The organism is Pantoea sp. Seng (assembly GCF_009829935.1).
Classification (GTDB): Bacteria; Pseudomonadota; Gammaproteobacteria; order Enterobacterales; family Enterobacteriaceae; genus Pantoea; species Pantoea communis.
In genome coordinates, this window is record NZ_SZZV01000008.1 from 53,131 (window position 1) to 216,457 (window position 163,327).

At 54.5% G+C, this 163,327-nt stretch carries 144 protein-coding genes, 2 tRNA genes and 1 riboswitch (1 of these 147 cut by a window edge); of the genes, 81 read left to right on the forward strand and 65 right to left on the reverse strand.

Translation table 11 applies throughout. From position 1 onward, the window contains the following. Positions 1 to 14: the beginning of a bifunctional tRNA (5-methylaminomethyl-2-thiouridine)(34)-methyltransferase MnmD/FAD-dependent 5-carboxymethylaminomethyl-2-thiouridine(34) oxidoreductase MnmC gene (gene mnmC / locus FD737_RS10255; RefSeq protein ID WP_160833444.1), read on the reverse strand. 1,999 nt of this gene lie to the left of the window's left edge; the window shows 14 of its 2,013 coding nt (coding positions 1-14); its start codon is at positions 12 to 14; its stop codon lies beyond the left edge, outside the window. A gap of 155 nt (positions 15 to 169) precedes the next feature. On the opposite strand from mnmC, the gene fabB reads away from it, so the two are divergent. Both fabB and FD737_RS10265 read left to right on the forward strand, forming a co-directional pair. Continuing rightward, positions 170 to 1,390, forward strand: a complete 1,221-nt coding sequence (fabB, locus tag FD737_RS10260) for a beta-ketoacyl-ACP synthase I (RefSeq protein ID WP_034825147.1) — start codon at positions 170 to 172, stop codon at positions 1,388 to 1,390. A gap of 217 nt (positions 1,391 to 1,607) precedes the next feature. Then, complete coding sequence (locus tag FD737_RS10265; RefSeq protein WP_097116556.1) at positions 1,608 to 2,789, forward strand: MFS transporter; 1,182 nt, start codon at positions 1,608 to 1,610, stop codon at positions 2,787 to 2,789. Here FD737_RS10265 and FD737_RS10270 read toward each other — a convergent pair. Further along, entirely contained in the window at positions 2,752 to 4,188 is a 1,437-nt protein-coding gene (locus FD737_RS10270) for a PLP-dependent aminotransferase family protein (RefSeq protein WP_160833445.1), read from the reverse strand. The genes FD737_RS10265 and FD737_RS10270 overlap by 38 nt on opposite strands. Before the next feature lie 86 nt (positions 4,189 to 4,274). On the opposite strand from FD737_RS10270, the gene FD737_RS10275 reads away from it, so the two are divergent. Beyond that, on the forward strand, positions 4,275 to 4,718 hold the full coding sequence (locus tag FD737_RS10275; protein WP_097116558.1) for a rhodanese-like domain-containing protein: 444 nt from the start codon (positions 4,275 to 4,277) through the stop codon (positions 4,716 to 4,718). Position 4,719: 1 nt separating this feature from the next. Here the strand turns inward: FD737_RS10275 and flk are convergent, their stop codons facing one another. The 4 genes from flk to FD737_RS10295 form a co-directional block, all read right to left on the reverse strand. Beyond that, on the reverse strand, positions 4,720 to 5,751 hold the full coding sequence (gene flk, locus FD737_RS10280; protein ID WP_160833446.1) for a flagella biosynthesis regulator Flk: 1,032 nt from the start codon (positions 5,749 to 5,751) through the stop codon (positions 4,720 to 4,722). Positions 5,752 to 5,871: 120 nt separating this feature from the next. Beyond that, positions 5,872 to 7,380 carry a tripartite tricarboxylate transporter permease gene (locus FD737_RS10285; protein WP_034825138.1) on the reverse strand — a complete coding sequence of 503 codons (1,509 nt, stop codon included), beginning with the start codon at positions 7,378 to 7,380 and terminating at the stop codon, positions 5,872 to 5,874. A 12-nt stretch (positions 7,381 to 7,392) separates the two neighbouring features. Continuing rightward, positions 7,393 to 7,824, reverse strand: coding sequence for a tripartite tricarboxylate transporter TctB family protein (locus tag FD737_RS10290; protein ID WP_058962348.1), 432 nt, complete (start codon positions 7,822 to 7,824; stop codon positions 7,393 to 7,395). Between the two features lie 11 nt (positions 7,825 to 7,835). Next, entirely contained in the window at positions 7,836 to 8,813 is a 978-nt protein-coding gene (locus tag FD737_RS10295) for a tripartite tricarboxylate transporter substrate binding protein (RefSeq protein ID WP_097116561.1), read from the reverse strand. Positions 8,814 to 8,933: 120 nt separating this feature from the next. Between FD737_RS10295 and tctD the strand changes: the two genes are divergently transcribed. Together tctD and FD737_RS10305 are read left to right on the forward strand one after the other, a co-directional pair. Further along, positions 8,934 to 9,605 (forward strand): transcriptional regulator TctD, encoded by a 672-nt coding sequence (gene tctD, locus FD737_RS10300; protein ID WP_160833447.1) that lies wholly within the window; start codon positions 8,934 to 8,936, stop codon positions 9,603 to 9,605. Then, entirely contained in the window at positions 9,596 to 10,972 is a 1,377-nt protein-coding gene (locus FD737_RS10305) for a sensor histidine kinase (RefSeq protein WP_160833448.1), read from the forward strand. Before tctD ends, FD737_RS10305 begins: the two co-directional genes overlap by 10 nt. Here FD737_RS10305 and FD737_RS10310 read toward each other — a convergent pair. Then, the gene (locus tag FD737_RS10310; RefSeq protein ID WP_160833449.1) at positions 10,959 to 11,864 is read right to left on the reverse strand and encodes a DMT family transporter; all 906 of its coding nucleotides are present in this window, start codon (positions 11,862 to 11,864) and stop codon (positions 10,959 to 10,961) included. The genes FD737_RS10305 and FD737_RS10310 overlap by 14 nt on opposite strands. A gap of 95 nt (positions 11,865 to 11,959) precedes the next feature. On the opposite strand from FD737_RS10310, the gene FD737_RS10315 reads away from it, so the two are divergent. From FD737_RS10315 to hisP, 15 genes are all read left to right on the forward strand, one after another. Beyond that, positions 11,960 to 12,739, forward strand: a complete 780-nt coding sequence (locus FD737_RS10315; protein WP_160833450.1) for a helix-turn-helix domain-containing protein — start codon at positions 11,960 to 11,962, stop codon at positions 12,737 to 12,739. A 59-nt stretch (positions 12,740 to 12,798) separates the two neighbouring features. Further along, entirely contained in the window at positions 12,799 to 13,923 is a 1,125-nt protein-coding gene (gene pdxB / locus FD737_RS10320) for a 4-phosphoerythronate dehydrogenase PdxB (RefSeq protein WP_097116566.1), read from the forward strand. 102 nt (positions 13,924 to 14,025) lie between these two features. After that, a complete protein-coding gene (locus tag FD737_RS10325) occupies positions 14,026 to 15,036 on the forward strand; it encodes an aspartate-semialdehyde dehydrogenase (protein ID WP_058962341.1) in 1,011 nt (336 codons plus the stop codon). Next, the gene (gene truA / locus FD737_RS10330) at positions 15,036 to 15,842 is read left to right on the forward strand and encodes a tRNA pseudouridine(38-40) synthase TruA (protein WP_097116567.1); all 807 of its coding nucleotides are present in this window, start codon (positions 15,036 to 15,038) and stop codon (positions 15,840 to 15,842) included. Before FD737_RS10325 ends, truA begins: the two co-directional genes overlap by 1 nt. A gap of 36 nt (positions 15,843 to 15,878) precedes the next feature. Next, positions 15,879 to 16,541, forward strand: coding sequence for a DedA family protein (locus FD737_RS10335; protein ID WP_097116568.1), 663 nt, complete (start codon positions 15,879 to 15,881; stop codon positions 16,539 to 16,541). A 132-nt stretch (positions 16,542 to 16,673) separates the two neighbouring features. Beyond that, positions 16,674 to 17,582 (forward strand): acetyl-CoA carboxylase, carboxyltransferase subunit beta, encoded by a 909-nt coding sequence (gene accD, locus FD737_RS10340; RefSeq protein ID WP_034825118.1) that lies wholly within the window; start codon positions 16,674 to 16,676, stop codon positions 17,580 to 17,582. Between the two features lie 189 nt (positions 17,583 to 17,771). Beyond that, positions 17,772 to 19,040: a bifunctional tetrahydrofolate synthase/dihydrofolate synthase gene (gene folC / locus FD737_RS10345; RefSeq protein WP_160833451.1), complete on the forward strand. Its 1,269-nt coding sequence runs from the start codon at positions 17,772 to 17,774 to the stop codon at positions 19,038 to 19,040. After that, complete coding sequence (dedD, locus tag FD737_RS10350) at positions 19,030 to 19,785, forward strand: cell division protein DedD (RefSeq protein WP_097117239.1); 756 nt, start codon at positions 19,030 to 19,032, stop codon at positions 19,783 to 19,785. Before folC ends, dedD begins: the two co-directional genes overlap by 11 nt. 250 nt (positions 19,786 to 20,035) lie before the next feature. After that, positions 20,036 to 20,521: a colicin V production protein gene (gene cvpA, locus FD737_RS10355; RefSeq protein ID WP_034825265.1), complete on the forward strand. Its 486-nt coding sequence runs from the start codon at positions 20,036 to 20,038 to the stop codon at positions 20,519 to 20,521. A 36-nt stretch (positions 20,522 to 20,557) separates the two neighbouring features. Further along, positions 20,558 to 22,075, forward strand: a complete 1,518-nt coding sequence (gene purF / locus FD737_RS10360) for an amidophosphoribosyltransferase (protein WP_034825114.1) — start codon at positions 20,558 to 20,560, stop codon at positions 22,073 to 22,075. A gap of 115 nt (positions 22,076 to 22,190) precedes the next feature. Continuing rightward, on the forward strand, positions 22,191 to 22,760 hold the full coding sequence (locus FD737_RS10365) for a UbiX family flavin prenyltransferase (protein WP_038645698.1): 570 nt from the start codon (positions 22,191 to 22,193) through the stop codon (positions 22,758 to 22,760). A 275-nt stretch (positions 22,761 to 23,035) separates the two neighbouring features. Continuing rightward, positions 23,036 to 23,818 carry a lysine/arginine/ornithine ABC transporter substrate-binding protein ArgT gene (gene argT, locus FD737_RS10370; protein ID WP_034825110.1) on the forward strand — a complete coding sequence of 261 codons (783 nt, stop codon included), beginning with the start codon at positions 23,036 to 23,038 and terminating at the stop codon, positions 23,816 to 23,818. A gap of 192 nt (positions 23,819 to 24,010) precedes the next feature. Continuing rightward, complete coding sequence (locus FD737_RS10375) at positions 24,011 to 24,697, forward strand: histidine ABC transporter permease HisQ (protein ID WP_038645701.1); 687 nt, start codon at positions 24,011 to 24,013, stop codon at positions 24,695 to 24,697. Further along, positions 24,694 to 25,410 carry an ABC transporter permease gene (locus FD737_RS10380; RefSeq protein ID WP_034825106.1) on the forward strand — a complete coding sequence of 239 codons (717 nt, stop codon included), beginning with the start codon at positions 24,694 to 24,696 and terminating at the stop codon, positions 25,408 to 25,410. The genes FD737_RS10375 and FD737_RS10380 overlap by 4 nt, the downstream gene beginning before the upstream one ends. An 8-nt stretch (positions 25,411 to 25,418) precedes the next feature. Beyond that, on the forward strand, positions 25,419 to 26,192 hold the full coding sequence (gene hisP / locus FD737_RS10385; protein WP_160833452.1) for a histidine ABC transporter ATP-binding protein HisP: 774 nt from the start codon (positions 25,419 to 25,421) through the stop codon (positions 26,190 to 26,192). Positions 26,193 to 26,333: 141 nt separating this feature from the next. Here the strand turns inward: hisP and FD737_RS10390 are convergent, their stop codons facing one another. Continuing rightward, positions 26,334 to 27,281, reverse strand: coding sequence for a sugar-binding transcriptional regulator (locus tag FD737_RS10390; RefSeq protein WP_160833453.1), 948 nt, complete (start codon positions 27,279 to 27,281; stop codon positions 26,334 to 26,336). Between the two features lie 194 nt (positions 27,282 to 27,475). Here FD737_RS10390 and dalD point away from each other — a divergent pair, with 194 nt between their 5' ends. Genes dalD through FD737_RS10405 form a run of 3 tightly spaced genes read left to right on the forward strand, consistent with a single transcriptional unit; the run spans position 27,476 to position 31,644 of the window. Beyond that, positions 27,476 to 28,864 (forward strand): D-arabinitol 4-dehydrogenase, encoded by a 1,389-nt coding sequence (dalD, locus tag FD737_RS10395; RefSeq protein WP_160833454.1) that lies wholly within the window; start codon positions 27,476 to 27,478, stop codon positions 28,862 to 28,864. Positions 28,865 to 28,866: 2 nt separating this feature from the next. Then, positions 28,867 to 30,336, forward strand: coding sequence for a xylulokinase (gene xylB / locus FD737_RS10400; RefSeq protein ID WP_160833455.1), 1,470 nt, complete (start codon positions 28,867 to 28,869; stop codon positions 30,334 to 30,336). A gap of 27 nt (positions 30,337 to 30,363) precedes the next feature. Further along, complete coding sequence (locus FD737_RS10405; protein WP_160833456.1) at positions 30,364 to 31,644, forward strand: MFS transporter; 1,281 nt, start codon at positions 30,364 to 30,366, stop codon at positions 31,642 to 31,644. A gap of 35 nt (positions 31,645 to 31,679) precedes the next feature. Here the strand turns inward: FD737_RS10405 and FD737_RS10410 are convergent, their stop codons facing one another. Then, positions 31,680 to 32,573, reverse strand: coding sequence for a TIGR01777 family oxidoreductase (locus tag FD737_RS10410; protein ID WP_097116574.1), 894 nt, complete (start codon positions 32,571 to 32,573; stop codon positions 31,680 to 31,682). Between the two features lie 202 nt (positions 32,574 to 32,775). On the opposite strand from FD737_RS10410, the gene yfcF reads away from it, so the two are divergent. Then, on the forward strand, positions 32,776 to 33,417 hold the full coding sequence (gene yfcF / locus FD737_RS10415) for a glutathione transferase (RefSeq protein WP_038645717.1): 642 nt from the start codon (positions 32,776 to 32,778) through the stop codon (positions 33,415 to 33,417). A 111-nt stretch (positions 33,418 to 33,528) separates the two neighbouring features. Further along, the gene (gene yfcD / locus FD737_RS10420; RefSeq protein WP_034825091.1) at positions 33,529 to 34,074 is read left to right on the forward strand and encodes an NUDIX hydrolase YfcD; all 546 of its coding nucleotides are present in this window, start codon (positions 33,529 to 33,531) and stop codon (positions 34,072 to 34,074) included. A 46-nt stretch (positions 34,075 to 34,120) separates the two neighbouring features. On the opposite strand, the gene FD737_RS10425 is transcribed toward yfcD, so the two are convergent. The 3 genes from FD737_RS10425 to ackA form a co-directional block, all read right to left on the reverse strand. Beyond that, entirely contained in the window at positions 34,121 to 35,380 is a 1,260-nt protein-coding gene (locus tag FD737_RS10425; protein WP_160833457.1) for a 4-aminobutyrate--2-oxoglutarate transaminase, read from the reverse strand. A 510-nt stretch (positions 35,381 to 35,890) separates the two neighbouring features. Next, on the reverse strand, positions 35,891 to 38,035 hold the full coding sequence (gene pta, locus FD737_RS10430) for a phosphate acetyltransferase (RefSeq protein ID WP_176505707.1): 2,145 nt from the start codon (positions 38,033 to 38,035) through the stop codon (positions 35,891 to 35,893). A gap of 73 nt (positions 38,036 to 38,108) precedes the next feature. Beyond that, positions 38,109 to 39,311: an acetate kinase gene (ackA, locus tag FD737_RS10435; RefSeq protein ID WP_160833458.1), complete on the reverse strand. Its 1,203-nt coding sequence runs from the start codon at positions 39,309 to 39,311 to the stop codon at positions 38,109 to 38,111. Positions 39,312 to 39,650: 339 nt separating this feature from the next. Here ackA and yfbV point away from each other — a divergent pair, with 339 nt between their 5' ends. The 3 genes from yfbV (at position 39,651) to FD737_RS10450 (ending at position 41,422) form a co-directional block, all read left to right on the forward strand. Then, complete coding sequence (yfbV, locus tag FD737_RS10440) at positions 39,651 to 40,103, forward strand: terminus macrodomain insulation protein YfbV (protein ID WP_034825085.1); 453 nt, start codon at positions 39,651 to 39,653, stop codon at positions 40,101 to 40,103. 150 nt (positions 40,104 to 40,253) lie between these two features. Further along, complete coding sequence (locus FD737_RS10445) at positions 40,254 to 40,748, forward strand: YfbU family protein (protein ID WP_097116578.1); 495 nt, start codon at positions 40,254 to 40,256, stop codon at positions 40,746 to 40,748. A gap of 14 nt (positions 40,749 to 40,762) precedes the next feature. Next, the gene (locus tag FD737_RS10450) at positions 40,763 to 41,422 is read left to right on the forward strand and encodes a sugar phosphatase (RefSeq protein ID WP_058961295.1); all 660 of its coding nucleotides are present in this window, start codon (positions 40,763 to 40,765) and stop codon (positions 41,420 to 41,422) included. Between the two features lie 26 nt (positions 41,423 to 41,448). On the opposite strand, the gene yfbR is transcribed toward FD737_RS10450, so the two are convergent. From yfbR to FD737_RS10465, 3 genes are all read right to left on the reverse strand, one after another. Further along, positions 41,449 to 42,048: a 5'-deoxynucleotidase gene (gene yfbR, locus FD737_RS10455; RefSeq protein ID WP_034825080.1), complete on the reverse strand. Its 600-nt coding sequence runs from the start codon at positions 42,046 to 42,048 to the stop codon at positions 41,449 to 41,451. 186 nt (positions 42,049 to 42,234) lie between these two features. Beyond that, complete coding sequence (locus FD737_RS10460) at positions 42,235 to 43,452, reverse strand: pyridoxal phosphate-dependent aminotransferase (RefSeq protein WP_034825078.1); 1,218 nt, start codon at positions 43,450 to 43,452, stop codon at positions 42,235 to 42,237. Between the two features lie 27 nt (positions 43,453 to 43,479). Then, positions 43,480 to 43,713, reverse strand: coding sequence for a hypothetical protein (locus tag FD737_RS10465; RefSeq protein WP_160833459.1), 234 nt, complete (start codon positions 43,711 to 43,713; stop codon positions 43,480 to 43,482). Between the two features lie 704 nt (positions 43,714 to 44,417). On the opposite strand from FD737_RS10465, the gene lrhA reads away from it, so the two are divergent. From lrhA to FD737_RS10540, 15 genes are all read left to right on the forward strand, one after another. Further along, a complete protein-coding gene (gene lrhA, locus FD737_RS10470) occupies positions 44,418 to 45,341 on the forward strand; it encodes a transcriptional regulator LrhA (protein ID WP_034825076.1) in 924 nt (307 codons plus the stop codon). Positions 45,342 to 46,001: 660 nt separating this feature from the next. Beyond that, a complete protein-coding gene (locus tag FD737_RS10475) occupies positions 46,002 to 46,445 on the forward strand; it encodes an NADH-quinone oxidoreductase subunit A (RefSeq protein WP_034825074.1) in 444 nt (147 codons plus the stop codon). Positions 46,446 to 46,460: 15 nt separating this feature from the next. Beyond that, positions 46,461 to 47,141, forward strand: coding sequence for an NADH-quinone oxidoreductase subunit B family protein (locus tag FD737_RS10480; protein WP_007889318.1), 681 nt, complete (start codon positions 46,461 to 46,463; stop codon positions 47,139 to 47,141). 115 nt (positions 47,142 to 47,256) lie between these two features. After that, a complete protein-coding gene (nuoC, locus tag FD737_RS10485; protein WP_097116580.1) occupies positions 47,257 to 49,056 on the forward strand; it encodes an NADH-quinone oxidoreductase subunit C/D in 1,800 nt (599 codons plus the stop codon). A gap of 2 nt (positions 49,057 to 49,058) precedes the next feature. Next, complete coding sequence (gene nuoE / locus FD737_RS10490; RefSeq protein WP_058961298.1) at positions 49,059 to 49,574, forward strand: NADH-quinone oxidoreductase subunit NuoE; 516 nt, start codon at positions 49,059 to 49,061, stop codon at positions 49,572 to 49,574. Between the two features lie 2 nt (positions 49,575 to 49,576). After that, positions 49,577 to 50,917, forward strand: a complete 1,341-nt coding sequence (gene nuoF, locus FD737_RS10495; protein ID WP_176505727.1) for an NADH-quinone oxidoreductase subunit NuoF — start codon at positions 49,577 to 49,579, stop codon at positions 50,915 to 50,917. A gap of 104 nt (positions 50,918 to 51,021) precedes the next feature. Continuing rightward, entirely contained in the window at positions 51,022 to 53,745 is a 2,724-nt protein-coding gene (gene nuoG, locus FD737_RS10500; RefSeq protein ID WP_160833460.1) for an NADH-quinone oxidoreductase subunit NuoG, read from the forward strand. Further along, complete coding sequence (gene nuoH / locus FD737_RS10505; protein WP_045813644.1) at positions 53,742 to 54,719, forward strand: NADH-quinone oxidoreductase subunit NuoH; 978 nt, start codon at positions 53,742 to 53,744, stop codon at positions 54,717 to 54,719. The genes nuoG and nuoH overlap by 4 nt, the downstream gene beginning before the upstream one ends. Positions 54,720 to 54,730: 11 nt before the next feature. Further along, entirely contained in the window at positions 54,731 to 55,273 is a 543-nt protein-coding gene (gene nuoI / locus FD737_RS10510; protein WP_034825061.1) for an NADH-quinone oxidoreductase subunit NuoI, read from the forward strand. A gap of 10 nt (positions 55,274 to 55,283) precedes the next feature. Further along, a complete protein-coding gene (gene nuoJ, locus FD737_RS10515) occupies positions 55,284 to 55,835 on the forward strand; it encodes an NADH-quinone oxidoreductase subunit J (protein WP_034825059.1) in 552 nt (183 codons plus the stop codon). Next, on the forward strand, positions 55,832 to 56,134 hold the full coding sequence (nuoK, locus tag FD737_RS10520; protein ID WP_034825057.1) for an NADH-quinone oxidoreductase subunit NuoK: 303 nt from the start codon (positions 55,832 to 55,834) through the stop codon (positions 56,132 to 56,134). The genes nuoJ and nuoK overlap by 4 nt, the downstream gene beginning before the upstream one ends. Further along, a complete protein-coding gene (gene nuoL / locus FD737_RS10525) occupies positions 56,131 to 57,966 on the forward strand; it encodes an NADH-quinone oxidoreductase subunit L (RefSeq protein ID WP_058961299.1) in 1,836 nt (611 codons plus the stop codon). Before nuoK ends, nuoL begins: the two co-directional genes overlap by 4 nt. Before the next feature lie 220 nt (positions 57,967 to 58,186). Continuing rightward, positions 58,187 to 59,707: an NADH-quinone oxidoreductase subunit M gene (gene nuoM / locus FD737_RS10530; protein WP_058961300.1), complete on the forward strand. Its 1,521-nt coding sequence runs from the start codon at positions 58,187 to 58,189 to the stop codon at positions 59,705 to 59,707. A 6-nt stretch (positions 59,708 to 59,713) separates the two neighbouring features. Continuing rightward, complete coding sequence (gene nuoN / locus FD737_RS10535) at positions 59,714 to 61,177, forward strand: NADH-quinone oxidoreductase subunit NuoN (protein ID WP_160833461.1); 1,464 nt, start codon at positions 59,714 to 59,716, stop codon at positions 61,175 to 61,177. Between the two features lie 166 nt (positions 61,178 to 61,343). Next, positions 61,344 to 61,796 carry a GNAT family N-acetyltransferase gene (locus FD737_RS10540; protein WP_097116582.1) on the forward strand — a complete coding sequence of 151 codons (453 nt, stop codon included), beginning with the start codon at positions 61,344 to 61,346 and terminating at the stop codon, positions 61,794 to 61,796. A gap of 149 nt (positions 61,797 to 61,945) precedes the next feature. Here the strand turns inward: FD737_RS10540 and FD737_RS10545 are convergent, their stop codons facing one another. Further along, complete coding sequence (locus FD737_RS10545) at positions 61,946 to 63,604, reverse strand: glucan biosynthesis protein D (protein ID WP_045813641.1); 1,659 nt, start codon at positions 63,602 to 63,604, stop codon at positions 61,946 to 61,948. A gap of 291 nt (positions 63,605 to 63,895) precedes the next feature. On the opposite strand from FD737_RS10545, the gene elaB reads away from it, so the two are divergent. Then, entirely contained in the window at positions 63,896 to 64,204 is a 309-nt protein-coding gene (gene elaB, locus FD737_RS10550) for a stress response protein ElaB (RefSeq protein ID WP_034825045.1), read from the forward strand. Between the two features lie 152 nt (positions 64,205 to 64,356). Then, the gene (locus tag FD737_RS10555; RefSeq protein ID WP_160833462.1) at positions 64,357 to 65,553 is read left to right on the forward strand and encodes a nicotinamide mononucleotide deamidase-related protein YfaY; all 1,197 of its coding nucleotides are present in this window, start codon (positions 64,357 to 64,359) and stop codon (positions 65,551 to 65,553) included. A gap of 59 nt (positions 65,554 to 65,612) precedes the next feature. Here the strand turns inward: FD737_RS10555 and yfaE are convergent, their stop codons facing one another. The 4 genes from yfaE to lsrK form a co-directional block, all read right to left on the reverse strand. Continuing rightward, complete coding sequence (yfaE, locus tag FD737_RS10560; RefSeq protein WP_058961303.1) at positions 65,613 to 65,873, reverse strand: class I ribonucleotide reductase maintenance protein YfaE; 261 nt, start codon at positions 65,871 to 65,873, stop codon at positions 65,613 to 65,615. Positions 65,874 to 65,875: 2 nt separating this feature from the next. Next, complete coding sequence (nrdB, locus tag FD737_RS10565) at positions 65,876 to 67,006, reverse strand: class Ia ribonucleoside-diphosphate reductase subunit beta (RefSeq protein WP_034825039.1); 1,131 nt, start codon at positions 67,004 to 67,006, stop codon at positions 65,876 to 65,878. A gap of 65 nt (positions 67,007 to 67,071) precedes the next feature. After that, positions 67,072 to 69,357, reverse strand: a complete 2,286-nt coding sequence (gene nrdA / locus FD737_RS10570) for a class 1a ribonucleoside-diphosphate reductase subunit alpha (protein WP_097116584.1) — start codon at positions 69,355 to 69,357, stop codon at positions 67,072 to 67,074. A gap of 465 nt (positions 69,358 to 69,822) precedes the next feature. Next, positions 69,823 to 71,394: an autoinducer-2 kinase gene (lsrK, locus tag FD737_RS10575; RefSeq protein WP_160833463.1), complete on the reverse strand. Its 1,572-nt coding sequence runs from the start codon at positions 71,392 to 71,394 to the stop codon at positions 69,823 to 69,825. 208 nt (positions 71,395 to 71,602) lie between these two features. Between lsrK and lsrG the strand changes: the two genes are divergently transcribed. Continuing rightward, entirely contained in the window at positions 71,603 to 71,896 is a 294-nt protein-coding gene (lsrG, locus tag FD737_RS10580; protein ID WP_097116586.1) for a (4S)-4-hydroxy-5-phosphonooxypentane-2,3-dione isomerase, read from the forward strand. A gap of 328 nt (positions 71,897 to 72,224) precedes the next feature. Here lsrG and ubiG read toward each other — a convergent pair whose 3' ends face one another. Then, positions 72,225 to 72,950, reverse strand: a complete 726-nt coding sequence (gene ubiG / locus FD737_RS10585; protein WP_160833464.1) for a bifunctional 2-polyprenyl-6-hydroxyphenol methylase/3-demethylubiquinol 3-O-methyltransferase UbiG — start codon at positions 72,948 to 72,950, stop codon at positions 72,225 to 72,227. Between the two features lie 177 nt (positions 72,951 to 73,127). Between ubiG and gyrA the strand changes: the two genes are divergently transcribed. Next, positions 73,128 to 75,767, forward strand: coding sequence for a DNA topoisomerase (ATP-hydrolyzing) subunit A (gyrA, locus tag FD737_RS10590; RefSeq protein WP_034825018.1), 2,640 nt, complete (start codon positions 73,128 to 73,130; stop codon positions 75,765 to 75,767). Between the two features lie 165 nt (positions 75,768 to 75,932). Continuing rightward, entirely contained in the window at positions 75,933 to 78,785 is a 2,853-nt protein-coding gene (gene rcsC / locus FD737_RS10595; RefSeq protein WP_160833465.1) for a two-component system sensor histidine kinase RcsC, read from the forward strand. Positions 78,786 to 78,825: 40 nt separating this feature from the next. Here the strand turns inward: rcsC and rcsB are convergent, their stop codons facing one another. The 3 genes from rcsB to FD737_RS10610 are packed head-to-tail and all read right to left on the reverse strand — an operon-like array spanning position 78,826 to position 83,313. Further along, positions 78,826 to 79,476: a response regulator transcription factor RcsB gene (gene rcsB, locus FD737_RS10600; protein ID WP_034825012.1), complete on the reverse strand. Its 651-nt coding sequence runs from the start codon at positions 79,474 to 79,476 to the stop codon at positions 78,826 to 78,828. A gap of 1 nt (position 79,477) precedes the next feature. Then, a complete protein-coding gene (gene rcsD / locus FD737_RS10605; protein WP_160833504.1) occupies positions 79,478 to 82,135 on the reverse strand; it encodes a phosphotransferase RcsD in 2,658 nt (885 codons plus the stop codon). Between the two features lie 23 nt (positions 82,136 to 82,158). Then, positions 82,159 to 83,313, reverse strand: a complete 1,155-nt coding sequence (locus FD737_RS10610) for an MFS transporter (RefSeq protein WP_034825009.1) — start codon at positions 83,311 to 83,313, stop codon at positions 82,159 to 82,161. Positions 83,314 to 84,223: 910 nt separating this feature from the next. Here FD737_RS10610 and ompC point away from each other — a divergent pair. Further along, complete coding sequence (gene ompC / locus FD737_RS10615) at positions 84,224 to 85,324, forward strand: porin OmpC (protein ID WP_160833466.1); 1,101 nt, start codon at positions 84,224 to 84,226, stop codon at positions 85,322 to 85,324. 312 nt (positions 85,325 to 85,636) lie between these two features. Here ompC and FD737_RS23690 read toward each other — a convergent pair whose 3' ends face one another. Then, positions 85,637 to 85,789 carry a hypothetical protein gene (locus FD737_RS23690; protein ID WP_200569216.1) on the reverse strand — a complete coding sequence of 51 codons (153 nt, stop codon included), beginning with the start codon at positions 85,787 to 85,789 and terminating at the stop codon, positions 85,637 to 85,639. 400 nt (positions 85,790 to 86,189) lie between these two features. Between FD737_RS23690 and apbE the strand changes: the two genes are divergently transcribed. From apbE to FD737_RS10630, 3 genes are all read left to right on the forward strand, one after another. Continuing rightward, positions 86,190 to 87,227 (forward strand): FAD:protein FMN transferase ApbE, encoded by a 1,038-nt coding sequence (gene apbE / locus FD737_RS10620; RefSeq protein WP_160833467.1) that lies wholly within the window; start codon positions 86,190 to 86,192, stop codon positions 87,225 to 87,227. Between the two features lie 15 nt (positions 87,228 to 87,242). Continuing rightward, positions 87,243 to 87,884: a DNA oxidative demethylase AlkB gene (alkB, locus tag FD737_RS10625; RefSeq protein ID WP_097116593.1), complete on the forward strand. Its 642-nt coding sequence runs from the start codon at positions 87,243 to 87,245 to the stop codon at positions 87,882 to 87,884. An 85-nt stretch (positions 87,885 to 87,969) separates the two neighbouring features. Next, entirely contained in the window at positions 87,970 to 89,622 is a 1,653-nt protein-coding gene (locus FD737_RS10630) for a multidrug ABC transporter permease/ATP-binding protein (RefSeq protein WP_097116594.1), read from the forward strand. Positions 89,623 to 89,777: 155 nt separating this feature from the next. Here the strand turns inward: FD737_RS10630 and FD737_RS10635 are convergent, their stop codons facing one another. Together FD737_RS10635 and FD737_RS10640 are read right to left on the reverse strand one after the other, a co-directional pair. Then, positions 89,778 to 90,443 (reverse strand): 4'-phosphopantetheinyl transferase, encoded by a 666-nt coding sequence (locus FD737_RS10635; protein WP_237448780.1) that lies wholly within the window; start codon positions 90,441 to 90,443, stop codon positions 89,778 to 89,780. A gap of 140 nt (positions 90,444 to 90,583) precedes the next feature. Continuing rightward, complete coding sequence (locus tag FD737_RS10640; RefSeq protein WP_160833468.1) at positions 90,584 to 90,787, reverse strand: hypothetical protein; 204 nt, start codon at positions 90,785 to 90,787, stop codon at positions 90,584 to 90,586. Positions 90,788 to 90,997: 210 nt separating this feature from the next. Here FD737_RS10640 and FD737_RS10645 point away from each other — a divergent pair, with 210 nt between their 5' ends. Further along, positions 90,998 to 91,549, forward strand: coding sequence for a GNAT family N-acetyltransferase (locus FD737_RS10645; RefSeq protein ID WP_097116596.1), 552 nt, complete (start codon positions 90,998 to 91,000; stop codon positions 91,547 to 91,549). 53 nt (positions 91,550 to 91,602) lie between these two features. Here the strand turns inward: FD737_RS10645 and FD737_RS10650 are convergent. From FD737_RS10650 to FD737_RS10660, 3 genes are all read right to left on the reverse strand, one after another. After that, positions 91,603 to 91,679, reverse strand: a tRNA-Pro gene (locus FD737_RS10650). A 72-nt stretch (positions 91,680 to 91,751) separates the two neighbouring features. Beyond that, positions 91,752 to 93,503 carry an LPS biosynthesis-modulating metalloenzyme YejM gene (gene yejM / locus FD737_RS10655; protein ID WP_160833469.1) on the reverse strand — a complete coding sequence of 584 codons (1,752 nt, stop codon included), beginning with the start codon at positions 93,501 to 93,503 and terminating at the stop codon, positions 91,752 to 91,754. Positions 93,504 to 93,526: 23 nt separating this feature from the next. After that, the gene (locus FD737_RS10660) at positions 93,527 to 93,754 is read right to left on the reverse strand and encodes a YejL family protein (RefSeq protein WP_034824987.1); all 228 of its coding nucleotides are present in this window, start codon (positions 93,752 to 93,754) and stop codon (positions 93,527 to 93,529) included. 158 nt (positions 93,755 to 93,912) lie between these two features. Here FD737_RS10660 and yejK point away from each other — a divergent pair, with 158 nt between their 5' ends. Next, positions 93,913 to 94,917, forward strand: coding sequence for a nucleoid-associated protein YejK (gene yejK, locus FD737_RS10665; protein ID WP_034824985.1), 1,005 nt, complete (start codon positions 93,913 to 93,915; stop codon positions 94,915 to 94,917). 56 nt (positions 94,918 to 94,973) lie between these two features. On the opposite strand, the gene rplY is transcribed toward yejK, so the two are convergent. Continuing rightward, a complete protein-coding gene (gene rplY / locus FD737_RS10670; protein WP_034824983.1) occupies positions 94,974 to 95,258 on the reverse strand; it encodes a 50S ribosomal protein L25 in 285 nt (94 codons plus the stop codon). A gap of 128 nt (positions 95,259 to 95,386) precedes the next feature. Then, positions 95,387 to 97,141 (reverse strand): DEAD/DEAH box helicase, encoded by a 1,755-nt coding sequence (locus FD737_RS10675; protein WP_160833505.1) that lies wholly within the window; start codon positions 97,139 to 97,141, stop codon positions 95,387 to 95,389. A 168-nt stretch (positions 97,142 to 97,309) separates the two neighbouring features. On the opposite strand from FD737_RS10675, the gene rsuA reads away from it, so the two are divergent. The 3 genes from rsuA (at position 97,310) to FD737_RS10690 (ending at position 99,978) form a co-directional block, all read left to right on the forward strand. Further along, positions 97,310 to 98,032 carry a 16S rRNA pseudouridine(516) synthase RsuA gene (rsuA, locus tag FD737_RS10680; protein WP_058961320.1) on the forward strand — a complete coding sequence of 241 codons (723 nt, stop codon included), beginning with the start codon at positions 97,310 to 97,312 and terminating at the stop codon, positions 98,030 to 98,032. 12 nt (positions 98,033 to 98,044) lie between these two features. Continuing rightward, positions 98,045 to 99,235 carry a Bcr/CflA family multidrug efflux MFS transporter gene (locus FD737_RS10685; protein WP_160833470.1) on the forward strand — a complete coding sequence of 397 codons (1,191 nt, stop codon included), beginning with the start codon at positions 98,045 to 98,047 and terminating at the stop codon, positions 99,233 to 99,235. Between the two features lie 416 nt (positions 99,236 to 99,651). After that, on the forward strand, positions 99,652 to 99,978 hold the full coding sequence (locus FD737_RS10690) for a hypothetical protein (RefSeq protein WP_160833471.1): 327 nt from the start codon (positions 99,652 to 99,654) through the stop codon (positions 99,976 to 99,978). Here FD737_RS10690 and yejF read toward each other — a convergent pair. From yejF to yeiP, 9 genes are all read right to left on the reverse strand, one after another. Continuing rightward, positions 99,972 to 101,561, reverse strand: coding sequence for a microcin C ABC transporter ATP-binding protein YejF (yejF, locus tag FD737_RS10695; RefSeq protein ID WP_160833472.1), 1,590 nt, complete (start codon positions 101,559 to 101,561; stop codon positions 99,972 to 99,974). The two genes, FD737_RS10690 and yejF, sit on opposite strands and share 7 nt — an antisense overlap. Then, positions 101,558 to 102,583 carry an ABC transporter permease gene (locus FD737_RS10700; RefSeq protein WP_160833473.1) on the reverse strand — a complete coding sequence of 342 codons (1,026 nt, stop codon included), beginning with the start codon at positions 102,581 to 102,583 and terminating at the stop codon, positions 101,558 to 101,560. Before FD737_RS10700 ends, yejF begins: the two co-directional genes overlap by 4 nt. Beyond that, the gene (locus tag FD737_RS10705; RefSeq protein ID WP_160833474.1) at positions 102,583 to 103,674 is read right to left on the reverse strand and encodes a microcin C ABC transporter permease YejB; all 1,092 of its coding nucleotides are present in this window, start codon (positions 103,672 to 103,674) and stop codon (positions 102,583 to 102,585) included. Before FD737_RS10705 ends, FD737_RS10700 begins: the two co-directional genes overlap by 1 nt. A 10-nt stretch (positions 103,675 to 103,684) precedes the next feature. Then, positions 103,685 to 105,493, reverse strand: coding sequence for an extracellular solute-binding protein (locus FD737_RS10710; protein WP_160833475.1), 1,809 nt, complete (start codon positions 105,491 to 105,493; stop codon positions 103,685 to 103,687). A 65-nt stretch (positions 105,494 to 105,558) separates the two neighbouring features. Further along, positions 105,559 to 107,124, reverse strand: coding sequence for a cyclic di-GMP phosphodiesterase (locus tag FD737_RS10715; RefSeq protein ID WP_034824972.1), 1,566 nt, complete (start codon positions 107,122 to 107,124; stop codon positions 105,559 to 105,561). A gap of 298 nt (positions 107,125 to 107,422) precedes the next feature. Next, a complete protein-coding gene (gene mepS / locus FD737_RS10720; RefSeq protein WP_034824970.1) occupies positions 107,423 to 107,998 on the reverse strand; it encodes a bifunctional murein DD-endopeptidase/murein LD-carboxypeptidase in 576 nt (191 codons plus the stop codon). 516 nt (positions 107,999 to 108,514) lie between these two features. Next, complete coding sequence (locus tag FD737_RS10725; RefSeq protein ID WP_097116604.1) at positions 108,515 to 109,222, reverse strand: phosphatase PAP2 family protein; 708 nt, start codon at positions 109,220 to 109,222, stop codon at positions 108,515 to 108,517. Positions 109,223 to 109,267: 45 nt separating this feature from the next. Beyond that, positions 109,268 to 110,242: a GTP-binding protein gene (locus FD737_RS10730; RefSeq protein WP_160833476.1), complete on the reverse strand. Its 975-nt coding sequence runs from the start codon at positions 110,240 to 110,242 to the stop codon at positions 109,268 to 109,270. Between the two features lie 95 nt (positions 110,243 to 110,337). Further along, positions 110,338 to 110,910: an elongation factor P-like protein YeiP gene (gene yeiP / locus FD737_RS10735; protein WP_160833477.1), complete on the reverse strand. Its 573-nt coding sequence runs from the start codon at positions 110,908 to 110,910 to the stop codon at positions 110,338 to 110,340. 149 nt (positions 110,911 to 111,059) lie between these two features. On the opposite strand from yeiP, the gene FD737_RS10740 reads away from it, so the two are divergent. The 4 genes from FD737_RS10740 (at position 111,060) to fruA (ending at position 115,367) form a co-directional block, all read left to right on the forward strand. Beyond that, on the forward strand, positions 111,060 to 111,314 hold the full coding sequence (locus FD737_RS10740; protein ID WP_097116606.1) for a YkgJ family cysteine cluster protein: 255 nt from the start codon (positions 111,060 to 111,062) through the stop codon (positions 111,312 to 111,314). Between the two features lie 276 nt (positions 111,315 to 111,590). Next, positions 111,591 to 112,721 carry a fused PTS fructose transporter subunit IIA/HPr protein gene (fruB, locus tag FD737_RS10745; RefSeq protein ID WP_160833478.1) on the forward strand — a complete coding sequence of 377 codons (1,131 nt, stop codon included), beginning with the start codon at positions 111,591 to 111,593 and terminating at the stop codon, positions 112,719 to 112,721. Then, a complete protein-coding gene (gene fruK / locus FD737_RS10750) occupies positions 112,718 to 113,656 on the forward strand; it encodes a 1-phosphofructokinase (RefSeq protein WP_038645831.1) in 939 nt (312 codons plus the stop codon). Before fruB ends, fruK begins: the two co-directional genes overlap by 4 nt. 16 nt (positions 113,657 to 113,672) lie before the next feature. After that, on the forward strand, positions 113,673 to 115,367 hold the full coding sequence (fruA, locus tag FD737_RS10755; RefSeq protein WP_058962260.1) for a PTS fructose transporter subunit IIBC: 1,695 nt from the start codon (positions 113,673 to 113,675) through the stop codon (positions 115,365 to 115,367). A 50-nt stretch (positions 115,368 to 115,417) separates the two neighbouring features. Here fruA and nfo read toward each other — a convergent pair whose 3' ends face one another. Then, positions 115,418 to 116,263 (reverse strand): deoxyribonuclease IV, encoded by an 846-nt coding sequence (gene nfo, locus FD737_RS10760; protein WP_038649994.1) that lies wholly within the window; start codon positions 116,261 to 116,263, stop codon positions 115,418 to 115,420. Between the two features lie 229 nt (positions 116,264 to 116,492). Between nfo and FD737_RS10765 the strand changes: the two genes are divergently transcribed. The 6 genes from FD737_RS10765 to FD737_RS10790 all read left to right on the forward strand — a co-directional run bounded on the left by FD737_RS10765 (position 116,493) and on the right by FD737_RS10790 (position 121,829). After that, complete coding sequence (locus tag FD737_RS10765) at positions 116,493 to 116,810, forward strand: hypothetical protein (protein WP_058962262.1); 318 nt, start codon at positions 116,493 to 116,495, stop codon at positions 116,808 to 116,810. A 120-nt stretch (positions 116,811 to 116,930) separates the two neighbouring features. Next, positions 116,931 to 117,308: a YkvA family protein gene (locus FD737_RS10770; RefSeq protein ID WP_034824950.1), complete on the forward strand. Its 378-nt coding sequence runs from the start codon at positions 116,931 to 116,933 to the stop codon at positions 117,306 to 117,308. Between the two features lie 9 nt (positions 117,309 to 117,317). Beyond that, entirely contained in the window at positions 117,318 to 118,184 is an 867-nt protein-coding gene (yieE, locus tag FD737_RS10775) for a DNA-binding transcriptional regulator YeiE (protein WP_034824948.1), read from the forward strand. 137 nt (positions 118,185 to 118,321) lie between these two features. Beyond that, a complete protein-coding gene (locus tag FD737_RS10780) occupies positions 118,322 to 119,788 on the forward strand; it encodes an amino acid permease (protein ID WP_160833479.1) in 1,467 nt (488 codons plus the stop codon). A 173-nt stretch (positions 119,789 to 119,961) separates the two neighbouring features. After that, a complete protein-coding gene (locus FD737_RS10785; RefSeq protein ID WP_034824944.1) occupies positions 119,962 to 121,041 on the forward strand; it encodes an iron ABC transporter permease in 1,080 nt (359 codons plus the stop codon). After that, a complete protein-coding gene (locus FD737_RS10790; protein ID WP_160833480.1) occupies positions 121,041 to 121,829 on the forward strand; it encodes an ABC transporter ATP-binding protein in 789 nt (262 codons plus the stop codon). Before FD737_RS10785 ends, FD737_RS10790 begins: the two co-directional genes overlap by 1 nt. Before the next feature lie 142 nt (positions 121,830 to 121,971). On the opposite strand, the gene fghA is transcribed toward FD737_RS10790, so the two are convergent. Genes fghA through FD737_RS10805 form a run of 3 tightly spaced genes read right to left on the reverse strand, consistent with a single transcriptional unit; the run spans position 121,972 to position 124,909 of the window. Then, complete coding sequence (gene fghA, locus FD737_RS10795) at positions 121,972 to 122,814, reverse strand: S-formylglutathione hydrolase (protein ID WP_160833481.1); 843 nt, start codon at positions 122,812 to 122,814, stop codon at positions 121,972 to 121,974. A gap of 12 nt (positions 122,815 to 122,826) precedes the next feature. Then, a complete protein-coding gene (locus tag FD737_RS10800) occupies positions 122,827 to 123,951 on the reverse strand; it encodes an S-(hydroxymethyl)glutathione dehydrogenase/class III alcohol dehydrogenase (protein ID WP_034824931.1) in 1,125 nt (374 codons plus the stop codon). 46 nt (positions 123,952 to 123,997) lie between these two features. Then, positions 123,998 to 124,909 carry a LysR family transcriptional regulator gene (locus tag FD737_RS10805; RefSeq protein WP_038645851.1) on the reverse strand — a complete coding sequence of 304 codons (912 nt, stop codon included), beginning with the start codon at positions 124,907 to 124,909 and terminating at the stop codon, positions 123,998 to 124,000. Between the two features lie 104 nt (positions 124,910 to 125,013). Here FD737_RS10805 and FD737_RS10810 point away from each other — a divergent pair, with 104 nt between their 5' ends. From FD737_RS10810 to mglC, 7 genes are all read left to right on the forward strand, one after another. Then, a complete protein-coding gene (locus FD737_RS10810; RefSeq protein ID WP_160833482.1) occupies positions 125,014 to 126,144 on the forward strand; it encodes a YbfB/YjiJ family MFS transporter in 1,131 nt (376 codons plus the stop codon). 125 nt (positions 126,145 to 126,269) lie between these two features. Further along, positions 126,270 to 126,935 carry a GTP cyclohydrolase I FolE gene (gene folE, locus FD737_RS10815; RefSeq protein WP_034824925.1) on the forward strand — a complete coding sequence of 222 codons (666 nt, stop codon included), beginning with the start codon at positions 126,270 to 126,272 and terminating at the stop codon, positions 126,933 to 126,935. 51 nt (positions 126,936 to 126,986) lie between these two features. After that, the gene (gene yeiB, locus FD737_RS10820) at positions 126,987 to 128,147 is read left to right on the forward strand and encodes a DUF418 domain-containing protein YeiB (RefSeq protein WP_160833483.1); all 1,161 of its coding nucleotides are present in this window, start codon (positions 126,987 to 126,989) and stop codon (positions 128,145 to 128,147) included. Positions 128,148 to 128,288: 141 nt separating this feature from the next. Then, positions 128,289 to 129,329 carry an HTH-type transcriptional regulator GalS gene (galS, locus tag FD737_RS10825; protein WP_097116615.1) on the forward strand — a complete coding sequence of 347 codons (1,041 nt, stop codon included), beginning with the start codon at positions 128,289 to 128,291 and terminating at the stop codon, positions 129,327 to 129,329. Between the two features lie 304 nt (positions 129,330 to 129,633). Further along, the gene (mglB, locus tag FD737_RS10830) at positions 129,634 to 130,629 is read left to right on the forward strand and encodes a galactose/glucose ABC transporter substrate-binding protein MglB (RefSeq protein WP_034824919.1); all 996 of its coding nucleotides are present in this window, start codon (positions 129,634 to 129,636) and stop codon (positions 130,627 to 130,629) included. 70 nt (positions 130,630 to 130,699) lie between these two features. Then, positions 130,700 to 132,220 carry a galactose/methyl galactoside ABC transporter ATP-binding protein MglA gene (gene mglA / locus FD737_RS10835; protein WP_034824907.1) on the forward strand — a complete coding sequence of 507 codons (1,521 nt, stop codon included), beginning with the start codon at positions 130,700 to 130,702 and terminating at the stop codon, positions 132,218 to 132,220. 18 nt (positions 132,221 to 132,238) lie between these two features. Next, on the forward strand, positions 132,239 to 133,249 hold the full coding sequence (mglC, locus tag FD737_RS10840; RefSeq protein ID WP_034824905.1) for a galactose/methyl galactoside ABC transporter permease MglC: 1,011 nt from the start codon (positions 132,239 to 132,241) through the stop codon (positions 133,247 to 133,249). 977 nt (positions 133,250 to 134,226) lie between these two features. Here mglC and sanA read toward each other — a convergent pair. The 6 genes from sanA to metG form a co-directional block, all read right to left on the reverse strand. Then, positions 134,227 to 134,946, reverse strand: coding sequence for an outer membrane permeability protein SanA (sanA, locus tag FD737_RS10845; RefSeq protein WP_034824903.1), 720 nt, complete (start codon positions 134,944 to 134,946; stop codon positions 134,227 to 134,229). Positions 134,947 to 135,082: 136 nt separating this feature from the next. Further along, entirely contained in the window at positions 135,083 to 136,780 is a 1,698-nt protein-coding gene (locus FD737_RS10850; RefSeq protein ID WP_160833484.1) for an NAD-dependent malic enzyme, read from the reverse strand. Positions 136,781 to 136,940: 160 nt separating this feature from the next. Further along, positions 136,941 to 137,837 carry a cytidine deaminase gene (cdd, locus tag FD737_RS10855; RefSeq protein WP_160833485.1) on the reverse strand — a complete coding sequence of 299 codons (897 nt, stop codon included), beginning with the start codon at positions 137,835 to 137,837 and terminating at the stop codon, positions 136,941 to 136,943. Positions 137,838 to 137,961: 124 nt separating this feature from the next. Then, positions 137,962 to 138,654 carry a CidB/LrgB family autolysis modulator gene (locus FD737_RS10860; RefSeq protein ID WP_097116618.1) on the reverse strand — a complete coding sequence of 231 codons (693 nt, stop codon included), beginning with the start codon at positions 138,652 to 138,654 and terminating at the stop codon, positions 137,962 to 137,964. Then, a complete protein-coding gene (locus tag FD737_RS10865; RefSeq protein ID WP_097116619.1) occupies positions 138,647 to 139,021 on the reverse strand; it encodes a CidA/LrgA family protein in 375 nt (124 codons plus the stop codon). Before FD737_RS10865 ends, FD737_RS10860 begins: the two co-directional genes overlap by 8 nt. Before the next feature lie 57 nt (positions 139,022 to 139,078). Continuing rightward, positions 139,079 to 141,166 (reverse strand): methionine--tRNA ligase, encoded by a 2,088-nt coding sequence (metG, locus tag FD737_RS10870; RefSeq protein WP_283215549.1) that lies wholly within the window; start codon positions 141,164 to 141,166, stop codon positions 139,079 to 139,081. An 88-nt stretch (positions 141,167 to 141,254) separates the two neighbouring features. Here metG and apbC point away from each other — a divergent pair, with 88 nt between their 5' ends. Beyond that, on the forward strand, positions 141,255 to 142,367 hold the full coding sequence (gene apbC, locus FD737_RS10875; protein WP_097116621.1) for an iron-sulfur cluster carrier protein ApbC: 1,113 nt from the start codon (positions 141,255 to 141,257) through the stop codon (positions 142,365 to 142,367). On the opposite strand, the gene FD737_RS10880 is transcribed toward apbC, so the two are convergent. Then, a complete protein-coding gene (locus FD737_RS10880; RefSeq protein WP_160833487.1) occupies positions 142,364 to 142,816 on the reverse strand; it encodes a GNAT family N-acetyltransferase in 453 nt (150 codons plus the stop codon). The genes apbC and FD737_RS10880 overlap by 4 nt on opposite strands. A gap of 255 nt (positions 142,817 to 143,071) precedes the next feature. Here FD737_RS10880 and ahpC point away from each other — a divergent pair, with 255 nt between their 5' ends. Continuing rightward, on the forward strand, positions 143,072 to 143,635 hold the full coding sequence (gene ahpC / locus FD737_RS10885; protein ID WP_034824884.1) for an alkyl hydroperoxide reductase subunit C: 564 nt from the start codon (positions 143,072 to 143,074) through the stop codon (positions 143,633 to 143,635). 70 nt (positions 143,636 to 143,705) lie between these two features. After that, positions 143,706 to 145,274, forward strand: coding sequence for an alkyl hydroperoxide reductase subunit F (ahpF, locus tag FD737_RS10890; RefSeq protein WP_160833488.1), 1,569 nt, complete (start codon positions 143,706 to 143,708; stop codon positions 145,272 to 145,274). 66 nt (positions 145,275 to 145,340) lie between these two features. On the opposite strand, the gene FD737_RS10895 is transcribed toward ahpF, so the two are convergent. Next, positions 145,341 to 145,544 (reverse strand): hypothetical protein, encoded by a 204-nt coding sequence (locus tag FD737_RS10895; protein ID WP_160833489.1) that lies wholly within the window; start codon positions 145,542 to 145,544, stop codon positions 145,341 to 145,343. A 324-nt stretch (positions 145,545 to 145,868) separates the two neighbouring features. Beyond that, positions 145,869 to 145,964, forward strand: a riboswitch (TPP riboswitch). A 33-nt stretch (positions 145,965 to 145,997) separates the two neighbouring features. Between FD737_RS10895 and thiM the strand changes: the two genes are divergently transcribed. From thiM to fbaB, 3 genes are all read left to right on the forward strand, one after another. Beyond that, positions 145,998 to 146,783: a hydroxyethylthiazole kinase gene (gene thiM, locus FD737_RS10900; protein ID WP_160833490.1), complete on the forward strand. Its 786-nt coding sequence runs from the start codon at positions 145,998 to 146,000 to the stop codon at positions 146,781 to 146,783. Further along, positions 146,780 to 147,580, forward strand: coding sequence for a bifunctional hydroxymethylpyrimidine kinase/phosphomethylpyrimidine kinase (gene thiD, locus FD737_RS10905; protein WP_038645887.1), 801 nt, complete (start codon positions 146,780 to 146,782; stop codon positions 147,578 to 147,580). The genes thiM and thiD overlap by 4 nt, the downstream gene beginning before the upstream one ends. Before the next feature lie 207 nt (positions 147,581 to 147,787). Continuing rightward, complete coding sequence (gene fbaB / locus FD737_RS10910) at positions 147,788 to 148,840, forward strand: class I fructose-bisphosphate aldolase (protein ID WP_045832840.1); 1,053 nt, start codon at positions 147,788 to 147,790, stop codon at positions 148,838 to 148,840. A 213-nt stretch (positions 148,841 to 149,053) separates the two neighbouring features. Here fbaB and FD737_RS10915 read toward each other — a convergent pair whose 3' ends face one another. The 5 genes from FD737_RS10915 to FD737_RS10935 form a co-directional block, all read right to left on the reverse strand. Beyond that, positions 149,054 to 149,740, reverse strand: a complete 687-nt coding sequence (locus FD737_RS10915; RefSeq protein ID WP_045832814.1) for a GntR family transcriptional regulator — start codon at positions 149,738 to 149,740, stop codon at positions 149,054 to 149,056. A 98-nt stretch (positions 149,741 to 149,838) separates the two neighbouring features. Continuing rightward, the gene (locus FD737_RS10920) at positions 149,839 to 151,299 is read right to left on the reverse strand and encodes a mannitol dehydrogenase family protein (RefSeq protein ID WP_160833491.1); all 1,461 of its coding nucleotides are present in this window, start codon (positions 151,297 to 151,299) and stop codon (positions 149,839 to 149,841) included. Positions 151,300 to 151,351: 52 nt separating this feature from the next. Next, positions 151,352 to 152,635 (reverse strand): MFS transporter, encoded by a 1,284-nt coding sequence (locus FD737_RS10925; protein WP_160833492.1) that lies wholly within the window; start codon positions 152,633 to 152,635, stop codon positions 151,352 to 151,354. Positions 152,636 to 152,808: 173 nt separating this feature from the next. Then, positions 152,809 to 153,819 carry a Zn-dependent oxidoreductase gene (locus FD737_RS10930; RefSeq protein WP_160833493.1) on the reverse strand — a complete coding sequence of 337 codons (1,011 nt, stop codon included), beginning with the start codon at positions 153,817 to 153,819 and terminating at the stop codon, positions 152,809 to 152,811. A 508-nt stretch (positions 153,820 to 154,327) separates the two neighbouring features. Further along, positions 154,328 to 154,403 (reverse strand) — tRNA-Asn (locus FD737_RS10935). 308 nt (positions 154,404 to 154,711) lie between these two features. Between FD737_RS10935 and FD737_RS10940 the strand changes: the two genes are divergently transcribed. Beyond that, positions 154,712 to 155,833 carry a Gfo/Idh/MocA family protein gene (locus FD737_RS10940; RefSeq protein WP_160833494.1) on the forward strand — a complete coding sequence of 374 codons (1,122 nt, stop codon included), beginning with the start codon at positions 154,712 to 154,714 and terminating at the stop codon, positions 155,831 to 155,833. Positions 155,834 to 156,411: 578 nt separating this feature from the next. On the opposite strand, the gene yegS is transcribed toward FD737_RS10940, so the two are convergent. The 7 genes from yegS to vapB all read right to left on the reverse strand — a co-directional run bounded on the left by yegS (position 156,412) and on the right by vapB (position 163,189). Continuing rightward, on the reverse strand, positions 156,412 to 157,311 hold the full coding sequence (gene yegS / locus FD737_RS10945; RefSeq protein WP_160833495.1) for a lipid kinase YegS: 900 nt from the start codon (positions 157,309 to 157,311) through the stop codon (positions 156,412 to 156,414). A 232-nt stretch (positions 157,312 to 157,543) separates the two neighbouring features. Next, complete coding sequence (gene yegQ / locus FD737_RS10950) at positions 157,544 to 158,911, reverse strand: tRNA 5-hydroxyuridine modification protein YegQ (protein WP_160833496.1); 1,368 nt, start codon at positions 158,909 to 158,911, stop codon at positions 157,544 to 157,546. A 139-nt stretch (positions 158,912 to 159,050) separates the two neighbouring features. Beyond that, positions 159,051 to 159,758, reverse strand: coding sequence for a two-component system response regulator BaeR (gene baeR / locus FD737_RS10955; RefSeq protein ID WP_097116631.1), 708 nt, complete (start codon positions 159,756 to 159,758; stop codon positions 159,051 to 159,053). Between the two features lie 3 nt (positions 159,759 to 159,761). Further along, a complete protein-coding gene (gene baeS, locus FD737_RS10960) occupies positions 159,762 to 161,153 on the reverse strand; it encodes a two-component system sensor histidine kinase BaeS (RefSeq protein WP_160833497.1) in 1,392 nt (463 codons plus the stop codon). Next, a complete protein-coding gene (locus tag FD737_RS10965) occupies positions 161,150 to 162,556 on the reverse strand; it encodes an MFS transporter (RefSeq protein ID WP_160833498.1) in 1,407 nt (468 codons plus the stop codon). Before FD737_RS10965 ends, baeS begins: the two co-directional genes overlap by 4 nt. A 16-nt stretch (positions 162,557 to 162,572) precedes the next feature. After that, positions 162,573 to 162,971, reverse strand: coding sequence for a type II toxin-antitoxin system VapC family toxin (locus FD737_RS10970; protein ID WP_160833499.1), 399 nt, complete (start codon positions 162,969 to 162,971; stop codon positions 162,573 to 162,575). Beyond that, entirely contained in the window at positions 162,971 to 163,189 is a 219-nt protein-coding gene (gene vapB / locus FD737_RS10975; RefSeq protein ID WP_160833500.1) for a type II toxin-antitoxin system VapB family antitoxin, read from the reverse strand. Before vapB ends, FD737_RS10970 begins: the two co-directional genes overlap by 1 nt. Positions 163,190 to 163,327 lie beyond the last annotated feature (138 nt).

The window sequence follows — 163,327 nt, forward strand, 5'->3', positions numbered from 1 at the left end:
GGGGCTAATTTCACGGGAAAGGCTCGTTTTTCAGGCAGTGGCGCGATTTTAACGACTGCCGTCACATGACGCAAATTTACAAAAGGAAATGGCTGATCGGACTTGTTCGGCTTACAACTGTAAGCTAGAGTGCACGTCAATCCAAAAGAAGTGGAATGAGGACTATTGAATGAAACGTGCAGTGATTACTGGCCTGGGTATCGTTTCCAGCATTGGTAATAACCAGCAAGAAGTGCTGGCTTCTCTGCGTGAAGGCCGTTCGGGTATCACTTTCTCTGAAGAGATGAGAGATATCGGTATGCGCAGCCACGTATGGGGCAACGTCAAACTGGATACCAACGGGCTCATCGATCGCAAAATCGTGCGTTTCATGAGTGATGCTTCAATCTACGCTTACCTGTCTATGGCAGAAGCGATTCAGGATTCCGGCCTGACTGACGAGCAGTATCAGAACAACCCACGCGTGGGTCTGATTGCCGGTTCAGGCGGTGGTTCTCCGCGTTACCAGGTCTTCGGTGCCGATGCGATGCGTGGCCCGCGTGGTCTGAAAGCCGTTGGCCCTTATGTGGTGACCAAAGCCATGGGTTCAGGTGTATCAGCTTGTCTGGCTACCCCATTCAAAATCCACGGTGTGAACTACTCAATCAGCTCTGCTTGTGCCACTTCCGCACACTGCATCGGTAACGCGGTTGAGCAGATTCAGTTGGGCAAACAGGACATCGTGTTTGCTGGCGGCGGCGAAGAGCTGAGCTGGGAAATGGCCTGTGAGTTCGATGCGATGGGCGCACTGTCTACCAAATACAACGAGACGCCAGAAAAAGCTTCCCGTACCTATGATGCGAACCGTGATGGTTTCGTGATCGCTGGCGGCGGCGGCATGGTGGTGGTTGAGGAGCTGGAGCATGCTCTGGCTCGCGGCGCGCACATCTACGCAGAAATCGTTGGCTACGGCGCGACTTCTGACGGTGCTGATATGGTGGCACCATCAGGCGAAGGCGCAGTGCGTTGCATGAAGATGGCGATGCAGGGCGTTGATACCCCAATCGATTACCTCAACACCCACGGTACTTCTACGCCAGTTGGTGATGTGAAAGAGCTGGGTGCGATTCGCGAAGTGTTTGGTGACAACTCACCGTACATTTCTGCTACCAAAGCCATGACCGGTCACTCACTGGGTGCAGCGGGCGTGCAGGAAGCGATCTACACCTTGCTGATGCTGGAGCATAGCTTCATCGCACCAAGCATCAACATCGAAGAGATTGATGAAGCGGGTAAAGGCCTGAACATCGTGACGCAGCCGACTGAAAAAGCGCTGACCACCGTGATGTCCAACAGCTTCGGTTTCGGCGGCACCAACGCCACCTTGACCATGCGTAAGCTGCCAGCTTAATAGCGTGATCACCGTTTTCCAGGGGCCGGTTTATCCGGCCCCTGTTGTTTTTGACAATTCACCCGCCGCTTGCCTACACTCTTCACATCTTGCCTGAAACAAAATAATCGTTTGCGCACAGTATGAACCAAACAACCCGTTTTCGCCTGAATACAGGGTGTGAACGTATGTTGGTTTTGCCTGTCGTGCACGCTCTGAACAAGGAATTCATACCATCATGACCACGGCTGCTGATACGCAGACGCAATCTGTGCTGCCTTTGGGTTGCATATCCTTTGCGGTGTTTCTCACTTACTTAACCGCAGGCCTGGCGCTCCCGGTTATCCCGCTGTACGTGCATCAGGAATTGGGCATGAGCAACCTGATGGTGGGCGTCGCGGTGGGCATTCAATTCTTCGCCACGTTGCTGACGCGCAGCTTCGCCGGACGCCGAGCCGATCAGCACGGCGCGAAGCTCACCACCCAACACGGTATGATCGCCATCGCGCTGGTGGGTGTGGCGTATCTGGCCGCGGCGTTGTTGCCGGTTTCGCCGTGGGCAAAATTTGGTTTGCTGGCAGTGGGGCGTTTGTTACTCGGATTTGGTGAAAGCTTGCTGCTCACCGGCAATCTGACCTGGGGCATGGGGCTGGTGGGAAGCAAACGATCCGGCCTGGTGATGTCGTGGAACGGTATGGCGATTTATGGATCGCTGGCGGCGGGCGCGCCGCTGGGTTTGTTGATCAATCAACATGGCGGATTCGCGGCACTCGGTGCTGTCGCGCTGCTGTTGCCACTGCTCTCGCTGGCGATCAATAGCTGGGTCAGTAAAGTGCCGGTGGTGGGTGGCGAACGTCCTTCTCTGTTCAGCGTGGTGAAAACCATCTTCCAACCCGGCATCGCGCTGGCGTTACAGGGCACCGGCTTCGCCGTGATCGGCACTTTTACCTCGCTCTATTTTGCCGCAGAAAACTGGGGCAATGCCGGTTTTGCCCTGACCGCATTTGGCTGTGCTTTTGTATTGGTGCGCGTGTTCTTTGGCGGCCTGCCGGATCGTCACGGTGGCGTCCGCGTCGCAATGATCTCGCTGCTGGTGGAAACTGCCGGTTTGCTGGTGCTGGCGTGTGCAAGCTCTGGCTGGATGGCGCTGGTAGGCGCCGCGCTCACCGGCTGCGGCTGTTCACTGATTTTCCCGGCGCTCGGCGTCGAGGTGATCAAACGTGTCTCGCCGCAAATTCGTGGCACGGCGCTGGGCGGTTTCTCCGCTTTCCAGGATATCGCTTACGGTGCCAGCGGCCCACTGACCGGCCTGCTCGCCACGGCGTTGGGTTATGGCTCGGTCTACCTTGCCGGTGCCTGCTGCGCAGCCCTGGGCATTCTCGTCACCTGGTCGTTTGCGCGTAGCGCGACAACAGCGTAACCAGCTTATCGCAGGCGCTGACAATCTCACCTGGCGTCAGCGCGGCAAAGCCCAGCAGCCAGCCCGATTGCGGCTGACTGTTGCTGTACAACGGCGACAGACGTGGCAGCAGCAGACCGATTTCCCTGGCCTGTTGCGTGAGCTGTGCTTCCTCACCCTGATGCAATGCTACCGTCAGCTGTAGCCCGCCAGACGCCTGTAGCGGCGTCAACCACGGCTGCAGGCGCGTGTTGATCTGCTCCAGCAATCGGTCGCGGCGGCTGTGGTAAAGCTGGCGCATCAGCCGCAGGTGGCTGGCAAAATGGCCTTGTTGGAGGAACTCAGCGGTAATCGCTTGCGGCAACAGCGCGCTGTGACCATCCAGAATGCTGCGCGCGCGACCCATGGCATCTACCAGTGCTGGCGGCACGACCATCCACGCCAGCCGCAGGGAAGGGAAGAGCGTTTTGGAAAAAGTGCCAAGGCAGATAACCCGGCTGTTATCCTCCAATCCCTGTAAGGCGGGAAGCGGGCGATCGTCATAGTGAAACTCACTGTCGTAATCATCCTCAATTAACCAGCTTTGCTGCTGGTGCGCCCAGTCGAGCCACTGCAGGCGGCGGGCAAGGCTCATCGCGGTACCGGTGGGATAGTGATGTCCCGGCGTCAGATAAACCAGCCTCGCGTCTCCTTCAAGCGGCATCGCGCCTTCGCTATCCAACGGCATCGCGCGGCAGTGTGCACCCGCAGCGAGGAAAGCGTTACGCGCGCCGGGATAGCCAGGCTCCTCAAGCCACACTTCATCATTGGCATCCAGTAACATCAGCGCCAGTAACTGCAGGGCCTGCTGTGAACTGGTTAGGATAACGACTTGCCCGGCAGCACAGCGCACCCCGCGTGATAACGCCAGATAATCCGCCACCGCCTCACGAAGCGGCATAAAGCCTAGTGGATCGCCATAGCTCATTACCTGGTTACCCAGCGAGCGCTGCACGCTGTTGCTGATCCGGCGCCATTGCGTATGCGGGAAAGCGCGTAATTCAGGCGAACCGGCGGCAAACGCATGGGGGAACGGCGGCTCCTGGCAGCCACCCGTCGCCAGGATCTGCTCGCCGCGTCGGGAAAATCGGGGTGAACCCTGTGCGGGTGTGGTCGCCGCCCGTGCAGGCATTGCAATCGATACAAAAGTCCCCCGACCTGCCCGTCTCTCCAGATAGCCTTCACTCTCCAGCTGCGCATAAGCGGCTTCCACCGTCACCCGCGACAGCGACAAATCCTCGGCTAACTGACGGCTGGAGGGTAAGCGTTGTTGATGGTGCAAATGGCCGCAAGTAATGGCCTCACGTAGCGTATGGCATAAACGTTCACGTAAGCCGCCGGATGACGTGTGATTAAACAAGGCTAAAAAAGAGTGGCGCATTGTGGTCTTATCACTGTGGCGAAAGTGGTATCAGATTGCAGACCACTTTGCCGTAAACTCAGGGAAAATTACACAAGGAGAATGCGATGTCATCAGTCTTACTCTTCCCGCCCGCGGATCCTCAGGAAAGCGTGGCGTATCTGCAGCACAAACTGAGTTATTACACCGATGCCTGGGATTTGGCAGAGGATCTGGCGCAAGGCGTCAATGCGATAGTGGTGGTTGATGCGCGATCCACTGATGTCTATCTGGCGGGGCACATCACCGGGGCGATTTCGTTTCCGCATCGCACTATGAATGCCGACTCCACTGCACAGTTGGATCGCAGTAAGGTGTATATCACATACTGCGATGGCATCGGCTGCAACGGCTCAACGAAAGCGGCATGGAAACTGGCTTCGCTGGGTTTTCAGGTCAAAGAGTTGATCGGTGGACTGGATTTCTGGAAGCGCGATGGGCATCCATTAACGTGGGGAACGTCGCCGGGCGAGTGGCCACAGGCCGCATCCGGCGCGCACTGTGGCTGCTAAATTACAGGAACAGCCAGAGTAAAAAGAAGAACAGTGCCAGGCCCAGAATCAATGTCAGTGCCGGGCGCTGTGCCAGCGGACGCGGCAAAATCTCAATCCACGGCGACCAGATCGGCTGCGGACGTAAATCACTGGCGGCGTGCGGCTGCTCCAGCGTTTTCTCGACGCGGCGGCTAAACAGCAAGTTGATAAGATCTTGCGTTTGCGCGGGCGTCAGTACCATCTGCGGCGTGGCCTGGAAACGCTGCTGGCTATAATCCTCCAGCAGCCGTTGCTCGTCATGTGTCAGCGGCTGCTTCAGCGAAGTTTCCAGCATTTGTAAGGTCGGTGCGCTGTGTTGACCCAATGTCTGACGTACCTGCAAATATTGTGTCAGCAGCGGGAAGTGGCGAGAGGGAATTGGATCGCCACTCTTCAGATTGACCAGTTTCAGCGCTTCAGACAGCAGCTTGACCGGTGATTCGCCGGTCGTGGCCGCAAGGCGCGTAACTTGTTGATTCAGCGATTGCTGTTCAGCTGGCAGCAGCGTGCGATCGGACGCGCGCGTTTGCTGCGGCTGCGGGATCGCCATCTGCCCATTTTGCAGCATGGTCAGCACCTGATGTAACTGGTCTTGCGACAGCGCACTCAGCACCGTTTGGTTAAATTGCTGACGAATAAAATCACTCACCGCCTGGCGATTATTGCCCTGCGGCAGCTTTTCCAGCAGCTGCTGCAACAGCTGACGTGTGGCAAGGCTGTTCTGTACCTGGGTCAGACGCCCATTCAAATGCTGTTCGGCAGCAGGAAAATGACGCGATTGCAGCTCAGCATCATTCTTCACGCCTACTTCATGGCGTACGCCAGCCCACAATTCCGGGGCTTTCAAGGTACTGAGTGACATGATGCGCACAATCAGACGTTCCAGCGTGGTGCGCTGGGCAGGGGAGAGCGGCTGTTCGCCCGCCGGTCCGCCAGGACGAGTTGGGCCAGTCGCATTAGTGAGCGTTGAACGATCGCCCGCAGGCACACCGGGACCGCTGAGAGGTTGCATGGCGGAATCCTTGAAAAACGAGGTCAGATCCGGGTGCGCCGGAAAAAAGAGGTCATATGATAGCAAAAGCCCCCGGGAAATCCACGGGGGCAGTGAGGGGAAATCGCGTCAGTTCTGGATTTATTCAGCTTCAGCCAGTTTGAGACGCTTACGACGCCAGCGTTTCCACAGTGGCGGCACGATCAGGACAGCGATCGCCAACACCAGCAACACTTTGCAGATCAGGCTTTCCCATAGAATCGGCAGGTTGCCGTTACTGATGGAGAGCGCACGGCGCAGGTTTTGCTCCAGCATCTCTCCCAGCACGAAGCCCAGTATCAGCGGCGACATCGGGAAATCCATTTTACGCAAGATATAGCCAAAGATACCCAGTCCGACCATCAGCAACAGATCAAAAGTGGTACTGTGCACGGCGTAAACGCCCACTGCAGAGATCGCGGCGATGGCGGGTACCAGGAACCACAGCGGGATGGTCAGCATGCGGGCGAAGATGTTGATCATCGGGATGTTCATGATCAGCAGCATGACGTTGCCAATCAGCAATGCTGCAATCAGACCCCAGACGATATCCGGCTGTTCGGTAAACATCGCCGGGCCGGGTGTGATGTTGTACAGCGTCAGCGCACCGACCATCACCGCCGTGGTGCCGGAGCCCGGAATACCCAGCGTCAGCATCGGAATAAAGGAGCCACAAGCCGAGGCGTTGTTGGCCGCTTCAGGTGCCGCCACGCCGCGAATATCCCCTTTACCAAACTGGTCGCTGCCGCTGATTTTTTTCTCGCTCATATAAGCGATAGCACTGGCGATGGTGGCACCGGCGCCGGGCAGTACGCCCACAAAGAAGCCGATAAAGGAGGAACGCAAGGTAGCACCGGTTGCCTGCGCCGCTTCTTTCATGTTGAACATCATGCGGCCACTGGCGCGAACCACTTTCTGCCCGCTGCTGGTGGATTCCAGCATCAGCAGTATTTCACTGACAGAAAACAGTCCGATCACCACGACCACAAACTGGATACCGTCGGAGAGGTGCACGCTGTCGAAGGTGAAACGATAGACGCCGGTATTGGCATCGACGCCAACGGTGGCCATACCCAAACCGATCAGCGCGGCTAAAAACGATTTCAACGGATTGTGGCTCATCATGCTGCCCAGACAGGCAATCGCAAACACCATCAGCGCGAAATACTCCGCCGGACCAAAGGCCAGTGACCAGTTGGCCAATATAGGGGCAAAGAGAATAATGCCGAGAATGGCGATCGTGGATCCAATAAATGAACTCACTGCTGAGATCGACAGGGCCACGCCAGCTTTGCCCTGTTGCGCCATCGGGTAGCCATCCAGCGCGGTCATGATTGCCCCGGCATCGCCTGGCACGTTAAGCAAAATAGAGGAGATACGACCACCGTACTCGCAACCGATGTAGACCGTAGCAAGCAGGATCAGCGCGGACTCGGCAGGTAAGTGCAGAGCAAACGCCAGCGGCATCAGGATCGCGACACCGTTAATCGGCCCGAGTCCGGGCAGTAGGCCAACAATGGTGCCAATAAAGCAGCCGATGAGTGCGATCATCAGGTTTTCCGGCGTCATCGCGACGGCAAACCCTTGCATCAGAAAAGACCAGGTATCCATGTGAGACTCCCGTTAATTGAACCAGCTGCCGACGGGCAAGGTGACATCGAGCAGGCGGTCAAAGGCATAAAACAGTGCTATGCCCATCACCACACCGGACACCGCAGCCGCCCACCAGCGCGCGCCAAACAACAGCCCAATGCCAAAGGTCAGCAGCGTGGTGCATGCAGCAAAACCCAGACGCTCAAACAGCCAGCCATATACCATCAGCATGACGCACATCAGCACTAACTTTTTCAGTGTGGTGGCGGAAGGCCACTGCACCAGATCGGGTTTGCGCAGTAACATCATCACGGCGCAAATCGCCATTAATCCCAGCAGCAGCATCGGGAAAGGGCGTGGGCCGACCGGTTCATAGCTGTATTCACTCTGGATTTGCCAGGCAATAAACAGCCCGGCAATGCACAGCAGCAGCCAGATACCGGCGAAGATACGATCGCTCATCATCGACTCCGTTATTTGGCCAGGCCAAAGGATTTGGCTTTTTCGCGATAATCAGCCACCTGTTTTTTCACGTAGGCATCCAGCTCGCTGCCGAACATGTTGAACTCAAACAGTCCGCGCATATCTCGCTGTTGCTGAAACTCTTTGGTGGTCACCAATTTTTTGAACGCGTCTTCCCACCACTGATATTCCGCGTCAGTCACTTTTGGACCAAGGTAATAACCGCGAATAATCGGCCACTCGACGTTATAGCCTTGCTCTTTGGCGGTCGGCACATTCGCCAGTTCACCCGGTAAGCGTTTGTCAGACATCACTGCCAGCACGCGCAACTTGCCGGCTTGCAAATGTGGCACCATCTCGCTCATATCCCCGGAGACCACCTGAATATGGTTGCCAAGCAGAGCCGTTACCGGCTCGCCACCGCCCTCAAACGCGACATAGCGCATCTTGCGTGGGTCGATGCCCGCTTCGCGAGCCAGCAGGGCGGTTTTCATCCAGTCCTGACTTCCGATCGAAGCACCTGCGCCGACCACCACTTTGGTGGGATCGCTCTTCATGGCTTCCATCAGTTCACCGAGGTTTTTCCATGGGGCGTCATTGCGTACCGCGACGATGCCATAATCGGTGCCGACGGCAGCCAGCCACTTCACGTCACTTTCTGAATAGCGGCCAAACTTGCCCTGAGAGAGATTGAGCAACGAACCGCCGGAGAAGGCCACCAGCGTGCCTGCTTCGGCGGGGCGCTGAGCAATGATGGCGTTGTAAGCCACCGCTCCCACACCGCCGGGCATATAGGTCACGCGCATCGGTTTACTGATTTCGCCGGTTTCCTGCATGGAAACCTGAATCAACTTACAGGTCAGATCAAATCCACCGCCGGGTTTGGCGGGGGCGATACATTCTGTCCGGTCTGGCGCTTCTGCCAGCGCAGAAGAGATCGACAAAGCCACGAGGGTTGAGGCGAGGGCGAGGGGTAAGATTTTTTTCATTATTCGCTCCATTCATGCTTCCAGAGTGTGACAACTGCCGAACATTCGGCGTTGCTGAATTGTTAATGGTGTAACCTTTCATTTACCTTTCAGTGCTCGGGAAAAGTATCAGGATGTGATATGCGTCTCTTACTGGTGGAAGATACGGTTGACCTGGCTAGCTGGCTGCAAAAAGCGCTGACACAGAAAGGTTTTGCCGTGGATTGGGTTGCGGATGGCCTGGCGGCAGACCATGTGTTGCAGAGCGAAGACTATGCGGTGGTGGTGCTGGATGTATCACTGCCACGGCTGGATGGTCTGGCGGTGCTGGCGCGTTTGCGTAAGCGTGGGCAAACCACGCCGGTATTGTTGCTCACGGCTAAAAGTGCGCTGGAACAGCGCGTGCAGGGCCTCAATGCGGGCGCGGACGACTATCTCACTAAACCCTTTGAACTGGATGAGCTGGAAGCACGGCTGCGTGCGCTATTACGCCGCAGCCAGGGGCAAACTGCGCAATCGCAGACCGTGGGCCAGCTGGAGCGCGACGGCGAAGGCTATTTTCTGCTGAACCACAGACCGTTGATGCTCACGCCGCGTGAAGCCAGCGTGCTCTCAACTTTGATGCAACGCCCTGGACGTCCGGTGTCACGCCAGCATCTTTATGAACAGACCTTTACCTTAACCGATGAAGCCAGCCTGGAAAGCATTGAACTGTATGTGCATCGGGTGCGGAAAAAGCTGCAGGGCAGCGATGTTGCCATCGTGACGCTACGTGGGCTGGGATACAGTCTGGAGTGCCAGCCGTGCGCCTGAGCCATTCACTGCGCGGTGAGCTGCTACTGTGGTTGGGCGCTCCGTTGATGTTGCTGTGGGGGTTGTCGGTTTATACCCATTACCAGAGTGCGCTGCAGGCGGCGAATCAGGCTTACGATCGTTCACTTCTCGCCTCGGCACGCACGGTGGCAGAAAGGCTGGTGGTGCGACAGAACCATTTGGAGGTGGATGTGCCCTGGGTGGTACTCGACAGCTTTGAGCGCAACATGAATGACCAATTGTTCTATCAGGTGATTTCACCGCAAGGCAAAACTCTTTCAGGTTATCCCGATCTGCCCCCTTTACCGCGCAATGCGCCGCTTTCTGAAGCCTATCCCGCTTTAGTGCACTTTTACGATGGCAGCTATCGTAAGCAGCCGATTCGTATTGCGGCGTTATGGCAACCGGTAAACGAGCAGGGCGTAGAGGGGATGGCGCTGGTTCTGGTGGCGGAAACCCTGAATTCTCGTCATGGGTTTGCGGAAGGATTATTGCGCACCGCGTTGATCAGTCAAAGCTTTCTGGTGTTGATTACCCTGCTGTTAGCCAGCCTGTTATTACGCAAAGTGTTGCGGCCGCTGCGCCGATTATCGCGCATCATGCTACGACGTGCGCCAGGTGAGTTGACGCCTTTGCCGTCGCTATTGCCCTGGTCGGAATTGCAGCCGTTAATTATTGCCTTTAATCGACATCTGGAACGACTGCGCGGTTTGCTGGCACGACAGGAACGTTTTAGTGCCGACGTTTCACACCAATTACGTACACCGCTCACTATTTTAAAAACCCAGGTTGGCGTTGCGCTCAACAGTGATGATCCTGCGCAGTGGCGCGAAAGTTTGCTTGGCATGCGCCATACGCTCAACGATACGGTGCAACTTACCGATCGACTATTGCAGCTGGCGCAAATCAAAGCCCGGCACGGTGAGGACAAGCCTTTTTCTCGGGTCAGTTTGAATGAAATTGTGGAACAGGCATGTTTCAGCAGCTATGCCGGCGCGCGCCATAAACACATCGATCTGGGATTTGAAGGCGACATTCCCTGTGTCGTGCAAGGAGATGGCTTATTACTGGCCGAACTCTGTGCCAACCTGCTGGACAATGCGATTAAATACACGCCAGAAGGCGGGATCGTCACGGCGAGATTGCGGGAGAAACAGCTGGAAATTGAGGACAGCGGACCGGGCATTAGCGCGGCACAACAGCATCAGGCATTGCAGCCGTTTGGTCGCCTGGATACTGCCAGCCAGCCCGGTGCGGGCATCGGGCTGGCGCTGGTCAAAGATATCTGTGCCTGGCACGGTGCGCAGTTGCTGCTGGATCGCAGCCCGCAACTGGGCGGGCTGCGCATCATCATTAGCTTTCGCTGAGCTGAACGGTACGTTCACGTGGCTTGCGCAGCGGTGTTTTCAACCGTTGCGCCAGAATCACTCCCACCAACGTCATGCCACCGCCAATCCAGTGATAGGCGTGCAGTTGCTCATGCAGGAACAGCACGGCAATGATGGCGGTAAACGCGGGCACAAAATTCATAAAAATGGTGGTGGTACTGGCACCGAGACGTTGCACACCAAGGATCCACAAGAACGGCGCGATAATGGACGCGAAAAGCCCGGCAAACAGCACCAGCGGAATGTTATGCAAGTTCAGCGTGACGTCCGGTGCGCGCAAGAATCCAGGCAGTAACAGCAACACACCAAAGAAAATCTGCACGTACAGGCTCTGCCAGGTCGGCAGAGGGATCGCCCAGCGTTTGGTCAGCACACCGTAAAGCGCATACGAGGTGGAAGCCGCCAGCATCATCAACTCGCCGTTGCCCAGACGCTGATTCAGCAACTGAGCTGGATTCCCTTCACTCACCAACCATACCAAACCGGCAAAGGACAACAGGCCGCCGATCAAAATGCCACGCGTCGGCGCAAGGCGTAAAACGAACAGGCTGAGCAGAATGGTCAGTAACGGAATCGTGGCACCCAAGATACCCATCATCACCGCCGATACGCTGTGGGCGGCATAGTAGGCGAGACTCTGATAAAGCACCATGCCCAACAGGCCGAGGATCAATAATCGCCACAGATTGGCCTTCACGGCATGGCGATGGCGCCACACGCCGGGCAGGCTTAAGGGGGCCAGCACGATGAGCGCCAGCAGCCAGCGATAAAAGGAGATGGCGGCAGGATCGATGCTCACGGCAGAGAGTTTGCTGACAATGGTGTTGATCGACCAGATTATCACCGCAATCAACGGAAACAGTAAATTCATCGTACGACTCCTGAGTTTAATCGCGAATAGTTTACATTTGACCGGTTTTATTCAGATAGTTAAAATCGGACAATATTCGTTAGTGACCGGACAGAATGAATTTACAGATCGAGTATCAGCCGCCGATTGATGCGCCGCTACTGCGCTATTTTATGCGCTACGAGCAGGCTAACGCGAAAACTGAATATCTCCCGCATCTGCACAGTTGGGGTCAGGTGATTTTTGTCACCAGCCACGTGCTGGAGATGGAAGTGGAGGGGGAACGGTTATTAACGCCCGCTGATATGCCGATCTGGATCCCGCCAGAACAGCGCCACAGCAGCTATAACCATTGCCATGCCCAGTTCCGCACCTTCAATCTCGCGGCCGATCTCTGTGCGGAGATGCCCGACAATGCCTGTTTACTGCACGTCGATGCGATTGTGCACGCCATCATGAATGATTTTGCACAGCGTGAGTTGGAGCAGCCTCAAACGGAAGCGGACTGGCGACTGTGTGAAGTCTTGATTGATCGTCTGCGTCAGGCACCGGTGCACACCAGCTATTTGCCGTTGTCGGACGACAAATTTCTCGCGCCTATTTTGCGCGCGCTGGAAGAAAATCCCGGTGATAACACCACGCTGGCACAATGGGCGAAGCGGGTGTTCACCACCGAGCGTACGCTGGCGCGACGTTGTCAGCAGCAGTTGAAGATGTCTTTCAGCGAATGGCGCCAGCGTTTACGTTTTTTGCGTGCCATTGCGCTGCTGGAGCAGGGGGGCAGCGTGCAAGGCATTGCACACGAACTGGGCTATAGCTCGTCATCAGCCTTGATTGTGATGTTCCAGCAGCAGGCCGGCACCACGCCGGATCGCTATCGCAGCCGGTTAGGTTAATCCCCGGCTTTATGTAAGAATACGCGCCTCAAAACACATCAGCAGACAGGACCGCCGCAGTGAAAATTCTCGTCGATGAAAACATGCCTTACGCTCGTGAACTCTTCAGTCGCACGGGTGAAGTATTGGCCGTGCCGGGACGTCCGTTACCCGAAGCAGAGTTACAGGATGCCAGCGGACTGATGGTGCGCTCGGTGACTAAAGTGAATGCGGCGCTGTTGGCCGGTACGCCGGTGAAGTTCGTTGGCACCGCCACGGCTGGCACTGATCATGTGGACGATGGTTCTTTGGCGGCCGCCGGAATCGCCTTCTCGGCGGCACCCGGCTGTAACGCAATTGCGGTGGTGGAGTATGTGTTCTCCTCCTTACTGCTGCTGGCCGAACGCGATGGTTTTGAACTGCGCGATCGTACCGTAGGTATTGTCGGCGTGGGCAATGTAGGGGGGCGTTTGCAAAAACGTCTTGAAGCCTGGGGGGTGAAAACCCTGCTGTGCGATCCGCCGCGTGCGGATCGTGGCGATCAGGAAACGTTCCACACGCTGGATGAGCTGGTGGCGCAGGCCGATATTCTGACCTTCCATACGCCGCTATTTAAAGACGGCCCCTATAAAAGCTGGCACCTGGCCGATATGGCACTGCTGATGGCACTCCAACCCAACACCATTCTGATCAATGCCTGCCGTGGCCCGGTGGTGGATAACGCCGCGCTGCTTGAAGTGATGAAAATGCGCAGCGACCTCAGCGTGGTGCTGGATGTGTGGGAGCCGGAGCCGGATCTGAACCTCGATCTGCTGGACAAAGTCGATATCGCCACGGCACATATCGCGGGCTATACGCTGGAAGGCAAAGCGCGCGGCACCACACAAGTATTTGAAGCCTGGTGCGCGTTTATCGGTCAGCCGCAACAGGTGGCGCTGGAGAGTCTGCTGCCTGCACCGGAATTTGGCACCATTACGCTGCACGGCAAGCTCGATCAGCCAACGCTGAAACGACTGGTGCACCTGGTGTATGATGTGCGCCGCGACGATGCGCCACTGCGAAAAGTGGCTGCCAAACCGGGCGAATTTGATCGCCTGCGCAAGCAGTATGAAGAGCGTCGTGAATGGTCATCACTGCAGGTGAAATGTGATGATGCCGATAGCGCCGCGATGCTGGAAAAGCTCGGTTTCCGCGCCAGTTTGTAAAGTTAAATCAATCCCCTGCGTTTTCGCGCGGGAAAAGTCTTAAATGTCAGGCGGTGTCATCACCGCCTTCTGTTTTTATGTCATTGTCTGGAGTAAACCAACATGTCTGACGGCTGGAATATTGCGCTATTGGGCGCAACAGGCGCAGTAGGGAACGCTGTACTGGAATTGCTGGCAGAACGCCAGTTCCCGGTTGGTGAATTGTATCTGCTGGCGAGCGAAAACAGCGCCGGTGAAAGTGTGCGTTTTGATGGTCGCACCCTGCGCGTGCAGGATGCGGCTGAATTTGACTGGACGCAGGCGCAGCTGGCGTTTTTCGCTGCCGGACGTGAAGCTTCCGCGCGTTACGCGGATGAAGCCGCAAGCCAGGGTTGCCTGGTGATCGACAGCAGCGATCTGTTCGCGCTGGAGCCGGATGTCCCGCTGGTGGTGCCTGATGTGAACCCGCAGGTGCTGGCCGATTATCGCAATCGCAATATCGTGACGGTGGCCGATGCGCTGGTAAGCCAGCTGTTAAGCGCTATCAAACCGCTGGTGGATACGGCGGGGTTAAGCCGTTTGCAGGTGACCAATCTGATGTCGGTTTCCAGCCACGGTAAAGCGGCAGTGGATGGCCTGGCGGGCGAAAGCGCACGTTTGCTGAATGGTGTACCAGCAGATGAGCACTATTTTGGTCGTCAGTTGGCGTTCAACCTGTTGCCGCAGTTAGCGGATAGCCATGGCAGCGTGGAGAGTGAACGTCGTCTGGTGGATCAGGTGCGCAAAGTGCTGCAGGACGAAGGCTTGCCAATTGCCGTCAGCAGCGTGCAGGCGCCAGTGTTTTACGGCAACACGCAGATTGTGCATGTCGAAAATTTACGTCCGCTGTCAGCCGAAGAAGCGCGAGATGAACTGGCGCGAGCTGATGACATCAACCTCAGTGAAGACGGTGAATATCCGACGCCCGTCAGCGATGCATCAGGCAATGATGCGCTGAGCATTGGCAATGTGCGTAATGATTACGGTCTCCCTGAGCTGCTGCAATTCTGGTCCGTGGCTGACAACGTTCGTTTCGGCGGCGCACTGATGGCGGTAAAAACCGCTGAGAAATTGGTGCAGGAGTACTTCTATTAATGTTGTCTGAAGAAACGACATTTAAGCTGGCGTTAGGCATTGAGTACGACGGCAGCCGTTACTACGGCTGGCAGCGACAGAACGAAGTGCGCAGCGTGCAGGAAAAGCTGGAAAAAGCGCTGTCGAAAGTGGCGAATCACCCGGTGGTGGTGTTCTGCGCCGGACGCACGGATGCCGGTGTGCACGGTACCGGGCAAGTGGTGCATTTCGAAACCACCTCGCAGCGCGCCGACAGCGCCTGGACGCTGGGCGTCAATGCCAACCTGCCGGATGACATCGCGGTACGTTGGGTGAAAGCGGTGCCGGAGGAATTTCATGCCCGCTTTAGCGCCACCGCGCGTCGTTACCGCTATGTGATTTTCAATCAGCGGCTGCGACCGGCGATTCTTGGCAACGGCATCACCCATTTTTATCATCCGCTGGATGTCGAGAAAATGCAGCGTGCCGGTCAGTGTTTAATTGGCGAGAACGACTTTACCTCGTTCCGTGCGGTGCAGTGCCAGTCGCGCACGCCGTGGCGCAACGTGATGCACCTTAACGTCACACGTTACGGACCTTATGTGATTGTCGATATCAAAGCCAACGCGTTCGTGCACCACATGGTGCGCAATATTGTCGGCAGCCTAATGGAAATTGGCTGCGGCAACCAGCCGGAAAGCTGGATGGCTGAGTTGCTGGCGGCAAAAGATCGTACTCTGGCGGCAGCGACCGCTAAAGCCGAGGGGTTGTATTTGGTGGCGGTGGATTACCCATCTCACTTTGCGTTACCTCAGCCTGCGTTGGGACCGTTGTTCCTCGCAGATTAATTTAAATGAGTAAGGATGTTTGGGAGCCGGAACATTATGGAATTCATCCACTTTTTGATCGACTTTATTCTCCATATTGATGTGCATTTAGCCGAACTGGTGGCGCAGTACGGCGTCTGGATTTACGCCATTCTGTTCCTGATCCTGTTCTGCGAAACCGGCCTGGTGGTCACACCTTTCCTGCCAGGGGATTCGTTACTGTTTGTTGCTGGCGCGCTGGCGGCACTGCCGGGTAACGATCTCAACGTGCATTTAATGGTCACGCTGCTGGTGGTTGCTGCCATCCTCGGCGATGCGGTGAACTACACTATTGGTCGGTTGTTCGGTGAGAAGCTGTTTAGCAATCCGAACTCGAAAATTTTCCGTCGCAGCTATCTGGATAAGACCCACGCCTTCTACGATCGCCACGGTGGCAAAACCATTATACTTGCGCGCTTTGTACCAATCGTGCGAACCTTTGCCCCCTTTGTGGCGGGGATGGGACACATGTCTTATCGCCACTTTGCGCTCTTCAACGTGACGGGCGCACTGCTGTGGGTGCTGTTGTTCTCCTATGCCGGTTACCTGTTTGGTGATTTGCCGGTGGTACAGGAGAACCTAAAACTGCTGATTGTTGGCATCATTGTGGTCTCAATTTTGCCAGGCGTGATTGAAGTATGGCGCCATCGCCGTCAGGCACGTCAGCAGAAGCCACAGTAAGGCTGTCACCAGATTTTTATCCACAGCGTGAACGGGTTGTGGTTTAATGAGCGACATTTACGGCCTGCTGAAGGTGATTTCAGCAGTCACAAGAAGACTGGACCAGGTCAGCATTAAACAGAAAGGTCATCAATGAGCTGGATTGAACGCATACTGAATAAAAGCACCACCACGCCAACACGCAAAGCCAGTATCCCTGAAGGGGTCTGGACCAAATGCGATAGCTGTGGTCAGGTGCTGTACCGCGCCGAACTGGAGCGTAACCTTGAGGTCTGCCCGAAGTGCGACCACCACATGCGCATGCACGCCCGTGAGCGTTTGCACACCATGCTGGATGAAGGTTCTCTGGTTGAATTAGGCAGCGAGCTGGAACCGAAGGATCTGCTCAAGTTCCGCGATTCTAAGAAGTACAAAGATCGTCTGGTTGCCGCGCAGAAAGACACCGGTGAGAAAGATGCTCTGATCGCCATGAAAGGCACCCTGCACGGTATGCCAGTGGTGGCGGTGGCTTTTGAGTTCTCCTTTATGGGCGGCTCAATGGGCTCTGTGGTTGGCGCGCGCTTTGTGCGTGGCGTTGAGCAGGCACTGGAAGATAACTGCCCGCTGATCTGCTTCTCTGCCAGTGGCGGTGCCCGTATGCAGGAAGCGTTACAGTCGCTGATGCAGATGGCAAAAACCAGCGCAGCGCTGGCGAAAATGCAGGAACGCGGCTTGCCGTACATCTCCGTGCTGACCGACCCAACCATGGGCGGTGTGTCTGCCAGCTTCGCGATGCTGGGCGATTTGAACGTTGCTGAACCGAAAGCGCTGATTGGCTTTGCCGGTCCACGCGTTATCGAACAGACCGTGCGTGAGAAACTGCCACCGGGCTTCCAGCGCAGTGAGTTCCTGATCGAAAAAGGCGCGATCGACATGATCATCCGTCGTCCGGAAATGCGCTTTAAGCTGGCCAGCCTGCTGGCGAAAATGATGAACCTGCCAGCGCCGCTGCAGGATGGTGATCAGCCTTCTACGGCTGTGCCAGAGAGCAACGAGGCCTGACAGGCAACGAAAAGCGGTGGTTAAACGCTTTTCACCAATGAACCGTAAACACCCAGTCATTCGAGTTGCAGCAGGGCGGCAAACGAATGAAGCCCCGGCAGCTTACCCAGTAAGGGATCGGGGGTGATTGAGTGCAGCCCACGCCGCTGCGGCTTGAATGACGATGTGTAAGATGAGTAAACGGGACACATGGACACTCTGCAGCTTCCTCAAGCCACGTCGCCTTTGGCCACGTGGCTTCATTATCTTGAACACCTGCATTCACAGGCCATCGAATTGGGCCTGGATCGTATTCAACGCGTCGCCGCACGCCTTGATCTGCTAAAACCCGCTCCGTTTATCTTCACCGTTGCCGGTACCAATGGCAAAGGCACCACCTGCCGCACGCTGGAAAAGCTGTTGATGGCCGCAGGCTATCGCGTGGGCGTGTACAGCTCGCCGCATCTGGTGCGCTACACCGAACGCGTGCGCGTGCAGGGCTCCGAGCTGGATGAAGCGCTGCACAGCGCCAGTTTCGCCAGTATTGAAGCTGGACGCGGTGACATTTCACTCACCTACTTTGAATTCGGCACCCTCTCTGCACTGAATCTGTTCCGTGAGGCCAATCTTGATGTGGTGATCCTCGAAGTGGGTCTTGGCGGACGTCTTGATGCCACCAATATCGTCGATGCGGATGTTGCGGTGATCACCAGCATCGCGCTCGATCACACCGATTGGCTGGGGCCGGATCGCGAAAGCATTGGTCGCGAAAAAGCCGGCGTGTTCCGTGGTGGCAAACCTGCAGTCGTCGGTGAAGCCGATATGCCGCACACCATCGCCGAAGTCGCGGCGGAGAAGGGCGCGCAGCTGCTGCAAATCAACCGTGACTGGCAGTGGCAGAAGCAGGAAAATAGCTGGACGTTGCAGGATAGACACGGTGAACTGCGCGACCTGCCGTTGCCGCAGGTGCCGTTGCCCAATGCGGCGACCGCGATCACCGCGCTGCGCGCATCAGGACTCAATGTCAGCGAAGCGGTGATCCGCGAACACCTGCCTCTGGCGATTCTGCCCGGACGTTTCCAGACGGTGAGCGAATCACCACGCGTGATTCTCGATGTGGCACATAATCCGCATGCGGCGCATTATCTGGCTTCACGTCTGGCGGAGTTGCCGAAAAGCGGTAAAGTGCATGCAGTGGTCGGCATGTTGCATGACAAGGACATCGCGGGGACGCTGGCCGCGCTGGCACCGCAGGTGGATCGCTGGTTCTGTGCACCGCTTGACGGTCCGCGTGGCGCCACCGCCGATGAGCTGATCGCCCACCTTGAAGGTGGCAATGCGTATGATAACGTCGATGCAGCATGGCAGGCCGCGCGTCAGCAAGCCGCGCCTGAGGATGTGATTCTGGTGTGTGGTTCTTTCCACACCGTTGCACAGGTTATGGAATCGATGTCAGCGGAGAATGGCAGTGGCAAGTAAGTTTCAAAATCGCTTAGTCGGTACCGTCATTTTGGTGGCGATTGGCGTCATCGTGCTGCCGGGGCTGCTCGACGGCAAGAAAAAGCATTACAAAGAAGAGTTCGCAGCGATTCCGCTGGTGCCAAAGCCGGACGATCAGCAGGATAGCGAAATGGTGCCGCCGGTGACGCAACCGCTCCCGGCGCAGCCGCCGGAAGGGGCGAGCACGGCGCAAACCTCGGATAACGGTAAAGCCAGCAGCTCGGCCAGCAATGGCAATGCGCAACCGGTGCAGAACAGCGAGCCTACGCTGGTGACACCGCCGCCGGTGCATCAGCAGACGAAGCCGGTTGAGCAGCCGAAGCCAAAAGTGGTCGAGCAGCCCAAACCTAAGCCGGTTGAACAGCCGAAGCCAAAACCGGTCGAACAACCGAAGCCCAAAGTGGTAGAACAACCGAAACCGGTTGAGCAGCCAAAAGTGGTCGAAACACCGAAACAGAGTGAACCGGAAGCGGCTCCTGCGGGGCAGGCGTTTGTGGTTCAGCTGGGTGCGCTAAAGAATGCGGCCAAGGTCAGTGAGATTGTGGCGCAACTGCGTCTGTCAGGATATCGTGCCTTTACCGTGCCATCCACGCCGGTGCAGGGACAAATCACGCGCATTTATGTGGGGCCGGATGCCTCAAAAGCGAAGCTGCAGAGTTCGCTGAGTGAGCTACAAAGCATCTCCGGGCTCGGTGGCGTGGTGAAACCGTACGGCACGCGTTAATGCTGTGATAAGCCGCGCCGATAGCAGTAAAAGGCGCGGTATAGCACAAGCGGTTAAGCGAAATGTTGTCGTAAAGCTGTTTTATATCAGTGGGTTAAATTGCTGATTTTACTCAGGGCGAGGAAAGTTTTTTTCATCGCCCTTTTTATGGATACAGAACCGGAAAACCCTACGCAAACGTTTTCTTTTTCTGTTAGAATGCGCCCCGAACTGGATGCAGGGGTGCATAAGCACTGGGTTGGAAGCGTTCATGATCTGGATTGATTACGTCATTATTGCGGTAGTTGGTTTTTCGGCTCTGGTCAGCCTGATTCGTGGGTTTGTCCGGGAAGCCTTATCTCTCGTTACCTGGGGATGCGCGTTTTTTGTCGCCAGTCATTACTACACCTACCTTGCAGTCTGGTTTACAGGTTTTGACGACGAACTGGTTCGCAACGGCATCGCGATAGCGGTGTTATTCGTTGCCACTCTGATTGTGGGTGCCATCGTGAACTATGTGATCGGCTCGCTGGTGGAAAAAACCGGCTTGTCGGGAACCGACAGGGTGTTGGGGGTCTGTTTCGGGGCGTTGCGTGGCGTGCTGATTGTTTCCGCTATGCTCTTCTTCCTCGATACATTCACCGGCTTTTCCAAAAGCCCGGACTGGCAACAGTCGCAACTCATTCCCCAGTTCAGTTACATCATCAGGTGGTTTTTCGATTACCTGAAAAGCACGTCCAGTTTTATACCCCGGTAACGCCACCGGGAGTGCGGCCAATGAGGAAATGACAACATGTGCGGTATTGTTGGTATCACCGGTTTTATGCCAGTAAACCAGTCGATCTATGACGCGTTAACGGTGCTGCAGCACCGCGGGCAAGATGCCGCCGGCATTTGTACCATCGATGCGCTTAACTGCTTCCGTCTGCGTAAAGCGAATGGCCTGGTGAGCGATGTCTTCGAAGCACGCCACATGCAGCGTTTGCAGGGTAATATCGGGATTGGCCATGTTCGCTATCCAACCGCGGGCAGTTCCAGCGCTTCTGAAGCGCAGCCTTTCTACGTAAACTCCCCGTATGGCATCACGCTGGCGCACAACGGCAACCTGACCAACGCGCACGAACTGCGTAAGCATCTGTTCGAAGTGGGTCGCCGTCACGTTAACACCACCTCTGATTCTGAAATCCTGCTGAACATCTTTGCGCAGGAGCTCGACCGTTTCCAGCATGACCCGCTGGAAGCTGACAACATTTTTGCTGCGGTAGCGGCAGTGCACCAACAGGTGCGCGGCGCTTACGCAGTGGTTTCGATGATTATTGGCCATGGCTTAGTTGCGTTCCGCGATCCAAACGGGATTCGCCCATTAGTGCTGGGTAAACGCGTGATTGCTGATGGTCGCACCGAATATATGGTGGCGTCAGAAAGCGTGGCACTGGATACTTTAGGCTTCGAGTTCATCCGCGATGTGGCGCCTGGTGAAGCGGTGTACATCACCGAGCAGGGACAACTCTCCACGCGCCAGTGTGCTGAGAATCCCAAAACCAACCCTTGCCTGTTCGAATACGTCTACTTTGCGCGTCCAGACTCCTTCCTTGATAAGGTGTCGGTCTACAGCGCACGTGTGCGTATGGGCACCAAACTCGGTCAGAAAATTGCCCGCGAATGGGAAGACCTGGATATCGATGTGGTGATTCCTATCCCGGAAACCTCCACTGATGCCGCGCTGGAAATCGCCCGTATTCTCGACAAGCCATATCGTCAGGGCTTCGTGAAAAACCGCTATGTGGGCCGCACCTTTATCATGCCAGGCCAGCATATGCGTCGTAGCGCGATTCGCCGCAAACTGAACGCCAACCGTGCTGAGTTCCGTGATAAGAACGTGCTGCTGGTTGACGATTCCATCGTGCGTGGCACCACGTCTGAGCAGATCATTGAAATGGCGCGCGAAGCCGGTGCAAAACGTGTTTACCTGGCGTCTGCCGCGCCGGAAATTCGTTTCCCGAACGTCTACGGTATCGATATGCCGAGCGCTACCGAACTGATCGCGCATGGCCGTGAAGTGGAAGAAATTCGTCAGCTGATCAAAGCCGATGCGCTGATCTTCCAGGACCTCGATGATCTGATCGAAGCAGTACGTGAAGAGAACCCGGATATCGCACAGTTTGAGTGCTCGGTATTCAACGGCGTTTACGTCACCAAAGATGTCGACCAGCAGTACCTCGAGTATTTGCAGTCACTGCGTAATGACGATGCGAAAGCGATTCAGCGTCAGAACGAAGTGGAAGGTCTGGAGCTGCATAACGAAGGCTAACCGCCTCGTGGTGCTCATCTTTAACAGGGCGGGGGAAACTCCGCCCTGTTTGTTTTTGTATTTTTGCTCAGTGAGCGGCTATCATTGCCGCAATCTGAACGGGCAGGGCTGAATAATGAAACGACTGATCATTGGTATTTCCGGCGCCAGTGGCGCGATATACGGCGTGCGATTGTTGCAAGTGCTGCAACCTTTGGCCGATGTGGAAACCCATTTGGTGATCAGTCCGGCTGCGCGTCAGACGTTATCGCTGGAAACGGATTACAGCCTGCGTGATGTGCAAGCACTGGCTGATGTGGTGCATGACGTACGTGATATCGCTGCCAGCATCTCATCAGGTTCCTTCAAGACACTTGGCATGGTGATTTTACCCTGTTCAATGAAAACCCTTTCCGGCATCGTGCACAGCTACAGTGATAGTTTGCTGACGCGCGCCGCCGATGTGGTGCTGAAGGAGCAGCGTAAACTGGTCCTGTGCGTGCGCGAAACGCCGCTGCATCTTGGGCATTTACGCATGATGACCACGGCCGCGGAATTGGGCGCACTGATCATGCCGCCGGTGCCCGCTTTTTATCACCGCCCACAAAAAATTGAAGATCTGGTCGATCAAACTGTCAATCGCGTCATTGATCAATTCGATATTGAGCTGCCGCAAGACCTGTTTACCCGTTGGCATGGCGCATAATGGTGCAATTTTGCACTAACTGTGTGCATTTTCGCGTGCCCGATCACTCTTCGTGCATCTTGTGCACCAAAAGTTAACAATGTCGCTTTTTCTTCCTCACGTCGCTGTTATATTTCCCTCACAAACTAAGTGCTTGCGCCCCTGAAGGGCGCGGTATTTAGTGCGCCTGAGCACGCTTTCGCCGTTTTGCATAACTGGCATGAAACCTGCAAATCATTCAGCGCAAACACACATCACGACCATATAACAATAAGCACTTCACTTGAGGGTTACCTATGAAAAAGCGAGTTCTGGCTCTTTCCCTGATGCTGGCCATGTCCAGCGCTGCGAGCGTGTTCGCTGCGGTACCAAAAACGCTGCGCATCGGGACAGACCCGACCTACCCGCCGTTTGAATCCAAGAATGCACAAGGCCAGTTAGTCGGCTTTGACATCGATCTGGCGAACGAAATCTGTAAGCGTATCGAGACCAAATGTACTTATGTGGAAAGTGATTTTGATGCACTGATCCCGTCGCTGAAAGCGAAGAAGATCGACGCTATCATCTCTTCTCTCTCCATCACCGAGAAACGTCAGGAAGAGATCGCCTTCTCTGAAAAACTTTACGCCGCCAATGCGCGTTTAGTGGCGAAGAAAGGTTCCAGCCTGCAACCGACCATCGAATCGCTGAAAGGTAAAAACATTGGTTTGCTGCAGGGCACCACTCAGGAAACCTACGCCAACGAAAACTGGCGTCCTAAGGGTGTCACTGTAACGCCATACGCCAACCAGGATCTGGTGTATCAGGATCTGGATGCAGGTCGTATCGATGCGGCTTTCCAGGATGAAGTGCAGGCGAGCGAGGGCTTCCTAAAACAGCCAGTGGGCAAAAACTATGCGTTTGCCGGTCCAGCGGTTAAAGATGACAAAATCTTTGGTGTCGGTACTGGTATGGGCTTGCGCAAAGACGATGCCGATCTGAAAGCAGCCATCGACAAAGCGTTCGATGCCATGCGTAAAGATGGCACCTACGACAAGATTGCGAAGAAGTACTTTGATTTCAACGTGTACGGCGATTAATTGTCCTGTTTTCTGACCTTGATGATTGATTTGCAGCAGGGTTGGTCATAACTATTCACTCCGGGCGCTTACTTATGTAAACTCCCGGGGTTCATACGCTTGCCGCCATCTACCCTGTGATTCAAATCCTGGTCAGGACTGTCCGTTAGTTGGGCAGCGTTTGTTATTTTCCCTCACGACAGGATCGAACCCATGCTGTATGGCTATTCTGAAGTAATCCTAAAAGGCACCCTGGTGACCCTTGAGCTGGCACTCAGCTCCGTGGTGCTTGCCTTAGTGCTTGGCTTAATGGGCGCTGGCGCCAAACTCTCTCGCAGTCGCCTGCTGGTGATGATTGCTGAAGGCTACACCACCTTAATCCGCGGTGTACCTGATCTGGTTTTGATGTTGCTGATCTTCTACGGTCTGCAAATCGCTCTCAATACGGTCACTGATGCGCTGGGCATGGCGCAGTTTGATATCGATCCGATGGTGGCCGGTATCATCACACTTGGCTTCATCTATGGTGCCTATTTCACTGAAACCTTCCGGGGTGCTTTCCTCGCTGTGCCAAAAGGGCAGATTGAAGCGGCTACCGCTTTCGGTTTCACCGGTTCGCAAACTTTCCGTCGTATTTTGTTCCCGGCGATGATGCGTTTTGCGTTACCAGGTATTGGCAATAACTGGCAGGTGATTCTCAAAGCCACAGCGCTGGTGTCGCTGCTGGGGCTGGAAGACGTGGTGAAAGCCACGCAGCTGGCGGGTAAAAGTACCTGGCAGCCGTTCTACTTCGCGATCGTCGCGGGGGTGATTTATCTGGTGTTTACCACGCTGTCGAACGGCGTGCTGTGGTGGCTTGAACGCCGCTACACGGTGGGTGTGAAAAGGGCAGAGCTATGATCGATATTATTCAGGAGTATTGGAAACAGCTGCTCTGGACAGATGGTTACCGTTTTACCGGCGTCGCCATTACGTTGTGGTTGTTGATTCTTTCCGTGGTGATCGGTGGTTGTATGGCGGTGTTGCTGGCGATTGCGCGTGTATCGCCAAATCGTTATATCTCAACGCCCGTCTGGCTGTTCACCTATGTCTTCCGTGGTACGCCGCTGTATGTCCAGCTGCTGGTGTTCTATTCCGGCATGTATACGCTGGAAGTGGTGAAAGGATCGGAGCTGCTGAATGCCTTCTTCCGCAGCGGCCTGAACTGTACGCTGCTGGCCTTTACGCTGAACACCTGCGCTTACACCACCGAAATTTTTGCCGGGGCCATTCGCGCGGTTCCCCATGGCGAAATTGAAGCGGCACGCGCTTACGGTTTCTCCCCGTTTAAAATGTATCGCTGCATCATACTACCGTCGGCGCTGCGTACCGCGCTGCCAGCCTACAGTAATGAAGTGATCCTAATGCTGCACTCCACCGCGCTGGCATTTACTGCCACGGTGCCAGATCTGTTGAAAATCGCGCGTGATATTAACTCGGCGACCTACCAGCCGTTTACCGCGTTTGGCATCGCTGCGGTGCTGTATCTGATTATCTCTTACGTGCTGATTAGCCTGTTCCGCAAGGCGGAACGCCGCTTCCTGGCGCACGTGAAACCTTCTTCATCGCATTGAGTATCACTATGGCTGACAAAAAATTAAGCGTTACCGAACTGCACAAGCGTTACGGTGAACATGAAGTTTTGAAAGGCGTATCACTGCAGGCGAACGCCGGCGATGTGATCAGCATTATTGGCTCGTCCGGTTCCGGGAAAAGTACCTTCTTACGCTGCATTAACTTCCTCGAAAAGCCGAGCGAAGGCACCATTTCGGTTAACAACGAGCAAATCAATCTGGTGCGCGATACCGATGGACAGCTGAAAGTGTCCAACAAAGAGCAGCTGCGTTCACTGCGCACTCGTCTGACCATGGTGTTCCAGCACTTTAATTTGTGGAGCCATATGACGGTGCTGGATAACGTCACCGAAGCGCCAATCCAGGTGCTGGGGCTGAGCAAAGCCGAAGCGCGTGAGCGTGCGATTAAATATCTGGATAAAGTCGGCATTGATGAGCGTGCGCGTGCTAAATATCCGGTGCATCTTTCGGGCGGTCAGCAGCAGCGTGTGTCCATTGCCCGCGCCCTGGCGATGGAGCCGGAAGTGCTGTTATTTGATGAACCGACTTCTGCGCTCGATCCCGAGTTAGTCGGCGAAGTGCTGCGCATCATGCAGAAACTGGCTGAAGAGGGTAAAACCATGGTGGTGGTGACGCATGAGATGGAGTTTGCTCGTCATGTTTCCAATCACGTGATTTTCCTGCATCAGGGCAAGATTGAAGAGCAGGGCTCGCCAGATGAGCTTTTCGGCAACCCGAAAAGCCCACGTTTGCAGCAGTTCCTGTCGGGATCGCTGAAGTAAATTTTGCACGATGGTTAAGGCGATGGAAGCGGGGGTAGAGGAGTAAAGCATCCCGCGCCACGGATGGCGCGGGCTGAGGCCCAGGGATGGTTTATGCCGTCTTTACGATCTGCCCCCGCTTCCTGAGCAGGCGCTGAAAACTCACTCTCGCAGTAACCTCAGCGCCGTATCTTCATCGGTTACCAGTCCCGATACCCAGCCGCCCTGCAATGCAGCCCGAATCGCCGGATACTTCCGCTCGCTGCCGGAAAAACCAATAATCTTGCGCTGTGTCTGGCTCTCCAGCAATACGCTGGTCAGTAGCTCATCGGTTTCGCCCCACACGCGCTCACCTTGCTGATTGAAAAAGTGACCGAGCATTTCGCCCACCACGCCGCGTGCATTCAGTGCCTCAACCTGTGCATCGGTGATAAATCCTTCGGCATTTAACGGACAACCCGGCATCACTTCCCCAATCCCCACAAAAGCCACGTCCGCCTGCAATGCGCGATCGGTGACGCGCTGATACACCTGATGCTGCACCCACATCGCTTTATCCTGTGGTGTGTCGGCGTACAGCGGCGCAGGAATGAAGAAATATTTGCCCTGCATCTTTTCGGCCATTTTCAACGGCACATCGTATCGTGTACCGGAATCATCGCGTGCAATCGCCCCAATCATCGAAACGCACTGATGCTGCGGACGATCCACCCAAGGCAATGCATCGATCATTGAGCGTAGAGTCTTGCCCGAACCAATGCCAAACACCTGCGGCGTTTCCTCATTGATGAACTGTGACATCACCGCCGCGCCTTCCACCGCCAGCATTTGTTGAATGGCGTCATCATTCAGATTGGCCGATGGCACCACGCGGCACAGATCCAGACCAAATTTCTCCTGCACCTCGCGCGCCAGCTGCAAACAGTGGGTGACGGGATGATCGATTTTTACGCTCACCATGCCCATCTCGCGTGCGCTGGAGACCAGACGCTGCGCAACCTGACGTGACAATCCCAATGCCTGCGCAATCTCTTGCTGCGTGACGCCTGCAACGTAGTACATCCACGCGGCACGTGCGGCCAGCTCCTGCTTTTTCTCTTCTCTGCTCATCACGCTGTTCCGTCAAAACTGATGCGACATCTTAGCGCGTGTTTTACGAAAAGCACTAACTGAGCAAAAGCCCCAAAAAAGAGCAAATGTATTATTTGTGATAAGGCTCGCAGAACGATCCTCGCCACGCACACTATGCTACCTGTCATCGGGCAAATGCCCTGTCTTGTGGCAAATGTTTAATTGAGGCGATTATGACCAATCAATCAGTGTGGATACACATCGGCGCGGGATCTTTCCATCGGGCACATCAGGCGTGGTATCTGCATAAACTGCGCGAGCAGGGAGATGAAAGCTGGGGCATCGCGCTCGGCAATATCCGCAATGACGCGGTGCCGTTGCTCAATCAGCTCGCGGCGCAGAACGGCGAATATGTGCTGGAAACCGTGACGCCAGAAGGTGAGCGCGATTACGAAACCATCACCTCGCTGCGCAAAATCTTGCCGTGGGACAGTGAAATTAGCGCGCTGGTTGAGCAGGGGGCCAATCCGCAAACCCGTGTAATTGGCTTTACCGTGACTGAAGCGGGCTACTACCTGACACCTGAATTTAAATTGGATCTCAATCAGGCAGACGTGAAGGCCGATCTGGGTGGCGACATCCGCACTATTTATGGCGCACTCAGCCGCATCCTGACAGCGCGTGTTGCACAAGGTGGCGCGCCGGTCACACTGCTGAACTGTGACAACCTGCGCCACAACGGTGAGCGTTTCCGTGAGGGATTCCTCGCCTTCCTTGCCGCCAAAGGCGATACCGCGCTGGCAGATTGGGTGCGCACGCAGACCACTTCACCGAATACCATGGTCGATCGCATTACTCCACGCCCAACGCCGGATGTGGCGGAGCGCGTGCAAGCCGCAACCGGCAAACAGGATGGGGCAGCGGTGATGGCAGAGTCCTTTATTCAGTGGGTGATTGAAGATGACTTTATTGCCGGGCGTCCGGCGCTGGAAAAGGTCGGCGTTGAGCTGGTGGAGTCGGTGCTGCCGTGGGAAGAAGCGAAAATCCGCATCCTCAATGCGACGCATGCCGCGATTGCCTGGGCGGGCACGCTGATTGGCTTGAACTATATCGATGACAGCACACGTCATCCGGCGATTTATCAACTGGCGCACGACTACGTCACTCAGGATGTCATTCCCTCTCTGTCGCCCAGCCCGCTTGATTTAGCCGATTACCGCGACGTGGTGCTGGCCCGCTTTAGCAACCCATACATCAAAGACACCAACCAGCGCGTGGGCGCTGATGGCCTGTCCAAAATTCCCGGCATGGTGACGCCAACCCTGCAACAGTGCTACCAGCGCGGTGCGCAACCCAGTGCAACAGCGGTGATTCCGGCACTGTTCTTCCTGTTTATGCAGCGCTGGGCCAATGACGATCTGCCGTATTCCTATCAGGATGGTGCGCTACAGGCCGATGCGCTGCGTAACCAGTTCGCCAGTGCCGATCCGCTGAAGGCCTTCCTGAGTGATAGCGCGCTGTTTGCCGAATTGGCAAACGACAAGGCGTTTCATGCGCTGGTGACGCACCGTGTCGCAAGTTTGCAACAGTGGCTGAAACAGCCAGAACTGGCGGCGGTGTAATCATGTATCTCGGCATTGATATCGGTACGTCAGAGCTTAAAGCGCTGATCATCAACGCGTATGGTGAGATTGTGGCGTCACAGCATGCCACGCTCACTGTGCAGCGCCCACATCCCCACTGGGCAGAACAGGATCCCGAACGCTGGTGGCAAGCCTGCACTGAGGTGCTGGCGGCATTGCGTCAGCAATCTCCTGATGCGTGGGCTGCTATCCGTGCCATCGGCTTATCCGGCCAGATGCACGGGGCCGTGCTGCTGGATGCGGATGGCAAGGTTTTGCGTCCGTGCATCTTGTGGAACGACACGCGCAGTGCGCCACAGTGTGAGGTGCTGCGTAAATGCTATCCGCAGATGATGGCGATCAGCGGCAACATGATCATGCCCGGCTTCACCGCGCCGAAACTGCGCTGGGTGGCGGAACATGAGCCGGAGATCTTCAGCCGCATCGATAAGGTCCTGCTGCCGAAAGATTATCTGCGCTGGCGTCTTACCGGGCACTTTGTCAGCGAGCCTTCGGATGCTGCCGGTACGCTATGGCTGGATGTGGCACAGCGTGACTGGTCTGAAGAACTGCTGGCCATCACCGGACTGACGCGCGCGCAGATGCCTGAACTGGTGGAAGGCAGCGCGGTGAGTGGCCGTGTGCAATCGGCACTGGCGAGTGAGTGGGGTCTATCCACCTCGGTTACGGTGGCGGGTGGTGGCGGTGACAATGCCGCATCGGCGGTCGGCGTGGGTGCAGTGAATACGGGGGATGCTTTTATCTCATTGGGCACTTCCGGTGTGATTTTCGTTGTGAACGATCGCCTGCAAGCCGACCCTCAATCCGGCGTGCATGCCTTCTGCCATGCGCTACCGGGTCGCTGGCATCAAATGAGTGTGATGCTGAGTGCCGCCAGTTGCCTGCGCTGGTTGTGTAATCTGCTGTCGGTTAGCGAAAGCCAGTTGATGGAGGAGATGGCACAGCTCAGCGATGAACAACTGCGGAGTGCCCCGATATTCCTGCCTTACCTGTCAGGTGAGCGCACGCCGCATAACGATCCTGATGCCTCCGGTTCTTTCTTCAATCTTCGCCACGAAACACCGCGTGCTTTGCTGGGCTATGCGGTGATCGAAGGTGTGGCATTTGGGCTGGCGGATGGGCTGGCGGTGCTCGGGGATGCCCAGCACCACATTCAGCAATGCAGCCTGACCGGCGGTGGAGCACGCAGCACGCTGTGGGCACAGCTGATTGCCGACGTGTTGCAACTGCCCATCGTCACCCATCCGGCCAGCGCATCCGGTGCGCTGGGCGCCGCACGACTGGCATGGCTGGGCGATGGCGGTAATGAGCAAGAGGTCTGCCTGAAACCACTGGTGCAGGCACGATATCAACCGGATGCCACGCGCGGTGCGGTGCTGCAAAAGCGGCTGCGTCTGTTCCGCGAACTCTACATCCAACAACAACAGGTGCGCAGCTTGCTGCCTGCATAACGGCTTACCGAACAGAAGGTGATGGTGATGCAATCGAACGAATACTGGTTTGGCTTACCGAAAAAGATGTTTTGGGGCTTCCTCGCTATCGCGATTTTCATGGCGGGTGATGGCTTTGAAATGGCGTTTCTGTCGCGCCATATCACCGACATGGGCTTTACACCTGCGCAATCTGCGGTGGTGTTTACTTTCTATGGTTTAGCGGCGGCGCTGGCGGCCTGGGCGTCGGGCGTGGTGGCTGAGCTGATCACCCCGCAGCGCGCCATGATGATTGGCTTTGTGCTGTGGATCGTGATGCATGCGCTGTTTATGTCGCTGGGGCTTGGTCTGCGCAACTATCCGCTGATGGTGCTGTTCTACGGTATCCGCGGGCTGGCTTATCCGCTGTTTATCTACTCGTTCATGATGATGCTGGTGCAGGTCTTGCCACGTGAGAAACTGGCAGCAGCTACCGGCTGGTTCTGGGCAATGTATTCTGTCGGCATCGGCGTGGTCGGCAGCTATTTGCCAAGCCTGACCATTCCGATGCTGGGGGAAACCGGGACGCTGTGGCTGGCGATTATCTGGGTGGCCTGTGGTGGAATTCTGGCGTACTTCAGTCTGCGCAACGTGCCGGTGGATCGCTCACGTGTGAATTTGCCGATGCGTGACAAAATGACCGAGATGTCGCGGGCCGTGACCATCCTGTTCACGAATCAGCACGTGTTTTATGCCTGCCTGATTCGCATCATCAACACGCTGTCGCTGTTTGGTTTTGCCATCATCATGCCACTGCTGTTTGTCGATCGTCTCGGCTTCACTATCTCTGAATGGCTGCAGATCTGGGCGGTGTTCTTCTTTGTTACCATTTTCACCAACATCTTCTGGGGCATCACCGGTGAGAAGCTAGGCTGGATCCGTCAGGTGCGCTGGTTTGGTTGCCTGGGAATGGCGATTTCCAGTCTGATGTTTTATTACCTGCCGCTGTATGCCGGTCACAACTACTGGGTGGCGCTGATTCCGGCAGTGATGCTGGGGATCTTTGTGGCGGCATTTGTACCGATGACGGCGGTATTTCCAACGCTGGAACCGCATCATAAAGGTGCCGCCGTCTCGATCTACAACCTGTCGGCGGGCCTGAGCAATTTCGTGGCTCCGGCTATCGCCTCAGTGATGCTGCCGTTCTTTGATATCGTCGGGGTGGTATGGGCTTATACCGCGCTGTATGTGTTTGCGGGGGTGCTGACCTTTATCATTCGCGTGCCGCAGCCGGGACACACGCGTGAAGAGAGGGCGGTGAAATCGCGAGTAGCGGAACAACGCAGCTAAGCGAAAAACGGCGGCTCAGGGCCGCCGTCTGTTTATCAGACCACATCCTGAAGCGCTTCCTGCAAATCATACCAGCGGAAGCCAAAACCCGACTCCTCCAGCCGTTTCGGCAAAACATGCTGCCCACCCAGCACCAGCACGGCAGATTCTCCCATCATCAACTTAATCGCGCTGGCTGGGGTGCGCATAAACGCCGGTCGATGCATCACGTGGCCGAGTGTGGCGGCGAACTGCTCATTGCGTACCGCATAAGGCGCAACCATATTGAACGGTCCGCTCAGGTCGTTATTGTCGATCAGCCAGATGATCGCGTTAACCAGATCGTCAATGTGAATCCACGGCAGATACTGCTTCCCACTGCCAATCGGACCGCCGACGCCAAGTTTGAACGGTAGCTTCATTTTTGCCAGCGCGCCACCTTCCTCTGCCAGCACTACGCCAGTGCGTAATAAACAAACCCGGGTGCGATCGCTCTGTGCATTAAGTGCCAGCTGTTCCCAACGTGCACACAGGGCATGAGTGAACTCATCGTGACCGGGATCGTCTTCCGTTAATACCAGATCGCCGGTATCACCATAAAAACCGGTCGCGGATCCGGAAATTAAAAAATGCGGTGGGTTGCTGCTGGCGTGGATCAGCGAAACGATTTGCTCGGTGATCTGCCAGCGACTTTCACACAGCCGCTGTTTCTGTTGTTCGGTCCAGCGTTTATCGGCGATCGGCTCGCCCGCCAGATTAATCACGCCATCAATACCGTCGAGATCGGTTTGCTGATTGATACCGGACCAAAGCGAAACGCGAGGATCCAGTTTGTCCCGTGCCGCCGCGACATCTCGGGTGACGACGTTCACCTGATGTCCGAGCAACAGCAGACGTGGTATCAAATGGCGGCCTATCAAACCTGTGCCACCGGTAATAAGCAGGTGCATGCTGAGCCTCCTTGTAATTTATTTTCTGCTCAGACTGATCATAGAAGAGAAGCGCACGGATAGCGTGACAGCGCTTACGCTAATGAAGAAAAAGGGAAAGTTTGTGTTGGTCTTAAGGTCAAAGATCCGACCAGCACACCATTGCCTAAACAAATAAAAATCGGTAAATAGAAAGCACACCTGATGCTTATTGAGGCAGCCGATGAACTATCCATCCATCACCTTGTGGTCCGATGCATCCTTTTTCAGCCCTTACGCCATGTCTGTCTACGTTGCACTCACCGAGAAAGGCATTCCTTTCACCCTGAAGCGCGTGGACTTAGCGCAAAACGCTCAGCTTGATGATGACTACCGCGCGCTGTCGCTGACGTGTCGCGTACCTACGCTGCAGATTGATGATTTGGTGCTCAATGAATCTTCAGCGATTGCTGAATATCTCGAAGAGCGTTTTCCGGCCCCTGAATTTGAGCGTCTCTATCCACGCGATCGTGAAAAGCGTGCGCACGCGCGTGAAGTGCAGGCGTGGTTGCGCAGTGATTTAATGGCGCTGCGTGCTGAGCGTCCGACGGAAGTGCTGTTTGCCGGCGAGCGCTTTGCGCCATTAACCCCGGCAGGCGAGCAGGCGGCAAGCAAATTGATCGCGGCGGTTCAGCGTCTGCTTCCGGATGGACAACAAAACCTGTTTGGTGAATGGTCGATTGCCGACACCGATTTGGCAGTGATGATTAACCGCCTGGCACTGCATGGCGACACGTTACCGGTGAAATTGCAGCATTACGCCGAGTTTCAGTGGCAACGTGCGTCAGTGCAATTGTGGCTGGCCGAATCGGGTAAGTCGCGCTAAGCACGAAGAGCCTTGCGGAGGCGAAAAGAACGCTTTACCTTACCGCTCATTCTAATAAGGCATCGCAAACAGGCGCGTGCTGGGCACGCCGAAAACAGAAAAGGGTTACGGATGGTGGATCAAACGGCAGATAGCGGTATCGAGTGGGTTGATATCGTTAGTGAAGAGAACGAAGTCATTGCGCAGGCCAGCCGTGCGCAGATGCGTGCGCAGAATTTGCGTCATCGTGCGACCTACATCGTGGTGCATGATGGTATGGGCAAAATTCTGGTGCAGCGTCGTACTGAAATCAAAGACTTCATGCCGGGTATGCTCGATGCGACCGCCGGTGGCGTAGTGCAGAGTGGTGAAGACATGCTGGAATCTGCACGCCGTGAAGCGGAAGAAGAGTTAGGGATCGCCGCAGTGCCGTTTGCCGAGCATGGTAAATTCTACTTCGAAGATGAGCACTGCCGCGTCTGGGGTGGATTGTTTAGCTGTGTGTCACATGGCCCATTCGCCATGCAGGAAGAAGAAGTGGATGAAGTGTTCTGGATGACGCCAGAAGAGATCACTGCACGCTGCGATGAATTCACCGACGACTCGCTCAAAGCCGTATCACTGTGGCTGAGCCGCAACAGCGATGCCGCGCGTCGCAAGCAGAGCAGCGAATCCTGATTCCCGCTACGTTCGAACAAGGCGCCCAACGGCGCCTTTGTTGTTTCTAATGCTCACGTAAAATGTCTTTGAGCAGTTGCAGGGCCTTATCAAACTGTGGCTGCGGAATCGTCAGCGGATAAAGAAAACGGATCACATTACTGTGTACGCCACAGGTCAGTAAAATCAGCCCTTGTGCCAGCGCCTGTAACTGAATCGCTTTGGTGATTTCTGCTGATGGTCGGCCTGCGTCATCCTGAAACTCTGCCGCAACCATTGAGCCGTAACCGCGCACCTCAGCAAGGGATGCGCATCCTGCACTCCGCAAAGTGGCACTGAGCTGTTCGCCCAATTGATTAGCGCGTGCGCACAGCTGTTCTTCATCAATAATATCCAGCACGGCATGCGCGGCGGCTATCGCGGGCGGGCTGCCCGCATAAGTGCCACCTAAACCACCCGGCTCAGGGGCATCCATCACTTCGGCACGCCCGGATACGGCCGATAACGGAAACCCGCCCGCCAGACTTTTTGCCATGGTGATCAAATCTGGCTGCACATCGTAATACTCACTGGCGAACAGCTTGCCGGTGCGTGCAAAACCGCTCTGAATCTCATCGGCGATTAACAAAATGCCGTGACGATCGCATAAGGCACGTAAAGCAGATACAAACGCTGGTGGCGCAATATAAAAACCGCCTTCGCCCTGCACGGGTTCGAAAATGATCGCCGCCACCTGCTGTGGGCTGATATCACTGCGGAAAATCGCTTCCAGACTCTCTAATGCCTGATGCACGCTCACGTTGTGCAGCGCATTAGGATACTGGGCGTGAAATACCGAACCGGCAAACGGCCCAAAGCCGGTTTTGTAAGGCACGACTTTGCCCGTCAGTGACATCGTCATATGGGTGCGCCCGTGGAATGCGCCTGTGAACGCAATAATGCCGGGACGCCCGGTCGCCGCGCGGGCAATCTTCACCGCGTTCTCTACCGCTTCTGCACCGCTGGAAAAGAAGGTGGTTTTCACCTCGCCACTAATGGGCACGCGCTGGTTAAGCCGCTCAGCGAGATGAATATAATTCTCGTAAGGGATAACCTGAAACGCGGTATGGGTAAAGCTATCCAGCTGCTGCTGCACGGCCGCCATCACTTTCGGATGACGATGCCCGGTATTCAGCACCGCAATGCCTGCCGCAAAGTCAGTGTATTCACGCCCATTCTGATCCCAAACCGTGGCGTTTTCCGCCTTAACCGCATAGAAATCACACATCACACCCACACCGCGCGGCGTGGCCTTCAATCGACGACGGTGCACATCACTGCTGCTCATCATTCACCTCGCAAGTCACGGGAGCCTGAGATCAGTGTGATCGTCAGGATGTTTTTTTGCCAGTGAACCACTGCGTGAAAGTCGCCACGTTACATTCGCTCTGAATGCGAAGGTGTGCGCCACAAAAGCGATGATGAAGTTTGAAGGGCAGGGAAGAAGAGTATTAACAGAAACGTACGACATAGCCTTTCATGACAAACAGTCAGAATGCTGAGGTGTGCACCTCAAAAGCGATGATCAAGTTTGAAAGACAGGGCAGGCCAGTGCGAAGATCGAAGCGTCCGCGCCATGGACGGCGCGGCCGATCTGCAGGGATGCGTTAATCCTTCGCGATCGGACTGGCCTTCCCTGTCGTTTGCACCGAGCATTCAGCGACAACTGCACCCAGCCCACAGCAACACCCAGCCCACAGCAACACCCAGCCTTCACCACCCACCAATCTTAAAGCAAAAAAAAAGAGCACAAGGTTTAACCCTCATGCTCCTTACGTTCAGCAGAAAGAAAAAGGAATTAACCTTCCGCCTGCTTTGACTGAATCGCGGTCAGTGCGATGGTATAAACAATGTCATCCACCAATGCGCCACGTGACAGATCGTTCACTGGCTTGCGCATACCCTGCAGCATCGGCCCGATGGAAATCAGGTCGGCCGAACGCTGAACCGCTTTGTAAGTGGTGTTACCGGTGTTCAGATCCGGGAAGATAAACACGGTCGCACGGCCTGCAACGGCAGAGTTTGGTGCTTTCGACTTCGCGACATCTTCCATAATCGCAGCGTCATACTGCAACGGACCATCGATCACCAGATCAGGACGTTTCTCCTGCGCGATACGCGTCGCTTCGCGTACCTTCTCAACGTCGCTACCCGCACCGGAGTTACCGGTTGAGTAAGAAATCATCGCCACGCGTGGATCGATACCAAAGGCTTTGGCGGAATCCGCAGACTGAATCGCGATCTCTGCCAGCTGTTCTGGATTCGGATCCGGGTTAATCGCGCAGTCACCGTACACCAGCACCTGCTCAGGCAGCAGCATAAAGAACACGGAAGACACCAGTGAACTGTTTGGCGCGGTCTTGATCAACTGCAACGGCGGACGAATGGTATTGGCGGTGGTATGAACAGCACCTGACACCAAACCGTCCACTTCACCGCGCTCCAGCATCATGGTGCCGAGCATCACGTTATCTTCCAGCTGCTCCTGCGCGACCACTTCGGTCATGCCTTTGCTCTTACGCAACTCAACCAAACGCGGCACATAATTCTCGCGCACCACTTCTGGATCGACAATCTCAATGCCCTGGCCCAGCACCACACCCTGAGCGGCAGCGACACGCTGGATCTCATCCGGGTTACCCAACAGTACACAAGATGCAATGCCACGCTCGGCACAAATCGCAGCGGCTTTCACGGTACGTGGCTCGTCGCCTTCTGGCAGCACAATGCGTTTGCCTGCTTTACGTGCCAGCTCGGTCAGTTGATAACGGAAGGCTGGTGGAGACAGACGACGGCTACGTTCGGAAGTCGCAGTGAGTGATTCCACCCAATCGGCATCGATAAAGCTGGCCACATACTCCTGCACCTTCTCAATGCGCTGGGTATCATCTGCAGGCACTTCCAGATTAAAGCTCTGCAGGCTCAGTGAGGTCTGCCAGGTATTGGTTTTCACCATAAACACCGGCAGGCCCGTCTGGAAGGCACGTTCACACAGACGCGCAATCGGTGCTTCAATCTGATAACCACCGGTCAGCAACACGGCACCGATCTCAATACCGTTCATGGCGGCGAGACAAGCTGCAACCAGCACGTCTGGACGATCGGCCGATGTCACCAGCAGTGAACCCGGACGGAAGTGCTCCAGCATATGCGGAATGCTACGTGCGCAGAACGTCACCGATTTCACGCGGCGGGTCTGGATCTCACCTTCGTTAATGATCTCTGCATTCAGATGGCGGCACATATCGATGGCACGCGTCGCGATCAGATCGAAACTCCAGGGTACACAGCCCAGAATCGGCAATGGGCTGTTAGCAAACAGCTGCTTAGGATCGATATTGGCAATATTTGCTTTCGTCGAATCATCGAAAATTTCAGACAGGTCAGGGCGCGTACGACCCTGCTCATCCACTGGCGCATTCAGTTTATTAATGATCACGCCGGTGATGTTTTTGTTCTTACTGCCGCCAAAGCTGCTTTGCGTTAATTCAATGCGCTCTTTCAACTGCGCAGGCGAATCATTGCCCAGTGCCGTCACGAACACGATTTCCGCATTCAGGGTCTTGGCGATTTCATAGTTCAGCGAAGAGGCAAACTGATGCTTACGGGTTGGCACCAGTCCTTCAACCAACACCACTTCTGCGTCTTGCGCATTGGCGTGGTAGTTAGCGATGATCTCTTCCATCAAAACGTCTTGCTGGTTCGAACCCAGCAGTGACTCAACGCGTGACATCTGCAGCGGTTCAGCGGCAGGGATTGCGGAGTTCTTACGAATGATGGTGGTGGTCTGATCGGGCGCATCGCCGCCCGCACGTGGCTGGGCAATCGGCTTGAACACGCTCAGGCGAACGCCTTTGCGCTCCATGGCACGAATCACGCCGAGGCTGACGCTGGTCAGGCCGACGCTGGTGCCGGTAGGGATGAGCATGATTGTACGTGACACTATAAAAACCTCTCAGGTGTTGCAGACTAGCCAAAACAACTCCGTCAGCCTGAGCTGACGGAGAGAAGTGTATTTAGGCGGTCAGACGCGTGGCGTCCTGGGCGATAACCAACTCTTCGTTGGTTGGGATCACCACGGCCGGGCGGGTGCCCTCTTTGTTGATAAAGCCAGACTTACCGAAGCGGGCCGCGAGGTTACGCTCGTGATCCACTTCAAAGCCCAGAAGACCCAGTTTCGCCAGCGCCAGCTCACGCACCATCGCCGCGTTCTCACCGATACCACCGGTGAACACCACGGCATCCAGACGACCTTCCATCAGCGCGGTGTAGCTGCCGATGTATTTCGCCAGACGATGGCAGAACACGTCCATCGCACGCTTGGCATCTTCTTTGGTCGCGTAGTTGTCTTCAACATAGCGGCAGTCACTGGTGACTTCGGTCAGACCCAGCAGACCAGACTCTTTGGTCAGCAGTTTATTGATCGCATCCACGCTCATACCGAGGGTGTCATGCAGGAAGAACACGATAGCCGGGTCGATATCACCACTGCGGGTGCCCATCACCAGACCTTCCAGCGGTGTCAGACCCATAGAAGTATCGACGCACTGGCCGTTACGGATAGCAGAGACTGAACCGCCGTTGCCGAGGTGGCAAGTAATGATATTCAGTTCATTAACTGGCTTGTTCAGCATTTTGGCGGCTTCCTGCGTCACATAGTAGTGGCTGGTGCCGTGTGCGCCGTAGCGACGAACGCCGTGCTCTTTGTACAGTTTGTACGGCAGAGCATAAAGATATGACTCTTCCGGCATAGTCTGATGGAATGCCGTATCAAAAACCGCCACATTCTTATCTGACAGATGAGGGAAGTTCTTCAGTGCTTCGTCGATACCGATCAGATGCGCCGGGTTATGCAGCGGAGCAAAAGAGGAAGCATCTTTAATGCCCTGAATCACCGATTCATCGATGATCACCGATTGAGTCAGCTGCTCGCCGCCGTGAACGATACGATGGCCGATTGCAGCGATTTGTGCCGAAAGCTCTGGTTTTTGTGCCAGAATAGTTTTAACAATAAAGTTCAGCGCTTCACTGTGCGCTGCACCTGCGCCGAGAGGCGCTTCTTGTTTGCTGCCTTCCAGTTTCCATTTGATACGCGCTTCAGGTAAATGGAAACACTCCGCCAGACCTGACAGATATTCGTCACCGGTGGCTGGATTGAGGATGGCAAACTTAAGTGATGAGCTGCCGCAGTTCAGAACCAGTACTAACTTCGTTGACATGGAAGTACCTATTGATTAAAGAGTGGCTAAAAATAACGCAATCAGACTAACAGCGTAGCCCATGAATGCTGGTAGATTAATGATTAACATCATGCGGTAGTCAAAAAGAGACCGACATGCAAAAAAATTTCGGTAATTTTACGTAGATTTTTGAAATCTGCTTAGCGAAACATGGCTCTGAACCGCTCTTTTATTGAGCTGAAGCTTCCGGTAATGTTGCTAAAACGGCGTCAGAATACCCACTGTCACCCGCAAAGACAAAATCTTTTGAAGGATGTCACGTAAAGTTGTGTAGTTATCATTATATTTTAATCGTTGCAGAATTAGTTGAGGTCTATCATGGCGAATGACACAAGCAATCCCGGCTGGTTTGGTTTATTCCAGAACGGTCAGCGTTACATGAAGACCTGGCCAGCCGATAAGCGACTGGCCCCCATGTTCCCGGAAAACCGCGTGGTGACGGCAACGCGTTTTGCCATCCGCTTTATGCCCCCGCTGGCGATATTCACCCTGACGTGGCAAATCGCCATGGGCGGACAGTTGGGACCGGCGATTGCCACCGCACTGTTTGCCTGCAGTCTGCCGATGCAGGGATTGTGGTGGCTGGGTAAGCGCTCCATCACGCCATTGCCGCCGACATTGCTGCACTGGTTCCACGAAGTGCGCGCAAAACTGGAAGAAGCGGGACAAGCGATTGCCCCTGTTGATGGTAAACCGACTTATCAGGCGCTGGCCGATGTGCTGAAGCGCGCCTTCAAACAACTCGACCGTACCTTCCTCGACGATCTTTGATCGATCATCCCCTTTTACTGCCAGAGAATGTGTGCAGTAACCGGGTTTAAATCAAAGAAAAGTGATGCGGGCAAACACGCATCGCTTTCCTTGTGTAATCATTTATCCATTGTTAAATCTTAAGCGGCCGTGATGGCCCGGGAGCGAACCGTGGAAATGACCCATGCACAACGACTGATCCTCTCCAATCAATACAAAATGATGGCGATGCTTGAGCCGGAAAATGCGGAGCGCTATCGCCGCTACCAGACCATCATCGAACGGGGCTACGGCCTGCAACTGCGCGAACTCGACAAAGAGTTTGGCGAGCTAACGGAAGCCACCTGCCGCCAACTCATCGATATTATGGAAATGCACCATGCGCTGCATGTCTCCTGGTCGAACCTGAAAGAAGCCAATAATATCGAAGAGCGCCGTCTGGCGTTTCTCGGCTTTGATGCGGCCACCGAGGCGCGCTATCTCGGCTATGTGCGCTTTATGGTGAACGTCGAAGGACGCTACACCCATTTTGATTCTGGAACTCACGGCTTCAATGCTCAGACGCCGATGTGGGAAAAATACCAACGTATGCTGGCGGTGTGGCACACTTGTCCGCGTCAGTATCATCTTAGCGCGAACGAAATCGCGCAGATTCTTAATGCCTGAATAAGGAGCAACGCGTGGAGTACAGGGGTTTTCTGTTTGATTTGGACGGTACATTGGTGGATTCGTTGCCTGCGGTGATCCGCGCATGGTCATTGTGGGGCGAGCGCCAGGGTCTTGCGGCGGAAGAAGTCCTGAACTTCATACACGGTAAGCCAGCGATCAATTCACTGCGCCATTTTATGGCAGGCCAGTCTGAAGAGGCGATTCAGGCGGAGTTTATGTGGCTTGAGCGTTTAGAAGCAGAAGACACGCAGGGCGTGCAAGCGATTCCGGGGGCAAAGGCATTGCTCGCCACACTCAACGAACTGCAGATTCCCTGGGCGATAGTGACTTCAGGATCTATCCCGGTGGCTCACGCGCGTCACAAAGCGGCGGGTTTACCGATGCCGGAGGTGTTCATTACCGCAGAAAACATCAAATTGGGTAAACCGAACCCGGAGCCGTATCTGCTGGGTGCTGAACGCCTGGGACTGCCTGCAGCGGAATGCGTTGTGGTTGAAGATGCGCCCGCCGGCATTATTGCCGGGCTGGAGGCGCGCAGTGCAGTGGTTGCTGTTAATGCCCCCACGGATGCCCCGCGCCTGAATGAAGTGACCTGGCAGGTGAAAACGCTGGAACCGCTGGTGGTTTCACCTACAGAAAACGGCATGTTTACGCTTTCTGCCAACGTCTGACAGAACGGGCCATAGCGGCCCGTTTTTTATAATGGGGTATCCTGAGAAATTTCATCCAGCGACAGGCTAAAGCTTGGAATGAATATCTCTACAAAGTAATCCATTTCGGGGGAACGACGCTGTGACAATGTTTTCTCCAGACGTGCCTTAGCCAGCAAAAACTCGTTATTTCCTGCTGACAGCTCTTCCAGACATTTCACGTAGGCGCATAGCGCGTCAGCCTGCTTCACCACCGCTTGTTCACTCTCGCTATGCAAATGCTCGTCAATCAACGGACGGTAGGCATCCTGCAATTCCGGCGGCAACATCTCGATCAACTTCTGCTGGGCTATCTTTTCGATCTTTTTGTACTCATGAGCAATTTGCGCGTTGTAATACTTCACCGGCGTGGGTAAATCACCGGTCAGCACTTCGCTGGCATCGTGATACAGCGCCAGCATCGCAATACGCTCTGCATTGAGATTACCGTTAAATTTTTTGTTTTTGATAATGGCCAACGCATGCGCCACCATCGCCACCTGAAGACTGTGTTCAGAGACATTTTCGGTGCGAACGTTGCGCATCAATGGCCAGCGATTGATCAGTTTAAGACGGGAGAGGTGGGCAAAAAAATGGCTACGGGTCATAAACGGTTCCTGTTCTCACGGCGGGGAAGGAGGGCCTTCCCCGAGATGAAAACAGTATATACCCTTCGGACTTCGGCTTGCATGTGCGTTAGCTGCGTTCACTTACCCAAGTCGCTCACGCAGGTAAGCAACCTGAATTCATTCACTTGCTGCCTGCATGCATGCATTGCGGGTCAGTATGTCAGACTACTGACGATAGCCTTGCAGGAAACGACCAAATTTATTGATAGCCATTTCCAGATCATCAACACGTGGCAAGGTGACGATGCGCACGTGATCCGGCCATGGCCAGTTAAAGGCGGTACCCTGAACCAGTAGCACTTTCTCTTGTAACAGGAAATCCAGCACCATTTTTTGATCGTCAAAGATGTTGAATTTCTTGGGATCGATGCGCGGGAACATGTACAAAGCGCCTTGCGGTTTCACGCAGCTGACGCCCGGAATGTCGTTGATCAATTCCCAGGCACGTTGGCGCTGTTCATACAAACGACCACCAGGTGCAATAAACTCGCTGATACTTTGATAGCCACCTAACGCCGTTTGAATCGCATGCTGAGCAGGCACGTTGGCGCACAAACGCATCGACGCCAGCATCTCCAGCCCTTCGATATAGCCCTTAGCGTGTTTCTTCGGACCGTTTAACACCATCCAACCCTGACGGAATCCCGCAACACGGTAGGTTTTAGACAGACCATTAAAGGTCACGGTCAGCAGATCCGGCGCCAGTGCCGCAATCGAATGGTGCTGTGACTCGTCATACAAAATCTTGTCGTAGATTTCGTCAGCGAAAATGATCAGGTTGTGCTGACGCGCAATCTCCACCACTTCCATCAGCAGTTCTTTGCTGTACACCGCACCCGTTGGGTTGTTCGGGTTAATGATGACGATGCCACGCGTGCGCGGGGTGATCTTACTGCGGATATCGTCCAAATCCGGGAACCAGCCCGCAGACTCATCACACAGATAATGCACAGCTTTACCGCTCGACAGCGACACGGCTGCCGTCCATAACGGATAATCTGGCGCAGGTACCAGCATCTCATCACCACTGTTCAGCAATGCTTGCATCGCCTGCACAATCAGTTCAGAGACACCGTTACCAATGTAGATATCTTCGACGGTAACATCGCGCATATCACGCGCCTGGTAGTGCTGCATAATCGCTTTACGCGCCGAATACAGCCCTTTTGAATCACAATAGCCTTGCGAACTCGGCAGGTTGCGAATCACATCAACCAGAATTTCATCAGGGGCTTCAAAACCAAACGGGGCAGGGTTGCCGATGTTGAGTTTGAGAACTTTATTACCTTCTTCTTCCAGACGCTTAGCTTCTTTCAGTACCGGGCCACGGATGTCATAACAGACATTTTCCAGCTTGCCGGATTTATCAATTTGAAAATTCATCGTTACCGCCTTAACGGGCAGAGTCCTTTAACCTGCCACCAAAATCAAACCTGCCCAATTTACTCCTCTCACTGTCACAAAAGAAGGGCGGCTTAAGGTTTTGGCGCGTTTGCCAATGATTCCTGTCTTGGGTGGCGTAAAACGCAGTTTGCGAAGGTTAATCTGGTTAATAACTCTATTGTTTGGTTTTTTTGTAATATAAAATGCTGGTGGTTTGTGCTGGCACTGTAAAGCCGTTAATCCATGGGTAATGGAGGTCATTAAGAAATTTTTTATTTACATCCTGCAAAAAAAACCATTAGCGACCTTATGAAATAGTTAAAGAAATCTTGTTGGATGTCGAAGAACTAAACAGTGCCGTTGCAGCCATCGCTGGTGCCATTAAATGTCACGCATTCTTAATCAGTTTAAGGTGGCAGCATGAAGCGCTGCGAAGTGACCTATTCTGATAACAGCAGCAGGTTAAATAGCATTTACACTGTAACTTTAGCGCGGCTGCAGCAGTTTTAGAACCTGGGGGGTTAAAAAATGAGCGCTGTTGTGGCAGGATGTGGCGGAAAAGGGATTTGGTCAAAAAATGCGATGATTTGATCAAAAACATTTCCCTTTAAAGCGTAAAAATGATTAAGTATAATTTATTATTTGATGCACTTTATCGCTTCGCATCAGCATAACATGATGTTATCTCTTTTTGACCCGCAGGCCGTTTTCGCGGGAAACTAGACAACTACGCAGCTTCCAGCATCTGTGCGACATACGTCTTCGTACCCGAAGTTGTTCTGTCTTATTAGACGGCACTCCTCTGAATGCAGAGTGACGTATCCGTCGGCATCCGCCTGACACGATTTTTCCATGACAGCTCCACACAGGGCTGTCATTAAGCACCATTACCTCTTATCTATTTGATAAGTAGGGTAATACACCAGGGTAGTAGTTTTAAAAAATCTTATAAGTGAAGAAAAAACATGACTAATGCAAATCGTCCGATACTGAATCTCGACCTCGATCTGCTGCGTACTTTTGTTGCTGTTGCTGACTTGAATACTTTTGCGGCGGCGGCTGCAGCAGTGTGCAGAACGCAATCCGCAGTAAGTCAGCAGATGCAACGTCTGGAACAATTGGTAGGTAAAGAGCTGTTTGCCAGACATGGACGTAATAAACTGTTGACGGAGCATGGCATCCAGTTGCTAGGCTACGCCAGAAAGATCCTTCGTTTCAATGACGAAGCGTGCACCTCTTTAATGTACAGCAACATCCAGGGCGTACTGACCATCGGCGCCTCCGATGACACTTCCGATACCATTCTGCCGTTCCTGCTTAACCGCGTAACGTCGGTCTATCCGAAGCTGGCCATTGATGTGCGCGTCAAACGCAACCCGTTCATGATGGAAATGCTGAATCAGGGTGAGGTTGATCTGGTTGTCACCACGTCCAGTCCTGGTAATTTCACCCATCAGGTCCTGCGTACTTCTCCGACGCTTTGGTACTGTGCTGCGGATTACATCTTCCAGCGCGGCGAAGCCATTCCACTGGTGCTGCTGGATGAGCCAAGTCCGTACCGTGACATGGCGATCGACCACCTGAATGAAGCGGGCATCCCATGGCGCATTTCCTATGTTGCATCAACGCTGGCAGCAGTGCGTGCGGCAGTGAAAGCGGGTCTGGGTGTCACAGCACGCCCGGTTGAGATGATGAGCCCAGAGCTGCGTGTAATGGGTGCGGCTGAAGGGCTGCCGGTATTGCCCGATACTCAGTACCTGCTGTGCCGTAATCCAGACAGTGATAACGAGTTGGCGCTGGCGATCTTCAACGCGATGCAGTCCACCAACGATCCTTACAATCTGACGGCAAATCCAGATGGCACCCTGCTGCTGGATGACGAAGAGTAAGGTCAACAATAGCGGGTTATTCCCTCACGTTGGAATACCGGTTCATTGTTAAAACTTATTAAAATGAGCCTTAGACTGATAAACATCAGCTAAGGCTTTTTTTATGCATTTTAATTCACGCTTTCTAACGCGATTCACCACCAATAATTTTCCTCTCTTCCTGAAAAATGATAATTGTTCCATTTTTGCTCAAAGTGGAACTTCTTTATCATTCCGTGCCATCTTTCCCAGGGCATTTGCCAGTACCAATCGCCGATTTTTACAGCAAAAAACACCATTATGTGTTCTGGATCAAAAAATTACCCCCTATAAGGGGGGGGAAATCCCCGTAAGACCTGTCAAAATATGATTGTTAAATGCACGATCCATGCATGTGAATACCCGCTACACTGAAATTAACCTCACAAACTGAAGCGATTTAGCTGGTATGATGGGGTTCATTTGTTAATAATATGCTACTGGTGTTAATTAATGTTTGGATGCTTTTGTCAAAGTTGACAAAAGGTTATAGAAAGGAGTAAAAAACCCCATAAAATTGCTGCTTATTTGATAATGACAGCATAGTTTACAAGGTTTTTTATCCTTCCCTTGAATTCATGTGGTGTGTTTGCTGCAACAGTGCAGGATGCCAGCGCCACTTTTGATGAGTAAGCAAAGAGTATGTCGACAACCACAGAAGTGATCGCTCATCACTGGGCGTTTATTGTTTTTATTGTTATTGCATTTGGCCTGTGTGCCTTCATGTTGACCGGCGGTTGGTTGTTAGGTGGTCGTGCGCGGGCACGCCATAAAGACACCCCGTTTGAATCGGGTATCGAATCCGTCGGTGATACCCATATTCGCCTCTCCGCTAAATTCTATCTGGTTGCGATGTTCTTCGTTATTTTCGACGTCGAAGCCCTCTATTTATACGCCTGGTCGACTTCAATCCGTGAGAGCGGATGGGTCGGCTTTGTCGAAGCCGCAATTTTCATTTTGGTGCTATTGGCAGGCCTGGTTTATCTGGTGCGCATCGGTGCACTGGATTGGGCTCCTGCGCGTCGTCGCGTAGTGGTCAAATCAATTCCGGTCAGTCACAACCACACCAACCCTCATAAGCAGTAAAAGCGAGGCAATAAGATGGACTACACGCTGACACGCGTAGACCCGAACGGCGGCGGTGATAACGATCGCTATCCGCTGCAGAAACAGGAGATTGTCACCGATCCTCTGGAGCAGCACGTTCATCGCAGCGTCTATATGGGCAAGCTCGAGCATGCCCTGCATGACATGGTGAACTGGGGTCGTAAAAACTCTCTCTGGCCGTACAACTTCGGTCTTTCCTGTTGCTACGTGGAAATGACCACGTCATTCACTGCGGTGCATGACGTGGCGCGTTTTGGTGCGGAAGTCATGCGCGCCTCCCCACGTCAGGCTGACTTTATGGTGATCGCCGGTACGCCGTTTACCAAAATGGCGCCGGTTATTCAGCGTTTGTATGACCAGATGCTGGAACCGAAATGGGTGATCTCCATGGGTGCTTGTGCAAACTCGGGCGGCATGTACGACATCTATTCTGTGGTGCAAGGCGTGGATAAATTCCTGCCGGTTGACGTGTACATTCCGGGCTGCCCACCGCGTCCTGAAGCTTACATGCAAGCGCTGCTGCTGCTGCGTGAGTCGATTGGTAAAGAGCGCCGTCCACTGTCGTGGGTGGTGGGTGATCAGGGCGTTTATCGCGCCAATATGCAGCCAGAGCGTGAGAGAAAACGCGGCGAGCGTATTGCAGTCACTAACCTGAGAACGCCAGACGAAGTCTAAGCTTCCCGTACACGGATGGCACAACGGCCGCAGCAGAACATCACAATTTAATGCGCGCCGCCATCCTGACGCCTTCTTTTAGCGCCTGATTACAGGCCGGAATGGTGAGTAACGTATGACAGATTTAACCACGCAAGATCTCGCTCAGCCTGCATGGCAAACCCGCGACCATCTGGATGATCCAGTGGTCGGCGAGCTGCGTAACCGTTTTGGGCCGGATGCCTTTACCGTTCAGGCCACCCGCACCGGTATTCCGGTCGTCTGGGTGAAACGTGAACAGTTACTGGAAATTGTCGAATTCCTGCGTAAGCTGCCAAAGCCGTACGTCATGCTGTATGACTTACACGGTTTCGATGAGCGTTTGCGCACCCACCGCGCCGGTCTACCCGCCGCGGATTTTTCCGTTTTCTATCACCTGCTGTCGATTGAACGCAACCGCGACATCATGCTCAAGGTGGCGCTGTCTGAAAACGATCTGAATGTGCCCACCATCACCAAAATCTTCGCCAATGCCAACTGGTATGAGCGCGAGACCTGGGAGATGTTTGGTATCACCTTTAATGGTCACCCGCACCTGACGCGCATCATGATGCCTCAGACCTGGGAAGGCCATCCGCTGCGTAAAGATTACCCGGCGCGTGCCACTGAGTTCGACCCGTTCGAACTGACCAAACAGAAAGAAGATCTGGAGATGGAGGCGCTGACCTTCAAGCCTGAAGACTGGGGCATGAAGCGTAGCACCACCAATGAGGATTTCATGTTCCTCAACCTGGGTCCTAACCACCCGTCCGCGCACGGTGCCTTCCGTATCATTCTGCAGTTGGATGGCGAAGAGATCGTCGACTGCGTGCCGGATGTCGGCTACCACCATCGTGGTGCTGAGAAGATGGGCGAGCGCCAATCCTGGCACAGCTACATTCCGTACACCGACCGTATCGAATATCTCGGCGGCTGCGTGAACGAGATGCCTTACGTGCTGGCGGTGGAAAAATTAGCCGGCATCACCGTGCCGGATCGCGTCAACGTGATCCGCGTGATGCTGTCAGAGCTGTTCCGTATCAACAGTCACTTGCTGTACATCTCCACCTTTATCCAGGACGTGGGCGCCATGACGCCGGTGTTCTTCGCCTTCACCGACCGTCAGAAAATTTATGACGTGGTTGAAGCGATTACCGGTTTCCGTATGCACCCAGCCTGGTTCCGCATCGGCGGCGTGGCGCACGATCTGCCGAAAGGGTGGGAGCGTCTGCTGCGTGAGTTCCTCGACTGGATGCCGAAGCGTCTGAAAGAGTATGACAAAGCCGCACTGCGTAACACCGTGCTGATGGGCCGTTCGCAAGGCGTTGCGGCGTACAACATGGATGAAGCGCTGGCGTGGGGTACCACCGGTGCTGGCCTGCGTGCCACCGGCCTCGACTTTGATGTGCGTAAATGGCGTCCGTATTCAGGCTACGAAAACTTCGACTTTGAGATCCCGGTTGGCGCTGGCATCAGTGATGCTTACACCCGCGTTCAGCTCAAAATGGAAGAGATGTGGCAGTCACTGCGCATTCTGGAACAGTGCCTGAAAAACATGCCGGAAGGCCCGTTCAAAGCGGATCACCCGCTGACCACGCCGCCACCAAAAGAGCGCACGCTGCAACACATCGAAACCCTGATCACGCACTTCCTGCAAGTTTCGTGGGGCCCGGTCATGCCGGCCAATGAATCCTTCCAGATGATTGAAGCGACTAAAGGGATCAACAGCTACTACCTGACCAGCGATGGCAGCACCATGAGCTACCGCACCCGTGTGCGTACGCCAAGCTTCCCGCACCTGCAGCAGATCCCATCGGTGATCCGCGGCAGCCTGGTATCCGACTTGATCGTATACCTCGGTAGTATCGATTTTGTTATGTCAGACGTGGACCGCTAATTATGCACGATCAAAAAATTGCCATTCACACTATCGACCCTGATGAGGTCTTTGTGCTGAGCGAGACCGAGCACCACGCTATTGAGCACGAAAAACACCATTACGAGGATGCACGCGCCGCCTCAATTGAAGCGTTGAAGATCGTGCAGAAGCAGCGTGGATGGGTGCCAGATGGCGCCATCAATGCCATTGCTGAAGTGTTGGGCATTCCAGCCAGTGACGTAGAAGGTGTGGCGACGTTTTACAGCCAGATCTACCGCACGCCGGTTGGCCGTCACGTCATTCGTTATTGCGACAGCGTGGTGTGCCACATCACCGGTTTCCAGGGCATTCAGGCTGCGCTTGAGCAGAATCTGAATATCAAGCCGGGCCAGACCACAGCCGATGGCCGCTTTACCCTGCTGCCAACCTGCTGCCTGGGCAACTGTGACAAAGGCCCAACCATGATGGTGGATGAAGATACCCATGTTCATCTGACCCCGGAAGGTATAGCCAATCTGCTGGAGCAGTATCAATGACCATTAAACAGATCATTCGTACTGCGGAAACGCATCCACTCACCTGGCGTCTGCGCGACGACAAGCAGCCGGTGTGGATTGATGAATATCGCAGTAAAAACGGTTATGTCGGCGCTGATAAAGCACTGAAAGGCATGAGCCAGGACGAAATCGTTGCGGCAGTGAAAGACTCCGGTCTAAAAGGTCGCGGTGGCGCAGGCTTTAATACCGGCCTGAAGTGGAGCCTGATGCCGAAAGACGAATCCATGAACATCCGTTACCTGCTGTGTAACGCCGATGAAATGGAGCCGGGCACCTATAAAGACCGCCTGCTGATGGAGCAAATGCCGCACCAGTTGGTGGAAGGTATGCTGATCAGTGCGTTCGCCCTGAAAGCCTATCGTGGCTACATCTTCTTACGTGGCGAGTACATCGAAGCGGCCGTGCATCTGCGCCGTGCGATTGCCGAAGCCACCGAAGCGGGATACCTCGGTAAAAACATCCTCGGTACCGGTTTCGATTTTGAACTGATCGTGCACACCGGCGCGGGACGTTACATCTGTGGTGAAGAGACCGCGCTGATCAACTCACTGGAAGGTCGTCGTGCGAACCCGCGTTCTAAGCCACCGTTCCCGGCGAGTGCGGGCGTGTGGGGCAAGCCAACCTGCGTCAACAACGTGGAAACCTTGTCCAACGTCCCAGCCATCTTCCTCAACGGCGTTGACTGGTACAAGAACATCTCTACCAGCGAAGACACCGGTACCAAAATGATGGGCTTCTCAGGCCGCGTGAAAAATCCAGGCGTGTGGGAACTGCCGTTTGGCACGACCGCGCGTGAGATTCTGGAAGATTATGCCGGTGGCATGCGCGATGGCCTGAAATTTAAAGCCTGGCAGCCAGGCGGTGCGGGTACGGATTTCCTGACCGATCAACACCTTGATCTGCCAATGGAGTTTGCCAGCATCGGTAAAGCCGGCAGCCGTTTAGGCACGGCATTGGCGATGGCGGTCGATCATGAAATTGGCATGGTTTCGCTGGTGCGTAATCTGGAAGAATTCTTTGCGCGCGAGTCCTGTGGCTGGTGTACGCCATGCCGTGATGGCTTGCCATGGAGCGTGAAGATCTTGCGTGCGCTGGAGCAGAAAAAAGGCCAGCCGGGTGACATCGAAACCCTGCTGCAACTCTGTCGCCAACTCGGCCCAGGGAAAACCTTCTGTGCCCACGCACCGGGTGCCGTTGAGCCATTGCAGAGCGCGATTAAATATTTCCGTGAAGAGTTTGAAGCCGGCATTGCGCCGCAGGTGTTTGGCAATACCCGATCGATTGGTGGTATTCAGCCCAACCTGCTGAAAGCGCGCTGGTAATCAGCCGCCGTACACGGAATTCACCCTACGCCGACACGGCGCGGGGGACAGAATTAGATGTTTAACGCTCGTCTTAGGGCGAGCCTTACGGAAGCATGTTCACTATGGCTACAATCCATGTAGACGGTAAAGAATATGATGTGAACGGAGCGGACAACCTGTTGCAGGCGTGTCTCTCTCTGGGCCTTGATATTCCTTATTTTTGCTGGCATCCGGCGCTGGGAAGCGTGGGAGCCTGCCGCCAGTGTGCGGTGAAGCAATTCCAGAATGCCGAAGATACCCGCGGTCGTCTTGTTATGTCATGCATGACACCGGCGTCGGACGGCACCTTTATTTCCATCGACGATGGCGAAGCGAAAGAGTTTCGTGAAAGCGTGGTGGAATGGCTGATGACCAACCATCCGCACGACTGTCCAGTGTGCGAAGAGGGCGGTAACTGCCATCTGCAAGATATGACGGTCATGACGGGCCACAGCTTCCGTCGTTACCGCTTCACCAAACGTACGCACCAGAATCAGGATCTCGGCCCGTTCATCTCCCATGAAATGAACCGCTGTATCGCCTGCTATCGCTGCGTGCGTTACTACAAAGATTACGCAGACGGCAAAGATCTCGGCGTTTACGGTGCCCACGACAACGTTTACTTCGGTCGCCCGGAAGATGGCACGCTGGAGAGCGAGTTCTCCGGTAACCTGGTCGAGATCTGCCCGACCGGCGTATTCACCGATAAAACGCACTCCGAACGCTACAACCGTAAATGGGATATGCAGTTCGCACCGAGCATCTGCCAGCAGTGCAGCGTGGGTTGTAACACCAGCCCAGGCGAGCGTTATGGTGAACTGCGTCGTATCGAAAACCGTTACAACGGTACCGTAAACCACTACTTCCTGTGTGACCGTGGTCGTTTCGGTTATGGCTATGTGAACCGCAAAGATCGTCCACGTCATCCAGTACAGAAGCGCGGCAACGATTGGGTCAGTCTGAATGCCGAACAAGCGGTGAATGCCGCGGCTGACGTACTGCGTCAGGCGAAGCGTGTGATTGGGATTGGATCACCGCGTGCCAGCATTGAAAGCAACTTTGCGCTGCGTGAACTTGTCGGTGCGGAAAACTTCTCCACCGGTATGCCTGCCGCTGAGCAGGCACGCGTTGAGTTGATGCTGAAAGTACTGCAGGAAGGCGGTATTTACACGCCATCACTGCGCGAAATCGAAAGCTACGATGCGGTGCTGGTGCTGGGTGAAGACCTGACTCAGGTCGGTGCGCGTGTCGCACTTTCTGTGCGTCAGGCGGTGAAAGGTAAAGCACGTGAAATGGCAGCAGCCCAGAAAGTGGCTGACTGGCAGATCGCGGCGATCCTGAACATTGGTCAGCACGCCAAACATCCGCTATTTGTCACCAACGTTGATGAAACCCGTCTTGATGATATCGCCGCGTGGAGCTATCGCGCACCGGTGGAAGATCAGGCTCGTCTCGGCTTCGCTATTGCTAATGCGCTCGATGAAGCCGCTCCAGCCGTCAGTGGCTTTGACAGCAAGCTGAATGGCAAGCTGGATGTGGTGGTACAGGCGTTAGCCGGTGCCAAAAAACCACTGATTATTTCTGGTACTCACTCTGGCAGCACCGCGATGATTGAAGCGGCCGCCAACGTGGCAAAAGCACTGAAAGGTCGCGGTGCCGATGTCGGTATCACTTTCCTTGCCGGTGCAGCTAACAGCTTTGGTCTCGGCCTGATGGGGGGGCAATCGCTGGATAGCGCGCTGGAACAGCTGGATAAAGGCGAAGCGGAAGCGCTGGTGGTGTTGGAAAACGATCTTTACCGCCATGCACCGAAAGCCACCGTGGATGCGGCTTTGCACAACACCGCACACGTGATTGTGGTTGATCATCAACGCACTGCGACGCTGGAGAAAGCCGGTCTGGTGCTCTCGACGGCGAGCTTCGCAGAGAGTGATGGCACCTCGATCAACCAGGAAGGCCGCGCACAGCGTTTCTTCCAGGTTTACGATCCGTCTTATTACGACAACAGCATTGTGATGCTGGAGAGCTGGCGCTGGCTGCACTCGCTGCACAGCACTGTTGAAAGCCGTCAGATTGACTGGACGCTGCTTGATCACGTGATCGATGCCACCGTTGCAGCATTGCCACAGTTGAAAGGTATTAAAGACGCGGCGCCGGATGCAAGCTTCCGTATTCGCGGTCAGAAACTGGCGCGTTCACCGCACCGTAACAGTGGCCGTACCGCGATGCGTGCCAATATTAGCGTGCACGAACCGCGTCAGCCGCAAGACAAAGACACCATGTTTGCCTTCTCAATGGAAGGTAACAACCAACCAGGCGCACCACGTTCGCAGATTCCATTCGCCTGGGCTCCAGGCTGGAACTCCCCGCAAGCATGGAACAAGTTCCAGGCAGAAGTCGGTGGCAAACTGCGTCATGGCGATCCGGGTGTGCGTCTGTTTGAAGCGAGCGAAGGATCACTGCCGTGGTTCACCGCCGTGCCAGAAAGCTTTGTTGAAGGCAGCCAATATCGCGTTGCACCTTACTATCAGCTGTTTGGTAGTGAAGAGATGACTCAGCGTTCACCGACCTTCCAGAAGCGTATGTCGCCAGCTACGCTGGTGATTAACCCGGCTGATGCGGAGAAACTGGGCGTCAATAACGGCTCTGCGGTTGAACTGGTTTGTGCCGGTGAAACGCTGCGTCTGCCAGTACGCTTCTCCACTTCCCTGCAAGCAGGGCAGGTGGGTCTGCCGCTGGGTATGCCAGGTGTGCCGCCGTTCCTCTCAGGTGCGCAAGTTGACAAACTGCAGGAGGCTGCACAATGAGCTGGCTGACACCGGACGCTATCGACATCCTCATCCAGATCCTGAAAACCATTGTGATTCTGCTGGTGGTGGTGGGTTGTGGTGCCTTTATGAGTTTCGCCGAGCGTCGTCTGCTCGGCTTATGGCAGAACCGTTATGGACCGAACCGTGTTGGCTGGGGCGGCTCACTGCAGCTCGCCGCTGACATGATCAAAATGTTCTTCAAAGAGGACTGGGTTCCGCCGTTTACCGACCGCTTCATCTTTACTCTGGCACCGGTTATTGCCTTTGTATCGCTGCTGCTGGCGTTTGCCATCGTGCCGGTTTCACCGACCTGGATGGTGACAGATCTGAATATCGGTCTGCTGTTCTTCCTGATGATGGCCGGTCTGGCGGTTTACGCCGTGCTGTTCGCCGGTTGGTCGAGTAATAACAAATACTCACTGCTGGGTGCAATGCGTGCTTCCGCGCAGACGCTGAGCTACGAAGTGTTCCTGGGCCTGTCGCTGATGGGTGTGGTGGCGCAAGCCGGTTCATTCAACATGAACGCCATCGTCGAGAGCCAGACGCACTTGTGGAACATCATTCCGCAGTTCTTCGGCTTCGTGACCTTCTGTATCGCGGGTGTCGCGGTTTGTCACCGCCATCCGTTTGACCAGCCAGAAGCGGAACAGGAACTGGCCGATGGTTACCACATCGAATATGCCGGTATGAAGTTCGGTCTGTTCTTCGTCGGTGAATATGTGGCCATCACCACCGTTTCAGCGCTGATTGTCACGCTGTTCTTCGGTGGCTGGCACGGTCCATTCCTGCCGCCATTCATCTGGTTCGCCCTGAAAACGGCGTTCTTTATGGTGATGTTTATCCTGATTCGTGCTGCGCTGCCGCGTCCACGTTATGACCAGGTGCTGTCGTTCGGCTGGAAAGTGTGTCTGCCGTTGACGTTATTGAACCTGCTGGCGACCGCCGCAGTGATTCTGTACAGCGCGCAGTAAGGGGTTTTGAGATGACTTTAAAAGATATTGTCGTTGGCTTCGGCACGACAGTGCGCAGTATCTGGATGATAGGCATGCATGCCTTCGCCAAGCGCGAAACCCAGATGTATCCAGAAGAACCGGTTTACCTGCCGCCGCGCTACCGTGGCCGTATCGTGCTGACGCGTGATCCGGACGGCGAGGAGCGCTGTGTTGCCTGTAACCTGTGTGCGGTAGCCTGTCCAGTGGGTTGTATCTCACTGCAGAAAGCGGAAACGGTTGATGGTCGCTGGTATCCGGAGTTCTTCCGCATCAACTTCTCGCGCTGCATCTTCTGCGGTCTGTGCGAAGAAGCCTGCCCGACCACGGCGATTCAGCTGACCCCCGATTTTGAGTTGGGTGAGTTCAAGCGTCAGGATCTGGTGTACGAGAAGCAGGACCTGCTGATTTCCGGTCCGGGTAAATATCCGGAGTACAACTTCTATCGCATGGCGGGTATGGCGATCGACGGGAAAGAGAAGGGCGAAGCGGAAAACGAAGCCAAGCCAATCGACGTCAAAAGCTTGTTACCTTAAGGAGCCAGGTATGGAATTTGCGTTTTATCTTTGCGGACTGGTGGCGGTGCTAACGACATTGCGCGTTATCACTCACACCAATCCGGTACATGCGCTGCTGTACCTGATTGTTTCGCTGCTTTCGATTGCGGGCGTGTTCTTCTCAATGGGCGCTTACTTTGCCGGTGCGCTGGAGATCATCGTTTACGCCGGTGCCATTATGGTGCTTTTCGTGTTCGTGGTGATGATGCTGAACCTGGGCAAAACCCAGCAGGACCAGGAGCGCGAGTGGCTGAAGCCTTCGCTGTGGATTGGGCCTGGCATCGTCTCCCTGTTGCTGCTGGTGGTGATGATTTACGCCATTAGCACCGCGCACGATCAGGGCATTGATGGCACCGTTATCGATGCCAAAGCGGTGGGTATCAGTCTGTTTGGTCCTTACGTACTGGCGGTTGAGCTGGCGTCAATGCTGCTGCTGGCCGGTCTGGTGGTAGCCTTCCATATCGGACGTGAAGAGCGTCAGGGCGAAGTGCTGAGCAATCGCCATGCTGATGCACATGCGAATAAGGAGGATCACGCATGATCCCGTTACAACACGGCCTGATGTTGGCTGCTGTGCTGTTTGTTCTCGGCCTGACCTCGCTGGTACTGCGCCGCAATTTGCTATTTATGCTGATTGGTCTGGAGATCATGATCAACGCCGCGGCACTGGCGCTGGTGGTAGCAGGGAGCTACTGGGGACAAGCTGACGGCCAGGTGATGTACATTCTGGCGATCAGCCTCGCGGCGGCGGAAGCCAGCATCGGCCTGGCCCTGCTGCTCCAGCTCTATCGTCGTCGTCAGACGCTGAACATTGACACAGTGAGCGAGATGCGCGGATGAATCTTCTCTATTTAACCGTATTATTTCCGCTGATTGGCTTCCTGCTATTGGCGTTTTCCCGTGGTCGCTGGTCGGAGAATCTGTCGGCAGCGGTGGGAATGGGATCGGTCGGTCTGGCGGCGTTGACCACCGTTTTCGTTGGTATGGATTTCTTCAGTAACGGTCAACAACCTTTTACTCAGGCGTTGTGGACATGGATTCAGGTCGGCCACTTTGATATCAAAGTGAACCTGGTACTGGACGGCTTGTCACTGACCATGCTGTCAGTGGTCACGGGTGTCGGCTTCTTCATCCACATGTTTGCTTCCTGGTACATGCGCGGTGAAGAGGGCTATTCACGCTTCTTCGCTTACACCAACCTGTTCATCGCGAGCATGGTGGTGTTGGTGCTGGCCGACAACCTGATGCTGATGTATCTCGGTTGGGAAGGCGTGGGCCTCTGCTCTTATCTGCTGATTGGCTTCTACTACAGCAACCCAGAAAACGGCAAAGCGGCGATGAAAGCGTTCATCATCACCCGCGTCGGTGACGTGTTCCTCGCATTCGCGCTGTTCATTCTCTACAACGAACTGGGTACGCTGAACTTCCGCGAGCTGGTGGAACTGGCGCCGGCGCATTTCGCCGCTGACAACCACATGCTGCAGTGGGCAACCCTGATGTTGTTGGGCGGTGCGGTCGGTAAATCTGCACAGTTGCCACTGCAAACGTGGCTGGCTGATGCGATGGCGGGTCCTACGCCGGTATCAGCTCTGATCCACGCCGCCACCATGGTAACCGCGGGTGTTTACCTGATTGCGCGTACCCATGGCTTGTTCCTGCTGACGCCGGAAGTGCTGCATCTGGTGGGTATTGTGGGGGCGATTACGTTGGTGCTGGCAGGCTTTGCCGCGCTGGTGCAAACCGACATCAAGCGCGTGCTGGCTTACTCTACCATGAGTCAAATCGGCTACATGTTCCTCGCGCTGGGCGTGCAGGCATGGGACGCGGCCATTTTCCACTTGATGACGCACGCCTTCTTCAAAGCACTGCTGTTCCTTTCTTCTGGTTCGGTCATTCTGGCCTGCCACCACGAGCAGAACATCTTCAAAATGGGCGGCCTGCGTAAGAGCATCCCACTGGTGTACACCTGCTTCCTGGTCGGCGGCGCTGCGCTGGCGGCACTGCCGCTGATTACCGCAGGTTTCTACAGTAAAGACGAAATTCTGTTTGGTGCGCTGGCGAATGGTCACATCAATCTGATGGTGGCGGGTCTGGTCGGTGCATTCCTGACCTCGATCTACACCTTCCGCATGATCTTCATCGTGTTCCACGGCGAAGAGAAAATTCATGCGCACGCGGGCAAAGGCATCACTCACCATCTGCCACTGATTGTGCTGTTAGTGCTCTCCACCTTCGTTGGCGCCATGATCACGCCACCGCTGGCGGGCGTGCTGCCGCAGAATGAATTCGGTGAGGGCGGAAAAGTGGCGCTGGAAATCACCTCAGGCGTGGTCGCGATTGTCGGCATCCTGATTGCTGCTGCCCTATGGCTTGGCAAACGCCAGCTGGTCACCAGTGTTGCCAATAGCGCGCCGGGCCGTTTCTTCGGCACCTGGTGGTTCGCGGCATGGGGCTTCGACTGGCTGTATGACAAGGTGTTTGTAAAACCTTATTTGGGCATTGCCTGGCTGCTGAAGCGCGATCCGCTGAACTCACTGATGAACCTGCCTGCGCTATTGTCGCGCATTGGTAATAAAGGCCTGGTGGTGAGCGAGAACGGTTACGTGCGCTGGTATGTGGCTTCCATGAGTGTCGGTGCCGTGGTGGTACTGGCGCTGATGCTGGTGATTTAAAGATTGATGAGCGGGGGCGAGAGAATCAAGGATTCTCTCATCCCAGAAGCGAATGTGAAAAATTGCCTGAATGACGAAGCGTTATTGATGTAGCCCGTTTCGTTGCCGTCAGTGTGCAGCAACCCAAGCGTATTTTGTACGTGAGGGTGGCGAGCGCTGACGGTGATGAACGTGGCAAGCAAGATAGCTCGAAATCAGGTTGAAAAAAGGGAAGTATGCCGTGCTATTACCTTGGCTAATAATCATACCTTTTGTTGGGGGTCTGCTTTGCTGGTTAGCAGAGCGCCTCGGCGCAAAAGTGCCGCGTTGGATCGCCATGATCACCATGGGGCTGACGCTGGCACTCGGTCTGCAGTTGTGGCTGCAGGGAGGCTATTCACTCACCCAGGCTGCAGGAATGCCGCAGTGGCAGTCGACTTTCTCGGTGCCATGGATTCCGCGCTTCGGCATTAACTTCCATCTGGCTATCGACGGTTTGTCACTGCTGATGGTGGTGCTGACCGGTCTGCTCGGGTTGATGGCGGTGCTCTGTTCCTGGAATGAAATCGAGAAGTATCAGGGCTTTTTCCACCTCAACCTGATGTGGATCCTCGGTGGTGTGATTGGCGTGTTCCTCTCCATCGACATGTTCCTGTTCTTCTTCTTCTGGGAAATGATGCTGGTGCCGATGTACTTCCTCATCGCGCTCTGGGGTCACAAAGCCTCTGACGGTAAAACCCGTATCTCGGCAGCGACCAAATTCTTCATCTATACCCAGGCTTCGGGTCTGGTGATGTTGATTGCGATTCTGGCGCTGGTGTTCGTGCACTACAACGCCACGGGCGTCTGGACCTTCAGCTACGAAGAACTGCTGAAAACGCCAATGTCGCACACCGTTGAATATCTGCTAATGCTCGGCTTCTTTATCGCCTTCGCAGTGAAAATGCCAGTGGTGCCCCTGCACGGCTGGTTGCCGGATGCGCACAGTCAGGCGCCAACTGCGGGTTCGGTTGACCTCGCAGGAATCTTGCTGAAAACGGCGGCGTATGGTCTGCTGCGTTTCAGCCTGCCACTGTTCCCGAATGCTTCCGCAGAGTTTGCGCCGATTGCTATGTGGCTCGGTGTACTGGGTATCTTCTACGGTGCCTGGATGGCGTTCTCGCAGACGGATATCAAACGTCTGATTGCTTACACCTCCGTTTCGCACATGGGCTTCGTGCTGATTGCTATCTACACTGGCAGCCAGCTGGCGTTCCAGGGCGCGGTGATTCAGATGATTGCTCACGGCCTGTCCGCCGCAGCACTGTTCATCTTGTGTGGGCAGCTTTATGAGCGTCTGCATACCCGTGACCTGCGTCAGATGGGTGGTTTGTGGTCACGCATTAAATGGATTCCAGGCCTGTCGCTGTTCTTCGCGGTGGCCAACCTCGGTATGCCAGGCACCGGTAACTTTGTCGGTGAATTTATGATTCTGACCGGCAGTTTCCAGGTGGTGCCGGTGATTATTGTGATTGCCACCTTTGGTCTGGTGTTTGCCTCGGTGTATTCGCTGGTGATGATGCAGCGCGCTTACTACGGCGAAGCGAAATCGAAAGCTCCGCTGCCGGGCATGTCACCGCGTGAATTCATGACGATCGGCGTGCTGGTGGTGCTGCTGGTTCTGCTGGGTGTTTATCCACAGCCGATCCTTGATACCTCTCACGCTGCGATGAGCAATATTCAGCAGTGGTTTACCGCTTCAATTTCAACTACAAGGCCGTAATTCGCCATGACAATAACTCCTCAACATCTGATTGCGTTACTGCCGCTGTTGATCGTCGGATTGACGGTGGTGGTGGTGATGCTGTCCATTGCGTGGCGACGCAACCACTTTGTTAATGCCACGCTGACGGTCATTGGCCTGAACGTAGCGCTGTTTTCACTGTGGTTTGTCGGTCATGTCGGTGCCATGGATGTCACGCCGCTGCTGCGCGTTGACGGTTACTCGATGTTCTACACCGCGCTGGTGCTGCTTGCCAGTCTCGCCACCTGCACCTTTGCTTATCCATGGCTGGCTGGTTTCCCGGACAACAAAGATGAGTTCTATCTGCTGGTGCTGATTGCGGCACTGGGTGGGATCGTGCTGGCCAGTGCTAATCATCTGGCGGCGCTGTTCATCGGTATCGAACTGCTGTCACTGCCGCTGTTTGGCCTGATTGGTTATGCCTTCCGCCAGAAACGTTCGCTGGAAGCGGCACTGAAGTACATGATCCTGTCCGCTGCGGCGTCCTCGTTCCTAATCTTTGGTATCGCGCTAATTTATGCCGATTCTGGCAGCCTGAGCTTTGTGCAGCTGGGTAAAAGCCTGAATGACAGCATGATCCAACAGCCGCTGCTGCTGGTGGGCCTGGGCATGATGATTATCGGCCTTGGCTTCAAGTTGTCGCTGGTGCCGTTCCACTTGTGGACGCCAGACGTGTATCAGGGTGCGCCTGCGCCAGTGTCGACCTTCCTGGCCACCGCCAGCAAGATCGCCATCTTTGGTGTGGTGATGCGCTTGTTCCTGTACGCGCCAGTGACCGACAGCGAAGCCGTGCGCACCGTGCTCGGTGTTATCGCCTTTGTGTCGATTCTGTTCGGTAACCTGATGGCGATTTCGCAGAGCAACATCAAACGTCTGCTCGGTTACTCATCGATCGCGCATCTTGGCTATTTGCTGGTGTCGCTGATTGCGGTGAAAACCCATCAGCTGTCACTGGAAACGGCGGGTGTGTACCTGGCGGGTTACCTGTTCAGCAGCCTCGGCGCGTTCGGTGTGGTCAGCCTGATGTCCAGCCCGTACCGTGGCCCGGATGCGGATACGCTTTACTCTTATCGTGGTCTGTTCTGGCATCGTCCAATTTTGTCAGCGGTCATGACCGTCATGATGCTGTCTCTGGCCGGTATCCCGATGACGCTGGGCTTCATTGGTAAGTTCTACGTCATTGCTTCCGGTGTGAACGCGCATCTGTGGTGGTTAACCGCGGCAGTCGTTGCCGGCAGTGCGATCGGTCTTTACTACTATCTGCGTGTGACGGTGAGTCTGTACCTCAGCCCACCAGAAATGCACACGCGCGATCGTGACACGCCAGCCAACTGGGCGTTCACCGCCGGTGGTGTGGTGGTGCTGATCTCGGCGATTCTGGTGCTGGTGCTGGGTGTCTATCCTCAGCCACTGATTTCGCTGGTGCAGATGGCTCAGCCGCTGATGTAAATGCGCTTTGACCCCATGAATCAGGCCTCAGGGCCTGATTTTTTTTGCCTGTAATCTGAGAATACGATCACGGCAAGGCAATGCGGCAACCCTGTATGGCTGCTCAATCCCCGCGCGCTGTGATACTCTCAGGAGATCACTTTTTTCGCTCAGACAAGGAAGCATCATGGAAATGCAATGGCTTGATTGCCACCACAGTGAACTGAGTGCACAGCAGTTATATACCGTGCTGGCACTGCGCAATCACGTATTCATTGTGGAGCAGAACTGCCCCTATCAAGACGTAGATGGTCAGGATTTGCGAGCAGAGAATCGCCACATCATGGGCTTCCTTGACGGCAAATTATTGGCCTACGCTCGTGTGCTTACGCCCTCACTGGACAGCGCCCCGGTGATGATTGGTCGCGTGATCGTGTCCGAAGAAGCGCGTGGCCTGAAGTTGGGCTATCGACTGATGGAGAAAGCGCTGGAGAGCTGCGATACCCATTGGCCGCAACGCACTATTTATTTATCGGCGCAGGCCCATCTGGAAGGGTTTTACGGTCGTCTTGGCTTCAAAGCGGTGGGGGACGTTTACATGGAAGATAACATTCCACACATCGGTATGCAGAAAGCGTAATGGCGAGGAATACTCCTCGCCATTTATACCCGTCATACTTCAAATTTCCGGTGAGTTGGCTGCCTGGCTCACCCGAATCACTGACTTGAGTCAGCTCATCGGGCTCTCTTGTTTGCCGCCTTCCTGAAATTCGAACTTTTTAGGGGATATCAGCCCGGCGTCATCTGTCGGTCATCGGTGTATTTACGCTGATCCGGCGGCGGTGGGAAATACTGATACAGCCAGGTTTCACTTAAGGTCTCATCTTTGGTGCGCAGGAACAGGCGCATATCCACCGGCTTGGTGGAGTCGCTGTTCGGATACCAGTCAAACAAGATGCGGTAGCCGTTGAGGGGTTCAACATACAGAATCTCAACCTGCTTGATGGTACCGGCATTGACGGTGATCACCGGCTCAATACCTTTCGGCGCTGCGGCTTTCAGATCGCCACCGACGAAATCAATCGCAAAGCGACGGCACCACTGATCGGGGAAGTGTTCGCCCGGCGCCCAACCTTCTGGGAAGCCACCAATACCGGTACGTGTCGCATCCACGCGCGCCAGCCCGCTGCGCACAGGTGGCAGTTGGCTCCAGTAGAGTTTGTACTGGAAGTTAAATTCGCTGCCCGCTTTAACCGGTTCCGTTGGCTGCCAGAAGCACACTACGTTATCCAGGGTTTCACCGGTCGTCGGGATCTCCATCAGGTTGATGGCGCCTTTGCCCCACTTGCCAATTGGCTCAACCCACAGGCTTGGGCGTTTGTCATACCATCCAATGACATCCTGATAATCTTTGAAGTCGTGATTGAGCTGCAACAGACCAAAACCACGTGGGTTTTCATCTTCATAAGCATTGAACTGTAAGCGTTGCGGGTTGTTCAGCGGACGTGCAATCCATTCCCCTTTTCCGGTCCACATTGCCAGACGATCGGAGTCATGGATTTGTGGATGATAGGTATTGCACATGCGACGCTCGTTGGTGCCGCAGCTAAACATACTGGTCATCGGCGAGATGCCGAGCTGACGAATGTCGTTACGAGCAAACAGGTGGTTTTCCACCTCCATCACCACGCGTTTCTCTTCGCAGTGGATAGTGAACTTGTACGCACCGGTGACGCTGGCGCCGTCCAGCAGCGCATAAACCACAAAGGTGGTATCGTCGGCTTTCGGTGTTTCAAACCAGAAGGCGGTAAAGTCCGGGAACTCCTCGTGGCCGTTGCTAAAGGTGTTGACTGCCACACCGCGCGCTGACAAGCCGTACTGGAAAGTTTCATCAACCGCACGGAAGTAGCTCGCGCCGAGGAACGAGACGATATCGCGACGCGCCAGTTCTGGTTTTTTAAACGCGCGGAAACCGGCGAAGCCCAAATCGGTTTTGCCGACCAGCTGCTGGGTATCGACATTAGCGTTGTGATAGTTAAACAGTTCGGGGCGGAAGTGGATTTCGCGCGCTTCACGGCTATCGGCATCCACGGAGAACATGCGGATACGACGTTTAAAGCCCATCCCCACGTGGAAGAACTGCACATCTAATTCGCGATCGGGAATGTTGTTCCACAGCGAATGGTTGGCATCGTACTGAATTTCGTTGTAAGCCTGCGGTGTCAGATTGGCCAGGGTGTCAGGAAGCGGGCCGGGTGCGCCGCCCCAGGGCTGTTTCGCCAGCGCGGATGCTTTCTTTTTCAGTGAGTCGAAATCGAAGCGCACTGCGGTGCCGTCGGCGATGCCATCATCGGCCCAGGCGGACTGCGCAAACAGCGAGGAGAGCCCGGTCATACCGCTTGCGGCAGAGAGGGCCATGGACGCTTTCATAAATTTTCTACGATTCATGCCGGAAATCTAATCCTTAGCTGCTCTGGTGTGTTGTGACTGTCGTAAGACGCATTGCGTCTGGCTACAAGGGGATACGACAGTCGCGAAATTAAAAAATTCAGTCTGACAAAAATTTATCAGATTAATCAAATAAGCGAAGCAGATTTCACGCTGCAACAGCGCGGATTACGCAACTTTGCATTGAGTCGAGCAAAAACCAGCGTAATCCGAATCCCTTGCGCGCAGCAAATACCGAATTTATGACTATATTTAAACGACGATAAGTGACGAGCATGGAGGAAGTATAACGTGTCATCTTCAGATCAATTTGAAACTCGCCTTGATGACGACCTGGCGCTACTGACAGAAACTTTGGAAGAAGTACTGAAATCGTCGGGTGATCCGGCCGATCAAAAGTACATCGAATTGAAACTTAAAGCGGAACAAGCGCTGGAAGACGTGAAGAATCGCGTTAGCCAGGCTTCTGACAGCTATTATTACCGTGCCAAAAAAGCGGCCTACCGTGCCGACGATTATGTGCATGAAAAACCGTGGCAGGGGATCGGCATTGGCGCCGCCGCTGGCCTGTTTGTCGGTTTACTGTTGGCCCGCCGCTAAATTGTCGGGGCGTAACGCCAGTTACGCCCGATTCCTCTTTTTTACCGCGTTATCCCTCTCATTTGTCTCGAATCCTTGTTTCGCATCAACGGCGATTGTGTTTCGCGTGCGCGCTTTCTACAGTAAAGCGACAGGGATAAGGAGAAAGTAACGTGATACGTGTTGAAATGCTCTCTACGGGCGATGAAGTGTTGCATGGCCAGATTGTCGATACCAACGCCGCATGGCTCGCGGATGTGCTGTTCCAGCACGGTTTGCCGATGACCAGCCGCAGTACCGTGGGTGACGCGATGTCCTCACTGGTGGAGGCGCTGCAGAGTCGCAGCCAGATTGCCGATGTGCTGATTGTGAACGGCGGCCTTGGGCCAACCAGCGACGATCTTAGCGCGCTGGCGGCAGCTACCGCGTGTGGTACCGAATTAGTGATCCAGCAAGAATGGCTGGAAAAAATGGAAGCCTGGTTTGCCAGCCGTGGACGCATCATGGCGCCGAGCAACCGCAAGCAGGCGGAAATTCCGGCGAATGCCGAGCTGATTGATAATCCGGTGGGGACCGCGTGTGGCTTTGCACTTCAGCTCAATCGCTGCTGGATATTCTTCACGCCGGGCGTGCCGTCCGAATTTAAAGTGATGGTCGAGCAGGAGATCATTCCGCGTTTGAAAGCGCGTTTTGATTTACCTGAGCCGCCGCTGTGTTTGCGTCTGACTACCTTTGGTCGCGGCGAGAGTGACATTGCTGCCGAACTGGAGCCGTTACCGTTGCCGGAAGGTGTGGTAATGGGCTATCGCTCATCAATGCCAATCATTGAAATCAAACTCACCGGACCGGCCAGCCAGCGCGTGGCGATGGAACAGGTGTGGCAGCAGGTTAAGCTGCTGCTGGCGGAATGCACTATCTTCGAAGGCACTGAAGGTTTGCCTGCTTTGTTAGCGCGTGAGTTGCAACAGCGTGGTTTCCGGCTGGCGCTAAGCGAGCAATATACGGCGGGATTCCTCAACTGGCAGCTGGCATCAGCAGACGTGCCGCTCAGCGCAGCAGAGATTCTGCCTCCTCATGATGAACCGCTGGAATCCCAGGTCGAGCGCACGCGCGATCTGGCCGCACATCACGGCACGGTATTGGCGCTGTCGGTGGGCAATCTGGAAGAGGGCGAAGTGGCGATTGCGCTGCATACGCCGGAAGCCAGCTGGGGCCAGCGCGTGAAGTTCACCCATGGGCGTCACAATGTTGAAACCCGGCAGAAAGTCGTGGCGATGATGGCGATGAACATGCTGCGTCGCTGGCTGCACGGCAGTGAAGTCAGTAACGGGCATGGCTGGATTGATGTGCTGGAAGCTGTGAAACAGTAGGAATGTGGGCAGGCTTTGCCATGAATTTCACCGGGGCGCCATTGATGGCGACCCGGTGTTTAAATCTCGATCTCAATCTCCCCTTTGGCGCGGCAGCAGCAGGGCAAAATCTCACCCTTCTGAATAAACGCCAATGGGGTTTCCGCGTAAGCCACTTCGCCTTTTAGCAAGCGCATGCGGCATGAACCGCAGTAGCCTTCACGGCACTGAAACTCTACGCAAACATTGTGCGCTTCCAGTGCCGTCAACAGATTGGGATGATCTTCTGCGCACTCCAGCCGGGAGCCGGAACTGCGCAGAATAACAACAGAACGACTCATGCTTACAGCTGGAAGTCGTTGAAGTCATCTTCGCCGACTTCGGCATCAATCTGACCCACCAGGTAAGAACTGACTTCCACTTCCTGCGGTGCCACCTGCACGTTATCTGATACCAACCAGGAGTTGATCCATGGAATCGGGTTAGAACGCGTCTGGAACGGCAGATCGAGGCCAACCGCTTGCATGCGGATGTTGGTGATGTACTCAATGTACTGGCACAGAATGTCTTTATTCAGACCGATCATCGAGCCACCGCTGAACAGATAATCTGCCCACTCTTTCTCTTGCTCGGCGGCTTTCTTGAACAGGTCGAAACACTCATCACGGCACTCGGCGGCGATCTCTTTCATTTCAGGATCATCTTCACCGGTGCGCAGCAGGTTCAGCATGTGCTGAGTGCCGGTCAGGTGCAGAGCTTCATCGCGCGCAATCAGTTTGATGATTTTGGCGTTACCTTCCATCAGCTCGCGCTCGGCGAAGGCGAATGAACAGGCGAAGCTGACGTAAAAGCGAATCGCTTCCAGTGCGTTAACGCTCATCAGGCAGATATACAGCTGCTTTTTCAGCGCACGCAGATTCACGGTCACGGTTTTACCCGCCACTTCGTGCGTGCCTTCTCCCAGCAGATGCCAGTAGCTGGTCATCTCGATCAGATCGTCGTAATACTTCGAGATGTCCTGTGCACGCGCCAGAATCTGCTCGTTAGTGACGATGTCGTCAAACACCAGTGAAGGATCGTTGACGATGTTACGGATGATATGGGTGTAAGAGCGCGAGTGGATGGTCTCAGAGAACGCCCAGGTTTCGATCCAGGTTTCGAGTTCTGGAATCGAAATCAACGGCAGCAGGGCCACGTTAGGGCTGCGACCCTGAATGGAATCCAGCAGCGTCTGGTATTTCAGGTTGCTGATAAAGATGTGTTTTTCGTGATCTGGCAGCGCCTGATAATCGATACGATCGCGTGAGACATCCACTTCTTCCGGACGCCAGAAGAAGGAGAGCTGTTTTTCGATCAGCTTTTCAAAAATGTCATATTTCTGCTGGTCGAAACGGGCAACGTTCACTGACTGGCCGAAGAACATCGGTTCTAACAGCTGGTCGTTTTTGTTCTGCGAAAATGTGGTGTAAGCCATGGCTAAGTCCAAAAGTGATGAGGGCCGACCATTGCCGGCCCTGACAAGATAGGGCGTCTGACTAATTAAATCTTACAAGCGCCGCTTTCGCAGCCGTCATCCTGAATGGAAGGAGCCAGGTCGTCCTGCGCATCTTCCGCACCATCACGGGTGTTTTGGTAGTACAGGGTTTTCACCCCAAATTTATACGCGGTCAGCAGATCTTTCAGCAGCTGTTTCATCGGCACTTTGCCATTGGCAAAACGGCTTGGATCATAGTTGGTGTTCGACGAAATCGCCTGATCGATAAATTTCTGCATCACACCAACCAACTGTAAGTAACCGTCGTTAGAGGGCATTTCCCACAGCAGTTCGTACTGATCTTTCAGACGCTCATACTCTGGCACCACCTGACGCAGAATACCGTCTTTAGATGCTTTGATGCTGATGTGACCGCGCGGTGGCTCAATACCGTTGGTGGCGTTTGAAATCTGCGAAGAGGTTTCAGACGGCATCAGGGCAGAGAGCGTGGAGTTACGCAGACCGTGCGTAACGATCGACTCACGCAGACCTTCCCAATCCAGGTGCAACGGCTCGCTGCAAACGGCGTCGAGATCCTTTTTATAGGTGTCGATCGGCAGAATGCCCTGTGAGTAGGTGGTCTCTTTGAACCACGTACAGGCACCTTGCTCTTTTGCCAGCTCGTTCGAGGCTTTCAGCAGGTAGTACTGGATCGCTTCAAAGGTTTTATGCGTCAGGTTGTTGGCGCTGCCATCAGAATAACGCACGCCGTTTTTCGCCAGATAGTAAGCGTAGTTGATCACGCCAATACCCAGAGTACGACGACCCATTGCGCCGCGTTTTGCCGCTGGGATGGGGTAATCCTGGTAATCCAGCAGGGCATCCAGTGCACGTACCGCGAGGGTCGCCAGCTCTTCCAGATCGTCGAGGCTGTCAATCGCACCGAGGTTAAAGGCAGACAGCGTACACAACGCGATTTCACCGCTTTCGTCATTCACATCGTTCAGCGGTTTGGTCGGCAGCGCGATTTCCAGGCACAGGTTAGACTGGCGGACGGGCGCGATAGCCGGATCAAACGGGCTGTGGGTGTTGCAGTGATCGACGTTCTGGATGTAGATACGGCCAGTAGAAGCACGTTCCTGCATCATCAGTGAGAACAGTTCAACTGCTTTCACGCGCTGTTTGCGGATGCTGTCGTCTTTCTCGTATTTGGTGTACAGACGCTCAAACTCGTCCTGATCGGCGAAGAACGCATCGTACAGACCTGGCACGTCAGACGGGCTGAACAGGGTGATCTCTTCACCTTTCAACAGACGGGTATACATCAGCTTGTTGATCTGTACGCCGTAGTCCATGTGACGTACGCGGTTGCCTTCAACGCCACGGTTGTTTTTCAGCACCAGCAGGCTTTCCACTTCCAGATGCCACATTGGGTAGAACAGGGTGGCTGCACCGCCACGTACGCCGCCTTGTGAGCACGACTTCACTGCCGTCTGGAAATGTTTATAGAACGGGATGCAACCGGTATGGAAGGCTTCGCCGCCACGGATTGGGCTACCCAGCGCACGAATGCGACCAGCGTTGATACCGATACCCGCACGCTGCGACACGTATTTTACGATAGCGCTGGAGGTGGCATTGATGGAATCAAGGCTGTCACCGCATTCGATCAAGACGCAAGAGCTGAACTGACGCGTTGGGGTACGCACGCCAGACATGATTGGCGTCGGCAGTGAGATCTTGAAGGTGGACACGGCATCATAGAAGCGACGCACGTAATCCATACGCGTCTCACGCGGATAACCGGAGAACAGGCATGCAGCAACCAGAATATACAGGAACTGGGCACTCTCGTAGATTTCACCGCTCACACGGTTCTGCGCCAGGTATTTACCTTCCAGCTGCTTCACCGCAGCGTAAGAGAAGTTCATGTCGCGCCAGTGGTCGATGAAGCCGTCCATCTGCTCGAACTCTTCTACGCTGTAATCTTCCAGCAGGTGACGGTCGTATTTGCCCATCTCAACCATTTTCACGACCTGATCGTACAGCTTCGGCGGCTCAAACTGGCCGTACGCTTTTTTACGTAGGTGGAAGATGGCGAGGCGAGCAGCCAGGTACTGGTAATCCGGCGCATCACGGGAGATCAGGTCTGCAGCGGCCTTGATGATGGTCTCATGGATATCAGAAGTACGAATTCCATCGTAGAACTGAATGTGGGAGCGCAACTCAACCTGAGACACGGAGACGTTATTCAGCCCTTCAGCGGCCCAATCCAGTACCCGGTGAATCTTATCGAGATCAATGCGCTCCTGGCGGCCATCGCGTTTAGTAACGAGCAGACTTTGGTTCATGTCGCGTGTTTACCTGTCCATGAAAGAGTGAGTTATCCCCCATCTATTCACAAGGCCTATGCACAAGCCGCTCGTTGTGAGTAAGCCTGTGGATAAACACTATATATAGGGGGTGCGGGAAGTTTGAACAACAATATGGTGAGTATTCTAGTCAGCATTCTGATCATCACAAGAGTTGATTTTCGCGAAAAAATCCGTCCAGGGGGGTAGCGAAATTCCTGGATCCCCATTCCATAAGGCCTGCCAATGGTGTCAACTGCCAGCGACTTTTTTTTCACTTTTTGATCGAGCGCGTGTTTATTGCTCAAAGGTTCTCATCACGGAAATTTCTGAAGTCAAAAAAGCCCTGACAAGGCCGCCAGTAGCGAACTTATCTAAAATTGCTTATGAATTTTTTGTGACCAATCCAGCCTACAAAAATGCGTGGCATGCGTCTAAAAGGAAATTGATCTGGATAGCAGTGAGTTACAAACCTGGTGCTTTCCACATCGAGGTGGTTAACCCACTGTCCACCAGGGTGAGTTGGTCGGCATAGACTTTCTGCCAGTTGGCTTTTTGCTGTTGATAGAGTTGGTGGCGTTCTGCGTTGGGGTGAAATTCGCGCTCCCAGCGTACTAATGCTTGCCCGGTTTCCTGCAAACTGCGATAAACCCCAGCGGCGACGCCAGCCGCAATCGCGCAGCCCAGGGCGGTGGCTTCTTTCACCTGCGGCACTTTGACCGTCAGCCCCGTGACATCGCTCAAAATCTGGCTCCACAATTTGCCCTTCGCACCGCCTCCGGCAAACACTATCTGTGAGGTTTGGACACCGGAAAAGGCGGCCACCAGATCCAGATTGCAGGCCGAAACAATCGCGGCATTCTCTTCCAGCGCACGGAAGAGCGTCTGTTTATTGCAGCGTTCGGGGTCGATGGAAAGATTAATAAAGGAAGGCGCAGCGTGATACCACTTGTTGAAGTGCATTGCATCTGAGAACACCGGCATCACGCCCCACGAACCGGCGGGGACGCGTGCCGCCATCTCTTCCAGCAGGCTGTAGCAATCCACACCCAGCCGCTCCGCCAGCAGTTTCTCTTCGCTGCAAAAGGCATCACGGAACCAGCGCATCGTGAGGCCGGTAAAGAAACTGATCGCTTCCGCTTGCGCCATACCGGGGATCACATGCGGATTCACGCGAATGTTCATTTGAGGATCAATCTGCGGCTGCGGCAAGTTCACGACTTGTTGCCAAAAGGTGCCCCCCAACACAGCGGTTTCACCCGCATTCACTACGCCTAACCCCAGTGTCCCCAACTGCACATCACCGCCGCCCATGCCAACCACTGTGCCTTGCGCCAGCCCACACTGATGAGCGGCTTCGGCTGTCACAGTTCCCAGTTGCGTACCGGTTTCGGCCACCGGAGACAATATATCGCCGCGCAAACCCGCCATCTCCAGCAAATCAGGCCGCCAGTTTCGGGTGCGTAAATCCAGCAGGCCAGTGGTGCCCGCGTTGGAGGGATCCACTGCCAGTTCGCCACTCAGGCATTTTGCCAGCCAGTCGCTGATCATCGACAGCGTTGCCGCCTGACGATAAATATCGGGTCGATGATGCGCCAGCCATAACAGGCGTGGCATTGCCCCAAGTGCCAGGGTTTGCCCTGAGCACTGATAGATTTCACGCTCAAACTCGCCGTGATGAATCTCTTTCAGCTCACTCACCTCGCGGCTGGCACGGGCATCCACGTTGGCGCAGGCCCAAATTGCTTCGCCGGCTTTGTTATAGAGCACGATCCCTTCGCGCATGGAGCAGCAGGCCACGCAGCGAATCGCGCTGGCAGGCAACTGTGATTGTTGCAGCACCTGCTGAATACACTGACAGGCAAGTTGCCAGTTGTGGCTCAGATCAAACTCCATCGATCCCGGCACGTCGGGCAGGGCGAGGTGCCTCCATTCAGCTTGCGCCACGGCGACCTGCTCACCCTGAAGATTGAAAATCACGGCGCGAATACTACCGGTGCCGGCGTCGAGCGCCATCAAATGCGGGGCGTGTGACATCGCAAAACTCCTGTTGAAACGGAAAAGTGCTCCACGCCGACGACCCAACGGGTGTTACTGCAAAGATAGCTGTGCGCGAGGGTTTTCACCTCCAGATGAACGGCTTAGCCCACCGCTGAAAGTTTGAACTGTGATCGCTGCGAGAGTTTTATTAAACAAGCTTTACCAGGATTGCCACTTTGCCAATCGCGATAAAAAGGACAAGCCGATGGAAGTCACGCTGGTCGAGATAAACGTCAAACCCGACTGTATCGACGAGTTTTTGCGGGTTTTTAAGCTCAATCATTTAGGTGCGCTGGAGGAACCCGGCAATCTGCGTTTTGATGTGTTGCAGGACAGCCATGTGCCGACGCGCTTCTTTATTTATGAAGCTTACACCGATGAGGCCGCCGTGCTGGCGCACAAGAAAACGGCACACTACCTGGCGTGCGTTGAGGCGTTGGAAGCGTTAATGAGCGAACCAAGAAAGAAAACCGCGTTTAAGGGGATATTTCCGCAGTGATGGCGGCATGGACATCTCCGCACAATCGGGTAGCAGCATGATTGAAAGTACCTAAAGCGGGTAGATAGGAAGAAAAACGCGCTGCTGCATCATGTTAATGGCAGCGGCTGCGAGGGCAACTTAATGAAGCTCAATCCACAACGCAGCGCGACTCAAAGCCATGATCAACGTTCAGGGCCAGTAAAGCCCCGCCCGAAGAGCAAAGCGTCCGCCGCAGGGATGCGACGGCCGATCTGCATGGATGCGTGTTTCCTTTGCGATCGGGCGGGGCTTTACTGGCCGACGCACGGTTCCCACAGCAACCACGCACCGTCCCCACAGCAACCACTCAATCCTGACGATGTGTATGCACCATATAGTTCACATCCACGCCACGTCCCAACCGGAACTGATTGGTCAGCGGATTGTAGTGCAGGCCGATCATGCCTCTCTCACGCAATGGCGTCTCATCAACCCAATTCAGCAACTCCGCCGGACGGATAAACTTCTTCACGTCATGTGTGCCGCGCGGCACCATGCGCATCACATATTCGGCACCAAACACCGCCAGCAACCACGCCTTGGGATTACGGTTAATGGTCGAGAAGAACACTTCGCCGCCCGGCTTTACCAACTGCGCACATGCCAGCACCACAGAACGCGGATCCGGTACGTGCTCCAGCATCTCCATGCAAGTCACCACGTCATAGGCCCCCGCATGGCTAATCGCATGGTCTTCCACTGTCTGCTGCACATAGTTCATGCTCACACCGCTCTCCAGCGCATGCAACCGTGCTACTTCCAGCGGCTCCGCACCCATATCCAACCCGGTCACGTTGGCTCCTTCACGCGCCATGCTCTCCGCTAAAATACCGCCGCCGCAGCCGACATCCAGCACCTTCTTACCAAACAAACCATTGCTGTGTTGGGCAATCCAGCCAAGACGCAGGGGATTGATGCGGTGTAACGGCTTAAACTCACCCTCTAAATCCCACCAGCGCGATGCGACCGCTTCAAACTTGGCAATCTCAGCGTGGTCGACGTTTTGGCGGCTTTCCTGCGGTTGTTCACTCATTGAATCACGACTCCTGACAAAATATTCCCTCAGTATAAACGCTTAACTCTTGCTAGCGCATCTCTCACCTGCAAGGAAAAGCGGCATTAAACCCTGCTTTACGTTCACCGAGGGCAACCACTGTGATATACTTTCGCACCATTAAAAACCGGCATTATGTAGAGGGATAGCGGCTCCATGAGCGACCTTGCGAGAGAAATTACACCGGTCAATATCGAAGAAGAGTTAAAAAACTCTTACCTCGATTACGCCATGTCGGTCATCGTTGGCCGAGCTTTACCCGATGTGCGTGATGGCTTGAAGCCGGTGCACCGCCGTGTGCTTTTTGCCATGAGCGAACTGGGTAACGACTGGAACAAAGCTTATAAGAAATCGGCCCGTGTGGTCGGTGACGTGATCGGTAAATATCACCCACACGGTGATTCCGCGGTATACGAAAGTATCGTTCGTATGGCCCAGCCGTTCTCCCTGCGCTACATGCTGGTAGATGGTCAGGGTAACTTCGGTTCCGTTGATGGCGACTCCGCCGCAGCGATGCGTTATACCGAAGTGCGTATGGCGAAGATCTCTTCTGAACTGCTGGCGGACCTCGAAAAAGAGACCGTCGATTTTGTGCCGAACTATGATGGCACCGAGCAGATTCCTGAAGTGCTGCCGACCAAAATTCCTAACCTGCTGGTGAACGGCTCGTCCGGTATCGCCGTAGGTATGGCGACCAACATTCCACCGCATAACCTGACGGAAGTGATCAACGGCTGCCTCGCCTTTATCGAAGACGAAGACATCACTGTTGAAGGCCTGATGGAACACATCACCGGTCCTGACTTCCCGACTGCGGCGTTCATCAACGGTCGTCGTGGTATCGAAGAAGCCTATCGCACCGGTCGCGGTAAGATTTATATCCGCGCACGCGGTGAGATTGAAACCGACGCAAAAACCGGCCGCGAAACCATCATCGTCAATGAAATCCCGTATCAGGTAAACAAAGCGCGCCTGATCGAGAAAATTGCCGAGCTGGTGAAAGAGAAGCGTGTGGAAGGCATTAGCGGCCTGCGTGATGAATCCGATAAAGACGGTATGCGTATCGTTATTGAGATCAAACGCGATGCGGTCGGTGAAGTGGTGCTCAACAACCTCTATTCCCTGACGCAACTGCAAGTCTCCTTCGGCATCAACATGGTGGCACTCCATCAGGGCCAGCCGAAGATCATGACGCTGAAAGGCATCATTGAAGCCTTCGTGCGCCACCGCCGTGAAGTGGTGACGCGCCGTACCATTTTCGAACTGCGCAAAGCGCGTGACCGTGCACACATCCTTGAAGGTCTGGCCATTGCGCTGGCCAACATCGATCCGATTATCGAACTGATTCGTCGCGCACCAACGCCAGCTGAAGCGAAAGCGGGCCTGTTGGCACAGCCATGGGATCTGGGCAACGTAGCCACCATGCTGGAGCGTGCGGGCGATGACGCAGCACGTCCAGAATGGCTGGAAGCGCAGTTCGGTATTCGTGACGGTCAGTACTACCTAACTGAACAGCAAGCTCAGGCAATTCTGGATCTGCGTCTGCAGAAACTGACCGGCCTTGAGCACGAAAAGCTGCTCGACGAATACAAAGAGCTGCTGGACCAGATCGCAGAACTGATCCACATCCTGCAGAGCGCCGAGCGTCTGATGGAAGTCATCCGCGAAGAGCTGGTGGCAATGCGTGACCAGTTTGGTGATGAACGTCGTACTGAAATTACCGCCAACAGCGCCGACATCAACATTGAAGATCTGATTAATCAGGAAGACGTGGTGGTCACGCTGTCGCATCAGGGTTATGTCAAATATCAGCCGCTGACTGACTATGAAGCGCAGCGTCGTGGTGGCAAAGGCAAATCCGCAGCACGTATTAAAGAAGAAGACTTTATTGATCGTCTGCTGGTAGCCAACACCCATGATACCATTCTGTGCTTCTCCAGCCGTGGCCGTCTCTACTGGATGAAAGTTTACCAGCTGCCAGAAGCGAGCCGTGGCGCACGTGGTCGCCCAATTGTTAACCTGCTGCCGCTGGAAGCCAACGAACGTATCACCGCCATTCTGCCGGTGCGTGAATACACCGAAGGCTTCAATATCTTTATGGCGACCGCTGACGGTACCGTGAAGAAAACTGCCCTGCAGGAATTCAGCCGTCCACGTAGCGCCGGTATTATCGCCATCAACCTGCGTGAAGATGATGAATTGATCGGTGTTGCACTGACCAACGGTAGCGATGAGGCCATGCTGTTCTCTGCTGCGGGTAAAGTGGTGCGCTTCTCTGAGACTGCGGTTCGCGCCATGGGCCGTTCGGCCTCTGGTGTTCGTGGTATCAAGCTGGCTGAAAGCGATAAAGTGGTTTCACTGATCGTGCCACGTGAAGAGGGTGCCATCCTCACTGTGACGCAAAATGGTTACGGTAAACGTACAGCGAATAGCGAATACCCAACCAAATCGCGTGCAACTCAGGGTGTGATCTCGATTAAAGTCACCGAACGTAACGGACCGGTCATCGGTGCGGTGCAGGTGGTGGATGGCGATCAGATCATGATGATTACCGATGCCGGTACGCTGGTGCGTACACGCGTATCGGAAGTCAGTGTGGTCGGCCGTAACACCCAGGGCGTGATTCTGATTCGTACCGCGGAAGACGAAAACGTGGTGGGTCTGCAACGTGTCGCTGAGCCGGTGGAAGAAGAAGAACTCGACGCCATCGACGGCAGCGTCGCGGAAGGCGAAGACGATATCGCGCCGGAAGTGGACAACGACGACGACGCACCTGAAGCGGATGAAGAAGAGTAATCCGCAGCGGTGAACAACAGCGGCAGGTTAGGGCAACCGACCTGCCGTTTTTTATCTGAGTTTTACTCCCAAAGTCGCGCACCAACTGGCTTTTTCGGGCCGATAAAGCTAGTGTATGAGGGTTTTTCAACTTCCTGACAACCCCTTACCTCCAGTGAGTCTCTTTTGAAATATCTCGTCTCCTTTCGCACTACGCTTCGCATCTCGCGCTATCTGTTCCGTGCGCTGGCGCTGCTGCTTTGGACGTTGGGTGCGTTGCTGACCACCTTCTTCATCATCAACGTACTGCACGAAAAAGAGAACGCGGTTCGCCAGGAATTTGACACCAATTATGGCCAGGCGGAATGGTATGTACGCCACTCGGCCGACGTCATGCGTGAACTGAAATACATCACCGAAAACCGCTTAAGTAACAGTAGCAACGGTTTGGACGTGCTGAATGGCCTGCCTGCCGGTAAAAGTACCTTGCCACAGTTCACGCCGCTGTTTTCTGATGGTGATTGCACTTCAATGAGTAACACCTGGCGTAACTCGCTCGATTCGCTGGGTTACTTCATCAACTACTGGAAAAGTAACTTCACCTCCGCTTACGAACTCAACCGGGTGTTCTTTATTGGGGGTGAAAATCAGTGTCTGGCCGATTTCGCCATTGGTAACAACAATTCAGTCGATCGTGAACGCAGCCTAAAAGCCCTGCGCGAGCGGGTGCTGCACTATCGCAGCGGCAATGAAGAAGAGCGGCGTAATCCGATGTACTGGATTACGCCGAGCAGCCAGCCTGGTGTCGGTAATTTCTACATGGTGATGCCGGTGTATGTGGCCAACAAGCTACAGGCGTTGCTGGGCGTGGAACAAAATATCCGTCTTGATGAGTTTATTCAGCCGGGCGGCTTGCCGCTGGTTGCCACCATTACTGATGAGAACTACCGTGCGTTGCTGAGTTCGCGTCGCGGTGGCCCCGGCTACTCTTTTGACGATCTGCCGGATGACAGCATCTGGTTTGGTTATCTTGATAGCTATCGCCAGTTAGTCCTGAAGAAACCGCTGCCGCCGTCCAATCTTAACGTGGTGTGGTCACTCTCTACTGACGTGCTGGTGGATCAGCTCAAGCTGATGCTGATTAACGCGCTGTTGCTGAATATCTTCAGCGCATTGATCCTGTTCACGCTGGCATGGATATTCGAACGCCGTATGTTCCTGCCAGCGGAAGATAACGCACATCGGCTGGAAGAGCACGAGCAGTTCAACCGCAAAATTGTCGCTTCGGCGCCGGTCGGCATCTGTATTTTGCGCACCAGCGACGGCACCAATATTCTGAGTAACGAACTGGCTCACAACTATCTGACGCTGCTAACGCAGGAAGATCGTCAGCGCCTCAATGAGATCATCGGGGGCCAGCAGGTCAACTTTGTCGATGTGCTCACCGGTACCAATACCAACCTGCAAATCAGCTTTGTGCATTCACGCTATCGCAATGAAAACGTCGCAATTTGCGTGCTGGTGGACGTTTCAGCGCGTGTGCGCATGGAGCAGTCGTTGCAGGAGATGGCGCATGCGGCAGAGCAGGCCAGCCAGTCCAAATCCATGTTCCTTGCCACCGTCAGTCACGAACTGCGCACCCCGCTGTACGGCATCATCGGTAACCTCGACCTGCTGCAAACCAAGTCGTTGCCAAAAGGTGTGGAATCGCTGGTGACGGCGATGAACAACTCATCGAGCCTGCTGTTGAAAATCATCAGTGATATTCTCGACTTCTCGAAAATTGAGTCGGAGCAGCTGAAGATTGAGCCGCGCCCGTTCTCGCCGCGTGAGGTGGTCAATCACATCGCCAGCAACTATCTGTCGCTGGTGGTGCGTAAACGTCTAACGTTATATGTGATGATCGAAAATGATGTGCCGCTGACGATGGATGGCGATCCAATGCGTCTGCAGCAGGTCATTTCTAACCTGCTGAATAACGCGATCAAGTTCACCCATACCGGCTGCATTATTCTGCATGCTTATGTCAAAGATGGGTATTTAGCCTTCCGCGTGCGCGATACCGGCGTCGGTATTCCAGCGAAAGAAGTGACGCGTCTGTTCGATCCCTTCTTCCAGGTGGGCTCTGGCGTGCAGCGCAACTTCCAGGGCACCGGGCTGGGTCTGGCAATCTGTGAAAAGCTGATCAACATGATGGACGGTGATATTGAGGTCGACTCTGAGCCGGGCATGGGTAGCCAGTTTATCATCCGTATCCCCATTTACGCTGGACAACAGCCTGCGCCGCCGCTTCTGGATGGTTTGCAGGAAAAAGCCATCTGGCTGGATATGAGAAATGATTATCTCGCGGTCTTCCTGCTGCGTCTGTTGCAGCAACAGGGTATTGCGATCGCGCATTATCAGGGTAATGCCGGTAGCGACGATGTGATTATTAGCGACCATCAGGATACGGTGTCACAGGCCGTGCGCGCGCAGATTCACATCTGCGGTCAGCACATCGACATGCCGCAGGAAACCGCGCCGGGTCAGTGGGTGCAGAGCAGTGCGATGCTGCACGATCTGCCTTCATTACTTGGCCGCATCTATCGCCTCAATATTGATAGCGAAACCAGCACGCCGTTGCAGTTGGCCGCACCGCAAGAGGCCAACCGTTACGATGACATTATGGTACTGATTGTTGATGATCACCCGATTAACCGTATGTTGCTCTCCGAGCAACTCGGCACACTGGGCTATCAAACCAAAACTGCACAGGATGGGGTCGATGCGCTGAATGTGCTAAGCCGTAATCACATTGATATTGTGCTGAGTGACGTCAATATGCCGAATATGGATGGTTATCGCCTGACGCAGCGCCTGCGTCAGTTGGGCCATGCCTTCCCGGTGATTGGGGTGACGGCCAATGCGTTGGCAGAAGAGAAGCAGCGCTGTATGGATGCCGGGATGGATAATTGCCTATCCAAGCCTGTTACGCTTGATGTGTTGAAATCGACGTTGGCAATCTATGCCGAGCGGGTAAGAAAAAGCAGGAAAGGGTAGTACAGAAGAACAGGCGCACCGAAGTGCGCCTTTTTAAATCTTAATCTCTTTCAACCTGAGTCGCGCTCACGGAAGAGAGGTAATTCAGCAGGGCGATATCATTTTCCACCCCGAGCTTCATCATCGCCGATTTCTTCTGGCTACTGATGGTTTTGATACTGCGGTTCAGTTTTTTAGCGATTTCCGTTACCAGGAAACCTTCGGCAAACAGGCGCAGAACTTCACTCTCTTTCGGCGACAGACGTTTGTCTCCGTAACCGCCAGCACTGATTTTCTCCAGCAGTTTCGCCACGCTTTCAGGCGTATATTTTTTGCCTTTCTGCAGGGCTGCCAGCGCTTTTGGCAGATCGGTCGGTGCACCTTGCTTCAGTACAATCCCTTCGATATCCAGATCCAATACGGCGCTCAGGATCGCTGGGTTATTGTTCATGGTCAAAACGATAATTGAGAGATCCGGATAGTGACGTTTGATGTACTTAATCAGTGTGATGCCATCACCGTATTTCTCGCCTGGCATAGAGAGATCGGTAATCAGAACGTTAGCATCCAGTTTGGACAAGCTGTTAATCAGTGCTGTTGAGTCTTCAAACTCACCTACAACGTTGACCCATTCGATCTGTTCCAGAGACTTACGGATACCGAACAGAACAATCGGATGGTCATCGGCAATAATTACATTCAGGTTATTCATCTTATGGGTTACCTTGCTGCAGCAGTTGGTTGACGTATGCGTCAATTTCACTGGTGGTATTTATAATGGTTAAATCTTCACATAGTTTTATGTGATTTTCTAACTCTTCACAAAGCTGTTTACCTGGAACCAGATTTAGCATGGCGAACACGCCTTTCAGGCGATGTGCAGTCTGAGCAAGCGAGGGATAATCCTTCTCCGCTGCCTCAGTATACAGTCTCTTCACATCAGGCGGTACTGTCTCGGTAAACAGCTGGAAATAGCCTCCGCTCAACAGCGGCGTGGCAGCCTCATCTTCACTACTTTCCTCCATCAAATCGTGAGCCATTTGCTTTTCAATCAGTGCCAGCAGTGCGTCAAGCAGCGCATTGCTGAGATTGAAATTGACCCGGTATTGCTGATCGTTCAATGCGTGGTGACCCATTTCGTCACCGGCTAATAGCAGAGCCCAGCCATTGAGGCGGGCGGGATCGTCAGTGATCAGCACATCATGATCCTGACCGGATAAACGTTCGTCAGAGGTCAGGCAATTCGCTCCCCAGTTTTCTAACTGGCGGCAAACAATTTTGTGCACATCCTCGACGGCGATATCGACCAGTGCGGTTACACCTTCCAGCAGCTTCTCTTCCTGCTCGCCTTGTAGTTCCAGCGCGAGGGGCAGTTGAATATTATAGCGTGTGCCGATATCGGGTTTGGCGATGATCTCCAGCTGGCCACCCATTTGCTTGCACAGCTGCTTGCAGAGGAAAAATGCCATGCCAGAGGCCTGACCGTAACGATCCTGGGTGGTTTCGCCCAGATACGGGAAATCAACATTGGCCAGCTCATCGACACTCAGGCCTGAGCCGGTATCCACCAGTTGCAGCAGCACTGAGTTAGGTTTGTTCTCGCTGGCCTTAATCTCCAGCGTAATTTTGCCCCACTGCGTGGTGGTGAGCGCATAGTGCATCAGGGTGGTCAGGACTTTGCGCAGTGCACGGCGATCGCCAAAGCGCATCTCGTCGTTGGCCAGATGGTTGTTGACCACCAGCGCCAACCCTTTACGGCGCATCAGCGGTAGGCTCTCCAGCGCGATGTCATCCAGCAACTCCTGCAAATTGAACACGCTAGCATCCGGCGACCAGTCGTGTGCTTCCAGGCGGTTCAGCAATACAATGTCATCGACCAAACGAGACAGGCCCTGACTTTCATCAAGCAAATCCAGCACGCTTTCGTCTTCATCACGCTGGCTGAGTTGCACCAGTTGCGCCACCATACTCTCCAGCGGACGGTTGAGGGCGTGACCGAGATTTTGCATCAGCTGCTGACGCATCTGATGATTACGATCCAACACCTGCTGTGCCTTCTGCAGTTTTTTATTCACCAGCAATTCACGGTCCTGATCGCGCATCATAAACAGCTGAGTATGCGGTGACAGCACGCTACGGGCGTGGCGGATCTCGTACACCTCGTTGTTGATGGTGGCCTGCAGCACGCCCTGATGCTGATCGGACATATTGATGATTTTCTGCAGGTTCAGATGGGGTAACAGATGCTCAGCAATCTTGTTGCTCAACAGCGTGCGATTGGTAGCGAAGTCATACACCAGCAAACCCACCGGCAGGCTCGCAACAATCTCTTCATTCAGCATGCGCAGCGAATCTAACTCGGCGCTTTGGTTCTCGTTCGGGCGCAATGACTGCTGACGCAATAAAGTAATGCCGGCAATCGAGAGCAGTAACAGCACCAGATTGATCAACAGCGGCCACATCAGATTATGCAGGGTATCCAAAGCGAGGCTGGTGAGCGGCACGCGATATACTAACTGTAACGAAGTGCTGGGCAGTGACGCCGCAATGACGAGATTAGGATTCGCCAGTGAAACAGATGTCGTTTCGCTAGTGGCATCGTCGCTGCTGGTGCTGGAAGATTGCGTGGCATCCTGAATCAACTGGAAATTTTCCAGCGGCATGCTGTGCGGGATCAAATCGTTGATCGGCAGATCAAAAGCGACCACCGTGGCGAGGTGACCAGGCTGGTTGAAGGTGGTGCGCAGGGTAAAGTAGTGATCGTTCTGCCAGGCGAAATGGCGCAGCGGTGAGAAGCTTTCACGTTCGTCCAGCGCATTGGCCTGTTGCAGCATCTCGGCACGGCGGCTGTCGACCAGCGTATTGATGGCGCTATCTTTATAACGCGTTGCCATATCTTTTAATGGCAGCGTCGAGATCATGATCAGGCTGTTGTCCTGGCCATTGAGGAAATACATCGACCAGGTGGGATTCTCTGCGCCCCACAGCGTATCGAGGTAGTTGGACATGCGCATCGTCATATCCAGCGTGCTGCTGTCGTGGGAGCCAAAGATCAGCGCCTCCGTTTTACGGCGCGTCTTTTCCAGGTAGTAAACATCCGGGCGCAGGCGGGTTTCCAGAAGATTGGTGTTGGGTGCAGATCCGGCCGCACTGGTGGCGAGATTTTCATAAATCTGCCAGGTCGCGAAACGCGAAGCGTCGATGCGTTTTTGTACGGCACGCGCTAAATCGGTCATCGCGTAACGCTTCTCAGTAAGCCAGGCGTTAACACTGTTGTGCACCATAGCTCCCAGGGCCAGAAACAGCACCAGGTTGAACACCACGAAGAAACGGGTGACGTTACCCGAGGTCAGCGGAAATTTATAAGGCAGCATAGTGTCTCAGGATCCTGCGATTAGCGCGCCACCAGGCGAGCACTGGCGGCAACGGCCAGCAGCAGCAGGGCGATCAATAAAAATGCGCCACTCAAACTGAGCCACTGGGAAATAAATCCGATTAGAGCCGGACCTGAAAGAATACCTGCATAGCCTAATGTTGTCATGGCAGAAATCGCCAGATTCGACGGCATATCGTGTTGATTCCCGGCCGCATTAAACAGCATTGGCACGGTGTTGGCTAAGCCGAATCCCACCAGCAGGAAAGCCAGCAGTGCAACCTGTGGCCACGGCAGTAACACCGCCAGCGTCATACCCGCTGCAGCGGCTAACGCACCCGTGACCATGACGGGATAGCGACCAAAACGTTGAATGACTTTATCACCGGTGAGACGGCCAATTGTCATCGCCACGGAGAAGATGGCATAGCCCAATCCCGCATGTGCTACGTCCATCTCTGTGTTTTGCAGTAACAGCAGTGCGCTCCAGTCAAGCACCGCGCCTTCTGCCAAAAACAGAATGAAGCACAGTAACCCCAGGAAAGCGACCCAACCGCGTGGGATCACCAGCCAGGGTTGATCGGGCTGATGCAACCGTTCAGTCATTAACGTTGGCAGGCTGATCACCAGCAGCACCACGATTAACACCATCACCACCGCGACAGCATGCAGGGGCGAGAGACCACTGGCCAGCAATAAACTGACGCTACCGGCACCAATAATCCCGCCCAGGCTGAAGAAACCATGGAAACCCGACATCATCGGCTTGCGTGCTGCTTTCTCCACTTCAACGGCCTGCACATTCATGGCGACATCCAGCATGCCTAACCCGGCACCGAAGATCATCAGTGCCGCAGCCATCAACCACATCACATTTAGCAGAGTGAGCAGTGGCAGGATCGCCAGCACCACTAACGTGGAACATAACATCACCCGACGGCCGCCCACGCGGGCAATCAGCGCACCGGTAATCGGCATCGCTGCGAGCGATCCCACACCGAGGCACAGCAGCAGCCCACCTAACGATGCGCCGCTCAGTGCCAGACGCTGGCTGGCAAAGGGAACCAGTGGCGCCCATGCCGACATGCAAAGTCCGGCGATCAGAAAGACGATGCGTGTACCCATGTTGACACGCTGATGCAAATGATTGTGCTGTGCGGCGTCCAGTGCTGTCATAAAAGTCTTTTTCAATAGCCGTCAAAGCGACGAAGTTTAGCATTAAAGCTGACGTCTCACCGCAGTTCAGAACCGATGAGTTCAGAAAAGATGAGCGCCAGAAACAGGCATATTACCGAGTTTTGGCGTGGCGTGACGCTTTTCCAGAACTTTCCTGGCACTTTCACGGCCTTCCTGCCGCGATCAATCGATCGCAAATTGAAATTTCATGATGGAAAAGGACGAATATAAAATCATCATCGGTAATAAATCAGCGCTGCACTTTGCCTTAACCAATTGAATAAGAGGAGACTCATGTAGGCTAATAGGAGAGAGTCTGGGCCAGAGCATATTCCAGTATTCTTCATTACGCACAGAAATTAACATTGCAGAATGATGGCTATCGATTGAACAAAAAGTGCGAAAAATAGCTAATAATGCGCCCGAGAGATTGTGTTAATTTAACTCAATCAACTAACTTTACTTAAAATTACGCGGGGATGAGTGATTTTGGCAAAAAAAATGCCGGACAAACATGTCCGGCGGGAATTAGGGTAAAACAACTCATTCGGGGTGAATGAAGGGAATAATGAAATAAATGATGATAGCGGGAGTAATTGTATGCGCTGAAGTGACTTTAGTTTTATCATTCAGTGCGGCAGGGCGTGTCAATTTAAGTTGTTGTTATTAAATGTATAAATAATCGATTACCAATATGTGCTGTATTCTTTGTTGATCCGTGCTGATTATTAGTTCCACGATGTTTACATTTGGAAATAACTATTAAATACAATGAAACACTTTTGGAAATTTAGTATCATTTTCGTGATAGATTATTGCCCCGTATAAAATAACAATGGCTTGCCGGCTGAATTTTTAATCGTTCAGTTTGCAGTGGCATAAATAAAGGCACATTAAAGAGGGTAATAAAATGAAACGTCGCGTTCTCTCCCTGATGATCCCTGCATTGCTGGTTGCAGGTTCAGCAAGCGCAGCTGAAATTTACAACAAAGATGGCAACAAATTAGACCTCTACGGTAAAGTCGATGGTCTGCACTATTTCTCCGACAACTCAGGTTCAGACGGTGATCAGTCTTACCTGCGTTTCGGTTTCAAAGGTGAAACTCAGGTCACAGACCAACTGACCGGTTACGGCCAGTGGGAATACCAGGCTGCCCTTAACACCTCTGAAAACGAAGGCACCGCCAACAGCTTTACGCGTGTCGGTTTTGCGGGGCTGAAATTCGGTGATGCCGGTTCATTCGACTACGGTCGTAACTATGGCGTGATCTATGATGTTTCGGGCTGGACTGACGTATTGCCAGAGTTCGGTGGCGATACCTACGGCGCGGACAACTACATGTTCCAGCGCGGTAACGGCATGGCGACCTACCGCAACACCAACTTCTTTGGCCTGGTGGATGGCTGGAACTTTGCAGTCCAGTATCAGGGCAAAAATGACAACCCAACTGAATCCTCTAGCGGCCGTGATGTGCTGGGTGAGAACGGTGATGGTTACGGCCTGAGCACCACTTATGACATCGGATCCGGTTTCGGTATCGGTGCAGCGATGTTCCAGTCTGACCGTACTAATAACCAGAACACCGGCGCTATCCTGGGTCGTGGTGATAAAGCTTCTGCTTACACCGGTGGCCTGAAATATGACGCCAACAACGTGTATCTGGCCGCGATGTACACCCGTTCGTACAACGCAACGCGTTTCGGTTCCAGCAGCGCAACTTCTTACGGTTACGCGGATACTGCGGATAACTGGGAATTGGTGGCACAGTACCAGTTCGACTTCGGTCTGCGCCCATCCCTTGCGTTCGTTTCTTCTCGCGGCAACGTGCAGAACTACGGCGATCAGAACCTGAAAAAATATGTTGATGTGGGTGCGACTTACTACTTCAACAAAAATATGTCGACCTATGTTGATTACCAGATCAACATGCTGGACGACAACAACTTCACCAATGCGGCCGGTATCAACACCGACGACATTGTGGCACTGGGCCTGGTTTACCAGTTCTAAGTTGCAGCTTGGTAGGGCGCGCCATGGTGCGCCCTCGGCGGGCTTCGGGTCGCCGCTACTGCATCTGTTGCATTAACGCACTTAGTCATACCTCCACGATCTCCTTTGCCTGTTTCCTCCTCTGTATTCGCACAATGGCACCGTCGACCAGCAACATCATCTGTGCAGCCTTAAACTGCCTTTATGCTGGCAACTTCTCAGGGATTTTCTTTTTTAACGGCTGACCGATAGCGGCAGAAGAGTCTCTGTTTCACTGTAAGGCAGGAAGACGCCCGGATGACTATCCGGGCCTGGGCGAGCGGAGTAATGAGATTACGATACAGGGCGCCATTTTTTGGCTTTTGGCGCGGGCACTACCGACGTATGGGGCGTGGGTGTGCTGCCTTCCATTGCGACGCCTGCCAGCGTAAACGCGGAGAAGCGCAACCAGTGTTGCCAGGTTTGTTGGGTTTTTGTCTTATTCATTTTGCACCTCGCTGATGTTCAACTCAGTCTCAACGGTGCAGAATTCATGCCAGGTCACCGCTCTCAGCGCCACGCGGCCTCAATCTGATTTGCTACACTCCGGCAGCGCTGAAGCGGTGCATATCATTAATCCATGGTGCAAAAATTTAACGTTTGCGCGAGGGGTAATGCTGAATCAGGCGATGGCGATAGTGTTGCCAGCAGCGGAAAGTCCCGAAGATGAACAGAACGGCGGATACAGCGAGAATCATAAAAATCATCTGTCGCTCCTGTGCGGTTGGGGGGCTTGAACGCTCAATCCTGTGCAAGTCAGGTATGAACATCAAGCAGCTTTAGCCTGTTTTACAAGCGGTTTATGCTTTGAAACAGGATGAATTAATGAGTTACAGATGAGGAAGTGATGAGTATTAAGAATATTCTGCTAATTGGTGTTATGACCAGCGCGTTGTTCGGCTGCGACCAGCAGGCCTCCCGTAGCGCACTGGTGCTGGAAGGGAAAACCATGGGCACCCAGTGGCGCGTCAGCCTGGCGGGCGTCGATCCCCAACGGCAGGCCGCTTTGCAGCAGGCTATTCAGCAGCAGCTTGATCGTGATGATCATGAACTCTCCACCTGGAAGCAGGATTCAGTTTTGTCGCGCTTCAACCAGTATCAGGGTGATCAGCCGCAGCCGGTGAGCGCAGATATGGCGGATATCGTGGTTGAAGCCCTGCGCATCGGTCATAAAACCGAGGGTGCGATGGATATCACCGTCGGCCCGCTGGTCAATTTGTGGGGGTTCGGGCCCACGAAACAGCCTGCGCACACCCCGAGCCAGGCGCAGATTGACGCAGCGAAAGCGCAAACCGGCTTACAACATTTGCATGTGATCCAGAGCGTGGAGGGGCAGTGGTTGCAGAAAGATCTGCCCGCGCTGGATGTCGATCTTTCGACCATGGGGGAGGGATATGCCACCGATCATCTGGCACGATTGATGGAGCAGCAGGGCATTACCGACTATCTGGTGTCGGTGGGGGGCGCAGTACTAACCCGTGGGCAGAATGCCAGCAATCAACCCTGGCGTGTGGCGATCCAGAAACCCACCGATCGTGAAAACGCCGTCGAAGCGCGCGTTGACTTACAGGGGCACGGAATCAGCACCTCAGGCAGCTATCGCAACTATTATGAACTGGACGGCAAACGCATTTCGCACGTGATCGATCCCGCGACCGGACGCCCCATCGAACATAAACTGGTGTCGGCCACCGTGATTGCGACTACCGCGCTGGAAGCCGATGGCTGGGATACCGGGTTGATGGTGCTGGGCAGCGAACGGGCACAAGCGTTGGCAATCAAGGAACATTTGGCGGTTTATCTGATCAGCAAGCAGGGTGACGGCTTTACGCACTGGATGTCACCCCAGTTCAAATACTTCCTGATCGATCAGGAAAGCAAATAACGGCAGGAGGCGCAGATGTTGGATCTGTTTAGTGAAGAAGCACCCTGGCAGGAACCGTTAGCGGAAGGCGCGGTGATTTTACGGCGCCGCGCGCGCGATGAAGCGGACGCATTGCTGGCGGCGATACAGGAGATTGCCGGGCAAAATCCCTTTGCTCACCGCATCACGCCGGGCGGGCATCGCATGTCGGTGGCGATGACCAACTGTGGCGACTTAGGCTGGTCAACGGATTCGCGCGGCTACCAATACACGGAGCAGGATAATGCCAGTGGGCACAAATGGCCGCCGATGCCTGCGCTGTTTCGCACGCTGGCGCAACAAACTGCGCAGGAAGCGGGATTCCCCGGCTTTAACCCGGATGCCTGCTTAATCAACCGCTATGAACCCGGTGCCAAACTCACCTTGCACCAGGACAAGGACGAGAGGGACTTGCGTCAGCCGATAGTTTCAGTGTCATTAGGCCTGCCAGCGGTGTTCCAGTTTGGTGGTTTTGAGCGCGGTGATGCCACGCAGCGGGTGCTGCTGGAGCACGGTGATATCGTGGTGTGGGGCGGCCCCTCACGCTTGCGTTATCACGGCATTCTGCCGCTCAAACCCGGTATTCACCCGGCAGCGGGCGCCTTTCGCTTTAATCTCACTTTCCGCCGCGCCCACTAACGGCGCGGTGAATGAGAATTAATCTTGCTATCATCCGGAGCGCCATTAAACTGCAGGCTGCTTGGTTGACCTCCGGAATCTGTTAATGGCATTGCTGCATGTGGTTTATCGCCAGTATCGCTGGCCTTTTATTGGTGTCATTCTGCTTACGCTGTTAAGCGCCGCGCTCGGCATCGGCTTAATCGCCTATATCAATAACGAGCTGATCGTCGCGGTAAATACCTCGATTTCTGTGCTGCCGAGTTTTCTGGGGCAGCTGTTTCTGCTGATGGCCGTGACGCTGGGATCGCAACTGGCGTTGACTCAGCTTGGTCATCACTTTGTCTGGCGCCTGCGCGGCGAATTCATCAAACGTATCCTCGATACTCGCGTCGAACGCATTGAGCAGATAGGTAACGCGCAACTGCTGGCGGGACTCACCAGTGATGTGCGTGCCATCACCATCGCCTTTGTCCGCCTGCCGGAACTGATTCAGGGCATCATTATTACCCTGGGTTCCGCGCTCTATCTGGCGTGGCTGTCACCTAAAATGCTGCTGATCACCTCGCTGTGGTTAGTGATCACGCTGGTTGGCGGCTGGCTGCTGGTGTCACGCGTTTATCAACACATGGCGAAGCTGCGTGAAATCGAAGACGATCTCTATCGTGATTTCCAGACCATTATTGAAGGACGCAAAGAGCTACAGCTTAACCGCGAGCGCGCTCAACTGATTTACGACAACGTCTATCAGGAAAACGCCACAAGCTATCGTCATCATATCGTTCGTGCCGATACCTTCCATCTCAGCGCGGTTAACTGGTCAAATATCATGATGCTGGGCGCGATTGGCATTGTGTTCTTTATGGCTAACGGTCTGGGTTGGGCGAACACGGCGGTGGCCGCCACCTATTCACTGACGCTGCTGTTCCTGCGCACGCCGTTACTGGCGGCGGTGGGTGCCTTGCCGACCTTGCTCAGTGCGCAGGTCGCCTTCCGTAAAATCAACACCTTCGATCTCGCGCCTTACGATGCACAGTTCAAAGTGCTGCCACAGGTGAGTAACTGGCAAACATTGGAACTGCGCGATGTCTGCTTCCATTATGGCGATCACGGTTTCCAGGTTGGCCCGATTAATCTGACGCTGCGTCGCGGTGAGTTAGTGTTCCTGATTGGGGGCAACGGCAGTGGCAAGTCAACGCTGGCGATGTTGCTGACCGGGCTTTATCAGCCTCAATCGGGCAGTTTGCTGCTGGATGGCAAAGTGGTTGACTGGCATAACCTCGATGCTTACCGCAAACACTTCTCAGCGGTGTTTACCGATGTACATTTGTTTGATCGCCTGATCGGTCACGGCGGTCAGCCAGCGAATCCTGGGCTGGTGCAGCAGTGGCTGGAACGCCTGAAGATGCAGGATAAACTGAAGCTGCAAGGCAATAAGGTGCTGAATCTGCAGCTCTCTAAAGGGCAAAGCAAGCGACTGGCGTTGCTGCTGGCAGCGGCAGAGGAACGCGACATCTTGCTGCTGGATGAGTGGGCTGCCGATCAGGACCCGCATTTCCGCCGTATCTTCTACCGCGAACTGCTGCCCTGGCTGCAGGCGTCGGGCAAAACCGTGTTTGCTATTAGCCATGATGATCACTACTTCATTCACGCCGACCGCTTGCTGGAGATGCGCGAAGGCCAGCTGAGTGAACTCACCGGTAACGAACGTGAGATGGCTACGCTGGATGCGGTGAAGCGCACCGACACCGGCCATTAACATCTGCCGGGAAAGCTTAGCAAAAAGCCTTATTGGGCAAGGTGTTGCCAGGCGAGTAAGGTGAGTTTCAACAGAGATTCCTCGTCTCTGTCTCCCTGGAACACTTCTATCGTCTTGTGTTGTCACCGGCTTAGATTGATTCTGAGCCGGTTTTTTTATGGGTTATTCAGGGGATGAGCGATCAGCGTGATAACGCGGTCGCCGCGTCGCCAGAAGTGCGCCTGCAGGCGAGTACCGGCGTTAAACTCGCGTGAAAAGTCCTGCGTCAACGTGAGCGTGGCGCGGCCTTGCGTCAAATCCCACTCCAGCAACTCCGCGTGCAGAAAATCCATCGGCTGATGCAACTGTGGCCACAACGCTTTATAGACACTCTCTTTCAGTGAAAACAGCAAAGTAGCCGCCGCTGCAAACGGCAGTGCAGCGGCGGTTAACCGTTGACGCTCTGCACGGCTCATCAGCATCTCCGCCGTTTCCTCTGCGGTCTGTTCTGCCATCAATTGCTCGACATCAACGCCTATACATAGGGGCGCCTGCGTTGCCGCGATGACGGCCATTTGCTGCGAATGCGAAAGTGAGGCCTGAATCCCCACCGGCCATACAGGCGAGCGATCGGGCGCATTACGCAGGATAAAGTCAGGCATCGCGAAGCGCGCCAGCATCTGCTGCGCCAGCCAGCGACTGGCTAAATGCTCAGCTTTACGCTTGGTGACGGCATTGTGTAACGCCAGTGGTAGCGGGAGCTGCCAGTGTTGATGCAGATCGCTGTGCCATGCCTGCTGATTAAATTCACACCACGCAATAGGGAGCGGAGAGCTTGTCATAGCCGCAGCGGTAATAAACGGAGAGGGGGTCAGTGCCAGGGGAATTTCAGAAGCAAACATTAAGCATCACGGCTGACGGTTAAAACGCTATTTTTACCCGTCAGCCGTGAAAAGAGCAAGCCAAAACGGCTCACCCACGTTTAGTGATTAGGCGGAATTGACATGCCTTTGATCTGTACCATAAAGTGCTCGTTGCCTTTGGTTATACGCGCACCGCGGTCACACCACCGCGAAGCCAGGCGGAAAAAATCGTCGCTGCCGATATCGTAAGCCAGTTCAACTTTACTGATACCTGAATGCAGGAGTTCTTCCGCGTCCTGCAGGTTTTTAGCTTTGATGACCATAATAAGTGTCCATCGAAAAACAGGAAGGATAAGAGTAATTAAACTGTGTGACAGTTTTGTTTCAATCAGATGAAATGCTGTCATGTTTGACGAAAAATGTGATCCCGCTCCGCTTTGATTGCTTTCGGTAACTGACTGATTATTTCCGAGAAGATTTCCCACTCAGGCCGTTTTACGATAATACTGAATGGGTTAACCAAGGAGGTTGTTATGGAAATACCGCGTCTGGAAACGCCCCGTTTACTGCTGCAACCGCTGCGAAGCGAAGATGCGATTCAGGTACAGCAGGTTTTCCCGCGCTGGGAAATCGTGCGGCATCTGATCGGTTCTGTGCCCTGGCCTTATCCCGCTGATGGCGCCCGTCAATATATTGAGGGTATGGCGCTGCCTGCAATGAAAGCAGGGCAGGCGTGGCACTGGAGCCTTCGCCATCGATCTGATCCCAACAGTCTGATTGGTTTAATCTCACTGCGTCTGGGGCCGGAAGATAACCGGGGATTCTGGTTGGTGCCCGAATGGCAGAAGCAGGGATTGATGAGTGAAGCCTGCGCAGCAGTCACCGAATTCTGGTTTATCCATCTCGATCAGACGCGTCTGCGTGTGCCCAAGGCGATGGATAATCTGGCTTCTCGTCGCATCTCGGAACGCACTGGCATGCGGTTAGTGGATACCTATCGCAAAACTTTTGTTGAGGGCGAGTTACCGGCGGGCACCTGGGAACTGACGCGTGACGAATGGCTGGCGCAGCGTGATAGAGGATAGCGGCCTTCAGAAAGCAAAAAAGCAACCTTAAGGGCTGCTTTTTTATAGGATTTTGGTCGGCACGAGAGGATTTGAACCTCCGACCCCGGACACCCCATGACCGTGCGCTACCAGGCTGCGCTACGTGCCGAACGTGGAGAAGTAGTCTACTGGTTCCGCTCACGATTGCAATATGCGCAGGTTTTAACTGCCTCATTATTAATCAGTTTGCGGTAAAGCGCTTCTCTTCTGTCAACACCTGAAGCAGCAACGCCAGCTGCGGTTTATGATCCTTCAGCTTATTGCCCTGTGCATCGTAGGCGCTGTAACTGCCGTTGTTATTCAGCACCAGCGTCACGGTTGGCGTAGTCACCACCAGTTTGCCCTCTTCACTACTGGCGACCCAGTTGTGGCTGCGTTGAGCAGCAAACAGATCTTCACCCTGTGAATAATTGGCCGGATTGGTGCGCACGTGCAGCAGACGTTGCATCAACGTCGTCATCACATCCTGCTGATCGGTCAGACGATCGATGGTCTGCGCCGGCGTATTCGGCCAGTGCACCACCAGAGGCACCCGTAACGTTGCACGGTTGCCCGGATTATCATCATTATCCGGCGTAACCGCACGCTGGGCGGTAATCACCACCACGGTATTTTTGAGCAAATCGCGTTGCTGCAACGTCTGTAGCACGGCCGCAATTTGCTCATCAACGCTGTTAGCCTGGCGCAAATAGCTGCGCTGACGCGCTTTAATGCTTTCGCCAGTCACGTTGACGCCATCAAGTGAAATCCAGGAGAACCAGGGCGCACCCTCGGCTTTCTGGCCGTTGAGCCAGTTTTGCCATTGGTTCACCGTCGTGCTGTTCGGCTGAGCATCCGCCTCTGGCAGGCTGTAATCCGCTAACAGCGCCTGGCGATACAAGGGTTGGCTGAAGCCGTCGGAGGAGAACAGACCAAACTGATACCCCTGCGAATTCAGCGCACCGAGTAACGCCGAAGGCATGCGCGCGGCAAGTACGCCGTCCATATAGCTGGAGGAGATGCCGTAGAACAGACCGAACATGCCTTTCTCCGGCGCAACCCCGGCACTGTAGTGTTGGGTAAAACGCACGTTGTCACTGGCAAACTGATTCAGCGATGGCAGTGCCTTATCCAGATTGTCATGACTCAAACCATCAACGGTCAGCAGCAGCAGGTTGTGCCGCGTGCCGCCATCGCGGAAGGTGATATCACTCAGCGGATACTGCACTGACAGCGCCTCAGGATCACCCTGTTGCACCAGACGACGCTGATACTCCTGCGCATCCAGCAAGCCATGGCGTTCAAGAAAGCGTCGCGCGGTCATCGGATAGGAGAGCGGCAGATTGGCGCGCTGCATGGTAATCGGGCGATAGAAATTGGCGTCGGCCCAGATATACAGCAGATGGCTGGCAAAGAAAGCACAGATAAACAGCGCGGCCAGCGGCTTACCAAATGAGCGTCGATTCAGGCTGCGCAGCTTCTGCCAGCTCCAGGTGGCAAACAACATCTCCACGAGGAAGATGACCGGTACGCTAATAAACATCAGCTGCCAGTCACGCGCCATCTCGCTTTGGTCGGGGTTGATGACCAACTCCCACACCACCGGATTCAGATGGAGGTGGAAGCGGTTGAATACCGCGCTATCGACCATAATCAGCGTCAGCCCGGCAGTGGCGATAATCGCCGACAGCACCCTAAGCAATCGCTGTGACATCACCACAAAGGTGAGTGGGAAGATAATCAGCAGATAACCGGCAAACACAATAAAGCTAAAGTGGCCAATCCAGCTGGTATAGGCATAAATACGGCCCGCAAGCGAGGCGGGCCAGTCGGCGACCAACAGGTAGCGGCTGCCTAAAATCAGCGCGAAGATGATGTTAAACAGGGCAAACCAGTGCCCCCAGCTGATCATCTGGGAGACTTTTTCGCGGTAGCGCTGCCGGTTGGTTACCATATTTATGAGGTCAGATCTGCAATTTAGTGGGCGTTGTCATCGCGAACGGAAGACTGCAACGCTTCCGCGAAAGATTTCGCCAGGCTGCGGCGCTGGGCCGGCGAGACACTGGTGTTAATCAAATTGGTTACCATGTTCCCTAACACCATCAGGGAAAGGTCGGTTGGCGCTTTGTCTTTTTCAAGAATCTGCGCCATCTGCGCGAGAAGCTTCTCTACGCGCTCGTCGCTATAACGGGATGATTGTGGCATATCGTCGACTAATCAAGTGTGAAAAGGCGGTATATTACCGTAACAACGCGCTTTTTTCCGCAATTAAATCGCAAGCAGAGCGATCAGTTTGTGCGTGGAGTTGAAAGCAGCGGCGGGCGGTGTTTGAATACGCGCCTGAGCCCAAAGGAGAGTCTACCATGAGTCTGGATATCGACCAGATTGCCCTGCATCAGTTAGTCAAACGTGATGAAAACCAGCTTGAGGTGGTCCTGCGCGACACTTTGCTGCCCGCGACCCGTGCGGTAGAAGAGATGGCAGAAGAGCTGCATCGGGTGTACAGCGCCAAAAGCAAAGCCTATGGCCTGTTTAATGAAGAGAGTGAACTGGCCGATGCGCTGCGCAATTGCCGCAAAGGGGAAGATGACTTTCTGGCCTTTAGCCGTGCCGCGACCGGGCGTCTGCGTGATGAGCTGGGCAAATATCCGTTTGCGGAAAGTGGCGTGGTGCTGTTCCTGCACTATCGCTATCTGGCGGTGGAGTATTTGCTGGTGGCGATGCTGAGCAGCCAGTCAAGCATGCGCGTCAATGAACAACTAGATATTAGCAGCACTCATTATCTCGATATTAATCATGCGGATATTGTGGCGCGTATCGATCTTACTGAATGGGAAACCAACCCAGAATCCACCCGTTATCTGACCTTCCTGCGTGGACGCGTCGGGCGCAAAGTGGCCGATTTCTTTATGGATTTCCTCGGTGCCAGCGTTGGACTCGATACCAAAGCACAGAACCGGGGGTTGCTGCAGGCGGTAGATGATTACTGCGCGGAATCGAATCTCGATAAGAACGAGCGCCAGAACTATCGTCAGCAGGTTTACAGCTACTGCAACGACCAACTGCAGGCGGGTGAGGAGATTGCGCTGGAAGATCTTTCCAGTGAACTGCCGCCGCTGGGAGAGAAAACCTTCCAGGCCTTTACCCAGGAGCAGGGTTATGAGTTGGAAGAGCATTTCCCGGCTGACCGTAGCACATTACGCCAGTTGACCAAGTTTGCTGGCAGCGGTGGCGGCCTGACGCTGAATTTTGATGCCATGCTACTGGGCGAGCGCATTTTTTGGGATCCCGCGACCGATACCCTGACCATCAAAGGCACACCGCCTAATCTGCGCGATCAGTTACAGCGCCGAACCGGCGGTAACTGATTTTCAGGCAAAAAAAACGCCGCGTAAGCGGCGTTCTCTTTTCAACTCGTTGGCGATTAAGCGCGAACGAAGTCGATGTGGTGCAGTTTTGGCTTGAACGGATGACGCTGTACCGCCTGAGCTTTAACTTTAACTTCTTTACCATCAACAACGATGGTCAGCACGTCGGTGTAGAACTCAGGCTTAGCCTGCAGGTTCATTACAACGTCGTGGTCCAGTTCGATAGCAACTGGCGCTTCGTTTCCGCCATAGATGATGGCTGGGAATTTATTTGCTACACGCAGACGGCGGCTCGCACCCTTACCCTGCTCTTTACGTACTTCAGCGTTGAAAGTGGTCATTTGATTTCTCTTCAATCATTTCTGCTACAGGCGACCCAGCAACAGACGGTTATTCATATGCTTTTACGGATGCAAAAGCGGGCGGCATTATAGCCGCAATAGAAGACGCGGGCAAATGATTCCGTCGCTTAACGCAGCTCATTCGCGCGTCGATAACGTCCTTGATAATCGAACATCTTCTCGCGAATTTGCCAGAAATGACCTTTCGCGCGTGCCACCACAAAATCGGGATGACGCAGCAGTGGCTGCAAAGCGATAACATCCGCAGCAGTTTGCCAACCGAGTTCCACGCCGGGTGCGCGCTGGTGTGGGCGCATAAACAGCTGCTCGAAGGCTTTACGTTGAGCAGGCGTTTGCAGACGAAAACGTTCACTGACGCTGGTGCCATCTTCATCAAAGTAGGTCGCTTTTAGCCATTCGCCTTTCTCGTCGCGCCCTTGCTCCAGCGTCATACCGCCGCAGCGCAGCACACGTGCATCTTTAAGTTTTAGCGCGGCTTTCAACATATCATCAGGGTCGACCATAATACGATCGCACTGATGACAGCGGCGGGCCGCAATATCGTTTTCTGCACCGCAGTCGGGACAACTTTTAAAGCGGAAGCGATAGTCGCACTGTTCACGATTGCCCTCATCATCCTCCATCACGCCCTGACACCGACGGCCAAAATGTTCAATGATATGGCCATCTTCGGTGGTTTTTCCCCAGAAGGTATTGGCTAAACCACAGGCTGGGCAGAACACTTGCACCGGCTGATTGTCACTGGCGCCTTTTGGCGTGCCGACTTCAGGGGTAAAGAGATCGTGCGGATTTCCAGCATAATCGAGGATCAGGCAGTCGGTTTTGCCTGGTGACAAACGCAGGCCGCGCCCGACAATCTGTTGATACAAACTGACCGATTCAGTGGGGCGCAATATGGCGATAAGATCTACATGCGGCGCATCAAAGCCGGTGGTCAGCACCGCGACGTTCACTAAAAACTTTAACTGTTGCGCTTTAAATTCGCTGATCAAACGATCGCGTTCTTTCACCACTGTTTCCGCTGACACCAACGCGCTGTTCTCGGGCAACAGAGATAAAATCTCACGCGCATGTTCTACCGTGGCGGCGAATACCATCACGCCACGACGATCCTCCGCGAACTCCACGATCTGTCTGATGATGTGCGGCGTCACGCGATTCTGCTGCTTTAATTCGCGATTGAGATCGGCTTCGCTGAATAAACCGTTATTTTGCGGGATCAGGCGGCTGAAATCGTACTGTACGACCGGCATATCCAGCCGTTCGGGTGGCACAAGGAAACCGTGCTTGATCATGTAGCGCAGCGGCAATTCATAAATACAGTCGCGGAATAGCGCGTGCTGATCGCCGCGTACCATGCCGTGATAGTGAAACTGATAAATCCAGCCTTTACCGAGGCGAAAGGGCGTCGCGGTGAGCCCCAGCAGGCGCAGTTGAGGATTATGCTGCCGCAGATGGGCGAACAGCTGCTGATACTGACTCTCTTCGTTGTCGCTGATGCGGTGGCACTCATCGACGATCACCAGAGAAAAGGCGCTGTCGAAGCGATCCAGATTGCGCGCCACGGATTGCACGCTGCCAAATACCACTTTGCTTTCGCTCTGTTTGCGCTGTAAACCGGCGGCAAAAATATCGGCTTCCAGACCATACGCCTGATATTTGCTGTGGTTCTGCTCGACCAACTCTTTCACATGCGCCAGCACCAGCACGCGGCCTCGGGCAATGCGCGCCAGTTCAGCAATCACCAGACTTTTACCGGCACCCGTCGGCAGCACAATCACGGCGGGCGCATCGTGGCGGCGAAAATGCTGGAGTGTGGCGTCAACCGCCTCTTGCTGGTACGGGCGCAGGGTGAAGGACATCAGGGCAAACTTTTTTTTCAAACGGGCACGCATTATGCCATGAAAACAGCTGAAACGCAGGCGCGGTACTGTTAGCAGGCGAAGGATCAAGCTATACTGCCCACACTTTTTTAACGGTTTAAAAACGCCGTTTCAGTTCCCTCCGTAGTAACAGGCAAAAGCGAATTCATGCGACTCGAAAAATTCATATCTCAGCAGCTGGAAGTCAGCCGTGCTATCGCTGGCCGCGAAATCCGCGCCAGGAAAGTCACCATTAATGGCGAAGTGGTTCGCGATGCGGGCTACAAAGTGTTGCCAGACGACGAAATCGAATACGACGGCAACCCACTGGTGGTGCAAACCGGTCCACGCTACTTCATGCTGAATAAGCCGCAGGGTTATGTCTGCTCCACTGACGATCCCGATCATCCTACCGTGCTGTTCTTCATGGAAGAACCGGCTGCTTTTAAGCTGCATGCGGCGGGCCGTCTGGATATCGACACCACCGGTCTGGTGCTGTTGACGGACGATGGTCAGTGGTCACACCGTATTACCTCTCCGCGCCATCACCTGGAAAAAACCTATCTGGTTGAAGTGGAAGAGCCGATTGATCCTGCGCTGGTGGAGAAGTTCGCGACGGGGATTCAACTGCACAATGAGAAAGAACTGACCAAACCGGCGGTGCTGGAAATCCTCGATGAAAAAGCCGCTCGTTTAACTATCACGGAAGGCCGCTATCATCAGGTCAAACGCATGTTTGCCGCGATGGGTAATCATGTGTCCGCGCTGCATCGCGAAAGCATTGGCGAGATTGTGCTGGATGACGACCTGGCTGAAGGTGAATACCGTGAACTCACGGAAGAAGAGGTCGACAGCATCGGCCTGCCAGAAGAGCTGAAAAAACGCAAATAGCGGGAGAAAGCGGTGCGTAAGGAAAAGAATTCACCGGTAGGGTTGGTCGTGATTCTGGGATTGCTGGCGATGCTGATGCCGCTCTCCATTGATATGTATTTGCCGGCAATGCCGCAAATCGCACGCGAATTTGCCGTTTCGGCAGGCAGCGTGCAGATGACGCTGAACCTTTACATTCTGGGGTTTGCTATCGGGCAGTTGGTGTATGGCCCGCTGGCGGACAGCTACGGACGTAAACCGGTGATTGTGCTGGGCACGCTGATCTTTGCCTGCGCCGCGGCGGCATGTGCCTTGTCGCAGTCCATTGATCAACTGATCTTTATGCGCTTCCTGCACGGCTTGTCGGCGGCAGCGGCCAGCGTGGTGATTAACGCGCTGATGCGAGACAGTTACTCGAAAGAGGATTTCTCGCGCATGATGTCGTTTGTCATGCTGGTCACCACCATTGCACCGTTACTGGCACCCATTATCGGCGGTTGGCTGTTGCTGCTGTGGAACTGGCACGCGATTTTCTGGACGCTGGCTGTGGCCGCATTGATCACTACCGTACTGGTGGTGACGCAGATCCGCGAGACGCTCAAGCCTGAACTGCGGCAGCGCTTCCATTTGCGAACCACGCTGAGTAACTTCGTCGCGCTGGTGCGCCATAAACGTGCGTTCAGCTACATGCTGGCAAGCGGCTTCTCCTTTGCGGGATTGTTTACCTTCCTCAACGCCGGGCCTTTTGTTTACATCGAAGTGAATCACGTTTCACCGCAAAACTTTGGCTACTACTTTGGCCTTAACGTGGTGTTCCTGTTTGTCATGACGCTGATCAACAGCCGCGCGGTACGCCGCTTCGGGCCTTTGGCGATGTTCCGTATCGGACTGATCATACAGTTTGCGATGGGCATCTGGCTGCTGATTGCCAGCGCGCTGGATTTAGGTTTCCTGTCGCTGGTGTTTGGCGTGGCGATGTTTATCGGCTGCGTCTCGACGGTTTCTTCGAACGCGATGGCGGTGATTCTCGATGAGTTTCCGCATATGGCGGGCACCGCATCGTCACTGGCCGGTACTTTGCGCTTTGGCGTGGGTGCGCTGGTGGGGGCATTGCTGTCACTGGTGAGTATTAACAGCGCCTGGCCAATGGTGGCGACCATTGCCCTATGCGCAACCGTATCCATTGTGTTGTTTAGCTACGCCGCACGTCCACGCCACGCTTAAATCTGCACTTTCCTCTTACGGCGCGGTTGATCGTGGAGTTCACTGGTTTTTAGAGCCATTGAAATCGCGAATAAAAAACTGCGCCGTTGTCACATTCCCTCTTGCCGTATGCGATCAATTCTTCACGTTCACTCGCGAATCCCCACATTTTCGTTATGCTTAATGTTTCCATAATGTGAAAATTTAGGTGTAAAAAAGTAACTATAATGCATCTAAAATGATTGTTAACTGCCGCCGAACAAGGTACACATAGGCATAAATGCGAGAAAGCTCGCAAATAATAACTTTGCTACATGCTTTGTGTTTAAAACGAGAAGGCAAACCTTGACGTCCGTATTCTGAGTTTACCAGGTAGGGATTCACTGCGTAATCGCCGTCGTCGTGAATAAGCGTTAACGTCTCTGGGGACTGTAATTATGCTGCAACTTTCGGTTATGCATCGCTTACCGCAACATTATCGTTGGTCAGCCGACCATGTCGGTGAAATTGAACGTCAGGAAGCGGTCAACGGTGTGCACGATGAAGATCTCGTCGCACTGCGTCTGTTAAGCCACGATGGCCATCCGGCGCTGGAAATTCTGCACCAGCTGCAAGAGACGTTGGCGCAGATTCAGGTCGATTGCAAAATTGCCCTGTGTGAAGGGCAGCCCTGTTTACTGATTCAGCGTGGCGATGAAAGCACTACCAACTGCTGCCTGAAAAATCAGGGCGTTGCCATCGCGGAAACCTTTGAAGGTCAGTGAGTTAACGATTCGCCCTGCGCGGAGGCTAAAAGCTGACGCGTATAATCGCTGGCCGGTGCGTTAAACAACGCTTCGCATTCTCCCTGTTCCACCACTTCACCCTGGCGCAGCACAATTAGCTGATGGCAGAGTGCGCGCACCACCTGCAAATCATGGCTAATAAACAGATACGCTAACTGGTGCTGCTGCTGTAAACGGCGCAGCAGGGTGAGAATTTGCTTCTGCACTGAGCGATCCAGCGAAGAGGTCGGTTCATCCAGCACGATTAATTGCGGCTCCAGAATCAGCGCTCTGGCAATAGCGATGCGCTGACGTTGACCACCGGAAAACTCTGCGGGGTAGCGTGAACGGCTCTCTGCATCCAGTCCCACTTCCTGCATCACGGCAATCACTTTCGCTTCCTGCTCGGCGGCACTTAGTTCAGGACGATGTACTGCCAGCCCTTCTGCAATCACCTGTTGCACCGTCATGCGCGGATTGAGTGATGAGTTAGGATCCTGAAATACCACCTGAATATGCGGGCGCAGCGGCAAAAGCTGCTTACGCGACAGGCTATGCAGCGGCTGGCCGTCAAACCAAATCTCACCGCGCGCAGCGATCAAACGCAGCAACGCTAAACCGGTGGTACTTTTGCCTGAACCGGATTCACCGACCAATCCGAGGCTTTCACCCCGGCGCAGCGTGAAGTTGAGATCGCTGAGCACGGTTTTCTCCGCCACGGCGCGCTGAAACAATCCGCGTTTAATCGGAAAGCCCACGTGCAGGTTTTTGACCTGCAGCAGCGGCTGTGCATCGTTAAGCGGCACAGGCTGACCATCCGGTTCGGCGGCGAGTAATTCACGCGTATAAGGATGCTCGGGCTGGCTGAACAGCGGCTTGCATAGATTGTGCTCCACTTCCCGACCCTCGCGCATCACCGTGACACGATGCGCCAGCTGGCGGACGATATTGAGATTGTGGGTGATGAACAGCATGCCCATATTCAGTTCGCGCTGCAGTTCACGCAGCAAGCGCAGAATTTGTGCCTGCACCGTGACATCCAGCGCGGTGGTGGGCTCATCGGCAATCAGCAGTTTGGGCTGCGTCAGTAACGCCATGGCAATCATCACGCGCTGGCGTTCCCCACCTGACAGCTGATGCGGGAAATCGCCGAGGCGTGATGCCGCATTGCGGATGCCGACGCGATCGAGGCAGCTAAGAATTTCGCCGCGCGCCGCTTCTTTACGCATCCCACGATGCAAAGACAGCACCTCATACAGCTGCTTCTCAACGTTGTGCAGCGGGTTGAGCGACACCATCGGTTCCTGGAAAATCATCGCCATCTGATTGCCACGCAGACCGCGCATCTCGCGCTCGCTGGCCTGCAAGATATTTTGGCCATTGAACAGGATCTCACCTTGCGGATAGGTCACAGGCGGCTGCGGCAGCAGGCGCATAATCGAGAGCGCGGTGACACTTTTGCCTGAACCGGATTCACCGACCAGCGCCAGAGTTTCACCGGCCTCAATCTGCAGAGAGATATCTTCCACCACGCGGCGCTGATTGAAGGCCACGGCGAGATGATTGACGCTTAACAGGCTCATTTCACCCCCCGGCTGGGATCAAAAGCATCACGTACCGCTTCACCGATAAAGATCAACAGCGAGAGGAGCAGCGCGAGGGCGAAGAAGCCGGAAAGTCCCAGCCACGGCGCCTGTAAGTTGTTTTTGCCCTGTAACAGCAGTTCACCCATCGAAGGAGAACCCACCGGCAAGCCGAAACCAAGGAAATCCAGTGAGGTCAGGGTGGTAATCGAACCGCATAAAATAAAGGGCAGGAAGGTCAGCGTGGCCACCATCGCATTCGGCAGCATGTGACGCAGCATAATGCGTCCGTCACTCACGCCGAGCGCGCGCGCCGCACGCACATAATCAAAGTTACGCGTGCGCAGAAACTCGGCCCGCACCACGCTCACCAGGCTCATCCAGCCAAATATCACGGTGACCAGCAATAGCCACCAGAAGCCGGGTTGAATCACGCTCGAAAGCAAAATCAGTAAAAATAGCGATGGCATGCCAGACCACACCTCAATCAGACGCTGGCCAACTAAATCGACACGACCACCAAAATAGCCCTGCACCGCACCGATTACGATACCGATCACGCTGGAGAACAGGGTCAGCAAGATCCCGAACAGCAGCGAGATGCGCGTGCCATATAGCAAACGCGCCAGCACATCACCGCCATTGGCGTCGGTGCCGAGCCAGTTCTGCTTCGAAGGCGGAGAAGGGAAGGGCACATCGGTGGCGAAATTAATGGTGCTGTCACTGAAACGAATCGGTGCCCACAGCGCCCATCCCTGCTGATCGATCCGCTGTTTTAGCCACGGGTCCTGGTAATCGGCAGGGGTGGCAAAGTCGCCGCCAAAATCACTCTCGCTGTAATTGAACAACAGCGGCATATACCAGCGTTGCTGATAGTGCACCAGTAGTGGCTTGTCATTGGCCAGCAACTCCGCACCGAGTGAAAGCAGAAAAATCACCAGAAAAATCCACAGCGACCAGTATCCACGGCGGTTATAACGAAAGCGCTGCCAGCGTTGCTGGTTGATTAGCGATAAGCCCATTAGCGCCCCTCAAAATCGATGCGCGGATCGACCAGCGTATAGCTCAGATCGCTGAGAATGTTCATCAGCAAGCCGATCAGCGTGAAGATATACAGCGTGCCAAACATCACCGGATAGTCGCGCTGAATAGTGGCATCGTAACCCAGCAAGCCGAGTCCGTTGAGGGAGAACATCACTTCAATCAAGACCGAACTGGTAAAGAACATGCTGATAAAGGTGGCAGGGAAACCGGCTATCACCAGCAGCATGGCGTTGCGAAACACGTGGCCGTATAAAATACGTTTTTCATCCAGTCCTTTGGCGCGTGCGGTGACCACATATTGTTTGCGGATCTCATCGAGGAATGAGTTTTTGGTCAGCATAGTGAGCGTGGCAAAACCGCCGATCACCGTGGCCAGAACCGGCAGCGTGATGTGCCAGAGATAGTCGCCAATCTTGCTGTACCACGGCAACGTATCAAACTGCGGCGAGGTCAGCCCGCGAAGTGGGAACCAGTCGAAATAGCTGCCCCCGGCAAACAGCACAATCAGCATGATGCCGAAGAGAAAGGCCGGGATGGAGTATCCAATGATGATAAAGGTACTGCTCCAGATATCGAAAGCGCTGCCGTTGCGCACTGCCTTTTTAATCCCCAACGGAATCGAGACCAGATAAATGATCAACGTACTCCACAAGCCCAGGCTGATGGAAACCGGCAAGCTCTCTTTGATCAGCTGCAGCACCGAGGCGCTACGGAACAAACTGTCGCCAAAATCAAAACGAATATAGTTCCACAGCATTTCGCCATAGCGCTGCAGCAGCGGTTTATCAAAACCGTAGCGGTGTTTGATCTCGGCGATCACCTCAGGATCAAGGCCACGCGCGCCGCGATATTGGCTGTCGCCCGGATTATCATGCGCCAGCGCACCGCGCCCGCCGACATCTCCAGCACTACCCGAGGAAAAACCGGAGCTATGACCAAATTGCGCATTCGCCAGCGCCTGATCCACCGGTCCACCGGGCGCAATCTGCACGATAAAAAAGTTCAGGGTGATGATCGCCCACAGTGTGGGAATAATCAGCAGCAACCTGCGCAGGAAATAGGAACCCAAACCGCTCTCCTCAGCGTCTGTCGGCCGGCAATTGTGCGGCTTTGTTCACGTCATACCACCAGTTCTCTAACCCGGTTGCATACGCGGGTTTGATTTCAGGGCGGGAAAATTTATCCCAGTATGCCAGCCTCTGTTCGGCGTTGTACCACATCGGGATCATATAGGCATTCCATAACAGAATGCGATCCAGTGCCTGGCCCAGTGGCAGTAGCGCTTTTTCATCGCCCTGATGTTCGACGATCTGCTGCACAAAGTGATCCACGATGGGATCTTTCACCCGTGGCGTGTTCCACGAGGAGGCAATGTATTGCGACTGCCAACTGATACGTAAGTTGGTGGAGGGCCATGGATTGGCCTGATACAGCGTTGGGATCATATCGTAATCGCCTTCGCGTAAACGGCGCAGATACTGCGAGCTATCAATTTGCCGCAACTCCACCTGAATCCCCAAACGCTGCAGGCTATGCTGGAACGGCAGCGCCCAGTCGTTCTGCGTGCCGCTGCGCATCAGCAGTTCAAAGCGGAAGGGCTGTCCGGTCTTATCGTTTACCAGATGCTGATTCTTAATCTGCCAGCCCGCTTCTTTTAGTAGCTTCATGGCTTTTAGCAGATTGCCGCGATCGAATCCGCTGCCATCGGAACGCGGCGGTGCATAGTCGTTGTTGAACACTTCAGCGGGCAGCTGCGCTTTGTACGGTGCCAGCAGAATGAGCTGGTCGGCTTTAGGGTAATCTTTGGCCGCATAGGCGGTGTTCTGGAAATAGCTATCAGTGCGTTTGTACGCCCCGTAAAACAGCGCTTTGTTCATCCACTCGAAATCGAACGCCAGCGTCAGCGCCTCACGCACCCGACGGTCAGCAAACAGCGGTTTTTCATTGTTAAAGGCCAGCCAGCGAGTATCGGTGGAGACGGTATTCGGCGTGGTGGCTTTCACGATGGCGTGGCTATCAAAGTTACGCCCGCGGTATTGCGTGGCCCACTTCTTCGCCGAACCCTCTTCGCGCAGATCGGAGGCGCCGGCTTTGAAGGCTTCAAAGGCGACATTGTCATCAAGATAGTAATCGTAGCGCAGCGTATCAAAGTTAAAACGTCCCCGATTGACCGGCAGATTTGCCGCCCAGTAGTTTTTCACCCGACTGTATTGAATGAACTGACCTGGCTTATAAGACGTGATGCGATAGGGGCCGCTGGAGAGCGGGGGATAGCCGATCGGCTCGTTGAATTTTTTATTCTGCCAGAAGGCTTGCGGCAATACCGGCAGCGTTAACCAGCTCAGGATCATATCCTTGTCCGGTTTCGGCATGTCGATACGCACGGTGAGATTGTTGAGCGCTTTCACTTCAACTCCACGGAACGCCACGCGGAACTGCGGCACACCTTCGGTCATAAATTTCTGGAAGGTGAAAGCGACATCTTTGGCGGTGATCGGGCTGCCGTCCTGAAAACGCGCATGCGGATTGATGGAGACTTCCATCCAGTGATAATCGCTGGGATAGCGGGCGGATTCAGCAATCAAGGGATAGTAGCTGCCAGGCTCATCATCGGAGGTGGTGAACAGCCCGTCATACAGCGTATCGGTGCCGACGCCAGGATTACCGCGTGAAGCAAAGCGATTGAAGTTATCGTAAGTGCCCACCACCGCGATGGTCATCTTGCCGCCTTTAGGCGCAGCGGGATTCGCGTAATCATAATGGGTGAAATTCACCACATACTTCGGTTCGCCCAGCTTGGCAAAGGCATAACTCTCATTGATGGTTTCCGCATGCAGTGGCGCGATGGCGCTACAAACCAACAACGCGGTGACAAGACGCAGCAGCATAAGTGGGGCGCTCTCCTTAAATAATCCGCACTGAATGGTAGCAGTTTCGTGACGATAGCGTGACGTTAACCGAGTGCTGCCTGACGTTGGTAATAACTGATCAGGTTTTCCGGACGCAGCGGGCGGCTGAATAAATATCCCTGCAGATGTGTCACCCCACGGTTCACCAGCCACGCTGCCTGATCGCCGGTTTCAACGCCTTCTGCCACGGTTTTGAGATTGAGCTTCTTCGCCAGCAGCAATACCGCGTCCAGTACCGGTGAGGTCACCGTTTCGGTACCAATACTCTGTACAAAACCGCGATCAATTTTGAGGTAGTCAAACGGATAGCGTTCAAGATAGATCAATGCGCTGTGGCCAGTGCCGAAGTCATCAATGGCAATTTTAATATCCTGCTCATGCAGCCAGGCAAAAATCTCGCCAGCATTTCTTTCGCCCACCATGGTGCGTTCGGTGATTTCAAAAACATAGTTGAAGTGGTCTTTTGGCATGTCGGCAATCCACTCCTGCACATGCTGACGAAAACTTTCTGATGCGAGGTGCAGAGGGGAAAGGTTCAGGCTCATACGCGTGCCGCGCGGCAGTTGCTGGCAGAGGAACTTCGCATCGCGTGCCACCAGCTTAAACAAATGCTGAGTCAGGGGAATAATCAGATTTTGCGCTTCGGCGTTGCTAATAAAGGCATCGGGGGGAATCATTCCCTCGGTGGGATGTGTCCAGCGCAGTAGTGCTTCAACGCCATACGGTTGCCCATCGTGGGCGGTGACCAGGGGCTGATATTCAACATGAAACTGACCACGTTTAATGCCCTGCATAATCTCTTTGCCAGGACGCTGATACAGTGTCAGCAGCAGCCAGCTACCCGCACTCATAAACAGGGCTGAGAGGAGGCCGGTCAGCAGGATCAGATGATAATCGCGTTGCGCCAGCGTCGTACCGTACAGCACGAAGCGCATGCCATTATCTTTAAAACTCATTTCTTTCAAGGCTGGTGGTAAATCGTGGATGTTCACCACCTGATTCTTGCCACTCAGCAGGGCTTTATCGCCAATCACCAACGCCATACCGGTGATTTCGGGATGATAAGAAGCCAGCAGCTGATAAGGCGTCAGGCTGATATTCATGGTGGCGAGAATGCCGGTCTCAGCTGAGCCTGGATTCTTCATCCACAACGCCAGCGCCGGTTTGGTTGGCAAGAGGGGCGTGCCTTCCAGTAAGCGTAAATCGCGATCGCGCTCCAGTTCCGATTGTGGCGAAATATCATTCGCAGGCAGCAGAAAGGCGCCGGTAGCAGATGAACAATAGGCATTACTGTTACGTACCAGCAAAATCGCGCGGATATTGCCGGCAAAGGCGGCACGTGAAGTGAGTTCGCGGCTGACGCTACTGCATTCAAGCTGGGTGTATTGTTGCAATGGATAAAGGGTATCCACCAGGGTCGACATCACCTGTTGTAGATCGTCGCGGCTATGGATCAGCAACTGTTCATGTTGTTGTACTCGTTTTTGCCAGGTGAGCGTCAGCAGTACGATGACAAACAACAGAAAGAACACACCGCCGATGATCGCACTACTCCAGGCGATACGGCGCGAATAGGTTGCATGACGTTTTAACGTCCCCGACAGTGGCATGGAGTGCATTCCCCTTTATGGCGCCATTATTATTATGTAAATCGTGCACTACTGCTCGCTGGTGTCTGGCGTAAAACATTGCATCAGGACGGGTTTTTTCAGCCGACGAAGACGCAACAATTTGCTGCCAGTAAGCAAACGAGAATATAACGAGGAAGCGCGAAAAGTCTCGTTATATTTCTGATTCTCAATTACTTTTTATCTATCGGATTTGCGTTAAGAAACGGCAGGCGAAAAAAAACGCTGCCTGGGCAGCGTTTTCTGATTCTCTGGCTGAGAGGATCTTCAAAAGGATACGTTAGCTAGGGTTTTTAGCTAAAACCCTGCGGGCTTCACGGTAACGCGTTTTCCAGTAACTATCGTTTAAACTGGAGATCATCACACCACTGCTGGTGGACGCGTGAACGAAGTTATCGTTACCCAGATAGATGCCAACGTGTCGTCCGGTAGAACCGGCACGGAACAGCACTAAATCACCCGGGCGCAGTTTGCCGCGAGAAATCTCTTTGCCCGTATCCTGCTGTTCTGACGTTGAACGGGGTAAATCTAAACCGAACTGCTCGCGAAAGGTGCGCTGAACAAAAGCAGAACAATCAATGCCGCGTTTGGTGTCGCCGCCTAAGCGATAACGAACACCTTTCCAGTCACTGTACTGTTCCATGATGCGGGACTTAACGTCCACATTCTGCACCATTTGTTCAAATTCGTCCTGAGACGCTTGAAGTAAAAAACCATTCTGGTTGTTAACTTCATGATTCTCGTTATTCGCGTTCTGACCGTTATGCGTACTACTACATGCCGATAAGAGTGTTGCTAATGCTACTGCGGGAAGGATCCGCCTGAGGTATCTCAGTATTGGTTGAGACTTGACCATTATACGTGTGTTCCTTTGAAGTCCTTACGACACAATGTCGCCAGCCAGATGACAAAACGGGTTTGAGATTAATAAGAGCTAAGGCTTAAGACAATTCCTTAATTACTAAAATGTGTTAATGAACACATTTTTGTTGCATAAGGCACCGAATTTTATGCTGCACTCTAAGTAATCGCGTTTGAGGTTAACCGATTACAGACCGCGTGGCGAGTGCTTTTATATAAATTTTTATAGCTTTTATTGATGTGAAATCAATCCGTAACACAATGGTTACTTTATCAACGATTGGTAGCGATTTAATAGCCAATAAGGCGGGTTTTCAGGGGGTAATTCCGGCGCTGGGGCTGATTTTGAGAGGCTTCTGGCTGGACAAGCCAGGAAAAAGGCGATTGTTACGCGTTTTGCATCATAATGTTTTCTTTTAATAGAAAAACGTTAGCCTGCTAATAATGTATTTCTGAATTCGATAAGCGCGGATGATCGACTTTTCTACTTATTGTCATCCGCGCTTAACAATTATGTGCGTGGCTTATATTTCCCTGGCAGGGCGCGATTGAGCCAATTCACCAGTTTGTCACTGAGCGGAGTTAATAAACACCAGCTCAATCCCACCAGAATCACCGACATCGATCCCACCGCAATATCGGTAAACCAGTGAGAACCCGCCATCACGCGCGGCAGTGCAAATACCACCACAATCACTAAACCCACCAGGAAAGCGCGAAAGCCAAAATAACGCCACATAAAGCAGGCAAAAATAATCAGCATCATGCCGTGATCGCCTGGGAAGCTATTACTGGAGGCATCTTTCGCCGGAATCCCTGTCAGTTCACTCACGCGATGCACGTTGTCAAAGAACAGCGTTGGGCTGGCGTGTTGCACGGGGATCAAATGACCCAATTGATTGAGCACCACGGCGGTGAGCAGCATGGTGATACCAATGGCCAGCATGCGGCGGCGGCCCTGTGGCGTTTCACGACGCCAGAACCACAGATACAGCAGACCCATCGCCAGCAGCGATACCGCATCAAAGCCACGGTAATTGGTGATCGCCACCAGCAAAGCGAAACCGTGGTGATCCACCATCTTATCGTTAAAGCTAAAGAAGATGGCTTTATCAATACCAAACCAGAAACCATGGTCTGGCGGCAGATACCACGAGAAGAACAGCATGATCCCCAATGCATTCAGCAGCAGGATGGTGATTAAACGAGACGCGCGCATAAGAAATAGACTCAAAAAGAAAAATAACGGGGCAACCTAACGCAGCTAATTTAAACGAATCTTCAACAAGGTTGATTGCAAAACGTTCCAGTCCACAGATTGGTGGTGGATTAACTCGATACGGCTGTCCGGCGGTGTGGTGGGGCGCGTTTCCATAAAGAAGTCGTCACCCTGACGATTAATGTTCACCAGACCGTCTGGTGTGCGCAGTACACCTTTGACGCGATCCACCGGTGCAAGCCGCGCCCACTCTAGCGCCGGGATGGTATCGAACACGGTATCACCATCAAAAATCCAGCCACAGGAAGCATAGCCCTGGCCTTCATTTAATGCACGGCGCCAACGTGCGGAACCCTCAAGTTTCAGTGCTGCCAGTCCTTTTGGACGTGAAGTATGATGATGATGGGCCGCTTCAGGAACCGCACGATCCGTCAACGCGGGCTGGCTGAGCAGGGCGGGGTCGACTTTACCCCAGGCCGACTCGACCAGTTGGCGATCGCCCAGGTTGTCCTGTTGCCACTGCTGCAAGCGCTGACGATCTTCCTCGCTCCAGCGATCGCTTTTATTGGCGACGATAATATCGGCGGCGGTCAGTTGATCGCGGAAGTTTTCATTCTCGACGACACGCGTGTCGGCTAACTGGCGCGCATCAAGCAGCGTGATGGTGGCATCAACCTGAATCCAGGGTTGATACACAGCGGCGCGCAGCATATCCAGCAGTTGTTTAGGGTGGCCAAGGCCGGTGGGTTCGATAATCAGACGATCGGGCTTATTTTGCTTTAACAGCATATTGAGTCCGACCTGCAGTGGCAGGCCGTTCACGCAACACATGCAACCGCCAGGAATTTCCTTCAGCGTGGCAACGCGATCGGCGAGCAGTGCGCCGTCGATGCCTACTTCGCCAAACTCGTTGACCAGAATCGCCCAATTTTCATTGGCCGGTTTATGGGCTAACAGATGCAGCAGAGTAGTGGTTTTGCCGCTGCCGAGAAATCCGGTGATTACATTAACGCGCGTCATTACAGGCTCCATTTTCAGGCGCGCGGACAACATACCCGGCGCGCACGACGTTGTTATACTATAACAACCTTCAGCGGCCGGATAAAATCGTGCGGTTAGTCCGCGCGACTCATATAGCGGCGTTCAGCCACGTGAATACGGATGCGATCGCCATTGCTCAGGTATTCCGGTACCTGGATCGACAAGCCGGTGCTCATGCCCGCGGGTTTGGTGCGTGCGCTGGCGGAAGCGCCTTTAATGCCTGGTGAAGTATCGACAATTTCCATGTCCACGGTCTGTGGCAGTTCCAGCGCCAGCACCTGACCTTCCATCGTTAACACCTGGATGCCAGGAATGCCGCCTTCAGGGATGAACAGCAGTTCTTCTTCAATCTGATCTTTCTTGAAGCTATAGGGCGTGTAATCTTCATCATCCATAAACACGTACTCGTCACCGTCTATATAAGAGAAGGTCACGGCGCGACGGCTAAGCTGAATGGCATCGATAATATCGTCACCCTTGAAGCGCTCTTCCACTTTCAGGCCAGTGCGCACGTCGGTAAAACGCATCTTATAGAGGGTGGCAGCACCGCGTGCGCTTGGGCTCTGGACATCAATGTCCTTTACCAGCAACAGTTTGCTGTTCCAGGTAACAGCCATTCCTTTTTTGATTTCATTTGCCTTTGGCATGGGGATAACTCGCTGTGAAAAGGTTAATGCGCGCCACGTTACTCGCGCCGTGAAAAACAGGCAAGGGAGGCAGTGTAAAATTGTTGCCCGCGCATGGCATTCCCGTCATCAGCCTGCTATTGTCGCGACGAAATCCTCAGGAGCGCATGATGTATTGTCGTGACCAGTGCGGTGCCTGTTGCACAGCCCCCTCAATCTCTTCCCCGATTCCCGGCATGCCCCAGGGCAAACCGGCCAATACCCGCTGCGTTCAGCTGGATGACAATCAGCGCTGCAAAATTTTTGGTTCTCCGCTGCGTCCCGCAGTCTGTGCGGGTTTACAGCCCAGCGCAGAGATGTGCGGTAGCAGTCGCGAAGCCGCGATGACCTTCCTGTTACAACTCGAAGCAGATACCGCGCCTTAAATTGCTGACGCGGTGCTGAAGAATTTGCCTTATGTGACCCATGCGTTACAGCAATGACGTCAGCCGTACAGGCCTGAAAAATCTTAAATCCGATCTGAAGTGTGCGGAACATCAAAAATCTGCTACGCCGATCGCGCATTTTCTTGCCTGCTTTCTCATGCTGTACCATATTCCCTGAAACGTTTCAGCGTTGTCCTCTCGGTAACCCCCGAGAAGTACAGCGTAATTTTTCGCCATTAAGCTGAAACGATTCAATTTCAGCAAGCGAGGAGAAATATGTTCCAGCTCGACGTTCAGGCCATCCATACCGGTGCCAGTGCACAAAATAAAGAAGAGGCTATCCGTCAGGTTGCCGCTGCGTTAACCGCAGCCGGTAATGTGTCGGAAGGCTACGTTAACGGCATGCTGGCGCGCGAACAGCAGACCACCACCTTCCTGGGTAATGGTATTGCCATTCCGCATGGCACCACCGATACGCGCGATATGGTGCTGAAGACCGGCGTACAGGTTTATCAGTTCCCGCAGGGCGTGGAGTGGGGTGACGGGCAAACGGCTTATGTCGCCATCGGTATCGCGGCAAAATCAGATGAACATCTTGCGCTGCTGCGCCAGCTGACTCACGTATTGAGCGATGACAGTATCGCAGAGCAGTTGAAAACCGCCTCAGCCGAAGATCTCCGTGCCATCCTGATGGGTGAAAAGCAGGCGGCTGAGTTCAAATTCGATACCTCGCTGATTGCGGTTGACGTTGCAGCCAGCGATCTCATCACCTTGCAGGCGCTGAACGCTGGACGTTTACAGGCAGCAGGAGCTGTTGAAGCGGCGTTTGTGGCGGATGCGGTATCGCATACCCCACTGAGCCTCGGTCAGGGCATCTGGCTGAGCGACAGCGCCAATGGCAACCTTGGTAGCGCCATTGCAGTCAGCCGTACCGCCACGCCATTCGTGCATCAGGGCGAAAATGTGGCGCTGTTGTTGACCGTGGCAGCTACCGACGATCGTCCGCTGGAAGAGCTGGGTTATCTGAGCAATCTGCTGCTGAGCAACAAAGCTGAACGTTTGCTGAAAGCCGACGCGGCAGGCATCCTCGCGCTGCTGACCAGTGAAGTGGACGAAAGCGCGGATCAACTGGTGGCTGAATTTACTATCCGCAACGAGCACGGACTGCACGCACGTCCGGGTACTGCGCTGGTTACGGTCATTAAACAGTTCAACAGTGACATCACCGTCACCAACCTTGACGGCAGCGGCAAACCGGCCAACGGACGCAGCCTGATGAAAGTTGTCGCGCTGGGCGTGAAAAAAGGCCATCGCCTGCGCTTTACCGCCAGCGGTGAAGATGCACAGCAGGCGCTGAATGCCATCGAAGAGGCCATCAATTCTGGACTGGGCGAGGGGGTCGCATGAGCCGCCGCGTTGCCACAATCACATTGAATCCCGCTTACGATCTGGTGGGCTATACGCCAGAAATCGAACGTGGCGAAGTTAACCTGGTGAAAACCACCGGTCTGCACGCGGCGGGTAAAGGCATCAACGTTGCCAAAGTGCTGAAAGACCTGGGTATCGACGTCACCGTCGGTGGATTCCTCGGCAAAGAGAATCAGGATGGTTTCCAGCAGCTGTTCAGCGAGCTGGGTATCGCCAACCGTTTCCAGGTGGTGCAGGGCCGTACCCGAATCAACGTTAAGCTGACGGAAAAAGACGGTGAAGTCACCGATCTGAATTTCTCTGGCTTTAACGTCACCGCGCAGGACTGGGATCGCTTCACTGCCGATTCACTGACCTGGCTGGGACAATTCGACATGGTGTGCGTCAGCGGCAGCTTGCCCGCGGGCGTGGCGCCCGAAGCGTTCACCAAATGGATGAGCGATCTGCGCACCCTGTGTCCGTGCATTATTTTCGACAGCAGTCGTGAAGCGCTGGTGGCGGGGCTGAAAGCCGCGCCGTGGCTGGTGAAGCCGAACCGTCGTGAACTGGAAATCTGGGCCGACCGCAAACTGCCAACCTTGCAGGATGTGATCGAAGCCGCGCATGAACTGCGTGAGCAGGGCATTGCCCATGTGGTGATTTCCCTTGGTGCGGAAGGCGCACTGTGGGTCAACGCCTCTGGCGAATGGATCGCCAAACCACCAGCCTGTGAAGTGGTCAGCACCGTAGGCGCGGGAGATTCAATGGTCGGCGGCCTGATTTACGGGCTGCTGATGCGTGAATCCAGCGAGCATACCTTGCGTCTGGCTACCGCAGTGGCTGCGATGGCGGTGAGCCAGAGCAACGTTGGTGTGACCGATCGTACCCAGTTGGCCGCGATGATGGCGCGCGTCGACTTACAACCCGTTAACTAACAGCAGGAGAGCGATAATGAAAACGCTGCTGATAAAAGATTCTTCACTGGGACTGGCATCAGGACATCTGGCTTTAGAACGTCTGCGCGCAACCGCAGCACAGGCTGGCCTGACGCTGACTGACAACGCGGCCGATGCTGAACTGGTATTGGTTGCTGGCCATGCTGTGCCGAACGATGCACAACTGGCAGGCAAATCCGTGGCGCTGGTCGATGTGCAGCAGGCGCTGCGCGATCCGCTGGCGGCCATTAATCAGGCTAAAGCCAGTGCCAAGGTCTGGCAGGCTGCCGCGGCGGTTACTGCTCCAGCTGCCGCTCAGAGCACCGGTCAGAAACGCATTGTCGCGGTTACCGCTTGCCCAACCGGCGTAGCGCACACCTTTATGGCGGCTGAGGCGATTCAGGCAGAAGCGACCAAGCGTGGCTGGTGGGTAAAAGTGGAAACCCGCGGTTCCGTGGGTGCAGGCAATGCCATCACCCCTGAAGAGGTGGCGGCGGCCGATCTGGTGATCGTGGCAGCAGATATCGATGTGGACCTGGCGAAGTTTGCTGGCAAGCCGATGTATCGCACCTCAACCAGCCTGGCGCTGAAGAAAACCGCGCAGGAACTGGATAAAGCGCAGGTTGAAGCCAAAACCTATCAACCGAGCGGCAACGCGTCAGCCAGCACGCAAAGCGACAGCAAAGAGAAAGCCGGTGCTTATCGTCACCTGCTGACCGGCGTGTCCTACATGCTGCCGATGGTGGTAGCGGGTGGTTTGAGCATCGCGCTCTCCTTTGCCTTTGGTATCACCGCATTTAAAGAGCAGGGCACCTTAGCGGCTGCGCTGATGCAGATTGGTGGCGGCAGTGCCTTCGCGCTGATGGTACCGGTGCTGGCCGGCTTTATTGCTTTCTCGATTGCCGACCGTCCGGGTCTGACCCCAGGTCTGATTGGCGGTATGATCGCCACCAGCATTAACGCCGGTTTCCTTGGCGGTATCATCGCCGGTTTCATTGCCGGTTACGCCGCGAAGATGCTGAGCAGCAAAGTTAAACTGCCGCAAAGTATGGAAGCGTTAAAACCGATCCTGATCATTCCGCTGGTAGCGAGTTTAATTACCGGCCTGCTGATGATTTACGTGGTGGGTAAACCTGTTGCGGGCATCATGAGCGGTCTGACGCACTGGCTGGCAAACATGGGCACCGCCAATGCGGTACTACTGGGCGCGATCCTTGGTGGCATGATGTGTACCGACATGGGTGGTCCGGTAAACAAAGTGGCGTACGCCTTCGGTGTCGGCCTGCTGAGTTCGCAAACCTATGCGCCGATGGCCGCGATCATGGCCGCCGGTATGGTGCCACCGTTAGCGATGGGCCTGGCAACAATTGTTGCACGTCGTAAGTTCAACAAAGGTCAGCAGGAAGGGGGCAAAGCGGCACTGGTGCTCGGCTTGTGCTTCATCTCTGAAGGTGCAATTCCGTTTGCGGCGCGTGACCCTATGCGTGTGCTGCCTTGCTGCATCGTCGGCGGTGCAATCACTGGCGCGGTATCCATGTTGGTTGGCGCGAAACTGATGGCACCTCACGGTGGTCTGTTTGTACTGCTGATCCCGGGTGCAATCACCCCGGTGCTGGGTTACCTGATGTCGATTGTGATTGGTACCGCAGTGGCTGGCCTCGGTTACGCGATTCTGAAACGTCCGGAAGAAGAGCTGGCGAAAGCCGCGTAATTTTCACGGGTTAAAAAAAGGGAGCTGCGGCTCCCTTTTTGCTGTCTGTTTTAAGCCTGTTGTTCCGACTTCAGCCACGCAATCTCATCTTTCCAGATATCCGGATTGATGGTTTCCAGAATCATTGGGATGCCATCAAAGCGCTTATCCTTCATCAGCCAGCTAAACACCGTCTTGCCAATGTTGCCTTCACCTAAGCTGTGGTGGCGATCCACACGGCTGCCGAGCGTGCTTTTGGCGTCATTCAGGTGCATGCCGCGCAGGAACTGGAAACCAACGATGCGTTCGAATTCGGCGAAGGTCTCCACGCAGGCTTCTTCTGTCCGCAGATCGTAGCCGCCAGCAAATGCATGGCAGGTATCGATACACACACCGACGCGTGATTTATCTTCGACGTGCTCGATAATGGTGGCGAGGTGTTCGAAACGGAAACCGAGATTGCTACCCTGACCCGCGGTGTTCTCAATTACTGCCACCACGTTGTGGGTCTGATCCAGCGCGATATTGATCGATTCGGCGATGCGCTTCAGGCAGGCCTCTTCTTCAATCTGCTTCAGGTGACTGCCAGGGTGGAAATTCAGCAACGTTAGCCCCAACTGCTCGGCGCGCTGCATCTCATCCAGAAACGCCTCTCGGGATTTCTCCAGCGCATCCATCACCGGATGGCCAAGGTTAATCAGGTAGCTGTCATGCGGCAAAATCTGCGCGGAAGTGAAGTTGTATTTCTCACAGGCGGTTTTGAAGGCATCAATCACTTCACCTGAAAGCGGGGCGGCTTTCCACTGGCGCTGATTTTTGGTGAACAGCGCAAAGGCTGTGGCTTCGAGTTCGTGGGCACGGATAACTGCCTGGTCTACGCCGCCTGATGCACTGACGTGTGCGCCGATATATTTCATGCCGCTCTCCTGGTTGGCGATTGCTGCTGCAAAGGGCACATCATAGCGGATGCGCTACCGCCATGAAATGTTGCATCGCTCGTGGGGAGAAAAACGGCACGGGTAAACACTTATCCAAATTATCAACACACCTACCAAAGTTAGCAGGTGCGCTTTTTTTCTGGTTAACTATAGTTTAACAAATTAGAAACTTTTAACTATAACCATGAAAACAGCTTATAGAAGTACTTTGGATACCGCTTTACAGCATGAAAAATTTAACGTAATCCATAAATTAACTTTAGGTAAAACCAATGCAGTGACCCTTTTTTATAATGGTCATGGCGCTGTCGGCTTCACGCTCGCCGTGCCCGATAGCGACAACTCGCTGGTCCATTTTTATCGTTATGGAGTCAATAACAGCGATCCGAAAAAGTTGTACCGCTCTGAATGCCTCTATTCCCGCCGGGAAAACTTTGGCTATCAGGACTGGTTGATTCGCACCATTACCGATGAGTTCACGGCCTGTGACACAGAACTGGAAGAACTGATCGGTATGAAAGCCTGACACACACTCCGCCGACAATCTCCTGGCGGCTGCTAGCCTGCGCATATACCCGACTGGTTTAAAAGTTAAATTGGTAATATATTGTCCATTGACCAGTATAACTAATAAGGAAGAGTCGGGATGTTGAAGCGCTTGCGCCGCTGGGCACGCTTAATTAAACGCGATGTGCTCACGCTGTGGTTTGCCTGCCGCGATCCGCGTACCCCCTGGTGGTTTAAGCTGCTGGCATTTGGCATTGTCGCCTATGCACTCAGCCCCATCGATCTCATTCCTGATTTCATTCCCATTATCGGCTTACTCGACGATGCCATCATCGTCCCGCTGGGTGTGATCATCCTGCTGCGTTTGCTTCCGCGTGAAATTCGCATCAGCAGTGCAGAACGGGCTGATGTCCAGCGGGCACGCGGCAAAAAGATTGTCAGCTGGGCTGGATTCTTCCTGACGGTGATCGTCTGGTTAGCGGTGGTGGCTTATCTTGTGAAGCGTTACGCAATGTGAGGAGGGCGCATGCATATCACGCTGCGTCAGATTGAAGTCTTTACCGAAGTGTTGAAAAGCGGTTCAACCACGCAGGCCTCGCAGGTGTTGGCCCTGTCGCAATCAGCGGTGAGTGCGGCGCTGGCCGATCTGGAAAACCAACTCGGGGTACAACTGTTCGATCGCGTCGGCAAACGACTGGCCCTGAACGAGCATGGTCGTTTGCTCTATCCACGCGCGGTCGGATTGCTGGAACAGGCCGGCGAGATCGAACAGCTGTTTAAAGAGGATAATGGCGCCATTCGTCTGTTTGCCAGTAGCACCATCGGCAACTATCTGCTGCCAGGGATGATCGCCGCCTATCGTCGTGACTTCCCCACGCTGCCGCTCGAACTGAGCGTCGGCAATAGCCAGGATGCGATTAACGCAGTGGCGGATTTCCGTGTGGATATCGGCCTGATTGAAGGGCCGTGTCACGAGCCGGATATCGTTAGCGAAGCATGGCTGGAAGATGAACTGGTGGTGTTTGCCGCGCCTGATGCTGAGATCCTGCAACAGCCGATCACGCTGGCATCACTGGCGGCCGCCCCCTGGATCCTGCGTGAGCGCGGTTCGGGCACGCGTGAAATTGTTGATTACCTGCTGTTGTCTCACCTGCCGCAGTTTCAACTCGGCATGGAGCTGGGCAATTCTGAAGCAATCAAACATGCGGTGCGTCACGGCATGGGCATCAGCTGTTTATCGCGCCGGGTGATCAGCGATCTGCTGGAGGCGGGCACGCTGGTGGAAGTGGCTGTACCCTTACCACGCCTGACGCGCACGCTGTATCGCATTCATCATCGGCAGAAGCATTTGTCGAAAGCGCTAAGTCGATTTCTCTCCTATTGCCGTGAGTAATCGCGGCTGTCATAACGTAAACGGCTAATAATTTCGCGCCGATTATGAAGGTAACTAATAACCCGACGTGAATGCTATACAGCCTGGGGTTAGCTGCTACAATCGCGCCTTATTTTTATCCAGCATAGCGTTTACACATGCATAATGACTCAAAAACAACACAACAACCTGGGCTGCGCCGTGAATTAAAAGCGCGCCATCTCACCATGATCGCCATCGGCGGTTCCATCGGTACCGGCCTGTTTGTCGCCTCGGGTGCCATCATTTCTCAGGCAGGTCCCGGTGGCGCATTACTCTCTTACGCGCTGATTGGCCTGATGGTTTACTTCCTGATGACCAGCCTCGGCGAACTGGCGGCGTTTATGCCGGTTTCTGGCTCCTTCGCCACCTACGGCTCTAAATACGTTGAAGAAGGCTTCGGCTTCGCGCTCGGCTGGAACTACTGGTACAACTGGGCGGTCACCATCGCCGTTGATCTCGTCGCCTCGCAACTGGTGATGAACTACTGGTTCCCGGATACGCCGGGCTGGATCTGGAGCGCGCTGTTCCTTGGTCTGATGTTCCTGCTTAACTACATTTCCGTCAAAGGCTTCGGCGAAGCGGAATACTGGTTCTCGCTGATCAAAGTTGCCACCGTCATCATCTTTATCGTGGTGGGTGTGCTGATGATCGTCGGCATTATGCGCGGTGCAGAAAACGCCGGCTGGCATAACTGGACCGTGGGCGACGCACCTTTTGCCGGCGGTTTTGCCGCGATGATTGGCGTGGCGATGATTGTCGGCTTCTCGTTCCAGGGTACAGAGTTGATCGGCATCGCAGCCGGTGAATCACAGGATCCCGGGAAAAATATTCCACGCGCCGTGCGTCAGGTGTTCTGGCGTATTCTGCTGTTCTATATCTTTGCGATTCTGATCATCAGCCTGATTCTGCCGTACACCGATCCGAAACTGCTGCATAACGATGTCACCGATATCGCCATCAGCCCGTTCACGCTGGTGTTCCAGAATGCCGGATTACTGTCGGCAGCGGCAGTGATGAACGCGGTGATCCTGACGGCGGTGCTGTCAGCGGGTAACTCAGGCATGTACGCTTCAACGCGCATGCTGTTCAACCTGGCGCAGGAAGGCAAAGCCCCACGTATTTTTGCCAAACTGTCGAAAGGCGGTGTGCCGCGTAATGCCCTGATTGCCACCACCGTGGTAGCGGGTTTGTGCTTCCTGAGCTCGAAGTTCGGCAACCAGGAAGTCTATCTGTGGTTGCTGAATACCTCAGGCATGACCGGCTTTATCGCCTGGCTGGGTATTGCGATTAGCCACTATCGCTTCCGTCGCGGCTACGTGGCGCAAGGGCATGATTTAGCGGCTCTGCCATACCGTTCCGGCTTCTTTCCGCTCGGTCCGATTTTCGCCTTCGTGCTGTGCCTGATTATTACACTGGGTCAGAACTACCAGGCGTTTCTGGCGGATCGTATTGACTGGTATGGCGTGGCGGCGACCTACATCGGCATTCCGCTGTTCCTGCTGATTTGGCTCGGTTACAAGCTGGCACGTGGCTCGCGCTTCGTGAAGTACAGCGAAATGGAATTCCCGACGTTTAAAGAGTAATGCGTTAAACGTGGGTGACATAACGCCGCTACCTTTGACTAGCGGCGTTTTTTTTGGCAAAGATGAACCGTGTTACAACGTTTTGGGCTTTGTCATACAGATATAATTGATAATTATTATCACCTGCACTATTGTGGCTGCCGTTATGATTTCGATAAGAAACAGGTAGAACAATGCAGACCACGGATTCCGCGCTGCTGGCGGAAAATAACCGCGAAGCCGATACCATGACGCGTTATCGTCAGGTGTTACGTCAGCGCCTGATGCTGATTGGCGTACTGGTGCTGGCAATACTGGCGTCAGTGATTCTTGATTTCACGCTTGGCCCGGCTGGGCTCTCCCTCGACACCCTGTGGCAAACGCTCACCCATCCTGATGCGGTGGATGCGGGCACGCGCGTGATCGTCTGGGATATCCGCTTACCTTATGCGTTGATGGCTGTCGTCGTCGGCTTTTCGCTGGGTCTGGCGGGAGCTGAGATGCAAACTATCCTTAATAACCCGTTGGCGAGTCCGTTTACGCTCGGCGTCTCTTCAGCGGCCGCTTTCGGCGCGGCGCTGGCAATTATTCTCGGCATCGGTATTCCCGGTGTGCCAGACCAGTGGTTTATCTCGGCGAACGCCTTTGTGTTTGCGCTGTTTGCCGCACTGATGCTGGATGGCGTGACGCGCTGGACCAAAGTGTCCACTTCAGGCGTGGTGCTGTTCGGCATCGCGCTGGTGTTCACCTTCAACGCGCTGGTCTCGATGATGCAGTTTATCGCCAGTGAAGATACCTTGCAGGGCCTGGTGTTCTGGACCATGGGCAGCCTGGCGCGTGCTTCGTGGGAAAAACTCGGTGTGCTCACGGCGGCTTTCGCCATCCTGATCCCGTTCTCGATGCTAAGCAGCTGGAAACTGACCGCGCTGCGCCTGGGTGAAGATCGTGCGGTGAGTTTCGGCATTGATGTGCGCCGTTTGCGTCTGGCGACGCTACTGCGCATCAGTATTCTCTCCGCGCTGGCGGTGGCTTTTGTCGGGCCGATTGGCTTTATTGGTCTGGTGGCACCGCACATCGCTCGCATGATGTTTGGTGAAGATCACCGCTACTATCTGCCGGCCAGTGCGTTGGTCGGTGCACTGGTGCTGTCACTGGCCTCGGTAGCGTCGAAGAACCTGATTCCAGGCGTGATCATTCCAGTGGGTATCGTCACTTCACTGGTTGGCGTGCCATTCTTCCTGAGTATTATTCTGCGTCATCGGGGGACGGTGTAATGGAACAGGGATTAGGTCTCAGCCATTTCTACGCCGGTTATCCGAAGCGTAAAGTCATTGAAGATCTCAACGTGCCGATGCTGCCACGCGGCAAAATCACCGTACTACTTGGACCTAACGGCTGCGGTAAGTCTACCTTGCTGCGCGCACTGGCGGGCCTGAGCAAAGGGCAGGGCGAACTGTGGTTGAATGGCGAAGAGCTGATGTCACAGCCGTTTGCCCGTCGTGCCCAGCGCGTGGTGTATCTGCCGCAAAGTTTGCCGGCAGGCGTGCATCTGCATGTGCTGGAGTCAATCATCGTGGCGCAACGTGCGTCCGGTGGCTTACACAGCGCATCAAGTGAAACCGAGATTATGCATCTGCTGGAACAGCTGGGCATTGCCCACTTAGCGATGCGTTATCTGGACCAGTTATCGGGTGGGCAGAAACAGCTGGTGGGTCTGGCGCAATCGCTGATTCGCCGTCCGGAACTGCTGCTGCTGGATGAACCGCTGAGTGCGCTCGATCTCAATTACCAGTTCCACGTAATGGATTTAGTACGCCGCGAAACCCGCCTGCGCAATATCGTCACGGTAGTGGTGGTGCATGATATCAACATTGCACTGCGTCATGCCGATCATGCGTTGATGCTGAAAGAGGGCACCTTGCTGGCTGACGGCGAGCCGTCACAGGTAATCACGCCGGACACATTGGCGCAGGTGTATGGCGTACGCGGGCGTATTGAACACTGCTCGCAGGGCATGCCGCAGGTGATGATCGATGGGCTGGTGGCGGAATCGCTGGCTTAAACCTCGCAAAAGACGCTTAAGCTCAACATCAAGAGAGGCTGAGGATGAATGTTGGTGAGGCTTTTAGCCAATCACAGTCAGCCATAGCCAAAAAAGGGCGCACCTGGTGCGCCCTTACTGTCTCCACATCAACTGACGTGAACTACACCAACAGATGCTTCGCGTGGAACCGCAGATGGTCCTCGACAAAGCTGGCGATAAAGAAGTAGCTGTGGTCATAGCCCGGCTGCACGCGCAGCTCCAGCGGAAAACCTTGCTCACGCGCTACCGCTTCGAGGCGATCCGGACGCAGCTGATCGGCGAGGAACTGATCGCTATCACCCTGATCGATCAGAATCGGTAAGCGCTGTTCCACTTCACGCATCAGCAGGCAACTGTCCCACTCGCGCCAGGTCTGGCGATCTTCACCCAGATAGGCGGTGAAAGCTTTTTGTCCCCACGGCACTTCGGTTGGATTGACGATTGGAGCGAACGCGGATGCCGAAGCAAAACGTCCACCCTGACGCAACGCCAATACCAGCGCGCCATGTCCGCCCATTGAATGCCCCATTACCGACTGACGATCGCTCACTTTGAAATTGTCCGCCACCAGGGCCGGCAACTCCTCGCTGAGATAATCGAACATACGATAGTGCGCCGCCCAGGGCTGCTGCGTGGCGTTGAGGTAAAAACCTGCGCCCTGACCGAGATCGTAGCCGCTGTCGTTGGCCACTGCGTCACCGCGCGGGCTGGTGTCCGGCATAATCAGCACCAGGCCCAGCTCAGCGGCAACACGCTGCGCACCGGCTTTGGTGGTGAAGTTCTCGTCGCTACAGGTCAGTCCGGCGAGAAACCATACCACCGGCGGCGGTGTGTCATCCTGCGGTGGCGGCAGGAAAATGCTGAAGGTCATCGGGCAGTTCAGCACCGCCGACTGATGACGCCAGCGCTGCTGCCAGCCGCCGAAGATACGATGTTCTTCCAGCAGTTCCAGAGTGGATGCCATAACGCCTCCTTTTTACTTGTTAAAATGCACAACCGAACGAATGGATTTCCCTTCGTGCATCAGATCAAAGGCTTCGTTAATCTCTTCCAGTGGCATGGTGTGCGTGATGAAATCGTTCAGCGCGAACTTACCGTCCAGATAATCCTGCACGATGCCCGGCAGTTGGGTACGGCCTTTCACGCCACCAAACGCCGAACCGCGCCATACACGACCGGTCACTAACTGGAACGGACGCGTGGAAATCTCTTCACCTGCACCGGCTACGCCGATAATCACTGACTCGCCCCAGCCCTTGTGGCAGCACTCCAGCGCGGAACGCATCACGTTCACGTTACCGATGCACTCAAAGGAGAAGTCTACACCGCCGTCGGTCAGCTCAACGATCACATCCTGAATTGGCTTATCGTAATCTTTCGGGTTGATCAGATCGGTGGCACCCAGTTTGCGCGCCAGATCGAATTTGCTGGTGTTGAGGTCGATACCGATGATGCGACCGGCCTTCGCCATTTTCGCGCCAATGATCGCCGACAAACCAATGCCGCCGAGGCCGAAAATCGCCACGGTATCGCCTTCTTTCACTTTGGCGGTATTCATCACGGCGCCCATGCCGGTGGTCACGCCGCAGCCCAGCAGGCACACTTCTTCCAGAGGCGCTTCTTTGCTGATCACCGCCAGTGAAATTTCCGGTACCACGGTGTACTCAGAGAAAGTTGAAGTCCCCATGTAGTGGAAAATGGGCTTGCCGTCTTTAAAGAAGCGGGTGGTGCCATCTGGCATCAGGCCTTTACCCTGGGTGGAGCGAATCGCCTGACACAGGTTAGTTTTGCCTGACAGACAGAACTTACATTTGCCGCACTCTGGGGTGTAAAGCGGGATCACGTGATCGCCGACCGCCACGCTGGTGACGCCTTCGCCCACCGCTTCCACCACGCCGCCGCCTTCGTGACCGAGGATCGCCGGGAACACGCCTTCCGGATCTTTACCTGACAGAGTGTAAGCATCGGTGTGGCACACGCCGGTGGCGACGATGCGCACTAACACTTCACCTTTTTGCGGTGGCATCAGATCCACTTCTTCGATTTTCAGCGGTTCGCCCGCTGCCCAGGCAACGGCAGCGCGGGTTTTAATCATGTTCATGCAATCCCTCTTCTTCAGATGTCGTGATTTACTTAAAATTAAAAACTCACTCAGCGGTTTGCAGCGGATGCAGCAACTCATCGTTAAGTGGGCGGTCGTCAAACATTTCAATAATCAAATACTTCAGCGCTTCCACGTTGGGCGTGAAGGCATCGCGGCGCCACATCAGCCAGGTGGCGGTATCGCGATAAGCGGGTGGCAATGCATGCTCCTGCACGCGCGCGCGGCCGGGCATCTGCGTCAGGACCGACGCCGGAATCATTGCCACGCCCGCACCGCCTGCCACACACGCCACCATCGCGTGGTAAGACTGAATCTCCATCACGCTTTTCGGTGAGGTCTGGCTTTCGCGATACCAGGACTCCAGTTTGGTGCGATACGAACAGCTGTTACCAAAGGCAAACAGCGTGTCATGCTGCGTGTCGCGGGCGCTGGTAATCGGGTCGTGATCGAGACTGGTGATCAGCACCATCTCCTCGCGAAAGGCGATGCAGCCGTTGAGATCATCATGGGTGGCTGGGCCATCCACCAGCGCGGCCGCCAGCGTACCGGCGCGCACTTTATCGATGATATCGCCCGAGGTGCCCGTCACCAGCGATAGCGCCACATTGGGAAATCGTTGATGATAAGCCGCCAGCAGACCAGGAAGACGGGTCGCGGCGGTGCTCTCCATCGAACCAAAAGCAAAGTTCCCGCCCGGTTCTCCGGCACGGGCCATATTCAGCGCCTCATCGCTCAGGCTAAGGATGCGCTGAGCATAATTGAGGAAATTGTGGCCCATTGGCGACAATCGAATACGCTGCTTCTCACGGATAAACAGGTCGACGCCAATCTCTTCTTCCAACTGGCGCAGACGAGTGGTGAGATTAGAGGGCACGCGATGCAATAGCTCCGCGGCGCGCGCCAGCGAACCGGTTTCGGCCACAGAACAGAACATGCGGAGTTGTACTAAATCCATATTCTCTTTCCGTAAACAACTTGGTTAATATTATTCACTTTTCGTGAGTGTAATCGTCATGCATGCTAATAACAAGTGCTAAAAGAATCTGAACGGGAGTGGGAATGGCGTTTCGTGTCGCGCTGAGCGCGTTTTTAAGTTTAGTGGTTGCGATGGGGATTGGGCGATTTGCTTTCACCCCGCAGGTGCCATTGATGATTCAGGACCATCAGTTAACGCTGACCAGCGCCAGTCTGGTGGCGGCGCTCAACTATCTTGGTTATCTGTGTGGCTCCTTTGATGCCATGCGCGCGCATAAGCGTGTCGAATGGCGGCTGCAGGCTGGCGTGTGGGGCGCGGTGATTCTGACGCTGCTGTCTGCCTGCGTCAGCGGGCCGTGGCTGCACGGTTTGATCCGCTTTGTGATTGGCGGTGCCAGCGGTTGGGCCATGGTGCTGATCGCTGCTTGGAGTAATGAGCAACTGCTGCATCATGGACGGCCAGGCTTGTCGGCGGCGGTGTTTGCCGGACCCGGCACCGGGATTTTCATCAGCGGAATGCTGGCGGTGGCGCTGCATGCCAGCGGGGCCAGCACGGCACTGGGCTGGGCGGCTTATGGTTTGCTGGCGCTGCTGTTCATCGCCGCCATTGCGCGTTTTTTACCGCGCACGGGACAGTTACATCGTCCCGATCAGGCGCCTGCGCCGCTGGTGCTCAACGGTAACCTGAAACGCCTGGTACTGAGCTACAGTCTCGCCGGTTTTGGTTACATTCTGCCCGCAACCTTCTTATCGCAGATGACCGCCGCGCGTTTCCCGGACAGTGCGCTGGCGCAGTTTGTCTGGCCGGTGTTTGGCGGCGCAGCGGTGATCGGCATTGTGCTCGGCATTTTGACGCGGCGCTGGGGCAGCAGCCATCTGCGGCTGGCAGTGGTGCTCTGGGCGCAGGCTTTGGGCGTGATCTCCGCCATTGTCCTGCCAGGGCTGGATGGGCTGTTGATTAGCGCGCTGTTAGTTGGCGGCGGATTCTTATGTGTGGTGCAGCTGACACTGCAATACGGTCGCGAGCTGGCGCCGCATCACGCGCGCTATCTGGCCGGTCTGCTGACCACCGGCTACGCAGTCGGTCAGTTGGGCGGGCCGTTGCTGTCATGGATCTCCAGTTTGCTGTGGCACCGCCTCGATCCTGCCTTGTGGGTAGCGGGTGGTGCACTGATTCTGGCGGGCTTACTGGTATTACGCCGTTCGGCACCATGAAAAGCTTTCATCTCCGATTGGATTGATTGCTGGATTACGCGCGCGTTGTGTTTCACAATACGCGCTCAGAATTTCCCCCGCAGGCGACGATCTGCGGGCGCATCACCTGCCGGAGAAAGAGTACGATGAGCACCTTAAGTCAGGAAGCCGCCCTGGTTCACGAAGCGCTGCTGGCGCGTGGCCTGGAAACGCCGTTACGCGCCCCGGTGCGCGAGATGGATGACGAAACCCGCAAGCGTGAAATCGCCGGTCATATGACCCAAATCATGCAGCTGCTGAATCTGGATCTGGAAGATGACAGCCTGATGGAGACGCCACATCGCATCGCCAAGATGTACGTGGACGAGATCTTCTCAGGCCTCGATTACGCCAACTTCCCGAAAATCACCGTCATCGAAAACAAGATGAAGGTGGATGAGATGGTCACCGTGCGTGATATCACCCTGACCAGCACCTGTGAGCACCACTTCGTGATTATCGACGGTAAAGCCACCGTCGCTTATATCCCGAAAGAGAAGGTGATTGGTCTGTCGAAGATCAACCGCATCGTGCAGTTCTTTGCCCAGCGTCCACAGGTGCAAGAGCGCTTAACCCAGCAAGTGCTGGTGGCGCTGCAAACTTTGCTTGGCACCAACAACGTGGCGGTGTCGATTGATGCGGTGCACTACTGCGTGAAAGCGCGTGGCGTGAAAGATGCCACCAGCGCCACCACCACCACATCACTGGGTGGCCTGTTCAAGTCTAGCCAGAATACGCGCCAGGAGTTCTTACGCGCGGTGCGTCACAGCTAATCCTTTGGGCGGCTTATTGCCGCCCGTTTTCTCTCTCCGTCAGGTCACTCGATGCAACGCTATCTTGCGCTGGATTTCATTCGTGGTTGCGCCATTCTCGGCATTCTGCTGCTCAATATCGTGGGTTTTGGCTTGCCATCGGCTGCCTATCTCAATCCGGCGTGGCAGGGCACTATCTCGCTTTCCGATGCCTGGACCTGGGCGATCATGGATGGCCTGGCGCAACTGAAATTCCTCACGCTGTTTGCGCTGTTGTTCGGTGGTGGCCTGTGTCTGCAGATCCCGCGTGGCAGTCGCTGGATGTCGGCGCGCCTGACGTTGCTGGTGCTGCTGGGTTTTATTCACAGCATCTTCTTCTGGGAAGGGGATATCCTGCTGGATTACGGTCTGACCGGGCTGATTATCTGGCGGATGCTGCGTGAAGTGCCTTCGGACAAAGCTCTGCTGCAAACTGGCGCGTTGCTTTACCTGATCGGTTGCGGCGTACTGCTGGTATTTTGGGGCATTTCCAGCCCGGAACCGGGCCGTTCGTGGCTGCCGGGTGCTGCCGATATCGAGTATGAAAGCTACTGGAAACTGGTCGGCGGCTGGGAAGCGATTCAGAACCGCCTCGACCATCTTTCATCCGGCTTGATGGCGCTGGCCGCGCAGTACGGCTGGCAGCTGGCGGGATTGATGCTGATTGGCGCGGCGTTGATGCGCAGCGGCTGGCTGAAAGGCGAGTTCAGCGTGCAGCACTATCGTCGCTCGGCCGCGCTGCTGCTGACGATCGGCTGGCTGATAGCCATTCCCGGCATTGTGGCGCAATGGTTACTGGACTGGGAGTTTCGCTGGAGCGGCTTCTTACTGCAGGTGCCGCGCGATCTCGCCAGCCCGTTTATCAGTCTCGGCTATGCGGCGCTCTGTTTTGGCTTCTGGCCGCAAATCGGTGCCACACGTTTCAGTTATGCGCTGCAATGCGTTGGCCGCATGGCACTCAGCAACTACCTGTTACAGACGCTGATCTGCACCACGCTGTTCTATCGCTTCAATCTGTTCCTCAAGTTTGATCGCCTGCATCTGCTGGCACTGGTCCCGGCTGTCTGGTTGGTTAACATCCTGTTTTCTGTACTCTGGCTGCGCTTTTTCCCGCAGGGCCCAATGGAGTGGATCTGGCGCAAACTGACACGTCTCGCCGCCGGCAAAACGGAACCTTCCTCCCGCATCAGATAATGATGTTCATCACAAAGGTTGCAGATTTGTATGTAACCGTTTTCATCTGTGTGACGTGATTCACGCAGCTGAATAAAATGCCCTGACAAAATAGCGCCGTTACGCGCTTGTCGCGCATTTTCTCCTCTGTGGAACAGCTGCATGATAACGATTCGAGATGTCGCCCGTCAGGCCGGTGTATCAGTAGCCACCGTGTCGCGTGTGCTCAATAACAGCAGTGCAGTCACCCCTGATACCCGTGAAGCCGTACTCCAGGCGGCGGAATCACTGGGTTATCGCCCGAACGCCAACGCGCAGGCACTGGCCACCCAGGTCAGTGACACTATTGGCGTGGTGGTGATGGACGTATCCGATCCCTTCTTTGGCGCGTTAGTAAAAGCGGTAGATACCGTGGCGCAGCGCGTGCACAAACACGTGTTAATCAGCAATTCATGGCATCAGGAAGAGAAAGAACGTCATGCGATTGAAGTGCTGATCCGTCAACGATGTAACGCTTTAGTGGTCCACGCGAAAACGCTTTCAGACGCTGAACTAACTCAGTTTATGGATCAGGTTCCCGGTATGGTGCTGATTAACCGGACTATTCCCGGGTACGAACATCGTTGCGTCTGCCTGGATAATGTAACGGGATCTCTGATGGCAACGCGCATGTTGTTACAACAGGGACATCAACGCATTGGTTATCTCAGCTCCAGCCACCCGATTGAAGATGTGACGCAACGGCGTGAAGGCTGGCTGCAGGCCTTGTCAGAGCAGGGGATTCGCCCCCAGGAGTCCTGGATTGCCCATGGCGAACCGGACATGCAGGGTGGGGAAGCGGCGATGGTGGAGTTACTGGGCCGTAACCTGCATCTAACCGGCATCTTCTCCTACTGCGACGGTATGGCCGCTGGGGCGCTGACCGCATTGAAAGATAATGGCATTCAGGTGCCACAGCACTTCTCCGTCATCGGCTTTGATGATATTCCCATCTCACGTTACACCGACCCGCAACTCACGACTGTGCGCTATCCTATTGTTTCTATGGCTAAATTGGCCACGGAGTTGGCCTTAAAAGGCGCAGCGGGCGAACTCGATCCCGACGCCACACACTGCTTTATGCCGACCCTGGTACGCCGCCATTCCGTTGCTCAGCGGCAAATTGTGGAGTCGGTCACTAATTCGGGCGATAGCGCTGTGTAACCGTTTCCAATCTGTGATTACATTCACAGTTAATTAACATGGCGCTCACTATGATGGCAGCGTCTTACCGGACTGAAACATCATGTAACGCCGGGTTCTCCTTCTCCGGTCAGGTTTCAGTAGCCGATTGAAATAGTTCACAACACTCTTCAGGAAGCGTTTACGTACAGGGAAGTCAGGATAGCGATGGTGGCCCGGCTTTGCGTTACGCGTCCGCCCCATAAATGAGTTTGAACCGACTGCGCTGGTTGCTTGCAGGCAGCACAGCGCGATGATATGCCCTACATAAAAAACCGGAGATACCATGAATAAGAAGGTTTTCACGCTCACAGCACTGGTTGCCAGCATGATGTTTGGTGCAACTGCGCACGCCGCCGATACCCGCATTGGCGTGACAATTTATAAATACGACGACAACTTTATGTCTATGGTTCGCAAGGACATCGACAGCGAAGCCAAAAAACTGGGCGGCATTCAGTTGCTGATGAATGACTCGCAGAACAGCCAGTCCACCCAGAACGACCAGATTGACGTACTGATGGCCAAAGGCGTGAAAGCGCTGGCAATCAACCTGGTTGACCCTGCTGCTGCGGCAGTGGTGATCGACAAAGCGAAAGCGAATGATGTGCCAGTGGTGTTCTTTAACAAAGAGCCGAATGCCAAAGTACTGGCCAGCTACCCGAAAGCCTACTACGTGGGTACCGACTCTAAAGAGTCAGGCATCATCCAGGCCAAACTGATTGAGAAGCACTGGAAAGCCACCCCAGCCTGGGATCTGAACAAAGATGGTCAGATTCAGTTTGCTCTGCTGAAAGGTGAGCCGGGCCACCCGGATGCTGAAGCACGTACCAAATACGTGATCGAAACCCTGAACACCGATGGTTTCAAAACTCAGCAGCTGGCGATGGATACCGCGATGTGGGACACCGCACAGGCAAAAGACAAAGTTGACGCCTGGCTGTCTGGCCCGAACGGCAACAAAATTGAAGTGATCATCGCGAACAATGATGCGATGGCAATGGGCGCAGTAGAAGCCCTGAAAGCGCACAACAAAACCAGCATTCCTGTGTTTGGTGTGGATGCGCTGCCAGAAGCGCTGGCACTGGTGAAATCCGGTGCGATGGCCGGTACCGTGCTGAACGATGCGGAAAACCAGGCGAAAGCCACCATTGATATCGCGAAGAACCTGGCCGATGGCAAAGAGCCAACCGCCGGTACTAACTTCAAGATGGAAAACAAAATCGTACGTGTTCCTTACGTACCAGTCGATAAAGAAAACCTGTCTCAGTTTGTGAAGTAATACGTACCGGGCGCGGCAGCACGCCGCGCCTTATTGCATCTGACCCACGTTTTATTTAGCCAGGTAAATTATGGCCAGTGAGAATCCGACCGCACAGCGTGAATATCTGCTGGAGATGACGAATGTCTCGAAATCATTTCCAGGGGTGAAAGCCTTAGATAATGTGAATTTGAAAGTGCGGCCGCACTCCGTCCATGCCTTAATGGGCGAAAACGGCGCCGGAAAATCCACATTATTAAAATGCCTGTTTGGTATTTATAAAAAGGATACGGGGAGCATCCTGTTTCAGGGTGAAGAAATTGATTATAAAAGTTCCAAAGAAGCGCTTGAGAATGGCGTTTCAATGGTGCATCAGGAATTAAACCTGGTTTTACAACGCAACGTGATGGATAACATGTGGCTTGGCCGCTATCCACGTAAAGGCGTGTTTGTTGATCAGGATAAAATGTATCGCGATACCAAAGCGATCTTTGACGAATTAGATATTGATATCGATCCACGCGATAAAGTGGCTAATCTGTCTGTTTCGCAAATGCAGATGATTGAAATTGCCAAGGCATTTTCCTATGACGCGAAAATCGTCATCATGGATGAGCCAACATCGTCGCTGACCGAAAAAGAAGTGAATCACTTGTTCACTATTATCCGTAAGCTGAAAGATCGTGGCTGCGGTATTGTGTATATCTCACACAAGATGGAAGAGATTTTCCAACTGTGTGATGAGATTACGATTTTGCGTGATGGACAGTGGATTGCCACCCAGCCGCTGGAAGGGCTGGATATGGACAAGATCATCGCCATGATGGTCGGTCGTTCACTGAACCAGCGTTTCCCGGATAAGACCAACGTGCCGGGCGAAACTATTCTTGAGGTGCGTCATTTAACCTCGCTGCGTCAGCCGTCGATTCGCGATATTTCCTTCGACCTGCGCAAAGGTGAGATTTTAGGCATCGCCGGATTGGTGGGCGCTAAACGTACTGACATCGTTGAGACTTTATTTGGTATTCGCGAGAAGTCAGGCGGTACCATTAAGCTGCACGGTAAAGCGATTAATAACCACAGTGCCAATGAAGCGATTAACCACGGCTTTGCGCTGGTAACGGAAGAGCGTCGTTCAACCGGGATTTATGCTTATCTGGATATTGGTTTTAACTCGCTTATTTCCAATATTAAAAAATACAAATCCAGCATGGGCTTGCTTGATAATAAGCGCATGAAGAGTGATACCCAGTGGGTGATTGATTCAATGCGCGTGAAAACGCCAGGTCATCATACGCAAATTGGTTCGCTTTCCGGTGGTAACCAGCAGAAGGTTATTATTGGTCGCTGGTTATTAACCCAGCCGGAAATTCTGATGCTGGATGAACCGACGCGCGGTATTGACGTTGGTGCTAAGTTCGAAATTTATCAGTTAATTTCTGAGTTGGCGAAGAAAGAGAAGGGCATCATTATTATCTCTTCTGAAATGCCAGAATTGCTGGGAATTACCGATCGTATTTTAGTGATGAGTAATGGCCTGGTAGCGGGCATTGTCGAGACCAAAACGACCTCGCAGAATGAAATCCTGCGTTTAGCGTCATTACACCTTTAATGAAGCAAGGGCTTTAACATGAAAGCGACTACTAAAAAGAATGCGCTAACCTGGTTAAAAGAGGGCGGCATTTACGTTGTCCTGTTGGTACTGCTGGCAATTATTATTTTCCAGGACCCGACGTTTTTAAGTTTGATGAACCTGAGTAACATTCTGACCCAATCTTCAGTGCGTATTATTATTGCACTGGGCGTGGCCGGATTGATCGTGACGCAGGGTACTGACCTGTCAGCCGGGCGCCAGGTCGGTCTGGCCGCGGTGGTTGCGGCGACCTTGCTGCAATCCATGGATAACGCCAATAAGGTGTTCCCGCACCTGGATACCGTACCGATTCCACTGGTTATCCTGACCGTGTGCATTATCGGTGGTGTGATTGGCCTGGTGAACGGCGTGATCATCGCTTATCTGAAAGTGACGCCATTTATCACCACGTTGGGCACCATGATTATCGTTTACGGCATTAACTCGCTGTATTACGACTTTGTTGGCGCATCACCGGTGGCCGGTTTTGACGCGGGCTTCTCGACCTTTGCTCAGGGCTTCTTCCGTTTCGGTGATTTCAAGCTGTCATTCATCACCTTCTACGCGTTTATTGCCATTATTTTTGTCTGGATTCTGTGGAATAAAACGCGCTTCGGTAAGAACATCTTTGCCATCGGCGGTAACCCGGAAGCCGCTCGTGTTTCAGGCGTTAACGTGCCGCTGAACCTGATTCTGGTGTATGCGCTGTCAGGTGTGTTCTACGCCTTCGGCGGGATGCTGGAAGCGGGCCGCATCGGCAGTGCCACCAACAACCTCGGCTTTATGTATGAGCTGGATGCGATTGCGGCCTGTGTGGTCGGCGGCGTGTCATTTGCGGGTGGTGTGGGTACAGTTGCGGGCGTGGTGACCGGTGTGATCATCTTCACCGTTATCAACTACGGTTTGACCTACATCGGCGTGAACCCTTACTGGCAGTACATTATCAAGGGCGGCATTATCATCTTCGCTGTAGCCCTGGATTCACTGAAGTACGCACGTAAAAAATAAGACTGACACACAGCAACACATCACTGCAAAAGGCTGCCATTTTATAAATGGTGGCCTTTTTTATTTGTGCAAACTGCGAAGGGCGAAGGGCGAAGGGCGAAGGGCGAAGGGCGAAGGGCGAAGGGCGGGTGCGGTGTGGGCTCAAAGCACCTCTGCTGCTGCCGGGCAGTCCTCGCGCCGCTGACGCGGTGCCCTCGGCTTACACGTCGTGCCGACGGACCGTTCGGGGATCGACCATCCCTGGTCGGCCCCGAACTGATCCACGCATCCCTGCGTGGATCTCCTGGCCCAACGTAAAAGCCTCAGCGCTGCGGATAGCCCTTGCATCAGCAGAGGTGCTTTGGCCTCAAACGTTGTGCCCGTTTTTTCAAAAATATGCGGCTTCTGCGAATACTTCTTTCAGCGGTGAAGGGACATGGCTTTAAACATCGAGCCCGTTTTCTGAACGGATATTGTACTTTTTGCAGATGGCTTTTGTGGTGGAAAAGAGCGGAAGCAACATCGTTGTGCCTGTCTTGATACCAAATGCACGGCATCCGAGCACAGCCTTACAGCTATTCGGCTATGGTCTGACGCTGTGTGCTCTTTTTTAACAGCACGCAATTAAGCTCAATAGCAGGCTGGTGCCGCTTTGGGGGCAGGCTTTTCGCAGCGCTGAACAGAGTGAGGATGCCAGGATAGCCCGCAGGGATGCGGGCGGAAGGCGGGGCGGCACATGGATGTGCCATCCCCGCCGTTCCGTAAGGCAGACGAACGGCGTGAAGGCACCGCGTCAGCGGCGCGAGGACCGCCAGCCCCCAAAGCGACACCAGACAGCGTTATAACAGTAACCTAAAGCGACACCAGACAGCGTTATAACAGTAACCTGAGGCGATACCCGACAGCGTTATAACAGTAAACTGAAGCAGCACCAGATAGCGTCACCACAACAACCCAGGCGACACCAGATGGCATCAACGCAATATTTTCAGGTAGCGTTACTTCTGCAGCTTCTCTTCCAAATCCAGCAACTGCTCTGGCGTCACCGCCGGATAACTCTGTGCATCTTCCGGCACTTCATGCACCGCCGGAATCGGCACCAGCGGGCCGAGGAAACGAGGTTCACGTTTCATCAGATACAAATCGGCTAATGCGCCTAAACGAGCACCAACCTCGCGGAAACGCACCGACAGCATATTTTTTGGAGACGGAACCGCATAACACTGCGCCTGAATTCCCAGATGTTGGGCGATATACAGCGCGCGCTCACAGTGGAAGCGTTGTGTGATGATGATGAAATCATTGGTGTCGAACACTTTGCGGGTGCGTACAATCGAGTCCAGCGTACGGAATCCGGCATAGTCGAGCACGATATCGGCAGGATCGACACCGGCTTTGATCAAATCGCGGCGCATGGTCATCGGTTCGTTATAACTTTGCAGCGCGTTGTCACCACTCAACAGCAGATAATTCACCTTGCCGCTGTTATACGCGTTAAGCGCACCTTGAATGCGATAAAGGTAATACTGATTGATCACGCCGGTGCGGTAATACTTGGCGGTGCCTAAGACCACCCCGACCTGACGATGCGGTAGCGAGGTGACATCTTCATAAATAAACGGGGCAGTTTTCCAGCTGATCCAGCGATCCAGGCCGAGCGCGGTCGCCACCATCAATAAGATGATGAAAAACAGACCAAAGAAAACGCGTTTAATCATGCGCGTAAGCACTCGGTTGGCGGAAAAAAGGATGGCTAAAGGCTACTTGAGGTGGGGGCGCTAAGCAAGTTTACGCCGGTTGGCTGGCGATATTTTAAGCGCAGCCGGTACTGAATTTACCGGCTGCGCTGCCTGCTTAGATAGACGTGCGGCGATAATGACGATACTGCGGCAGCCAGAAGTTGTTGTTAACGGCTTTTGACAGCACGTCTTCTGAGGTCACAACGGCCACGCCAGCCAACTGCGCTGCTTTACCCACTTCCATAGCGATCAGCTTCGAAACGCCCTGAATGTGTTTCAATTCTGGCAGCACTGGACCTTCGCCATCGTTCACCAGCGGTGAGCAGTCAGCCAGGGCGCGGCTGGCGGTCATCAGCATCGAATCGGTGATGCGGGTGGCACCGGCGGCAATCACACCCAAACCAATACCTGGGAAGATATAGGAGTTGTTGCACTGGGCAATCGGGTAGGTTTTACCCTTCCAGGTCACCGGTGCAAATGGGCTGCCAGTCGCGACCAGCGCTTCACCGTCGGTCCAGGAGATGATATCCGCAGGGGTGGCTTCAACGCGTGAGGTTGGGTTTGACAGCGGCATCACGATCGGACGCTTAGTGTGCTTGTGCATCTCGCGGATGATCTCTTCGGTGAACAGACCCGGCTGACCTGACACGCCAATCAGAATGTCTGGCTTCGCGTTGCGCACCACATCCAGCAGTGAAATAGAATCGCTGGTCACATCCCAGTCCTTCAGGTTTTCACTCTTCTGCACCAGTTTGCCCTGGAAATCGAGCAAATTAGGCAGTTTGTCGGTCAACAGACCAAAGCGATCGACCATCATCACGCGGGAACGTGCTTCGTCGTCGCTCAGACCTTCAGATTTCATCTGCGCGATGATCTGCTCAGCGATACCGCAACCGGCGGAACCGGCGCCGAGGAACACCACTTTCTGCTCGCACAGACGGCTGCCCGCTGCACGGCTGGCGGCGATCAGGGTGCCAACGGTAACGGCGGCAGTGCCCTGAATGTCATCGTTAAAGCAGCACACCTCATCGCGATAGCGCTCCAGCAGCGGCATAGCGTTCTTCTGTGCAAAGTCTTCAAACTGCAGCAGCACTTTTGGCCAGCGGCGTTTCACTGCCTGGATAAATTCATCAACGAAGGCTTCGTACTCTTCGCCGGTGATACGCGGATGGCGCCAGCCCATATACAGCGGGTCATTCAGCAACTGCTGATTGTTGGTACCGACATCCAGCACCACGGGCAGGGTATACGCCGGGCTGATCCCGCCACACGCGGTGTACAGCGACAGCTTACCGATTGGGATACCCATACCGCCGATGCCGAGGTCGCCGAGGCCGAGAATACGCTCGCCATCGGTCACCACGATCACTTTCACGTTCTGCTTAGTGGCGTTTTGCAGCATGTCTTCAATGCGATCGCGATTGTTATACGAGATGAAAACACCGCGCGCACGACGATAAATTTCAGAGAAGTGTTCACAGGCCGCGCCGACGGTTGGGGTATAAATAATCGGCATCATCTCTTCCAGATGATTATCCAGCAGGCGGTAGAACAGCGTTTCGTTGGTGTCCTGGATGTTGCGCAGATAGACGTGCTTGTCGTTATTGTTTTTGAAATCCAGGAACTGACGCCAGGCACGCTCGGCCTGCTCTTCGATGGTTTCAACGGCTTCGGGTAACAGGCCATTGAGGTTAAATTCGTTGCGTTCTTCCAGGGTGAAGGCGCTGCCTTTATTCAGCAGCGGAAATTCCAGCAGAATCGGACCCGCGTAAGGAATATACAGCGGACGTTTACTTTCGTAGTCGAGTTCCATGCAGTCTTTGCTCCGGTTGCAGTGTTTTCTGACGTGTCACCGGGAAAAGGTAACGCCAGACCTGTTTCTTGTGAAGTAGTTCTGGCGCCCGATCCTATGAGGATTCTTGCAGATGTACAGCTTTTGTTAATAGAAAGTCACAAAAGCGATGAAAGGATCACTAAACTGATGTTTTCGAAACTAAAGTAAGTGAGAAATCTTCACAGCCCAGTGCCGCCAGCGTAGCGCGCGTGGCATCGCGCTGGCTTAACGTGCTGCCCTCACATTCGACTAAAACTGCCTGTTTAATCGTATCCAGTGCTTCATTACGCATGTTCATCATAATCAGCGCTGCCTGCAATGGCGGCAAACTTGGATTGAAAGCGGTGTTTTCCGCATAGCGCCCGGTGAAGAGGTTACCGCTCTGGCTGCGCAGGGCCACACCACTGTAGCTGTGACTGTAGGGGGCATGACTGTTGTTCGCCGCCTCAATCGCCGCTTGCTGTAAGGCATCACCTTGCGCAGCGAAGCCGTGATGAATCGGTGTCAGCAGACGTTCCGTGATATTCAGATCGGCGGGGCCAAACGCATCCGGCAGATAATCGCCCAAAGTACTCACTGCACGACCTGGCAGACTGATGCGGATCGCCGTGCCGCTGTTAAGCTCGTTCATAAACTGACGGCAGTGGCCGCAAGGCGTGTAATTGACGGTGATGGCATCCAGTTTCTCTTCGCCGTGCAGCCAGGCATGAGTAATGGCGCTTTGCTCCGCATGCACGGTTTGCTGCAGCGGCGCATGTTCGAATTCCATATTGGCACCGAAATACCAGTGACCACTCACTCCGCGTGAAATCGCACCCACATTGAAGTGAGACACCGGTGCCACCGCACAGCAGGCGGCAATCGGCAGCAGTGCCAGCGCCAGGGCATCATCATCCAGCCCCGTTTCCTGCTTCAGGCGCGCCACGTCTTGCGGGCGTAGTACGCCGTCAAAATCAGCTGCATCCAGCAAGGGATGAATCGCAGTTTGCAAGTCAGCGGGCAGGGCGGAGAAAGCAGCAGTAAATCGTGGATGCATGATGTGATGACCTCATTAACGCGTTAGCGGCGATGCGCCGCCTATGGGGTTATATGTGATCTGTGTCGCTATGACAATGTAAGCTGATTGAGTTGTTTCAACTTTGCGAGATCTCTCGCAAGTTTTAGCCCAACCAGTGCATCAGCAGCGGGAAAAGGAAGGGGGCCAGCAGCGATGTGATAATGCCGCAAATCACTAATGCCAAAGAGCTAAATGCTCCTTCCTGATAATCGATCTCTGCCGCGCGCGCCGTGCCTAAGGCATGCGATGCGTTGCCAATCGCCAGGCCGCGTGAAGACTTGCTGTGCACCTTAAACAGATTCAGCAGCATATGGCCGAACACTGCGCCGAGCACGCCGGCAATCAACACACAGATGGCGCTGATGGCGGGAATACCGTGCAGCGAACCGGATACTGCCATGGCAATAGGCGTGGTGACGGATTTCGGCATAATCGTCGCGGCAATTTCTGGCGTAGCTCCCATCCATAGCGCAATAGCAGTGCCGGAGACCATCGCGGTGATGCTGCCAATAAAACAGACGCTGATGATGGTTTTCCAGCGCGCGCGAATCTGATGCATCTGCTCATACAGCGGCAATGCGAGCGCGACCACCGCAGGTTGCAGCAGCTGATTAAGGAAGGTGCTGCCGGCAAAATAGCGGGTATAAGGGATATGGGTGAGCAGCAGGATCGGAATCACAATCGCCATCGCCACCAACAGCGGATTGATGATCGAGATATTGATTTTGGCTGCCAGCTTACGCGCCAGCAGATACGCCACCACGGTGAGCGGCAGTGACCACCAGGCGTCAGTCATGAGGATGCTCCTTCGGGCGCTGCAAACGTTCGGCGCTCAGGCCAACGATTAACAGCACCATAAAGGTACTTACCACGCAGGAGACGACAATCGGTCCAAACTGCGCGCTCAGGATATCGGTATAACCCATCACGCCGACACTGATCGGGACAAACAGCAGCGCCATATAACGTATCAGCAAATGACAGCCCGGTTTCACCCAACCGACCGGCAGGATTTGCAGCGCCAGCAAGGTAAACAGCAGCAGCATGCCGATAATGCTGCCCGGAATGGTAAACGGCAGCAGGGCTGCAATACCGTTTCCGGCATAGAGCGCGGCATAGATAATCACAAAGGCACGCAAATAGTGCCAGCAAGCAGTTAGCACGACAGGCTCCACAACAGAGGGTCGATAAAAAAGCCGCCCTGAAGGCGGCTTGTTCAATTACTTCACCTGCATTCCAGGCTGTGCACCGCTATCAACGGACAACACAAACAGATCTGAACCGCCGGAACCGGCTGACAGCACCATGCCTTCTGAGATGCCGAAACGCATCTTACGCGGTGCCAGGTTAGCGACAATGATGGTCATCTTGCCGACCAGCACTGACGGATCCGGATAGGCCGCGCGAATGCCCGAGAAGATCTGGCGCTTCTCGCCGCCAAGATCCAGTTCCAGACGCAGCAGCTTGTCAGATCCTTCAACCAGCTCGGCTTTCTCGATCAGTGCTACACGCATATCAACTTTAGCGAAATCGTCGATAGTGATGGCTTCGCCAATCGGCGCATCCGCCAGAGGGCCGGTTACTGCTGGCTTGTTCGCCGCAGCTGCATCTTCTTTAGATGCTTCAATCAGGCCTTCAACTTTGGCCATTTCGATACGGCCATACAAGGCTTTGAAAGGCGCCACATCGTGATCCAGCAGCGGCTGTGCAATCGCATCCCAGCTCAGTTCCGTATTAAGGAAGGCTTCGGTACGCGCGCTCAGTGAAGGTAGCACCGGCTTCAGCCAGGTCATCAGAATGCGGAACAGGTTGATACCCATTGAGCAGATCGCTTGCAGGTCAGCATCTCGGCCTTCCTGTTTCGCCACCACCCACGGTGCCTGCTCATCCACATAGCGGTTAGCGATATCCGCCAGCGCCATGATTTCACGAATCGCGCGGTTGTACTCGCGGCTCGCCCAGGCTTCGCCAATCTTCTCTGAGGCATCGACAAAGGTCTGATACAGCGCCGGATCGGCCAGTTCGCTCGCCAGTTTTCCGCCAAAACGCTTAGTGATGAATCCTGCGTTGCGGGACGCGAGGTTCACCACCTTGTTGACGATATCGGCATTCACACGCTGCACGAAATCTTCCAGATTCAGGTCGATGTCGTCGATGCGTGAAGAGAGTTTCGCTGCGTAGTAATAACGCAGGCTGTCCGCATCAAGATGCTGCAGCCAGGTGCTGGCCTTAATGAAGGTGCCGCGTGATTTGGACATCTTCGCGCCGTTCACCGTCACATAACCGTGCACGAACAGGTTGGTCGGCTTGCGGAAGTTGCTGCCTTCCAGCATTGCAGGCCAGAACAGGCTGTGGAAGTAAACGATGTCTTTACCGATGAAGTGATACAGCTCGGTAGAAGAATCTTTTTTCCAGAACTCGTCGAAATCGATGTTACCGCGCTTGTCGCACAGGTTCTTGAAGGAACCCATGTAACCGATTGGCGCATCCAGCCACACGTAGAAGTATTTGCCCGGCGCGCCTGGAATTTCGAAACCGAAATAAGGCGCATCGCGGGAAATATCCCACTGCTGCAAGCCTGATTCGAACCATTCCTGCATTTTGTTCGCCACCTGCTCCTGCAACGCACCTGAACGGGTCCAGGTCTGCAACATCGCGCTGAATGAAGGCAGGTCGAAGAAGAAGTGCTCTGAATCACGCAGTACCGGCGTCGCGCCAGAGACCACGGATTTCGGATCGATCAGTTCGGTTGGGCTGTAGGTCGCGCTGCACACTTCGCAGTTATCGCCGTATTGATCCGGTGACTTACATTTCGGGCAGGTGCCTTTGACAAAACGGTCCGGCAGGAACATGCCTTTTTCCGGATCGTACAGCTGTGAAATGGTACGGTTCTTAATAAAACCGTTCTCTTTCAGACGACCGTAGATCAACTCTGACAGCTCACGGTTTTCATCGCCGTGCGTGGAATGATAGTTGTCGTAGCTGATGTCGAAGCCAGCGAAGTCAGTTTCGTGCTCCTGCTTCATCTCGGCGATCATCTGCTCAGGTGGGATACCGAGTTGCTGGGCTTTCAGCATGATCGGCGTGCCGTGGGCATCGTCTGCGCAGATGAAGTAAACCTGGTTGCCACGCATTCGCTGGTAACGGACCCAAATGTCAGCCTGAATGTGCTCAAGCATGTGACCGAGATGGATTGAACCGTTTGCGTACGGCAGTGCGCACGTTACCAGAATTTTTTTAGCGACTTGAGTCATAGTTTGCGTAGCGTTCCGTGAATAAAAATCGGGCTTAGATGTTACCCGAAGCACCCTCTGGCGTAAACACAACTGGACGGCATCTGATATTATTGAAAGCACATCGCCGATATCTGGCGTGATGAAAACACAAGGAGTTGGGATGACTTCACAATCCCGGGAACATCATTCACCCGAAGCATTGCGCGCGGTAGTTATCGGCGTGCTGAGTGACTTTGAACATCCGACGCTGCATCACAATCTGACGACCTTGAAAGCCCTGCGCCATGTGGCACTGCTGGACGGCAAGCTGCACATCGAACTGGTGATGCCGTTTGCCTGGGCCTCGGCTTTCGAAGAGCTGAAGGCACAAGTCAGCGCCGAACTGCTGCGTCTCACCCATGCTAGCGCCATCGACTGGCGTTTGCGCCACGACATTGCCACGCTGAAGCGCGTGAAAAATCATCCTGGCGCAACAGGTGTGAAGAACATCATTGCGGTGAGTTCCGGTAAAGGCGGCGTGGGCAAATCCAGCACCGCGGTGAACATGGCGCTGGCGCTGATTGCCGAAGGTGCGAAGGTCGGTATTCTCGATGCCGATATTTACGGCCCGTCGATTCCCAATATGCTCGGCACCGAGAGCCAGCGTCCGACCTCGCCGGATGGCACGCATATGGCGCCGATCATGGCGCACGGACTGGCGACCAACTCGATTGGCTACCTGGTCACCGATGAAAATGCCATGGTGTGGCGCGGCCCGATGGCCAGCAAAGCGCTGATGCAGCTGCTCAACGAGACGATGTGGCCGGATCTGGATTACCTGATTCTCGATATGCCACCGGGCACCGGGGATATCCAGTTGACGCTGGCGCAAAACGTCCCGGTGACGGGCGCGCTGGTGGTCACCACGCCACAGGACATCGCCCTGATTGATGCGCGTAAAGGCATTGTGATGTTTGAGAAGGTCAGCGTGCCGGTGTTGGGGGTGGTGGAGAACATGAGCATTCATATTTGCAGCGAATGCGGCCATCATGAGCCGATTTTTGGCACCGGCGGCGCGCAGAAACTGGCGGCGGACTACCACACGCAGCTGCTGGCGCAACTGCCGCTGCATATCAATCTGCGTGAGGATCTGGATGATGGTGAACCAACGGTGATCCGCCGTCCGGACAGCGAATTCACTGCACTGTATCGCCAGTTAGCCGGTCGCGTGGCGGCACAGCTTTACTGGCAGGGCGAAGTGATTCCGGCCGATATCGCCTTCCGCGCGGTTTAACGCTTCACTTTTCCGCTGGCGCGCGCCGTCAGCGGAAAATGCATCAGCACATATTTTCCTTGCTCGCTCTCACCGGTGGCTTCACGCTGCCAGCCATGTTTTAGGTAAAACGCCTGCGCTAACTCATTCAGCATCAGACATTTCAGCACGCCGGTTGAGGTAAAGCGCTTCTGCACCGCCTCCAGCAGGGCGCTACCGACGCCACGGCCCTGAAAGTCGGGGTCGACATACAGGCTGTGCAGGAAGTTGTCATTAGGAAGGATGCCCGCGAACCCGGCACGATGCCCATCGACCAACGCGACTAACACCGTCTCCCCCAAAATCACGCCATCCAGATCTTCCAGTGCCCAATTATCGCCATCCAGCCAGGTCCAGTTGTGACGACGTGCTGCCAGAAACAGTGTGCGCAGAAAAGGGCGGTCGGCTTCCTCAAATAATCGAATGTCCAAGCATGGGCTCCATCATAAACAAGATTAGGTAGCGTGGCGGTCGCTTTAAATGGCGACCCCAGGTAACACTAGCCGACGAAAAAAGATAAAGCCTGTCAAATCATCAGGCTTTCTGTGTAGAATGCCGCGGCAAGCCGCATGGAATCTGGCATCAGCACTTTGATAGCTTTTGATTATCTGATTGATAACGACTGCATATTAGAAGTTGGCCCGGAAAAACTGTAACTTGCATCACATCTTTTAACGGAGGTCACCATGTCCATCATTAATACCAAAATCAAACCATTCAAAAACGCAGCGTTCAAAAACGGCGAATTCATCGACGTAACCGAGAAAGACGTTGAAGGTAAATGGAGTGTATTCTTCTTCTACCCGGCTGACTTCACCTTCGTTTGCCCAACTGAGCTGGGTGACGTGGCAGACCATCACGAAGAACTGCAGAAACTGGGCGTAGACATCTACTCTGTTTCTACCGACACGCACTTTACCCACAAAGCCTGGCACGGTTCTTCCGAAACCATCGCAAAAATCAAATACGCGATGATCGGCGACCCAACTGGCGCACTGACCCGTAACTTCGAAATCATGCGCGAAGACGAAGGTCTGGCGGATCGCGGTACCTTCATTGTTGACCCACAGGGCATCATCCAGGCTATCGAAATCACCGCTGAAGGCATTGGCCGTGACGCATCTGACCTGATCCGCAAAATTAAAGCGGCTCAGTATGTGGCTTCTCACCCAGGTGAAGTTTGCCCAGCTAAATGGAAAGAAGGCGAAGCAACACTGGCTCCATCTCTGGACCTGGTTGGCAAAATCTAAGTCACACCCAGCCATTCGATCTTTCTCAATCGGGTGCTACGGCACCCGATTTTCTTGACAGGAACTCACTATGCTCGATACCAATTTAAAAACACAGCTCAAGGCTTACCTTGAGAAATTAACGAAACCGGTTGAGTTGATTGCCACACTGGATGATGGCGCTAAATCTGCGGAGATTCGTTCTCTATTAGCCGATATCGCGAGCTTGTCAGAAAAAGTCAGCTTCCGTGAAGAGAATGATCGTCCGGTTCGTAAACCCTCTTTCCTGATCACTAACCCAGGCAGCCAGAGCGGCCCACGCTTTGCCGGTTCGCCAATGGGTCACGAATTTACTTCACTGGTGCTGGCCCTGCTGCAGACCGGTGGACACCCTTCGAAAGAGTCGCAGAGTCTGCTGGAGCAAGTGGTTGCTCTGGATACCGACCTGCATTTCGAAACCTATTACTCGTTGTCGTGCCATAACTGTCCTGACGTGGTGCAGGCGCTGAACCTGATGGCGGTGCTGAACCCACGCATCAGCCACACCGCGATTGACGGCGGCATGTTCCAGAACGAAATCACCGAACGTAACGTGATGGGCGTTCCTGCGGTATTCCTGAACGGCAAAGAGTTCGGTCAGGGCCGTCTGAGTCTGGCGGAAATCGTCGGCAAAGTGGACACCAACGCTGAGAAACGTGCAGCAGAAGAGCTGAACAAGCGTGACGCCTATGAAGTGCTGATTGTCGGCAGCGGCCCAGCGGGCGCAGCGGCAGCGATTTACTCGGCACGTAAAGGTATCCGCACAGGCCTGATGGGCGAGCGTTTTGGTGGTCAGGTGCTCGACACCGTAGACATCGAAAACTACATCTCCGTACAGAAAACCGAAGGCGCTAAGCTGGCCGGTTCACTGCGTGCTCACGTTGATGACTACGATGTTGACGTCATCGACACCCAGAGCGCCATTAAGCTGATTCCCGAAGCGAAAGAGGGCGGCTTGCACGCGATTGAGACCGCGTCTGGCGCAGTGCTGAAATCACGCAGCATCATCATTGCCACCGGCGCACGCTGGCGCAACATGGGTGTGCCGGGCGAAGAACAGTATCGCACCAAAGGCGTGACCTACTGCCCACACTGCGATGGCCCGCTGTTCAAAGGCAAGCGCACGGCGGTGATCGGCGGCGGTAACTCCGGCGTTGAAGCGGCTATCGACCTCGCGGGTCTGGTTGAGCACGTGACGCTGCTGGAATTCGCCAGCGAAATGCGCGCCGACAAAGTGCTGCAGGATAAACTGCGCAGCCTGAAAAACGTCGATGTGATTCTGAATGCGCAGACCACTGAAGTGAAAGGCGACGGCAGCAAAGTGACCGGGTTGAGCTACATCGACCGTAACAACCAGACCAGCCACGAGATCGCGCTGAGCGGCATCTTCGTGCAGATTGGTCTGTTGCCGAACACCACCTTCCTGGAAGGCGCGGTAGAACGTAACAAGATGGGCGAAATCATTATCGATGCCAAATGCGAAACCAGCCTGAAAGGCGTGTTCGCAGCGGGTGACTGCACCACGGTGCCGTACAAGCAGATCATCATCGCCAGCGGTGAAGGCGCGAAAGCCTCACTCAGCGCGTTCGATTACCTGATCCGCACCCAACCGGCTGAATAAGTTTTATTGCGATAGCCACGCAGCAGCCCCGTAACGGATGTTACGGGGCTTTTTTTTGCCTGTTTTTCATCCCAACCAACGGCGTGCTTCCGCATCGCTCACGTCGCGGTAATAAACTTTATGCAAACGTTCGCCGCAACTTCTACATCGAGCTTCAACATGGGTGGAAAAATAGTGGCGACCGGAAGGGCAAATAGCGCCTTTGCGCGAAATACGAATGTCGTGCCATTTATGGGCGTGCGGAATAAAGCTGAATAATTTTGAGATCATTATCGATTCCGGAATTGGATAGGCTGTGACTCTGTTCAAGTCCGGAGGGGGATTAGGCCTTGCTACGCCTGGCAGGGCGTTGATGTGCATCAATGAATGCGAAGGCGCGTGTTGATTAGTCGATTTTTCAGTGATTAGAATAAATCTGGAAAATTCAGAAGAGAGTTAATTAATGATGATAATTGATCGAAACGGCTCTTTTTAAAATTTAGCCTGTCGAATTATTTTAACTATTTTGAATTAGTGCCGTTTTCAGCATCCTTCAAACGACCACGATTTACAATCCTCCACACTCGCCTTATCCTGTGTGCGGCATGTTCACCATGCCATGACTCGGGGTGCCCCTGTTAAACAGGGCTGAGATACACCCGCTGACCTGATCTGGATAATGCCAGCGTAGGGAAGTCAGATGCCTGACCGCATTCGCCTTCTTGATCGCCGGTTGGGAGTTTTATGACACAGCCTGACCTTCTTACCTCCGCGCAACTCGCGCAATCCCTGCAGCTGCTGCGTCAGCAGGCACCGCTGGTGCACTGCATGACCAATGACGTGGTGCAAACCTTTACCGCCAATGTGCTGCTGGCTTTGCAAGCCTCTCCCGCGATGGTGACCGATGCCGAGGAAGCCGCGCAGTTCGTGAGTTTTGCCGATGCGCTGCTGATCAACGTCGGGACCTTAACCCGCGACCGTCGCGATGCGATGCTGGCGGCGGTGCAGTCCGCCTCTAAAGTCGGTACGCCCTGGACGCTCGATCCGGTGGCCGTGGGTGCACTCTCATTCCGCACCGAATTCTGCCAGCAGCTGCTGAGCCTGCATCCCGCCGCGATTCGTGGCAACGGCTCGGAAATCCTCGCGCTGGCTAACCAGGCTGCGGGCGGGCGCGGCGTGGACAGCGTGCATCAGGCCGATGCCGCACTCAGCTCGGCGCAACAGTTGGCACAGGATTACCACACGCTGGTGGCGGTCACAGGCGAAGTCGATTACGTCACTGATGGCAAACGCACGCTGGCGATTCCAGGCGGCAGCCCGCTGATGACGCGCGTGGTCGGCACCGGCTGCGCGCTTTCCGCCGTGGTCGCGGCCTTCAGCAGCTTACCGGGCGACCGCTTGCAGCATGTGGCGGCGGCATGTCGCGTGATGTCGCTGGCGGGCGAGCAGGCGGCGCGTGCTGTTCAGGGGCCAGGCAGCTTTGTCGCGGCTTTCCTCGATAACCTCTGGACGCTGGAGGTTGCCGTATGAAGCGCATCAACGCGTTAACCATTGCAGGTACTGACCCGAGCGGTGGCGCAGGCATTCAGGCCGATCTCAAAGCCTTCTCCGCATTGGGCGCCTATGGCACCAGTGTGATCACCGCGCTGGTGGCGCAGAACACCTGCGGCGTGCAGTCGGTGTATCGCATTGAACCCGATTTCGTTGGCGCGCAACTGGATTCGGTGCTGGACGATGTGCGTATTGATGCCGCCAAAATTGGCATGCTGTCGGAAACCGCGATTGTTGAAGTGGTGGCCGAGCGGCTGAAACGCGCCAGCCTGCCGTTTGTGGTGCTGGATACGGTGATGATTGCCAAGAGTGGCGATCCGCTGCTGTCGCCGGATGCAGTGGCCAGCGTGCGTGAACTGCTGCTGCCGCAGGTGTCGTTGATCACGCCCAATTTGCCCGAAGCCGCTGCGCTACTGGGCCGTGATATGGCGCAGGATGAGAAAACCATGCTGATGCAGGGCGATGCGCTGTTGGATCTCGGTTGTGAAGCGGTATTAATGAAGGGCGGACATCTCAGTGATGCCGAAAGCCCGGATTGGCTGATCACCCGTGCAGGGCGTCAGCGCTTCACCGCACCACGCGTCAATACGCGCCATACCCACGGCACCGGTTGTTCGCTGTCCGCCGCTTTAGCGGCACTGCGTCCACGTCACGATAACTGGGCGGATACAGTCACCGAAGCCAAAGCCTGGCTGCAGCAGGCCTTGCTGCACGCCGACTCGCTGGAAGTCGGCAAGGGCATTGGTCCGGTGCACCATTTCCATCAGTGGTGGTAGGGCAGCAGAACGGCGATTAAGGCGTGCCTCTGCGTTGCAGGATTCAATCTGAAGGCCGCCCATCGCAAGGTGGCAGAATATTTTTACTGCGTATCCGTCTGAAAAATGGAGTGAGCAATTTGCCAGCCTGGCGCTTTTCGGTCCAGGCTGTTGGGGGCGAATCGGCCATTGCCGGTTCCATTCCAGCCATTTATTTCAGGAGCCAACATGACGGACATCGTACAGTTATTGGGCAAAGAAGCGGATTCACTTCTTCAACATCGCTGCATGACCATTCCAGCGGACAGCCTTTATTTACCGGGCGCGGATTTCGTCGATCGTGTGATGATCGACAACAATCGTTCTCCTGCCGTATTACGCAATATGCAAACCCTGTATAACACTGGTCGCCTGGCGGGCACCGGCTATCTGTCGATTCTGCCGGTCGATCAGGGCGTTGAGCACTCAGCGGGTGCCTCTTTTGCCGCCAACCCGGCTTACTTCGATCCGAAGAACATTGTTGAGCTGGCGATTGAAGCCGGCTGTAACTGTGTCGCCTCTACCTATGGTGTGCTGGCCTCAGTATCACGCCGCTATGCACACCGCATTCCGTTTATGGTGAAACTTAACCACAACGAAACCCTGAGCTATCCCACCCAGTACGATCAAACGCTGTATGCCAGCGTCGAGCAGGCATTCAACCTGGGGGCGATTGCGGTGGGCGCGACCATCTATTTTGGTTCTGAGCAGTCACGTCGTCAGATTGAAGAGATCTCGGCTGCTTTCGAGCGTGCGCATGAACTGGGCATGGTGACCGTGCTGTGGGCCTATCTGCGCAATGATGGCTTCAAGAAAGACGGCGTAGATTACCATGCCAGCGCTGATTTGACCGGCCAGGCCAACCATCTGGCAGCCACCATTGGCGCAGACATCGTGAAGCAGAAAATGGCCGAGAACAACGGCGGCTACAAGGCGGTGAAATTCGGCCATACCGATGAGCGCGTCTACAGCAAGCTGACCACGGAGAACCCGATCGATCTGGTGCGTTACCAGCTGGCGAACTGCTATATGGGCCGTGCTGGATTGATCAACTCCGGTGGCGCATCAGCCGGAGACACTGACATTGCCGAATCGGTGCGTACTGCGGTGATCAACAAACGTGCGGGCGGTATGGGGCTGATACTGGGCCGTAAGGCGTTTAAGAAGTCGCTGAAAGAGGGCGTACAGCTGATTAATGCGGTGCAGGATGTTTATCTGGCGAAAGATGTCACAATTGCGTAATTGATTGCCCAAATCCCTTCCCGCAAGCGGGAGGGGAATCGGTCAGCGGAGTAATGATTGGGGATTGATCGAGAGCATGGGGACGAAATCTTATCTGCAAAGCTCTCTATTGAGCGGCAACACGCGCTTCACTCGCTCGCCAATCGCACTTTGCTTGGGTCTCCCCCTTTATATGGGAGAGGACCAGGTTGAGGGGCTCTAATCGCAGACAATCTAAGGCGCTTCAAACCATTCGCTATTACGCTCAGCAATCGGCGTAATGGTCAAAATCATTTCCTGCAGATGACGTCGCATCGCCGCTTCTGCCGCTTCAACATCTTGCGCTTTTAACGCCTGGTAGATGTTTTCATGCTGCTGAATCAGGCTTTCCGGTGGTGACACTTCACTCAGGGTCAGGAAGCGCACGCGGTCCATGGTGGCTTTAATGTTCTCCACCGTTTCCCATGCCAGCAGGCAGTTAATCCCTTCGGCAATCAGGCGGTGAAACTCATCGTCCAGCGTTAAGAATGCCTGGCTGTCGTGACGTTCTGCCGCCAGACGCTGCAACTGAAGATTGTGCTCCAGCGCCATTAAGCCTTCGGGAGTGATCTCCTGTGCAGCACGTCGCACCACGGCGATTTCCACCGCTTCACGGATAAAACGGCCGTCGGCCACACGCTGGGCGGAAATTTTACGCACGAAAGTGCCGCGCTGCGGCAGCACCTGCACCAGGCCCGCTTCCGCCAGTTTGATAAAGGCTTCGCGGACTGGCTGGCGCGACACATTGAAGCGCGCGGACACTTCTTTTTCCGACAGCAACGAGCCGGGATGAATGGCGCAGGTCACGATATCTTTGCGCAGATAACGATAGATCTGCTGATTTACGGGTTCGCTGGTGGTAATGGTATAGGCAATCGACATGCAGCAATATCCGTATTACGGCTGGCCTACGCCAGCCCGATGAGAAAGGTTCAGTCTAATCAGCACGCTGCATCTGCGCTACACATTTGTGAAGGCACTTATGCCTGTGTCACAAGGGCCTGTACCGTGGCGCGTGCACCCTGTACAACCAGTTGCTGATAGAGTTCCGTAACGCGTGCCACGAAGGCGGTTTGATGCAGCAGGTCATCGCCAAACACCGCTTTCAAGCCGATCAACGCCTTCACGCGATCTGCGCCATCTTCACTATGTGCCACGATGCTCGCCAGCTGATCTTTTAGCGGGTCGCGAATTTCTATCGTCTGGCCCTGTTCATCGACACCGCTGACATAGCGAATCCAACCCGCCACACCGAGCAGCAGATAGTCGCAAGAGGTGCCGTTACGCAGATGCCAGCGCACGCTGTCCAGCAAACGCTGCGGCAACTTCTGCGTGCCATCGGTGGCAATTTGATAAGTGCGATGCTTGATGGCGCGGTTTTCGTAGCGAGCGATCAGCGAGTCGGCATAGGCGGTGAGATCCACGCCCTGAGTACGCAGCGTCGGGGCCTGATTCTGTAACATCAGCGCGCGCGCCGCCGTGCGGAAGTGGTTATCGGCCATGCAATCGCTGATGTGTTCGTATCCGGCGAGGAAGCCGAGATAGGCGAGGAACGAGTGGCTGCCGTTGAGCATGCGCAGCTTCATCTCTTCAAACGGTAATACATCACTGACCAGCTCAGCACCGGCATTTTCCCACGTCGGGCGGCCGTTAACGAAGTTATCTTCAATCACCCACTGGAAGAAAGGCTCGGCTTCCACCGCCACCGGATCGCTGCTGCCTAAGCGCGCTTCCAGCGCATCAAATGCGGCATCGGTCATGGCGGGAACGATGCGATCCACCATGGTGGAGGGGAAGGTGATGTGCGTTTGAATGTACTCTGCCAGTTCGTGGCTATGGCGTTCTGCCAGCTGGGTGACGACGTTGCGCGTGACGTGACCGTTCTCTGGCATGTTGTCGCAGGACATCACGCTGAATGGCGTTAATCCACGTTCGCGGCGACGGATAATCGCCGCCAGAATCAGGCCCGGCAGCGAACGCGGCTGCGTGGGGTTTTTCAGGTCATGCACGATATCAGGATGATCCGGATTGAGCTTGCCGCTGGAAGGCATGTAGCAATAGCCTTTCTCAGTCACCGTCATCGAGACAATCGCCACATCCGGCTGGCTCATCGCCTCAATCACCGCATCAATGCCGTCGCCTTTGCCATGCAGCGCTTGCGTCACCACGCCAATCACGCGGGTGTGCAGGCTGCTATCGGCCATCTCGGTGAGGGTATAGAGCAAATCCTGTTGGCGCAGCGCCTGGATCAGTGCGCCGCTGTTGAGATTCACTTCGCAGTAGCCCCAGTCGCTGCCTTTCGTTGCCAGTTTATCGGTCGCGAGCGCCTGATGGGCACGGTGAAAAGCACCAAAGCCGATATGTACCATGCGGGTTTTTAACTTGCTGCGGTCGTAAGCGGGACGTTGGACGTCGGCGGGGAGGCGATCAAGTTCTAACATGCGTTTTCCTTTTAGCAAACGGGGCGCTGAGCGCCCCATTATGGTCAATCTGTTATGCGGACACCGGTTTATCTACGGTCTTTGGGCTGCGAATCACAAACAGCACCAGCATCGCACCAATCCCGGCGACACAGCCCGCCAGAATAAAGGCGCTGTCGAATTTACCGGTGTGCTGCACGATATAGCCTGTGACAATCGGTCCAACAATCCCGGACAGGCTACCAATCAGATGGATAAAGCCACTGATGCTGCCGACACGGCTTTTGTGCACCACATCCTGAATAATCGCCCAGTAAATCGCACCGGTGATGTAGAGGAAGAAGATGGAGATCGACATCATGATCACCGCGGAATTCACCTCTTTAATCGTTCCCGCCAGTGCTACACAGATGGCGGCAGCCAGCAGCGAGACCACCAGAACAATTTTGCGCGACAGCAGCAACTTGCCGGTGATGTTGAAAATCTTATCCGAGATCCAACCGCCCAATGCGAGGCCGACGAAGCCGACAATCCACGGGATCATGGTGGTGATACTCATGGATTTAATATCCAGGCCGTGCGCCTGCACCAGATAAGCCGGGAACCAGCTCAGGAAGAAGAACAGAATATAGTTGTAGCAGAAGAAGGCAAAAGCGGTGACCAGAATAATCGGCTGACGCAGGTAGTAACCCATGCCGTGCGCTTTGCCTGATGAATCGATGACATCAGCCGGTTCTTCCGCTTTCAGTTTCTCGACCAGCGCGCGCTCTTCTGCAGAGACTTTTTTGCTGCGTGCCGGGTTATCAGCAGCGAAGAAGAACCACAGACCCATCCACACCAGGCCAATCACGCAGATCACCACGAACGCCGGACGCCAGCCAAATGATAACGCCAGATAGCCCACAATCGGACCAGCGACAGCACCACCCAGCGGCGAACCCGCACTCAGCAAGCCCATTGCGGTAGCCGCCTGTTTTTTCGGGAACCAGCCGTTGATGGCCTTGTTTGCCGAGGCGCAGATTGGGCCTTCCGCCATGCCGAACAGCACGCGCAGAATCATCATCGACCAGAACCCGGTCGCCAGTGCGGTCATGCCGCAGAACAGCGACCACATACCGACGGCGGTGCCGAGCACGATAGTCGGGCCGAATTTATCGGTCGCCAGGCCACCGATAAAGTTAAACAGCGCATAACCAAAGAAGAAGCTACCGAAAATCATGCCGAACTGTTCGGCGTTGATCATCAGGTCTTTTTCTACCAGCGGTACAGTCAGAGAAAGGGCAATACGATCGAGGTAGTTGATCATATAAACCAGGAACAACAGCAGTACGAGGGTCCAGCGTAGATTCATTAACATAGAAACTCCGTTTCCCCGTCATGCCTCAATCTGTTTCTGTGTGGCCTGTTTAATCTCATCCCCCTCGGGGATTTAATCACTTGCCGCTTTGATACAGCCTGAAGCATTGAGAGGATTATTATATTGGCCGGCGGGTACGCACCGGATTAAGGACACCTGGTGTGAAGATTAACTTAACCCATGTGCAGAATCACTTTGCAGCAGGTGCGCGGATCTTTTTCGAACAGCGTCATCGCTTTTTCAATCTCAGCCAGCGGGAAATAGTGGGTGACTAATTTCTCTGGCTGAATCTGACCTTTCTCCATCCACTCAATCACCTGCGGGAAGCGATTGCTGTTCAGGCGCGAGGTAAACAGTGATAACTCTTTGCTGGTTAACGCCTGCTGCGTGATGCTGCAAGGTTCACCGGAGAAGCCGAGCAGGCCAATACGCGCCGCCGGAGAGGCGAGGGCAGCGGCTTCTGCCAGAATGGTCGGATGGCAGGCGGCATCGATGATCAATGTTGGCTGCACGCCTTCCAGCTGTGCGGCCAGCGGAATCTCACTGTTGTTGAACACCTGATCAGCGCCATTTTCCTGCGCCAGCGCCAGACGTTCCGGCAGACGATCCACCACCAGCACTTTTTCCACGCCGTAGACGCCTTTCAGCACCTGAATGGCGGTTAAGCCCATCGGGCCAGCGCCGTAAATCATCGCCACGTCATTGGCCTGCGGTTTGAGGAAGGCGGTGATGTTCGCCGCGATGGTGAACGGTTCCACCAGGCTGGCGAGTTTGTCCGGAATAGAAGCGGGCAGAGTAAAAGCGTTTTTCGCCGGTGCCACCGCAAATTCGCTGAAACCACCGTCACGGTGCACACCGATTACCTGCAGTTCTTTACAGACGTTTGGGCGACCGATGGAGCAGGGGTAGCAGTGTCCGCAGCTGACGACCGGATCCACCGCCACACGCTCGCCGATACGCGCGGCATCCACGCCTTCACCCACCGCATCGATTAGGCCAAAGAATTCGTGGCCAATCACGCGCGGGTATTTGGCGAATGGGTTGTGGCCGTGCCAGATGTGCACATCTGAACCGCAGATACTGGCAAACTGCACTTTGACGCGCACTTCGCCTGCGGCTGGTTCAGGCAATGCGCGTTCTGCCACTACCAATTCACCCGGTTGATCAATTACGACACTTTTCATCATCTACTCCTTGCCAGATACACACTTAATTGGTGGATTTGGCAGCAACGGGAATGCAATGAATGAAAAATACGCTTGCTAATACTACCATACAAGTCGGCGTTAAAGAGTTGTGAAGAGAGTCACAGAGTGCAGGGAGAGGGAGCGAAGAACTGTGGCAGTTTGGAAGATGGGGCAGTGGAATTGGAGTGGGGCTGAAATATGCAGAGATTTGAGATGTGGGATTTTCAGTTTGGGTTGAGATTCCCAGGCAGGCCGCAGATATTCAAACAGGGTTGAGGTGTTGAGTGGGTTGCGATGTTCAGAGTGATATGAGGTCTTCAAGCTATGTTGGGGGGGAATTGGGTTTGTGATGTTCAGGCTGTGATGAGATGTGCAGGTTTGGCTGAGATTTTCAGATTGAGCCGACAATGACTTTAGATAGGACATCGCCCAACTATTCCATTCATCGCCTCCCAAATTGCAGGCATAAAAAAACCAGCCTGATAGGCTGCTCTTTTCAAGAATTTGGCTCCTCTGACTGGACTCGAACCAGTGACATACGGATTAACAGTCCGCCGTTCTACCGACTGAACTACAGAGGAATCGTTTGGAACGGGGCGCATAGTAACGAGCAGGCTCTGGGTTGTCAAAGGCCTTTTCTACATTTTTAACTGACTGCTGAATAAAGCGTCAATTTTACGATTTTCTCCGCCTTAGCGCGCTGAATCACCCTCCATAACAGGATGATTTGTGATGCAAGTCACTAATGTTATGCAAAATTACATTCTGATTTGTCGATTTTGTCAGATACCTCGCATGTATGATCACAGATATTTCATTTCGCCGTTGTGGCGGCCAAAAGCGAAACATATATTCCAGATCAATTCCCACCCACAACTCCAGGTGCAGCATGAACAAAGTCAGAATCGGAATGATCGGCAGTGGTTACATTGGTCGTTGTCACGCCATTGCTTACGCGCAGGCTCCCACTGTTTTTGCGCTGAAAGGCGAAATCGTGCGTGAAATGCTGGCAGAGGTGAATCCAGAGCTGGCCGCGAAACAGGCGGCAACCTTTGGCTTTGCCCGTTCAACTGGCGACTGGCACGAGCTGGTGCGCGATCCCAACATCGATGTGGTCGACATCTGTGCCCCGAACTTCCTGCACAAAGAGATGGCGCTGGAAGCGATTCGTAACGGCAAACACGTTTACTCTGAGAAGCCGCTGTCGTTGTCTGTGGCAGACGCAGAAGAGATGGTGCAGGCCGCGCAGCAGGCAGGCGTCAAAACGCTGGTGGGCTTCAACTATATGAAAAACCCGACCAGCCAGCTGGCGCGTGAAATCATTGCGCGCGGTGAAATTGGCGAAGTGATCCATTTCTACGGCACTCACAACGAAGATTATCTGGCACGCCCGGAAACCCCGCTCGACTGGCACTGCCAGAAAGCGCTGGCCGGCTTGGGTGCGTTAGGCGATCTGGCGGCGCATATCGTCAACATGGCGCACTATCTGGTGGGCGACATCGAAGAAGTCAGCGGCGATATGATGACGGTAATTAAACAGCGGCCCGATCCCAAAGACCATTCACGTCTGCTGCCGGTAGAGAACGAAGATCAGGCCAGCGCGCTGCTGCGCTTTAAAAATGGTGCACACGGCGTGTTTGAGACCTCGCGCATCGCCTGTGGCAGCAAAATGGGCCTCACCTACGTGGTCACCGGCACCAAAGGCACGCTACGCTACACCCAGGAGCGCATGGCCGAGCTGGAGCTGTATATCCATGATGAGCCCGCTGGACGTCAGGGCTTCAAAACCATTCTGACTGGCCCGGCCCATCCGGATTACGCCAACTTCTGCGTATCAGCGGGTCACGGTATTGGTTTTAACGATCAGAAAACCGTGGAGATCCGTGACTTGATCAACGGTATCGCAGCCGGCGATCGTATGTGGCCAGATTTTGCCGAAGGCTTGCAGGTGCAGAAGGTATTAGAAGCGGTAGCAGTATCCGCCGTCGAGCGTCGCTGGATGAAGGTGTAACGCCCTTCTTACAGTACGCATTCAAGCTGTTGGGCAGGCTAGGGCAGGCTAGGGCAGGCTAGGGCAGCTTCTTAGCCGATAGTGAATATTGCTAAAGAGTGATTCTGGCAGCAGCCAAAGTTAGCCAATGAGCGCAATGTCTAACAGGCAGCACCTCTGACAGCACGCATTAAAGCTAATGAGCAGGCTGGGGTCGCTTTGGGGCTGGCATTTCGCAGCGCTGAACGGAATGAGGAAACCAGGAGAGCCAGCATGGATGCTGGCGAAAGGCGCAGCCGGAACAGGGATGTTCCGTCTGCGCCGGTCCGTCCGGCTGACGAGTGAAGTGAAGGCACCGCGTCAGCGGCGCGAGGACCGCCAGCCCCAAAGCGACCCCAGACTGCGTTATCACCAGCAACCCAGACTGCGTTATCACCAGCAACCCAGACTGCGTTATCACCAGCAACCCAGACTGCGTTATCACCAGCAACCCAGACTGCGTTATCACCAGCAACCCAGACTGCGTTCTCACCAGCAAACCAGACTGCGTTAGCACTAGCAATCCAGACTGCATTTCTTCCGAATCTAACCGACTAACATCACGCCAGTAGCGGGCACTGCGGCGGCAGGCGGCAGCTCAGCGCGCCTGGCATCACTTCAATTTCAAATTCGCTGCCGGTCAGCGGTTCGCCATCCAGATTGAACGTCATCTCGTGCGGTGAACGAATGCTCAGCGACTGCAACTGCGCCGAAACAATATTCGGATTCTCATCATTACGCGTCAGCGAATGCAGCAACGTCGGCAACAACTCCTGCGCGGTGACGATGCTCAGATTCAGCTGCCCATCATTGATCAATGCATCCGGACACAGCTTCTGTCCGCCACCTGCCTGACGACCATTACCAATGCCGATCACCAGTGCATCACCTTGCCACTCAAATCCCGGACCGCTGATCTCACAGCTATCCGGCTTCAGCGCATCCACTCGCATCAAACCATGAATAAAATAGGACACGCCGCCTAAAGCCGATTTCAATTTCTCCGGCGTCTCCGTGGTAATACGCGTGCCAAAGCCGCCGGTCGCCATATTGATAAAGTAGCGATCGCCATTTACACGCGCCAAATCAATCGCGCTGGCTTTACCCAACACCGCCAGACGCAGCGCCGGTTCCATCTCCTCTGGAATCCCCACGCTGGTGGCGAAATCATTGGCCGTACCAAGCGGCAGAATACCCAGTGCTGGACGCTGCTCTGCAGGCACTGCCGCCAGCGCTGTGGCGATTTCATTGATGGTGCCATCGCCGCCGCCCGCTACCACGGTTTCAGCCTGCAATTCCACCGCTTCCTGCACGTAACGGTCACCGTCGCCCTTTTCCCAGGTCACGCGTACCGCCAGATTAAAACCTTCATCGCGCAGCGTATTCACCGCCGCACGCAAATCTTCATTGCCCGCGCCTTTCCCATTGAGGATCAGCAGCGTCAGTGGTTTATTTTGCATAATCAGTTCCTTGAGGCGAAATACGATGCAGAGGTTATAGCATAGCTGGGCGAGGAACTTTATCGGCGGGCGATGAAAAAAAGAAATCCCGCACGGGGGAGCCGGGCGGGTGAATGAGGTGGTTCCTGGTACTACCTGCTGTTTATTGTTACTCGTTAGCAGCAGGCGGGATTCTAAAGCGAGGCGCAGCGGCGGTCTGTGATCCTGTTCTAACTTCGCGCCTTTCTTTTCATTATGTGCGCTTTTTTCCGTGCGGATCGTAGGTGCTGTTGCCGTCAGTGAAATTTCGCATTAGCAAAGCAAAGGCCAGATCCACCGATTCCGGTACAGGGATCCACACCTTATGTCCATCTCCCGGCGCGACATCTACCGCTGCACCTTTATCATTCTGCATCGATTCCAGCGTACAGTTCAGATTGCCCTGCGGCGTCATGATCTCCACAGAATCGCCGAGCAAAAACTTATTCTTCACGGCAATTTGCGCCCAGTCGCCGCGACGTTCACCGGTAAACTCTCCCACAAACTGCTGGCGATCGGATACCGAAAAACCCTGTTCATAGTTCTGATAACTGTCATGCGTATGACGACGCAGGAAACCTTCGGTATAGCCACGATGCGCCAAACCTTCCAGCGTCTCCAGCAGCGCCGGATCGAACGGCTTGCCGGCTGCCGCATCATCGATGGCGCGACGATAAACCTGCGCGGTGCGAGCACAGTAATAGAAAGATTTAGTGCGGCCTTCAATTTTCAGCGAATGTACGCCCATCTGGCTCAGGCGCTCGACATGGGCCACCGCGCGTAAATCCTTTGAGTTCATGATGTAAGTGCCGTGCTCATCTTCAAAGGCACTCATCACTTCACCGGGCTTCATCTTCTCTTCTAACAAGAATACACGGTCGGTCGTCGCGCCAACGCCCAGCGTGGGCTCCTGCACCTCAACCGGCTGGTGGAAGCCGACAATATTGCCCACCTCATCCTGTTTGCCTTCTTCCACTTTGTATTCCCAGCGGCAGGCGTTAGTACAGGTTCCCTGATTCGGATCGCGCTTATTGAGATAACCGGAAAGCAGACAGCGCCCGGAGTAGGCCATGCACAGTGCGCCGTGTACGAAGATCTCAATCTCCATTTCTGGCACCTGCTGGCGAATCTCAGCAATCTCATCCAGCGACAGCTCGCGCGACAGAATCACGCGGGTCAGCCCCATCTGCTGCCAGAACTTCACCGTCGCCCAGTTCACCGCATTGGCCTGCACCGATAGATGAATCGGCATCTCCGGAAAAGCTTCACGCACCAGCATAATCAGGCCGGGATCGGACATGATTAGCGCATCGGGCTGCATCTCCACCACCGGCGTCAGGTCGCGGATAAAGGTTTTCAGCTTGGCGTTATGCGGCGCGATGTTCACCACTACGTAGAATTTCTTGCCCAGCTGGTGCGCTTCTTCAATGCCCTTGGCCAGCACTTCGTGGGTAAATTCATTATTACGCACGCGCAGGCTGTAGCGCGGTTGACCGGCATACACCGCGTCTGCGCCATAGGCAAAGGCATAGCGCATATTCTTCAGCGATCCCGCTGGAGAAAGGAGTTCGGGTTTAAACATGGAGGGAATTCTCACTGATGTCAGGTCAGCATGCCATCGGCGATGGCAGGTGCACGAGCCGCATCAAACGGCCCTGCAAAAGGTGGGGAATTGTAGGCAGGGCCGTCGCTGAAGTAAATTGATCTACATCAAGCGAGCGCTACATCAGGCGACAGACGTCCGCTTCCCAGCGATAACCCATGCCGTACACCGCACGAATAAACGGCTGCTCCGCATCGAGGTTTTCCAGCTTGCGACGCAGATTCTTGATATGGCTATCAATAGTGCGGTCAGTGACCACGCGATAATCGTCATAAAGATGATTCAGTAACTGTTCACGCGAGAACACTTTACCCGGCTCCAGCGCCAGGGTTTTCAGCAAGCGGAATTCAGCAGGCGTCAGTTCCAGTTGCTGTTCGCGCCAGCTGGCCTGAAAACGCCCTTCATCAATCAGCAGATGCGAGGCGAGTTGCGCCTCTTCCGGCGAACGTTTCACGCGGCGCAAAATGGTTTTCACACGTGCCACCACTTCACGCGGGCTGAACGGTTTGCAGATGTAATCATCCGCGCCGATTTCCAGCCCCAGCAGGCGGTCGATCTCCTCGGTGCGCGCGGTGACCATAATGATCGGCAGCTCGGAGAAACGGCGGATTTCACGACACAGCGTTAAGCCATCGCGACCCGGCAGCATCAAATCCAGCAGCATCAAATCCGGCGGTGAGTGCTGCACGTAGTTCAGCACTTCATTGCCATCGGCAATATGGTGGGTGCGATAGTTGGACGCCTGCAGATAATCGATCATCAGCTGCGCCAGTTTCGGTTCGTCTTCAACAATAAGAATCAGGGGATCGTGATTATCCGGGCTCATAAGCTATTTCTGGTGAGGAACATACGGCAAGTTTAGCGCGATTTGCAATCCACCTAAATCAGAGTGATCCGCAGAAATGCTGCCGCTATGTGCTTCAACTATGTTTTTACAGATCGCCAGGCCCAAGCCAGAGCCGCCGCTGGCGCGATTGCGTGAACTTTCTGCCCGGAAAAAACGCTCAAAAAGATGTGCCTGATGTTCAGCATCGACGCCGGGCGCGCTATCCGCAAAGCGTAACTGCCAGTAGTCGCCGTGTTGCTGCAGGCTGACCCGTACTTCGCCACCGGCATCGGTATAACGCAGGCTATTCTCCAGCAGATTGGTGAACAACTGCATCAAACGATCCGGATCGCCGAAACTTTCCGCTTTGGTCGGCAGCGCAAGGGTGAGCGTCAAATCCCGGCTGCGATAGCGTTCGCCAAAGCTGCCTGCCACCACTTCCAGCAGATTCACCACATCCACCGGCTGTTTGCGATAGGCGAGGGCGCCAGCGTCAGACAGCGACAGCTGATGCAGATCGTCCACCAGTTTGGTCAGCACCACCACTTCACTCTGCAGTGAGGTGATGGCTTCCGGCGTCAGCTTGCGCACACCATCCTGCATCGCTTCCAGCTCACCGCGCATGATCGCCAGCGGTGTGCGCAGCTCGTGGGAGATGTCGGCCATAAAGGCGCGGCGATTGCTTTCGTTCTTCTCCAGAGAACTGGCGAGCTGGTTAAAATCGCGCGCCAGCTGACCGATTTCATCACTGCTGCCGACTTCCACGCGTGTGGAAAATTTGCCTGCCGCCAGTTCATGGGTGCCATCCACCAGCCGCTTCACCGGGGCCAATAAGCCGCGCGCCAGCAGCCAGGTGACCAGCGCCGCCAGCAGCGTGGTGAGGGTGACGATCATCCAGCTGGTGCGGCGCTGCTGCAGGTCAAAGTTGATATCGGTGCTGCGCGTCAGTCGTTCAGCGGGCGAGGCGATCACCCAACCCACCACTTTGCTGGTGCTGGTGGTGATGTTGCGCCGCGTGCCTTCCGGCGGCACCGGTGAGTGTGGCCCGGACAGCACTTTATACTGCTGATCGATAATCCAGAATTGGGTGCGCCAGCCGTGTGGCGGCAACTGCGTACTGCTGCCGGGATTTTGCTCCATCGATCGCAGAATGGTGAAAATCAGGCGGTCGTTGTTCCGCAGGAAATCCCAGTTGCCGTGCTGCTCATACTGATCCGCCAGCGCATCGCTCAGCAGGGTTAAACGCTGTTCATTGCCTTTCTTGATGTAATCAACAAAGCCGTGCTCAAAGCTGAGGCGCACGCCCCAGTGCATGGTGATGATCACCAGCATGCAGGTGGAAAAAATCGCCACAAACAACTTGGCACCAATGCCGAGTTTCAACGGCTGCTTCATGCTTTTCTCCTGCCTCTGAGATCCACGTTCTTACTCACATCTTTGGGTACGCGCCAGAACACCAGTGCTGGCAACACAATCACCAGCGCCATGCACAGGTAGGTATAAATAAAGGTTTGATGTGCGGCGGCGCTGTTGGTCACGGCGCCGTGGACGAACGCACCCAGCAGCAAGCCTGCCACCGTGACGCCAATACTCATCGACAACTGCATGATCATCGAGAGCAAGCTGTTGCCGCTTGAAGCCAGATCATCCGGTAACTCTTTCAGCGTTAAGGTGTTCATTGAGGAGAAGCGGATGGCATTCACCATGCCTTGCAGCAGCAGGACCACTGGCAGCATCCACACCCATCCGAGCAGCGCCACTGCCGGAAACAGCAACACCACCAGCGCCAGTGCGATAGTCGCCCCGACCAGCGCATTGCGATAGCCAAACAGGTTAACGATGCGCACCACCACGCGTTTGGTGCCCATATTGCCCAGCACCATCGGAATCATCATTAAACCCGCGTGGAACGGGCTGTAGCCGAGGCCCACCTGCAAAAAGATCGGTGTCATAAATGGCAGCATGCCGCTACCGATGCGTCCGGTGAAGCTGCCGAGCAGGCCAATCGAGTAGATGCGGTTGTCGAACAGCTTCAGGCTAAACAGCGCGTTGTCGTTGTTGCGGCCGTGCATCAGGTAAAACAGCAGGGAGAACACGCCGACCAGAATCAGTGCGCCGAGCAGCAGCGGGGAGCCGCCGGTGCTGCGCTGGCCGTCGAGCGCCAGCGTCAGGGTCGCCATGCCCACTGCCAGCAGCACAAAACCGAGGAAGTCGAAGCGTTTGGTTTGCATGGTGTAATTCGGCATCAGCATCAGGGTGGCAATCGCGCCGATGATGCCGACCGGAATATTAATCAGGAAGATCCAGTGCCAGCTGGCGTATTGCACTAAAATCCCGCCCAGCGCCGGACCGAGCAGCGGACCGATTTGCCCGGGGGTTGTCACAAAGGTCATCGCCGACATGTACTGCTCGCGCGGCACAATTTTCATCACCGTCAAACGCCCGACCGGCACCATCATCGCACCGCCGACGCCTTGCACCACGCGCGCCATCACCAGTTGATCGAGCGAGGTGGAGAAGGCGCACAGCAGCGAACCGATGCTAAACAGCACAATGGCGCAGAAGAAAATGTTACGCACGCCAAAGCGATCCGCCAGCCAGCCGCTGATCGGCAACGTCACGGCCACCGTCAGCACATACGACACGATCACCGAATGCATGTTGAGTGGGCTGACATTGAGGTCACGCGCCATTGAAGGGATGGCGGTGTTGACGATGGTGGTATCCAGCGCCTGCATAAAAAAGCCGAAGGCGACGATCCACAGCTGCCAGCGCACGGTAGCGGTTTGCGAGTTCATGAAGATTACCGTTATATTAAAGCCAGTTTTCGCTGATTAACCCGTTCACCCGTGAAAATTCGCGCAGGTTGTTGGTAATGAGTGTTAGCGCTTCACTCCGCGCGTGTGCAGCAATGTGTAAATCATTCAGACCGATGGGTGTGCCTTTCTTTTCCAGGTCAGCGCGAATCGAGCCGTATTGAAATGCTGCCCTTTGGTCGTAACTGAGTACGTCCAGACGGGAAACAAAGTCTTCAACAGTGCGTAAATTCCTTTCAGGAAAAGCACTTTTCTCCGCACCATGAACGAGTTCAGCAAGCGTAATCGATGAGATGACCATGCGCCCGACATTGGCATTAAAGCGTTCCAAAACCTCAATCGGGCGGCGTTTGATGACATAGATAACGGAGTTGGTATCCAGCATATAGCGATGCATTAAAAATCTTCCCTGTCAGATTGCTCCTGTGACGCACGCTCATTCATAAAATCATCGCTTACGCTGGGGCCATCGAGGAAAAAGCTATCCCAGGCGTTTTCTATTGGTGTGAGAATGCGCTCTTTGCCAATCGCACGCACCGTGACATTTTTCACGTTGTCGGGAAAGCGCACGTCAGCAGGAATACGCACGTTTTGCGTACGATTATTTGTAAACACTGTACCTTGAGGGGTCTTCCCCGATCATGGTGGGAGACTCAGAACGCCATATTCAGTTTCCCGTAGTGGAACATCACTCCCAGCTTAAAGCGCTCCCGGTTTCGGTATCCCCTGGCTTTTATCCTCAGCAGCCTGATC

Coding starts and splice junctions, on each gene's coding strand:
- FD737_RS10295 (WP_097116561.1), bottom strand. CDS start 8,813: ATGAAAAAAATCTTACCCCTCGCCCTCGCCTCAACCCTCGTGGCTTTG.
- FD737_RS10635 (WP_237448780.1), bottom strand. CDS start 90,443: ATGACAAGCTCTCCGCTCCCTATTGCGTGGTGTGAATTTAATCAGCAG.
- sanA (WP_034824903.1), bottom strand. CDS start 134,946: ATGATTAAACGCGTTTTCTTTGGTCTGTTTTTCATCATCTTATTGATG.
- FD737_RS10730 (WP_160833476.1), bottom strand. CDS start 110,242: ATGACGCGCGTTAATGTAATCACCGGATTTCTCGGCAGCGGCAAAACC.
- folC (WP_160833451.1), top strand. CDS start 17,772: ATGGACACTCTGCAGCTTCCTCAAGCCACGTCGCCTTTGGCCACGTGG.
- yeiB (WP_160833483.1), top strand. CDS start 126,987: ATGCAACGCTATCTTGCGCTGGATTTCATTCGTGGTTGCGCCATTCTC.
- FD737_RS10740 (WP_097116606.1), top strand. CDS start 111,060: ATGTATTGTCGTGACCAGTGCGGTGCCTGTTGCACAGCCCCCTCAATC.
- FD737_RS10895 (WP_160833489.1), bottom strand. CDS start 145,544: ATGATCTCAAAATTATTCAGCTTTATTCCGCACGCCCATAAATGGCAC.
- FD737_RS10710 (WP_160833475.1), bottom strand. CDS start 105,493: ATGCTGCTGCGTCTTGTCACCGCGTTGTTGGTTTGTAGCGCCATCGCG.
- lsrK (WP_160833463.1), bottom strand. CDS start 71,394: ATGTCACACGCCCCGCATTTGATGGCGCTCGACGCCGGCACCGGTAGT.
- FD737_RS10540 (WP_097116582.1), top strand. CDS start 61,344: ATGGAAATGCAATGGCTTGATTGCCACCACAGTGAACTGAGTGCACAG.
- ahpC (WP_034824884.1), top strand. CDS start 143,072: ATGTCCATCATTAATACCAAAATCAAACCATTCAAAAACGCAGCGTTC.
- rcsB (WP_034825012.1), bottom strand. CDS start 79,476: ATGAATAACCTGAATGTAATTATTGCCGATGACCATCCGATTGTTCTG.
- yfaE (WP_058961303.1), bottom strand. CDS start 65,873: ATGAGTCGTTCTGTTGTTATTCTGCGCAGTTCCGGCTCCCGGCTGGAG.
- FD737_RS10860 (WP_097116618.1), bottom strand. CDS start 138,654: ATGACTGACGCCTGGTGGTCACTGCCGCTCACCGTGGTGGCGTATCTG.
- yejK (WP_034824985.1), top strand. CDS start 93,913: ATGAGTCTGGATATCGACCAGATTGCCCTGCATCAGTTAGTCAAACGT.
- truA (WP_097116567.1), top strand. CDS start 15,036: ATGTTGTCTGAAGAAACGACATTTAAGCTGGCGTTAGGCATTGAGTAC.
- FD737_RS10460 (WP_034825078.1), bottom strand. CDS start 43,452: ATGAATTTTCAAATTGATAAATCCGGCAAGCTGGAAAATGTCTGTTAT.
- nuoN (WP_160833461.1), top strand. CDS start 59,714: ATGACAATAACTCCTCAACATCTGATTGCGTTACTGCCGCTGTTGATC.
- fruB (WP_160833478.1), top strand. CDS start 111,591: ATGTTCCAGCTCGACGTTCAGGCCATCCATACCGGTGCCAGTGCACAA.
- FD737_RS10790 (WP_160833480.1), top strand. CDS start 121,041: ATGGAACAGGGATTAGGTCTCAGCCATTTCTACGCCGGTTATCCGAAG.
- FD737_RS10285 (WP_034825138.1), bottom strand. CDS start 7,380: ATGGATACCTGGTCTTTTCTGATGCAAGGGTTTGCCGTCGCGATGACG.
- nuoL (WP_058961299.1), top strand. CDS start 56,131: ATGAATCTTCTCTATTTAACCGTATTATTTCCGCTGATTGGCTTCCTG.
- nuoH (WP_045813644.1), top strand. CDS start 53,742: ATGAGCTGGCTGACACCGGACGCTATCGACATCCTCATCCAGATCCTG.
- FD737_RS10410 (WP_097116574.1), bottom strand. CDS start 32,573: ATGCACCTGCTTATTACCGGTGGCACAGGTTTGATAGGCCGCCATTTG.
- argT (WP_034825110.1), top strand. CDS start 23,036: ATGAAAAAGCGAGTTCTGGCTCTTTCCCTGATGCTGGCCATGTCCAGC.
- ackA (WP_160833458.1), bottom strand. CDS start 39,311: ATGTCAACGAAGTTAGTACTGGTTCTGAACTGCGGCAGCTCATCACTT.
- FD737_RS10480 (WP_007889318.1), top strand. CDS start 46,461: ATGGACTACACGCTGACACGCGTAGACCCGAACGGCGGCGGTGATAAC.
- apbC (WP_097116621.1), top strand. CDS start 141,255: ATGACTTCACAATCCCGGGAACATCATTCACCCGAAGCATTGCGCGCG.
- hisP (WP_160833452.1), top strand. CDS start 25,419: ATGGCTGACAAAAAATTAAGCGTTACCGAACTGCACAAGCGTTACGGT.
- FD737_RS10800 (WP_034824931.1), bottom strand. CDS start 123,951: ATGAACATGATTAAAACCCGCGCTGCCGTTGCCTGGGCAGCGGGCGAA.
- nfo (WP_038649994.1), bottom strand. CDS start 116,263: ATGAAATATATCGGCGCACACGTCAGTGCATCAGGCGGCGTAGACCAG.
- dalD (WP_160833454.1), top strand. CDS start 27,476: ATGACCAATCAATCAGTGTGGATACACATCGGCGCGGGATCTTTCCAT.
- FD737_RS10425 (WP_160833457.1), bottom strand. CDS start 35,380: ATGAGCAGCAGTGATGTGCACCGTCGTCGATTGAAGGCCACGCCGCGC.
- cvpA (WP_034825265.1), top strand. CDS start 20,036: ATGATCTGGATTGATTACGTCATTATTGCGGTAGTTGGTTTTTCGGCT.
- FD737_RS10610 (WP_034825009.1), bottom strand. CDS start 83,313: ATGACAGCACTGGACGCCGCACAGCACAATCATTTGCATCAGCGTGTC.
- tctD (WP_160833447.1), top strand. CDS start 8,934: ATGCGTCTCTTACTGGTGGAAGATACGGTTGACCTGGCTAGCTGGCTG.
- FD737_RS10810 (WP_160833482.1), top strand. CDS start 125,014: ATGGCGTTTCGTGTCGCGCTGAGCGCGTTTTTAAGTTTAGTGGTTGCG.
- flk (WP_160833446.1), bottom strand. CDS start 5,751: ATGCAACCTCTCAGCGGTCCCGGTGTGCCTGCGGGCGATCGTTCAACG.
- fruK (WP_038645831.1), top strand. CDS start 112,718: ATGAGCCGCCGCGTTGCCACAATCACATTGAATCCCGCTTACGATCTG.
- FD737_RS10700 (WP_160833473.1), bottom strand. CDS start 102,583: ATGGGCTTATCGCTAATCAACCAGCAACGCTGGCAGCGCTTTCGTTAT.
- FD737_RS10405 (WP_160833456.1), top strand. CDS start 30,364: ATGCAATCGAACGAATACTGGTTTGGCTTACCGAAAAAGATGTTTTGG.
- yfbR (WP_034825080.1), bottom strand. CDS start 42,048: ATGACCCGTAGCCATTTTTTTGCCCACCTCTCCCGTCTTAAACTGATC.
- nrdB (WP_034825039.1), bottom strand. CDS start 67,006: ATGGCTTACACCACATTTTCGCAGAACAAAAACGACCAGCTGTTAGAA.
- FD737_RS10365 (WP_038645698.1), top strand. CDS start 22,191: ATGAAACGACTGATCATTGGTATTTCCGGCGCCAGTGGCGCGATATAC.
- FD737_RS10715 (WP_034824972.1), bottom strand. CDS start 107,124: ATGCCACTGTCGGGGACGTTAAAACGTCATGCAACCTATTCGCGCCGT.
- fruA (WP_058962260.1), top strand. CDS start 113,673: ATGAAAACGCTGCTGATAAAAGATTCTTCACTGGGACTGGCATCAGGA.
- mepS (WP_034824970.1), bottom strand. CDS start 107,998: ATGGTCAAGTCTCAACCAATACTGAGATACCTCAGGCGGATCCTTCCC.
- xylB (WP_160833455.1), top strand. CDS start 28,867: ATGTATCTCGGCATTGATATCGGTACGTCAGAGCTTAAAGCGCTGATC.
- FD737_RS10940 (WP_160833494.1), top strand. CDS start 154,712: ATGAACAAAGTCAGAATCGGAATGATCGGCAGTGGTTACATTGGTCGT.
- rsuA (WP_058961320.1), top strand. CDS start 97,310: ATGCGACTCGAAAAATTCATATCTCAGCAGCTGGAAGTCAGCCGTGCT.
- FD737_RS10630 (WP_097116594.1), top strand. CDS start 87,970: ATGGCATTGCTGCATGTGGTTTATCGCCAGTATCGCTGGCCTTTTATT.
- yfcD (WP_034825091.1), top strand. CDS start 33,529: ATGGTGGATCAAACGGCAGATAGCGGTATCGAGTGGGTTGATATCGTT.
- lsrG (WP_097116586.1), top strand. CDS start 71,603: ATGGAAGTCACGCTGGTCGAGATAAACGTCAAACCCGACTGTATCGAC.
- cdd (WP_160833485.1), bottom strand. CDS start 137,837: ATGCATCCACGATTTACTGCTGCTTTCTCCGCCCTGCCCGCTGACTTG.
- FD737_RS10325 (WP_058962341.1), top strand. CDS start 14,026: ATGTCTGACGGCTGGAATATTGCGCTATTGGGCGCAACAGGCGCAGTA.
- yeiP (WP_160833477.1), bottom strand. CDS start 110,910: ATGCCAAAGGCAAATGAAATCAAAAAAGGAATGGCTGTTACCTGGAAC.
- yieE (WP_034824948.1), top strand. CDS start 117,318: ATGCATATCACGCTGCGTCAGATTGAAGTCTTTACCGAAGTGTTGAAA.
- FD737_RS10970 (WP_160833499.1), bottom strand. CDS start 162,971: ATGCATCGCTATATGCTGGATACCAACTCCGTTATCTATGTCATCAAA.
- nuoI (WP_034825061.1), top strand. CDS start 54,731: ATGACTTTAAAAGATATTGTCGTTGGCTTCGGCACGACAGTGCGCAGT.
- nuoG (WP_160833460.1), top strand. CDS start 51,022: ATGGCTACAATCCATGTAGACGGTAAAGAATATGATGTGAACGGAGCG.
- FD737_RS10645 (WP_097116596.1), top strand. CDS start 90,998: ATGGAAATACCGCGTCTGGAAACGCCCCGTTTACTGCTGCAACCGCTG.
- FD737_RS10380 (WP_034825106.1), top strand. CDS start 24,694: ATGATCGATATTATTCAGGAGTATTGGAAACAGCTGCTCTGGACAGAT.
- nuoE (WP_058961298.1), top strand. CDS start 49,059: ATGCACGATCAAAAAATTGCCATTCACACTATCGACCCTGATGAGGTC.
- FD737_RS10375 (WP_038645701.1), top strand. CDS start 24,011: ATGCTGTATGGCTATTCTGAAGTAATCCTAAAAGGCACCCTGGTGACC.
- fbaB (WP_045832840.1), top strand. CDS start 147,788: ATGACGGACATCGTACAGTTATTGGGCAAAGAAGCGGATTCACTTCTT.
- ompC (WP_160833466.1), top strand. CDS start 84,224: ATGAAACGTCGCGTTCTCTCCCTGATGATCCCTGCATTGCTGGTTGCA.
- FD737_RS10315 (WP_160833450.1), top strand. CDS start 11,960: ATGAATTTACAGATCGAGTATCAGCCGCCGATTGATGCGCCGCTACTG.
- nuoJ (WP_034825059.1), top strand. CDS start 55,284: ATGGAATTTGCGTTTTATCTTTGCGGACTGGTGGCGGTGCTAACGACA.
- ahpF (WP_160833488.1), top strand. CDS start 143,706: ATGCTCGATACCAATTTAAAAACACAGCTCAAGGCTTACCTTGAGAAA.
- ubiG (WP_160833464.1), bottom strand. CDS start 72,950: ATGAGTGAACAACCGCAGGAAAGCCGCCAAAACGTCGACCACGCTGAG.
- FD737_RS10265 (WP_097116556.1), top strand. CDS start 1,608: ATGACCACGGCTGCTGATACGCAGACGCAATCTGTGCTGCCTTTGGGT.
- galS (WP_097116615.1), top strand. CDS start 128,289: ATGATAACGATTCGAGATGTCGCCCGTCAGGCCGGTGTATCAGTAGCC.
- mglB (WP_034824919.1), top strand. CDS start 129,634: ATGAATAAGAAGGTTTTCACGCTCACAGCACTGGTTGCCAGCATGATG.
- FD737_RS10545 (WP_045813641.1), bottom strand. CDS start 63,604: ATGAATCGTAGAAAATTTATGAAAGCGTCCATGGCCCTCTCTGCCGCA.
- accD (WP_034825118.1), top strand. CDS start 16,674: ATGAGCTGGATTGAACGCATACTGAATAAAAGCACCACCACGCCAACA.
- nuoK (WP_034825057.1), top strand. CDS start 55,832: ATGATCCCGTTACAACACGGCCTGATGTTGGCTGCTGTGCTGTTTGTT.
- purF (WP_034825114.1), top strand. CDS start 20,558: ATGTGCGGTATTGTTGGTATCACCGGTTTTATGCCAGTAAACCAGTCG.
- FD737_RS10465 (WP_160833459.1), bottom strand. CDS start 43,713: ATGACCTCCATTACCCATGGATTAACGGCTTTACAGTGCCAGCACAAA.
- baeR (WP_097116631.1), bottom strand. CDS start 159,758: ATGAGCCCGGATAATCACGATCCCCTGATTCTTATTGTTGAAGACGAA.
- FD737_RS10270 (WP_160833445.1), bottom strand. CDS start 4,188: ATGCGCCACTCTTTTTTAGCCTTGTTTAATCACACGTCATCCGGCGGC.
- FD737_RS10925 (WP_160833492.1), bottom strand. CDS start 152,635: ATGTTAATGAATCTACGCTGGACCCTCGTACTGCTGTTGTTCCTGGTT.
- fabB (WP_034825147.1), top strand. CDS start 170: ATGAAACGTGCAGTGATTACTGGCCTGGGTATCGTTTCCAGCATTGGT.
- FD737_RS10675 (WP_160833505.1), bottom strand. CDS start 97,141: ATGTCCTTCACCCTGCGCCCGTACCAGCAAGAGGCGGTTGACGCCACA.
- FD737_RS10915 (WP_045832814.1), bottom strand. CDS start 149,740: ATGTCGATTGCCTATACCATTACCACCAGCGAACCCGTAAATCAGCAG.
- rplY (WP_034824983.1), bottom strand. CDS start 95,258: ATGACCACTTTCAACGCTGAAGTACGTAAAGAGCAGGGTAAGGGTGCG.
- alkB (WP_097116593.1), top strand. CDS start 87,243: ATGTTGGATCTGTTTAGTGAAGAAGCACCCTGGCAGGAACCGTTAGCG.
- fghA (WP_160833481.1), bottom strand. CDS start 122,814: ATGGCATCCACTCTGGAACTGCTGGAAGAACATCGTATCTTCGGCGGC.
- FD737_RS10640 (WP_160833468.1), bottom strand. CDS start 90,787: ATGGTCATCAAAGCTAAAAACCTGCAGGACGCGGAAGAACTCCTGCAT.
- FD737_RS10930 (WP_160833493.1), bottom strand. CDS start 153,819: ATGAAAAGTGTCGTAATTGATCAACCGGGTGAATTGGTAGTGGCAGAA.
- mglA (WP_034824907.1), top strand. CDS start 130,700: ATGGCCAGTGAGAATCCGACCGCACAGCGTGAATATCTGCTGGAGATG.
- FD737_RS10965 (WP_160833498.1), bottom strand. CDS start 162,556: ATGAACTCGCAAACCGCTACCGTGCGCTGGCAGCTGTGGATCGTCGCC.
- nuoC (WP_097116580.1), top strand. CDS start 47,257: ATGACAGATTTAACCACGCAAGATCTCGCTCAGCCTGCATGGCAAACC.
- gyrA (WP_034825018.1), top strand. CDS start 73,128: ATGAGCGACCTTGCGAGAGAAATTACACCGGTCAATATCGAAGAAGAG.
- FD737_RS10805 (WP_038645851.1), bottom strand. CDS start 124,909: ATGGATTTAGTACAACTCCGCATGTTCTGTTCTGTGGCCGAAACCGGT.
- yfbV (WP_034825085.1), top strand. CDS start 39,651: ATGGCGAATGACACAAGCAATCCCGGCTGGTTTGGTTTATTCCAGAAC.
- baeS (WP_160833497.1), bottom strand. CDS start 161,153: ATGAAGCAGCCGTTGAAACTCGGCATTGGTGCCAAGTTGTTTGTGGCG.
- FD737_RS10310 (WP_160833449.1), bottom strand. CDS start 11,864: ATGAATTTACTGTTTCCGTTGATTGCGGTGATAATCTGGTCGATCAAC.
- FD737_RS10920 (WP_160833491.1), bottom strand. CDS start 151,299: ATGTTAGAACTTGATCGCCTCCCCGCCGACGTCCAACGTCCCGCTTAC.
- FD737_RS10660 (WP_034824987.1), bottom strand. CDS start 93,754: ATGCCACAATCATCCCGTTATAGCGACGAGCGCGTAGAGAAGCTTCTC.
- FD737_RS10725 (WP_097116604.1), bottom strand. CDS start 109,222: ATGCGCGCGTCTCGTTTAATCACCATCCTGCTGCTGAATGCATTGGGG.
- apbE (WP_160833467.1), top strand. CDS start 86,190: ATGAGTATTAAGAATATTCTGCTAATTGGTGTTATGACCAGCGCGTTG.
- folE (WP_034824925.1), top strand. CDS start 126,270: ATGAGCACCTTAAGTCAGGAAGCCGCCCTGGTTCACGAAGCGCTGCTG.
- mglC (WP_034824905.1), top strand. CDS start 132,239: ATGAAAGCGACTACTAAAAAGAATGCGCTAACCTGGTTAAAAGAGGGC.
- FD737_RS10275 (WP_097116558.1), top strand. CDS start 4,275: ATGTCATCAGTCTTACTCTTCCCGCCCGCGGATCCTCAGGAAAGCGTG.
- FD737_RS10780 (WP_160833479.1), top strand. CDS start 118,322: ATGCATAATGACTCAAAAACAACACAACAACCTGGGCTGCGCCGTGAA.
- thiM (WP_160833490.1), top strand. CDS start 145,998: ATGACACAGCCTGACCTTCTTACCTCCGCGCAACTCGCGCAATCCCTG.
- yegS (WP_160833495.1), bottom strand. CDS start 157,311: ATGCAAAATAAACCACTGACGCTGCTGATCCTCAATGGGAAAGGCGCG.
- FD737_RS10850 (WP_160833484.1), bottom strand. CDS start 136,780: ATGGAACTCGACTACGAAAGTAAACGTCCGCTGTATATTCCTTACGCG.
- thiD (WP_038645887.1), top strand. CDS start 146,780: ATGAAGCGCATCAACGCGTTAACCATTGCAGGTACTGACCCGAGCGGT.
- FD737_RS10290 (WP_058962348.1), bottom strand. CDS start 7,824: ATGAGCGATCGTATCTTCGCCGGTATCTGGCTGCTGCTGTGCATTGCC.
- FD737_RS10785 (WP_034824944.1), top strand. CDS start 119,962: ATGCAGACCACGGATTCCGCGCTGCTGGCGGAAAATAACCGCGAAGCC.
- FD737_RS10690 (WP_160833471.1), top strand. CDS start 99,652: ATGCTGCAACTTTCGGTTATGCATCGCTTACCGCAACATTATCGTTGG.
- yfcF (WP_038645717.1), top strand. CDS start 32,776: ATGAACTATCCATCCATCACCTTGTGGTCCGATGCATCCTTTTTCAGC.
- yejF (WP_160833472.1), bottom strand. CDS start 101,561: ATGAGCCTGTTAAGCGTCAATCATCTCGCCGTGGCCTTCAATCAGCGC.
- FD737_RS10335 (WP_097116568.1), top strand. CDS start 15,879: ATGGAATTCATCCACTTTTTGATCGACTTTATTCTCCATATTGATGTG.
- FD737_RS10770 (WP_034824950.1), top strand. CDS start 116,931: ATGTTGAAGCGCTTGCGCCGCTGGGCACGCTTAATTAAACGCGATGTG.
- yejM (WP_160833469.1), bottom strand. CDS start 93,503: ATGGTAACCAACCGGCAGCGCTACCGCGAAAAAGTCTCCCAGATGATC.
- nrdA (WP_097116584.1), bottom strand. CDS start 69,357: ATGAACCAAAGTCTGCTCGTTACTAAACGCGATGGCCGCCAGGAGCGC.
- lrhA (WP_034825076.1), top strand. CDS start 44,418: ATGACTAATGCAAATCGTCCGATACTGAATCTCGACCTCGATCTGCTG.
- FD737_RS23690 (WP_200569216.1), bottom strand. CDS start 85,789: ATGAATAAGACAAAAACCCAACAAACCTGGCAACACTGGTTGCGCTTC.
- FD737_RS10390 (WP_160833453.1), bottom strand. CDS start 27,281: ATGAGCAGAGAAGAGAAAAAGCAGGAGCTGGCCGCACGTGCCGCGTGG.
- FD737_RS10475 (WP_034825074.1), top strand. CDS start 46,002: ATGTCGACAACCACAGAAGTGATCGCTCATCACTGGGCGTTTATTGTT.
- yegQ (WP_160833496.1), bottom strand. CDS start 158,911: ATGTTTAAACCCGAACTCCTTTCTCCAGCGGGATCGCTGAAGAATATG.